205 protein-coding genes, 9 tRNA genes, 9 rRNA genes, 1 other RNA gene, 1 riboswitch and 1 other annotated feature (1 of these 226 cut by a window edge) are annotated in these 230,686 nt (G+C 42.9%); of the genes, 96 read left to right on the forward strand and 128 right to left on the reverse strand.

Annotated elements, in window-relative coordinates:
• From rrf (ACXAEY_RS00005) to metG, 48 genes are all read right to left on the reverse strand, one after another.
• Positions 1–112, reverse strand: a 5S ribosomal RNA gene (rrf, locus tag ACXAEY_RS00005); the annotation flags it as partial.
• Between the two features lie 112 nt (positions 113–224).
• Positions 225–3,154, reverse strand: a 23S ribosomal RNA gene (locus ACXAEY_RS00010).
• A 213-nt stretch (positions 3,155–3,367) separates the two neighbouring features.
• Positions 3,368–4,917, reverse strand: a 16S ribosomal RNA gene (locus ACXAEY_RS00015).
• A 279-nt stretch (positions 4,918–5,196) separates the two neighbouring features.
• Complete coding sequence (gene lysS, locus ACXAEY_RS00020; protein WP_474809685.1) at positions 5,197–6,690, reverse strand: lysine--tRNA ligase; 1,494 nt, start codon at positions 6,688–6,690, stop codon at positions 5,197–5,199.
• 234 nt (positions 6,691–6,924) lie between these two features.
• Positions 6,925–7,143, reverse strand: a complete 219-nt coding sequence (locus ACXAEY_RS00025; RefSeq protein WP_474809687.1) for a helix-turn-helix domain-containing protein — start codon at positions 7,141–7,143, stop codon at positions 6,925–6,927.
• Positions 7,095–7,619, reverse strand: a complete 525-nt coding sequence (gene folK / locus ACXAEY_RS00030) for a 2-amino-4-hydroxy-6-hydroxymethyldihydropteridine diphosphokinase (protein ID WP_270182883.1) — start codon at positions 7,617–7,619, stop codon at positions 7,095–7,097. Before folK ends, ACXAEY_RS00025 begins: the two co-directional genes overlap by 49 nt.
• Positions 7,612–7,977, reverse strand: coding sequence for a dihydroneopterin aldolase (folB, locus tag ACXAEY_RS00035; protein WP_270182884.1), 366 nt, complete (start codon positions 7,975–7,977; stop codon positions 7,612–7,614). Before folB ends, folK begins: the two co-directional genes overlap by 8 nt.
• A gap of 12 nt (positions 7,978–7,989) precedes the next feature.
• Positions 7,990–8,817 (reverse strand): dihydropteroate synthase, encoded by an 828-nt coding sequence (gene folP / locus ACXAEY_RS00040; RefSeq protein WP_474814676.1) that lies wholly within the window; start codon positions 8,815–8,817, stop codon positions 7,990–7,992.
• Positions 8,818–8,881: 64 nt separating this feature from the next.
• Positions 8,882–9,742 (reverse strand): aminodeoxychorismate lyase, encoded by an 861-nt coding sequence (pabC, locus tag ACXAEY_RS00045; RefSeq protein ID WP_474809690.1) that lies wholly within the window; start codon positions 9,740–9,742, stop codon positions 8,882–8,884.
• Positions 9,733–10,317: an aminodeoxychorismate/anthranilate synthase component II gene (pabA, locus tag ACXAEY_RS00050; RefSeq protein WP_474809692.1), complete on the reverse strand. Its 585-nt coding sequence runs from the start codon at positions 10,315–10,317 to the stop codon at positions 9,733–9,735. The genes pabC and pabA overlap by 10 nt, the downstream gene beginning before the upstream one ends.
• On the reverse strand, positions 10,314–11,732 hold the full coding sequence (gene pabB, locus ACXAEY_RS00055; RefSeq protein WP_474814678.1) for an aminodeoxychorismate synthase, component I: 1,419 nt from the start codon (positions 11,730–11,732) through the stop codon (positions 10,314–10,316). Before pabB ends, pabA begins: the two co-directional genes overlap by 4 nt.
• Before the next feature lie 228 nt (positions 11,733–11,960).
• Positions 11,961–12,884 (reverse strand): cysteine synthase A, encoded by a 924-nt coding sequence (gene cysK, locus ACXAEY_RS00060; RefSeq protein ID WP_270182887.1) that lies wholly within the window; start codon positions 12,882–12,884, stop codon positions 11,961–11,963.
• Positions 12,885–12,971: 87 nt separating this feature from the next.
• Entirely contained in the window at positions 12,972–13,853 is an 882-nt protein-coding gene (hslO, locus tag ACXAEY_RS00065) for an Hsp33 family molecular chaperone HslO (RefSeq protein WP_270182888.1), read from the reverse strand.
• Positions 13,854–14,034: 181 nt separating this feature from the next.
• Positions 14,035–14,820, reverse strand: coding sequence for a type III pantothenate kinase (locus ACXAEY_RS00070; RefSeq protein WP_270182889.1), 786 nt, complete (start codon positions 14,818–14,820; stop codon positions 14,035–14,037).
• A gap of 153 nt (positions 14,821–14,973) precedes the next feature.
• On the reverse strand, positions 14,974–16,902 hold the full coding sequence (gene ftsH / locus ACXAEY_RS00075) for an ATP-dependent zinc metalloprotease FtsH (protein WP_270182890.1): 1,929 nt from the start codon (positions 16,900–16,902) through the stop codon (positions 14,974–14,976).
• A gap of 70 nt (positions 16,903–16,972) precedes the next feature.
• Positions 16,973–17,512, reverse strand: a complete 540-nt coding sequence (gene hpt, locus ACXAEY_RS00080) for a hypoxanthine phosphoribosyltransferase (RefSeq protein ID WP_270182891.1) — start codon at positions 17,510–17,512, stop codon at positions 16,973–16,975.
• Complete coding sequence (tilS, locus tag ACXAEY_RS00085) at positions 17,506–18,903, reverse strand: tRNA lysidine(34) synthetase TilS (protein ID WP_474809695.1); 1,398 nt, start codon at positions 18,901–18,903, stop codon at positions 17,506–17,508. Before tilS ends, hpt begins: the two co-directional genes overlap by 7 nt.
• Before the next feature lie 66 nt (positions 18,904–18,969).
• Positions 18,970–19,938: a serine/threonine protein kinase gene (locus ACXAEY_RS00090; protein WP_270182893.1), complete on the reverse strand. Its 969-nt coding sequence runs from the start codon at positions 19,936–19,938 to the stop codon at positions 18,970–18,972.
• Positions 19,907–20,641: a vWA domain-containing protein gene (locus tag ACXAEY_RS00095; protein ID WP_270182894.1), complete on the reverse strand. Its 735-nt coding sequence runs from the start codon at positions 20,639–20,641 to the stop codon at positions 19,907–19,909. Before ACXAEY_RS00095 ends, ACXAEY_RS00090 begins: the two co-directional genes overlap by 32 nt.
• A gap of 75 nt (positions 20,642–20,716) precedes the next feature.
• The gene (gene spoIIE / locus ACXAEY_RS00100) at positions 20,717–23,176 is read right to left on the reverse strand and encodes a stage II sporulation protein E (RefSeq protein WP_474809698.1); all 2,460 of its coding nucleotides are present in this window, start codon (positions 23,174–23,176) and stop codon (positions 20,717–20,719) included.
• Between the two features lie 498 nt (positions 23,177–23,674).
• A tRNA-Glu gene (locus ACXAEY_RS00105) sits at positions 23,675–23,749 on the reverse strand.
• 11 nt (positions 23,750–23,760) lie between these two features.
• Positions 23,761–23,837, reverse strand: a tRNA-Met gene (locus tag ACXAEY_RS00110).
• A gap of 154 nt (positions 23,838–23,991) precedes the next feature.
• Entirely contained in the window at positions 23,992–24,444 is a 453-nt protein-coding gene (locus ACXAEY_RS00115; RefSeq protein ID WP_270182896.1) for a S1 domain-containing RNA-binding protein, read from the reverse strand.
• A gap of 75 nt (positions 24,445–24,519) precedes the next feature.
• On the reverse strand, positions 24,520–24,903 hold the full coding sequence (locus tag ACXAEY_RS00120) for an FtsB family cell division protein (RefSeq protein WP_270182897.1): 384 nt from the start codon (positions 24,901–24,903) through the stop codon (positions 24,520–24,522).
• Positions 24,904–24,915: 12 nt separating this feature from the next.
• Positions 24,916–25,506, reverse strand: coding sequence for a spore cortex biosynthesis protein YabQ (gene yabQ, locus ACXAEY_RS00125; protein ID WP_442865234.1), 591 nt, complete (start codon positions 25,504–25,506; stop codon positions 24,916–24,918).
• Positions 25,503–25,811, reverse strand: coding sequence for a sporulation protein YabP (yabP, locus tag ACXAEY_RS00130; RefSeq protein WP_224885451.1), 309 nt, complete (start codon positions 25,809–25,811; stop codon positions 25,503–25,505). The genes yabQ and yabP overlap by 4 nt, the downstream gene beginning before the upstream one ends.
• Positions 25,812–25,937: 126 nt before the next feature.
• Positions 25,938–26,198, reverse strand: coding sequence for an RNA-binding S4 domain-containing protein (locus tag ACXAEY_RS00135; RefSeq protein WP_474809702.1), 261 nt, complete (start codon positions 26,196–26,198; stop codon positions 25,938–25,940).
• A gap of 13 nt (positions 26,199–26,211) precedes the next feature.
• Positions 26,212–27,672, reverse strand: coding sequence for a bifunctional methyltransferase/pyrophosphohydrolase YabN (gene yabN / locus ACXAEY_RS00140; RefSeq protein WP_474809704.1), 1,461 nt, complete (start codon positions 27,670–27,672; stop codon positions 26,212–26,214).
• Between the two features lie 4 nt (positions 27,673–27,676).
• On the reverse strand, positions 27,677–29,260 hold the full coding sequence (locus ACXAEY_RS00145) for a putative polysaccharide biosynthesis protein (protein WP_474809706.1): 1,584 nt from the start codon (positions 29,258–29,260) through the stop codon (positions 27,677–27,679).
• A gap of 101 nt (positions 29,261–29,361) precedes the next feature.
• A complete protein-coding gene (gene spoVT / locus ACXAEY_RS00150; RefSeq protein WP_270182901.1) occupies positions 29,362–29,892 on the reverse strand; it encodes a stage V sporulation protein T in 531 nt (176 codons plus the stop codon).
• Between the two features lie 145 nt (positions 29,893–30,037).
• Complete coding sequence (gene mfd / locus ACXAEY_RS00155; RefSeq protein ID WP_474809708.1) at positions 30,038–33,571, reverse strand: transcription-repair coupling factor; 3,534 nt, start codon at positions 33,569–33,571, stop codon at positions 30,038–30,040.
• A gap of 86 nt (positions 33,572–33,657) precedes the next feature.
• Positions 33,658–33,888: an anti-sigma-F factor Fin family protein gene (locus ACXAEY_RS00160; RefSeq protein WP_270182903.1), complete on the reverse strand. Its 231-nt coding sequence runs from the start codon at positions 33,886–33,888 to the stop codon at positions 33,658–33,660.
• Positions 33,889–33,945: 57 nt separating this feature from the next.
• Positions 33,946–34,503 carry an aminoacyl-tRNA hydrolase gene (gene pth, locus ACXAEY_RS00165; RefSeq protein WP_270182904.1) on the reverse strand — a complete coding sequence of 186 codons (558 nt, stop codon included), beginning with the start codon at positions 34,501–34,503 and terminating at the stop codon, positions 33,946–33,948.
• Between the two features lie 123 nt (positions 34,504–34,626).
• The gene (locus ACXAEY_RS00170) at positions 34,627–35,280 is read right to left on the reverse strand and encodes a 50S ribosomal protein L25/general stress protein Ctc (RefSeq protein WP_270182905.1); all 654 of its coding nucleotides are present in this window, start codon (positions 35,278–35,280) and stop codon (positions 34,627–34,629) included.
• 92 nt (positions 35,281–35,372) lie between these two features.
• Positions 35,373–36,323, reverse strand: coding sequence for a ribose-phosphate diphosphokinase (locus ACXAEY_RS00175; protein WP_270182906.1), 951 nt, complete (start codon positions 36,321–36,323; stop codon positions 35,373–35,375).
• Positions 36,324–36,419: 96 nt separating this feature from the next.
• On the reverse strand, positions 36,420–37,787 hold the full coding sequence (glmU, locus tag ACXAEY_RS00180; protein WP_270182907.1) for a bifunctional UDP-N-acetylglucosamine diphosphorylase/glucosamine-1-phosphate N-acetyltransferase GlmU: 1,368 nt from the start codon (positions 37,785–37,787) through the stop codon (positions 36,420–36,422).
• A 208-nt stretch (positions 37,788–37,995) separates the two neighbouring features.
• On the reverse strand, positions 37,996–38,286 hold the full coding sequence (gene spoVG / locus ACXAEY_RS00185) for a septation regulator SpoVG (RefSeq protein WP_224885464.1): 291 nt from the start codon (positions 38,284–38,286) through the stop codon (positions 37,996–37,998).
• A gap of 139 nt (positions 38,287–38,425) precedes the next feature.
• On the reverse strand, positions 38,426–38,800 hold the full coding sequence (locus tag ACXAEY_RS00190; protein ID WP_270182908.1) for a RidA family protein: 375 nt from the start codon (positions 38,798–38,800) through the stop codon (positions 38,426–38,428).
• Between the two features lie 14 nt (positions 38,801–38,814).
• Complete coding sequence (gene purR / locus ACXAEY_RS00195; RefSeq protein ID WP_474809712.1) at positions 38,815–39,651, reverse strand: pur operon repressor; 837 nt, start codon at positions 39,649–39,651, stop codon at positions 38,815–38,817.
• 59 nt (positions 39,652–39,710) lie between these two features.
• Positions 39,711–40,577, reverse strand: coding sequence for a 4-(cytidine 5'-diphospho)-2-C-methyl-D-erythritol kinase (gene ispE, locus ACXAEY_RS00200; RefSeq protein WP_270182928.1), 867 nt, complete (start codon positions 40,575–40,577; stop codon positions 39,711–39,713).
• 906 nt (positions 40,578–41,483) lie between these two features.
• A complete protein-coding gene (locus ACXAEY_RS00205; RefSeq protein WP_224885480.1) occupies positions 41,484–41,666 on the reverse strand; it encodes a small, acid-soluble spore protein, alpha/beta type in 183 nt (60 codons plus the stop codon).
• 145 nt (positions 41,667–41,811) lie between these two features.
• Complete coding sequence (gene veg / locus ACXAEY_RS00210; RefSeq protein WP_270182910.1) at positions 41,812–42,069, reverse strand: biofilm formation stimulator Veg; 258 nt, start codon at positions 42,067–42,069, stop codon at positions 41,812–41,814.
• A gap of 214 nt (positions 42,070–42,283) precedes the next feature.
• On the reverse strand, positions 42,284–43,162 hold the full coding sequence (gene yabG / locus ACXAEY_RS00215) for a sporulation peptidase YabG (RefSeq protein ID WP_270182911.1): 879 nt from the start codon (positions 43,160–43,162) through the stop codon (positions 42,284–42,286).
• A gap of 151 nt (positions 43,163–43,313) precedes the next feature.
• On the reverse strand, positions 43,314–44,192 hold the full coding sequence (gene rsmA, locus ACXAEY_RS00220; RefSeq protein WP_270182912.1) for a 16S rRNA (adenine(1518)-N(6)/adenine(1519)-N(6))-dimethyltransferase RsmA: 879 nt from the start codon (positions 44,190–44,192) through the stop codon (positions 43,314–43,316).
• Positions 44,189–44,746, reverse strand: coding sequence for a ribonuclease M5 (gene rnmV, locus ACXAEY_RS00225; protein ID WP_474809715.1), 558 nt, complete (start codon positions 44,744–44,746; stop codon positions 44,189–44,191). The genes rsmA and rnmV overlap by 4 nt, the downstream gene beginning before the upstream one ends.
• A 146-nt stretch (positions 44,747–44,892) precedes the next feature.
• Positions 44,893–46,131: a ubiquitin-like domain-containing protein gene (locus ACXAEY_RS00230; protein ID WP_474809717.1), complete on the reverse strand. Its 1,239-nt coding sequence runs from the start codon at positions 46,129–46,131 to the stop codon at positions 44,893–44,895.
• A gap of 209 nt (positions 46,132–46,340) precedes the next feature.
• Entirely contained in the window at positions 46,341–47,111 is a 771-nt protein-coding gene (locus tag ACXAEY_RS00235; RefSeq protein ID WP_270182915.1) for a TatD family hydrolase, read from the reverse strand.
• A 250-nt stretch (positions 47,112–47,361) separates the two neighbouring features.
• Positions 47,362–49,302, reverse strand: coding sequence for a methionine--tRNA ligase (gene metG, locus ACXAEY_RS00240; protein ID WP_474809719.1), 1,941 nt, complete (start codon positions 49,300–49,302; stop codon positions 47,362–47,364).
• A 530-nt stretch (positions 49,303–49,832) separates the two neighbouring features.
• Here metG and ACXAEY_RS00245 point away from each other — a divergent pair.
• On the forward strand, positions 49,833–50,114 hold the full coding sequence (locus tag ACXAEY_RS00245) for an AbrB/MazE/SpoVT family DNA-binding domain-containing protein (protein ID WP_270182917.1): 282 nt from the start codon (positions 49,833–49,835) through the stop codon (positions 50,112–50,114).
• A 50-nt stretch (positions 50,115–50,164) separates the two neighbouring features.
• Here the strand turns inward: ACXAEY_RS00245 and rsmI are convergent, their stop codons facing one another.
• From rsmI to tadA, 21 genes are all read right to left on the reverse strand, one after another.
• Positions 50,165–51,031, reverse strand: a complete 867-nt coding sequence (gene rsmI / locus ACXAEY_RS00250; protein ID WP_474809722.1) for a 16S rRNA (cytidine(1402)-2'-O)-methyltransferase — start codon at positions 51,029–51,031, stop codon at positions 50,165–50,167.
• Positions 50,991–51,290 carry a GIY-YIG nuclease family protein gene (locus tag ACXAEY_RS00255; RefSeq protein WP_474809724.1) on the reverse strand — a complete coding sequence of 100 codons (300 nt, stop codon included), beginning with the start codon at positions 51,288–51,290 and terminating at the stop codon, positions 50,991–50,993. The genes rsmI and ACXAEY_RS00255 overlap by 41 nt, the downstream gene beginning before the upstream one ends.
• Positions 51,280–52,017 (reverse strand): tRNA1(Val) (adenine(37)-N6)-methyltransferase, encoded by a 738-nt coding sequence (locus tag ACXAEY_RS00260; protein ID WP_474814680.1) that lies wholly within the window; start codon positions 52,015–52,017, stop codon positions 51,280–51,282. Before ACXAEY_RS00260 ends, ACXAEY_RS00255 begins: the two co-directional genes overlap by 11 nt.
• Positions 52,018–52,093: 76 nt before the next feature.
• A complete protein-coding gene (gene yabA / locus ACXAEY_RS00265; RefSeq protein WP_270182920.1) occupies positions 52,094–52,438 on the reverse strand; it encodes a DNA replication initiation control protein YabA in 345 nt (114 codons plus the stop codon).
• A 16-nt stretch (positions 52,439–52,454) separates the two neighbouring features.
• Positions 52,455–53,282 carry a PSP1 domain-containing protein gene (locus ACXAEY_RS00270; RefSeq protein ID WP_270182921.1) on the reverse strand — a complete coding sequence of 276 codons (828 nt, stop codon included), beginning with the start codon at positions 53,280–53,282 and terminating at the stop codon, positions 52,455–52,457.
• A 4-nt stretch (positions 53,283–53,286) separates the two neighbouring features.
• Complete coding sequence (gene holB / locus ACXAEY_RS00275) at positions 53,287–54,273, reverse strand: DNA polymerase III subunit delta' (RefSeq protein WP_474809727.1); 987 nt, start codon at positions 54,271–54,273, stop codon at positions 53,287–53,289.
• 26 nt (positions 54,274–54,299) lie between these two features.
• Positions 54,300–54,629 carry a cyclic-di-AMP receptor gene (locus tag ACXAEY_RS00280; protein ID WP_224885500.1) on the reverse strand — a complete coding sequence of 110 codons (330 nt, stop codon included), beginning with the start codon at positions 54,627–54,629 and terminating at the stop codon, positions 54,300–54,302.
• Between the two features lie 33 nt (positions 54,630–54,662).
• The gene (gene tmk / locus ACXAEY_RS00285) at positions 54,663–55,304 is read right to left on the reverse strand and encodes a dTMP kinase (protein WP_270182923.1); all 642 of its coding nucleotides are present in this window, start codon (positions 55,302–55,304) and stop codon (positions 54,663–54,665) included.
• Positions 55,305–55,308: 4 nt separating this feature from the next.
• The gene (locus tag ACXAEY_RS00290) at positions 55,309–56,745 is read right to left on the reverse strand and encodes an aminotransferase class I/II-fold pyridoxal phosphate-dependent enzyme (RefSeq protein ID WP_474809729.1); all 1,437 of its coding nucleotides are present in this window, start codon (positions 56,743–56,745) and stop codon (positions 55,309–55,311) included.
• Positions 56,746–56,893: 148 nt separating this feature from the next.
• Positions 56,894–57,091, reverse strand: coding sequence for a sigma factor G inhibitor Gin (locus ACXAEY_RS00295; protein ID WP_270182925.1), 198 nt, complete (start codon positions 57,089–57,091; stop codon positions 56,894–56,896).
• Between the two features lie 851 nt (positions 57,092–57,942).
• Positions 57,943–58,059 (reverse strand): 5S ribosomal RNA (gene rrf, locus ACXAEY_RS00300).
• Positions 58,060–58,115: 56 nt separating this feature from the next.
• Positions 58,116–61,045, reverse strand: a 23S ribosomal RNA gene (locus ACXAEY_RS00305).
• A gap of 213 nt (positions 61,046–61,258) precedes the next feature.
• Positions 61,259–62,808: ribosomal RNA gene (locus tag ACXAEY_RS00310) — 16S ribosomal RNA — on the reverse strand.
• Between the two features lie 299 nt (positions 62,809–63,107).
• Positions 63,108–63,374: a pro-sigmaK processing inhibitor BofA family protein gene (locus tag ACXAEY_RS00315; protein ID WP_270182930.1), complete on the reverse strand. Its 267-nt coding sequence runs from the start codon at positions 63,372–63,374 to the stop codon at positions 63,108–63,110.
• 68 nt (positions 63,375–63,442) lie between these two features.
• Positions 63,443–63,664: a YaaL family protein gene (locus tag ACXAEY_RS00320; protein WP_270182931.1), complete on the reverse strand. Its 222-nt coding sequence runs from the start codon at positions 63,662–63,664 to the stop codon at positions 63,443–63,445.
• A 17-nt stretch (positions 63,665–63,681) separates the two neighbouring features.
• Positions 63,682–64,278, reverse strand: coding sequence for a recombination mediator RecR (recR, locus tag ACXAEY_RS00325; RefSeq protein ID WP_270182932.1), 597 nt, complete (start codon positions 64,276–64,278; stop codon positions 63,682–63,684).
• Between the two features lie 11 nt (positions 64,279–64,289).
• Positions 64,290–64,616, reverse strand: coding sequence for a YbaB/EbfC family nucleoid-associated protein (locus tag ACXAEY_RS00330; RefSeq protein ID WP_270182933.1), 327 nt, complete (start codon positions 64,614–64,616; stop codon positions 64,290–64,292).
• A 32-nt stretch (positions 64,617–64,648) separates the two neighbouring features.
• Entirely contained in the window at positions 64,649–66,343 is a 1,695-nt protein-coding gene (gene dnaX / locus ACXAEY_RS00335; RefSeq protein WP_270182934.1) for a DNA polymerase III subunit gamma/tau, read from the reverse strand.
• 137 nt (positions 66,344–66,480) lie between these two features.
• An RNA gene (gene ffs / locus ACXAEY_RS00340) (signal recognition particle sRNA large type) lies at positions 66,481–66,747 on the reverse strand.
• Positions 66,748–66,848: 101 nt separating this feature from the next.
• A tRNA-Ser gene (locus tag ACXAEY_RS00345) sits at positions 66,849–66,941 on the reverse strand.
• Positions 66,942–66,987: 46 nt separating this feature from the next.
• Positions 66,988–67,494: a tRNA adenosine(34) deaminase TadA gene (gene tadA, locus ACXAEY_RS00350; protein ID WP_474809732.1), complete on the reverse strand. Its 507-nt coding sequence runs from the start codon at positions 67,492–67,494 to the stop codon at positions 66,988–66,990.
• A gap of 99 nt (positions 67,495–67,593) precedes the next feature.
• On the opposite strand from tadA, the gene ACXAEY_RS00355 reads away from it, so the two are divergent.
• The gene (locus ACXAEY_RS00355) at positions 67,594–68,217 is read left to right on the forward strand and encodes a cysteine hydrolase family protein (protein WP_474809734.1); all 624 of its coding nucleotides are present in this window, start codon (positions 67,594–67,596) and stop codon (positions 68,215–68,217) included.
• Positions 68,218–68,255: 38 nt separating this feature from the next.
• Here the strand turns inward: ACXAEY_RS00355 and ACXAEY_RS00360 are convergent, their stop codons facing one another.
• The 8 genes from ACXAEY_RS00360 to ACXAEY_RS00395 form a co-directional block, all read right to left on the reverse strand.
• The gene (locus ACXAEY_RS00360) at positions 68,256–69,242 is read right to left on the reverse strand and encodes a hypothetical protein (RefSeq protein WP_474809735.1); all 987 of its coding nucleotides are present in this window, start codon (positions 69,240–69,242) and stop codon (positions 68,256–68,258) included.
• Between the two features lie 148 nt (positions 69,243–69,390).
• Positions 69,391–77,607 (reverse strand): carboxypeptidase regulatory-like domain-containing protein, encoded by an 8,217-nt coding sequence (locus ACXAEY_RS00365; RefSeq protein ID WP_474809736.1) that lies wholly within the window; start codon positions 77,605–77,607, stop codon positions 69,391–69,393.
• Positions 77,608–77,809: 202 nt separating this feature from the next.
• A tRNA-Arg gene (locus ACXAEY_RS00370) sits at positions 77,810–77,885 on the reverse strand.
• A gap of 98 nt (positions 77,886–77,983) precedes the next feature.
• On the reverse strand, positions 77,984–79,090 hold the full coding sequence (locus ACXAEY_RS00375) for a homogentisate 1,2-dioxygenase (RefSeq protein WP_474814682.1): 1,107 nt from the start codon (positions 79,088–79,090) through the stop codon (positions 77,984–77,986).
• Between the two features lie 50 nt (positions 79,091–79,140).
• Complete coding sequence (locus ACXAEY_RS00380; protein ID WP_474809737.1) at positions 79,141–80,019, reverse strand: fumarylacetoacetate hydrolase family protein; 879 nt, start codon at positions 80,017–80,019, stop codon at positions 79,141–79,143.
• Positions 80,020–80,024: 5 nt separating this feature from the next.
• Positions 80,025–80,654, reverse strand: a complete 630-nt coding sequence (locus tag ACXAEY_RS00385; RefSeq protein ID WP_270182955.1) for a flavin reductase family protein — start codon at positions 80,652–80,654, stop codon at positions 80,025–80,027.
• Positions 80,655–80,687: 33 nt separating this feature from the next.
• On the reverse strand, positions 80,688–81,806 hold the full coding sequence (gene hppD, locus ACXAEY_RS00390; RefSeq protein ID WP_270182956.1) for a 4-hydroxyphenylpyruvate dioxygenase: 1,119 nt from the start codon (positions 81,804–81,806) through the stop codon (positions 80,688–80,690).
• A 108-nt stretch (positions 81,807–81,914) separates the two neighbouring features.
• Entirely contained in the window at positions 81,915–83,117 is a 1,203-nt protein-coding gene (locus tag ACXAEY_RS00395; protein ID WP_474809739.1) for a cation:proton antiporter, read from the reverse strand.
• A 184-nt stretch (positions 83,118–83,301) separates the two neighbouring features.
• Here ACXAEY_RS00395 and ACXAEY_RS00400 point away from each other — a divergent pair, with 184 nt between their 5' ends.
• Both ACXAEY_RS00400 and ACXAEY_RS00405 read left to right on the forward strand, forming a co-directional pair.
• Positions 83,302–83,940 carry a deoxynucleoside kinase gene (locus tag ACXAEY_RS00400; protein WP_270182958.1) on the forward strand — a complete coding sequence of 213 codons (639 nt, stop codon included), beginning with the start codon at positions 83,302–83,304 and terminating at the stop codon, positions 83,938–83,940.
• A complete protein-coding gene (locus ACXAEY_RS00405) occupies positions 83,937–84,605 on the forward strand; it encodes a deoxynucleoside kinase (protein WP_270182959.1) in 669 nt (222 codons plus the stop codon). The genes ACXAEY_RS00400 and ACXAEY_RS00405 overlap by 4 nt, the downstream gene beginning before the upstream one ends.
• 132 nt (positions 84,606–84,737) lie before the next feature.
• Here the strand turns inward: ACXAEY_RS00405 and ACXAEY_RS00410 are convergent.
• From ACXAEY_RS00410 to guaB, 6 genes are all read right to left on the reverse strand, one after another.
• A tRNA-Ser gene (locus ACXAEY_RS00410) sits at positions 84,738–84,830 on the reverse strand.
• Positions 84,831–84,956: 126 nt separating this feature from the next.
• Positions 84,957–86,231 (reverse strand): serine--tRNA ligase, encoded by a 1,275-nt coding sequence (gene serS, locus ACXAEY_RS00415; RefSeq protein WP_474809742.1) that lies wholly within the window; start codon positions 86,229–86,231, stop codon positions 84,957–84,959.
• A gap of 61 nt (positions 86,232–86,292) precedes the next feature.
• Positions 86,293–86,498 (reverse strand) — a binding site (T-box leader).
• Between the two features lie 66 nt (positions 86,499–86,564).
• Positions 86,565–87,158, reverse strand: a complete 594-nt coding sequence (gene pdxT, locus ACXAEY_RS00420) for a pyridoxal 5'-phosphate synthase glutaminase subunit PdxT (RefSeq protein ID WP_474809744.1) — start codon at positions 87,156–87,158, stop codon at positions 86,565–86,567.
• A gap of 76 nt (positions 87,159–87,234) precedes the next feature.
• Entirely contained in the window at positions 87,235–88,122 is an 888-nt protein-coding gene (gene pdxS / locus ACXAEY_RS00425; protein ID WP_270182962.1) for a pyridoxal 5'-phosphate synthase lyase subunit PdxS, read from the reverse strand.
• Between the two features lie 183 nt (positions 88,123–88,305).
• The gene (locus ACXAEY_RS00430; protein ID WP_474814684.1) at positions 88,306–89,622 is read right to left on the reverse strand and encodes a serine hydrolase; all 1,317 of its coding nucleotides are present in this window, start codon (positions 89,620–89,622) and stop codon (positions 88,306–88,308) included.
• A gap of 173 nt (positions 89,623–89,795) precedes the next feature.
• A complete protein-coding gene (gene guaB, locus ACXAEY_RS00435) occupies positions 89,796–91,253 on the reverse strand; it encodes an IMP dehydrogenase (RefSeq protein WP_270182964.1) in 1,458 nt (485 codons plus the stop codon).
• Between the two features lie 116 nt (positions 91,254–91,369).
• On the opposite strand from guaB, the gene ACXAEY_RS00440 reads away from it, so the two are divergent.
• Entirely contained in the window at positions 91,370–92,329 is a 960-nt protein-coding gene (locus ACXAEY_RS00440) for a YaaC family protein (RefSeq protein WP_474809746.1), read from the forward strand.
• 732 nt (positions 92,330–93,061) lie between these two features.
• Here the strand turns inward: ACXAEY_RS00440 and rrf (ACXAEY_RS00445) are convergent.
• The 10 genes from rrf (ACXAEY_RS00445) to dnaA all read right to left on the reverse strand — a co-directional run bounded on the left by rrf (ACXAEY_RS00445) (position 93,062) and on the right by dnaA (position 107,420).
• Positions 93,062–93,178: ribosomal RNA gene (rrf, locus tag ACXAEY_RS00445) — 5S ribosomal RNA — on the reverse strand.
• A 56-nt stretch (positions 93,179–93,234) separates the two neighbouring features.
• A 23S ribosomal RNA gene (locus ACXAEY_RS00450) occupies positions 93,235–96,164 on the reverse strand.
• A 213-nt stretch (positions 96,165–96,377) separates the two neighbouring features.
• Positions 96,378–97,927, reverse strand: a 16S ribosomal RNA gene (locus tag ACXAEY_RS00455).
• A 307-nt stretch (positions 97,928–98,234) separates the two neighbouring features.
• Positions 98,235–100,799: a DNA gyrase subunit A gene (gene gyrA / locus ACXAEY_RS00460; RefSeq protein ID WP_270183038.1), complete on the reverse strand. Its 2,565-nt coding sequence runs from the start codon at positions 100,797–100,799 to the stop codon at positions 98,235–98,237.
• A 124-nt stretch (positions 100,800–100,923) separates the two neighbouring features.
• Positions 100,924–102,852 (reverse strand): DNA topoisomerase (ATP-hydrolyzing) subunit B, encoded by a 1,929-nt coding sequence (gene gyrB / locus ACXAEY_RS00465; RefSeq protein WP_270183037.1) that lies wholly within the window; start codon positions 102,850–102,852, stop codon positions 100,924–100,926.
• A 58-nt stretch (positions 102,853–102,910) separates the two neighbouring features.
• Complete coding sequence (gene remB / locus ACXAEY_RS00470) at positions 102,911–103,189, reverse strand: extracellular matrix regulator RemB (protein WP_270183036.1); 279 nt, start codon at positions 103,187–103,189, stop codon at positions 102,911–102,913.
• Positions 103,190–103,198: 9 nt separating this feature from the next.
• Positions 103,199–104,317 (reverse strand): DNA replication/repair protein RecF, encoded by a 1,119-nt coding sequence (gene recF, locus ACXAEY_RS00475; RefSeq protein WP_270183035.1) that lies wholly within the window; start codon positions 104,315–104,317, stop codon positions 103,199–103,201.
• Positions 104,318–104,331: 14 nt separating this feature from the next.
• Positions 104,332–104,544 (reverse strand): S4 domain-containing protein YaaA, encoded by a 213-nt coding sequence (yaaA, locus tag ACXAEY_RS00480; protein WP_270183034.1) that lies wholly within the window; start codon positions 104,542–104,544, stop codon positions 104,332–104,334.
• A gap of 184 nt (positions 104,545–104,728) precedes the next feature.
• Complete coding sequence (gene dnaN, locus ACXAEY_RS00485) at positions 104,729–105,871, reverse strand: DNA polymerase III subunit beta (protein WP_270183033.1); 1,143 nt, start codon at positions 105,869–105,871, stop codon at positions 104,729–104,731.
• Positions 105,872–106,067: 196 nt separating this feature from the next.
• Positions 106,068–107,420, reverse strand: a complete 1,353-nt coding sequence (gene dnaA / locus ACXAEY_RS00490) for a chromosomal replication initiator protein DnaA (RefSeq protein WP_270183032.1) — start codon at positions 107,418–107,420, stop codon at positions 106,068–106,070.
• 638 nt (positions 107,421–108,058) lie between these two features.
• Here dnaA and rpmH point away from each other — a divergent pair.
• From rpmH to ACXAEY_RS00555, 13 genes are all read left to right on the forward strand, one after another.
• The gene (gene rpmH, locus ACXAEY_RS00495) at positions 108,059–108,193 is read left to right on the forward strand and encodes a 50S ribosomal protein L34 (RefSeq protein ID WP_048311109.1); all 135 of its coding nucleotides are present in this window, start codon (positions 108,059–108,061) and stop codon (positions 108,191–108,193) included.
• Between the two features lie 77 nt (positions 108,194–108,270).
• Positions 108,271–108,645 carry a ribonuclease P protein component gene (rnpA, locus tag ACXAEY_RS00500; RefSeq protein WP_270183031.1) on the forward strand — a complete coding sequence of 125 codons (375 nt, stop codon included), beginning with the start codon at positions 108,271–108,273 and terminating at the stop codon, positions 108,643–108,645.
• On the forward strand, positions 108,642–108,863 hold the full coding sequence (gene yidD, locus ACXAEY_RS00505) for a membrane protein insertion efficiency factor YidD (RefSeq protein WP_270183030.1): 222 nt from the start codon (positions 108,642–108,644) through the stop codon (positions 108,861–108,863). Before rnpA ends, yidD begins: the two co-directional genes overlap by 4 nt.
• A 62-nt stretch (positions 108,864–108,925) precedes the next feature.
• On the forward strand, positions 108,926–109,693 hold the full coding sequence (gene spoIIIJ / locus ACXAEY_RS00510) for a YidC family membrane integrase SpoIIIJ (protein ID WP_270183029.1): 768 nt from the start codon (positions 108,926–108,928) through the stop codon (positions 109,691–109,693).
• Positions 109,690–110,316, forward strand: a complete 627-nt coding sequence (gene jag, locus ACXAEY_RS00515) for an RNA-binding cell elongation regulator Jag/EloR (RefSeq protein ID WP_270183028.1) — start codon at positions 109,690–109,692, stop codon at positions 110,314–110,316. Before spoIIIJ ends, jag begins: the two co-directional genes overlap by 4 nt.
• A 268-nt stretch (positions 110,317–110,584) precedes the next feature.
• Positions 110,585–111,961, forward strand: a complete 1,377-nt coding sequence (mnmE, locus tag ACXAEY_RS00520) for a tRNA uridine-5-carboxymethylaminomethyl(34) synthesis GTPase MnmE (RefSeq protein WP_474809751.1) — start codon at positions 110,585–110,587, stop codon at positions 111,959–111,961.
• 24 nt (positions 111,962–111,985) lie between these two features.
• Positions 111,986–113,869: a tRNA uridine-5-carboxymethylaminomethyl(34) synthesis enzyme MnmG gene (gene mnmG / locus ACXAEY_RS00525; RefSeq protein ID WP_474809753.1), complete on the forward strand. Its 1,884-nt coding sequence runs from the start codon at positions 111,986–111,988 to the stop codon at positions 113,867–113,869.
• A 19-nt stretch (positions 113,870–113,888) separates the two neighbouring features.
• Positions 113,889–114,602, forward strand: a complete 714-nt coding sequence (gene rsmG, locus ACXAEY_RS00530; protein ID WP_474809754.1) for a 16S rRNA (guanine(527)-N(7))-methyltransferase RsmG — start codon at positions 113,889–113,891, stop codon at positions 114,600–114,602.
• A gap of 116 nt (positions 114,603–114,718) precedes the next feature.
• Positions 114,719–115,558 carry a nucleoid occlusion protein gene (gene noc, locus ACXAEY_RS00535; RefSeq protein ID WP_270183024.1) on the forward strand — a complete coding sequence of 280 codons (840 nt, stop codon included), beginning with the start codon at positions 114,719–114,721 and terminating at the stop codon, positions 115,556–115,558.
• A 123-nt stretch (positions 115,559–115,681) separates the two neighbouring features.
• A complete protein-coding gene (locus ACXAEY_RS00540) occupies positions 115,682–116,443 on the forward strand; it encodes a ParA family protein (RefSeq protein ID WP_270183023.1) in 762 nt (253 codons plus the stop codon).
• The gene (locus tag ACXAEY_RS00545) at positions 116,436–117,281 is read left to right on the forward strand and encodes a ParB/RepB/Spo0J family partition protein (RefSeq protein ID WP_474809757.1); all 846 of its coding nucleotides are present in this window, start codon (positions 116,436–116,438) and stop codon (positions 117,279–117,281) included. The genes ACXAEY_RS00540 and ACXAEY_RS00545 overlap by 8 nt, the downstream gene beginning before the upstream one ends.
• 72 nt (positions 117,282–117,353) lie before the next feature.
• Positions 117,354–118,493, forward strand: a complete 1,140-nt coding sequence (locus ACXAEY_RS00550; protein ID WP_474809759.1) for an aminotransferase class V-fold PLP-dependent enzyme — start codon at positions 117,354–117,356, stop codon at positions 118,491–118,493.
• A gap of 11 nt (positions 118,494–118,504) precedes the next feature.
• Positions 118,505–119,209 (forward strand): DUF554 domain-containing protein, encoded by a 705-nt coding sequence (locus ACXAEY_RS00555; protein ID WP_474809762.1) that lies wholly within the window; start codon positions 118,505–118,507, stop codon positions 119,207–119,209.
• Between the two features lie 42 nt (positions 119,210–119,251).
• Here ACXAEY_RS00555 and yyaC read toward each other — a convergent pair whose 3' ends face one another.
• Positions 119,252–119,890 carry a spore protease YyaC gene (gene yyaC / locus ACXAEY_RS00560; protein ID WP_270183019.1) on the reverse strand — a complete coding sequence of 213 codons (639 nt, stop codon included), beginning with the start codon at positions 119,888–119,890 and terminating at the stop codon, positions 119,252–119,254.
• Positions 119,891–120,014: 124 nt separating this feature from the next.
• On the opposite strand from yyaC, the gene ACXAEY_RS00565 reads away from it, so the two are divergent.
• The 30 genes from ACXAEY_RS00565 (at position 120,015) to ACXAEY_RS00710 (ending at position 146,376) form a co-directional block, all read left to right on the forward strand.
• A complete protein-coding gene (locus tag ACXAEY_RS00565; RefSeq protein WP_270183018.1) occupies positions 120,015–121,037 on the forward strand; it encodes a YkvI family membrane protein in 1,023 nt (340 codons plus the stop codon).
• A gap of 34 nt (positions 121,038–121,071) precedes the next feature.
• Complete coding sequence (locus ACXAEY_RS00570; protein ID WP_474809765.1) at positions 121,072–121,956, forward strand: mechanosensitive ion channel family protein; 885 nt, start codon at positions 121,072–121,074, stop codon at positions 121,954–121,956.
• 15 nt (positions 121,957–121,971) lie between these two features.
• Positions 121,972–122,169 (forward strand): DUF951 domain-containing protein, encoded by a 198-nt coding sequence (locus ACXAEY_RS00575; RefSeq protein ID WP_270183016.1) that lies wholly within the window; start codon positions 121,972–121,974, stop codon positions 122,167–122,169.
• A gap of 196 nt (positions 122,170–122,365) precedes the next feature.
• Positions 122,366–123,466: a redox-regulated ATPase YchF gene (gene ychF, locus ACXAEY_RS00580; protein ID WP_270183015.1), complete on the forward strand. Its 1,101-nt coding sequence runs from the start codon at positions 122,366–122,368 to the stop codon at positions 123,464–123,466.
• A 120-nt stretch (positions 123,467–123,586) separates the two neighbouring features.
• Complete coding sequence (gene rpsF / locus ACXAEY_RS00585) at positions 123,587–123,883, forward strand: 30S ribosomal protein S6 (protein WP_474809767.1); 297 nt, start codon at positions 123,587–123,589, stop codon at positions 123,881–123,883.
• Positions 123,884–123,909: 26 nt separating this feature from the next.
• Positions 123,910–124,410, forward strand: a complete 501-nt coding sequence (gene ssb / locus ACXAEY_RS00590) for a single-stranded DNA-binding protein (RefSeq protein WP_270183013.1) — start codon at positions 123,910–123,912, stop codon at positions 124,408–124,410.
• 61 nt (positions 124,411–124,471) lie between these two features.
• Entirely contained in the window at positions 124,472–124,708 is a 237-nt protein-coding gene (gene rpsR, locus ACXAEY_RS00595; RefSeq protein WP_270183012.1) for a 30S ribosomal protein S18, read from the forward strand.
• 131 nt (positions 124,709–124,839) lie between these two features.
• Complete coding sequence (locus ACXAEY_RS00600) at positions 124,840–125,133, forward strand: HPr family phosphocarrier protein (protein ID WP_270183011.1); 294 nt, start codon at positions 124,840–124,842, stop codon at positions 125,131–125,133.
• Between the two features lie 146 nt (positions 125,134–125,279).
• Positions 125,280–126,206 carry a YybS family protein gene (locus ACXAEY_RS00605; protein ID WP_270183010.1) on the forward strand — a complete coding sequence of 309 codons (927 nt, stop codon included), beginning with the start codon at positions 125,280–125,282 and terminating at the stop codon, positions 126,204–126,206.
• Between the two features lie 15 nt (positions 126,207–126,221).
• The gene (locus tag ACXAEY_RS00610) at positions 126,222–128,198 is read left to right on the forward strand and encodes a DHH family phosphoesterase (RefSeq protein WP_270183009.1); all 1,977 of its coding nucleotides are present in this window, start codon (positions 126,222–126,224) and stop codon (positions 128,196–128,198) included.
• Complete coding sequence (gene rplI, locus ACXAEY_RS00615; protein ID WP_270183008.1) at positions 128,195–128,641, forward strand: 50S ribosomal protein L9; 447 nt, start codon at positions 128,195–128,197, stop codon at positions 128,639–128,641. Before ACXAEY_RS00610 ends, rplI begins: the two co-directional genes overlap by 4 nt.
• 47 nt (positions 128,642–128,688) lie before the next feature.
• Positions 128,689–130,050, forward strand: a complete 1,362-nt coding sequence (gene dnaB, locus ACXAEY_RS00620; protein WP_270183007.1) for a replicative DNA helicase — start codon at positions 128,689–128,691, stop codon at positions 130,048–130,050.
• A 205-nt stretch (positions 130,051–130,255) separates the two neighbouring features.
• Positions 130,256–131,542, forward strand: a complete 1,287-nt coding sequence (locus tag ACXAEY_RS00625) for an adenylosuccinate synthase (protein ID WP_474809771.1) — start codon at positions 130,256–130,258, stop codon at positions 131,540–131,542.
• 191 nt (positions 131,543–131,733) lie between these two features.
• Positions 131,734–132,174 (forward strand): PilZ domain-containing protein, encoded by a 441-nt coding sequence (locus ACXAEY_RS00630; RefSeq protein WP_474809773.1) that lies wholly within the window; start codon positions 131,734–131,736, stop codon positions 132,172–132,174.
• A 108-nt stretch (positions 132,175–132,282) separates the two neighbouring features.
• Positions 132,283–132,358: transfer RNA gene (locus tag ACXAEY_RS00635), tRNA-Lys, on the forward strand.
• Positions 132,359–132,445: 87 nt separating this feature from the next.
• Positions 132,446–132,522, forward strand: a tRNA-Met gene (locus ACXAEY_RS00640).
• Between the two features lie 115 nt (positions 132,523–132,637).
• Positions 132,638–132,713: transfer RNA gene (locus ACXAEY_RS00645), tRNA-Asp, on the forward strand.
• Positions 132,714–132,899: 186 nt separating this feature from the next.
• Positions 132,900–132,975, forward strand: a tRNA-Phe gene (locus ACXAEY_RS00650).
• 232 nt (positions 132,976–133,207) lie between these two features.
• A complete protein-coding gene (locus ACXAEY_RS00655) occupies positions 133,208–134,602 on the forward strand; it encodes a peptidoglycan DD-metalloendopeptidase family protein (RefSeq protein ID WP_474809775.1) in 1,395 nt (464 codons plus the stop codon).
• A gap of 163 nt (positions 134,603–134,765) precedes the next feature.
• Positions 134,766–135,470 carry a response regulator YycF gene (gene yycF, locus ACXAEY_RS00660; RefSeq protein WP_270180569.1) on the forward strand — a complete coding sequence of 235 codons (705 nt, stop codon included), beginning with the start codon at positions 134,766–134,768 and terminating at the stop codon, positions 135,468–135,470.
• A gap of 10 nt (positions 135,471–135,480) precedes the next feature.
• Positions 135,481–137,292, forward strand: a complete 1,812-nt coding sequence (gene walK / locus ACXAEY_RS00665; RefSeq protein WP_270180568.1) for a cell wall metabolism sensor histidine kinase WalK — start codon at positions 135,481–135,483, stop codon at positions 137,290–137,292.
• On the forward strand, positions 137,279–138,646 hold the full coding sequence (locus ACXAEY_RS00670) for a YycH family regulatory protein (protein WP_474809778.1): 1,368 nt from the start codon (positions 137,279–137,281) through the stop codon (positions 138,644–138,646). The genes walK and ACXAEY_RS00670 overlap by 14 nt, the downstream gene beginning before the upstream one ends.
• Entirely contained in the window at positions 138,633–139,541 is a 909-nt protein-coding gene (locus ACXAEY_RS00675; protein WP_474809780.1) for a two-component system regulatory protein YycI, read from the forward strand. Before ACXAEY_RS00670 ends, ACXAEY_RS00675 begins: the two co-directional genes overlap by 14 nt.
• 14 nt (positions 139,542–139,555) lie before the next feature.
• Entirely contained in the window at positions 139,556–140,350 is a 795-nt protein-coding gene (locus ACXAEY_RS00680; RefSeq protein WP_474809782.1) for an MBL fold metallo-hydrolase, read from the forward strand.
• Positions 140,351–140,422: 72 nt separating this feature from the next.
• Positions 140,423–141,637, forward strand: coding sequence for a S1C family serine protease (locus ACXAEY_RS00685; protein WP_474814687.1), 1,215 nt, complete (start codon positions 140,423–140,425; stop codon positions 141,635–141,637).
• 80 nt (positions 141,638–141,717) lie between these two features.
• Positions 141,718–141,882 carry a CxxH/CxxC protein gene (locus tag ACXAEY_RS00690; protein WP_270180564.1) on the forward strand — a complete coding sequence of 55 codons (165 nt, stop codon included), beginning with the start codon at positions 141,718–141,720 and terminating at the stop codon, positions 141,880–141,882.
• 118 nt (positions 141,883–142,000) lie between these two features.
• On the forward strand, positions 142,001–142,480 hold the full coding sequence (gene rlmH, locus ACXAEY_RS00695; protein WP_270180648.1) for a 23S rRNA (pseudouridine(1915)-N(3))-methyltransferase RlmH: 480 nt from the start codon (positions 142,001–142,003) through the stop codon (positions 142,478–142,480).
• 229 nt (positions 142,481–142,709) lie between these two features.
• On the forward strand, positions 142,710–144,224 hold the full coding sequence (locus tag ACXAEY_RS00700) for a malate:quinone oxidoreductase (RefSeq protein ID WP_474814689.1): 1,515 nt from the start codon (positions 142,710–142,712) through the stop codon (positions 144,222–144,224).
• Positions 144,225–144,606: 382 nt separating this feature from the next.
• Positions 144,607–145,794: a ParM/StbA family protein gene (locus ACXAEY_RS00705; RefSeq protein WP_270180563.1), complete on the forward strand. Its 1,188-nt coding sequence runs from the start codon at positions 144,607–144,609 to the stop codon at positions 145,792–145,794.
• 9 nt (positions 145,795–145,803) lie between these two features.
• Positions 145,804–146,376 (forward strand): hypothetical protein, encoded by a 573-nt coding sequence (locus ACXAEY_RS00710; RefSeq protein ID WP_474809785.1) that lies wholly within the window; start codon positions 145,804–145,806, stop codon positions 146,374–146,376.
• A 53-nt stretch (positions 146,377–146,429) separates the two neighbouring features.
• Here ACXAEY_RS00710 and nagE read toward each other — a convergent pair whose 3' ends face one another.
• Positions 146,430–147,791: an N-acetylglucosamine-specific PTS transporter subunit IIBC gene (nagE, locus tag ACXAEY_RS00715; protein ID WP_474809787.1), complete on the reverse strand. Its 1,362-nt coding sequence runs from the start codon at positions 147,789–147,791 to the stop codon at positions 146,430–146,432.
• A 188-nt stretch (positions 147,792–147,979) separates the two neighbouring features.
• Between nagE and nagA the strand changes: the two genes are divergently transcribed.
• From nagA to ACXAEY_RS00740, 5 genes are read left to right on the forward strand one after another with little or no spacing between them, the layout of a single operon-like run.
• Complete coding sequence (nagA, locus tag ACXAEY_RS00720) at positions 147,980–149,149, forward strand: N-acetylglucosamine-6-phosphate deacetylase (RefSeq protein WP_474809789.1); 1,170 nt, start codon at positions 147,980–147,982, stop codon at positions 149,147–149,149.
• Positions 149,150–149,169: 20 nt separating this feature from the next.
• The gene (nagB, locus tag ACXAEY_RS00725; RefSeq protein WP_474809790.1) at positions 149,170–149,904 is read left to right on the forward strand and encodes a glucosamine-6-phosphate deaminase; all 735 of its coding nucleotides are present in this window, start codon (positions 149,170–149,172) and stop codon (positions 149,902–149,904) included.
• A gap of 16 nt (positions 149,905–149,920) precedes the next feature.
• The gene (locus tag ACXAEY_RS00730; RefSeq protein ID WP_270180558.1) at positions 149,921–150,643 is read left to right on the forward strand and encodes a GntR family transcriptional regulator; all 723 of its coding nucleotides are present in this window, start codon (positions 149,921–149,923) and stop codon (positions 150,641–150,643) included.
• A gap of 15 nt (positions 150,644–150,658) precedes the next feature.
• On the forward strand, positions 150,659–151,393 hold the full coding sequence (locus tag ACXAEY_RS00735; RefSeq protein ID WP_474809792.1) for an SIS domain-containing protein: 735 nt from the start codon (positions 150,659–150,661) through the stop codon (positions 151,391–151,393).
• 36 nt (positions 151,394–151,429) lie between these two features.
• Positions 151,430–151,660, forward strand: a complete 231-nt coding sequence (locus tag ACXAEY_RS00740; RefSeq protein ID WP_270180556.1) for an excisionase family DNA-binding protein — start codon at positions 151,430–151,432, stop codon at positions 151,658–151,660.
• Positions 151,661–151,848: 188 nt separating this feature from the next.
• Here the strand turns inward: ACXAEY_RS00740 and ACXAEY_RS00745 are convergent, their stop codons facing one another.
• Entirely contained in the window at positions 151,849–153,300 is a 1,452-nt protein-coding gene (locus tag ACXAEY_RS00745) for a phospholipase D family protein (protein ID WP_474809794.1), read from the reverse strand.
• A 144-nt stretch (positions 153,301–153,444) separates the two neighbouring features.
• Between ACXAEY_RS00745 and ACXAEY_RS00750 the strand changes: the two genes are divergently transcribed.
• Complete coding sequence (locus ACXAEY_RS00750) at positions 153,445–154,239, forward strand: ABC transporter ATP-binding protein (protein WP_474809795.1); 795 nt, start codon at positions 153,445–153,447, stop codon at positions 154,237–154,239.
• Positions 154,236–155,873: a hypothetical protein gene (locus ACXAEY_RS00755; RefSeq protein WP_474809796.1), complete on the forward strand. Its 1,638-nt coding sequence runs from the start codon at positions 154,236–154,238 to the stop codon at positions 155,871–155,873. Before ACXAEY_RS00750 ends, ACXAEY_RS00755 begins: the two co-directional genes overlap by 4 nt.
• Before the next feature lie 27 nt (positions 155,874–155,900).
• Here ACXAEY_RS00755 and ACXAEY_RS00760 read toward each other — a convergent pair whose 3' ends face one another.
• The gene (locus tag ACXAEY_RS00760; RefSeq protein WP_474809798.1) at positions 155,901–156,791 is read right to left on the reverse strand and encodes an ArsR/SmtB family transcription factor; all 891 of its coding nucleotides are present in this window, start codon (positions 156,789–156,791) and stop codon (positions 155,901–155,903) included.
• Positions 156,792–156,916: 125 nt separating this feature from the next.
• Between ACXAEY_RS00760 and ACXAEY_RS00765 the strand changes: the two genes are divergently transcribed.
• Positions 156,917–157,837 carry an alpha/beta hydrolase gene (locus tag ACXAEY_RS00765; protein ID WP_474809800.1) on the forward strand — a complete coding sequence of 307 codons (921 nt, stop codon included), beginning with the start codon at positions 156,917–156,919 and terminating at the stop codon, positions 157,835–157,837.
• A 45-nt stretch (positions 157,838–157,882) separates the two neighbouring features.
• Here ACXAEY_RS00765 and ACXAEY_RS00770 read toward each other — a convergent pair whose 3' ends face one another.
• Both ACXAEY_RS00770 and ACXAEY_RS00775 read right to left on the reverse strand, forming a co-directional pair.
• Positions 157,883–159,205: an MFS transporter gene (locus ACXAEY_RS00770; protein ID WP_474809802.1), complete on the reverse strand. Its 1,323-nt coding sequence runs from the start codon at positions 159,203–159,205 to the stop codon at positions 157,883–157,885.
• A 59-nt stretch (positions 159,206–159,264) separates the two neighbouring features.
• The gene (locus ACXAEY_RS00775; RefSeq protein WP_270180549.1) at positions 159,265–159,414 is read right to left on the reverse strand and encodes a hypothetical protein; all 150 of its coding nucleotides are present in this window, start codon (positions 159,412–159,414) and stop codon (positions 159,265–159,267) included.
• A gap of 113 nt (positions 159,415–159,527) precedes the next feature.
• Here ACXAEY_RS00775 and ACXAEY_RS00780 point away from each other — a divergent pair, with 113 nt between their 5' ends.
• Positions 159,528–160,727 carry a class I SAM-dependent rRNA methyltransferase gene (locus ACXAEY_RS00780; RefSeq protein WP_474809805.1) on the forward strand — a complete coding sequence of 400 codons (1,200 nt, stop codon included), beginning with the start codon at positions 159,528–159,530 and terminating at the stop codon, positions 160,725–160,727.
• 337 nt (positions 160,728–161,064) lie between these two features.
• On the opposite strand, the gene ACXAEY_RS00785 is transcribed toward ACXAEY_RS00780, so the two are convergent.
• Positions 161,065–161,922: a MurR/RpiR family transcriptional regulator gene (locus ACXAEY_RS00785; protein ID WP_270180547.1), complete on the reverse strand. Its 858-nt coding sequence runs from the start codon at positions 161,920–161,922 to the stop codon at positions 161,065–161,067.
• Between the two features lie 263 nt (positions 161,923–162,185).
• On the opposite strand from ACXAEY_RS00785, the gene ACXAEY_RS00790 reads away from it, so the two are divergent.
• Together ACXAEY_RS00790 and gntK are read left to right on the forward strand one after the other, a co-directional pair.
• Positions 162,186–163,538 carry a GntP family permease gene (locus ACXAEY_RS00790; RefSeq protein ID WP_270180546.1) on the forward strand — a complete coding sequence of 451 codons (1,353 nt, stop codon included), beginning with the start codon at positions 162,186–162,188 and terminating at the stop codon, positions 163,536–163,538.
• A gap of 81 nt (positions 163,539–163,619) precedes the next feature.
• Positions 163,620–165,149 carry a gluconokinase gene (gntK, locus tag ACXAEY_RS00795; protein WP_474814691.1) on the forward strand — a complete coding sequence of 510 codons (1,530 nt, stop codon included), beginning with the start codon at positions 163,620–163,622 and terminating at the stop codon, positions 165,147–165,149.
• Positions 165,150–165,189: 40 nt separating this feature from the next.
• Here the strand turns inward: gntK and ACXAEY_RS00800 are convergent, their stop codons facing one another.
• A complete protein-coding gene (locus ACXAEY_RS00800; RefSeq protein WP_270180545.1) occupies positions 165,190–165,678 on the reverse strand; it encodes a CarD family transcriptional regulator in 489 nt (162 codons plus the stop codon).
• Between the two features lie 175 nt (positions 165,679–165,853).
• Between ACXAEY_RS00800 and ACXAEY_RS00805 the strand changes: the two genes are divergently transcribed.
• Positions 165,854–166,822 (forward strand): Gfo/Idh/MocA family protein, encoded by a 969-nt coding sequence (locus tag ACXAEY_RS00805; protein WP_474809808.1) that lies wholly within the window; start codon positions 165,854–165,856, stop codon positions 166,820–166,822.
• A 36-nt stretch (positions 166,823–166,858) separates the two neighbouring features.
• Here ACXAEY_RS00805 and ade read toward each other — a convergent pair whose 3' ends face one another.
• Entirely contained in the window at positions 166,859–168,574 is a 1,716-nt protein-coding gene (ade, locus tag ACXAEY_RS00810; protein WP_474809810.1) for an adenine deaminase, read from the reverse strand.
• Between the two features lie 48 nt (positions 168,575–168,622).
• Positions 168,623–168,724: riboswitch (purine riboswitch) on the reverse strand.
• 198 nt (positions 168,725–168,922) lie between these two features.
• On the opposite strand from ade, the gene ACXAEY_RS00815 reads away from it, so the two are divergent.
• The 5 genes from ACXAEY_RS00815 (at position 168,923) to ACXAEY_RS00835 (ending at position 177,428) form a co-directional block, all read left to right on the forward strand.
• Entirely contained in the window at positions 168,923–170,578 is a 1,656-nt protein-coding gene (locus tag ACXAEY_RS00815) for a glycoside hydrolase family 13 protein (protein WP_474809811.1), read from the forward strand.
• Between the two features lie 153 nt (positions 170,579–170,731).
• Entirely contained in the window at positions 170,732–172,888 is a 2,157-nt protein-coding gene (locus ACXAEY_RS00820) for a DNA topoisomerase III (protein WP_474809813.1), read from the forward strand.
• A gap of 46 nt (positions 172,889–172,934) precedes the next feature.
• Positions 172,935–174,032, forward strand: a complete 1,098-nt coding sequence (locus tag ACXAEY_RS00825; protein WP_474809815.1) for a DEAD/DEAH box helicase — start codon at positions 172,935–172,937, stop codon at positions 174,030–174,032.
• A 118-nt stretch (positions 174,033–174,150) separates the two neighbouring features.
• The gene (locus ACXAEY_RS00830) at positions 174,151–176,019 is read left to right on the forward strand and encodes a cation:proton antiporter (protein ID WP_270180539.1); all 1,869 of its coding nucleotides are present in this window, start codon (positions 174,151–174,153) and stop codon (positions 176,017–176,019) included.
• An 89-nt stretch (positions 176,020–176,108) separates the two neighbouring features.
• Positions 176,109–177,428: an FAD-dependent oxidoreductase gene (locus ACXAEY_RS00835; RefSeq protein WP_474809817.1), complete on the forward strand. Its 1,320-nt coding sequence runs from the start codon at positions 176,109–176,111 to the stop codon at positions 177,426–177,428.
• Between the two features lie 29 nt (positions 177,429–177,457).
• Here ACXAEY_RS00835 and ACXAEY_RS00840 read toward each other — a convergent pair whose 3' ends face one another.
• Complete coding sequence (locus tag ACXAEY_RS00840) at positions 177,458–178,855, reverse strand: MFS transporter (protein WP_474809819.1); 1,398 nt, start codon at positions 178,853–178,855, stop codon at positions 177,458–177,460.
• 175 nt (positions 178,856–179,030) lie between these two features.
• On the opposite strand from ACXAEY_RS00840, the gene ACXAEY_RS00845 reads away from it, so the two are divergent.
• The 3 genes from ACXAEY_RS00845 (at position 179,031) to ACXAEY_RS00855 (ending at position 183,092) form a co-directional block, all read left to right on the forward strand.
• Complete coding sequence (locus tag ACXAEY_RS00845; RefSeq protein ID WP_270180536.1) at positions 179,031–180,017, forward strand: LacI family DNA-binding transcriptional regulator; 987 nt, start codon at positions 179,031–179,033, stop codon at positions 180,015–180,017.
• Between the two features lie 163 nt (positions 180,018–180,180).
• The gene (locus tag ACXAEY_RS00850) at positions 180,181–181,575 is read left to right on the forward strand and encodes a sucrose-specific PTS transporter subunit IIBC (protein ID WP_270180535.1); all 1,395 of its coding nucleotides are present in this window, start codon (positions 180,181–180,183) and stop codon (positions 181,573–181,575) included.
• A gap of 62 nt (positions 181,576–181,637) precedes the next feature.
• Positions 181,638–183,092, forward strand: coding sequence for a sucrose-6-phosphate hydrolase (locus ACXAEY_RS00855; RefSeq protein WP_474809822.1), 1,455 nt, complete (start codon positions 181,638–181,640; stop codon positions 183,090–183,092).
• A 35-nt stretch (positions 183,093–183,127) separates the two neighbouring features.
• Here the strand turns inward: ACXAEY_RS00855 and ACXAEY_RS00860 are convergent, their stop codons facing one another.
• A complete protein-coding gene (locus tag ACXAEY_RS00860) occupies positions 183,128–183,919 on the reverse strand; it encodes an SDR family NAD(P)-dependent oxidoreductase (protein ID WP_474809823.1) in 792 nt (263 codons plus the stop codon).
• Positions 183,920–184,256: 337 nt separating this feature from the next.
• Between ACXAEY_RS00860 and qoxA the strand changes: the two genes are divergently transcribed.
• From qoxA to qoxD, 4 genes are read left to right on the forward strand one after another with little or no spacing between them, the layout of a single operon-like run.
• Positions 184,257–185,267: a cytochrome aa3 quinol oxidase subunit II gene (gene qoxA, locus ACXAEY_RS00865; RefSeq protein ID WP_474814693.1), complete on the forward strand. Its 1,011-nt coding sequence runs from the start codon at positions 184,257–184,259 to the stop codon at positions 185,265–185,267.
• A gap of 17 nt (positions 185,268–185,284) precedes the next feature.
• Positions 185,285–187,216, forward strand: coding sequence for a cytochrome aa3 quinol oxidase subunit I (gene qoxB / locus ACXAEY_RS00870; protein WP_474809825.1), 1,932 nt, complete (start codon positions 185,285–185,287; stop codon positions 187,214–187,216).
• Positions 187,217–187,230: 14 nt separating this feature from the next.
• Positions 187,231–187,839: a cytochrome aa3 quinol oxidase subunit III gene (gene qoxC, locus ACXAEY_RS00875; RefSeq protein ID WP_270180531.1), complete on the forward strand. Its 609-nt coding sequence runs from the start codon at positions 187,231–187,233 to the stop codon at positions 187,837–187,839.
• A gap of 1 nt (position 187,840) precedes the next feature.
• On the forward strand, positions 187,841–188,164 hold the full coding sequence (gene qoxD, locus ACXAEY_RS00880) for a cytochrome aa3 quinol oxidase subunit IV (protein ID WP_270180530.1): 324 nt from the start codon (positions 187,841–187,843) through the stop codon (positions 188,162–188,164).
• Positions 188,165–188,206: 42 nt separating this feature from the next.
• Here qoxD and ACXAEY_RS00885 read toward each other — a convergent pair whose 3' ends face one another.
• Positions 188,207–188,488: a spore morphogenesis/germination protein YwcE gene (locus ACXAEY_RS00885; protein WP_270180529.1), complete on the reverse strand. Its 282-nt coding sequence runs from the start codon at positions 188,486–188,488 to the stop codon at positions 188,207–188,209.
• Positions 188,489–188,667: 179 nt separating this feature from the next.
• Here ACXAEY_RS00885 and ACXAEY_RS00890 point away from each other — a divergent pair, with 179 nt between their 5' ends.
• Entirely contained in the window at positions 188,668–189,840 is a 1,173-nt protein-coding gene (locus tag ACXAEY_RS00890; protein ID WP_474809828.1) for a GNAT family N-acetyltransferase, read from the forward strand.
• A 50-nt stretch (positions 189,841–189,890) separates the two neighbouring features.
• On the opposite strand, the gene ACXAEY_RS00895 is transcribed toward ACXAEY_RS00890, so the two are convergent.
• From ACXAEY_RS00895 to ACXAEY_RS00910, 4 genes are all read right to left on the reverse strand, one after another.
• Positions 189,891–190,766 carry a helix-turn-helix domain-containing protein gene (locus ACXAEY_RS00895; protein ID WP_270180527.1) on the reverse strand — a complete coding sequence of 292 codons (876 nt, stop codon included), beginning with the start codon at positions 190,764–190,766 and terminating at the stop codon, positions 189,891–189,893.
• Positions 190,763–191,908 carry a DUF2515 family protein gene (locus tag ACXAEY_RS00900; RefSeq protein WP_474809831.1) on the reverse strand — a complete coding sequence of 382 codons (1,146 nt, stop codon included), beginning with the start codon at positions 191,906–191,908 and terminating at the stop codon, positions 190,763–190,765. Before ACXAEY_RS00900 ends, ACXAEY_RS00895 begins: the two co-directional genes overlap by 4 nt.
• Before the next feature lie 136 nt (positions 191,909–192,044).
• Positions 192,045–192,974, reverse strand: coding sequence for an ATP-grasp domain-containing protein (locus ACXAEY_RS00905; protein WP_474809832.1), 930 nt, complete (start codon positions 192,972–192,974; stop codon positions 192,045–192,047).
• A gap of 159 nt (positions 192,975–193,133) precedes the next feature.
• Positions 193,134–194,366, reverse strand: a complete 1,233-nt coding sequence (locus ACXAEY_RS00910) for an aminopeptidase (protein ID WP_474809834.1) — start codon at positions 194,364–194,366, stop codon at positions 193,134–193,136.
• A gap of 165 nt (positions 194,367–194,531) precedes the next feature.
• Here ACXAEY_RS00910 and msrB point away from each other — a divergent pair, with 165 nt between their 5' ends.
• On the forward strand, positions 194,532–195,491 hold the full coding sequence (gene msrB / locus ACXAEY_RS00915; protein ID WP_270180523.1) for a peptide-methionine (R)-S-oxide reductase MsrB: 960 nt from the start codon (positions 194,532–194,534) through the stop codon (positions 195,489–195,491).
• Positions 195,488–196,477 carry an NAD(P)/FAD-dependent oxidoreductase gene (locus ACXAEY_RS00920; RefSeq protein ID WP_474809836.1) on the forward strand — a complete coding sequence of 330 codons (990 nt, stop codon included), beginning with the start codon at positions 195,488–195,490 and terminating at the stop codon, positions 196,475–196,477. Before msrB ends, ACXAEY_RS00920 begins: the two co-directional genes overlap by 4 nt.
• Before the next feature lie 32 nt (positions 196,478–196,509).
• On the opposite strand, the gene ACXAEY_RS00925 is transcribed toward ACXAEY_RS00920, so the two are convergent.
• The gene (locus ACXAEY_RS00925; protein WP_474809838.1) at positions 196,510–197,241 is read right to left on the reverse strand and encodes an MBL fold metallo-hydrolase; all 732 of its coding nucleotides are present in this window, start codon (positions 197,239–197,241) and stop codon (positions 196,510–196,512) included.
• A 216-nt stretch (positions 197,242–197,457) separates the two neighbouring features.
• On the opposite strand from ACXAEY_RS00925, the gene ACXAEY_RS00930 reads away from it, so the two are divergent.
• A complete protein-coding gene (locus tag ACXAEY_RS00930; RefSeq protein ID WP_270180520.1) occupies positions 197,458–197,901 on the forward strand; it encodes a MarR family winged helix-turn-helix transcriptional regulator in 444 nt (147 codons plus the stop codon).
• A gap of 149 nt (positions 197,902–198,050) precedes the next feature.
• Positions 198,051–198,677, forward strand: a complete 627-nt coding sequence (gene wrbA / locus ACXAEY_RS00935; RefSeq protein ID WP_270180519.1) for an NAD(P)H:quinone oxidoreductase — start codon at positions 198,051–198,053, stop codon at positions 198,675–198,677.
• A gap of 101 nt (positions 198,678–198,778) precedes the next feature.
• Here the strand turns inward: wrbA and ACXAEY_RS00940 are convergent, their stop codons facing one another.
• A complete protein-coding gene (locus ACXAEY_RS00940) occupies positions 198,779–199,744 on the reverse strand; it encodes a YndJ family protein (protein WP_474809841.1) in 966 nt (321 codons plus the stop codon).
• 36 nt (positions 199,745–199,780) lie between these two features.
• On the opposite strand from ACXAEY_RS00940, the gene ACXAEY_RS00945 reads away from it, so the two are divergent.
• Positions 199,781–200,704 (forward strand): NAD(P)-dependent oxidoreductase, encoded by a 924-nt coding sequence (locus tag ACXAEY_RS00945; RefSeq protein WP_474814695.1) that lies wholly within the window; start codon positions 199,781–199,783, stop codon positions 200,702–200,704.
• Positions 200,705–200,809: 105 nt separating this feature from the next.
• Here ACXAEY_RS00945 and ACXAEY_RS00950 read toward each other — a convergent pair whose 3' ends face one another.
• Positions 200,810–201,115: a hypothetical protein gene (locus tag ACXAEY_RS00950; protein ID WP_270180517.1), complete on the reverse strand. Its 306-nt coding sequence runs from the start codon at positions 201,113–201,115 to the stop codon at positions 200,810–200,812.
• 127 nt (positions 201,116–201,242) lie between these two features.
• Between ACXAEY_RS00950 and ACXAEY_RS00955 the strand changes: the two genes are divergently transcribed.
• On the forward strand, positions 201,243–202,529 hold the full coding sequence (locus ACXAEY_RS00955) for an MFS transporter (RefSeq protein ID WP_270180516.1): 1,287 nt from the start codon (positions 201,243–201,245) through the stop codon (positions 202,527–202,529).
• A gap of 37 nt (positions 202,530–202,566) precedes the next feature.
• Here ACXAEY_RS00955 and ACXAEY_RS00960 read toward each other — a convergent pair whose 3' ends face one another.
• Positions 202,567–203,481: a zinc dependent phospholipase C family protein gene (locus ACXAEY_RS00960; protein WP_270180515.1), complete on the reverse strand. Its 915-nt coding sequence runs from the start codon at positions 203,479–203,481 to the stop codon at positions 202,567–202,569.
• A gap of 153 nt (positions 203,482–203,634) precedes the next feature.
• Positions 203,635–204,597: an ABC transporter substrate-binding protein gene (locus tag ACXAEY_RS00965; protein WP_270180514.1), complete on the reverse strand. Its 963-nt coding sequence runs from the start codon at positions 204,595–204,597 to the stop codon at positions 203,635–203,637.
• A gap of 171 nt (positions 204,598–204,768) precedes the next feature.
• Between ACXAEY_RS00965 and ACXAEY_RS00970 the strand changes: the two genes are divergently transcribed.
• The 4 genes from ACXAEY_RS00970 to ACXAEY_RS00985 are packed head-to-tail and all read left to right on the forward strand — an operon-like array spanning position 204,769 to position 208,389.
• On the forward strand, positions 204,769–205,776 hold the full coding sequence (locus ACXAEY_RS00970; RefSeq protein ID WP_270180513.1) for a FecCD family ABC transporter permease: 1,008 nt from the start codon (positions 204,769–204,771) through the stop codon (positions 205,774–205,776).
• Positions 205,773–206,822, forward strand: a complete 1,050-nt coding sequence (locus ACXAEY_RS00975; protein WP_270180512.1) for a FecCD family ABC transporter permease — start codon at positions 205,773–205,775, stop codon at positions 206,820–206,822. Before ACXAEY_RS00970 ends, ACXAEY_RS00975 begins: the two co-directional genes overlap by 4 nt.
• Before the next feature lie 18 nt (positions 206,823–206,840).
• On the forward strand, positions 206,841–207,656 hold the full coding sequence (locus ACXAEY_RS00980) for an ABC transporter ATP-binding protein (protein WP_270180511.1): 816 nt from the start codon (positions 206,841–206,843) through the stop codon (positions 207,654–207,656).
• On the forward strand, positions 207,631–208,389 hold the full coding sequence (locus ACXAEY_RS00985) for an IucA/IucC family C-terminal-domain containing protein (RefSeq protein ID WP_474809845.1): 759 nt from the start codon (positions 207,631–207,633) through the stop codon (positions 208,387–208,389). The genes ACXAEY_RS00980 and ACXAEY_RS00985 overlap by 26 nt, the downstream gene beginning before the upstream one ends.
• Positions 208,390–208,404: 15 nt before the next feature.
• Here ACXAEY_RS00985 and ACXAEY_RS00990 read toward each other — a convergent pair whose 3' ends face one another.
• The 3 genes from ACXAEY_RS00990 to ACXAEY_RS01000 form a co-directional block, all read right to left on the reverse strand.
• The gene (locus ACXAEY_RS00990; protein WP_474809847.1) at positions 208,405–209,322 is read right to left on the reverse strand and encodes a DMT family transporter; all 918 of its coding nucleotides are present in this window, start codon (positions 209,320–209,322) and stop codon (positions 208,405–208,407) included.
• A gap of 29 nt (positions 209,323–209,351) precedes the next feature.
• Entirely contained in the window at positions 209,352–210,809 is a 1,458-nt protein-coding gene (locus tag ACXAEY_RS00995) for an amidase (protein WP_474809848.1), read from the reverse strand.
• 175 nt (positions 210,810–210,984) lie between these two features.
• Positions 210,985–212,715 (reverse strand): B12-binding domain-containing radical SAM protein, encoded by a 1,731-nt coding sequence (locus ACXAEY_RS01000; protein WP_474809850.1) that lies wholly within the window; start codon positions 212,713–212,715, stop codon positions 210,985–210,987.
• A 255-nt stretch (positions 212,716–212,970) separates the two neighbouring features.
• On the opposite strand from ACXAEY_RS01000, the gene ACXAEY_RS01005 reads away from it, so the two are divergent.
• From ACXAEY_RS01005 to ACXAEY_RS01015, 3 genes are read left to right on the forward strand one after another with little or no spacing between them, the layout of a single operon-like run.
• Positions 212,971–214,014 carry a class I SAM-dependent methyltransferase gene (locus tag ACXAEY_RS01005; protein ID WP_474809852.1) on the forward strand — a complete coding sequence of 348 codons (1,044 nt, stop codon included), beginning with the start codon at positions 212,971–212,973 and terminating at the stop codon, positions 214,012–214,014.
• 60 nt (positions 214,015–214,074) lie between these two features.
• Positions 214,075–214,548, forward strand: coding sequence for a glutathione peroxidase (locus ACXAEY_RS01010; RefSeq protein ID WP_474809854.1), 474 nt, complete (start codon positions 214,075–214,077; stop codon positions 214,546–214,548).
• 54 nt (positions 214,549–214,602) lie between these two features.
• Positions 214,603–214,797 carry a hypothetical protein gene (locus ACXAEY_RS01015; RefSeq protein ID WP_474809855.1) on the forward strand — a complete coding sequence of 65 codons (195 nt, stop codon included), beginning with the start codon at positions 214,603–214,605 and terminating at the stop codon, positions 214,795–214,797.
• Positions 214,798–214,842: 45 nt separating this feature from the next.
• Here ACXAEY_RS01015 and ACXAEY_RS01020 read toward each other — a convergent pair whose 3' ends face one another.
• Complete coding sequence (locus ACXAEY_RS01020; RefSeq protein WP_474809856.1) at positions 214,843–215,130, reverse strand: hypothetical protein; 288 nt, start codon at positions 215,128–215,130, stop codon at positions 214,843–214,845.
• A 94-nt stretch (positions 215,131–215,224) separates the two neighbouring features.
• Positions 215,225–215,857 (reverse strand): DUF429 domain-containing protein, encoded by a 633-nt coding sequence (locus ACXAEY_RS01025; RefSeq protein ID WP_474809858.1) that lies wholly within the window; start codon positions 215,855–215,857, stop codon positions 215,225–215,227.
• Between the two features lie 106 nt (positions 215,858–215,963).
• Between ACXAEY_RS01025 and ACXAEY_RS01030 the strand changes: the two genes are divergently transcribed.
• From ACXAEY_RS01030 to fumC, 6 genes are all read left to right on the forward strand, one after another.
• Positions 215,964–217,022 (forward strand): FUSC family protein, encoded by a 1,059-nt coding sequence (locus ACXAEY_RS01030; RefSeq protein WP_474809860.1) that lies wholly within the window; start codon positions 215,964–215,966, stop codon positions 217,020–217,022.
• The gene (locus ACXAEY_RS01035; protein ID WP_474809862.1) at positions 217,006–217,377 is read left to right on the forward strand and encodes an SLAP domain-containing protein; all 372 of its coding nucleotides are present in this window, start codon (positions 217,006–217,008) and stop codon (positions 217,375–217,377) included. The genes ACXAEY_RS01030 and ACXAEY_RS01035 overlap by 17 nt, the downstream gene beginning before the upstream one ends.
• Positions 217,378–217,526: 149 nt before the next feature.
• A complete protein-coding gene (locus ACXAEY_RS01040) occupies positions 217,527–218,504 on the forward strand; it encodes a TAXI family TRAP transporter solute-binding subunit (RefSeq protein ID WP_270180499.1) in 978 nt (325 codons plus the stop codon).
• 130 nt (positions 218,505–218,634) lie between these two features.
• Positions 218,635–219,102, forward strand: coding sequence for a DUF1850 domain-containing protein (locus tag ACXAEY_RS01045; protein WP_474809864.1), 468 nt, complete (start codon positions 218,635–218,637; stop codon positions 219,100–219,102).
• 76 nt (positions 219,103–219,178) lie between these two features.
• Entirely contained in the window at positions 219,179–221,104 is a 1,926-nt protein-coding gene (locus tag ACXAEY_RS01050; protein ID WP_474814697.1) for a TRAP transporter permease, read from the forward strand.
• Between the two features lie 427 nt (positions 221,105–221,531).
• Positions 221,532–222,917, forward strand: a complete 1,386-nt coding sequence (gene fumC / locus ACXAEY_RS01055) for a class II fumarate hydratase (protein WP_474809866.1) — start codon at positions 221,532–221,534, stop codon at positions 222,915–222,917.
• 63 nt (positions 222,918–222,980) lie between these two features.
• Here fumC and ACXAEY_RS01060 read toward each other — a convergent pair whose 3' ends face one another.
• Both ACXAEY_RS01060 and ACXAEY_RS01065 read right to left on the reverse strand, forming a co-directional pair.
• Positions 222,981–223,172 carry a hypothetical protein gene (locus ACXAEY_RS01060; protein ID WP_224884125.1) on the reverse strand — a complete coding sequence of 64 codons (192 nt, stop codon included), beginning with the start codon at positions 223,170–223,172 and terminating at the stop codon, positions 222,981–222,983.
• A 177-nt stretch (positions 223,173–223,349) separates the two neighbouring features.
• Complete coding sequence (locus ACXAEY_RS01065) at positions 223,350–223,697, reverse strand: YflT domain-containing protein (RefSeq protein ID WP_474809867.1); 348 nt, start codon at positions 223,695–223,697, stop codon at positions 223,350–223,352.
• A 165-nt stretch (positions 223,698–223,862) separates the two neighbouring features.
• Here ACXAEY_RS01065 and ACXAEY_RS01070 point away from each other — a divergent pair, with 165 nt between their 5' ends.
• Positions 223,863–224,240 (forward strand): DUF1499 domain-containing protein, encoded by a 378-nt coding sequence (locus ACXAEY_RS01070; RefSeq protein WP_270180495.1) that lies wholly within the window; start codon positions 223,863–223,865, stop codon positions 224,238–224,240.
• Positions 224,241–224,273: 33 nt separating this feature from the next.
• On the opposite strand, the gene ACXAEY_RS01075 is transcribed toward ACXAEY_RS01070, so the two are convergent.
• The gene (locus tag ACXAEY_RS01075; RefSeq protein WP_270180494.1) at positions 224,274–225,104 is read right to left on the reverse strand and encodes a TerC family protein; all 831 of its coding nucleotides are present in this window, start codon (positions 225,102–225,104) and stop codon (positions 224,274–224,276) included.
• A gap of 225 nt (positions 225,105–225,329) precedes the next feature.
• Between ACXAEY_RS01075 and ACXAEY_RS01080 the strand changes: the two genes are divergently transcribed.
• Entirely contained in the window at positions 225,330–225,854 is a 525-nt protein-coding gene (locus ACXAEY_RS01080; RefSeq protein WP_474809869.1) for a type 1 glutamine amidotransferase domain-containing protein, read from the forward strand.
• Between the two features lie 37 nt (positions 225,855–225,891).
• On the opposite strand, the gene ACXAEY_RS01085 is transcribed toward ACXAEY_RS01080, so the two are convergent.
• Positions 225,892–226,440 (reverse strand): beta-class carbonic anhydrase, encoded by a 549-nt coding sequence (locus ACXAEY_RS01085; RefSeq protein WP_270180492.1) that lies wholly within the window; start codon positions 226,438–226,440, stop codon positions 225,892–225,894.
• A gap of 96 nt (positions 226,441–226,536) precedes the next feature.
• On the opposite strand from ACXAEY_RS01085, the gene ACXAEY_RS01090 reads away from it, so the two are divergent.
• The gene (locus ACXAEY_RS01090; RefSeq protein WP_474809872.1) at positions 226,537–226,824 is read left to right on the forward strand and encodes a DUF5327 family protein; all 288 of its coding nucleotides are present in this window, start codon (positions 226,537–226,539) and stop codon (positions 226,822–226,824) included.
• Positions 226,825–226,854: 30 nt separating this feature from the next.
• On the opposite strand, the gene ACXAEY_RS01095 is transcribed toward ACXAEY_RS01090, so the two are convergent.
• Positions 226,855–227,364 (reverse strand): GNAT family N-acetyltransferase, encoded by a 510-nt coding sequence (locus tag ACXAEY_RS01095; RefSeq protein WP_474809874.1) that lies wholly within the window; start codon positions 227,362–227,364, stop codon positions 226,855–226,857.
• A gap of 147 nt (positions 227,365–227,511) precedes the next feature.
• Between ACXAEY_RS01095 and ACXAEY_RS01100 the strand changes: the two genes are divergently transcribed.
• Positions 227,512–227,778: a hypothetical protein gene (locus tag ACXAEY_RS01100; protein ID WP_270180489.1), complete on the forward strand. Its 267-nt coding sequence runs from the start codon at positions 227,512–227,514 to the stop codon at positions 227,776–227,778.
• On the opposite strand, the gene ACXAEY_RS01105 is transcribed toward ACXAEY_RS01100, so the two are convergent.
• The 4 genes in view from ACXAEY_RS01105 to ACXAEY_RS01120 are tightly spaced (at most 21 nt apart) and all read right to left on the reverse strand, a layout consistent with a single transcriptional unit that may run on beyond the window.
• Positions 227,775–228,701: a 5-oxoprolinase subunit C family protein gene (locus ACXAEY_RS01105; protein ID WP_474809876.1), complete on the reverse strand. Its 927-nt coding sequence runs from the start codon at positions 228,699–228,701 to the stop codon at positions 227,775–227,777. The two genes, ACXAEY_RS01100 and ACXAEY_RS01105, sit on opposite strands and share 4 nt — an antisense overlap.
• Complete coding sequence (locus ACXAEY_RS01110) at positions 228,698–229,462, reverse strand: 5-oxoprolinase subunit PxpA (RefSeq protein WP_474809878.1); 765 nt, start codon at positions 229,460–229,462, stop codon at positions 228,698–228,700. The genes ACXAEY_RS01105 and ACXAEY_RS01110 overlap by 4 nt, the downstream gene beginning before the upstream one ends.
• Positions 229,459–230,181, reverse strand: coding sequence for a 5-oxoprolinase subunit PxpB (gene pxpB, locus ACXAEY_RS01115; protein WP_474809880.1), 723 nt, complete (start codon positions 230,179–230,181; stop codon positions 229,459–229,461). Before pxpB ends, ACXAEY_RS01110 begins: the two co-directional genes overlap by 4 nt.
• Positions 230,182–230,202: 21 nt before the next feature.
• Positions 230,203–230,686: the 3' end of an Nramp family divalent metal transporter gene (locus ACXAEY_RS01120; RefSeq protein ID WP_474809882.1), read on the reverse strand. It continues 740 nt past the right edge of the window; the window shows 484 of its 1,224 coding nt (coding positions 741–1,224); its start codon lies beyond the right edge, outside the window — the gene reads right to left on this strand; it ends in the stop codon at positions 230,203–230,205.

Below are 230,686 nucleotides of genomic sequence, written 5' to 3' on the forward strand. Positions count from 1 at the left end.
GCGACGTCCTACTCTTGCAGGGGGAGAGCCCCCAACTACCATCGGCGCTGAAGAGCTTAACTTCCGTGTTCGGCATGGGAACGGGTGTGACCTCTTCGCCTTCATCACTAGACTTACAGGATGTAAGTCGTTCGATGTTCACCACAGGACGTGGTGGAACTTAGTCGAACTTCTTTTCATTCCCTGAAAACTAGATAGCACTCGCAACGTATTCCAATATGTTTTAGGTTAAGCCCTCGATCGATTAGTATTCGTCAGCTCCACGTGTCGCCACGCTTCCACCCCGAACCTATCAACCTCATCATCTCTGAGGGATCTTACCAGCTTGACGCTGTGGGAAATCTCATCTCGAGGGGGGCTTCATGCTTAGATGCTTTCAGCACTTATCCCTTCCACACGTAGCTACCCAGCTATGCTCCTGGCGGAACAACTGGTACACCAGCGGTGTGTCCATCCCGGTCCTCTCGTACTAAGGACAGCTCCTCTCAAATTTCCTGCGCCCGCGACGGATAGGGACCGAACTGTCTCACGACGTTCTGAACCCAGCTCGCGTACCGCTTTAATGGGCGAACAGCCCAACCCTTGGGACCTACTTCAGCCCCAGGATGCGATGAGCCGACATCGAGGTGCCAAACCTCCCCGTCGATGTGGACTCTTGGGGGAGATAAGCCTGTTATCCCCAGGGTAGCTTTTATCCGTTGAGCGATGGCCCTTCCATGCGGAACCACCGGATCACTAAGCCCGACTTTCGTCCCTGCTCGACTTGTAGGTCTCGCAGTCAAGCTCCCTTGTGCCTTTACACTCTGCGAATGATTTCCAACCATTCTGAGGGAACCTTTGGGCGCCTCCGTTACTCTTTAGGAGGCGACCGCCCCAGTCAAACTGCCCACCTGACACTGTCTCCGCACCGGATCACGGTGCTGGGTTAGAATGTCAGTACAGCCAGGGTAGTATCCCACCGACGCCTCCACCGAACCTAGCGGTCCGGCTTCTATGGCTCCTACCTATCCTGTACAAGCTGTACCAAAATCCAATATCAGGCTACAGTAAAGCTCCATGGGGTCTTTCCGTCCTGTCGCGGGTAACCTGCATCTTCACAGGTACTATAATTTCACCGGGTCTCTCGTTGAGACAGTATCCAAGTCGTTGCACCTTTCGTGCGGGTCGGAACTTACCCGACAAGGAATTTCGCTACCTTAGGACCGTTATAGTTACGGCCGCCGTTTACTGGGGCTTCGATTCAGAGCTTCTCCCGTAAGGGATAACCCCTCCTCTTAACCTTCCAGCACCGGGCAGGTGTCAGCCCCTATACATCGCCTTGCGGCTTGGCAGAGACCTGTGTTTTTGCTAAACAGTCGCTTGGATCTTTTCACTGCGGCTCCCCTGGGCTATTCACCCGAGGAAGCACCCCTTCTCCCGAAGTTACGGGGTCATTTTGCCGAGTTCCTTAACGAGAGTTCTCCCGATCGTCTTAGGATTCTCTCCTCGCCTACCTGTGTCGGTTTGCGGTACGGGCACCTCTTTCCTCACTAGAGGCTTTTCTTGGCAGTGTAGAATCAGGGACTTCGGTACTTAAATTCCCTCGCCATCACGACTCAGCCTTCACGGTGAACGGATTTGCCTATTCACCAGCCTAATCGCTTGGACGCGCATGTCCAGCAGCGCGCTCTCCCTATCTTTCTGCGTCCCCCCGTCGTTCAAACGGAAAGGAGGTGGTACAGGAATATCAACCTGTTATCCATCGCCTACGCCTTTCGGCCTCGGCTTAGGTCCCGACTAACCCTGAGCGGACGAGCCTTCCTCAGGAAACCTTGGGCTTTCGACGGACAAGATTCTCACTTGTCTTTCGCTACTCATACCGGCATTCTCACTTCTAAGCGCTCCACCAGTCCTTTCGGTCTGACTTCGCAGCCCTTAGAACGCTCTCCTACCATTGTCGTAAGACAATCCACAGCTTCGGTGATACGTTTAGCCCCGGTACATTTTCGGCGCAGCGTCACTCGACCAGTGAGCTATTACGCACTCTTTAAATGATGGCTGCTTCTAAGCCAACATCCTGGTTGTCTAAGCAACGCCACATCCTTTTCCACTTAACGTATACTTTGGGACCTTAGCTGGTGGTCTGGGCTGTTTCCCTCTCGACTACGGATCTTATCACTCGCAGTCTGACTCCCGCGGATAAATCGTTGGCATTCGGAGTTTGACTGGATTCGGTAATCCGGTAGGGACCCCTAGTCCAATCAGTGCTCTACCTCCAAGATTCTTGCCGCGAGGCTAGCCCTAAAGCTATTTCGGAGAGAACCAGCTATCTCCGGGTTCGATTGGCATTTCACCGCTACCCACACCTCATCCCCGCATTTTTCAACATGCGTGGGTTCGGGCCTCCATTCAGTGTTACCTGAACTTCACCCTGGACATGGGTAGATCACCCGGTTTCGGGTCTACGACCACGTACTCCTTCGCCCTATTCAGACTCGCTTTCGCTGCGGCTCCGCCTTCTCGGCTTAACCTTGCACGGGATCGTAACTCGCCGGTTCATTCTACAAAAGGCACGCTGTCACCCATTAACGGGCTCCAACTAGTTGTAGGCACACGGTTTCAGGTTCTCTTTCACTCCCCTTCCGGGGTGCTTTTCACCTTTCCCTCACGGTACTGGTTCACTATCGGTCACTAGAGAGTATTTAGCCTTGGGAGATGGTCCTCCCGGATTCCGACGGGGTTTCACGTGTCCCGCCGTACTCAGGATCCGTCTCGGAGGGCATCGGATTTTGACTACAGGATTGTTACCTTCTCTGATGGACCTTTCCAGGTCGCTTCGTCTATCCGTGCCTTTGTAACTCCAATGAGACGTCCTACAACCCCAGAGGGCAAGCCCTCTGGTTTGGGCTGTTTCCGTTTCGCTCGCCGCTACTCAGGAAATCGCGATTGCTTTCTCTTCCTCCGGGTACTGAGATGTTTCAGTTCCCCGGGTATGCCTTTTACTTCCTATGTATTCAGAAGTAAATACCATCCCATTACGGATGGTGGGTTCCCCCATTCGGAAATCTCCGGATCAAAGCGTACTTACTGCTCCCCGAAGCATATCGGTGTTCGTCCCGTCCTTCATCGGCTTCTAGTGCCAAGGCATCCACCGTGCGCCCTTAGTAGCTTAACCTTAGATTTCGTTAGAAACAGTGTTCTAACGTCATCGATGCACATCGTTAGATGTGACTAACTAAGTTATAACGCAAAAAATAATAATTATTGGATGTCGTTGTTTGTGCTATCTAGTTTTCAAGGAACATGAAAGAATACAATCATTCTTTCAAAACTAAACGAAACGCTCATGCAAGTTTGGCAACCAATGTTGCCTCGTAATTCTCCATAGAAAGGAGGTGATCCAGCCGCACCTTCCGATACGGCTACCTTGTTACGACTTCACCCCAATCATTTGTCCCACCTTCGGCGGCTGGCTCCAAAAGGTTACCTCACCGACTTCGGGTGTTACAAACTCTCGTGGTGTGACGGGCGGTGTGTACAAGGCCCGGGAACGTATTCACCGCGGCATGCTGATCCGCGATTACTAGCAATTCCGGCTTCATGCAGGCGAGTTGCAGCCTGCAATCCGAACTGAGAACGGCTTTATGGGATTCGCTTCACCTCGCGGTGTCGCTGCCCTTTGTACCGTCCATTGTAGCACGTGTGTAGCCCAGGTCATAAGGGGCATGATGATTTGACGTCGTCCCCACCTTCCTCCGGTTTGTCACCGGCAGTCACCTTAGAGTGCCCAACTGAATGCTGGCAACTAAGATCAAGGGTTGCGCTCGTTGCGGGACTTAACCCAACATCTCACGACACGAGCTGACGACAACCATGCACCACCTGTCACTCTGTCCCCCGAAGGGGAACGTCCTATCTCTAGGAGTGGCAGAGGATGTCAAGACCTGGTAAGGTTCTTCGCGTTGCTTCGAATTAAACCACATGCTCCACTGCTTGTGCGGGCCCCCGTCAATTCCTTTGAGTTTCAACCTTGCGGTCGTACTCCCCAGGCGGAGTGCTTAATGTGTTAACTTCAGCACTGAGGGTGGAACCCCCCAACACCTAGCACTCATCGTTTACGGCGTGGACTACCAGGGTATCTAATCCTGTTTGCTCCCCACGCTTTCGCGCCTCAGCGTCAGTTACAGACCAGAGAGCCGCCTTCGCCACTGGTGTTCCTCCACATATCTACGCATTTCACCGCTACACGTGGAATTCCACTCTCCTCTTCTGCACTCAAGTCCCCCAGTTTCCAATGGCCCTCCACGGTTGAGCCGTGGGCTTTCACATCAGACTTAAGAGACCGCCTGCGCGCGCTTTACGCCCAATAATTCCGGACAACGCTTGCCACCTACGTATTACCGCGGCTGCTGGCACGTAGTTAGCCGTGGCTTTCTGGTTAGGTACCGTCAAGGTACCGCCCTATTCGAACGGTACTTGTTCTTCCCTAACAACAGAGCTTTACGACCCGAAGGCCTTCGTCACTCACGCGGCGTTGCTCCGTCAGACTTTCGTCCATTGCGGAAGATTCCCTACTGCTGCCTCCCGTAGGAGTCTGGGCCGTGTCTCAGTCCCAGTGTGGCCGATCACCCTCTCAGGTCGGCTACGCATCGTGGCCTTGGTAAGCCGTTACCTTACCAACTAGCTAATGCGCCGCGGGCCCATCCTACAGTGTTAGCCAGAGGCCAACTTTCAACGTTGCATCATGCGATGCTATGTATTACCCGGTATTAGCTCCGGTTTCCCGGAGTTATCCCAGTCTGTAGGGCAGGTTGCCCACGTGTTACTCACCCGTCCGCCGCTGAGAAATGGGAGCAAGCTCCCATTTCTCCGCTCGACTTGCATGTATTAGGCACGCCGCCAGCGTTCGTCCTGAGCCAGGATCAAACTCTCCGATAGAAAAGTTCAATCTAGCTTTAAAACAATGTTGTTTCCGTAGAAACAATTTCTTGCATGGCGTTTCGTTCAGTTTTCAAAGATCGATTTGTTTCTTTCGATGTCGTTTTCAGCGACTTTATTAATGTAACACATTAACTTGTCCGAAGTCAACATCTTTTTTGTTTTTTTATTTCGTGTGTTGCCGTGTTTTTAACGGCGAGTATTAATATACCATGTACTCCAAAGTAGCGCAATGGTTTTTCGTAAAAAATAATAAAAAGAAGCCCGAAGGCTTCTTTTCTATCGTTCCGTATTTCTCATTTGTGGGAATAGCAGTACGTCGCGGATAGATGGAGAATTCGTTAATAGCATAACGAGGCGATCAATACCGATTCCAAGTCCACCTGTTGGAGGAAGACCATATTCTAATGCTTCAATGAAATCATGATCCATCATGTGAGCTTCATCGTTACCTTGTTCACGTTCAACAAGTTGAGCTTCGAATCGCTCTCTTTGATCGATCGGGTCATTAAGCTCGGTAAATGCATTTGCGTGCTCGCGAGCTACGATGAATAGTTCAAAGCGATCCGTAAAGCGAGGGTCCTCTGGATTCTTTTTAGCCAATGGAGAAATGGCAACTGGATGTCCATATACAAACGTTGGTTGTATCAATGTTTCTTCAACTTTTTGTTCAAAGAATTCATTAACAACGTGTCCGAATTCCATTGTCTCTTTGACTTCGACGCCATGTTCTTTCGCAAGAGCACGAGCTTCTTCATCAGTCATTTCCTTCCAGAAGTCTACTCCAGTCTCTTCTTTTACCGCATCTACCATATGAAGTCTCTTCCATTCAGGCTCTAAGTTGATTTCTTGGTCACCATACGTAATCGTAGTTGAACCAGTCACATCTTTCGCGATATGAGCGATTAAATTCTCTGTTAGAGACATCACATCTTTATAGTCAGCGTATGCTTCATAAAGTTCAAGCATTGTGAATTCTGGATTATGACGTGTAGATACACCTTCATTTCTAAATACGCGACCTACTTCGTATACTTTTTCAAGTCCACCGACAATAAGGCGTTTTAGATGAAGTTCAATCGCAATACGCATATATAGCTCCATATCAAGAGCATTGTGATGAGTAACGAATGGACGGGCTGAAGCTCCACCTGGAATAGAATGCATCATCGGTGTTTCTACTTCAAGAAAGCCTTGGTCATCTAAATAACGTCGCATGGATTGAATGATGCGGCTTCGAGAGATGAACGTTTCTTTCGATTCCGGGCTCATGATGAGATCCAAGTAACGTTGGCGATAACGTTGTTCAACATCTTTAAGACCATGGAACTTATCTGGTAGTGGACGAAGGGACTTAGATAACAAGTGAAGATCGCTTACTTTAATAGAAAGCTCTCCTACTTTCGTTTTAAAAGCTACTCCCGTAACTCCGACAATGTCTCCAATGTCCATCGAGTCGAATAAGTCATACTGCTCTTCGCCAACAGTATCTTTACGAATATACATTTGGATCTGACCTGTAAGGTCCTGCATATGTGCAAATCCAGCTTTTCCTTTTCCACGCTTCGTCATGATTCTACCCGCAAGAGAAACCGTCTTCTCTGTTTCGGCAAGCTCTTCCTTTGAGAAGGAATCAAACTCCTCAACCATTTGTGTTGCTGTATGAGTACGATCAAAACGATGACCGAACGGATCTATGTTGTTACTTTTAAGTGTATCGAGCTTTTCTCTTCTTACACGAAGAAGATCATTTAGTTCTAGCTCCTGACTCATCACTATCACTCCTGTCAAATCTAGGTTTATCCCGCTATAACTTTATCTGAAAGCAGCATGAATAGCAAGTATTCACGGCATGGTTTTCATTGACAAATGCGCCGGGTGTGCCGCTCATTATAAGAAGAAAACTGCCAGTCAACGATCCTGGCAGTTGGTTTAATCATAGGTGTAGTATAAAAAATGGTAGTTAGAAAGTCAAACTACAGATTTATAATTTCAATGTGTCTTCATTTATTTCCTTAACTGGTCTATTGGGAATAGTTCTTCAAGAGAAACATTAAGTTGTTTCGCGACAAGTAGCAAAAAGTCATATGATGGCGCCCTGTTTCCCCGCTCTATCTCTCCAAGGACGGACACTGAGACACCTAAGTCTCTTGCTAATCTTTCTTGAGTAAAACCTTTCAGCTTTCGAAAAGCTCGAATACGCCTCCCGTAGATCTCTGCTTCCATAGACGTACACCTTCTTTGTCTTCTATATGATCAATATACGACTCTATTCGTTTATTCGTAGTAGGTATGACTGCTTCAGGATTTAGTTCATGTAATGGGATGATAACAAATCCTCTTTGAATAAGTCGTGGATGTGGAATAACAAGGCCTTCAGCTACAATGTTTTCGTGATTATAAAGTAATATGTCAAGGTCTATCGTTCTCGGCCCCCAACGTATATCCCTTTCTCTACCCAAAGTTTGTTCGATTCCCTGTAGGATTTCAAGTACTTGAAAAGCGTTCATATCTGTTTGTAGAAGTGCGACCATATTTAAAAATGCAGCTTGTTCCGTTACTCCTACAGGCTCAGTTTCGTATAGCGACGAGACGTCTGCAACAGTGATATCTGGATACTCTTCAATTCTCTCAAGCGCAGTCTTTATATAATTTTCGCGGTCTCCAATATTGGAACCAATCCCAACATATACGCTATTCATTACGTTCCCTCTTCATCTCGATCGCAACTGAATCATAGTGTCCATTGATAGGAGGATCCGGTTTAATTACCTTCACTGTACAGACCTTCACAATTTCAAACGCTTCGAACATTGCTTTTGGAATTTCTTCTGCGATTGTTTCGACTAACTTTCTAGGCTCACCCTCAACGATTTCTTTAATGGTATTGTACGCATCTGCGTAATTCACCGTATAGTTAAGATCATCGGACGCACTCGCTTTAGAGAGGTCCGCTTCCAATACAAGATCTACATAGAATCGTTGACCTAACTTGTTTTCTTCAGGGAAAACACCATGGTAACCATAAAACTCCATTCCGTTCAGGTGAATCTTATCCATCCAACCACGCTCCTAGTTAGTGATGATATCTTGTTTTAGCATTGCGTCCATCATTTTTGCCATTCGAACGATCGGTTTCACATCATGAACGCGAACGATTTGACACCCACGCTCAATGCCGAGGCACACTGTTGCTCCCGTACCTTCTACACGATCATTCGCTTGTGTGTTCAATGTTTTTGCTATAAGTGACTTTCTAGAAGTTCCTAATAATACGGGATATCCTAATGCTGAGAACTCGTCCAACCTGCGCATAACCTCGAGGTTTTGTTCATATGTTTTTGCGAAGCCGATGCCTGGATCTAAGATGATGTTACGATCAAGTACGCCTGCACGTTTTACAATGGCGATGCTTTCCTCGATATCCACTTTGATATCTTCCATAATATCATCATAGTTTGTACCTAGGCGATTATGCATTAAGATAATAGGCACCTCATGCTTTGCAGCAACTTGCCCCATCAGCGGGTCAGCTTTTGCACCCCAAACATCGTTGATGATATCCGCTCCTGCTAATACGGCCTGATCAGCTACTTCCGCTTTGTACGTATCGATTGAGATCGGAACGTCAACTGCTGCACGTACTGCTTTGATCACAGGGATAACCCGCTCAAGTTCTTCTTCGAGAGAAACAGGAACAGCTCCAGGCCGTGTAGACTCACCACCGATATCGATGATGTCAGCACCTTCCTGCACAAGCTGCACAGCATGTTCCACCGCTCTGTCACGCGTATCATACTTCCCCCCATCAGAAAATGAATCAGGGGTTGCATTCAATATCCCCATGACCCAGGTTCTCTTGTTCCAGTCGATTACCTTGTCCCGCCACTCCATTATCATCGGGTGGTTTGTTTGCTTTTTGATTACCGTAGCCACCAAGCTCACTCCTTTTTATTGCATAAAATCATCTCGTTACATCTTTGCTGCTGAATAACGAAGTGCGGTCTTTCTCATAGTGCAGGATAAGCTTGCTGGTAACAGTACCATTTTTACCTGGCATAGAGACACGATCTACGCTTCGCAATGGGACAATTTCCTGAATAGAGTTCGTTACGAATACTTCATCCGCGTCGAGTAAGCACTCTTTCTTATAGTACCCTTCTTCAACAGAGATACGTAGCTTTACTGCAGTACGGATCACATATTGACGAGTGATCCCGTTAAGAATGCCTGTCCCTAAAGAGGGAGTAAAAAGGGTATCTCCTTTTACCCAGAATAAGTTTGAAACGATCCCTTCTGCTACATAACCTTCTTCTGTTAAAAAAATCCCTTCAGTTTTTGGATCATTTCCAATCTCTCTTTTGGCGAGTATGTTATTCAGATAATGATGTGACTTTAATCTATAGTTTCCTTCGGGTGTGTTTCTTCTTAATGATAAAAGTGTCCCGTCCTTTTCATTTCGAACAGGAGCACCAAGCGACTTAACGTAGATGATCCGTGTAGGTGATTGATAAGGTTCAGTCTGCAGCCCTATATTCCCTGCACCTGCTGAAACATTAAGACGAATGTAACCATCTCTTATATTGTTTGCTGCAAGGGTTCGCTTCACCTCATGCAGCAAATCATCTGAATTCGTTTCAAGCTCAATCTGCAGCTCTTCTAATGACGCTTGCAGGCGATCGATATGATCGTTGAACAAAAAGGGGTGACCGTCATAGGTGCGGAATGTTTCAAATACACCTAATCCATATAAAAAACCATGGTCGTATGCCGATATCACAGCGTCCTCTTCACGCATCAGTTCGCCATTTACGTTTATATACATAGCTCGTTTTTATGTGTATCGATAAAGTTTTTTAGAAGTGTTTTGCCTACTGCTGTCATAATAGACTCAGGATGAAATTGAACCCCTTCTACTGCAAGCTCCTTATGGCGAATAGCCATAATTTCTCCTTCTTCTGTCCAAGCACTTACCTCAAAGCATTCAGGAAGTGTCTCTTTCTTCACGATTAAGGAGTGGTACCTAGTAGCGGTGAATGGATTCTCCATTCCTTTAAAAACACTTCTTCCATCGTGATGCATTTCAGATGTCTTCCCGTGCATCAACCGCTCAGCTTTCACAACATCTCCACCGAATACTTGCGCGATTGATTGATGGCCAAGACAAACGCCAAAGATCGGAATCTTGCCAGCAAAATGCCTAACAGCATCCATGCTGATCCCAGCTTCATTTGGACTGCACGGTCCAGGGGAAATCATGAGGAATGAAGGGTTCATGCTTTCAATTTCGTCAATTGTGATCTCATCGTTCCTCTTAACGACAAGCTCCTCCCCCATCTCACCAAGGTACTGTACTAAGTTATACGTAAATGAATCGTAGTTATCAATCATTAATATCATACTTTATTCCTCCTCTGCTCAACTCTTCTAGACTCTTCACTCAACTCTTTGGCTTTCCAAAGGGCTCTAGCTTTCTTTAACGATTCCTTATACTCTGCTTCTGGATCAGAATCGATTACGATTCCAGCACCAGCTTGGACGTGGGCAAAACCATCTTTGATCACCATCGTCCGGATGGCGATGTTTAATTCCATATCGCCATTAAATCCTATCCATCCGATAGACCCAGTGTATATGCCACGGCGAACAGGCTCAAGTTCCTCGATTATTTCCATCGTCCTGATCTTTGGAGCACCTGTGATCGTGCCTCCGGGAAACGTCGCTTTGATCGCATCGAAAGCATCGTATTCAGGAGCGCAAACTCCTCGGACATTCGAAACAATATGCTGAACATGAGAATACTTTTCGATCACCATGAACTCGTCTACTTCTACGGATCCGTATCGGCATACTCTGCCAAGATCGTTACGCTCTAAGTCTACAAGCATAACGTGCTCTGCACGTTCCTTTTCATTTTCGATCAGCGTTCTAGCGAGCTGCTGATCTTCTGCATCACTTTTACCACGTGATCGTGTGCCAGCTATTGGTCGAGTACTGAGCTCGCTGCCTTTCTTCTTTACCAAAAGCTCTGGTGATGCACTTACAAGATCGAATCGCTCTGAGTGAATGAACGACATGTAAGGTGAAGGATTCAACGTTCTTAACGTTTCATATACATGAAGGGGCTCTGCATGCAGCGTCCTCGTTTCTCTAAGAGAAAGATTCACTTGAAATACGTCTCCACTTGAGATATATTCTTGCACTTTTTTAACTGCTGACCCAAATGAGTCCTCATCCATTGAGAAGTGACGTTCATCTTCTTTCGTTGTACTAATTGAATGATGCGTTGTAGTCACACTAGCCTCGAGCCATTCATTCTTGTACAGCTTCAATCGGGCACGAGCAATTTCTGACTTGCTTTCTTCTACTTGAGAAATAAACCACAGCACTTGCTCTTCATGATCATAAACTCCAACATCTTCATAGACAATAAACGATAATTCAGGCAGTCCTAAATCGTCTTCAGCATGATGTGGGAGTTCTTCAATCTGACGGGCAATATCGTAACTTAAGAAGCCCATCGCTCCCCCCTGAAAGTCTGGGAGCCGATCATCTGTTTCCGCTACATGTTGTTGCATGTAATCGCGCATTAAATCGAGCAAGTTCCCTTCAAGCTTTCTTGTTATACCATTCTCAGTTATTGAAAGGGTACGTTCCTTACCTTCTAGACTAGCCATCGGCAGGATGCCGAACATGCTGTAGCGGCCTCCTCTTGTGCTATCTAAAAGGGTGTGTTCAGAAAGGTCGGATACAAACCGTTTATATTTTGAAAACCATTCATCTCCTGATAAATGTAACGTTTCAAATATTGGAATGCGGGTTGTTTTTTCTTGGTGTTGCGCCACTATCGTTACACCCCTATTCGGAAGTATCAACACTTCCTTCGGATTATGCCTCTATTTTACATGAAGACGAAAAATCCTTCATCCTTTTTGTATAGAGTTTGTTCTCCATCTATTCAGTAGGATAACCGCACACGATCCCTCTCATGAAAATTTTTTATAGAAAAAAGCAGCCCGAAAAGGACTGCCCGTTATTGACTGTTATTCATCATCGAATTGAAAAAGCGGGGTGCTTAAGTAGCGCTCACCGTTACTTGGAATAACTGCGAGTACTTTCTTACCTTTCCCTAGCTTTTTAGCAACTTCAAGTGCAGCGTATATTGCAGCACCTGAAGAGATGCCTCCAAGAACACCTTCTTCTCTTGCAGCCTTTCTTGCCCATTCGAACGCTTGCTCATTCTCCACTTGAATCACTTCATCGTAAATATTCGTGTCTAGGATCGATGGTACAAACCCAGCTCCAATTCCTTGGATTTTGTGCGGACCAGGCTTACCTCCTGATAAAATCGGTGAATCCGTCGGTTCAACTGCGTATAACTTAATTGAAGGGAAGTGTTTCTTTAACACCTCTCCAGCACCAGTAATTGTCCCACCAGTTCCAATACCTGCTATGAAAGCATCGAGATCATCAAATTGGTCTACAATTTCTTTACCTGTCGTACGACGGTGTATTTCTGGATTCGCTACGTTTTGGAACTGCTGAGGCATAAAGTAGCCATGTTCTTTAGACAGTTCTTCAGCTTTACGAATCGCGCCGCCCATTCCTTCAGACCCAGGGGTCAATACGAGTTTTGCGCCATAAGCTTTTAAAAGATTTCGGCGTTCCATACTCATTGTATCAGGCATAACAAGAACGGCTTGATACCCTTTTGCTGCAGCTACCATAGCAAGACCGATACCAGTATTTCCACTTGTAGGTTCTACAAACGTGTCACCTGGTTTAAGTTCACCTTTCTCTTCGCCAGCTTCAAGCATAGCTAATGCGATTCGATCTTTGACACTGCTTCCCGGGTTCATAAATTCTAGCTTCAAGTATACATCTGCATGATCTTCTCCAGTTAGACGGTTTAGCTTAACGATTGGAGTTTGACCGATTAATTCTGTAATTGAATTTGCAACTCTCATCTCTTTCGCCTCCCAATCCCAAGTGATTTTATAGGAATAATTTCCTTAAAGATAGCATCAAGGGGAAAAAGCGTCAATCCAAAACCCTTAAACCTTACTTTCTGCAGATAATTCTTCTAGCTCTTCCTTAGAAAAGTGATAGTGAGCGTTACAGAAATGACAAACCGTTTCTGCTTCGCCATCGTCTTCGATCATTTTATTGATCTCTTCTTTACCAAGCCCTATAATTCCATTCGCAAAACGTTCTTTCGAACAACTGCATTCGAATGAGACAGGCATTTTATCTAAAATTTTTATATTATCTTCACCTAACAGTTCCGCGAGGATTTCTTCAGGTGTATAACCCTTCTCAATTAATTTTGAGATAGGAGGAATGTTTTGAATGCGCTTCTCGATGAATTTGATCGTTTCTTCTGCAGCATCAGGCAGAAGTTGAATCATAAAGCCTCCAGCTGCAAGGATTGAATTATCAGGATTCACCAATACGCCAACACCAACAGAAGAAGGAACTTGCTCTGATGTGACAAGATAGTACGTGAAGTCTTCTCCAAGTTCACCAGATACGATTGGAACTTGACCAGTAAACTTATCGCGCATACCAATATCCTTAACGACTGATAGGAAACCGTCACGACCGACTGCACTTGCTACGTCCAATTTGCCGTGCTCGTTTAAATCAAAGTGCACATGAGGATTGCTCACGTATGCACGCGTGTTTCCCTGTGCATTAGCATCGACGATAATTGCGCCGATCGGTCCGCCACCTTCTATTTTAACAGTGATTTTTTCTTTTCCTTTTAATGAGGAAGCCATCATCGTTGAAGCGGTCATTGCGCGCCCCATTGCAGCAGATGCAGTTGGCCATGTTGTATGACGCCTCTGTGCTTCTGCAACCATTTCTGTACTTGATATCGCATAAGCTCTAACATTCCCATCGAACGCTAGTGCTTTAATTAAATAATCATTCATTTCGTTTGAATCTCCTTTCAAATGAGCATATGCCCACTTACAACATACATGATTTTAATCAGAACTTCCATTATGGAAACCTGCGTGCTCTTCACTATTTTATTTAAAGTCCCCTTGCTTAGTACCATCTATGCTATCTTATGTGCCTTTTACAAAGGAAAGCAATTGAAAAACGCATCCCTTAGCGGTATGCGTTTAATTCTTCTTTATTCTTATTATAGATTAGATGTAAACCGTTTAACGTTAAAAACGGATCTACCACATCTATTAGGTCACACTCTTCAGCAATCAGCGATGCAAGACCTCCAGTTGCGATAACAGTCGGCTCTTTCGTCGCATGTTTCTTCATTCTCGATACGATCCCCTCTACCTGACCTACATATCCATAAAGTGTACCGCTTTGCATTGCACTAACGGTATTCTTTCCGACGATGTGGTCTGGTTTTGCAATCTCGATACGAGGAAGCTTTGCTGCATGCATATATAATGCTTCAGTAGAAATGTTAATACCCGGCGCGATGGCACCACCAACGTATTGTTTATTTTCATTGATGTAGCAATACGTAGTCGCCGTTCCGAAATCAACGATGATCAGGGGTGATCCATATTGATGAATCCCAGCTACCGCATTTACAATACGATCTGCACCAACTTCTTTTGGATTATCATATTTTATGTTCAACCCTGTTTTAATCCCAGGCCCAATAACTAATGGTTTATGATGAAAATACTTCTGGCACATTCGTTCCAGAGCGAACATTATTGGAGGTACGACTGAAGAGATAATGATCCCTTCTATATCATCAAAAGTTAGATCCTCATGAGAGAATAGCCCCTTAATGACCATTGCATATTCGTCTTCCGTTTGCTTTTTGCTCGTTCCGATTCTCCAATGATGCGTTAGTTCATCACCTTCGTATACACCGAGAACGATGTTCGTGTTTCCTACATCAAGCACAAGTATCATATTATCACCTTATTTAAATATTTAGCTTTGGTCATGCTCTCTATAGTTATACCACAGATTGACCGTAAACACGAAGCACTTTTTGGAAAGCGCTTACCAGGTTTAACGCATAAAATAAAGCAGGATGCCTGAACGACATCCTGCTTTTATGACTTACTCTGAATCTTCTTCTTCAGAATCTTTCTCTTCTTTTTTAGAAATGTTTACTTTCACGTCATCGTCTGAACTTGTAGCATGATGACCTTCAGGTAATTTTCCGTCTTCAACAAGAGAGCGAATCTGTTCTGCATCTAGCGTTTCAACTTCTTTAAGCGTTTCTGCCACTAGATTAAGCTTATCCTGGTTGTCAGTAAGAATCTGACGACAGCGATCATAAGCGTCTTTGATGATCTTCTGAATCTCAAGATCGATTTCATGTGCGATCGAATCACTGTAGTTAGGATCGTTCTGGATATCACGACCAAGGAAGACATTTCCGCCCTGGCTTGAACCAAATTGCATCGGTCCAAGTTTTTCGCTCATTCCGTATTCCGTCACCATACTACGAGCGATAGCCGTTGCGCGTTGGAAGTCATTACTTGCTCCGGTACTTGCTTCACCGAAAGTAATTTCCTCTGCTACACGACCGCCAAGTAGGCCGATGATCTTATCTTCTAGCTCAGGCTTCGTCATGAGATAACGATCTTCTTTAGGAAGCGTTACGGCATAACCACCAGCCTGGCCACGTGGTACGATTGTTACTTTATGAACGATGTCTGCATTATCGAGCTCGGTACCAATAATGGTATGGCCAGCTTCGTGGTATGCAACGATGTTCTTTTCTTTCTCAGAGATGACACGACTCTTCTTAGCTGGACCAGCAATGACACGGTCAGTAGCTTCATCGATGTCATTCATGTCGATTTTCTTTTTGTCATGACGAGCGGCAACAAGTGCAGCTTCGTTCAGCAAGTTCTCTAGGTCTGCACCAGAGAAACCAGGTGTACGCATCGCAATTGTCTTAAGGTCGATCTCATCGCTTAGAGGCTTATTACGGGCATGTACCCCAAGGATTTGTTCACGACCATTAACATCGGGACGGTTAACCGGAATTTGACGGTCAAAACGTCCAGGACGTAGTAACGCCGGGTCAAGAATATCAGGACGGTTCGTAGCTGCAACGATGATGATTCCTTCGTTTGCACTGAAGCCATCCATTTCTACTAGTAGCTGGTTAAGTGTTTGTTCACGCTCATCGTGTCCGCCACCTAGACCTGCACCACGCTGACGACCTACAGCATCGATTTCATCGATGAAGATGATACAAGGAGCATTCTTCTTTGCATTCTCGAATAGGTCACGTACACGTGATGCACCGACACCTACGAACATCTCAACGAAATCTGAACCAGAGATCGAGAAGAACGGCACTCCTGCTTCACCTGCTACTGCACGTGCAAGCAACGTTTTACCAGTACCTGGAGGTCCAACGAGAAGAACACCTTTTGGAATTCTAGCTCCAACTGCTGCGAACTTACGAGGGTCTTTAAGGAATTCTACGACCTCAACAAGCTCTTGTTTCTCTTCGTCAGCTCCTGCTACGTCTTTAAATGTTACTTTCTTCTTTTCTTCACTATAAAGCTTTGCTTTACTCTTACCAAAGTTCATGACACGGCCACCGCCGCCTTGAGCTTGGTTAAGTAAGAAGAAGAATAGAATAAAGATGATTACAAATGGAATGATGGATGTGAAGAAAGTGATCCAGCCGCTTTGCTCCGGAGCCTTTTCAACAGTAACATCCGTGTTTTCACCTGCAGCAGATAAGATGTTCTCCACTGCATTCTCAGAATCTGGTACGTTCGTTACAAAGGTGTTTTCTTCACCTTCTTCAGTCTCACCAGTTAGTGTACCTTGAACAGTGTAAACGCCACGTTCAGGTTGTATCGTTAATTCTTGAATTTCACCATTACTAAGTTTCGATTGAAATTCGCCGTAATTTAAAACATTCGTTTCGTTGGTGGATCCGTTAAAAAAGCTAACAACACCTACTACGACGAGGAAAATCAATAAATAAAATATTGTATTTCGGAAGATACGATTCATTCCTTACCTCCTCCCACGAACAGGAAACCATAGATTATCTTACCATATTGGCACATTGAACTACAACAAATCAACCTTGATACATTTCGGGTTTAAGAATACCGATGAACGGAAGGTTTCGATACCTTTCAGCGAAGTCTAGGCCGTACCCTACTACAAATTCATCTGGTACGATGAATCCGGCAACATCTGGTTTAAGATCGACCTTTCTGCCTGTTGGCTTATCCAACAGCGTTACGATTTTAATCGATTTAGCTTTTCGATATTTCAGCAGGTCAACTAGGTAGCTCAAAGTCAAACCACTGTCGATAATATCTTCGAGAATCAGTACGTCTCGTCCTTCTACCGAAGTATCAAGATCCTTAATAATCTTAACTTCTCCTGAAGATACAGTTGAATTGCCGTAGCTTGAGACATCCATAAAGTCCATTTCAAGATGGCACGTAATACGCTTCGTTAGATCTCCCATAAAAGGCAGCGCACCTTTTAGCACACCAATTACTAGTGGAAAACGATCTTCGTACTCATCTGAAAGCTGTTTACCCAGCTCGCGGCATTTCTCTTGTATTTCTTCCTCACTGATCAATGTTTCTTGTATTTCATTTAGCATCTGTGATCCTGTCCTCCCAGCCTATGTAGATAATTTTTTTCGTAGTGCAGATGCACGAGCTTTTTCCTTTTTGCAGGTAGTGTAACTTTTTCAGAACGGGTCAGTCCTGCTACCCAGATAATCGTTCCATCTGAACTTTCCACGATGGGCCAACTATCACGCTCTGAACGGTTTATTTTACGGTCAATAAAAATATCCTTTACCTTTTTCGTTCCAATCATGCCTTTTGGCTGAATTCGATCACCCGCTCTTCTTGAACGTACGGTGACTGGGAACATAGTACTCTCAATGATTAAATCCTCGCCTGATAAATTTAGAGGTAGCTCATCCACTAATGTAGCTGTAATAGTCCCTAGAGGTGTTTCAACCGAACCAGGACTATCCAACTGCTTTGTATACGACTCTACTTCCCTAAAGGTTTCAAATGTAAAACAACAGGTGTCATAGGATTTTACTGCCCTTAATTCCAATGGCAAATCAAGGGAAGCTGAAGGATGCTCAGAATCGAGCAAAGACCGCAAATCCTCAATATGTATAGAAGAAAAAGGAGCATTGCTTTTGTAAAGATAGTTTAATATTAGATGAATCACTCTTCTTTGTAAAGGAATAGGCAAGTAATGATAGGACTTGTTATCGATCTTCACAATTTTGTCATTTTGATCGATGATTACTTCGTCCAAACGGCTGCCTGCAAGCTCCATCAAATAGTCTTCATCGCTCTGCATACGTTCGCTATAAAGTTGATATCTCACGTGGACGTTTGGGTTTTCTTCCTTTAGAAATGGGAGAACTTGCTTTCTAAACCGATTTCTCATGTAATTGTCGCTCTCATTCGAAGGATCAATACGAAATGGAAGTGAATGTTCTTCACAGTACGAAAGAATCTGCTCTTTTGTCACCCCTAATAAAGGACGAATAAGAAGACCACTAGCAAATTTCCGTTTGACTGCGATGCCTGAAAGCCCAGAAATACTTCCGTGCACTTGCCTCATCAACATCGTCTCGATTTGATCATCCCCGTGATGCGCGAGCGCTAAACTTGTTGCATTGTATTTATTCATCACTTGATGGAAAAAGTCATAACGGCACTCTCTTGCAGCGACCTGGGTAGAAACACCCTTTTCCTTTTTATATTTCTCCACATCGATGGAAGCTGACTCAAATTGTATCCCCTCTCTTTCGCACATACGTTTTACAAAAGAAAGGTCTTCAGCGGATTCAGTGCCTCGTAGCTTATGATCGACATGAGCCGCGATGAGCTTAAGTCCTAACTTATTTAGATAATGAAGAAGTGCTACAGAGTCAGGACCTCCAGAAACGCCTGCAACAACAACATCACCTTCATGTAGTAAGTCATGCTTTTGGATAAATCGGTCAACATCCTGCTGCAAAATCACGTCTTCCTTTCTTGCTGGGTATTTACAGAGTAAATTAGTCTATTCTCTACTTCCTTGTGTTTAGAACCCATACCCAACTAAGTATAAAGTATAGAGAGTTAGAATAAAAGCAAACAACAGCACCGTTTCTACCCACCTGATCCTTTTATTCTTCGCTTTAACCGTTCGTTTTCTTGCGGTCACCCTTGAAGTTGCTTTAACCTTTGGTGCCGCCTTAGGTTTATCATCCTGCAGGAGTGTAAAAAGTTCGTTCCTCATCTCTAACGCATTTTGATACTTGCCTTTTAACGCTTTTCTAAGAATCGATTTGTATGGTTTGAGAATAGAGGATGCATCGACCTTACTCATTAAGTATGCCTCTGCATTCTCCTTAGGACGTTCAAAGCGCTTTGGGTATGCAGCATTTATTACGACCATCGCTGTTGCAAACAGATCGTAAGAAGGCTCTGCTACTCTCGAGCCTAATCCCCAATACCCACGATCAAAGAATTCCGTGAACTCTTTTACGGACCTACCGATCACTGTCGTTCCTCCAACATCTAACCACCTCATCTTTGGAGGTGCTCCTTCTACTAGAAGATTATCTGGTTTTAGATCCCCAAACACCCAGCCTTCTCTGTGTAACACGGACAAGTCCCTAAGCAGCTGTAACATGAGGATTCCGAGCCACTCTTTTCCTCTCCGCTGTATAAACGAGAAAAGCGGCTCTCCGTGAATGTACTCCATCACGTAAAAAGGATATCGCTTTCCACCCACTTCCCAATCGTCCATCTCATAGAAAAACGGCCCAAGAACGGATCCCTGGACCTGCGATAACTGTTTAAGAACGTTCACCTCAGAAGAAATCGACATGGTATCATTACCCACTTTAACAGCTACATGGCCTTTTCGAGAGTTTGCTAGATAGACTGTACCGAGCGCTCCGCTGCCGAGTTTTTTTTCAATTTGGTAACTCTCTTTGTTCCACTTGCCTCTTATCGTTGTTCCATAAGAAACATTAACTGCCTGACTCTTCGATGTATCCGTCATCTTCTAGCAGTCCTCTCTTTGAGCGCTTTTTCTGATATGCATCGATCGCTTCTTTCAATGCAGGCCCCGTCGGCGTTACGCCTCCAGATGATAGTTTCGGGAAGACCTTATGAATGTCTTTCATTTGTGGCGTCCAATCCATTAGCTGTTCGACTTGTTTCTTCCGACCTGGAAATGCATACAGGGTATATTCATTTTGACCAATTCTCGAATGGAGACTAATAGAAAGATCGAGCAAGGCATCTTCGACCGTAGGCAGTTTATGCTGCATACTAGCGCTTGTGTCGATTAGAATCAACACTTCTAAGTCCATCGTTTCCCCCAAATCATCCACTACCTCTACCACCTGACCCCTTTTTTCAGGCGGCAAATCTTCTATCTCTTTATCACTACCTAAAATCGTTTGTAACTCTTTATGAATAAAGCCTTGAATCGTCTGTGTCATTGCTTTTCTAGTAACCATCTGTACAGTGTGCGATAGTTGGCGCGCATAAACCAACTGGTGAATACCCCCGCCTGATAAAGCGATGTTCTCGATCTCCTTTAAGCCTCCGTTTGTCCGCTCATTCTCATCGAGCACTCCAATAACATTGACTGTCATACCGTATTCTCTTGCAAGCGCAGCCATCGCTACCGGATCTTCTCCCTGATTGGAGCATCCGTCCGTGATCAACAAAATCTGTCTCAGCGTTCCTTTTTTCATCTCGTCCTACTCCCTCCTTTTGCTGTTACAAGCATCGCCTTTAGGAGGGAAGTTTATACATCAGTGATCACCTCATCACTGTGCTTTCTTCTTTCTGAAAGAAGGTGCTGAATAGATAGGGATTGTAGACCACTTCGGTATGTTACGCTTTACCTTTGCTACGACGACAGTCATATCATCATCGATTCTACCGTATTCCGTACGGATCACTTCTTCCATGATCAGGTCGGCAACTTCTTGAGGCTTATCCGTGTTTAGCTCTCTGATCTTACGCTTCATCCAGAACTCTGGGTTTTCAATATTCTTGACTCCCTCATAAATTCCATCGCTCATCATGATTAAAAGATCTCCCGCCTTCAGTTGCTCACTGACGACTTCCACATCAAACTCTGGAATAATTCCCATCGGTAGATTTGCAGATTCCACCATCATCACTCGATCACCACGTTTGATAAAGCTTGGTATCGATCCGATCTTTAAAAACTTCGCTGAAGCATCTTGCAAATCTACCATTGCAAGGTCAAGGGTAGAAAAGATCTCATCCGTATTTCTTAAAGATAGTACCGAGTTAACTGATTTAATCGCTACCGTTTCATCGATACCAGAGTGAAGAATTTTTTGGAGAAGCTGAATCGTTTCTGTGCTTTCTTTATGTGCCCGCTCACCATTCCCCATTCCATCGCTTATCGCGATCGCATACTTTCCAGCTCCAAGCTCAATTGTGGAATGGCTATCTCCAGAAATCCATGCACCACCTTTCGCAGCATTTGCAACGCCGGTTTCAACAAGGAATTCTCTTGCAGATCCAAAATAAAGATGACACGTTTGATGTTCATGTTCGGCACACACTTCTTTTTTTACGATAATATTTTCTTTTAAAATATCAGAAAGCATCGGAGCTATGATTTTTTCTCCTTCACCGCGCCCTCCACACGCTGGGATTTTCATTTCGATGTCAACATTACCCTCCTCAAGACTATAGATTTCAACCTGCCCTACCTCAAGACCCATGCTTTGAATTGCATCTATGATTTGGTCCTCTTGTTGATGCAAGTTATCTCTTTCTTTTTGTATTTCTTTTGCAAAGTCTCCCATCACTTGTGAGACCCCTAGCAATTGATCCGCTACTATTTTTCTGCTTTCACGAACTTGTTTTTTCAGCATCCGATTCGCTTGATAATGACTCATTTCTTTTCCAATAATATCGATTACTTTATTGGCTTTAATGCAATGTTGGTCAAAATCACGTTTTAAACTATGGTTATTTAGCTCAGTCGTATGTTCAAGCTCTTCCATGATGTTCGTCATGTGAGAGTACGTTGTATCGAAATCCCTTGCCCAACACGTCTCCTTCTTAAAACATGTCTGACACGTTTTCTCAGTTACATGACTTAAGAAGTAGTCTACTTCTCGCTCCGACTGTTCTTCAGGCACTGTATCTGAGTCAGAGAAACTCGTAGACAACGCTTGAAACAAGCTTGAAAACTGTTCGACCCTACTAGCGGTAACATCCCTTACTTTTCTAAGATATTGTTGTTGTTCATTCGCATGCTCAACGGTGCCAGGAATGTATTTAGATAACTGTGATGTAATTCGAGAAGGGGTACAGAAGAAAAGAAGTACCGCGATGCCAGACTCTATCAAATTAGGATACAACAGCTCCGGACCACTACCGTAAAGCGCAATTAATAGTGTTCCAATAAGGAGCCCCAAACCAACTCCAATTTTCCTTCCATCCTTCAGAAGTCCACCTAGTAACCCTGAAAAAGCTAGCATACTCATTTGATAGAGGCTGGCGACATTTGCGAGCGCAAGAATCAAACCTGTTACAACTCCAACCGTTGATCCAATGGCTGCGCCGCCCACATAAGCAAATATCAATACAAGATAGCGAGATAATATATTTTCAATCGAGAACCCGTATACTACCCACCCGATCGTACCGGTTAACATCGTAGCAAGAAGAATGATAAAACTGATGATTTCTTCATTCTTTAACGCCTGGGTTCTTTTCTTAACTGAAATAACGGGAATGCTTTGGATGAAGATGATGGTCAAGATCATTCCTAAAGCACCTTCTACAACGGCCAATATCCAATTTGTATTCGCGAGAGTGCCTTCCATAATTAAGCTAAGTATAAGCCTTCCTACCATACTCGTTATGAAAACTAAAACAGGCAGTGTTTTTATAAGCGATAGCGATGAAAGTTTGATAAAACGATTGATGAGAAGGAAGAATAAGATTCCAATCATGATAAAACCTGTATTCTCGAGGTTCGAGGTTGAAACGGCACCAGCTAGTAAAGCCATGATAATCATGACCGTTCTTTCTTTTTTCAAAAAGAATACCGCTCCAAAAAAAGGAAGCGCAAATGGTGTAACCTGCGTAAGGATCACTGCTCGTCCAAGAAGAAAGCCGATTGCAAACAATAAAAGACCTCTTTGGAACAATAATAGTTCAAGTTTTTCTTTTAACCCTTGAACCCACTTACCTACCTTTGATCTCGATCGTTCCAAAACCAGTTCGCTTTGCATTCCCACACCTGCTTTCATGATTCATATTTTATTTCCGAACATTACAAGTGAGTTTGTGTAATCCATTAAATCACAGGGCATATTCACTTTTTGTCAAAAAAAGAAGCCGAAACGAATAAAAGTTCTCGACTTCTTCGTGTGAAGCTTGTCAATCAAATGTAGACACAGGAAGAAATCTGTAAACACTTGGAAGCAGCGTCCATGCACCCAAACCACAATAAATGAAGTGGGACAAAGACTAATTTGGATTTTTTCATAGAAAAGACTAACGGGGATAAAAACGTCGAAAAGAAGTGAGAAAAGAGGATAAAAAACACAAAAAACCCTGCATTAATTTCTTAATGCAGGGTATATTTATTAGTTTTAGTTTGATTAATTAGAAAATGGTGACCCGTACGGGATTCCGACGCGTTAGCTAGTCCTGCTGATTTATCGTCTTGAGATAACCTCTGCAGGGGAACCCTTGGGTGAGGATACCGTATCTTCCTCGAATAAAAATGGTGACCCGTACGGGATTCGAACCCGTGTTACCGCCGTGAAAGGGCGGTGTCTTAACCGCTTGACCAACGGGCCAAAGATAAAGATGGTAGCGGCGGAGGGGATCGAACCCCCGACCTCACGGGTATGAACCGTACGCTCTAGCCAGCTGAGCTACACCGCCATATTATCTGTGGCTTTTATAAGCACAAGATATATAATACATGCCTAGAAAGTATGTGTCAACTAGTTTTTTAAATATCTTTTGTATAAAAAAACAGACGTGCCTTTGCACGTCTGTTTAGGTTGTTACACATATATTTAGTAGACAACAAGGTCTAGCCGCGTCGAGCTCCACGCCCACCTCGTTTAGACTCAGTTTGTTTTTTCAAGGTTGAAAGGCGATCTTCGCTGTCTTTAAGGAATTTACTCATCTTATCCTCAAACGATTCTACCTGCGGGCGTCCGCCACCGCGTGGCTTTCCTTTGAAACCACCGCCGCCGGGTCTTCCTCCACCAGGTCTGCCACTACTACGTGGGCGTTCTGATACAGGTCGATCTTTTGCCTTCTTGATCGATAATCCAATCTTACCGTCGTTTTCAACTTGAATTACCTTAACTTCAACCTGGTCACCTACTGATAGAAAATCATTGATATCTTTGACATAATTGTCTGCGACTTCACTGATGTGAACGAGACCTGTCTTTCCATCTGGCAGCTCAACAAATGCGCCAAAATTAGTAATACCTGTTACCTTTCCCTGTAGCTTGCTGCCTACTTCGATTGCCATTTTAAAAAAAGCTCCTCCTTAAAATCTTTAAAAGATCAGTCGTATTTTAATTATACCTCTTTCCAAAACAACGTGTCAATTTGATGAAGAAGGAAGCTTGAATATTGTCTCGCCGGGTTTTGACATCGAATAATCTCTTCTTGCTAATTCACCTATATAATCCAGATTATTGAGTTTTTTAATCTCTTCCTTCAAATATTTTTCTTGTTGTTCGAGTTTAACTAATTCTTCTTCTGCCTGCTTTTGCTGTATTTGTTTTTCCTTGATCGTTGCAGCTTGTGAAGTGAATACGGAGATAAATAGAATAGTTAGGACTAAAGCAGGTACCGCGAATGCTATAAGGCGGCGAATAAGACCTCTACGTCTACGCTCTTTGACTTTATCTTGTAGCTGTTTTTCCTTATGATAATCCGAGTGTACCTCTGTTACTTTAGGCTTCCGCTTATTCGCAGTAACCAAGCTCTTCCCTCCTCACTTTCTGAATTTCATTAACCAGTTTTTTATGTAGTTCTTTATTGTATCGGCAATTCCTGCTGTTTTTATTAGCCTAGCTCGAATTGACCGAGGAATCAATTTCCATAACAACAAAAAACTCCACTTAACCGGTACCCAAAAGAGCTTGATAATAAACCAAAAAATGGTTGTAATCATACTAATTAACATCATACATAAGCTCAATAGAAGTTTCAATATAAACAATACTGGGCGATAGACGAGATTCGTAAATAAAGACTTAACGACATTAGCGACGTTCACCGTTATAATAATCATTCGTTCTAATGAATTGCGGTATAGCTGTTGAAATAATGCACGGTATGCTGCGTACCCACACAATAACGCTAAAAACACATATAATCGCAACGTTCCTTCGTTCACTATAAACAATACATAAAAGGTCAATAATCCTTGCAGCAACCAAAAAACCACATCATTGAGATAAAGCCATAGACTTTTACTCTTCCTTGGATGAAGAAAACGGCTATAGGTATCCATGGCTATTCCCAGCCACACCCCCATAGCCACCATGGCAACCATTGTATAGAATTGAACGGTAAGCGTCATTTGAATAACTTGCTAAAGAACCCTTTAGCTTTATCCCCTTCATGGTGATCCAGGTAGCTGAGATCAAAAATCTTGCCTTCAATCGAAACACGCCCTTGCTCAACATTGAGATTTTTCATCTTGAGGTGCTGCCCTCTAATCGCAAGAAATCCCATCGAAGTTTCGAGAAGAAATTCCTCATTATCAAAACTATCTACATGTTTAACCCCCGTGATTTCAAGTGATTTACGGGCTTTCATGACAAGATCATGATCAGGTGTACTCGCTGAATTTTCGTAAGAGCCATACTCATAGTAATTATCCATCGCTCTCCCCCTCTTCTCGATACATTACTATGAGTAGAAAAGATGTTTTAGAACAAGCTGTATCGCTCTGATCATGACAGTATTAATCTCATTTTTTCACAATAAAAAAAGGCCGTTCTCGACCTTTTATTCCCCTGCAGCTTCTTCTTTTAAAATCGTGAACATGTTTCCTGCTGCGTCTTTCTTTGTCGTCTCTTTCAATTCATCTACTCGAGCAGTTACCTTTTTATGTCCAAACGAAATAACAAGCTCGTCTCCAGGTTTTACATTCGTTCCAGCTTTCGCTTTGTTTCCGTTCACTTCAATTCTGCCTTTGTCACAGATTTCTTTTGCGATCGAACGACGTTTGATCAATCTAGATACTTTTAGAAATTTATCTAATCTCATCGTTATCTCCCCTTTATTTAATTCCTTTGGTTTTGGCTTCTTCCCAATAACGATCAAGCACTTCTAGCGCTAAATCTTCAATCTTCTCGTTATTCTCTTCTACACACTTCTCAATGTATTGAAATCGTATTTCAAATTTATGATTCGTTCGATGAACGGCTACTTCAGGATCTATCTTATAAAATCGTGCGAGGTTTACTATGGCAAAAAGCAAATCCCCAAGTTCTTCTTCACGCAACTCGTGCGTTTGATGAGTCACCGCATCATGAAACTCGTCTAACTCCTCTTTGACCTTGTCCCAAATCGGTTCAGCTTCACCCCAGTCAAAACCAACTTTTGCTGCAGCCTTCTGAAGTTCTGAAGCTCGCATTAAGCCTGTCAGACCTTTTGTTATTCCATCTAACTTTGAAGGCATCGATTCTTTTTCTTGTGCCTTCACGCTGTTCCAAAGACCTGCAACTTCTTCTGCAGTGTGAGCTTTTTCTTCACCAAACACGTGAGGGTGTCTTCTGATAAGCTTTTCATTTAGATAATAAATAACATCATCAACTGAGAACATTCCCTCATCTTCACCGATTTGAGCATGCAGCATGACTTGCAGCAGTACGTCTCCTAGTTCTTCAGCTAAATGATCGACATCTCCAGAATCGATCGCTTCAATTACTTCATACGATTCTTCTAATAAGTATTTTTTTAGTGACTCATGCGTTTGCTTTTTATCCCATGGACATCCTTCAGGACCACGTAATGTTGCAACGACTTGTCGCAACCATGAAAAATCGCGATACAACAGTGCTTCTTCTTGCACAGGCGGTACATAAACGGCTGTTAAATTATTCACTTCCACTGTTCGATCGAGTTCAAACAAAGGAACAGAGGTCACCTTCTCTTCTTTACTACCTGCAGCTTGCAGAACAGTTACCTCGTAGTCATCAGGAAGTAATTCCATCAGTGTTAACTTCACGTTTGATGCTGTAAATTGATCATAGACTTGAACAAAGATCAAATGATTCCTCACCTGTACTTCATTTCGCGTGAAACGCGTTGCATCAAGGATTTGGCATCCCTCGATCGGATCGATGCGCACTGCAGTGAACAATGCATCAAGAAAGCTTTGTCCTCCCGCAACTTCTACATCGATTCCTAGGTCCACACTTTCATTCAATAATAATTGTACAGTCGCTTCAGCCATCATCGGATGACCAGGCACTGCATAAACGAGTGAACCCTTCTTAGCTTCAGCCCACAGGTTATCTACTATCGTACGGTACGTTTCTTCAAAGGATTCATTTCCTTCATATATATGATCGAAGCCATGTATTTCTAACCCTTCATTCATCAGTTCCTGAATGACTGGATGATCTAACGTTCTTGCGTAGACTCTTTCGGCTGATTGTAACGTACGGTAGCTTCCAATCGAAAGCTGATCGAAATCACCAGCACCTGTGCCTATGATTGTAATTTTATTATTCATACCTTTAGGCTCCTTTACTGAATTTCTGTTGTAGAGAAATGAGCTTCTCTCCCTTTGGGAACTGGAGTAATTCTGCTTTTGTAAACACTCGAATCCAGATAACAGTAAGACTTAAAACGATCACTCCGATCGTTGCCCCAGATAGTGCAGTAATGCTTGAAAGTAGTCGGGAGTCACTAGAAGGCATAATGAAACACAGCAAACCTACTGCACCGCTCATCACTGCAAGAGCAAAAAGGAACCGCCAAAAGCGAAACGCATATTTCTCTAATCCAACTTGAGCATGCACCGTTCTAGTGGCTAAAGCTGCAACTACAAAAAACCCTAATACACTTGATAGTGCAGCACCATTTATCCCTATCACAGGAACGAGAACAATATTCCCTAACCCTTTTATCATCACACCAATGATCGTATACCTAGCAGCTAATCGTTCTTGACCGAGCCCCTGCAGAATGCCTGCTGCAGTCATAGCAATCGCACCGAATAAGATCGCACCTGTTAAAATGCTTAATGTCACCGAGAGCGAATCATCTGTAAATAACATCGTGTTTGTTTCTCTCATGATAAGTGCAAGTCCAACAGATGCAGAAGCACCTGTTACGAAGCTAATTTTTAGTGAAAGGCCTGTTTTTTCCCTAATCAGCTGAAGGTTTTCTTGAGAAACAGCTTTTACGATAACAGGGACGATCGATAAAGAAAGTGATGTTGCTAAAACGGTTCCTACTTGAATCAGCGGCTGTCCTCTATCGAATATTCCTTTCGTTTCTTTTGCATGATAAGCACTCAACCCGTATTCTCCTAAAGCGGGAACGATCGTTAATGCATCCATTAATTGAAAAAGGACCATGATCAATACGCTAACACAAATCAATGTACCTTCTGATAAGAGTCTGCGGCCAACGTAGACTAATTGAGGGATGTTGATCGATACCGACTTTCTATTCGGTTGTTTTAGCCTAAGTACTACAAGAAGGAAGAGCGCTGATAATCCTCCGATTAAAGAGCCTATAGCGGCACCTGTCCCAGTAGCATACGCGTTATAACCATTCATCACTAACGTAATGGAGATCACAAGAATGGCTGCTACTCGGACGGATTGCTCTGTTACTTGAGACCAGGCTGTCGGCAGTACATTTTCATTGCCTTGAAAATAGCCTCTAATCGATGCGATTCCCGGCATCAATAGAAAGGAAAACGAAGTCGCTTTAAGAGGAACAGTAAGGTCACTGTCTCCCATTAATCCTGCTAGTAAAGGCGCGCCATAGAAAAGAAAGATAAACCCTAGTCCTCCAAACACGACGAGTGTAATAAAGCTGTACCGAGAGATTTCTTCTGCTTTCTCATACTCGTTATTGGCTACCTTCTCGGACACCAGCTTTGACACGATGACCGGAAATCCATATGTAGCTAGAATAATCGTAATCGAATAAAAGGGATAAATTTGCTGGTAGACGTAAAAGCCAATGTCTCCTGCAATATTTTGATAAGGAATTCGATACCCGACGCTCAACACCTTCATAAAGAGTGCTACAGCAGTTAACAAAAAAGCGCCGTGCCAAAAACCTTTTACACTACTTGTATTCATATTCACCGCCATGCTTACAACTTCTTAATATGTACGAATTATATCATACGATCATCTTTTTCAAATAAAAAATGGAGGCAACACGGCCTCCATAGCTTGTCCTATTGCTCCATCTGCCTGGCCAAAAAGCCAGCTGCAGTTTCTGCGAGCTTTTGTTCTAATTCTGTGACTTGCTCTGCTTCTTTCGCTAGTAGAATAACTGATCCGATCGGGTCCCCATTCGCAATGATCGGAGCGATAACGTGTCCAGTGTCATTGGGAACACTGTCAATAAGTTCTGCGCTAGCAGGATTCAAAAGACACTTACGTTCATTCATAGACTTTTCTACAGTGCTCCCAATGCTCTTGTTCAAGTACTCTTTCTTTGGACCGCCTGCAGCAGCGATGTACACGTCTCGATCAGAGATCAACGCAATATGCCCAGAGTGCTCTGCCAGGGATTCAGCGTATTCTCTTGCAAAATCACCAAGCTCACTAATCGGAGAGTATTTCTTTAAAATAACTTCTCCTTCACGATCCACAAAAATTTCTAATGGATCTCCTTCCCTTATTCTTAGGGTTCTGCGAATTTCTTTTGGTATGACAACACGACCTAAGTCATCAATACGACGAACGATACCTGTTGCTTTCATCTAAGTTGCCTCGCTTTCTAGAAATGTAAGTTTCTTCAACCATTGATGATTAGCTGATCTACAATATCTTTCCATTAGTATCTTTTCGTCTATTGAGTTCTATTCATAAAACTGTCAAATTTATGTTGTTCACCCAAAATCGCCTTTATTTCGCATTCATCGGCTGCTTCATTGCTTTTTTAATTTTCTTTAGCACTTGTTCAACGAGCTGAAGGTGAGGTTTAGTTTCAAGACCCCTTCCTTTAACTGTGATCGAGACTTTATTGCCGTCTGCACCTAGGGCTAATTTATTTCCATATTCATTGGCCACTTCAAATATCGTTTCTCCCCCGATCGCATCGCGTGCAGATTCATGGAAGAGAAGCTTGATATCTTTTTTACTTCGACTAATCTTTTCAATCTTCAATTCTTTCGCCATTTCTTTTAGTCGGGAGATTTGGAACAAGTAATCGACTTCTTCAGGGAAATCACCGAATCGATCCATCATCTCATCCTGAAGGTCCATGATGTCTTTTAACGATTCTATTGAACGGAAGCGTTTATACATATCGATCTTTTGCTTTTCGTCACTAATGTACGTACCTGGAATATACGCATCGACTTCAACATCGATTTCGACCGTGAATTCAGGCTCTTTCGGCTTTTCTCCTTTTCGCTCTTCAATGGCATCTTTAAGCATTTGAGAATACAAATCAAAACCTACCGAGTCGATAAAGCCGTGCTGTTCAGCTCCAAGAAGATTTCCGGCTCCTCTGATGGATAGATCTCGCATCGCGATCTTAAATCCTGAACCTAATTCAGTAAATTCCTTAATCGCTTGCAACCTTTTCTCTGCAACTTCTGTTAGGACTTTGTCACGCTGATACGTGATGTATGCGTAAGCCACTCGATTCGATCTCCCTACACGTCCTCTTAGTTGGTAAAGCTGTGAAAGTCCCATCTTATCTCCGTCATAAACGATAAGCGTGTTCACATTAGGGATATCTACTCCCGTTTCAATAATCGTTGTGCTTACAAGTACGTCATAGTTTCCATCGAGAAAATCAATCATAACGGATTCCAGCTCATTTTCACCCATTTGCCCATGTGCGAACGTTACTCTTGCTTCTGGAACGAGCGTTTGGATTTGATCTGCCATATACTCGATCGACTCGACGCGATTATATAGGAAGTAAACCTGGCCTCCACGCGCAAGTTCTCTCTCAATCGCTTCTCTCACTAACGTTCCACTATGTTCAACCACATACGTTTGGACTGGGAAACGATTTTCTGGAGGAGTTTCAATGACAGAAAGATCTCGCACTCCAAGCATCGACATGTGAAGCGTTCGCGGAATAGGAGTAGCAGTTAATGTAAGAACATCAACATTTGCTTTAAGTTTCTTGATCTTCTCTTTATGTGTGACGCCAAATCGCTGTTCTTCATCCACAATCAGCAATCCTAATTGACTATAGGTAACATCCTTCGAGAGCAAACGATGCGTCCCGATCACAATATCGACCGTTCCGTTCTTCAAACCTTTTAACGTTTCATTTTGCTCTTTTCTTGAACGGAAGCGACTTAGTAACCCTATATTAATAGGGTGGTCAGCAAAACGCTCTCGTATCGTTTCAAAATGCTGCTGCGCAAGAATTGTGGTAGGAACGAGTAAAGCGACCTGTTTTCCATCCATAATTGCTTTAAATGCCGCACGAATACTCACTTCCGTTTTCCCATACCCTACGTCACCACATAGGAGACGGTCCATCGGACGAGACTTTTCCATATCTTCTTTAATTTCCTGGATCGCTCTTAGTTGATCATCAGTTTCTTGGTATGGGAAGGCAGCTTCAAATTCCTTCTGCTCAAGCGTGTCTTTTTCAAAGCTATGACCGACGCTTGCCTCACGTTCCGCGTATAACTTGATCAAATCATCTGCAATATCTTCAACAGATGATTGTACTTTTCGCTTAACTTTCTTCCATTCCGTTCCGCCTAACTTATATAACTTAGGCTCTTTTCCTTCAGACCCCACATATTTTTGAACCTGGTCGATCTGATCTACCGGTACGTATAAATTGTCATTCCCTGCATAGCTAACATAGAGGTAGTCCTTGTGGATTCCTCCCACTTCAAGCGTTTTTATGCCAAGGTATTTTCCAATACCATGGTTTACGTGAACAATATAGTCACCGACTTTTAACTCGGAATAACTCTTAATCCGTTCAGCATTGGACATCTTTTGTGAGCGACGTGGCTTTTTAGACTGCTTAGTAAACACTTCTGCTTCTGTTAAGACAGCAAGTTTTTGCATTGGAAGCTCAAAGCCTCCATTAAGACTGCCGATCAACATTTGCGGTTTATTATGTGAGATCGGTGAATCTTGTTCTACCACCATCGCGTCGATATCATAATCCTCTAACACGCGTTCTAAGCGTTTACGCCGCTCTTCGGTAGCTGCAAGAAAAACAATGGCCATTCCACTTTTCTTCCAGCGCTCGATTTCACTCGTTAACACCTTCATCTGTCCATGGAAATTCTGCATCGCTTTACAAGAAACATTGATGATGTTTTGAGGGTTTGTATAAGGAACATGCCTCAAAAAAATCGATAAGTATAGAGTAACGTGTTCAGGTTGAGTAAATAACGCATCATAAGACCTCGATAACGAAACAGAAGAAACGATTTCTCCTTGTTTTAACAAAGCAGTTTGCCACTCAGCTTCTTCTTTGTCCAGGTCTGAAGACATTTCTTGTATACGGCTGACTTCATCAAAAACGACCAGACCATCATCCGGTAAATAATCTAGTAAACTGGCTGGTTGATCGTAGTAAAAGTCCATGTACTTAATGATACCTTGAAAATTTTGGTTGTTCTTTAACTGATCGATTTCATATGTGATGTTCTGATGCATCGCTTCCTTGGCCTTCTGGTCTTTTACCTTCTTAAGGGAAGCTTGTAGTTCTTTCTGCAGTCGCTCTGCCCCTTTTTCAAATTGTTCAGGATACAGCACGACTTCTTCTGCAGGACCAATCGTAATTTGTTCTGTTTTATTAGCAGAACGCTGCGATTCAATATCGAAGAACCGTATCGAATCTACTTCAGTATCAAAAAGTTCAATACGAATTGGATTATTTTCTGTTAGTGGATAGACGTCGATGATACCACCACGCACGCTAAATTCGCCTGGAGAAGATACCATAGGTACTCTGTCATATCCAAGCGATACAAATTTATTGAGCGTTTCATCTAGAGGGATGTCATCTCCAACATTAAACGTAACCTGACTTTTCTCCCAAATATCTTTTGGAGGCAAATAGCGACGAACACCAGATATTGGTGCGATTACGATTCCTTTCTTGTTCTTGATCCAATAATTCAAGGCTTCCATTCTCTGACCTCTGAGCTCAGGGCTAGCTATCGCAATTTCTGAAGAGATCAGTTCATTTACCGGGTATAAGTAGACTTCATCCGCCGGAACCAGTTCACTCATATCCTCATATAGTTTTTGAGCTTGAAACAAGTTATGGGTAATGATGAGCTGGGGACGTTTTGTTTCGTGGTAAAGGGAAGCCATTAAAAGCATCCGTGCAGAACCAGACAAGCCTGCTACGAGCTGCTCTTTGAGTCCTTCTTTCACACCGGAAAAAATAGACTGAAACTCATCACCTTTACTAAAATATTCTCTTAGGCCTAACATCGTTTGCTTATTCTCCCCTCTCATTCTTAAAAGCAGCGAATCACTTTTAAGAACGCAAAAATGCTTTGGTTTCCGCCCAAAGCCTCTTATTGAATAAATGTGTCTAATTCATGGTAAGATGGTGTTCTTTCCATCGCATCATGACAATCCTCGCAAATTGTCTTCACTGTAATTGTACCATCCTGTTTATATTCAATCATCGATTGCCGCTCTTCTTGAGTAAGCTGATGAAAGCCCAATCCTTCTGCTGAACAATCGTTTTGATTCAGTGTGCCAACCTGCACGTCGCAATGGCGACATACATAATGAATAGTCATCGTTTTTCCTCCCTGTCATTACCTAATTTTAGTATTGACGGGAGAAAGAACGGATATTCAAGCGTTGTATTGATTCATCACTTCCGGGAAGGACTCAGTTGTCCAAGCTTCGCAAGCTTTTACTGTTCGCTCAATAGCTTCTTGAATTGGTGGTTGTTCTTCTTTTGAAAATGGTTTTAGCACATAGTCGATAACAGAGTCTCTACCAGAACGGTCAATTCCAATTCTCACTCTCTTAAATTCTTGGGTGTGAACGTGAGCGATGATTGATTTCATCCCGTTATGGCCACCAGCGCTTCCTTTCTGACGAAGTCTCACTTTACCAGTCGGTAGATCGAGGTCGTCATAAATGACAAGAAGGTCATCCACCTCAATATTAAAGTATTCCATCAAGGGTCTAACCGATTCACCGGATAGATTCATATAAGTTTGCGGCTTGAGTAAAAAGACCGTCTCTCCATTCACCATACCTTTTCCATATAGCCCATTAAACTTTTTTTGGTCGACGGAGATGCCGAGCTCCTTTGAAAGTTCATCTATCGCCATAAACCCAACGTTGTGGCGTGTGTTATTAAATTTTTTACCAGGATTTCCGAGGCCTACTATAAGTTTCAACTGTTAACGTCCTACCTTTCGTTACTTTTCTTCTATCGTATCAAAAAAACCATTCAATATTCATCGATGGAAGAAATTAATTCTGTAAAAAAGACGTAACCGACCAGGTTACGTCTTTGCTGTTTATTCTGTTTTCGTTGTTTCATCGTCTGTTTCTTCAACTTCGTCAGCAGGTGGCTCTTCTGCCACTTCATCTGCTTCTTCTTCATCTTCAACAGGTTCTTTCGTTGGAGGAACGACAGATGCAATCGGTTCTTCTCCATCAACCACAATCTCGTATTTATTACTTGTCGGAAGATCACTGATGAGAACAGCGTCTCCTACATTCAATTCAGTAATATCAACGTCGATACTATCTGGGAAATCATTAGGTTTTGCTTTTACTGTGATTTCATGAAGCATTTGCTGTACAACGCCACCGTCTTTGTCGCCTTGTGCAGTTCCTTTTAAGTGAACAGGAACTTCAGCTTCAACTTCTTTATCAAGGTCTACTGAATAGAAATCTACGTGCAAGATTTGGTTTTTCAGAGGATCAACCTGTAAGTCATACACCATTACAGGATATTTTCCCTGTCCTTCAAAATCAAGCTCGATAACACCGTTCTTACCTACATCACGGTAGACTTTGACAAATTCAAGAGCATCGACTGACACCGGTGCGCTTGAACGATCCTTGCCGTATAGTACCGCCGGAAGACCTTCCTTCTCTTCACGTAGTACTCTTAATTCGCTTCTCTTTGTTGTATTACGATCTAATGCTTTTAATGTTGCTGCCATTTGGAAATCACCTTCCTGAATAGGTTTTATGTCTTCTATATGAATACCCTTATCCAGTAAGTAATAAACCTTGTATTTAAATCTTATTTTTCTTAATCGAAGAGTTTGCTGACAGAAAGCTGCTCATGAACACGGATAATCGCTTCGCCTAGTAGCGGAGCAACTGATAGTTGAGTGATCTTATCGATTTGCTTTTCTTCGTGTAGCGGGATCGTATTCGTTACAGCTAATTCTTTAATTTTGGAATTATCGATCCTTTCGATTGCCGGTCCAGATAGAACAGGGTGTGTACAACAAGCATATACTTCTTTCGCACCATTCTCTACGAGGGCATTTGCTGCGAGCGTAATCGTACCTGCAGTATCGATGATGTCGTCGATAATGATCGCAGTTTTGCCTTCAATATTTCCGACGATGTTCATCACTTCCGCCACATTCGGACGCGGGCGACGCTTATCGATGATTGCGATTGGTGCTTTTAGACGTTCAGCAAGCTTACGAGCTCTTGTTACACCACCGTGATCCGGAGAAACGACTACTATATCATCTAAATCTTTCTCCTCAAAATGTTTAGCAAGTGTTGGTACACCGAGTAGTTGATCGACAGGAATATCAAAGAATCCCTGGATTTGAGACGCATGAAGATCGAGCGTGATCAAACGGGAAACACCTGCTACTTCGAGCAAGTTTGCCATCAACTTAGCCGTAATAGGCTCTCTTGATCTTGCCTTACGGTCCTGACGTGCATAGCCGTAATACGGAATCACGACATTGATGGTTTTTGCAGAAGCACGCTTTAAAGCATCAACCATAATAAGAAGTTCCATGATGTTTTCGTTTACAGGTGAACATGTGGACTGAATAACATACACGTCACAACCACGAATACTTTCTTCAATATTAATCTGAATCTCGCCGTCGCTAAAACGAACTACCGAACACTTTCCCATATGAACACCAATATGTTCAACAATTTCCTCCGCAAGGTCAGGATTCGAGTTTAAACTAAACACTTTCAAGTTTGGATCTAAATAATTAGCCATTGGCCGTTACCCCTCCATTATTTAATAAGAAAAGTACAAACGCTCAGGTGACAGAGCGCTGATTCGCACTACGTTGCTTTCTTATTGTTTCAAAAATTACTTTTCGGTTGATTTCGAAGCATAGTCTTCTTTATTTGTTTGACGAGAACGTGCAATTGACAAGGCTTGTTCAGGCACATCATCTGTGATGGTTGAGCCTGCTGCTACAAAAGCTCCTTTACCTACATTAACAGGTGCAATGAGATTTACATTACAGCCAATAAACGCTCCATCTTCTACCTTTGTGAGGTATTTATTCTTACCATCGTAATTTACGGTGATTGAACCACAGCCGAGGTTCACATCTTTACCGATCTCAGCGTCGCCGATATAGCTGAGGTGAGAGGCTTTACTTCCTTCTCCCATTACTGACTTCTTCACTTCTACAAAATTCCCGATCTTTACGCCATCGTGAATTTGAGAGGAAGGACGCACGTGTGCAAAAGGTCCAATCGTAACTTCTGAGCCTACTTCGCTATTATGAACGACAGATTGCTTCACTACACTCTTACTACCGATTTTACTATCTTTAATTTCACTGTTCGGACCAATAGCAGACTCTTCACCGATGACAACTTCTCCATTAATAGTCGTACCAGGATAAATCACAGTGTCTTGTCCGATAACCGCTTCAGAAGATATATACGTTGCATCTGGATCGATAAGAGTAACTCCATTACGCATATGTTTCTCATTAATACGCTTTTTCATAGCTTGTTCTGCACGAGAAAGTGCTACGCGGTCATTAACTCCCATGGTTTCATTGAAATCTGCCGTTTGATAAGCAGCTACAATTTCTCCTTTTTGCTGAAGAATTTCAACGACATCTGGTAAGTAGTACTCACCTTGTGAATTTTCATTATTCACTAACTGCAACGTCTCGAAGAGGGTCTTATTATCAAAGCAGTATGTACCTGTGTTGATTTCAGTTACTTTTTGTTCTGCTTCGTTTGCATCTTTTTGTTCGACGATACGCTGAACGCTTCCATGATCATCACGGATAATACGGCCATAACCAAACGGATTATCTGCTTTCGCAGTCAGAATCGTAGCTTTAGCATCTTGCTCTTCGTGATATGAAAGAAGTGAATCCATCGTTTCTTTCGTAATCAAAGGGGTGTCACCACATACAACTAGCGTTACTCCATCCTTATCAGAAAGGATATCTTTAGCTTGCATAACCGCATGAGCTGTACCAAGCTGTTCTTCCTGAAGAACATACTCAGACCGCTTCCCTAGCTGTTCACTTACCATTTCAGCTCCGTGCCCAACAACAGTCACAACATTTTCTAGCTCAAGCGCATTAAGTTGGTCGACGACATGTTCTACCATCGGCTTTCCACAAACAGGGTGAAGGACTTTGTATAGCTTTGACTTCATACGTGTACCTTGACCTGCTGCCAATACCACTGCGTATCTATTCATGTATATGGAACCTCCATTGTATCCTTTTTTTCCACTATGACTATATCTTAAAAACCCCTTATTTTCAAGGAAGTTCCCTAAATATCAAGCATTTTACATTTCAAACGAAATAATCGTCAATTTCTTGAAACAACTCTTCCATATTAATGTAGAGACAGATCCTTTTTGCATATAAAAAAGCCCGGTCGATTGACCGGGCTTTCACCTATTAAGAAGCACCTGCTTCTTCATATGCGGATTCCATTTCTCCAACACGATGATATTCAGCTAGGACAGCTGATTGAATTTTTTCCCTTGTATTCGAGGAAATCGGATGAGCGATATCGCGAAATTCTCCATCTGGAGTTCTTTTGCTTGGCATCGCTACAAACATGCCGTTATTTCCATCAATAACACGAATATCATGAACAACAAATTCATGATCCATAGTGATGGAAGCGATTGCGCGCATGCGTCCTTCCGTATTCACACGACGTAGGCGAACATCTGTAATTTCCACCTGTTAGTACACCACCTTTTTCCATTAGTTAGAGCATATATGCAATATTCAACTTATTTACAAAAATCCCTTCTTCAAAAAATAAAAAATGTTATAAAAATTTATTTAGATATAAAAAAACACCCAAAAATTGAGTGTTTTATCGAACGAGAGCGATGACTTCCATTTCTACTAATGCGTCTTTTGGTAAGCGAGCTACTTCTACGCACGATCTAGCCGGCTTATGTTCTGAGAAATACTCCCCATATACCTCATTGATAGAGCCAAACTGATTCATATCTTTTATAAATACCGTCGTTTTCACTACGTCTTCTAATGAAGAACCAGCAGCTTCAAGAACAGCTTTAACGTTAGCAAATACTTGATGCGTCTGTTCTTCGATTCCTTCACCAACCATGGTTCCATCTGGCTTTAACGGGATTTGACCTGAACTATAAAATAAATTGTTCACGATGATTCCTTGAGAGTATGGTCCAATTGCTTCTGGTGCTTCTTGCGTAAAAACGTTCTTCATTCGGTTTCCACTCCTTATGTTGAATTCTCGAGAAAATCTCTGTAGTTCCCTGGAGCTACTTGAATGGTTCGCTGTTTCATATCGACTCCACCGAGATTCATCATCGATACATATTCTTCAACTAACCTTTCTTCTCCTTCACCTTCTGCTTCAACGAGAACACCGATTCCCGCTACTTCAGCCTGAAATTCTTCAAGAAGATTCACCATTCCTTGAATGGTTCCACCTACTTTCATGAAATCATCAACGATTAATACGTTTGCCCCGGGCTGTAAGCTTCTTCTCGCTAAAGCCATCGTTTGGATTCGTTTCGAAGACCCTGAGACATAATTAATGCTCACAGTAGAACCTTCCGTAACTCTACTGTCTCGACGAACGATCACGACTGGTACATTCAAATGACTCGCCACTGCGTATGCGAGCGGAATCCCTTTTGTAGCTACCGTCATAACCACGTCGATGTCTCGATTCGCAAAAACAGAAGCAAACAAACGCCCTACCTGATTCATCATTTCTGGATTTCCAAGAATATCTGTTAAATATAAATATCCACCAGGCAATAACCGTTCTGGACTTTCTAAAAACTCACAGAGTTCAGAAACGACTTTATCTGCTTCGGGACGACTGATCAATGGGATGTACCGCACTCCCCCCGCTGCCCCTGGGACAGTTAACAATGAGCCTACACCTTGTTGCTCAAAGTTTTCTTTGATGATTACCAGATCCTCACTAATGGAGGATTTAGCTGCTCCATATCGTTCAGAGAAATTTGTTAATGATACTAACCGATGCGGATGCTCAAGTAGGTACCTTGTCATGTCCACCAGTCGAGAACTTCGCTTCATCTTCATAGAAGAACCTCCAAAATCCGAATAATTAACAATAATATACCACTAACATACGGATTTTATCAAGGGTTCTTCTCGCCTAGCAGCCTAACAGCATAAACCTGATCACAAAAGCCTCGTAATCCGTTATAAATTCTCTGCATGCGCGATTCATGTCTCGTTAACCCAAATACAGTTGGACCGCTACCACTCATCAAGACACCATCAGCACCAAGCTGTTCCATCTTTTCTTTAATCTGACGGACTTCAGGATGAAGTTCGAGTGTAACATCCTCTAGTACATTCCCGAGTTTAGCACAGATTGAATCGTAATCCTTTGATTCAACTGCATTTATCATCCCTTTAATATCAGGGTGAATCATATTCGATGTGTTTAGTCTCTTATACACATCGGCAGTTGAAACTCCGATAGAAGGCTTCGCAAGAACGACCCAGCACGGCGGAGGTGCGTCGATCGGTGTAATGATCTCTCCTCTTCCTCTCGCAACTGCTGTGCCACCATATACGCAAAACGCTACATCAGAGCCTATTTCTGATCCAAGCTCAGCAAGTTCATCATAACTGAGGCCTAACTCCCAAAGCTCATTCAATCCACGAAGAGTCGCAGCAGCGTCACTGCTCCCACCTGCTAGACCCGCAGCAACTGGAATTTGTTTATCGATCTTAATCGATATCCCTTTCTTGATCGAAAAGCGTTCTTTCAATAAGGCCGCTGCTTGATAAGCTAAATTTCTCTTATCATCTGGAACGAAGCCACTCGTTGACTCAAGAACAATGCTATTGTACCTTAGCTCAGAAAGCTCCAAGCGATCAGCAAGATCTACATTCGTCATCACCATCTCTACTTCATGAAAACCATCAGATCGTTTATACAACACATCAAGCGCCAAATTGATTTTCGCCGGTGCCTTCACACTTAATTTCTTCATCTCGTTCACCTTCATTTTAGTTCTACCGTTCGACAAATTTATTTCTCCGAATAATTGTAACACAACCGAAAAGCGGAAACGAGCGCTTAGAAACGGAGATATTGGAACTCTTGAAATAGAACACGCTCTTTGTGTTCTGTTGAAAGAGTGAAATATCGCAGTTTCTGCGAGTTGTATTCGAAAAGCGGAAGTGGCCGTTTAGGTCCGATAAGCGCTGGAGACTTACAAATTGAACACGTTCTTTGTGTTCGAATTGTAAGTTGAAGCGATGGAGGACCTGGCCACTGCAGCTGGACACCAGAAAGGCGGAAACGAGCGCCTAGAAATGGAGATATTGGAACTCTCGAATGGGAATACGTTTTTTGTATTCCTATGAGAGAGTGAAATATCGGAATTTCTGCGAGTTGCAGCTGGACACCTGAAAAGCGGAAACGAGCGCTTAGAAACGGAGATATTGGAACTCTTGAAATAGAACACGCTTTTTGTGTTCTGTTGAAAGAGTGAAATATCGCAGTTTCTGCGAGTTGTAGCTGGACACCTGAAAAGCGGAAGTGGCCGTTTAGGTCCGACAAGCGCTGGAGACTTACAAATTGAACACGTTCTTTGTGTTCGAGTTGTAAGTTGAAGCGATCGAGGACCTGGCCACTGCAGCTGGACACCAGAAAGGCGGAAACGAGCGCCTAGAAATGGAGATATTGGAACTCTCGAATGGGTATACGTTTTTTGTATTCCTATGAGAGAGTGAAATATCGCAGTTTCTGCGAGTTGCAGCTGGACACCTGAAAAGCGGAAACGAGCGCTTAGAAACGGAGAGTTCACTTTTATAGATCTAATTCAATCACTCAAGAATCTCTCAACCCCAAACAAAAAACCCCGACAATTTGCCGGGGTCCCTCGTCACAGGGTTCAGTGTTTTTGTTGGTTTGCAAGCTGTTCTTGTGCCATTTCAATAGCACGCTTCACGATGTTACCTGCATCGCGAGCTTTGATTCCTCCCCAACCTTCTTTCTGAACCGTATCATAAAATCCAAGCTCTTTCGCAATTTCTTCCTTCAAATGGTCTGACATGATTCCTTTATGTCTGCCCATGCGAATTCAGCTCCTTTCAATCCTGTGACACTCTTAGTGTTAGAATCGAAAGAGGTTGCTATCCCCTTTATATGTATCCAATAATGGGAAGCATTGCAACGAATAGCTCGTTAAAAAAGCAAAAAAAGCAGTTAGACCGATCGCCTTAACCGCTTACTGCTGCTTGTTCTTCGTTAAATGTTAACTGTACTGTTTCGGTCAGTACGTCCGTGTAGCTGTAAGAGACACGTTCAAACGCATTTGTGTCCTGGTCTAGCTTAACAATGAACACTGCCGGGTAGGTTTCTTCAAGGATGCCTGAACGTTGAATTGTCTTCCTGCGACCTCCGTTTGCCTTCAAGGTCAACCGTTTGCCAACTTGGGATTGTAACGTCTGTTTGATCTCTACGATCGTTTTTGCCATAGGAACATCCACCTCACTTAGACAAATTATAACATCTTTTGCGCCGTTTTGTCAAATAAAACTTAAATTATAACAACCAATTAAAAACTATGTCAATTGTTATTTATCAAAGATGTGTAATTTTAGTCTTTGCAAGTTTGTCGAAAAATATGTGAATGCGCTTAAAAATCTTCCAATACGCGATTGAAGGATGGTGAGATCACCATCCTTCATCCTATTCTGAATATTCCTCGTGGTCTTTCATCGGCATACCAGTTCTAAGAATTCCCTTTGTTTCTACTCCCCCAAGACCATCTTCTCCTGTTAATGTATTCCTGAGAGCATCCCACACATTTACGTGATCAGTGAACGATGTTAATGCAATTTTTGAAACGATAAACACCGGATCTAACATATGAATGTTAATTCTTGAAGGAGAGCTCGCAAAATTTGCACCGGCGCGAATCAACGATTCGAAGTGTGATTGACAAGCTCCTGCAAAAATAACTAAGTGGTCTAGATTTGGAAAAACACTTCTCACTTCTTTTACAGCACGAACAAAATATCGTGAATTTCGATAGGATTGTAAGTCTTTTTTCTCACCCTTATGTTTACTATATGCATCATGACCTGTGATCACGAGAATATCTGGCCTGACGTTGTTTACCAGCTTGATAATTTTCTCAGGAATTTCACTTTCCTTCATATAAATACCATAGACGGGCACACCTAACCGCTTATACATATCTAGGCATTTATTTAAATATAATGCATCGCCGTCTATATGAAGGATCTTCCCTGGTATTTCGAAAAAACTTGTTTCCTTCTTAAAGTGGTTTGTTGCGGTATATTCTCTCTTCATTCGTAAAAGCTGATAATCTTGACGAAACAATCGAAAAGAATAGTCCTCCTTTTCCTTTATTTGCTCTTGTCTCGACTTGTGCTCCTTCGTATCGATCAGCACAAGATCATCAACTGGCGAGTCAGCGATCAACCTCATATCTTCTCCTACAAGCTCAACAATTTGAGTTGATTCATTCACCTTAGTGATCCTAAAAATTAAATCACAGCCATATGAACGCCTGGCTACGATATCTCCTTCTTTCATTGTCATTGTCTTCCCCCCAGGCCGCTTTACCTCTTTGCTTAAAGCATCACTCTTTTTTTACTATATGAAAGCTCAGTAAAAAGATGAACTCGTAGGAAAAGCTTGAAACGGGCAATTTCTAAATGGACATAAAAAAAGACACTTCATTTGAAGTGTCCTAACTTTCTAATCGACGATAAAAAGCGTTACTCAGCTTTGCAAACTCCTCCATAGAGAGCGTTTCACCACGTCGACTGCCTTCGATATCAGTTTCTTTTAAAACTTCTTCAATCATTGGCTTTTTATCTTTACTTAATAAATTATTTTGCAGATTATTCATTAGCGTCTTTCTTCTTTGTCCAAAGCTTGCACGAATCACTTCAAAAAAGTGCTTCTCACTAAGTAGATCTACCGGAGGCTCTTTCCTTAGCTCTAAGTGTAAAACCGCCGAGTCTACGTTTGGCTTTGGTACAAAGACTGTACTAGGTACGGTAAGTGCAGTCTTTGCTTCAGCATAGTACTGTACAGCTAAAGAAAGTGAGCCATAGTTCTTTGAACCTGGTTTGGCCGCTATACGCTCAGCTACTTCTTTCTGTATCATCACGACGATACCACGCACAGGAAGCTTCTCTTCTAGAAGTTTCATTAATATTGGTGTCGTCACATAATAAGGAAGGTTTGCAACTACCATTAAATCTTGGCCGCTCTCAAACTCCTCTTCGATCACTTTGTGTACATCAGCTTCTAGAACATCAGCGTGACGTATGGTGACATTCGGATATGGAGATAGCGTATCCGCGAGAATCGGTAGTAACCTTTGGTCAATTTCAAACGCGACTACTTTATTTGCTTGCTTAGCCAACTTCTCTGTTAACGCACCAATCCCCGGGCCAATTTCAATTGCGCCAGATCCAGCCGTAAGGTTTGCCTGATTAACGATCTTTGTAAGGACGTTCGAATCGATCAGAAAGTTTTGTCCTAGACTTTTCTTAAATGTAAAACCGTATTTTTCTAATATTGCTTTCGTTCTCACAGGTGTTGAGATTTCTTTATTCATTCTTGTTCCTCCTGTAGTACTTCTTCAAATGCGAGTATAAACTCTTCTTTTGAAATCTGAAACATTTGTAGTCTTTTATAGAGCTGCTTTCCATTCATATAGCCCATTTGAAGCTTTTCACCTAGCGCCTGCCTTCTCGCCTTAGCTTTTGGACCTACTACGAGACCAGCGTCGATTAAATCTTCCCATTCGATCAAAATGTCTGGTGCCTCAAACTCTTCTCTTACCGTGAGGATTGCATCACGAATCGCTTCAGATGAGGCGTGTTCGATACCAACCTTTTTTCCATTCGCAGAAATCGCATACTTTTTGTTTAAAAAGGCATGCTTACAGGAAGGAAGCCTTTGACTAATAATTTGTCTTATACGAGTGCCTGGATAGTCGGGATCTGTAAAAATGATAACCCCTCTTTTTTTCGCAGCAAGTTCGATCCTCTTAAGCGTTTCTTCGCTTATCTCAGAACCATTCGTCTCTAATGTATCAGCATCAACTGCTCGTTTAATAGCGAGTGAATCATTTTTTCCTTCTACTATAATGATTTCTTTAACTTTCACAATACGTCCTCCAGAAATGAAACCTTTTCGATTCCTAATTCGTCTATATTAATAGCTATGTCCATCACAGTCTTTTATTTTTCATATAAAAAACACAGAGAGAGAAAAATCCCCCTCTGTGTTACTAGCATATCATAGATCTTGTCCTAATTTAGAATCGTAATTTTCACTGACTTACGTCCCCAAGCATAGGCAGCTGATTTTGAAGAGAAGAATACGTCGATCTTGTTTCCTTTGATCGCACCACCAGTATCCGCTGCAATAGCTGTACCGTATCCTTCAACGTGTACTTTTGAACCTAGAGGTATGACACTAGGATCAACAGCTATAACTTTAGCACCAGGGTTAGACTTCAAGTTAAAACCAGTAGCCGTGATGCCTGAGCATCCAGAGCAATTCGCTGTGTAAGCAGTACTTGATACATATAAGACCTTACCACTTGAAGGTTTTGATGATGAAGTAGATTTTTTCTTCGTTGTTGAAGCGGTTGTAGCCGTCTTTTTCTTAGCTGCTGTCTGCTTGATCACCTGTGTACCAACTGCAACAACACGATCGCTACTTTTTTCAACTACTTCTGTTTTCACAAGCTCTCTCGAGACTTCTTTACCGTTCTCAAGAACCACTTCATAGTGCTTCTTTTCCTTACCATTTTTACCTGAATTGATAACCTTTTCTTTGCCCTTTTGCATTGAGCTATCATTCTTGGTAACTGTTGTAAAATCAATCGATTCTTCCACTACATCGGTGACTTTTTCTACTCTTACAACGTTGATGTCAGATCCTGATTTAAGCTTAGTCTCCTTACCTGGCTCAACGCGGTCGAGTTCTCCGAGTTCAATATTCTGCTGTTCTAAAAAGTCAGCGACCGTAGTCGAAGTGGTCCAAACGTCCGTTTGTTTCCCGCCGTCATTGACATTTACCTGGAATGCTTCAGTAATTGAAATCTCCATGTCTTTCTTAAGTTCACTGCCCATCGAAACTGATAGCTGGTCATGTTCACTTAAGTTGATCTTCTCTTCTGCTAGTAATTCCTTAACTGTATCTTTCGTAGTCCAAACACGTTCTTCTTTACCGTTCACCTTTATCGTAACTTCCATCGCAGGTTTCCAGATGATTCGATTCCCTCTAGTTAACTCAGCTGAAAGGTCACGGTTTACATAATCGTATTCTCCAACATCGACTTCTTGTTCTTTTAACACATCTCCAACCGTATTTGCATGCGTCTTAACTAGCTTCTCTTCCCCATCTAGGACAAGTGTTACTGAAGCTTTTGTAGTTTCAAACACGATAAAGCCGGAGACTAAACCTAGCACAACCACGCTCAATAGCGCCATAAAAATTTTCTTTCCGGTGTTAGCGGAAAAACTTTGCATCTTGGTTTTCATCGTTTTAGAGTCCTCCTAGAACCGTCTTTGTTTCATAAAGAAAAGCTTCATTCACTCTCACACAAGTCCCGCACTTTGCAAGTTTAATAGATTTGACGCTATTTTCCTCGCAAAATGAAGGGGAAATCATAAAGAAATAGGTTTCACTTTTATAGGGTGAATATCTTATTTCAAAAAGCCTAACTTATCATCGATCGACAGTTTCTTTTTTAACGTTGTATTCCAAATAACCGGATCGCATTGTCGAAAGTTACTTTAGCCAAGTCTTCGTATTCCATATCCTTTAGATCAGCAACCTGTTCAGCTACTAGCTTAACGTACGATGGTTCGTTCCGTTTCCCTCTGTAAGGATGAGGGGCAAGAAATGGACAATCAGTTTCGACAAGAAGGCGTTCAAGAGGCACTTCCTTCGCTACTTCTTTTGGTAGTTTTGCGTTTTTGAATGTTACTGGACCACCTAAAGAAATATAAAAGTTCATGTCCAAGCACTCGTTCGCTTCTTCAACTGTGCCTGCGAAGCAATGCATGATGCCGCCAACTTCAGATGCATCTTCTTCTTTAAGAATATCGATAACATCCCTTGTCGCTTCACGGTTATGTATGATGATCGGTAGTTTCACTTTCTTTGCAAGTTGTATTTGCTTTCGAAAAACTTCTTTTTGAATGTCATGTGGTGACTTGTCCCAATGATAGTCAAGTCCCATCTCGCCTATGGCAACTACCTTCGGATGTTCTGCGAGTTTTTCAATCCACGCCAGGTCTTCCTCTTTCATGTCGACAGCATCTACTGGATGCCAACCTACTGCAGCGTATAGAAAGTCATACTCTTCAACAAGCTTCATAGCATTCGTTATTGTTTCATGGTCGAAACCAACGACAATCATCTTACTTACCCCAGCTTCTCGAGCGCGATCAATAACCTCTTTCTTATCTTCGGAAAATTGTTCAACGTTCAAATGGGTGTGCGTGTCGAATAGCATGAAAAAACTCCTTTTCCGTATAGTACGAAGCAAGTGTATCAAATGTACTAGTTATTTTCTAATGCTAAACAGTTTCAATTCAATTACAATTCCGTTACAAACGACAAATAACACCCATTTTTATTGTTAACTTAAAACTATTTTTGGTTATTAAAAAGGAATTGCTGATGGTAAAAGAGAACTATTGCAAGGAATATATTGTGAAATTAAAAGTAAAAAAGACCCGGTCCAAGGACCGAGTCTCACAAAATTATTTAATTTGGGTTCCATTTGGTAAACTGTCAGCTATTGTTGACAGCTTCAGTTCACCGTCATGTTCACCAGCAAGGATCATGCCTTCTGACAATTCGCCTCTTAGTTTTACAGGCTTCAGGTTAGAGACGCATACAACTTTTTTACCAATCAGTTCTTCTGGCTTGTAATGTTTTGCGATACCAGAAACAACTTGTCTCGTTTCATAACCGAGGTCTAATTGAAGTTTAAGAAGTTTGTTCGCTTTCTTGACAGGTTCAGCTTCTAATACCTGGGCAACACGAAGGTCTACTTTCGTAAAATCTTCAATCGTTATTTCGTCTAGGTCAGGTTTCTCGACAGCTGGTGCTTCCTTAACTTGATTGCCGCCCATCTCTTCAACAATGTGTGCTACTTCTTCATCACGGTCGAGGCGAGGGAATAATGGCGTACCTTTTTGAACCTTAGTACCACCATAACCAGGCTTAAACGTAAGAGAACCCCAGCTCGTACGCTCTCCTTCTTCTATACCAAGCTGAGCCCAAACTTTCTTAGGCGTCTGAGTTAAGAATGGTTGAAGCATAATCGCAACCTGTCTCAATGATTCAGCAAGGTGAACCATAACCGCTCCTAGTTTCTCTTTATTTGAATCATCCTTTGCAAGCACCCATGGCTGTGTCTCATCGATATACTTATTCGTGCGGCTGATGAGTTGCCAAATGGACGTCAATGCTACTGAGAACTCCATATTATCAAGAGATTGCTCAACCTTTTCTACCGTTTGTTCAACTAGTGCTTCAAGGTTGTCATCAAATTCCGTTACAGACCCGCTATACGTTGGAACTTGTCCATCAAAATATTTATCGATCATCGCCACCGTACGATTTAAGAGGTTCCCTAAATCATTAGCTAGGTCATGGTTGATACGTTCCACGAAGCTTTCAGGAGTGAAAACCCCATCTGATCCGAATGGAACTTCACGCAGTAGATAGTAGCGTAGAGCATCGAGTCCGTAGCGATCGATCAACGTTACAGGGTCAACCACATTTCCTTTCGACTTCGACATCTTGCCATCCTTCATGAGGAGCCAACCGTGCGCGAATACCTTTTTTGGTAAAGGAAGCTCGAGAGACATGAGCATGATCGGCCAATAAATCGTATGGAAGCGAACGATTTCTTTTCCTACCAGGTGAACATCGGCTGGCCAGAACTTATTGTATAGCTCTTCATCGTCTGTTCCATAACCAAGGGAGGTGATGTAATTCGATAGAGCATCGATCCAAACATAAATGACATGCTTAGGGTCGCCCGGGACTTTAACACCCCAGTCGAAAGAAGTTCTTGAAACAGCTAGATCTTCAAGTCCAGGTTTAATGAAATTATTTACCATTTCGTTTTTCCGAGACTCAGGCTGAATAAATTCAGGGTTATCTTCGTAAAATTTCAAAAGTCGATCAGCATACTTACCCATTTTAAAGAAGTACGATTCTTCCTTAACTTTTTCTACTTCTCTACCGCAGTCAGGACACTTTCCGTCAACTAACTGACGCTCTGTAAAGAAGGATTCACACGGGGTACAATACCAACCTTCATATTGATCAAGGTAGATATCACCTTTCTCGTACATCTTTTGAAAGATCTTTTCGACAACTTTCTCGTGGCGCTCTTCAGTTGTTCGAATAAAATCATCATAGCTGATATCTAATTTGTCCCAAAGGTCTTTGATCCCTGAGACGATATCGTCAACATACTGTTGAGGAGTAACGCCTTGCTCTAGGGCTTTCTTTTGAATCTTTTGTCCATGTTCATCCGTTCCTGTGAGGTATTGTACGTCAAATCCTCTCAATCGTTTGTATCTTGCCATCGCATCTCCAGCTACTGTTGTATATGCATGGCCGATGTGCAGCTTACCACTCGGGTAATAAATCGGGGTCGTAATGTAGAACGTTTTGTCACCCATGTCGCTTTCCTCCTTGAATCAAACAATTATCTAGTGAAACAAAAGGTCAATCCCTTTTATTTACGCTAATGATCGTTAGTTAACACTGTTTTGCAGCTCTTTTTTAATAAGGGATAAAAAGCCCCCGTCCAAACAGGACGAGAGCATTCACAACTCTCTTCAACAAATTCAATCAGCATTATAGCCTAAGCTTTATCGCTGGTGTCTGGTAGTGCTTCTTCATCAAAATATACCTAATTTAAGGTAGAAATGCAAGAATGTCACTGATTCGCAAAACCGAATCGACAAACCCCCATTTTGTCGAAGGAATCTCGAAAAATATGTCGAAACTTCATAGCATGAAGAGTTCGTATTTTCATAGTATCAGTTCACAAAAACCGTTAAAAACACCTTCATATTAGGAAATATTTACCCTTTGAAAAGGATTGACGGTTATGGGAAACACTGGTATTATATAAACCATAAATAGAGAAATTTGTCGAATCATGACGTATTTAATAAAAAAATTGGGAATAGGGGAGAAATGTATCATGAAATCTACTGGAATTGTACGTAAAGTTGACGAACTAGGCCGTGTTGTAATCCCGATCGAATTACGTCGTACTCTTGGCATCGCTGAAAAGGATGCTCTTGAGATTTATGTGGATGACGACCGCATCGTACTTAAGAAATATAAGCCAAACATGACTTGCCAAGTAACTGGAGAAGTTTCTGATGACAACCTTGCAATCGGCAACGGTAAGATCGTTCTAAGTCGTGAAGGTGCAGAACAAGTACTTGAAGAAATTCAAAAAGCACTAACGAATAAGTAATTACAAAAAAGCTCCTGCGATGCAGGAGCTTTTATTTTGATATAGAGTTTTTAATCGACATGATAAGCTTGATAAACGTCTCGTTTTGGGATATTTCGGTCCTTTGAAACTAGCTTTATCGCCTCTTTACTCTTTGTTCCTTCATTAATATAGTGGGTTACATGTTCTTCTAACGAATAGCCTTCCCACCATGCTTCTTGCGTAACATCTTCACCAGAACCACCGTCTACAATCACACAGAACTCGCCTCTAACATTCGAATCCTCACACCATGCTAATACTTCTTCAGCTGTGCCTCTGACAAACTCTTCATATCGCTTGGAAAGTTCTCTTGCAATAACGATTTTTCGGTTTCCAAGAACCTCTAAGATCGCCTTGATCATTTCTTTCAAACGGTGAGGTGCTTCATAGAACAAGATTGGTGAGCTAATAGGTGCTAGCTGTTCAAGCTCGCTTTTTCTTTCCTTTTTCTGTCTAGAAAGAAAGCCATAATAATAGAAATGTTGCGTTTTAAGACCTGATGCAATCAATGCAGTCGTTGCTGCGTTCGCACCTGGCAATGGTATAACAGGTATCTCTTCCTCCACACACGCACAGACAAGTTCATAACCAGGATCTGAAATAGCCGGCATACCCGCATCGCTGACTAAGGCAATGTTTTGGCCATCCCGTAGTTTCTCTATTAACTTTTGACCGCTCGTATCCTTATTATGTTCGTGGTAACTCGTAAGTGCCGTCTCGATCTCGAAGTGATTCGTTAATTTTCTCGATTGCCTCGTATCTTCTGCTGCGATCAGATCTACTTCTTTTAGTATCTTCACCGCCCGAAACGTCATATCCTCTAGGTTCCCAATAGGCGTTGGGACGAGATACAACTTACCTGTTTCGCTTTCCTTGTAACTCTGTTGACTCCACATGCTCGTACACTTCCTTTTCAATCAAAGACATTTTCTGAGCTCGGGTTAATTGTTTAATGCGATATTCTTCTTGAAGTGCCTTGCGCTTCGTATCGTATGTGGCATGATAGACGAGTGAAAACGGTCCTCTTCCACGTGTATACTTAGCACCCTTCCCACTCTCATGCTGAGATATACGATGAGCTAGGTCTGTTGTGTACCCAGTGTAAAAACTATCGTCTTTGCATCTCAATATATAAACTGTATGCTTACAGCTCATTATATAATTCTTTCATTTCGTTCGTATAGTTGCCATTGTCTTCGTAAACGACAAACGGAGGAAGTACTTTTAAATCAGGCTTTCCGTCCTTTATTCCTTCTATTAAAAGAATATTTGCCTCTTTGTTCGCTTTTGGATAGACGAGCTGCATCCGTTTAGGTTCAATTCTATACTTCCTCATCACTGTCATAATATCCAACAGTCTTTCTGGGCGATGAACAATGGATACTTTCCCGCCTTGTTTTACAAGACTGCTGCACGCCTGAATCACATCATCAAGCGTACATAACACCTCATGTCTTGCGATCGTTAAATGTTCATTCAGATTACGCTGCTCCGTTTTCTTACTTTTAAAATAGGGAGGATTGCACGTGACCGCATCATAAGATTCGCGCTTCATTTCTACCGGAAGCTCCTTCAAATCTCCATTATAAAGCGTGATCTGATCACTTAATTCATTTAGTGCTACGCTCCGTTTCCCCATGTCATACAGTCTCTCTTGTATTTCCAACCCGTCGATCGCTACTTTGCTTTTCCTAGATAACAACAGCGGAATAATTCCATTACCTGAACAAAGATCAGCTGTTTTGCCACGTGTAATAGGTACCCAAGCAAAATTAGCAAGCAGGATGGCATCGAGTGAAAATGAAAACACGTTTGGACTTTGAATAATACTGAGTTCGTTCTCTACAATATAATCCAAACGTTCATCTTCGTTTAATTTCATCATCGTGTTCTCCTAACTCATTATTGATAAACAACGTCTAAAAAAAGGTCTTTCCACAAAAGGAAAGACCGTACCACTACTTTTTATTTAAGAACGATAGACAGAAGAGGCAATCGCCTTCCGTCCGAATACTCCCGTAGTGAAGGTTGCAAATATGAAAGCCTTCTTGGTACAACCGGGCAAGGTTATCATATCCCTCACCAACTTCAGGCTTTCCGCGCTTCTTCCTGCCAGATGACTTCCCTCTCGGCTCAGAAGTTTGCTCCAACCGCTCTCGCAAGTGGTGATTCTCAATTTCGAGATGGTGATTTTCTTCTAACATCGCTGCTAGATGTGCTTTTAAATCGCCAAGTTGTTTATATAAGTCACCAATCTGTTCCTCCATTGAGCTTACTCGTGAAAAAACTTCCTTTTTCTCCACTTCCGTTCCACCTCAATCACTCTGTGGCTTGCGTAGACACTGCGCCGTCTTGTATTAATTCATCTAATGTATATTCTGTCACGCGATTTAATTCAAAAAGTTCTACCTGTACAAGGCGTTCGAGAATATTCAACCCTACAACCTTACCTTTACCCTGACCTGTGTTGATCGTTTTTCCAACGTCAGGAAGTTCTTTTTTGCCTGATTCATAAGCATCGTTCTCATATTTTAAGCAGCACATCAAGCGTCCACATAGTCCAGATATTTTCGCTGGATTCAATGAGAGATTTTGATCTTTCGCCATCTTGATCGACACAGGCTCGAAATCTCCTAACCAAGTCGAACAGCATAGCATCCTGCCACAAGGACCGATACCGCCAAGCATCTTCGCCTCATCTCGTACACCGATTTGGCGAAGTTCGATTCGCGTTCTAAAGATTGAAGCTAAACCTTTAACTAAATCACGAAAATCTACTCTTCCATCGGCTGTGAAATAGAAAATGATCTTATTACGATCGAATGTATATTCTACATCAACAAGCTTCATATCCAGCTTGTACTCTTCAATTTTTGCACCGCATACTTCAAATGCTTCTTCTGCTGCGCTCTTATTATCTTCTACCGCTAAACGATCTTTCTCATCAGCGATGCGTATCACTTTCTTTAACGGAAGAACTACGTCTTCTTCGTCAACTTTCTTATTTGCTATTACTACTTTTCCGAACTCGACTCCGCGTGCTGTCTCTACAATTACAAATTCTTTGTTAGAGACCTGGAGGTTATTCGGGTCAAAGTAATAGATCTTTCCCGCTTTTTTAAAACGGACCCCGACTACTTCATACACAAACTTATCCCTCCCGTAACCTGAGCACTAACTGTTCCATTACAAACTGCGGGTTCGTATTGGCGCTCAGACGTCTTTTGGCATCAAGTATCGCCATCATATGCTCGCTTATTCTCTTCCTTGGGAATTGAAGGGCATAACGTTCGAGCTTATCTTTATAATCTGCATAGACAATCCGCTCATCTTGCAGCTGTATCTTCATCAAATCTTTGTACCAAAACAGCATAAGGTTTAGCCCCATGTCTAGCTGTGATTTTTCCTTAAAATGCGCGAGCCATTTATCATGGATCGTAAGAAAAACCTGATGAGGCCGTTCCTTTAACTCTTCAGTCAATTGTATCACTATCGCTCTTGCCTGTGCAAACCAGTCATCGGTCGCAAGTTCCTTCGCTTTTCCTTTATCGTTCGTTAATTGTGACGCTAGTTTCGCTAACTGTGACGTGATTCCTTCGTTTACTAGTTCTTTTTCGATATTACTAACCGATAAAGGTCGAAACGTCAGCACTTGGCACCTCGAGTAAATCGTTGGAAGTATATGCTGCTTTTGTTCCGTTAAAAGGATAGCCATCGTCATTTTACCAGGTTCTTCTAGAAACTTTAGCAAGCTATTAGCAGCCTGCGTCGTCATTTTATCTGAATGATTAAGGATATAAACTTTCTTATTCGATTCTACACCTAAATAAGAGAATTCTTTTTGAAGCTTACGAATTTGATCTATTTTAATCGATTGGCCATCAGGCTCAACCAGATGAAGGTCTGGATGATTACCCGAATCGACTCGTTTACAATCTTTACACGTTTGGCAAGGAGCGATACCATCTCTCTCTTGGCAGAAGTAGGTTTTTGCCATGTGTACGGCAATATCCTTTTTGCCAGTGCCAGCTCCCCCATCGAATAAATACGCATGAGAGAGCCTATCCTTCTTGAAACTATTCATAACCATCCGTACGACAGTTGGCTGTCGCTCTTCTAATTGCTTCCAAACCGTCATTTTCAATCACTCATTCCAAACACATTTTAGAAGTGGTGGAACGCTTCTACAGGTAATACGAAAACAGTAGCGCCTCCAACCGATACTTCAACTGGGTACGGCACGTAAGAGTCAGCATTTCCACCCATAGGTGAAACAGGTGCCACCATTTGATCCCTGCTCTGACAATTGTCCTTAATGATATCAAGAAGCTTTTGCACCCTGTGGTCCTCAGTTCCTATAAGGAACGTCGTATTACCTGCTCGTAAAAATCCACCGGTCGTCGCAAGCTTGGTCGCCTGAAAATTATGGTCAACCAGGGCATTCGATAAGCGATTACTATCTTTATCCTGTACGACTGCCATCACTAATTTCATGATAATCCCTCCTCGGCGGCGAGCATGACCTCGTTATTTTTTGTTACTACAATAGTTATCCCAAAGCGCCACAAAATCCTCTTTTATCACCTGAAAAATCTGATTCGCTTCGTTATCGCCATCCACAAGTGTAATTCTTTCTTGATTTTGGTCGTATAGTTCTAGAAAAGCGCCACGCACTTTCTCATGATAGTCTGTTCCTTTTTGCTCGATACGATCGAGTTGGTTCCTAGCAACCATACGTTCTTTCCCTATTGCTACAGGAAGATCGATCATGTAACTCCGATCTGGGGTTAACCCCCCGGTCGCAAATTCGTTGATCATCTTGATCGATTCGACATCCAAACCAAGGCCAACACCTTGATAGGCGATCGATGCATCTACAAAACGATCACATAGCACAACATAACCTTCCTCTAGTGCTGGAATGATTTTTTCGTTTACATGTTGAGATCGAGAAGCGGCATACAATAATACCTCTGTTTCATCAACCATTTCGGCATGCTCAGGATTTAGAATGAGCGATCGGATCTTATCACTGATCGCGGTTCCTCCTGGCTCTCTTGTATGAATAAAAGGGATGTTTTCCTCACTTAAATACTCGGCAAGCTTTTGGACCTGTGTCGATTTCCCTGCTCCATCAGGACCTTCAAACGTTATAAATAAACCTTTCAATGCTTTACTCCTCTTCTAGTGCAATCGTTATAGCATTCCCCATCATCCCCTGTACATGACCACCTTCGGATAAAACGTTCAGAAGGAACTTAACATGTTTACTTGTAAAACGTTCACCAGGCATAACTACCGGAATTCCTGGGGGATATGGAATCACTGCTTTTGCAGAAATCTTTCCTATTGCTTCCTTTACTTCGATCTCTCGTTTGCTCATTTTCTCCAATTCTTCAAAAGAATAAGCAGGAGTCGAGATTTCTTTATCTATTTCTATATTGTAGGAAATCACGGGATTCGTTCGAGATTTTAATGCGATTTCCTTGAATACTTGAATCGTCTTCTTATAATTTTCTTGTTTTGGCGCAAGTGGTAAAACGAGGAGAACGTTTAACGAATCTGCTAGCTCTGGAAAAATAGATTCTTGTTCTAACTCATCAGCTAATTGAAAGCCTGATAACCCCTTCACTTGAACCGTTACTTTCAACGGGTCAATCGTACTGACTGATGAAGTAGCATGATCGATTACAGTAACACCATCTATATGATTTAGACTTTTCTTAAACCAATCGATCTCAGAAACAATCTGTGTTAACTGTTCATGAGTTAAGGACGAAAGGTGATATCTAGCTAAATCAAGTGAAGCCATTATCGGATAAGATGGACTGCTAGACTGAAGGATTTGTAAATAGTCGTTTACCTTCGAACGGTAGTCTTCATTCACAACATGCAAGTACGCTCCCATCGTCATCGCAGGAAGGGTCTTATGAGCAGAATGGACAACAAGGTCCGCACCATGTGCGATCGAACTCTTTGGGAAGTAGCTAGACTTTCCAAAATGGGCTCCGTGCGCTTCATCTACAATTACTGTAAGATGATGCTCATCAGCGAGCGCAATCACTTTCTCTATTTCAACCGACATTCCATAATAATTAGGATTTGTTAGCACTAGTGTACGTGCCTCTGGGTACATTCTTATTGCATCTTTAAGACTTTCAACTGTAATCCCAGTCGCAACCTGACTCCTATGTTCCATTTCCGGTGAAATAAAGACAGGCTTTGCTTTTGTTAACCTCAGTCCATTTATTATAGATTTGTGACAGTTTTTTTGAATAAAAACAGTGTCACCCTGCTGACATACCGCCATCATCATCGCTAGATTTCCTGCTGTTGAACCTCCAACTAAAAATCTAGTTTGTGCGCTGCCGTATAGTTCAGAAGCTAACTCCTCAGCTTCTTTTATCACTCCATATGCATCATGCAGATCATCAAGTCCAGTAAGCTCCGTTGCATCGATCGCCATCACATGCTTAAATACTTCTTCTGCCTGTTCCATAGCTGGAATGATCGCACCATTTTTGTGGCCTGGCACATGATAAGAAATTGGATCCCTCTTGCTCCAAACTGATAATGCTTCTAGTAGTGGTACTCTGTTTTGGTCTCTCATCTATCCCACTTCTATCTATTAAAATATCGTTACCCATATACTATTATTCTATCATTATCTAGCAAAGACGAGAAGTAAAGGTAGAGGGAGAACACGGGTATGTATCAGTTTTATAAACAAAAAAAAGACAGCTTTTTCAGCTATCCCCTTATGCTAAACGACTGAGTCGTAATTTACGTAGTTTTTCTAAGTAGTACTGATAATTTGCATGACTTGTATCGGTTTCAATAACCTTTCTCTCACAATCATAACAAATAAAACGCTCACAAATATGAATTCCTTTTAAACGCGTTTCTTCACAAACAAGACAGATTTCTCCCTTACTCTGTCTTACCGAATTCTCCATCGTCCCACCTCCATGATAAAAGCTTTGCCCAATTGTATGTTAGATATACATTACAGTTATCATTTCTCAGCAGGAATATAAGGTTCCTTTCTAAGGATATGTTACACCTGCCTATCCCGTGTCTGTCTTAAGGTAAAAGAGATAAAAAATAACAAAATAGGGTGCTGGAGTGGTGTAATGGAGGTTGATCGGGATGGAAAAGTGCTTTTATCAGCGAAAAAGGCACTATTATCGGCGAGTTTTTGGTTTTATCAGCGAAGCGTTGTTTGTAACTTTTGATTTGTTAAAAGCACATTCAGATAAAACCTTTTGAGGGCGTGAATTGGGGCAATATCCGCGAAATTTTCATTTTATCCGCGATAATCAGGTTTTATCCGCGCTTTTCGATTTATATCCTCGAAACCAGGCCATTTATCCGCGATTCTGAGAATATATCCGCGAAACCCCTTTTCAAGAACCCCTGATTACTAAATCCCATAGTCAGACAAAACAAAAAAGCCAGAGCTCAATGCTCTGACTTCTCTACTTGCCTAGCGACGTCCTACTCTTGCAGGGGGAGAGCCCCCAACTACCATCGGCGCGCGAGCTTAACTTCCGTGTTCTCATACGGGGCGCGATAAGCGGCGAACTTCTTCGTCAGCTGCGCGATGCTGGATCCTCATAGATCTCCGAATATCTACTCCGGTCCAGCCTCACTTGCTTCCTCGAATTTCTTGCTTCTCCCACCCCTACGAAGCTTTCGAAGATGCCCTTTTCTTTCTTCTCAATGAAGGTACTTACCTTACGGTCTCGCAATAAAAACCAAAAAAGCATACAAAAAAGCCAGAGCTCAATGCTCTGACTTCTCATTTGCCTAGCGACGTCCTACTCTTGCAGGGGGAGAGCCCCCAACTACCATCGGCGCTGAAGAGCTTAACTTCCGTGTTCGGCATGGGAACGGGTGTGACCTCTTCGCCTTCATCACTAGACTATTCAGGTATTCCCTGAAAACTAGATAGCACTCGCAACGTATTCCAATATGTTTTAGGTTAAGCCCTCGATCGATTAGTATTCGTCAGCTCCACGTGTCGCCACGCTTCCACCCCGAACCTATCAACCTCATCATCTCTGAGGGATCTTACCAGCTTGACGCTGTGGGAAATCTCATCTCGAGGGGGGCTTCATGCTTAGATGCTTTCAGCACTTATCCCTTCCACACGTAGCTACCCAGCTATGCTCCTGGCGGAACAACTGGTACACCAGCGGTGTGTCCATCCCGGTCCTCTCGTACTAAGGACAGCTCCTCTCAAATTTCCTGCGCCCGCGACGGATAGGGACCGAACTGTCTCACGACGTTCTGAACCCAGCTCGCGTACCGCTTTAATGGGCGAACAGCCCAACCCTTGGGACCTACTTCAGCCCCAGGATGCGATGAGCCGACATCGAGGTGCCAAACCTCCCCGTCGATGTGGACTCTTGGGGGAGATAAGCCTGTTATCCCCAGGGTAGCTTTTATCCGTTGAGCGATGGCCCTTCCATGCGGAACCACCGGATCACTAAGCCCGACTTTCGTCCCTGCTCGACTTGTAGGTCTCGCAGTCAAGCTCCCTTGTGCCTTTACACTCTGCGAATGATTTCCAACCATTCTGAGGGAACCTTTGGGCGCCTCCGTTACTCTTTAGGAGGCGACCGCCCCAGTCAAACTGCCCACCTGACACTGTCTCCGCACCGGATCACGGTGCTGGGTTAGAATGTCAGTACAGCCAGGGTAGTATCCCACCGACGCCTCCACCGAACCTAGCGGTCCGGCTTCTATGGCTCCTACCTATCCTGTACAAGCTGTACCAAAATCCAATATCAGGCTACAGTAAAGCTCCATGGGGTCTTTCCGTCCTGTCGCGGGTAACCTGCATCTTCACAGGTACTATAATTTCACCGGGTCTCTCGTTGAGACAGTATCCAAGTCGTTGCACCTTTCGTGCGGGTCGGAACTTACCCGACAAGGAATTTCGCTACCTTAGGACCGTTATAGTTACGGCCGCCGTTTACTGGGGCTTCGATTCAGAGCTTCTCCCGTAAGGGATAACCCCTCCTCTTAACCTTCCAGCACCGGGCAGGTGTCAGCCCCTATACATCGCCTTGCGGCTTGGCAGAGACCTGTGTTTTTGCTAAACAGTCGCTTGGATCTTTTCACTGCGGCTCCCCTGGGCTATTCACCCGAGGAAGCACCCCTTCTCCCGAAGTTACGGGGTCATTTTGCCGAGTTCCTTAACGAGAGTTCTCCCGATCGTCTTAGGATTCTCTCCTCGCCTACCTGTGTCGGTTTGCGGTACGGGCACCTCTTTCCTCACTAGAGGCTTTTCTTGGCAGTGTAGAATCAGGGACTTCGGTACTTAAATTCCCTCGCCATCACGACTCAGCCTTCACGGTGAACGGATTTGCCTATTCACCAGCCTAATCGCTTGGACGCGCATTTCCAGCAGCGCGCTCTCCCTATCTTTCTGCGTCCCCCCGTCGTTCAAACGGAAAGGAGGTGGTACAGGAATATCAACCTGTTATCCATCGCCTACGCCTTTCGGCCTCGGCTTAGGTCCCGACTAACCCTGAGCGGACGAGCCTTCCTCAGGAAACCTTGGGCTTTCGACGGACAAGATTCTCACTTGTCTTTCGCTACTCATACCGGCATTCTCACTTCTAAGCGCTCCACCAGTCCTTTCGGTCTGACTTCGCAGCCCTTAGAACGCTCTCCTACCATTGTCGTAAGACAATCCACAGCTTCGGTGATACGTTTAGCCCCGGTACATTTTCGGCGCAGCGTCACTCGACCAGTGAGCTATTACGCACTCTTTAAATGATGGCTGCTTCTAAGCCAACATCCTGGTTGTCTAAGCAACGCCACATCCTTTTCCACTTAACGTATACTTTGGGACCTTAGCTGGTGGTCTGGGCTGTTTCCCTCTCGACTACGGATCTTATCACTCGCAGTCTGACTCCCGCGGATAAATCGTTGGCATTCGGAGTTTGACTGGATTCGGTAATCCGGTAGGGACCCCTAGTCCAATCAGTGCTCTACCTCCAAGATTCTTGCCGCGAGGCTAGCCCTAAAGCTATTTCGGAGAGAACCAGCTATCTCCGGGTTCGATTGGCATTTCACCGCTACCCACACCTCATCCCCGCATTTTTCAACATGCGTGGGTTCGGGCCTCCATTCAGTGTTACCTGAACTTCACCCTGGACATGGGTAGATCACCCGGTTTCGGGTCTACGACCACGTACTCCTTCGCCCTATTCAGACTCGCTTTCGCTGCGGCTCCGCCTTCTCGGCTTAACCTTGCACGGAATCGTAACTCGCCGGTTCATTCTACAAAAGGCACGCTGTCACCCATTAACGGGCTCCAACTAGTTGTAGGCACACGGTTTCAGGTTCTCTTTCACTCCCCTTCCGGGGTGCTTTTCACCTTTCCCTCACGGTACTGGTTCACTATCGGTCACTAGAGAGTATTTAGCCTTGGGAGATGGTCCTCCCGGATTCCGACGGGGTTTCACGTGTCCCGCCGTACTCAGGATCCGTCTCGGAGGGCAGCGGATTTTGACTACAGGATTGTTACCTTCTCTGATGGACCTTTCCAGGTCGCTTCGTCTATCCGTGCCTTTGTAACTCCAATGAGACGTCCTACAACCCCAGAGGGCAAGCCCTCTGGTTTGGGCTGTTTCCGTTTCGCTCGCCGCTACTCAGGAAATCGCGATTGCTTTCTCTTCCTCCGGGTACTGAGATGTTTCAGTTCCCCGGGTATGCCTTTTACTTCCTATGTATTCAGAAGTAAATACCATCCCATTACGGATGGTGGGTTCCCCCATTCGGAAATCTCCGGATCAAAGCGTACTTACTGCTCCCCGAAGCATATCGGTGTTCGTCCCGTCCTTCATCGGCTTCTAGTGCCAAGGCATCCACCGTGCGCCCTTAGTAGCTTAACCTTAGATTTCGCTAGAAACAGTGTTCTAACGTCATCGATGCACATCGTTAGATGTGACTAACTAAGTTATAACGCAAAAAATAATAATTATTGGATGTCGTTGTTTGTGCTATCTAGTTTTCAAGGAACATGAAAGAATACAATCATTCTTTCAAAACTAAACGAAACGCTCATGCAAGCTTGGCAACCAATGTTGCCTCGTAATTCTCCATAGAAAGGAGGTGATCCAGCCGCACCTTCCGATACGGCTACCTTGTTACGACTTCACCCCAATCATTTGTCCCACCTTCGGCGGCTGGCTCCAAAAGGTTACCTCACCGACTTCGGGTGTTACAAACTCTCGTGGTGTGACGGGCGGTGTGTACAAGGCCCGGGAACGTATTCACCGCGGCATGCTGATCCGCGATTACTAGCAATTCCGGCTTCATGCAGGCGAGTTGCAGCCTGCAATCCGAACTGAGAACGGCTTTATGGGATTCGCTTCACCTCGCGGTGTCGCTGCCCTTTGTACCGTCCATTGTAGCACGTGTGTAGCCCAGGTCATAAGGGGCATGATGATTTGACGTCGTCCCCACCTTCCTCCGGTTTGTCACCGGCAGTCACCTTAGAGTGCCCAACTGAATGCTGGCAACTAAGATCAAGGGTTGCGCTCGTTGCGGGACTTAACCCAACATCTCACGACACGAGCTGACGACAACCATGCACCACCTGTCACTCTGTCCCCCGAAGGGGAACGTCCTATCTCTAGGAGTGGCAGAGGATGTCAAGACCTGGTAAGGTTCTTCGCGTTGCTTCGAATTAAACCACATGCTCCACTGCTTGTGCGGGCCCCCGTCAATTCCTTTGAGTTTCAACCTTGCGGTCGTACTCCCCAGGCGGAGTGCTTAATGTGTTAACTTCAGCACTGAGGGTGGAACCCCCCAACACCTAGCACTCATCGTTTACGGCGTGGACTACCAGGGTATCTAATCCTGTTTGCTCCCCACGCTTTCGCGCCTCAGCGTCAGTTACAGACCAGAGAGCCGCCTTCGCCACTGGTGTTCCTCCACATATCTACGCATTTCACCGCTACACGTGGAATTCCACTCTCCTCTTCTGCACTCAAGTCCCCCAGTTTCCAATGGCCCTCCACGGTTGAGCCGTGGGCTTTCACATCAGACTTAAGAGACCGCCTGCGCGCGCTTTACGCCCAATAATTCCGGACAACGCTTGCCACCTACGTATTACCGCGGCTGCTGGCACGTAGTTAGCCGTGGCTTTCTGGTTAGGTACCGTCAAGGTACCGCCCTATTCGAACGGCACTTGTTCTTCCCTAACAACAGAGCTTTACGACCCGAAGGCCTTCGTCACTCACGCGGCGTTGCTCCGTCAGACTTTCGTCCATTGCGGAAGATTCCCTACTGCTGCCTCCCGTAGGAGTCTGGGCCGTGTCTCAGTCCCAGTGTGGCCGATCACCCTCTCAGGTCGGCTACGCATCGTGGCCTTGGTAAGCCGTTACCTTACCAACTAGCTAATGCGCCGCGGGCCCATCCTACAGTGTTAGCCAAAGGCCAACTTTCAACGTTGCATCATGCGATGCTATGTATTACCCGGTATTAGCTCCGGTTTCCCGGAGTTATCCCAGTCTGTAGGGCAGGTTGCCCACGTGTTACTCACCCGTCCGCCGCTGAGAAATGGGAGCAAGCTCCCATTTCTCCGCTCGACTTGCATGTATTAGGCACGCCGCCAGCGTTCGTCCTGAGCCAGGATCAAACTCTCCGATAGAAAAGTTCAATCTAGCTTTAAAACAATGTTTGTTTCCGTAGAAACAATTTCTTGCATGGCGTTTCGTTCAGTTTTCAAAGATCGATTTGTTTCTTTCAATGTCGTTTTCAGCGACTTTATTAATATATCATATTAACTCGTTTGCCGTCAACAACTTTTTAAAACATTTCTTTGCGTCTGCCGTGTCTTATCGGCGACTTATATAATATTAACAGCACATCGATTAGAACGCAACCCTTTTTGAAAAATTATTTTAGAAAAACAAAAAGGAACTCTTATACGAACGAGTTCCTCTCTCTTTACGCTATTATAATGAGCTGAATAGCAGCTAAAGCAACTAGACCAGGGATTCCTAGAAACCCTGAAATCGCTGCTGTTCCTAAATTGATCGGTACATGGAGGTCAAAGGGTGTTCCGAATGTATTCAAGAAGAATAATAGCAGTGCACCGATGGCGAGCTTGATCAATCCGTGACCAACCCAGCGCATGGGTTTCAAAGGTGCTCCGATGAACAGTAACAGAACAATACATAAAGCAAATAATCCGATGACGAGTTTAGGATCCATAAAAGTCCCCCGCTCTTTTCAAGAATTATTAAAGTGTATGTCTGTCCAAATAAAAAAGAACGGGAAGTTTATGGCTTCCCCATTCTTATTTTTCTACGCTTCGCTTCTTTTAATAGGAAGAAGTACTTGGCTTCATCAAGCTTCAACCGGGCTAGAACAGCTCCAGAAGGTTCCACGCTGCGACCTACTATTTCTTTTTGTTTATTCCAAACTTCTTTTAATTCTTGCAGAGCTTGAATCAAATGCTCATCGGCTTCTTTTCTCAGGTAGCCTTTCCGCTTGAAGAACATATTCTTCCCCCCTGCTGCTATAGTTCACGTCGTCCTTCTAATGCTTTAGAGAGTGTCACTTCATCAGCGTATTCTAAGTCGCCTCCGACAGGAAGACCGTGCGCGATACGCGTGATTCGAATACCCGTTGGCTTAACGAGCCGGGCGATATACATGGCTGTGGCTTCTCCTTCAATGGTAGGATCTGTTGCAAGGATGATCTCAGTAACCTTATCGTCTTGTAGACGCTTCAATAGCTCAGGCACTTTGATGTCCTCAGGACCAATCCCATCAACCGGAGAGATAGCACCATGAAGAACATGGTACAAACCAGTGTAATCTTTCATTTTTTCGATTGCGATAACATCTTTCGCATCTTGTACGACACAAATAACCGTCTCATCTCGATGGCTATCTGAACAAATTCGGCAAGGATCCGTGTCAGTGATGTGATGACAGACTGAGCAATATGTTAATTGACGCTTTGCATTTACTAACGCCTTACCGAAATCCAACACATCATCATCTTTCATTTCTAGCACGAAAAAAGCCAGGCGGACCGCCGTTTTTGGTCCGATTCCCGGCAATTTCATAAAACTATCGATTAGTTTTGATATTGGTTCAGGATAATGCACCTGCATACCCCCTACATTAATCCAGGTATATTAAGTCCCTGTGTGAATTTACCCATGTCTTTGTTTACGAGTTCATCTACATTACGAAGAGCATCGTTTGTTGCAGCAAGGATCAAGTCTTGAAGCATATCGATGTCGTCTGGATCGACAACTTCTTCTTTCACGATTACCTCAAGCACTTCTTTATGACCGTTTGCTTTTACAACGACCATTCCGCCACCAGCAGAACCTTCAACAGTTTTTTCTTTTAGTTCTTCCTGGGCCTTCGCCATATCCTTTTGCATCTTCTGCATTTGTTTCATCATGTTGTTGTTCATGCCACCCATTCCGCGTTTCATAAAACAATTCCTCCTTATTTATAGTTGAATTTTTAAGATTGAATATCGAGTAGATCATCGCCTACGAGACGTCTTGCTTCAGAGACGAGTGGATCTTCACCTGATTGCTCTGATTTTTCACCTTCGCCTGTATCAGGTTCGTCTCTTGTCTTCAGGAATTCGCTACGGATTTGCTGCCAATCATCCTCAACAATTCCTACCATCTCCATCGTTCTGCCAAGCGTTCTTGAAAGGACACTTTCTACAGTCCCTCGTATGTTATCCTTGGCAGCCATCTGGCAGTGCATTTCGTATTGGAACGAAAGCAGGAACGTTTTTTCTGTCGCAGCAACCGGCTCACTGTCTTTTAACCACGCGTGAGCAGACACTTTTTCCTGACGCACGTTTTCCATTACTTCTCCCCAGACACTTTTTACCTTCATGAGGTCCTGTTTCGTTGCCTTTTTGAGGATCTCTTTTATTTTACCATGAGATACACTAGATTTCTGTCTCGATGGTTTAAATTGTTTTTTCGGTTTAGCTTCTTGTTCAGATTCTACTTGCTTGACCTCGATTCCTTTCTGCTTCAACTCGTTGAGTTCACTTTCAAGCTTTTGAATACGGTCAAGAAGGTCACTCTGATCTTGAGTTGCTTGACTATCTGTCTCTTCCTGACAAATTTGAACGAGCGCCAGTTCTAAGAATATGCGTGGGTGATTCGTCCACTTCATCTCTTGCTGATTGCGGTTAAGTGTTTCGATAACCTTGTATACCCACTCTTTCGAACTATTCTTCGCAAGGTGTTGAAACGATTCATCTACCTTCACTCGTTCTTCCACTTCTTCAAGCTGAGGTGCAGTTTGGAAAAGGAGAAGGTCTCTAAAGTAATAGATTAAATCTTCTAAGAACCGCGCTGCATCTTTTCCGTGCTCCATAAGCTCTTCCACTGCATTTAGTGCCTCAGCTACATCTTTCTCGTAAAATGCACCAGCTATTCGAGAGATCATTTTCTGAGACACACTACCTGTGACTGCGAGAACATCGTCAAGAATAACTTCCGCTTCACTATAGGATATTGCTTGATCAAGGATACTTAATGCATCTCGCATTCCTCCATCCGCGGCTCTTGCTACTTGATAGAGGGCATCTTCTTGAACAGCGATCTGTTGTGCTTCGATGATTGTTTGTAATCTCCCTACGATGTCGTGAGCCGTGATTCGTCTCATATCAAAGCGCTGGCACCTTGATATGATCGTTAATGGAATCTTGTGTGGCTCCGTTGTCGCTAGGATAAACACCACGTGTTTTGGTGGTTCTTCAAGTGTTTTAAGTAACGCATTAAATGCTCCCGTCGACAGCATGTGAACCTCATCGATAATGTACACCTTATAAGAAACAGAACTCGGCGCGTATTTCACTTTATCGCGAATGTCTCGAATATCATCGACACCAGTGTTTGAAGCCGCATCGATTTCGATAACATCTGAGATCGAGCCATCTGTAATTCCTAGACATGCTGAGCATTCGTTACAAGGTTCAGCTACTGGCGCTTTCTCACAGTTAATTGCTTTTGCAATAATTTTCGCAGCACTCGTTTTTCCCGTTCCTCGAGGTCCTGTAAACAAATAGGCGTGAGAGATTTTTTGCTGCATCAGTGCATTTTGAATTGTTCGTGTAACATGTTTCTGGCCGACTACGTCTTCGAACGTCTGGGGCCGCCAAACACGATATAACGCTTGATAACTCATTCGCCTACTCTCCTCCTAACCTCTTCATCCTTTTCTATTATACCGTTTCGTTGTTTCTAATTCAAAAAACAATCTTATAATTTATACATGAAAAAACTCACTCTTTAGAGAGTGAGTTGAGCATTTAAGTATTAAAACCGTGCACCTTCCTTCGATAAAGCCACCACAAGCGTTACCTGAACAGTTAGCTCGATCCGGGCACTCCCGCGGCACACAGAGGGAACCTACTTACTGCTGCTTCCTTCCGGACCTGACAGGGTTCGTAGGACTCTGTTGCGCAGGACCCGAATGTCAACACCACTTATTCAGGGCAGACCCTGCAGTAGCTAAACCTCGGGAAGGGATTCAGTCTCGCTGTAGCGGATTGCGAGTACAGGGCACCGCTAATTCCCCACCTAGCACGGCAAATTTGATAACATTTTTAGTGCACGTCTAACGTGCAAAATCTAGTATATCGCATCGAAGCGAAAATATCAATAGATCCAATACTCCAACTTTTGTAAGATGGCGGAGGCGAGAGGATTCGAACCCCCGCGGCGCGTGAACGCCCTAGCTGATTTCGAGTCAGCCCCCTTCAGCCAGACTTGGGTACGCCTCCATCTATCGATTGCAAGAAACAATATAACATCTATGCGTTGTTCGTATCAAACGTTATCTTCTTTCCTTCTGCGCTTTTCTTCCTTCCTCTGTTCTCTTAATGTACGGAAGAATGTCGATAACATCGAGCCGCACTCTTCTTCCATGACACCACACGTTACCTCTGCTTGATGGTTAAAGCGACTATCGTCGAGAAGGTTCATAAGCGTACCGGCACACCCACCTTTCGGATCACTCGCGCCATATACTACTCGTTCAACTCTAGAGAGTACAATCGCACCACTACACATCGCGCAGGGTTCAAGCGTCACATAGAGAGTACACCCTGTTAATCGCCAGCTTCCGGTCACTCTACAAGCTTCATCTATAGCTAAAAGTTCCGCATGCGCGACAGAACGCTGTTCAGATTCTCTTAAGTTGTATGCCGATGCAATCACTTCATTATCTTTTACGATGACTGCACCGATCGGAACTTCCCCAATTGCCTCAGCTTTTTTTGCTTCTTCAATTGCTTTTTGCATAAAATAACCATCGCTATACTGTGCATCTTCCATTAGAGTAGCTCCTTCTTACAATGTTTTATTTCTTTACACTCTTGGGTAAACTACATACAATTTCCAATTCTATCATCTATTATAAGGAGAGGAGTTCTTATGAGTAAAGAACATACAAAATCCGAACACCAGCAATCATCCGTCGCATTACTATTAATCGATGTTATCAATACAATGGATTTTGAAGGCGCAGAATTACTAGCTAGATATACAGAAGATGCCGCTGATCGCATTGCATCCTTGAAAAAGAGTGCAAAAGAAAACGGGATGCCGGTCATCTACGTGAACGATAACTATGGTATGTGGCAATCGAATTTTAATAAAGTCGTTAACTACGCTGCAGAAGCGAACGGAAAGCACCTAGTCGACCGACTAGCGCCTGATGATGACGACTACACAGTAGTCAAACCGAAGCATTCTGGCTTCTTTTCAACACCACTTTCTTCCTTATTAAAATATCTAAAAGTACACACCCTTATTCTGACTGGATTTGCAGGCAATATCTGTGTCTTATTCACAGCCAACGATGCATATATGAGGGAATATGAACTATACATCCCAAGTGACTGCAGCGCTTCGAACGTGAAGGAAGATAACGATTATGCATTAAAACTTATGGAAGGAAACCTAAAGGCAAACATCCAACCTTCAACCGAACTAGACCTGAAAGAAATCATGAAAAAAGCTGATGACAAGAACACCGTTACCTCCTATGAAGGATAATGAAGAACCCCCTCTACTATAGAAGGGGTTCTCGTCGATTATGAGCTCGTTTGGAAATAAGCTGGTCTTTGCTCGAAGGCAGCATTCAAATACGTTACCATCAGTTTATCGTCAAACAGCTTACTTCCCTTTCTGAGACTTTGACAATATCCATTTTTAAACTCAAGGCGGTCGATGGTAAATGTATGGTTATACTCACTGCTTACCGTCACTTCGATTGCGCGTTCATCCGCCTTAAAAGAAAGGAACGTATCATTGATTTGAAAACGCACTTCTTCTAGATACTTTGAATGGTACGTACACGTCATACACCGAATGACCTCATAATATCCACCATCCGTAATTGAATGCTCGATCTTGTACCTTTTCAAATCAGAATCGATATACTTCATCACGTCTTGAACTTTTTTAGTAGGGATCGCAAGTTCTACATTCGTCGTTAAAGAACGATAAAAGCGCTTCTTAATTCCTACCTTATAGGATACGAGTCCGATACACCACGTGATAATGAGGACAGGCAGGACATAGGATAGGATCTCTTGCTCAAAAATCGTCCACTCGTAATACCATACAAGAAGCAGCGTAACGATTGAGAAAAGAATTCCAGCAAGTAACGTTTGCGGGCGATAATCTCGAAAATCATTTTCAGCACTTGTAAGCTCTGCTTTCAACCACTCAAGCTCGTACAGATCGAAGCGCTGCAGTTCCTTTTGCAGCCACGAAGTATCATTCATCCATCCGTCCGACCTTCTATGATGCAAGAAACCCTTAAAAAAACGATTAATGTTCGAGTTCGTCTCCATCTTACGTTCGATGGTCTGCCGAAATGCGCGGTCATATGCACGTGCTACTAGACTAATGACCTGCACTAGGACCACAAGTGATAGCAATAATAAGAAAAGCTGCCCCCATGGGTTGTCTGAAAATAGGGTTTGCACCCCATCAACCAGTGGAGAAAGCTCGGATTTTAAATTGATACGTACGGCTCGAAACACATCGGCCGCTGCACCTTTCCACTCATCCAACGTGATAGCCTCCCAACCTAGCAATCTTTTATCTCTATCATATCACCTTTACAATTCTTTAGCTTGCATTTTTTAACAATGAACGTTACATCGTAAGGATTCGTAGAAAAACAAAAAACCGATGAGTGATCACTCATCGGTTATGTCATTACTCGATTCTACTGATTGTAAAGCAGCTTAGACAAACGATTAATGTTCTTTCTGTGCCAAGATCGATATAAGAGAAATAGCCACAGTTTGTTTTTCTATCGATCGTCAGCAAGGTGAACGGCGTCGGCACAAAACTATTGGACACCTTTAGAGGTTCACCATTCTCACAGCTAAATAGATAATACTGATCTCGTGGTGGCGAGCCGCCTTGTAATGTGAAGTTTAGCTCTTCACGTTCTCCCGCTTGAATAAATATAGGTTCTGTTTGAGGTTCAAATGATGGTGCAGCTGCGCGTATTACATAATCACCTTCTGGAAGCTCCATCGAGTACGTTCCATCCTGACGAGTAGAAACTTCCGCGAAGATCTCATTATTTCTCCTCGCAGTGATCGTTGCACCACCGATTGGCTCACCCGTTCTCTCACTCGTTACTCTTCCGAAAAGGATACCTGGGTTTGCTGCACCGAGTACAAAATTAACAGTTCGATCACTGTTAGGTAATAACGTGATGACTTTCTCATCCGGTGTAAATCCAGGCAAGGATGCAACAAAAGTTAATGTTTCTGCCGGAAGATAACCGATTACATAAACGCCCTCTCGACTTGTCACGCCTCTTCCTACAACATTTCCATTGCTGTCAAAAACCGTTATCCCTACATCGTTAAGTGCATTTCCATTTTCATCTGTTACGTTCCCTCTAACGATCGATGGGTCACCAGTTAGTAAGAAGTTAACCGTAGTGGTTTCTCCTGCTACGATCGTCAATGCTTTGGCGTTTGAATCGCAGCCGACTGCTAGAGCTCTAATTGAATAACGGCCCGGTGCTAACCCATTGATCACATAGTTCCCGTTTTGGTCAGTAAGTGTGTTCGCGATCGGTACATTCAACTCGTTTAGAACAATGATTGAGACACCTGCTACAAATCTTGAGGTGTTTTCGTCTTTCACTCTACCTGAAACAGATCCGGGGCTTAAAGATAATGCAAAGTTCACTTCAGCTGTTTCGAGAGGCTCTGCTGTAAATTCTTTTGCCGTTGAGTCATACGTTTCATTTCGAACAACGAGCGTATACTCACCCGGGTCAAATCCTTCAATTAAATAATTCCCATCACGATCAGTTTGCCCTCTTTGCAGAAAGCCACCGCTTGACGTGACCAACCGAACAAGTGCACCTTCGATTGGCAAGCCTGTTGCTGCATCTCTTACGTTCCCTCTCACGTTAGCTGGAAGTGGAAACAATCCAAGGTTTTGGACAACCATTTCATTGGAGCGTATTTCGATTGAAGCTAAATCACTCCCAAGACCCCCGCCAAATGCAACCACCATATAGATGGCAGGTGTAAGTCCAGTTATTAAATACTCTCCATTTTCGTTTGTTAGAGTAGAAGCGACAAGTTCCCCATCAGGGCTCAACCACCTTAATTCAACGATCGCACCTGAAACTCTTTCTTTCGTTTCTTGATTAACAACGATTCCGCTAAGGCTTCCTGGATTTGGGTTCAGGGCGAAATCAAGGGTAGTTTTTTCATTACTTTCAACGATCGCGCCTGCAAGCTTTATGCCATACTCAGGATGACTGACGATCACTTCATAGACGCCTGAAGGGATATCTGAAACAAGGTACTGACCATCCGGTTGACTGAGTACGGTTGCTATGATCGTACCCGCTTCGTTCATTACCTGTACGTTTGCATTGGGAACCGGCAAGCCTGTTGCTTCGTCTGTAATACTTCCACCGATGCTGCCAGGATTAGGAGTTAATGCAATGGTGACTTCTGATACTTCGTTTGCAACAACATTTACACCTGCGGATCCCGTTCCAAACCCATCGCGTGATGCAGTGACTACCTGAGATCCAGGTGGGATATTTTGAACCGTAAAGCTTCCATCTTCATTCGTGACTCCATTGGCGAGGGTAATATTCGCAGCGTCCTTTATTTGAATAGTTGCTCCAGCGATTCCATTTCCAGTATCCATGTTCGTTACCGTACCAGTTATAATTCCCGCATTACGGAAGAGGGTGATGGTCAACTCACTGACTTCTCCTCCGACGACCGTTACAGGGACAACCTTAGATTGATAACCGTTAGCACTGATGCTTACAAGATATTGACCAGGAGCTAAGTCACTAAAACTAAACTCGCACTCTGGCGAAGCGACGGTAGACTGAAGAAGCAATCCCTTTTCATCAAGCAATCGAACCCCAACCGTATCTGAGATTATTTGATGTCCAGTCTCATCCTGAAGTTTGCCGAAGATTGAACCAGTCGTTCTTTTAAGAAAGAGATCAACTGTCGTTGTTTGATCAGGTTCAACAATGGCCCCAGCTGTTTTCCGTGCATAGGAAGCTTTCGTTGCGGAAACGGTATAACTTCCTGCTTCAAGCCCTCCTACTAAATAACTTCCACCTGTAGTCGTTGCCGTTGTGGCAATGACTAGCCCGTTACTATCAAGGATGTTGACGTTAGCTCCTACGACCGGATTTCCTGTAACTTCATCGAACACCATTCCAGATATTCTTCCTGGATTTAGTCTGAGCACGAAATTAACGACTCTGTTTTGTTCTGCGACGAGCGATACCCCTGTCGATGCGCTGCCCACGTCAGGTGCAGATGTTCCAGGAGCTGACGCTAAAATTCTGTAAGTCCCTGGCTTCAATCCTCCTATTGAATAGTTTCCGTTTTCATCAACTGCACTTGTTCCGATTACAACACCGTTCACATCGATAATTTTAACAACAGCATTTTTGAGTGGCTGCCCATTTTCATCTAGCACAGTACCAGATAGACTAGCAGGGATACCTGTTAATGATAGATTTGTGAGTGTTGTCGCATTTGGCGAAACGGTACTTCCCGTAGAATTTTCAGTGTAGCCAACCGCATTCGCGACGATCGTATACGTTCCTGGAACAAGACCTGAAATCGTATACTCCCCTAAACCATTCGTCGTGGTCGTAGCGATTGGTACAAGATCCTGAGCGAAGAATGCTGTGACCTCTGCGCCGACTAGCCTTGTATTTGTGTCTGCATCGACAATCGTACCAGTAATACTTCCTGGATTTGAGTCTAAGTTGATATTAACGATTTCTGTGTCTCCAGAAGTGACGATGACGCCAATTTCTTGAGTCTGAAAATCTGGGTTTCTCGTCACAACTCTATATTGAAGAGCTTCTAGTTCCGTAAATTGATAGAAGCCATTCTCATCGGTGTTTGTTGTGAAGACAAGCATGCCATCTTGATTAAATAGCTCTACCGTTATTCCGGATAACTCAAGACCTGTATTCGCATTTCTAATCGTACCTTGAATAGCTCCTGGGTCCGGTATCAACTTAATGTCGACTGTTTTGGTTTCACCGCGGCCAACAATTGTTGTTGCCTCTGCAGCACCAAAATCTTCAGCTGAAGCAATGACCGTATATGTGCTTGCAGATAGAGTATTCACGATATACTCGCCATTAGAGTTCGTAGTCGTAGTAGCGATTACTGGACCACTCGGGGATTGTTCGCGTATAACGATTGTACTTCCAGAAATCGGACTTCCAGTATTAAAGTTAGTGATTCTTCCAGTAATCGTTCCAGGGATCGGTGATAGCGCGAAGCTGAGTACGGTTGTTTCGTTCGGCTCGATACTAAAGCTAGCTGTACGACTTGTAAAACCTTCTGCAGCGACAACTGCTTGGTAGTTTCCAGGACTCAATCCTTCTGTTAAAAACTGTCCAGACTCATCAGAAGTAATCGTTGCGATTTGTTCTCCATTTTCATTGATTAAGATGACTGCACCAGAAATCGCTTCTCCAGTGTCAATATTCGTAATATAACCTGTCAAAAATCCTAAACTCTGTTCAAGATCAACATTTAGCGTTTTAACTTCTCCTGGCTCAACCACTGTCGTCAAGGATTTCGCGCCGAAATCAGTTGCGTTTACGCTTAGTACTACCGTACCTGCTGGGATGTTTTCTACAATATATTCGCCATTCAAGCCTGAGATCGAAGTTGCGATCGGTAGTCCTTCTGAAGTTGTAAACGTTAGAACCGCGCCGGTAATCCCTTCCCCTGTCGCAGTATTCGTTACCCTTCCTGTAAGAGTAGCCGGTAAAAGTTGAAGAGGAATCGTTACCGTTTCTGTCGCTCCAGCAATAACACTTGCACTCGCTGTGTTTGCAGTATAAGAAGGGGCGGTTGCATTCACATTGTACTGTCCAGGCTGTAGCGCACTAATGAAAAATGTCCCGTCTGAATTTGCAACAAACGTTTGAAGTAAGGCTCCGCTTGCACTAAATAACTTGATGCCAATATTATCACCTGTGATTAAATTGCCATCACTATCAACGACTGATCCTGAAATATTCCCTACTAAACTCTCGAGCGTTAACGTTGCGATCGTATTTTCGTTACTCGCAACTACTGCACCGACAAATTCCGTTGAAAAGTTAGTGGCCGTTGCCACTACCGTATAAGAACCAGGGGCGATCCCTTCAACGATAAATTCTCCAAACTCATTCGTCGTAAGCGTTTTGATTTGATTATTATCAAAGGTTCGAATGATGACAGTGGCACCAGAAATGCCATTTCCAGAAGTGTCGATCACTTGCCCGACGATGGTTCCTGGATCCGGAATCAAGACAAAATCTGCATCCGTTACAGTTTGACCAGGTGTTAATGTGATCCCACCAGTTGTGGAAGCAAAGTCTTGTGCACTGACAATGACTGAAAAAGATCCAGGCGGTAAGTTTCCAATCACATATTGCCCGGATTGGTCCGTTGCACCTGAGCCTAATATACTACCGTTCGTATCGATAATTTGAATAGTAGCATTTGGAATCGGATTGCCACTAGGATCAGTAATCGTACCGCTCATTTCTGAAGGGTTAGGCTGCATCGTTAAATCAACAGACGTTATTTGATCTGCGACAACCGTAGCACCCGCTGTAGATACACGGTAATTCGGTGCAGTAGCGGAAACAATATATTCTCCCGGAACGAGGTTACTGAACGTAAATTCTCCAGCCTCATTTAGGAGTGTTGTTGCAACATAAAGGTCATCTGATGTTCTTAGCGTAACCGTAGTACCTTCAACGACAGGAGATACCGTCCCTGAAATGCTGCCCGGGTTACTCTCTAAACTTTGGTTCACGATTGTTGTTTCATTAGGTTCTACGATAGCCCCCGTAGAAGAGGACTGAAAGCCAGAAGCAATTGCTGTAACGGTATAATTTCCTGGTGCTAATCCATTAAACACATAACCTCCATTTGAATCAGTTAAGATCGTTCCTACTAAAAGTCCCTGATCATCAATGATCCTCACAGATACATTACTAAGCGGGTTTCCATCACTATCTGTTACTGTACCGACAATATTACCCGGTGCAGGCGTAAGTTCAATATCTACTACCGTCGATGCTCCTGGTAATAGGGAAGCAGTAGCTGAGTTCGATTGAAAATCAGCTGCATGCGCAGTAATGTTATAAATTCCTGGTGGAAGATCCGTTACTTCGTATTCTCCATTAAGATTCGTAAATGCAGTTGTTACTAACGTTCCAGCTGCATCAAAAATCTGCACTTCAATCATAGAACCAGTGATCGGAAGGCCAGTATCTCCGTTTATGATTGTGCCTGAAACACTTGAAGGATTTGGCTCTAATGAGAAGTTTACAGTAGTCGTTTGGTCTGAAACGATCGTCGCACCTTTAAATTGACTTTGAAAGTCTTCAGCTGACGCAATAATCGTGTAAGGTCCTGGTGCCAATCCTAGTGCCGTATATCTGCCCTGATCATCTGTGATGACTTGCGTAATAATAGCTTCCGTGCGATCATCGCGAACGGTGATGACAGCTCCAGAAATCGGATCACCGCTAGATTGCACAGTCCCTTCTAGCGTTCCTGGATTAGGAATAAGAGTTGCATTTGCCCGAGTCACTTCATTCTCAACAACAGATGCACCAACCGTTTCCGTAGAATATCCCATCTTGGAGACAGTGATTGTATAAAATCCTGGACTAAGATTATTGATTTCATACAAACCATTGTTATCCGTTGTAACAGTTGCAACGTGAACATTGTTGAAGAATGCTTCGACTATTGCTCCTGTCAGGACATTCCCATCGTTATCTGTTACCTGACCTGCAATTCCCCCTACTAGTTGATCGAGACTTACGTTAAGTTGTGTCGTTTCGTTTGAACGTATTTTTGTTCCAACAGTCTTCGATCCGTAACCATCGCTTATAAACGTCACACTGTATTGTCCCGGAGCAAGGTTAGAAAAGCTATATGAGCCATCAACAGCAGTCATAGTGGATGCTACTGTAACGCCGCGAGCGTCAACAACTTGAACGGTTGTACCAGGAAGCGGATCAGATGTTGCAGAGTCAGTCACAACTCCCTCCAGTGCCCCGGGGTTTGCAATTAGCTCTACGTTCACGTTCTTTGTTTCTCCAGCATCAAGATTAAACCCAACAACGGATGTTCGATAAAGATCTTTACTTACTCGTAATTGATAATCCCCTGGAGCTAAATCATCGATAACATAATTACCAGAAGCATCAGTGGACACTCTAGCGATTGTCGTTCCGGCAGAATTCAATACCTCCACTAACGCACCGCTCAGTGGGTCACCTGCTTCATTTGTTACAGTGCCTTGTACCGTTCCTGGATTCGGTTCAAGGACAAAGTTTGCAGTCGACGTTTGACCCCCCTTTACCATTACGCCTTGTTCAGCCGACTGAAACCCTGACGCGCTGACAACAACTGTGTAAGATCCTGTCTTTACCGATGGGAAGTTATATTCCCCGCTCGCATTCGTGGTACCTTCATCGATGACGTTTCCAGCAGAATCGACGAGTAAAACAGTAGCGTTCGCAATTGCCCCGCCACTTCCATTTGTAACAGTTCCTTCTACGGCTCCTTGAAGCTCCGTTAGAAAAACATCTTTCCTTGTGATCGCTCCTGAACTGACTTCCACCGTCTGGATATTTGTAATGAAATTGGGCTTAGAATATTCAATCGTGTATGACCCAGGCGCTATCTCAGTAAGCGAATACTCTCCTCTGTCGTTCGTTGTCGTTACAGCAATCGTTGTTGCGCCATCTTTTAGTTCCACGACAACATCCGCTAAAGGAAGACCCGTTGTGTGGTTTTTAACGATCCCGGTAACTCCTCCATTACTAGTTACAGTAATAACCGTCGTAACCGTATCGGATGATATTCTCTTACCTGTGTTACCATCCGTACCTATCGCTCTTGCTCTTTCAAGAACACGTTCTCCATCCGTCGTGAAGAATCCACTCATTTCAAAATCAAGGATTGCTGTTTCTCCCGGTGGTAGAATCCCAATCTCCCATCCTAGCGTGTTTGTGTGCTCATTATAATACGCATTACCTGTTGAACGACTAATGATTGAAAATCCACTCACTAAATCAAACTCGATCACATCTTGCAACTTAACAGTTTTCGCTTTGCTTTGTCCTGTGTTTTCTACAACTAATCTAGCAGTATAGACTGCTTCATCTCCTGCCCCGACTGTAGTAGGACCACTCACTAGTATTTTTTGAAGATCTAGTTTTGCTTTTACGTTAGTATCCTCTACTGAGATCGGATCAGAAAAAGCATCGGTGAACTGAAAACCTTCAGAAATCCTCAAAGAGTCCTTATTGTAGTTGTTCGCATTCGTCGAGGTGAACGATATAAGCTGCAGTGGTGTGTTTTCAGTTATGTTTAGAAAATCGAATAAAATGTTGGCTGGTATAAAAAAGTCAAGAAAGACGTTGTTATTCCCACCAAACGTTGTGTCAGCTGGCGTAACCCTCGCGATATCGAAGTTTATGATCGGCTGCGAGTAATTGGGCTCTCCCCTACCATTGATACCTTCAGCTGGATCATTCCATGAGTTGACTTCTTGGTTAGTGTTTTCAATGAGAACGAGCTCCTCACTTAGCCCATCTACAGCTAAAAGCCATTGGTACGTTCCAGGCGGTCCTCCAGTATTAAACAAAACACCCCACGAAAAATTTTGAAAGCCTGTTTTCTTATTATTACGCGGGTCATCGTTTAAACGTAAACGAAAGTAGACATTTGTATCATCATACGCGATGGCGAACGATGGGTTTGATGTATCACCGACTAAATCTACTGCTGCTGGATTTTCGTCATTGAACACATCAAAATAAAAACCTGTTCCCAAAGGCACGGATGTATATTGATTTTCGTTCGGAAATGACACGATTCTTCCTCCTTAATATTCACTTCCTATAGGTTTATGCATAAAAAGGGTACATGTCGTGGTGGATAGGCCTATACATGTTCTTAAATTCCATCCTTGTCCCTTGTTGAACAAGCCTGTTTTTTGAACTCTGGATATAAAAAAAACACCCGAACAAATTTTTGTTCGAGTGTTACTAGATCTATGTATGTTATTAAAAGAATGGTGGCCCCGAGAGGAATCGAACCTCCGACCTGCGGTTTAGGAAACCGTTGCTCTATCCCCTGAGCTACGGGGCCGAATGGATTTTATTATACAATAAAAGGCAATGTATGAAAAGTAATAGCGCGGCTATTATTCTAGCCGCGCCTTCCGTTCGTTTCCCCCAATTGATTGTTTACTCGGTAACCCAGCTTTTCATGTAAGCTTGATCTTCATAATCCTTCGCCTGCTCAATCGTCTTGAGCGGTCGGAACGTGTCGATCATGACAGCAAGCTCGAGCGTTTCTTTTTTGCCGATACTTCCTTCGATCTTACCTGGATGCGGGCCATGAGGAATACCAGATGGATGCAAGGTGATCGAAGCCTCTTCGATCCCTTTACGACTCATAAAGTTTCCCTTTACATAATAAAGCACTTCATCACTGTCGACGTTACTATGAAAGTAAGGTGCTGGTATCGACTCTGGATGATAGTCATATAATCTTGGCACGAATGAACATACAACGAAGTTATGTCCCTCAAACGTTTGGTGAACCGGCGGAGGCTGATGAATACGACCCGTTATCGGTTCAAAGTCACGGATATTGAACTTCCACGGATAAAGGTAGCCATCCCACCCAACGACATCCAATGGATGATGGTCGAACACATGTCGATGCAAGCTGCCACGTGCTTTTGTAACGACCTCAAACTCACCCTTCTCATCATACGTATTCAAGCGCTCAGGCCCACTGATGTCTCTCTCGCAGAAAGGGCTGTGTTCCATCAACTGACCGTATTCATTCCGGTAGCGTCTAGGGGTTGTGATGGCGCTCGTTGCCTCGATCACTAACCAGCGGTTCTCGTCGTTCGGGAAGACACGATAAATCGTTCCGATGGGAATCAACACGTAATCGCCCGGCTCATAGGTGATCTCACCAAACATCGTTTCAATCTTACCAGTACCATGATGAACGAAGAAAAGCTCATCTCCATCACTGTTTCGGTAAAAGTAATTCATCGATTCTGCAGGATTCACAACTCCGATCAAAACATCCTCATTCCCCAGGAAATAACACCTATCGACAACAGCATCCCCCTTTTTGTCGTATGCTGCTGTACGGAAATGACGATGCCTCAATGCATCCTGCTTCTCATACTCGGGTAAAGCATCTTTTAAATAATTCGCTTCCTTTACTGCTGTAGGAAAATGATGGTGGTAGAGGATGGACTGAATGCCTGAGAATCCTTTTGTCCCCATCACCTGTTCTCTATAAAGGGATCCATCCTCTTTCTTAAACATCGTGTGTCTCTTATGAGGAAGTTCCCCCACCTTCTGGTAAAAAGCCACTCTTATTCCTCCTCTCCAACAACATTGATCAGGCTGCCGAGATGAGTAATAGAGAGTTCCACTCGATCACCAGCCTTCAACCAATCACGTCCGGTTTGCTCAAGGATACACCCGCTGCCCACGGTACCCGATCCGATTACTTCCCCTGGATACAGCGTGACATCTTTCGAAGCTCGTTCGATCAATTCCCCAAATGAATAGTACATGTCTTTCACATTTCCCACGGAATAACGTTCACCGTTCACATAAGCTTCCATCTTAAGGTCGAGTTCGCCGTGCAGCGGTAATTCATCCGGCGTAACAAGATATGGTCCGAAAGAAGTTGCAAAATCCTTCCCTTTTGCAGGCCCGAGCCCTACTTTCATCTCTTTCGCTTGTATATCCCGCGCACTCCAATCGTTCATGATCATGTAGCCGAATAGATAGTCGCTTGCTTCACTCGCTTTTATATTTCTACCTTTTTTGCCTATGACACAAGCTATTTCAAGTTCATAGTCTAGTTTCTCACAGTCTTTTGGTGAGGCAATAACCTCATCTGGACCTTTTACAGCATGATGATTTGTAAAGTAGAAGACGGGAATCTCGTACCATTCAGGGACCACATCAAGTCCTCTTTTGCCTCTAGCCGTAATGACATGTTCTTCAAACGCATAAAAGTCTCTTATACTAGCAGGGCAAGGAAGAGGTGCTTTCAGCTTGACTTGGGACAGGTCGTGCCCATCGTTTAATTCTAAACGATCAAGTGCATAATCCCCTTTAACAATTTCTAAAAGGTCATCTGGCACCTTGCCGTTAGAAGCTTGATGGACGTTATACACCTTTTCTCCCTTTAAAACCCCTGCATGCTCTTCACCTTGCAACTCATACGTGACGAATTTCAATGTCCTCAGCTCTTTCCTTCAGCCGTTGTTTTTCTTTTGAGTGTAAATGTATCGCTTGTAGCTCGAGTGTACTCCTGCCCTGCAAGTCTTCCAACAGGCTTCAAAAGTTCTGTCTTTATCTTGCCATCTTCATATAACTCATCCCGAACATGGACCATCACGACTTTCCCGATTACGAGACTGCCCGCCCCTTCACGGTCCCCAAATTCAACGATCTGATCGAGTACACATTCAAGCTGCACATCGCTCTCTTTCACCCTTGGAGGGGTAATGCACTCACTTTCAATTTTTGTTAGACCAGCTTCAACAAACTCATCTGTTTCACGATCGAAAGGGGTCGCACACTCATTCATTTGCTCAACGATCTTTTCTCCTACGATGTTGATCACGAATTCCTTCGTTTCTTCTATATTCAGCAGGGTGTCTTTCTTATCACCTTCACCCGCTTTTCGCATCGGTGCAAAGCAAACCATCATAGGATCCGCACATATTCCAGTGAAAAAACTAAATGGTGCAAGGTTTTCTCTGCCGTTACGATCGATACTAGAGACAAACGCGATGGGACGAGGAAGAACGGAACCGATCAGTAATTTGTATGCATCTTTCCACGCAAGTGTATCTGGTTGAACTTTCATACTGGCAACTCCTTTTCTACCATTTTCTCGATTTTATAAGTTGCCTCTTCGTTCTTGTTCACGTTCAATTGCCTGGAAAAGCGCCTTAAAGTTCCCTTCACCGAATCCTTTTGCACCTTTACGCTGAATGATTTCAATAAATAGCGTTGGACGGTCGACGACAGGTTTCGTGAAAATTTGGAGAAGATAGCCTTCATCGTCTCGGTCTACCAATATTTTCAATTCACGAAGCTTGTCGATTTCTTCATCGATCTCACCAACTCGCTCCGTTAACACATCATAGTAATTATCAGGAGCTTCTAGAAACTCTACACCTGCATCTCGTAATTTTGCTACTGTTGTTACGATGTCGTTCGTCAAAACAGCGATATGCTGCACACCAGGGCCATTATAGTAATCTAAGTATTCCTGAATCTGTGACTTTTTCTTTCCCTCTGCAGGTTCATTGATCGGGAATTTAATTCGACCACCGTTATGCATAACCTTGGACATTAAAGCGGAATATTCCGTACTGATGTCTTCATCGTCAAAGTGAATCATTTGTTTAAAGCCCATTACATTTTCATAGTAAGAAACCCATTCCTCCATCGACTCCACGTTCCCTACGCAATGATCGATACCGAGAAGTCCTGTCGTCTGTGATGGAATATCACCTTCGAACTGTTTGAATCCTGGTAAAAACACGCCCTCATACTCTTTTCGTTCGACTAATGTATGAATCGTGTCACCATATGTACCGATGACAGCTTTTTTTACTGTTCCAAACTCATCGTTATATTCTTTCGGAGGGCTAAGTTCGATCGCTCCACGCTCTGCAGCTTCTTTGTAAGCCTTTTCAACATTTTCCACAGTAAGAGCAATGTCCTTAACGCCGTCTCCATGAAGTTTGACAAAATCTGCAATTGGATGATCATTTGAAAGAGCACCTGTTAGAACTAGTCGAATATTATTCTGTTGAAGCACATAGGATACTTTCTCGCGATCACCTGTTTCTAGTCCAGAGTAAGCGACTGGCTTAAAACCGAATGCCTTACAAAAGTAATGAGCTGATTGCTTTGCATTACCAACATAAAGTTCAAGATAATCCACATCATGCACCGGGAAAAAATCTACGGTATCCTGCTGGCTACTATTCAACGTTTGTTCCTGCACGCAAATCCCTCCAATTTTTGTTAGTCAACCAGCTTAAACGTAAATCTTTTTCACAAACCTTTCAAGAGTATCTATTAAAGCCATAACGCTTTCCTGTATTGGTGCGCTTTACTCGATGTCGGTTTTCTTTTCAAATAAATGAGAGAGAGGATAAATCGTCATGCTTTGTATTATGAGAGATAACAGGACTGCTCCAAACGTAATGGACAGGATATCGTGATCGATCGATGCGTTATCGACTTCTAAGCTAAGGAGCAATGCGACTGACATCGTTCCTCGTATGCCAGACCAAGTCACAAGCGAAATATCTTTCCAATCGAACTCACTACGCCAAGCTTTAAACATCTTTATGATACTCGTTAAAACCAGGAACCGAATGATGATTGAAGCTAAAAACACAAGAGTAATAAACAGCCAATGATCAAGTGCCAAATAATTTGTCGTTTCTATTCCGATCAACAAAAAGATCAATGCAAGAATACTCGGTTCAACAACTTCCCAAAAGCTGTTTAAGTACTCTCTGTAGTGTGATTCTTTGATCAATCGATCAAGCTCATAAGAAAGGACTACTCCAGCTGCAACAACGGCAAGTACGCCTGATACTTCAAGGGCTTCTGCTGCATAAAAGCTTCCATAAGCAAGAACGATGCTTAACATGACCTGATACTGACGATGATGGGTAAGACGAATCGCACGACAAACAAGATAGCTAAAAATCGCACCGATCGCTACTCCCCCTATGGATACGAGAATGAAATCATAGATGAAAGAACTCACAGAAAAAGTACGACCCTGCAACAGCATTCCTGCGAACACGCTAAAAAGAACGATACTCGTCCCATCGTTCACCATCGATTCGCCTTCCACAACATCTGCGATCTTAGGGTCTTTCGATGTTTTCTTTAAGATCGAAACGACAGATACTGGATCAGTCGGTGTCAAAATGGAAGCGACTAGCAAGGCGCCAAGAAATGAAAGAGAAAAGAATGGGTCGCTCAATAAGAAGATGGTTCCTCCTAAAAGAACTGCACTCACAATAATGCCGAGTGTACTTAGCATAGAAATGATGCCTGCATGCTTTCTAAAGTGATCGAATGGGAACTGATATGCGGAGATAAATAGCAGTGCTGGTAAAAACCATTCAAAAAGAATCTCTTTTGTTATATGTACAGATTGAAAGAAGGGAATAAAAGACAAACTAATTCCAATGAGTAAGAGAACTAACGGTGCAGGAAAGTTCTTCTGTTTCGTGTCGATCGTATAAACCAGATAACCTATGAATAATAAGATTAGAATATGATGAGATCCCATGCTTCTCCCCCTTTCCATAACGTTTCTTCCCCATCATCCAAATATAAAACAGGAAGGTTTTTTTTACCTTTAAGTCAATGGTTTTAACCCTGTCCACAGTTCTTGGTCTATGCTACAATTATCTTTGTCTATAAAAAAGAGAGCAAGATCTGGTTAGCATAGGAAACGACGGAGGAGGATACGTATGAACCAGACCCCATTTATTGCCGTCGAAGGCCCGATCGGTATTGGAAAGACCTCTCTCTCCCGCGCTATTTCTGATTACTATCAGTTTAAACTTTTTCAAGAAATCGTAGAAGAAAATCCGTTCCTCGGTAAGTTCTACGGCAACATTGAAGAGTGGAGCTTCCAAACCGAGATGTTTTTTCTTAGCCATCGATACAAACAGTTAGAAGAGATGGATAAACACTATCTATCCAAACAACGTCCAGTCATCTCTGATTACCACATTTTCAAAAATAAAATTTTTGCCCAACAGACACTGAGTGACAAGCACTTTTCTAAATATATGAAGATCTACGATATTTTAACCGAGGGCATGCCTGAACCGAACGTGATCATCTATTTGAATGCTAGCCTCGAAACGTTATTGAATCGTATTTCACAGAGAGGTCGTCAAATAGAGAAAGACATTGACCCCTCTTACCTTAAGCGATTATCGTCTGACTATGAACGGTTTATGCAGGAGTTCGAAGCACATCACCCTGATATACCTGTTCTCCGGTTCAACGGCGATGAGATGGACTTCGTTGCAAATGAACAAGATTTGCAGACCATTTTTGAATCCCTCGAATTAACCTTGAAAGAAGGAGACCCTGTATGAATCTAAGAGAAAAATACAACATTCCACAGGACGCCGTCATAACGATTGCAGGTACTGTTGGAGTTGGTAAATCTACAATTACAAGTTCACTTGCAAATGCCCTGCAATTTAGAACATCACTTGAAAAAGTTGATAATAACCCGTACCTTGAGAAGTTCTATAATGACTTTTCCCGCTGGAGTTTCCACTTACAAGTTTATTTTCTAGCTGAACGATTCAAAGAGCAGAAGAGAATGTTTGAGTACGGTGGAGGTTTTGTACAGGATCGTTCGATCTATGAAGATACGGGCATCTTTGCAAAAATGCACTATGAAAAAGGAACGATGTCGAGCGTCGATTACGAAACGTACACGAACCTTTTTGAATCCATGGTCATGACGCCTTTCTTCCCACATCCTGACTTAATGATCTATCTTGAAGGATCTTTCGAGGATGTTGTCGATCGTATCAAGGAACGCGGACGTCCGATGGAACAGCAAACGCCAACTGCGTACTGGGAAGAGATGTATGAGCGCTACAACAATTGGATCGATAGCTTCAACGCATGCCCGATCCTTAGACTTAACATCAATGAATATGACCTTGTGAACGACCCGTCTTCAGTTGAACTGATTCTAAAAAGAATCGAACAGAAATTTAACCAGATTCCATTATTGAGCAGATAAATAAAGAAGGAGCTATCCGGTGGATAGCTCCTTTTTCATATAGATAAAAAAACATAAAAAAACCGCTGTCTGCAAGAGACAGCGGTCATATAATCTCCAAATTATATGCGCGTTGGTAGTTCAATTAGTTAATGGCGGAGGAAGAGGGATTCGAACCCCCGCGGGCCGTTAAGCCCCTGTCGGTTTTCAAGACCGATCCCTTCAGCCAGACTTGGGTATTCCTCCGTGTGTGTTGCTTAATAACTCGGTGACACGAATAATATCTTATCACCGGTTCGGTATGAAGTCAACACTTTGAATGAGATTTTTTATTTTTTATATAAAAGGGGGATTTTCTCCCCCTTTTTTCCTTTATTTTAAAACTTCACGGCCACCCATATATGGACGCAGCACTTCAGGTACAATGACCGTACCGTCTTCTTGCTGGTAATTTTCTAATATAGCAGCAACCGTTCTTCCAATCGCTAGCCCAGAGCCATTCAACGTGTGAACAAACTCAGGTTTTCCGTTCTTTTCTCTACGGAACCTGATTCCTGCACGGCGCGCCTGGAAGTCTTCAAAGTTACTGCAAGAAGAGATTTCTCGGTAAGTTCCATAGCTCGGGATCCATACTTCGATATCGTATTTCTTTGCCGCAGTGAAGCCGAGGTCTGCTGTACACATGCTCATCACACGGTAAGGCAGCTCTAGTAACTGAAGGACCTTCTCAGCGTGTCCAGTAAGCTTCTCAAGCTCATCATAAGACTCTTCAGGCTTTACAAAACGAACAAGCTCAACCTTGTTAAATTGGTGCTGACGAATCAATCCTCTCGTATCACGACCTGCAGATCCTGCTTCTGAACGGAAGCAAGCACTAAATGCAGTGTATGCAAGTGGAAGATCAGCGCTATCAAGAATTTCATCACGGTGGAAGTTCGTAACAGGTACTTCTGCCGTTGGAATCAAGAAGTAATCTTCTTCACGAATTTTGAAAGCATCTTCTTCAAACTTAGGTAGCTGACCAGTTCCTGTCATACTTTCGCGATTCACGAGATATGGAGGTAGAATCTCTTCGTATCCATGCTCAGATTCATGAAGATCCATCATGAAGTTAATAAGAGAGCGCTCTAGACGTGCTCCCGCTCCTTTATAGAAAGCAAAACGGCTTCCTGTAACCTTAGATGCTCGTTCAAAGTTAATGATGTTCAAATCAGTCGCAATATCCCAGTGAGGCTTTGCTTCAAAAGAAAAGTCTTTTCTTTCTCCCCATGTACGCACCTCAACGTTGTCATCCTCTGTTTCACCAACAGGTACGCTCTCGTGAGGAATATTTGGAATATGTAGGAGGATTTCCTCTAACTCCCCTTCTACACCGCGAAGCTCTTCATCAAGCGTCTTCACTTCGTCCCCAACTTCACGCATCTCTTTGATAAAATGATCAGCATCCTGCTTTTCACGCTTGTATTCTGCGATTTTCTTTGAAACTTCATTACGCTTTCCTTTAAGTTCTTCAGTCTTCGCGATGAGATCTCTTCTTCGCTGATCAAGCTCTTCAAAACGGTCAAGACCAACAAGATCTTCCCCACGCTTTGATAACTTTTCTTTTACTTCATCAAAATTCTTACGTAGAACCTTTAAATCAATCATGCTTTTTCCTCCTTTTTTACGATAAGCGTCTTAGGAATACAAAAAAGCCCCCGTCCCCTTGGAAAGGGACGAGAGCTACCCGCGTTGCCACCCTGATTGCAGACAATTGCCTGCCTCTTAACAGAATAACGGTCTGCTCCGAGAAAGCTTACTAACGTTCAGCTTTCTACTCAGGGATGGATTCACAGGGTTCAACGGTCGATTCTCACCAGCCATCGACTCTCTTAGCGTTGAACATCTATTACTATTTCCCGTCAACGTTTTCGTATATCTTGTATCACAAGCAGAGTTTTTATGCCCCGCTTCCTAGTACGTAATAATTTACACGAAAATTCACTCGGTTGCAAGCCCTTCTTTTTTAAACTCAAGGACCATGTCGATAAAGAGCTGATGCATGCGATCGTCATCCGTCAACTCTGGATGGTACGCACATGCAAGGAAGCGTCCGTCACGTGCTGCAACCACTTTGTCGTTGAACGTAGCTAGAACTTCGACACCTTCTCCAACTTCTTCGATATAAGGCGCACGGATGAAGACACCTATGAAAGGCTCTTCAAGTCCTACAACGGATAACGGTGCTTCAAAGCTTTCTCTTTGACGTCCAAACGCGTTACGCTTTGCTTTTACATTCATGACGCCAATATGAGATTCATCCATCCCGTCAATACGCTCTGCAAGCAGGATGAGGCCAGCACATGTACCAAAGATCGGCTTCTCAGCAGCAAAAGCTTTTAAAGGCTCAAGAAATCCATATTGGTTGATAAGGCGGCGCATCGTTGTACTTTCGCCTCCAGGCAGCACAAGACCATCGAGGTCATCAAGCTGCTCGATGCGTTTTACAACAACGATTTCCGCTTCTTTTGTTTCTAATGCTTTCACGTGTTCTCGAATTGCACCTTGCAGTCCGAGGACTCCAACTTTCACCATACTGCTTTCGACTCCTTTGATCTATATCTAAGTAAGACCCCCACCTGGATTGCTCAGGTGGGGGTGATTGAATGAATTACCAGCCGCGTTCCTGCATGCGTTCAGTAGGCTGTAGTGAAGAAATTTCAATTCCTGGCATCGCGATACCAAGGTTTTTAGAAATCTTAGCGATCAACTCATAATCTTGATAATGAGTTGTTGCTTCCACGATCGCTTTTGCAAACTTCTCTGGGTTATCTGATTTAAAGATACCAGAACCAACGAATACACCGTCAGAACCAAGTTCCATCATTAGCGCTGCATCTGCAGGAGTAGCGATACCGCCAGCAGCAAAGTTTACGACTGGAAGACGTCCAAGCTCTTTAATTTGAAGAAGAAGCTCAAATGGCGCTTGAAGGTTTTTCGCTTCAGTCATCAGCTCATCTTCAGACATGCTTGAAATTTTACGGATTTGGGATTGAATAAGACGCTGATGACGCACAGCTTCAACAACGTTACCTGTTCCAGGTTCACCTTTCGTACGAAGCATCGCAGCACCTTCACCTACTCGGCGCAGTGCTTCACCTAGGTTACGAGCACCACAAACGAAAGGAACAGTGTACTTACGCTTATCAAGGTGATATTCTTCATCAACTGGAGTTAGTACTTCACTCTCATCAATGTAGTCAACACCCATTGATTCAAGAACACGAGCTTCAACGATGTGACCAATACGGCATTTTGCCATTACTGGGATCGATACTGCGTTTACTACCTCTTCTACGATAGTAGGATCAGCCATACGAGCTACCCCGCCAGCTGCACGAATATCGGATGGAACGCGCTCAAGTGCCATTACAGCGACTGCACCAGCTTCTTCTGCAATCTTTGCTTGCTCTGCGTTCACCACGTCCATGATGACGCCGCCTTTTTGCATTTCAGCCATACCACGTTTTACGCGATCTGTACCTGTTTGTTGATTCATCTATATTCCTCCCATATTTATAATAGATAAGTGATATTTTTTTAAAACCTACATTAAACGTATCTATTGTAACATTTTTTGAAGACTTGTCCTATCGTCTTCGCTTTGATTTCCTAAAAGATTTTAAAAATACTCTCCAAATTTGCATTTGAAGAGTATTCTCACCTTATTTCCTGAAAAATATTAGCTAAAAAGTCCTTTTACAGCTCCAGCTGCACTACTCCAGATACTTGAGAAAAAGCCTCCGATCGCTCTCATGGTGAGCGTGAACCAACCAGCTTTCTCAACTGAATCTGTCGTTACAAGTGGTACAGAAGAACTTTGTTCGCCTGTAATGTATCCGAACTCTTCACCAGTTGCTTTTAGCATAACCTGGCCTACTTCCTCACCTTCTTTTAACGGTGCTGTTAATTCACCATCTTCAGTGAGTAATTTATCGTTCAGCTTGTAGCTCGCTTTATAAGCTTCTTCCGTGCCGTTCTGAACGATCGCATTAAACGATGCACCAGCAGCTACTTCTACTTGCTTTTCTTTCCCTTTTACAACGGAAATCGTAGAATCATTCTCTACTTGATCACCTTTAGTAATGATTGTTTTTGCTTCAAAATTATCGAATCCGTAGTTAAGTAGTTTTGATGTTTCTTCAAAACGTGCTTCATAAGAATCTGTCTTCATCACAACTGAAATCAGGCGCATGTCACCTTGCTTTGCAGTACCTGTGAATGCATATCCTGCAAGGTCAGTCGATCCTGTTTTCAAACCATCGATCCCTTTTACAGGATACTTGTTTGAATAAACAAGTGAAGGAAGAAGCCAGTTCCAGTTCTTCATGACGATTTTGTCATCCGTGCCGTCACGGAAGTTCTTCACTGGGATGCTTGCCGTATCAAGCACTTCAGGGTAGTCCTTAATCAAGTGGTAGGCAAGAAGTGCAGTCGATCGAGCAGACATCATATTCTCTTCGTTCGGTTCACCTGCTGGGTGATTTCCACGAAGGTCTTTGTTATTTAAACCAGAGCTGTTAACGAAACGGTATTCCTTCATACCCATTTCTTTCGCCTTGGCATTCATCATCTCGACAAACTTCGTCTCAGTCCCCGCAACGTGCTCTGCTAGAGCCATCGTAGCAGCATTTGCTGAATAGATCGCCATTGCTTCATAAAGCTCTTTGACGGAGTATTGAGCATCTGAACGAAGGGGTACATTGGAAAGACTTCTATTTTGAGAAAGAATATGTATATTCTCACTAATGCTTACTTGATCGTCCCAATTAATCTTCTTTTCGTGAATTTGTTCAAGTATTAAGTATTCTGTCATCATCTTTGTCATACTTGCAGGCGCGAGCGTTAAGTCTGGATCTTTTTGATAAAGAATCTTACCAGATTCGGCATCTACTAAAATCGCTGCTTTTGCGTTAATATCGGGTGCCTCTGCAGCTTCTGCATGGCTAGTACCGAAAGTTCCTGCTAAAAGTAAAACAAATGCCATGGTTAAAATCATGGCTTTAAAACCAAGGTTTTTCAACCCTTACACCTCCAACTGAGTCTCACATAACCGCTATTTTATCACAACTAAAATTAAAAAAATAGATAGAGGAAAGTCCCCTATCTACTTTTCTAACGTATTTAGTTTAATTTGTCACAGACCTGATAAAACTTCCTTCAAAAGTACTATCAAACGGAATAATTTGGCGCTTCTTTCGTCACTTGAACGTCATGAGGATGACTCTCACGAAGCCCTGCTCCAGTAATTCTGACAAATTGACTTTCTTCTCGTAACGCTTCTAGCGTTCTTGTGCCACAATAGCCCATACCAGAACGGATACCACCTAAGAGCTGATGAATCGTATCACCTAGCGGCCCTTTGTATGGAACACGGCCTTCGATGCCTTCAGGAACGAGCTTAGACATATTTTCCTGGAAATAACGGTCCTTACTGCCTTTTTCCATCGCCCCGATTGAGCCCATGCCTCGATACACTTTAAACTGACGACCTTGGTAAATTTCACGTTCGCCAGGACTTTCATCTACGCCTGCCAGAAGGCTTCCGAGCATGACAGCATGTCCACCAGCTGCGATCGCTTTTACGATGTCACCTGAGAACTTGATACCACCGTCAGCAATGATACTTACGCCGTGTTTCCTTGCTTCTGTTGCACATTCATAAACCGCAGTGACTTGTGGTACACCGACACCAGCGATAACACGCGTCGTACAGATCGATCCTGGTCCGATTCCGACTTTCACAACATCTGCTCCAGCTTCGATGAGTGCTTTCGTTCCTTCTGCTGTTGCAACGTTCCCTGCAATGATTGAAAGCTCTGGATATTCTTCACGTATTTCACGAACCTTATTAATAATACCAGCAGTATGTCCATGCGCAGAATCAAGCACGATGACGTCGACACCTGCTTCTACAAGCTTACTTACACGCATAAGCGCATCAGCTGTATTTCCTACTGCAGCACCTACGAGTAGACGTCCACGGCTATCTTTCGCTGATTGTGGGAACTGAATGACTTTTTCGATGTCTTTAATCGTAATCAGACCTCTTAGCGTACCATCATCATCTACTAGAGGAAGTTTCTCAATTCTGTGCTGTTGAAGCACACGCTCTGCTTCTTTTAGCGTCGTTCCAACCGGAGCCGTAACAAGGTTTTCTTTTGTCATTACTTCTTTAATTTGAATCGAGTAATCTTCAATAAATCGCAGATCTCTATTAGTCAGAATTCCAACTAGTTTTCGATCATCGTTCACGATCGGAACGCCAGAAATTCTATATTTACCCATGAGGTGTTCTGCATCGAATACTTGATGCTCTGGTGTTAAGAAGAAGGGATCAGTGATAACGCCACTTTCAGAACGCTTCACTCGGTCAACATGTTCAGCTTGTTCTTCAATCGACATGCTCTTATGAATAATACCAAGTCCACCTTGACGAGCCATTGCAATCGCCATAGGAGCTTCTGTCACAGTATCCATGCCTGCACTGATTATTGGGACATTCAGCTTCAAGTTCTCTGTTAGCTTTGTTTCTACAGATACTTCTCTTGGAAGCACATCAGAAAAAGCTGGTGTTAATAACACATCATCGAAGGTTAACCCTTCTTTTGCAAATTTTGTTTCCCACATCCCTTTCGTCCTCCTCTATTGGTCGTTTCGAAAAATTTATTAGTAGCTTATCAATTGGTTAAACTAGTGTCAAGAAAGATTGAATAAGTTTGAATTATCAAACAGGGAGGCTGTTTATGAGATACATGGAACCATACAAAACAACATGGCATGCTTTTCACTCATCTACCTTTGTTCAACAGTATCTCAATGATTGCTATTCTAAACTAGGGTTTGATGATTCAGAGAGGAAGAGCTACGACAACTGCTACCGCTTTATATATTTTATGGAATACGGCGATCGTTACTTTAAACACGCCAATACAGCGGATACGGAGTTAAAACCGATCCTGCTTTTTTACGGCATGATCCAGCTTTTAAAAGGATGTTTACTCACTCTAGATCCGAACTATCCTGGAGATACGCTCGTTTTAGCTCATGGCGTCACATCAAGAAAGCGTAAAAAACGTCAGTACTCTTTTCTGCAGGATGAAGTGAAAGGACAGAAGAATGGTCTATTCGAATACTTTTCAAGGAAAATGTTTCATGTGAAACAAGTCGAAGGTGAGAAGTATCAAATGAATGATCTTCTTAGTCTCATTCCAGAAATGAATTCGCTATTTGAAGTGCTGTCTAATAAGACACAAAGCTATAAGCTCCACCCTACTTCACCAAACTCTTTCACAGTGTCATCGAGTATTTTAGATACCCTCAATATGACGAGCGAGCGATTTGAAAATTATCTTAACCAGCATGTTCCTGTAAAAGTAACGTCCATCTCTTCTTCTACTCGTGGAGTATTGTCAGTGAAGCTAGATGGGCTATTTGTTAACCTGAGTGGTCGACCGTTATTACATATGGGAGATGACGTCTTCCTCCCTGCTCATCGTGCTCAATATAATGATATTAATGAAGTAATGGTTCACTACCTCTTACTGTATAATCTCAGTATGATCTGTCGGTATGAAACAGAATGGTGGGGAGATTTATTCCATGCAAGAGAGTCAAACGATCTTCCTTATATATTGGAGTTCTTAGATGTAACGTCAAATAAGGTTCCGAAGATGTTGTATGAGTATTTGATGGGGCAGGTATGAGGGATTAAGAGGGCTTTGAGAATGGGGAGTTAGGTGCAGTAAAGGTTGATTGGGTCTAGTGGAGGGGATTGATTAGAGCTTTTATCATCGATAATTTGGATTTATCGGCGATTTTACGCTTTTATCAGCGAAGCGTTGTTTGTAACTTTTGATTTGTTAAAAGCACATTCAGATAAAACCTTTTGGGGCGAGCGGTCCGGGCGATATCCTCGAAATTTTCATTTTATCCGAGATAATCAGGTTTTATTCGCGCTTTTCGATTTATATCCTCGAAACCAGGCCATTTATCCGCGATTCTGAGAATATATCCGCGAACCCTCAAACAAAACCCAGATAACACAGCCCCGCATTCAGACAAAACAAAAAAGCCAGAGCTCAATGCTCTGACTTTTCTCTTGCCTAGCGACGTCCTACTCTTGCAGGGGGAGAGCCCCCAACTACCATCGGCGCGCGAGCTTAACTTCCGTGTTCTCATACGGGGCGCGATAAGCGGCGAACTTCTTCGTCAGCTGCGCGATGCTGGATCCTCATAGATCTCCGAATATCTACTCCGGTCCAGCCTCACTTGCTTCCTCGAATTTCTTGCTTCTCCCACCCCTACGAAGCTTTCGAAGATGCCCTTTTCTCTCTTCTCAATGAAGGTACTTACCTTACGGTCTCGCAATAAAAACCAAAAAAGCATACAAAAAAGCATACAAAAAAGCCAGAACTCAATGCTCTGACTTCTCTCTTGCCTAGCGACGTCCTACTCTTGCAGGGGGAGAGCCCCCAACTACCATCGGCGCTGAAGAGCTTAACTTCCGTGTTCGGCATGGGAACGGGTGTGACCTCTTCGCCTTCATCACTAGACTATTCAGGTATTCCCTGAAAACTAGATAGCACTCGCAACGTATTCCAATATGTTTTAGGTTAAGCCCTCGATCGATTAGTATTCGTCAGCTCCACGTGTCGCCACGCTTCCACCCCGAACCTATCAACCTCATCATCTCTGAGGGATCTTACCAGCTTGACGCTGTGGGAAATCTCATCTCGAGGGGGGCTTCATGCTTAGATGCTTTCAGCACTTATCCCTTCCACACGTAGCTACCCAGCTATGCTCCTGGCGGAACAACTGGTACACCAGCGGTGTGTCCATCCCGGTCCTCTCGTACTAAGGACAGCTCCTCTCAAATTTCCTGCGCCCGCGACGGATAGGGACCGAACTGTCTCACGACGTTCTGAACCCAGCTCGCGTACCGCTTTAATGGGCGAACAGCCCAACCCTTGGGACCTACTTCAGCCCCAGGATGCGATGAGCCGACATCGAGGTGCCAAACCTCCCCGTCGATGTGGACTCTTGGGGGAGATAAGCCTGTTATCCCCAGGGTAGCTTTTATCCGTTGAGCGATGGCCCTTCCATGCGGAACCACCGGATCACTAAGCCCGACTTTCGTCCCTGCTCGACTTGTAGGTCTCGCAGTCAAGCTCCCTTGTGCCTTTACACTCTGCGAATGATTTCCAACCATTCTGAGGGAACCTTTGGGCGCCTCCGTTACTCTTTAGGAGGCGACCGCCCCAGTCAAACTGCCCACCTGACACTGTCTCCGCACCGGATCACGGTGCTGGGTTAGAATGTCAGTACAGCCAGGGTAGTATCCCACCGACGCCTCCACCGAACCTAGCGGTCCGGCTTCTATGGCTCCTACCTATCCTGTACAAGCTGTACCAAAATCCAATATCAGGCTACAGTAAAGCTCCATGGGGTCTTTCCGTCCTGTCGCGGGTAACCTGCATCTTCACAGGTACTATAATTTCACCGGGTCTCTCGTTGAGACAGTATCCAAGTCGTTGCACCTTTCGTGCGGGTCGGAACTTACCCGACAAGGAATTTCGCTACCTTAGGACCGTTATAGTTACGGCCGCCGTTTACTGGGGCTTCGATTCAGAGCTTCTCCCGTAAGGGATAACCCCTCCTCTTAACCTTCCAGCACCGGGCAGGTGTCAGCCCCTATACATCGCCTTGCGGCTTGGCAGAGACCTGTGTTTTTGCTAAACAGTCGCTTGGATCTTTTCACTGCGGCTCCCCTGGGCTATTCACCCGAGGAAGCACCCCTTCTCCCGAAGTTACGGGGTCATTTTGCCGAGTTCCTTAACGAGAGTTCTCCCGATCGTCTTAGGATTCTCTCCTCGCCTACCTGTGTCGGTTTGCGGTACGGGCACCTCTTTCCTCACTAGAGGCTTTTCTTGGCAGTGTAGAATCAGGGACTTCGGTACTTAAATTCCCTCGCCATCACGACTCAGCCTTCACGGTGAACGGATTTGCCTATTCACCAGCCTAATCGCTTGGACGCGCATATCCAGCAGCGCGCTCTCCCTATCTTTCTGCGTCCCCCCGTCGTTCAAACGGAAAGGAGGTGGTACAGGAATATCAACCTGTTATCCATCGCCTACGCCTTTCGGCCTCGGCTTAGGTCCCGACTAACCCTGAGCGGACGAGCCTTCCTCAGGAAACCTTGGGCTTTCGACGGACAAGATTCTCACTTGTCTTTCGCTACTCATACCGGCATTCTCACTTCTAAGCGCTCCACCAGTCCTTTCGGTCTGACTTCGCAGCCCTTAGAACGCTCTCCTACCATTGTCGTAAGACAATCCACAGCTTCGGTGATACGTTTAGCCCCGGTACATTTTCGGCGCAGCGTCACTCGACCAGTGAGCTATTACGCACTCTTTAAATGATGGCTGCTTCTAAGCCAACATCCTGGTTGTCTAAGCAACGCCACATCCTTTTCCACTTAACGTATACTTTGGGACCTTAGCTGGTGGTCTGGGCTGTTTCCCTCTCGACTACGGATCTTATCACTCGCAGTCTGACTCCCGCGGATAAATCGTTGGCATTCGGAGTTTGACTGGATTCGGTAATCCGGTAGGGACCCCTAGTCCAATCAGTGCTCTACCTCCAAGATTCTTGCCGCGAGGCTAGCCCTAAAGCTATTTCGGAGAGAACCAGCTATCTCCGGGTTCGATTGGCATTTCACCGCTACCCACACCTCATCCCCGCATTTTTCAACATGCGTGGGTTCGGGCCTCCATTCAGTGTTACCTGAACTTCACCCTGGACATGGGTAGATCACCCGGTTTCGGGTCTACGACCACGTACTCCTTCGCCCTATTCAGACTCGCTTTCGCTGCGGCTCCGCCTTCTCGGCTTAACCTTGCACGGGATCGTAACTCGCCGGTTCATTCTACAAAAGGCACGCTGTCACCCATTAACGGGCTCCAACTAGTTGTAGGCACACGGTTTCAGGTTCTCTTTCACTCCCCTTCCGGGGTGCTTTTCACCTTTCCCTCACGGTACTGGTTCACTATCGGTCACTAGAGAGTATTTAGCCTTGGGAGATGGTCCTCCCGGATTCCGACGGGGTTTCACGTGTCCCGCCGTACTCAGGATCCGTCTCGGAGGGCAGCGGATTTTGACTACAGGATTGTTACCTTCTCTGATGGACCTTTCCAGGTCGCTTCGTCTATCCGTGCCTTTGTAACTCCAATGAGACGTCCTACAACCCCAGAGGGCAAGCCCTCTGGTTTGGGCTGTTTCCGTTTCGCTCGCCGCTACTCAGGAAATCGCGATTGCTTTCTCTTCCTCCGGGTACTGAGATGTTTCAGTTCCCCGGGTATGCCTTTTACTTCCTATGTATTCAGAAGTAAATACCATCCCATTACGGATGGTGGGTTCCCCCATTCGGAAATCTCCGGATCAAAGCGTACTTACTGCTCCCCGAAGCATATCGGTGTTCGTCCCGTCCTTCATCGGCTTCTAGTGCCAAGGCATCCACCGTGCGCCCTTAGTAGCTTAACCTTAGATTTCGTTAGAAACAGTGTTCTAACGTCATCGATGCACATCGTAAGATGTGACTAACTAAGTTATAACGCAAAAAATAATAATTATTGGATGTCGTTGTTTGTGCTATCTAGTTTTCAAGGAACGTGAAAGAATACAATCATTCTTTCAAAACTAAACGAAACGCTCATGCAAGTTTGGCAACCAATGTTGCCTCGTAATTCTCCATAGAAAGGAGGTGATCCAGCCGCACCTTCCGATACGGCTACCTTGTTACGACTTCACCCCAATCATTTGTCCCACCTTCGGCGGCTGGCTCCAAAAGGTTACCTCACCGACTTCGGGTGTTACAAACTCTCGTGGTGTGACGGGCGGTGTGTACAAGGCCCGGGAACGTATTCACCGCGGCATGCTGATCCGCGATTACTAGCAATTCCGGCTTCATGCAGGCGAGTTGCAGCCTGCAATCCGAACTGAGAACGGCTTTATGGGATTCGCTTCACCTCGCGGTGTCGCTGCCCTTTGTACCGTCCATTGTAGCACGTGTGTAGCCCAGGTCATAAGGGGCATGATGATTTGACGTCGTCCCCACCTTCCTCCGGTTTGTCACCGGCAGTCACCTTAGAGTGCCCAACTGAATGCTGGCAACTAAGATCAAGGGTTGCGCTCGTTGCGGGACTTAACCCAACATCTCACGACACGAGCTGACGACAACCATGCACCACCTGTCACTCTGTCCCCCGAAGGGGAACGTCCTATCTCTAGGAGTGGCAGAGGATGTCAAGACCTGGTAAGGTTCTTCGCGTTGCTTCGAATTAAACCACATGCTCCACTGCTTGTGCGGGCCCCCGTCAATTCCTTTGAGTTTCAACCTTGCGGTCGTACTCCCCAGGCGGAGTGCTTAATGTGTTAACTTCAGCACTGAGGGTGGAACCCCCCAACACCTAGCACTCATCGTTTACGGCGTGGACTACCAGGGTATCTAATCCTGTTTGCTCCCCACGCTTTCGCGCCTCAGCGTCAGTTACAGACCAGAGAGCCGCCTTCGCCACTGGTGTTCCTCCACATATCTACGCATTTCACCGCTACACGTGGAATTCCACTCTCCTCTTCTGCACTCAAGTCCCCCAGTTTCCAATGGCCCTCCACGGTTGAGCCGTGGGCTTTCACATCAGACTTAAGAGACCGCCTGCGCGCGCTTTACGCCCAATAATTCCGGACAACGCTTGCCACCTACGTATTACCGCGGCTGCTGGCACGTAGTTAGCCGTGGCTTTCTGGTTAGGTACCGTCAAGGTACCGCCCTATTCGAACGGTACTTGTTCTTCCCTAACAACAGAGCTTTACGACCCGAAGGCCTTCGTCACTCACGCGGCGTTGCTCCGTCAGACTTTCGTCCATTGCGGAAGATTCCCTACTGCTGCCTCCCGTAGGAGTCTGGGCCGTGTCTCAGTCCCAGTGTGGCCGATCACCCTCTCAGGTCGGCTACGCATCGTGGCCTTGGTAAGCCGTTACCTTACCAACTAGCTAATGCGCCGCGGGCCCATCCTACAGTGTTAGCCAAAGGCCAACTTTCAACGTTGCATCATGCGATGCTATGTATTACCCGGTATTAGCTCCGGTTTCCCGGAGTTATCCCAGTCTGTAGGGCAGGTTGCCCACGTGTTACTCACCCGTCCGCCGCTGAGAAATGGGAGCAAGCTCCCATTTCTCCGCTCGACTTGCATGTATTAGGCACGCCGCCAGCGTTCGTCCTGAGCCAGGATCAAACTCTCCGATAGAAAAGTTCAATCTAGCTTAAAAACAATGTTGTTTCCGTAGAAACAATTTCTTGCATGGCGTTTCGTTCAGTTTTCAAAGATCGATTTGTTTCTTTCGTTTGCGCCGTGTTTATCGGCGACTTAAATAATATATCATGGTAAGCATGATCCCGTCAATAACTTTCGTTAAGTTTTTTTAATTCATTTTGAAAGGTTTGAAATGGGCCTCTCAAAGCGACGGAATTACATCTTACCATGCGTGTTGATCTGACGCAAGGGGTTAAAACAAAAAAATAAGAAGAAGGTTTCCCCTCTTCTTATCTATTCGTTACGCTTCGCTATCGTCGGAAGAATCATCGTTCTCTTCAATAGCTGTAGGAGCATCTTCTTCATTTACTTCTTCTATCGTTTCAACGACAGAATCAGACTCTAACGATTCTTCTAGATCTTCGCCTTCAATACCCTCTTCATTGATTTCAACCTTAGCAACTGTCGCAACAGAGTCGCCTTCAGATACGCGAATCAGTTTTACACCCTGCGTATTACGGCCAGTCTGAGAAATATCTTTAACGTCGATCCTAATCACGACTCCGCTCTCTGTGATGATCATACATTCCTCATCAAGCGTTACGGTTTTTAATGATGTTAGAACACCGTTTCGGTCTGTAAGGTTGCACGTCTTAATTCCTTTACCGCCTCTAGTTTGAACACGGTATTCTTCTATCGGAGTTCGTTTTCCATATCCTTTGTCAGTTACGATTAGGACATCCTGGTCTTCATCTAGCGTCCCTACTCCAACGACTTTATCGTCTTCTTGGAGTGTGATCCCTTTTACGCCAGTTGCAGTTCGTCCCATCGATCGAACATCGGTCTCATGGAAACGGATCGCCATCCCCTGTTTTGTTCCGATGATAAGCTCTTTTGAACCATTTGTTAGACGGACGCCCATCAACTCATCGTCTTCTTTGAAGTTGATTGCGATCAAGCCGCCTTTACGAATGTTTCCAAACGCTGATAAAGGAGAACGTTTTACAACACCTTGCTTCGTAACAAAGAAGACGTACCAATCATCAACGAATTCTTCGACAGGGATGATTGCCGTAATGTACTCATCCTTTTCAATTTGAAGCAAGTTAATAATAGGGATTCCTTTAGCTGTTCTACTGAGCTCTGGAACTTCATAACCTTTCAGCCTGTACACTTTCCCTTTATTCGTAAAGAAGAGAATCGTGTTATGGGTCAACGTGGTGAAAAGGTGCTCAACGAAATCACCATCATTCGTGCCCATCCCCTGTACGCCTCGACCGCCGCGCTTTTGACTACGGTACGTGTCGATCGGAAGACGTTTAATGTAACCGTTGTGAGTTAGCGTAATAACGATATTTTGTTTCGGAATAAGGTCTTCATCTTCAATCATATCAAATCCAACCGTAATTTCTGTACGGCGAGGATCTGCGAATTTCTCTTTTACTTCCAAGAGCTCTTCACGGATGATTTCTAGAACCTTCTCATTGTCAGCAAGGATTGCTTTTAGTTCAGCAATTCTCGCCATCAACTCTTTATATTCATTCTCGATCTTATCTCGCTCTAGTCCTGTTAGACGCTGTAGACGCATATCTAGGATAGCCTGAGCTTGATCGTGACTGAGTGAGAACTTCGTCATCAATCCTTCTCTTGCAATATCTGTTGTTTCAGAAGCTCTAATGAGTGCGATAACTTCATCTAGATGATCAAGAGCGATCCGTAATCCTTCGAGAATATGAGCTCTTGCCTCAGCTTTATTCAGTTCAAACTGAGTTCTTCTTCTAATTACAACCTTTTGATGTTCCAGATAGTGCTCGAGACATTCTTTTAGAGTCAATACTTTTGGCTGGCCATCTACTAGGGCGAGTGTGTTGATGCCGAAGCTAGTTTGCAGTGCCGTTTGTTTATATAAGTTGTTTAATAGAACGTTCGCATTGGTGTCTTTACGTACTTCGATCACGACTCGCATACCGTTACGGTCAGATTCATCTCGTAGATCAGTGATTCCCTCTATCTTCTTGTCACGTACCAGTTCAGCGATTTTCTCAACTAAGCGAGCTTTGTTCACTTGATAAGGGAGCTCATTTACGATGATGCTCTTCTTACCACTTGCGTTTTCTTCAATCTCAGCTTTCGCACGCTGAATGATAGAGCCTCTTCCGGTAGTGTATGCTTTACGGATTCCTTCACGACCTAATATTTCCGCTGCAGTTGGAAAGTCTGGTCCTGGGATAAATTCCATAAGTTCAGGAATCGTCATCTCTGGATTTTTACTGAGTTCGAGAATGCCATCCACCACTTCACCTAAGTTATGCGGTGGGATATTTGTTGCCATACCGACAGCGATACCTGATGCACCGTTCACAAGAAGGTTCGGAAATCTCGCAGGAAGAACGATGGGTTCTTTTTCAGAACCATCATAGTTATCTTGGTAATCGATCGTATCTTTATTGATGTCTCGTACCATTTCCATAGAGATCTTAGACATTCTAGCTTCTGTGTAACGCATTGCAGCTGCTGCATCTCCATCGATGGATCCGAAGTTACCATGTCCGTCTATCAACATGTTTCGATAGCTAAAGTCTTGCGCCATTCGAACCATCGTATCGTAAACGGCAGAGTCACCGTGCGGGTGGTACTTACCGATAACTTCACCTACGATACGTGCTGACTTCTTATACGCTTTATCAGATGTCATCCCAAGGTCGTTCATCGCATACAGGATACGACGGTGTACCGGTTTTAGACCATCACGTACATCAGGTAGAGCGCGGCTAACGATAACGCTCATCGCATAATCCATGAAGGAGGTGCGCATTTCCTGACTAATATTTATTTCTTTTACTCTCGATCTTTCCATATCAGACATACGGAAAACCTCCAATTGTACTCTTGTTCATCTTTTCTATTGCTCTTTTGTTAGAAACTTTGAAAACCATAATTTCATAGTTACAAGAAGAAAAAGGGGAGTGGATCCCCTTTACTTCTGTTACTTATACATCAAGGTTTTTAACGTAATGAGCATTATCTTGAATAAAGTTTCTTCTTGGTTCTACCTTGTCACCCATCAGCATGTTGAAGACTTCGTCTGCTTCGATCGCATCCTGCATATTCACTTGCAGTACCGTACGAGATTCTGGATCCATCGTTGTTTCCCAAAGTTGTGTAGGGTTCATCTCACCTAGACCTTTGTAACGCTGAATACCAGGCTTAGGGCTCTGTGGAATATCAGCTAAGATAGCGTCTCGTTCACGTTCATTGTATGCATACGTAATCTTCTTACCTTGCGTAATTTTGTAAAGTGGTGGCTGCGCGATATAGATATAGCCATTTTCGATCAGTGGACGCATGTAACGGTAAAGGAACGTTAGTAACAGTGTACGAATATGCGCTCCGTCAACGTCTGCATCCGTCATGATGATCACTTTATGATAACGAGCTTTTGAAAGATCAAAGTCTTCACCGATTCCAGTTCCTAGTGCAGTGATAATCGCACGAACTTCATTGTTAGACAAGATTTTATCTAGTCTCGCTTTTTCAACGTTAATGATTTTACCTCGCAGCGGTAAGATCGCTTGGAAGTGGCGGTCACGCCCCTGTTTTGCAGATCCTCCTGCAGAGTCACCCTCTACAACGTAAAGTTCAGAAATAGAAGCATCCTTCGACGAACAGTCCGCTAGCTTACCAGGTAACGAGCTGACTTCGAGTGCGCCTTTTCTTCTCGTGAGTTCACGAGCTTTCTTTGCAGCTGCACGGGCTCTAGAAGCCATCAATCCTTTTTCAACAATCTGCTTTCCGACAAGAGGGTTTTCGAATAGGAATGTAGAAAACTTTTCTGCGAAAACAGATTCAGTAATCGTTCTTGCTTCTGCGTTCCCAAGCTTTGTTTTCGTTTGCCCTTCGAACTGTGGATCCGGGTGTTTGATCGAGATGATCGCAGTCAAACCTTCACGTACGTCATCACCCGTCAAGTTAGGATCATTTTCTCTGAACAAACTGTTCTTTCGTGCGTAATCATTGATCACTCTCGTTAAAGCGGTCTTAAAACCGTATTCGTGCGTTCCGCCTTCGTGAGTGTTGATATTGTTTGCGAACGAATAAATGTTACTTGAGAAGCCATCGTTATACTGAACAGCTATCTCAACAGAAATACCCTCACGTTCACCTTCAACAAAGATCGGCTCTTCATGAAGCGCCTCACGTGTACGGTTCAAATGTTCTACGTAGGATTTAATTCCACCTTCGTAGTGGTATTCAAAGCGACGCACTTCTTCTGGTCGCTTATCCTGTGAATTGATCTGAATTCCACGGTTTAAGAATGCAAGTTCTCTTAAACGATGTGAAAGAATATCAAAATCGTATTCGATCGTTTCAGTGAAAATCTCCTCATCTGGGATGAAGTGAATCGTCGTTCCTGTTCTGTCACTCTCACCGACGACTTTTAAATCTTCATCAGGAATTCCTCTTGTATAGCTCTGGTAGTAGACCTTGCCATCCCGCTCTACAGTGATTTCAAGTTTTGAAGATAGTGCGTTTACAACTGATGCACCTACTCCGTGCAGTCCACCAGAAACTTTGTATCCGCCGCCGCCGAATTTACCGCCTGCATGCAGCACGGTCATGATGACTTCAACCGCAGGTCTGCCCATCTTCTCATGAATCCCAACTGGAATTCCTCGCCCGTTATCTTGGACCGTGATGCTGTTGTCTTTCTCTACACTTACAGTAATTTCCGAACAGTAGCCCGCAAGTGCTTCATCAATACTATTATCAACAATTTCCCAGACAAGATGATGCAGTCCGCGTCCACTGGTAGATCCGATGTACATACCAGGACGTTTTCGAACAGCCTCTAGCCCTTCGAGAACTTGAATCTGGGTTTCATCGTATGTTTGTTTATTAGATTGCTGTTCTAATGTCATATCGATCACCTACATTTCTCTATCAAAGATAGACTCTGATCCAGTTTGTTAACTGGCTTTATGATGATTCTCCTCGAATCGTTGTTTCCACACTGTCTGATACGGTGTATGCTCTTCTTTTTAACGTTAGTGAAGATAAGGGGGATAAAAACACCATATCCGTCGTAATGACGATTGATTTCGTTAAATCGCCACCTATGTCTTCTACAAGCTTATCCTTTGAATGCCTATGAAGGAATTCAGTCGTAATTTCAGCTTCCTCCATTGCGTGCCAATCGAAAATCCCAACAACATCTCTAGATTGCACGACGACATCTTCGCCTAAGTGTATAAACACCTCTTCACCTCATTTCACTTTATCGATCAGCCCGTCATGTACATGAAAGGTCGTTGCTTTCTCTAGCGTTTCATGGTTGATTCCTTCTACACTAGTCGTTGTAACAAACGTCTGTACCTTACCTTGAATTGTATTTAAAAGATGAGACTGCCTGTAATCGTCTAATTCTGACAGGACATCATCTAAAAGAAGCAAAGGGTATTCACCAACTTCACTATGGATCAATTCAATTTCGGCGAGCTTAAGCGATAAAGCAGTTGTTCGCTGCTGCCCCTGTGAGCCATAGGTCTGAACGTCTTTCCCATTGACAAAAAACGACAAATCATCCCTATGCGGACCTACGAGCGTGACACCGCGATCCACTTCTCTTTCTTTTATCTTATCAAACTTTTCTTTATATCCATCTACTATTTTCGACAAATCAGCAGGTTCTGATACCTCAATAGTAGGATTATACTTGATTTCTAACTTTTCTAGCCCTCTACTGATTCCATAGTGAATGGGTTCTGCCCATTTTTGGAGGAGTCGAACGAATTTAACTCTTCGTTCATAAATATTCGCAGCTGATTCGATTAATTGATCGGTAAGAATCTCCAACATCACGTAATCTGGATTTTTTTGATAGCGAAGATCTTTCAACAGGCTGTTTCTCTGTTGAAGTAATTTAAGGTACCGACCAAGGTAATAAAGGTAGACAGGTTGTACCTGACCAAGCTCAATATCAATGAAACGCCGACGAACACCTGGATTTCCTTTTACAAGGTTTAAATCTTCAGGTGCAAACATAACCACATTTAATGCGCCTATATAGTTACTAAGCTTTTGCTGTTCCAATTGATTTAGTTTCGCTTTTTTACCTTTATGGGAAATGACCAGCTGGAGGGATAGGGGACCGTTTCTTTTTTCTATTCTACCTTCTATTTTAGCATACTCCTCATCCCAATTGATTAATTCTTTATCTCTTGGTGTTCGATGAGACCGTGCCATCGCGAGTACATAAATTGCTTCCATGATGTTTGTTTTTCCTTGAGCATTCTCTCCCAGAAAAACATTTACATTATTCTCAAATGCAAGCTCTTGCTTACCGTAGTTACGGTAGTTCGTAACTGTTAACGTGTTTAGATGCAACGGGATACCCCCATTCAGCTAGTTACAACAAACTCTCCTACTCCAGGAATCATAACTTTGTCTTGATCATAGAGTTTTTTACCTCGACGATCTTCTAATTCTCCGTTCACATATACTTCATACTCTGATAAAAACCATTTGGCCATACCACCAGTATCGATAACCCCGGTTTCTTGAAGAAGTTGTCCGAGAGTAATATGTTCTTTAAGTAATTTTACTTGTTCCATACCATTCACCTCAATTGTCCTTTTGAATATCTTTTTCATATTCAGTTTCAAGGATGCCAATAGTTTATTATACCTCTTTTTCACTAAAAACGCATGAGAAAAAGGCGAAAAAATTATTAAGACTACAAAAAAAAGCTGCCAGGATCACGTCCTTGGCAGCTTGTTGATAGCTGTATTTAAAAGATCAATACGTTCTCACCGGGAGAATCAGCTGCATGATTGCTGCGCCTTCGATCGGTTTGATCAAGAAAGGACGCATCGCTCCAGTGAAGCTGATGTTTACTTCGTTAGAGTCCATCGCTCTTAAAGCATCCATCATGTATTTCGCACTAAATGAAATCTTTAATTCTTCACCGTCATATGAGTGAGCTTGTACTTGCTCGATAACTTTACCGATTTCAGGTGAGTTAGATGAAATTTCAAGCGATGACTCTTCAAGACTCGCAAGTTTCACGACGTTATTTCGACCTTCTCGAGCTAACACAGACGCACGGTCGATCGCTTGAAGTAGTTCTTTCGCTGAAACCGTTACGTTTGTTTTACTATCGTTCGGAATCAAGCGGCTTGTATCTGGATAGTTACCGTCTAGAAGTCTTGAGAAGAACAATAGGTTGTTCGCTTTAAAGAGAATTTGGTTTTCAGCCACAGTGATGTCGACTAAATCTTCGTTGTCATCGATGATTTTTGAAAGCTCACTTAAACTTTTACCAGGAATTACAACGTTAGAAAACGCAACTTCACTGCTATTCGGTTCAACTTTAACAGATCGTAGAGCAAGTCTATGACTATCTGTTGCAGTACAGTTCAACTCGTCGTTTTCTAGCTCCCAGTTTACACCTGTTAACACCGGTCTAGTTTCAGATGTAGAAACAGCGAATACGGTTTGTCTAATAATATTCTTTAGTAGATCAGCTTGAATTTGAAACCCTTCTTGAGCTTCCACTTCTGGTAAACGCGGATATTCTTCCGGATCCAATCCATTCAGGTTAAATTCAGAAGAGCCAGAGCGAATTCTAGTCGTTAAACTATCGAACACTTCTATCTCTACTTGATCACCTGGTAGTTTCTTTACAATATCAGAGAAAAATCTTGCTTGAAGTACGATACTTCCCATCTTTGAGACTTCTACGATTTGTTTATCATTCTCTTCTGACGGTATAAAGCATTCGATTGAAATATCGGAGTCGCTTCCCGTTAATGTTACCCCTTCATCACTAGCAACAATTTTTATCCCTGTAAGAATAGGAATAGTCGTTCTTGAAGATACGGCTTTCATTACATCTGATACGTTCGATACAAGATGCTCTCTTTCAATCGTAAAACGCATAATTTACCTCCTAAATAAATGAACGTCATTCATATAATTATTATTTAAAAATGTCGTAGTCTTACTAGTAGGGGCTGTGAATGTGTGGATAAGTATACACAACCCCTTGATACGAAAGTTATCCACCTGTGGATAGTGTGTTAGTAACTCGTGCATTCTGTGCACACACTATTCAGTGGTATCCACAAAACGTAGATTATCCGTTCTTTAGCTGCTCAATAACATCTTGTAGTTTTTTCTGAAGTTCTTGGTCGGAATCGAGTAGCTTTGAAATCTTCTCGTGAGCATGGATAACAGTAGTGTGATCTCTCCCACCAAACTCTTCACCAATTTTCGGAAGTGAGAAATCAGTGAGCTCTCTAGAGAGATACATCGCTATTTGACGAGGAAATGCGACTGATTTTGTTCTCTTTTTTGCAGCAAAATCCTCAAGCTTAACAGAAAAATGCTCCCCAATAACCGTCTGGATATCATGGATGGTGATGACTTTTGGCTGAGAAGAAGGAATGATGTTCTTCAATGCTTCCGCTGCAAGGTCTGCATTCATGTCCTGGTTGATCAGAGACGAATAAGCGACGACTCGAATCAATGCCCCTTCAAGCTCACGAATATTCGTATCAATTTGATTTGCGATATAGAGCATCACTTCATTAGGAATATCTAGTCCTTCAGCCTTCGCCTTTTTCCTCAAGATCGCAATTCGTGTTTCTAAATCAGGAGGCGTGATATCTGTGATCAATCCCCATTCAAAGCGAGAACGAAGACGATCTTCCAGCGTAGGAATTTCTTTCGGAGGTCGGTCACTTGATATGACGATCTGTTTACTTTCCTCATGAAGAGCGTTAAACGTATGGAAGAATTCCTCTTGCGTTTGTTCTTTTCCAGCAAGGAACTGAATATCATCGATTAGCAGGACATCGACATTTCGATATTTATTGCGAAAATTCACCGTTTTGTTGTCTCGAATCGAGTTAATGAACTCATTCGTAAACTTTTCGGACGATAGGTAAACTACTTTGGCATTCGGATTGTGATCAATTACATAGTGGCCGATCGCGTGCATCAAGTGTGTTTTCCCTAGTCCTACGCCACCATATATAAACAGTGGATTGTATGCTTTTGCTGGGGCTTCCGCTACTGCAAGAGATGCTGCGTGTGCAAAACGGTTTCCAGAACCAATAACAAACGTATCGAATGTATATTTGGAATTAAGCATGCTTTGTGGGTTCTCTTCTTGAGCAGGCTTTGCTTTAGGTTTTTTCTTCATCGCTTGTTCAATATCTAGATCATCATCAGAGTTCGTCTGAGGAATGATGAATTTTGCCCTAAGTTCACTACCAGTCAATTCAAGGAGTGTTTCCGTAATCAGACTTGAATATCTAGATTCTAGCCAATCCCTTGCGAACTCGTTGGGTGCTGTAATGATAATGGTGTCGCCTTCCATTCTGTTGGCGGAAGTTGACTTTAACCACGTTTCGAAGCTCGGTTTACTTAGTTTTTTTTCGATTTCCGCTAGCGCTTGTTGCCAGAGATCCGTGATGTTTTCCAACGAAGTCCCTCCTTTTGTTTGCAAAATAAAAACAGGCTGTCACCGCTGGCGTTAATCGCCTAATCTACCAACGTACAACCTTTGTATAACTACATGAATATAAAGTAATAAATATACCGTCCACAAAAATAACGTAAGTCATATAATATAGAAGAAAGTCGAATTATCGACTGTGTTCACAGGTTTGTGGACAGGCTCATAAACAACTCTGAATAACTGTCCACACAATTATCCACAAGCTGTGGATTTAATTATTGGCTGATCGTCTTGTCAACGAGTTAAAACACAAATATCATAACAAAAGAATCCCTGTATTGCAATGCTTTTCGATAAGTTATCCACAGAGAGCATATCTTGTGGATTTGAGATGTCCACAGCGCTAGATTTTGTGTAGAAGCTGTCGATAACATGTGTGAATAAGTGAAAAATGTCGAAATGAGTTATCCACACGGTTTTGGTGGGGGAATTTGTAGAATGAATTTCGAGGAGGAACGTTCCTGGTGTTTTTCTAAATGTTGTAGTTGATCACGATTAAAATACTAAAGAGTTTTTAATAGAACTTGACATTTAGACGCTCCCTTTCTTATAATAACTTAGACTGTCTTTATAACAGTTTATCCTCAGGGAGGTGTAATAGAATGAAAAGAACGTTTCAACCAAACACACGTAAACGTAAAAAAGTTCACGGTTTTCGTGCGCGTATGAGCTCAGCTAACGGACGTAAAGTTCTTGCTCGTCGTCGCCGTAAAGGTAGAAAAGTATTGTCTGCATAGACCACTGATCATCAGTGGTCTTTTTTCAAGATAAGGTTTATAATGTGCTTATCCAAGCAACACTGGGAGTGTGCGGATTGAATAGCAACTACCGGATTAAGAAGAATTCAGAGTTCCAGAGTGTCTTTAAAAAAGGAAACTCTACTGCAAATAGACAATTTGTAGTTTATGTAATGAAAAGAAACGATCAACCTCATTTTCGATTAGGTCTCTCGGTAAGCAAACGGATAGGGAATGCAGTTACTAGAAATAGAGTGAAGCGACTCATTCGTGAATCTTTTCACCAGCTTTCAGATCAAATTGACGTTCCTTACGATTTTGTCGTAATCGCTCGAAAGCCTGCATCGGAAATGAATTTAGAAGAAGTGAAAAGCAGCTTGATTCACGTGTTGAAACGGGCACGTGTATATAAAGGTGCAAAGCGGAATGGAAAAGGAAGGGGTACAAGATGAAACGTCTGGCTATGTTGCTGATTCGTGGATACCAGAAGTTTGTTTCACCCTTGACTCCTCCATCATGTCGATTTTACCCGTCTTGTTCCCAATACAGCTTGGAATCTTATCAAAAGCATGGGTTTCTAAGAGGTACGTGGTATACGGTTAGGAGAATATCGAAATGCCATCCGTTTCATCCTGGAGGATTTGATCCAGTTCCAGATAAAAAGAATTAAGGCATTGCTTTACTTACATAAGGTATCGTCATTGTCGAGTTTGATTGCAAGGAGGATGAAGCGTGAGGAAAAAAGTAACCCTCGCATTTCTATTGATTGGTCTCGTTGCGGTACTGGCCGGATGTAATATCAACGATCCAATCGATGCAAACAGTACTGGATTTTGGAGCGAATATGTCGTATATCCATTATCGATGTTATTAACATTTTTCGCAGATGCAACAGGTAATGAGAACTATGGTCTTTCCATTATCATCGTTACGATTTTGATTCGACTCGTTTTGCTTCCATTAATGATCAAGCAAACAAAGAGCTCAAGGGCTATGCAGGATCTGCAGCCTCAGATGAAAGAACTGCGAGAGAAATACAGCAGTAAAGACCAGAAGACACAACAGCAGCTTCAGCAGGAAATGATGCAGCTCTTCCAGAAGAATGGCGTTAATCCTCTAGCGGGTTGTCTTCCGATTCTTGTTCAAATGCCAATACTACTTGGTTTTTATCATGCGATCATGAGGACAGAAGCTATTGCGACGCATAACTTTTTGTGGTTCAGCCTGGGAGATGCAGATATTACGCTTGCGTTACTAGCTGGTTTAACAACGTTTATTCAACAAAAGATCATGATGGGAAGCAGTGGGGCAGTACAGCCTCAAATGAAAATGCTACTCTACGTTATGCCGATCATGATTATCGTATTCGCAATCAATTTTCCTTCAGCTCTAGCGCTTTACTGGGTAGTGGGAAATATCTTTATGATTGTTCAAACTTACTTTATTATGAGACCTACCACCAAAACCGCTAGTACGGATACGGAGGGAGCGAAGAAGTGAGAAGCGTTACGGTAACGGGGAAATCAGTTGAAGATGCGCTGCAAGACGCGTTGAATCAACTCGAAACTGTAGAGGAACAAGTTGATATTGAAGTGATCGATGAGCCTAAAAAAGGTTTCTTAGGATTTGGAGGAAAACCAGCACGTATCAAGGTTGTCGAAAAGCCTGACGTGCTTGAGCAAACAAAAGCTTTCTTAGAAAAAGTAATTAGTAATATGGGAGTCGAAGCCAGAATAGAAGGAGTAAAGAAAGATCGCGATCTATTTTTTACTTTATCTGGTGAGAAAATTGCTATACTAATTGGGAAACGCGGCCAAACTCTTAACTCGCTGCAATATTTGACAAACCTCGCCGCGAACCGATTTTCAGATCGTTTTGTTAGAGTCGTTCTCGACGCAGAGAACTATCGGCAAAGACGAGAAGATACGCTGAAAAAGCTAGCAGATCGTCTCGCTGAAAAAGCGATCTATACGAAAAGGGAAGTGCAGTTAGAACCGATGCCGTCGCTTGAACGGAAGGTGATTCACCTTTATCTGAAAGATAAGAAGGGAATCACGACTCACTCTGATGGGAACGATCCGCATAGACGTGTGGTTATAGTTCCACGTAATAAGCAAATTTAAACCTTCGGGCTGTTGTCCGGAGGTTTTTTTATGTGGATCTCTTGAGTCGTTAGAAAACGTGAACATTAGGTGAAAAGCAGTCCTGTTCCAGTGCCTTATTATTTCTTTTTTTGCAAAAATGGGTTACACTAAAAGGTATTGTGGATTAATCTCTGTCATTTTTGAAAGAGTTATCCACTGTGGATAATTGGTTAAACTAATACTAGTCTTCATTCATATAAGAAATAGAGCAAATATAGCATTTTTATAGATAAGAGAGGTGAACGAAATGGAATACGAAACGATAGCAGCGATATCGACTCCGATGGGAGAAGGAGCGATTGCGATCGTACGGTTAAGTGGATCTGAAGCGGTAGACATAGCCGATAAGCTCTACAAGGGTTCAAAACCGCTAAGAGACGTAAATTCTCATACGATTCACTATGGGCATCTGATCGACCCGGACACAGACGAGGTAGCGGAAGAAGTAATGGTTTCTGTCATGAGGGGGCCTCGCACCTTTACGAGGGAAGATATCGTTGAAATCAACTGTCACGGTGGACTCGTATCAGTCAATCGCGTCCTTGAACTTGTTCTACGAAGCGGGGCAAGATTAGCTGAACCAGGTGAATTTACAAAACGAGCATTCTTGAACGGTAGAATCGATCTTTCTCAAGCAGAAGGTGTAATTGATCTCATTCGTGCCAAAACTGATAGAGCGATGAATGTTGCGTTGAACCAAATGGAAGGACGTCTTTCAACACTAATTTCAAAGCTTCGCCAGCAATTACTAGAAACAGTTGCGCATGTTGAAGTCAATATCGATTACCCTGAGTACGATGCAGAAGAGATGACGCAGGAGCTTTTAACAAATCAGTTAAAAGAAGTAGAAGAAGAGATCAGACGAATTCTCGTAACGGCCCGGCAAGGTAAAATTCTTAGAGAGGGCCTATCGACTGTCATCGTAGGAAGACCAAATGTAGGGAAGTCCTCTTTATTAAACAGTCTTGTTCATGAAAACAAAGCGATTGTTACGGATGTACCTGGTACAACCAGAGATGTGATCGAAGAGTATGTGAACGTAAGGGGCGTACCTTTAAGGCTCGTTGATACAGCAGGGATACGTGAAACGGAAGATCTTGTCGAACGAATAGGGGTAGAGCGATCACGCGAGCGTTTAAAGCAGGCAGACCTCATCCTACTCGTTTTAAATTATAACGATGAGCTTACTCACGAAGATGAACAGCTTTTCAAAGCAGTCGAGGGAATGGATGTTATCGTGATCGTTAACAAAACCGACTTGGAAGAAAAGCTTGATCTAGAGAAAGTAAAGCGGCTAGCTGATGAGCATCCGATTATTACAACTTCCCTAAAGAATGAACAAGGAGTGGATGAGCTCGAACAATCTATCTCTGAACTCTTCTTTGAAGGTGCTGTTGAATCACAGGATCTTACGTATGTATCAAACTCTAGACACATCGCTTTGTTAGAGCAATCAAGAAAAACACTAGCAGATGCGCTCGACGCCATCGAAGCAGGAATGCCTGTCGATATGGTTCAGATTGATATTACTCGTACATGGGAACTACTAGGAGAGATCATAGGTGATACGGTATCTGAGAGTTTGATCGACCAATTATTCTCGCAATTCTGTCTTGGGAAATAAGAATATAAAAGGAGGAATACGGCAATGGGTTACAAAGCCGATTCTTATGATGTTATCGTCGTCGGCGCAGGTCATGCCGGTGTAGAAGCAGGTCTAGCTTCAGCGAGAATGGGAGCAAAGACACTCATGCTCACACTGAACCTTGACTCTGTTGCATTCATGCCCTGCAACCCCAGTGTAGGGGGTCCTGCAAAGGGGATCGTTGTTAGGGAAATCGATGCATTAGGCGGCGAAATGGCACGAAATATTGATAAAACACACATTCAGATGAGAATGTTGAACACAGGTAAAGGGCCAGCTGTACGCGCACTGCGTGCTCAGGCTGATAAAGTTTTATACCAAAGCGAAATGAAAAAAACGCTTGAGGAACAAGAGAATTTAACATTACTGCAAGGCATGGTTGAAAAGCTGATCGTTGAAGACGGAGTATGTACTGGAGTTGAAACGAAGACGGGTGCGCAGTATGAAGCGAAGTCCGTGATTCTTACAACAGGTACGTTCCTTCGCGGTCGTATTATTCTTGGAGACCTTTCTTATGAGAGTGGTCCAAATAACATGCAGCCTTCAGTAAACCTCTCTTATCATCTACAAGAGCTTGGTTTTGAAATGGTTCGATTTAAGACAGGAACACCACCTCGTGTGAATAACAAGTCAATCGACTACAGCAAGACTGAGATTCAACCAGGTGATGAAAAGCCGCGTGCTTTTTCATATGAAACAACTGAGTATATTACTGACCAACTTCCGTGCTGGCTAACGTACACTGGAGAGGAAACGCATAAGCTTATCAACGATAACCTTCACCGTTCGCCTATGTACTCCGGCATGATCGAAGGTACAGGTCCGCGCTATTGTCCTTCGATCGAAGATAAAATCGTTCGATTCAATGATAAGCCTCGCCATCAGATCTTTTTAGAGCCTGAAGGACGTAATACGAAAGAGGTTTATGTTCAGGGACTATCAACGAGTCTACCTGAAGACTTGCAGCGTAAAATTTTGAAGACAGTACCTGGTCTTGAAAACGTTGAAATGATGCGTGCAGGCTATGCTATCGAGTATGATGCGATCGTACCTACACAGCTTTGGCCTTCATTAGAAACAAAAACAGTTAAGAACCTCTTCACTGCAGGTCAGCTTAATGGTACTTCAGGTTATGAAGAGGCTGCAGGGCAAGGGATCATGGCAGGAATTAACGCTGCGCGAAATGCACAGGATCGTGAAGCTGTCATTCTAGACCGTTCTGATGCGTATATAGGCGTCTTGATCGATGATCTCGTGACGAAGGGAACGAATGAACCGTATCGTTTGCTAACATCTCGTGCAGAATACAGACTGCTTCTGCGCCATGATAACGCTGATCTGAGACTTACCGATCTTGGCTATGAAATCGGAATGATCCCTCAAGAACGCTACGATCGTTTCATTGCGAAAAAGGAATTGATCGAAAAGGAAATTAAGCGTCTAGAATCTGTTGTGATCAAGCCAACTGATGAAGTGAATGACATTTTGCAGAAATACGGATCTGAGCTGAAAGAAGCCGCACACGCTGGTAACTTGATCAAGCGTCCTGAAGTTAACTATGAAGCGATCAAACAACTTACTCCAGCTGAGTACGACGTTCCAGAAGATGTTGCTGAGCAAGTGGAGATTCAAATTAAATACAAGGGCTATATTGCGAAAAGTCTACAGCAAGTTGAACGTATGAAGAAAATGGATGAGAAGAAGATTCCAAATGATATTGATTACTTTGCGATAAATGGACTTGCTAGTGAAGCAAAACAAAAGCTACATGAGGTCCGTCCTCTATCTATTGGCCAGGCTTCACGTGTATCGGGCGTTAATCCAGCAGATGTTTCTATTTTACTTGTGTATATTGAGCAGGGAAAAATAGCTAAGATTGCAAAATAATCGATAAAGTGAGGTAGCCATGAACGAACAACAATTCATGGAGTTGCTAGAGGAGAAGGGGATAACCCTTTCTCCTGAGCAGCTTCAACAATTTCAGACATACTATGATGTTTTGGTGGAATGGAACGAAAAAATGAATTTAACGGCCATAACTGATAAAGAAGAGGTTTATGAGAAACACTTTTATGACTCTATTATGGCGGCATTCTCGTTTGACTTTTCCTCTGATTTACATATTTGCGATGTTGGAGCAGGAGCAGGATTTCCAAGCCTTCCGATAAAGATTTGCTTCCCCCACCTAAACGTAACGATCGTGGATTCACTTAATAAACGGATCGGATTCTTAAAGCACTTAGCGTCACAATTAAATCTGACAGGTGTTTCTTTTTGTCATGATCGCGCAGAACTGTTCGGTAAGAATAAAACGTACCGCGAACAGTATGATGTTGTTACAGCAAGAGCAGTCGCACGCATGTCCGTTCTAGGAGAACTTTGTTTACCGCTAGTGAAGCCAGGTGGATATTTTGTTGCTTTAAAAGGTCCAAATGTCGAGGAAGAATTAAAAGCTGGAAAGCAAGCTATAACCATACTTGGTGGGCAGACACAAAAGGTCGAGAAACTATCTTTGCCCCTTGAAGAGAGCGAGCGGAATATCGTCACGATCAAAAAAATCAAATCGACACCAAAAAAATATCCAAGAAAGCCAGGCACACCTAATAAAAATCCATTATAATAGAAATAGTCTGCATTTGAACGGAAATGTGTTCCACGTGGAACGCTACGTATAGAAGGATTTTTAGTTCAAGGTAACGAATCAGTTAAGGAGTCGATTAAAGGTGGTGTTGGGCGATGAAACATACGTTTTCACGTCTTTTCGGATTGAACGAAGAAAAAAATGAGGGAATGGAATCTGAACAGGATGAAGTAAAGCACATCCTCGTTGAAGAAATTGTTCCGAACCGTTTCCAACCTCGAACAATTTTTATAGATGAAAAAATCGCTGAACTATCTCAGACTATTAAAACACATGGTATTATCCAGCCGATCGTCGTGCGAGAACGTGAAGGTAAATATGAGATTATTGCCGGGGAACGTCGCTGGAGAGCTGTGAAAAAGCTTGGCTGGGAGCGAATTCCTGCAATAGTGAAAGAGTTTAATGATTCGCAAACAGCATCGATCGCTTTAATAGAGAACTTACAGAGAGAAGAATTGACTGCCATTGAAGAAGCGATGGCATATTCTCAGCTATTAGAGCTTCATAATTTGACGCAAGAAAGCCTCGCGCAACGCCTTGGAAAAGGACAATCAACGATTGCAAATAAGCTTCGTTTGTTAAAGTTGCCGGAACCTATACAACAAGCACTTTTAAATAAACAGATCACCGAAAGACATGCAAGAGCCTTGATTCCTCTTAAGAACCCTGAGAATCAAGTGAAGGTGCTCGAAGAAGTAATTGAGAAACAGTGGAACGTTAAGCAAACTGAGGATCGAGTTGTGCGGATGCTTGAAGGAACCACGCCAAAGCCGAAGCCTACAAAGAAGTCCTTCAGTAAGGACATGCGTCTTGCTGTAAACACCATTCGCCAATCACTTGATATGGTAACGGAGAGCGGTTTATCGATCGATACCGACGAAGAAGAACATGAAGAATATTACCAATTTACAATTCGAATTCCGAAGAAGAAGTAAAACTCATCCGAAGAGGGTGAGTTTTTAATTTGAGCGTAGTCTATTTTCTAAAAGAACATCCAAAAAATTCTAAACGTGATAAAATATGAGGTAGAAATGTCGTTCTAAGGAGTAGGTGAAACGTTGGCTAATATTATTGCTGTTGCGAATCAAAAGGGCGGGGTAGGAAAAACGACAACCTCTGTAAATTTGAGTGCCTGTCTTGCTTCACTAGGTAAAAAAGTACTTCTGGTCGATATCGATCCTCAAGGAAATGCAACGAGTGGTGTCGGGATTGAAAAGGGTGCGATCGATCACTGTGTCTACAATATCCTTGTCGACGATAAAGATGCCATCGATATTATGAAGCAGACTTCGATTGAGAATCTTCACGTTATCCCTTCAACCATTCAGCTAGCCGGTGCTGAAATCGAGCTTGTACCGACCATATCGAGAGAAGTACGATTGAAAAGGGCATTAGCGAAAGTTGAAAAAAACTATGATTATATTATAATAGATTGTCCTCCATCACTAGGTTTATTAACAATCAATTCTCTAACAGCTGCTAATGCTGTCCTTATTCCTGTTCAATGTGAGTACTACGCACTAGAAGGATTAAGTCAGCTATTAAATACTGTTCGACTTGTACAAAAGCACTTAAACACGGACTTGAAAATAGAAGGCGTGCTACTCACTATGTTAGATGCTAGGACGAACTTAGGAATTCAAGTCATTGAAGAAGTGAAGAAGTACTTTCAAGAGAAAGTCTATAAAGCGATCGTTCCAAGAAATGTTCGGTTAGGAGAAGCGCCAAGCCATGGCAAACCAATTATAGCGTATGATTCTAAATCTAGAGGAGCGGAAGTCTATTTAGAACTTGCAAAGGAAGTGTTAGGATATGGCTAATCGTGGATTAGGCAAAGGAATCAATGCATTCTTTCCTTCCCAAAAGGAAGACGAAACGGTGAAAGACATTCCTATAAACGAACTACGTCCTAACCCATACCAACCGAGAAAGAACTTTGCTGCAGAGGCGATTGAAGAACTGAGTTCATCCATTCAAACATATGGAGTCCTACAGCCTGTGATCGTCAGAAAAAGCATAAAAGGGTATGAGATCGTAGTAGGTGAGCGACGCTACCGAGCTTCAAAGGAAGCTGGACTCACAACCATTCCTGCTGTCGTTCGAGATCTCACAGATCGAAAAATGATGGAGATCGCATTGATCGAAAACCTTCAAAGAGAGAATTTGAATCCGATCGAAGAAGCGATGGCTTATCAGAAGTTGATGAAGGAAACCGATGTTACGCAAGAAGAGTTATCGAAGAGGCTTGGAAAAAGCAGACCTCATTTAGCTAATTTTTTACGGTTGCTCCAACTATCACCTGAAATCCAGGATCATATCGCAGAAGGTAAGTTAACAATGGGGCACGGTAGAGCTCTGTTAGGTCTGAAAAATAAAGAAGCGAGACTCCCATTAGCGAAGCGTGTGATCGAAGAGAAGCTAAATGTGAGACAGCTTGAATCACTCATCAATGGAATGAACCAGAACGTTTCACGTGAAACAAAAAAAGAAGCAGCACCTGATCCTTTTTTAAAGGATAAAGAAAATGTTCTTCGAAAACGGTTCGGTACTTCAGTATCGATCAAACGGACTAAGAAAAAAGGTAAGATCGAAATCGAATTCTTTTCTCAAGAAGATTTAGACCGCATTCTTGATGTCCTAGAAAAAGGTGAACAATAGTCAGCATAAACTGTGAAGCAGTTTATGCTTTTATTATAGGGACTACTATACGTTGGAGAGGTGTTTTGTAATATGTATCTCGATCAAGCGGCATCGTCATTTCCGAAGCCACCAGAAGTAGTGGAAGCGATGACGAAGGCTTTAACAGAATACGCTGCAAACCCAGGTAGAAGTGGACACAAGATGTCTGTAAAGGCGAATGAAGTGATCAGTCAAGCAAGGGAACAGCTCGCTCACTTCTTTGGGTTCAAGTATCCTAATCGCGTATGCTTTACGTCAAATGCAACATCTGCACTGAATCAGGCTTTAAAAGGGTTCCCATTCCAAAGCGGCGATCACGTGTTAACAACGTCTTATGAACATAATTCCGTACGCCGTCCACTTGAGGACATTAAAAGGAAGAGGGGCATAGAGTTAACGTATTTTGACTCAGGTACCTCCGAGGACTTCGACATGGACGCATTTGAAGAGTCCATTACTCCTCAAACAAAAATGATCGTTGTCTCTCATGGATCGAATCTCACTGGAAAGATTGTACCGGTTAAAAAGATAGGAAAACTTGCGAAGGATAAAGGCGTACCGTTTCTTGTCGATGCTGCTCAAACAGCTGGTGTTCTAACTATTGATGTAGAAGAAATGAATATCGATCTACTCGTATTTCCTGGTCATAAGGGGCTGCTAGGACCTCAAGGTACAGGCGTTCTTATGGTTGGGAAAGAAGTCTCGCTCGAACCTGTTTTTCACGGAGGAACAGGCAGCCGCTCCGAATCGATCGAGCAGCCAGAGGAATACCCTGAATATCTTGAGAGTGGAACGCTGAACACACCGGGTATCGCAGGACTCCTTGCAGGTCTCGAAGTTGTAAAAAAGTTAGGTCTTGATGAGATTCATCGTCATGAACAGCGTCTGACAAAAAAGTTAATTGAAGGTTTACATTCAATCGATTATCTCAAAGTTTATGGTCCACATTCCGATCGCCTTGGAGTCGTTCCATTTACCATCGAAGGAATCGACTCACAAGAAATCGCGATTATATTGGACCAGCATTATGATATCGCGGTACGAGCAGGGCTTCATTGTACTCCTATCGGTCATGAGTCGATCGGAACGTGCGGTGCTGTAAGAATCAGTGTAGGGCCATACAATACAGAAGAAGAGATCGATCAGGTCATTCTAGCGTTGCAGGAAATAGTAGAGGGATATTTCGGCTAAGGAGAGGTAAGATGGTCCTATTAGGTACAGTAGTCAATGGCCTTGCGATTATACTCGGAACATTGATCGGCACAATTAGTAGAAGAATACCAGAGCGAATGAAAACGACGATTATGCAAGGGTTAGCACTTGTTGTTGCGGTAATTGGACTTCAGATGGCGATGAAGAGTGAACAATTCCTCGTCGTAATCGGTAGTTTAGTAGTCGGTGGAATTCTTGGGGAGTATTGGGATCTTGAAGGGAAGTTAAAGAATATCGGAAGATGGATCGAGCGTAAAACAGGAGCTGCCTCTGAAGGAAGTGTTGCACAAGCATTTGTAACGGCGACACTCGTTTATGTTGTTGGAGCGATGGCGATTATCGGGGCGCTCGATAGTGGACTTCGTGGGGATCATTCTGTTCTTTTTACGAAATCACTCATAGATGGTTTTACGGCGATTATGTTTACGGCTACGCTTGGATATGGTGTACTGTTTTCTGCCTTCCCAGTTATGCTCTACCAGGGATTTATAGCCCTTTTCGCATCTCAAATCGATCGATTTGTTCCGCAAGTTTTGCTTGATGCATTTATTGCAGAAGTCACGTCTGCAGGAGGCATTATGATCTTAGCGATCGGCCTTAATCTGCTAGGCTTAACGCAAATTAGAGTTGCGAATTTCCTCCCAGGACTACTGGTAGCAGCAGGTCTCGTATCGCTGCTATATTTCATTCAATAAAAAACCCCTTTTCCGGACTTCATTCCGAGAAAAGGGGTTTTTCTATGGGATTTGAAAAAGATCATCGCTCCATGATTTGATCTGCTTATTTAATTTACTCTCATGCTCTGTTGAAGAGTAATACGCTTCTATTGCATCGTTCAAACTTTCGGCCATTATATCAGCCATCTTCATAACAAGGTTCAAGCGTGTGTTCTGAAGGACAAAGTATTCCATAAACCCACTGACATTCACAATCCCAGTCAAATGGATATCTCCAACTTCAGGAAGCTCTTTCTTAACGCCTGCGCCTGGTTTGACTGGTCCGTCTCCAACCGTAATGATACCTACCGAGTGAAGGCGTCCGAGGCAAGCGTCGATCCCGATAATAAAAGGGTTATGGTGAGACTTTTCAATCGTTGTCATCACGTCATTTAAATTAACAGCATGTACGGGAGACTCTAGCGTACCATATACAGAAGCGTTTAATTTTAGCTGGCTTAGTTTGCTTCCTACGAGGGGACCAAGAGCGTCTCCGGTAGATCGGTCGGTACCGATGCACACGATTACGATTTCTTCTGTACGCTTTTTGGGAAGCATGCTCATAACCTTTTCGCCAGTCGTTTTTATGGCAAGAGTATCCTCATGATGGATTCGATATGCTACAGGCTTTTTTTGAAAAAACTTGTCTCGAAGATTCATAGGATTCTCTCCTTTGTAATAGTAGTAACAGTATACGGAAACTTGAGGTGATCTATACATAAAGCTTCGTTTTTCTTCTACATAAATGGAAATTAGTCGAAGAACTGGCAAAGGAGAGAATGCCATGATTAACGGTGGGATGAAGTGGATGTTCCTCATTCTTGGTACGATGATTGGAGCGGGGTACGCTTCAGGAAGGGAACTCTGGCAATTTTTTGGCCATGAAAGTGTCCTGGCTATCGTGCTGTTCACGATCATGTTCAGTATCTGCTGTTATGTCATCATGAAGATTAGCTACGAAACACAATCATCACATTACTTACCGATTCTCGAAAAGTTAGTTGGAAAGAAACTGACTGGACTGTACGATCTATTAATCATCCTTTATCTGTTTACCACTACCATCGTCATGCTAGCAGGAGGAGGCGCTACGATGGAAGTGTTGCATCTCCCCTATTGGATGGGCATCGGAATTCTCGCCATCCTTGTCGTCGTACTCTTCTTTTGGGATATCAATGGCATGCTTTCAATGAATGCGATCATCTTACCTCTACTCATTATCTTGCTACTCGCGGTTCTTCTTTTATTTATCAAATCAAATATGAACGCGATCCTATTCGATTGGATGAAGCAATCGAATTGGCCAGCTGCATTTACCTTTACAGCTCTAAATATTTTGCCTCTCGTTGCGGTTCTATCTGCTATCGGTCATCAGATCAAACACAAAGGCGAAATCTGGATTGCGAGCATAGGAAGCGGTTTGATACTAGGTGGCCTGTCGTTTTTATATAATCAATCGTTAATTCAAGTAGCGCACGATTTACTTGTCTATGAAATTCCTTTGTTTGCTATTCTGAAAAGCTATCCTTACTATATGGTGCTGATCATGTCGTTCTTGTTATGGACAGCTATCTACACAACGGCAGTCAGTGGCGTTTTCGGTCTCACAGCACGGTTCCGCGATATGGTCAGTCTTCCACTTTGGTTCATTGCTTTTATCATCGTAGCTGTGATGATTCCGTTTACTACGTTTGGGTTTTCAACATTAGTTGCTTTTTTATACCCTCTATACGGGGTACTTAACCTTTATATTTTGGCTTCTATCTTGATTTTTCCCGTTCTGAAGCGTTATGATTTGTTATCATAATAGTAGAATTTGATAGGAACGGGAGAGATGAGGTATGGGTGCGATAGAAGGACTGTGGCAAACGGTTTTTGAGTTTCTAGCCAATCGAGATTTTTGGATCGATATCTCTAATAGGATCTTTAGAATACTTGCCATTGTTATAGGAACATGGTTGTTCCTTCGTTTAGCTAAGTCAGCTTTAAATCATATCTTTGCCATTCGTTTGAAAAGCCCACTTCGCTTGTCTGAGCGTAGAGAAACTACTCTTATACGCTTGATCGAGAACGTGTTGACGTACGTCACTTACTTTATTGCGCTCGTTATGGTCTTGAGCGAATTTGAAGTGGATGTTCGAACATTGATCGCAGGTGCTGGTGTCGTCGGCCTCGCTGTAGGTTTTGGAGCGCAAAACCTCGTCCGAGATGTGATTACAGGTTTCTTTATCATTTTTGAGAAGCAATTTTCAGTAGGAGATTATGTTCGCATTACAGGAATCGAAGGATTTGTTGAAGAAATCGGTCTTCGAGTTACAAAAGTAAAAAGCTGGACAGGAGAACTTCACATCATACCGAATGGAAACATAAACCAGGTTACAAACTTTTCTATACACAACAGTATCGCCGTCGTTGATGTTAGCATTGCATATGAAGAACAGATTCACGAGGCAGAAGAGATCATCATCGAATTATTGGACGAGCTTTATGACCAATATGATGCCATGATCGTAAAGCCTGAATACCTTGGTGTTCAAACCCTAGGAGCTTCAGAAGTTGTCCTACGAATCATCTCAGAAACAAGACCTATGGAACACTGGGGTATCGGGAGAGAAGTTCGAAAAGCAGTCAAGCAGCGTCTTGATGAAAGAGGAATCGAAATACCGTTCCCTCGTCTTGTCATGTATCAGCGGGACGAGCAAGCAGAGGTTCAGGAAAAAGTATAGAAGGGATGGAACTTTGTGAACGAGAAGGAATTTGAGCTAAACGATGTCGTCGAAATGAAAAAACCTCATCCATGTGGTGAAAACAAATGGAAGATCATTCGCATGGGCGCAGATATCCGGATCAAATGTTTGGGCTGTGATCACAGTGTGATGCTACCTCGAAGAGAATTTTCTAGAAAAATTAAGAAAGTCCTAGAACGTGCTGATTCGTGACCGTCGCTTTGACGGTCTTTTTTGTGTGAACAATTCTGGGAAGCTTGTATTTTCCCTTCTGAATCTCTATAATTGGAAAAGGTATGTCTCTAGTTTATTCACTAAAAAAGTAATATCAAAAACAGCTTCTGTAAGCTGTTTTTACTGTTATACAAAATAGATGCCCCACGGCTGATTTATAGAAGGAGTGACCGAGATGGCTTTAACCACCGGTATTGTAGGACTTCCGAACGTTGGGAAGTCAACATTGTTCAATGCAATCACACAAGCAGGTGCAGAATCTGCAAACTATCCGTTCTGTACGATCGATCCAAACGTTGGAATCGTCGAAGTTCCAGATGAGCGTCTTCAGAAGCTAACTGAGCTTGTTAATCCTAAGAAAACTGTTCCGACAGCTTTCGAATTCACTGATATTGCAGGTATCGTAAAAGGTGCGAGTAAAGGTGAAGGTCTTGGAAACAAGTTTCTATCACACATTCGTCAAGTAGATGCAATCTCTCAAGTTGTGCGTTGCTTCGATGATGAAAACATCACTCACGTATCAGGTAAGGTAGATCCGATCTCTGATATTGAAACGATCAACCTTGAGCTTGTCCTTGCCGATCTTGAAACAGTCGATAAGCGCATCGGCCGTGTGGAGAAGATGGCAAAACAGAAAGACAAAGAAGCACTTGCTGAATTTAACGTTCTGAAAAAGATAAAAGAAGCGCTAGAAGAAGAAAAGTCTGCTCGTAGCGTTGAACTTACAGAAGAAGAAGAGAAGATCGTATACGGTCTACACCTTCTTACGAAGAAGCCTGTTCTTTATGTTGCAAACGTTGATGAAGATGATCTTCTTGACCCTGCAGATAACGAACACGTTGCACAAGTGCGTGAATATGCGGCAAAAGAAGGCGCGGAAGTAATCGTAGTTTGTGCAAAGATCGAGTCTGAACTCGCTGAGCTTGATGGCGAAGAGAAAGATGCGTTCTTAGAAGACATCGGTATCGCTGAGCCAGGTCTTAACAAGTTGATCAGAGCTTCGTACGACCTATTAGGCCTTGCAACGTATTTCACTGCTGGTGAACAAGAAGTTCGTGCTTGGACGTTCCGTCTTGGAATGAAAGCTCCTCAAGCAGCTGGAATTATTCATACAGACTTTGAACGTGGATTTATCCGCGCTGAAGTGGTTGCGTATGACGATCTAGTCGAAGCGGGAACGATGGGTGCTGCGAAAGAAAAAGGAAAAGTTCGCCTAGAAGGAAAAGAATATATTGTGAAAGACGGAGACGTGATTCACTTCCGTTTTAACGTTTAATGAATAAACCTTGCTAATATAGGTTCGTTTTGTTATAATCTAAAGCTGTGAGTAATTATCTTTGTATACTTACTCCTTGCTCTTATTTAAGAGCCGTTAGACCAAAAGGAGGTGAACGGAATGCGTAACTACGAAATTATGTACATTATCCGTCCAAATATCGAAGAGGATGCACAGAAAGCTCTTGTCGAGCGTTTCAACGGAATCCTTACTGATAACGGTGCGGAAATTAATGAAGTCAAGCAAATGGGCAAAAAGCGTCTTGCTTACGAAATCAACGATTTCAACAGCGGGATCTACATTGTTCTTGACATCAACAGTGATATCGAAGCGATCAACGAGTTCAGCCGTTTGATGAAAATCAACGACGATGTTCTTCGTTTCATGACACTTAACCTTGAAGAAGCTAAAAAGTAATTGTTTTATAAATAGGAGGGGTTCTGATGCTGAATCGCGTCGTATTAGTTGGACGTTTAACAAAAGACCCTGAATTGCGTTATACCCCAAGCGGCGTAGCGGTTGCGAACTTCACTCTTGCAGTGAATCGTCCGTTTACGAACCAGCAGGGAGACCGTGAAGCAGATTTTATCAACATTGTTGTATGGCGCAGACAGGCAGAAAACGCAGCCAATTTCTTGAAAAAAGGCAGCCTTGCTGGTGTAGATGGACGAGTTCAAACTCGTTCTTATGATAACAGCCAGGGACAGCGTGTGTTTGTGACAGAAGTGATGGCTGAAAGTGTCCAATTTCTCGAGCCAAAAGGCGCAAGCCAGGGCGGCGGAGGCGGCAACTACGGTGGCGGCTCTCCAAACAGAGATAGCGGCGGTTACGGAAATCAGAACCAAGATCGCAACAACAATCGGAATCAGTCCAACTTTGGAGATGATCCGTTTGCGAGCGATGGCAAGCCGATTGATATTTCGGATGATGACTTGCCGTTCTAATACTCTCTGTTTCGAGCGGTGAAAACAGAGAACAAATTTAAAAGCAAAGGAGGTACTAACCATGGCAAGACCAGGTGGACGTAGAGGTCGTCGTAAAAAGGTTTGTTTCTTCACAGTAAACAAAATCACTTACATCGACTATAAAGATGTAGATCTTCTTAAGCGTTTCGTATCTGAGCGTGGAAAGATTCTTCCACGTCGTGTAACAGGTACTAGCGCTAAATATCAGCGTCAATTGACTCGTGCGGTTAAACGTGCTCGTCAAATGGCACTACTCCCTTACGTAGTAGGAGAGTAACTTGATAAGGAAGAGACAGCAGGATTTGATCTTGCTGTCTTTTTTCTTTATATTGGAAAAAGCAAGGTGGTTTAACGTTACTTGGAAAAAGGTATATGTTCTTTACAATCGCTTGTAAGGGGGATATACCAATGATGGAAACTACAAAATTAACAGTACATAAACAGCATAGTATGAACGCGCTCATTTCGTTTGTGAAACAGGCAAAATCGTTTAGCAGCCATATCACTCTCTATCACGATGGACATAGCATAAACGGAAAAAGTCTTACGAGCGTCATCGCTTTCAATCTGATGGTTAACGAGGAGGATACGATCCTTTTAATCGCTGAAGGGCGTGATGCAATGAGTGCAACTCAGACGTTGAGTGAATTGCTGAAGAGTGAAACAAAGGGTGCTACAGATCAACCTCTTTCATTCATGTAGGTGAGACCAGGCTGTTGTGGTAACAGCCTTTTTTATATGTTAGTTTATTTATAAATGAAAAATTTGCTGTTGCGGGCAGAAATTCTTACAATATAGTAAGGGGATTTCGACCCGTTTTTTATTAGATATAAGGAAGGTCTAAAAACTTGAAAAATCAAACCGTGAAGCAATTAGTGGAAGGAGCTGCGCTAGCAGCTGTATTTGCTGTATTATTTTTGATCACAACGTTCGTTCCGATTCTTGGATCCATTACGTTCTGGGTCTTGCCTATTCCTTTTATTTTGATGGTTGTGCGAAATGGTCTTGGCAGTGGATTTGTGATGTGGGGTGTTGCCACTGTATTAGGGTTAATCATCGCTGGATTTCCATCCCTCGCCGCCTCGTTTCCATTTGGAGTAGGGGGCTTAACAGCTGGTTATCTGTATGAGAAACGTAAATCTGCGCTTACTGTTTTGATCGGTAGTGGGATCAGTTATGTGATTACGATGCTAATCCTTTTTATCGGAAGTATACTACTGATAGGAGAGAACCCAATCGATTTAGCGATCTCAATGCTAAACCAGTCATTTAAACAGGCTGAATCAATAAGTGAAGCATTAGGGCAAAATACTGAGCAGTTCGATATGATGTTTGAGCAAATCGAGATCATCAGATATTTGGTTCCTACTCTCCTTGTTATTTTAGGTGTTTTGATGGCTTTAGTCTCACAACTTATTTCTATTCCTGTCTTGAAGAGGGTAGGAGGATTTCAACCTCCGGTGTTTAAACCGATTCGAGAATGGGCATTTCCTAAGAGTTTTTTATGGTATTATTTAGTTGTTACCATTCTAATGATGGTTGGTTTAGAAGAAGGTTCTGCTGCTTATGTAGCTTCTATTAATGTCTATTCAGTATTGAATGCGTTAATTTTTGTGCAAGGACTAGCAGTTATATACTTTTACAGCCACAAAAAAGGTTGGCCGATCGCGGTGCCGATACTTTTCACATTTCTTGGCTTCGCACTATCGTCACTTGTTGTTATCATTGGAATCATCGATCTAGGTTTTGAACTGCGAAGGAGAATGAAATCATAGGTAGGAGCTGAAAATATGCCAAAGTTTTTAACGAAACGGTGGCATGGTTATCATGTGGTAGCCTTGTTCGTCATTTCCATCCTTTTTATCGGCATTATTACTTATTACAACTGGATAATTGGAATTGTAAGCGTCATTGTGACAACGCTCCTCGTTTATTTAGCGATCCGTGCTGAATCGAATTTTCAGGAAGCTCTACGCGACTATGTGTCCACACTTTCGCATCGTGTGAAAAAGGTGGGCGATGAGGCATTGATGGAGATGCCGATCGGTATATTGTTGTATGATGAGGATTACCACATCGAATGGACAAATCCTTACATGCCTACCGTAACGAAGCAGGAGCCGCTGATCGGTCTTTCGTTAAATGAGATTTCAGAAAAAATCATCCCGTTTCTTAAGTCTGAAGCAGAGGATGAAATCTTGACCATCAATGAACGCAAGTATAAAACTTACTTCAAACAGGAAGAACGTCTACTTTATTTCTTTGATGTGACTGAGAAGATCGATATCAAACGAAGGTACAATGAGGAAAAAACCGTAGTAGGGATTATTTATCTCGATAATTATGAAGAGGTAACTCAAGGTTTAGGCGATGAAGTACGTAGTAATTTAAATAGTGCTGTCACGTCGATTTTAAATAAATGGGCCGATGAACATGGTGTTTTTCTTAAACGTAGTTCTTCAGAAAAGTTTTTTGCAGTCCTTAACCAAAAAATCCTTCAAGAACTAGAGAAGAATAAGTTTTCTATTCTTGATGAAGTTCGTGACGTCACGTCGAAGGAAAATATTCATATAACGCTAAGCATAGGAATCGGCAGCGGTCATAGCACGTTAACAGAGCTAGGACAGCTAGCACAATCTAGTTTAGATTTAGCACTTGGCCGTGGCGGTGATCAAGTCGCGATTAAACAAACGAGCGGTAAGGTTAAATTTTATGGTGGAAAAACAAATCCGATCGAGAAAAGAACGAGGGTTCGAGCGCGTGTTATTTCTCACGCTCTTCGAGAATTGGTCTTAGATAGTGATCAGGTTATTATAATGGGGCATAAAAACCCTGATATGGATTCGATCGGAGCGTCGATCGGTATTTTGAAAGTCGCTCAGGCGAACGGGAAAGAAGGAAATATCGTTTTTGATCAAAATCAAAAAACGAGTGGTGTATCGAGGTTAATCGAAGAAATACAGCAAAACGAGCAACTTTGGGCTCGGTTTCAGGATCCTGAAGAGGCACTTGAGAAGGCAACATCGAACACGCTTCTCGTGGTGGTCGATACACATAAACCTTCACTCGTCATGGAAGAAAAACTTCTTCAAAAGCTTGATCGCGTAGTTGTGATCGACCATCATAGACGAGGGGAAGAATTTATTGAAGATCCCGTTCTCGTCTATATGGAGCCTTATGCTTCCTCAACTGCCGAGCTTGTAACGGAACTCTTTGAATATCAGCCAAAGCGTCTTAAAATGGACATATTAGAAGCGACAGCATTGTTAGCTGGAATCATCGTCGATACAAAAAGTTTCACGCTTAGAACTGGCTCAAGAACGTTTGATGCTGCTTCTTATTTACGAGCACACGGTGCGGATACGGTTCTAGTGCAAGAATTTCTTCGCGAAGACATCGCTCAATATATTCGTCGAGCGCGTATTATCGAAAAGTCAAACATCTATCGTAACGGAATCGCCATTGCACTCGGTGAAAATGATAAGACGTATGACCAGGTCATGATCGCGCAGGCTGCTGATACGTTGCTTTCTATGAGCGGCGTTATTGCATCCTTTGTCATTTCAAAGCGAGATGATGGTAAAGTAAGCATAAGTGCAAGATCTCTTGGTGAAGTAAACGTTCAAATCATCATGGAAGGTCTAGAAGGTGGAGGCCATTTAACAAATGCCGCCACGCAGCTAGATGTAAATACAGTAGAAGAAGCAGAAAGTATGCTTAAAGAAGTCGTAGATGACTATCTAGAAGGGGGAGACGAAGAGTCATGAAAGTAATATTTTTAGAAGATGTAAAAGGTAAAGGTAAAAAAGGTGAAGTTAAAAATGTAGCAGATGGCTATGCTCGTAACCATCTTTTAAAGAATAATCTTGCTGTTGAAGCGAATAATGCAAATATGAAGCAGTTAAAAGCGAAGCAGCGCAGCGATGAAAAGAAAGCACAAGAAGAACTAGATGAAGCGAAGGCTCTTAAAGAAACAATCGAAAACCTCGAGGTTGAAATTTCAACGAAATCTGGTGAAGGTGGCCGCTTATTCGGATCGATCACGAGTAAGAACATCGCTGAAGATCTTAAGAAGCATCATGACATCAAAATTGATAAAAGAAAGATCGAATTAGATGAACCAATCCGTTCACTTGGTTACACAAATGTACCCATCAAATTGCATCAGGATGTGACTGCTACAGTTAAAGTTCATGTCGTTGAGCAATAATAGGTGTTAACGGGTGGAAAAAGCGAAATGCTCAGGGGGAAAACAACATGAGTGATTTATTTGCTGATCGTACGCCACCTCAAAATATAGAAGCAGAACAGGCCGTTATAGGGGCGGTGTTTTTAGAGACAGACGCATTAACGACCGCTACTGAGGTTCTCCAACCAGAAGATTTTTATCGTGCGGCACATCAGAAGATCTTTTCTGTCATGATCGAGCTATCCGAGAAAGGGGAACCGGTTGATCTTGTAACGGTAACTTCTGAGCTTCAAGATCGAAAACTCCTTGAGGAAATTGGCGGTGTCTCTTATTTAAGTGATTTGGCTAATTCGGTGCCAACTGCTGCAAACGTTGAATACTATTCAAAGATCGTAGAAGAGAAATCGATCTTAAGACGTTTGATCAGAGCGGCAACTGATATTGCTTCAGACGGTTATGCGAAGGAAAATGAAATAGAGAACCTTCTATCAGAAGCAGAAAAATCCATTATGGAAGTATCACAACGCAAGAACACCGGTGCGTTTATTTCCATTAAAGACGTTCTTGTCGATGCATATGATAATATCGAAATGCTCCAAAACAACACGGGAGACATTACTGGTATACCTACGGGCTTCTCAGAGCTAGATCGCATGACTGCAGGATTTCAGCGGAACGATCTGATCATAGTGGCTGCACGTCCTTCAGTAGGTAAGACGGCTTTCGCTTTGAATATCGCCCAAAACGTAGCAACGAAAACAGATGAGAACGTAGCGATCTTCAGTCTTGAGATGGGTGCAGAACAGCTCGTGATGCGTATGCTCTGCGCGGAAGGAAACATCGATGCACAGCGCCTTCGTACTGGAGCTCTGACAGGTGATGACTGGCAGAAGCTTACGATGGCGATGGGGAGTTTATCGAACGCAGGTATTTATATCGATGACACACCAGGTATCCGCGTTGGAGACATTCGGTCGAAATGCCGACGTTTGAAGCAAGAAAAAGGACTCGGCATGATCTTGATCGATTATATGCAGCTGATTAGAGGTAACGGCTCTACTGAGAACCGTCAGCAGGAAGTATCAGAGATATCTCGTGCACTAAAAGGAATCGCGAGGGAACTTGAAGTTCCTGTTATTTCACTTTCTCAGCTGTCTCGTGGTGTAGAATCGAGACAGGATAAACGTCCGATGATGTCTGATATCCGTGAATCAGGGAGTATCGAGCAGGATGCCGACATCGTTGCTTTCCTATACAGAGATGATTACTATGATAAAGAATCAGAGAATAAGAATATCATCGAAATCATTATTGCGAAGCAGCGTAATGGACCAGTTGGAACAGTAGAACTTGCTTTCGTAAAGGAATTCAATAAATTCGTTAATCTTGAGAGACGTCACGATGAGAGTGACATTCCTCCAGGTGCGTAATAAGTCCCGATCAGGGACTTTTTCTTTTATAAGTTGGAAGAAAAATGGGCACATTAACCCTAATAACGAACATAAAAAGTAAACAACGATAAATCGTTCGGTTTTGTTGACTTAATTAACACGAATTGGTACACTTACTCTGGGTTTTTTAAAAAAGTGCATGCTTCACCGAACGAATTCGAATGAAGCATCTGGAGGTGCTGAAATGCCATCAGTAGTGGTCGTAGGAACGCAGTGGGGCGATGAAGGTAAAGGAAAGATTACTGACTACCTTTCTGAAAATGCAGAAGTTGTTGCTCGTTATCAGGGCGGTAACAATGCTGGACATACAATCGTATTCAACGATACGAAATACAAGCTTCACTTGATTCCATCAGGTATTTTTTACGATGATAAAATTTGCGTGATTGGTAACGGTATGGTTATTGATCCGAAGGCGCTTGTAGAAGAGCTTGCATATTTACACGAGCGTAACGTTAGTACGGACAACCTTCGTATAAGCAATCGTGCTCACGTGATTCTACCTTATCACCTTAGATTAGATGCTGTAGAAGAAGAGTCCAAGGGTGCAAACAAAATCGGTACGACGAAAAAAGGAATCGGGCCTGCCTATATGGACAAGGCTGCACGTGTTGGTATCCGTATTTGTGACCTTCTCGATAAAGATGTTTTTGAAGAAAAGCTCGAGCGTAACCTTGCAGATAAAAACCGTCTTCTTGAGCGTATGTATGAAGCTGAAGGCTTCAAAAAAGAAGATATTCTTGAAGAGTACTATGAATATGGACAGCAGATTAAAAAGTACGTTGTCGATACATCTGTTGTGTTAAACGATGCGATCGATGAAGGGCGTCGTGTTCTTTTCGAAGGTGCACAAGGCGTTATGCTTGATATCGATCAGGGAACGTATCCTTATGTAACGTCATCTAACCCAATCGCAGGTGGTGTTGCGATCGGTTCTGGTGTTGGACCAAGTAAGATCAATCACGTGGTAGGCGTTTCAAAAGCGTATACGACACGTGTTGGAGATGGTCCTTTCCCAACTGAACTTCATGATGAAATTGGAGACAAGATTCGTGAAGTAGGAAACGAATACGGTACGACTACAGGACGACCTCGTCGTGTTGGTTGGTTTGATAGTGTCGTTGTTCGTCATGCCCGCCGAGTTAGTGGAATTACAGACTTATCTCTAAACTCCATCGATGTACTGACTGGTATTGATACGTTGAAAATCTGTACGGCATATAAATATAAAGGCGAAGTGATCGAGGAATTTCCAGCTAGCCTTAAAGTTCTTGCAGAGTGTGAACCAGTATACGAAGAGATGCCTGGTTGGAATGAAGATATTACAGGTGTGAAAGATCTTGGAGAGCTTCCTCCAAACGCTAGGCACTATATTGAGCGTGTTTCTCAGCTTACAGGTATTCCGTTGTCTGTGTTCTCTGTAGGACCAGACCGTAATCAAACAAACATGGTACGCGGCGTATTCGCATAAGTTCGTCCTCAGGGAAGCAAGAGGAATCCAAACTCCTGCGTTATAGGGAGCGCAACACTATAGTTTTTTAGCTGGCAGTTTATACTGCCAGCTTTTTTTAGGCGTTATTACTATAAAACAAAAGCACGGTTTATTTTTATATGATAAGATTAATATTGTTAGAATTTCCTATTTTTTATGAGGTGGGCTTAATGAACCGGGATAAAAGGCAAGTCTTTCGGCACCAACTCTCCGTACCTCTCGCAGCAAAAATGAGGGTATTGAATGGTGACGAACCTGATAGTAAAGAGTTTAATCATAAAATTTATATTCACGACATTGGCCTTGAAGGTATCGGCTTCTCTTCAGATCCTGAGTTAGCGAAACATACAGACTTAGAGTTTGAGTTGAAATTGAACGAAGAACTATTTAAGGTAACTGGTGAAATCCTATGGCTAAAAGTAAACAACCCAGATGATCCTAACACGAGAGGTAACTTTAGCTATGGTGTAAAATTCTATCTAAAAACAGAAAAGCAGTCCTCCCTTGTCTTCCAAGAAGTTAATCGTTTCGCGATACAACGTCATAAGCGTAAGAAAGAAATCCGTGAAATGATGAGAGAAAAACTAAGGAAAAAAGGTGAGACAAGGTAACAGCATGACCTGTTATCTTCACCTTTATTATTTTTATTTAAAGAAGCCTTGCTTTTTTCATAAAGCAGTGATAATATAAAACTTGTCGTCATTAAAGAAACCTTTAATGAGCCATTAGCTCAGTTGGTAGAGCATCTGACTTTTAATCAGAGGGTCGAAGGTTCGAGTCCTTCATGGCTCACCATTTTCTTTCCGCAAAGTTACATAAGTTGTGAAAGAAATCAGTGCACAGCATATAGAAGCAGGTGCACCATTAATTTCATACTATCGTCGCGGGGTGGAGCAGTTCGGTAGCTCGTCGGGCTCATAACCCGAAGGTCGCAGGTTCAAATCCTGCCCCCGCAACCAAAATTTTAACTACGTCGATTAATCTTCCGTGTTAAAATTTTATCGAAGTCCCTTTAGGGGCAACCTAAACACTTAATTACAGTTTTCTGTAACTAACGTAAGTGAACATATAAGTGGTCCCGTGGTGTAGCGGTTAACATGCCTGCCTGTCACGCAGGAGATCGCGGGTTCGATTCCCGTCGGGACCGCCATTTAATATTAATAGAAGTTTGGCTTTTTAACAAACACGGCTCTGTAGCTCAGTCGGTAGAGCAACGAGCAAAGCATCACCGAATATCCGACGAGTTGTCCCGACACAGCAAGCTACGAAGCGTTGCTAGAAGAGGAAGGGACAGTGGTTTTACTCAGCAAAGGCTGATGGACATCTTAACAAACACGGCTCTGTAGCTCAGTCGGTAGAGCAGTGGACTGAAAATCCACGTGTCGGCGGTTCGATTCCGTCCGGAGCCACCATTTTTAACTTATAATCGCTTAAGATACAAGCATATCTCAAAGGAGATATGCTTTTTTATGTTCCAACTTACCCGAAAATACTAGAAATCTTCCCAAGGAATACCACAATCATGACGAATAGACTACATTCTTGTTACAAATTGGGGAGTAATACCCTATTGACTTTATAAATATGGTAGGATTCAAATCGTGAGTTAATTTTTTGCGTAGGCAAATCGCAGGAGGAAACATTATGGCAACACCTAAAGTAGTAAAACGAATATGTCAATCCGCTGTTTTGGTCTCGTTGATAAGTGTTAGCATGGTGACTGGTATCGAGCCAGCGGGTGCTACTGTATATAATATGATGAAACCAGTCTATCACGTGTACATAGATGGTAGTAATATAGGAACGATCGATGATAAAGAGCAATTGAAAGAGCAAGTAGACAAGATTAAAGAAGAAAAACAAACAGGTGAGTTAACTTTGATGGTCGAAAACGATCTTCAAATCGTCCCTAAACGCTTGTTTCAGCCTTCATATGATAATGAAGAGACGTTAGATAAGGTTGCAGATGAGCTCACTTTCGTTGCAAAGGGCTATGAACTGTCATTTGAGAATGAATCTGTCGGCATCTTCTCGAGTGAATCTAGCGCGAAAGATGCGCTTTGGGTATACGCAAAGCCATTTCTTTCAGATGATAAGGTCAAAGAGATCGAAAGTAAAATCGATGAAGATAACGAGAAACATCCTGCTGACTACTTAGAGCTTTCTTCTGACTTCTCTATTGAGGAAGTTGAAGCGAAGAAGCATAATGTGTTGACTGAAGAAGAAGGCGTCACGCAAATTGAGGATGGTTATCTTAAAGAAGTTGAGATAGAAGTTTCGGAAGATGAAACGCTCGCTGATCTTGCGGATGAATATGACATGGAAGAAGCAGAGATCAGAGAACTAAATGACCTTGCAGAAGACGATAAGCTTGAGAGCGATAAGGTAACGGTTCTAGAAGAGAAACAATTCGTAAAAGTACTAGAAACAGAAGAAGTTACGAAAGATGAAGAGATTGATTTCGATACAGAAACCACTAAAAGTGATTCTCTTCTAAAAGGAAAGAAAGACGTTACTCAAACCGGGGAAAAAGGTGAGAAGAAGGTAACGTATAGTATTTCACGAGAAAATGGTGAAATCACTAACAAAGAAATTATTAAAGAAGAAGTGACGAAGGAACCCGTTAAGGAGAAGGTTACGATCGGTACAAAAGAGATTCCTTCTAAAGGTACAGGATCATTCGCGTGGCCTGCAGTTGGTGGTACGATAACAAGTAAACAGGGAGAACGTTGGGGATCGTTCCATAAAGGAATCGATATCGCAGGCGTCTCTGATCGGACGATCAAGACTGTAGATAATGGAACAGTCACTGCAGCTGGTAAGCGAAGCGGTTACGGTAACCAAGTTACGATCAACCATAATAACGGAATGAAAACAACGTACGCTCATCTATCATCCATCTCGGTATCTGTCGGAGATACTGTTCAAAAAGGTGACAAGATCGGTGTGATGGGTACGACTGGTAAATCAACGGGAGTTCACCTGCACCTTGAAGTATATAAAAATGGTAACCTTGAAAATCCAATGGATTACCTATAGGAAAGAAAAACCTTCAGTTTTTGCTGAAGGTTTTCTTTTTACATTTGAAGGTAAAGGGTAGAGGATAAATAAAATAGTTATAATATGATAGAATAGACGAAATAAGACATGACTTTTACTTGAGAATACATATTACCTGTATTAATAAAAAGGAGCGTTCATAATGGACAAGAAAATTCTTGTTGTAGATGATGAAAAACCGATCGCTGATATACTTCAGTTTAATCTTGAAAAGGAAGGCTTTAACGTTGTATGCGCTTACGATGGAGATGAAGCAATTGCAAAAGTTGAAGAAGAAAATCCAGACATGATTCTTCTTGATATCATGCTTCCTCAGCGTGATGGCATGGAAGTGTGTCGAGAAGTGAGAAAGAAATACGAAATGCCGATCATTATGCTTACTGCAAAAGACTCTGAAATCGATAAAGTGCTTGGTCTTGAGCTAGGGGCAGATGACTATGTTACGAAGCCTTTCAGTACGAGAGAGTTAATTGCAAGAGTGAAAGCAAACTTAAGAAGACGCCAACAGGAGCCTGAAAAGGAATCATCGACAAACTCTGTTATTAACGTAGGTGCGTTGACGATTCATCCAGATGCGTACCTAGTGACAAAGCGAGAAGAGTCGATCGAATTAACGCATAGAGAATTTGAATTACTTCACTATCTATCGAAGCATATTGGCCAGGTAATGACCCGTGAGCACCTATTACAAACAGTGTGGGGCTATGATTATTTTGGTGATGTAAGAACAGTAGATGTCACTGTGCGCAGACTTCGAGAAAAAGTAGAAGATAACCCTAGTCATCCATCATGGATCATTACTCGCCGTGGGGTTGGATACTATATGCGTGAGCCGGAACAGGAGTAGTCTGATATAAATGGGGAAAGTGGGCTTTTTTAAATCCATACATTTTAAATTTGCAATCGTATATGTTCTTCTTATCCTTATCGCGATCCAATTTATTTCCGTCTATTTTAACGACAAGCTTGAAGAACAGTTTGAACAGAACTATGTTAATTCAGTGAAAGACCGTGCTCAGCTGCTGGCTGAAAATGTGTCCAGTCAAATCAACAGTAAGAGTGATGAGGAAAGCAATTCGATAGCGGAATTAATAGCGAATTTTAACCAAAAGGAGATTCGCCAAATTTATGTCATCAATTCACTTGGTCAGATCGTAGGTTCTCTCTATGATGATGAATTAGTTGGATCGCTTTCAACAAATGAGTACGTGAATAGTGCTCTCAATGGAATTGATGATCAAGAAATATTAGTGGATGAAGATGGAGAGCGGTTTTTCGTCTACAGTGTGGCGGTAGTAGGCGATACGAATTCAACTGTAGGTGCTGTCTATATTCAAGCTGATATGGAACATGTATTTAAGCAAGCGAACGAGGTAAATAAATTATTGGCTCAATCTGCGCTTATCGCGCTTGTCTTAACAGGTTTATTAGGAATCGTTATTTCTCGTACGATTACGCGGCCGATCTCTGATATGCGTAAACAGGCACTTGTTATGGCCCGCGGAGATTTCACACGTAAGGTAAAGGTATACGGAGAAGACGAAATCGGTCAACTTGCGCTAGCTTTTAACGATTTAACTAGAAGGTTACAAGAAGCGAATGCGATTACAGAAGGAGAGCGTCGAAAGCTAACTTCTGTCCTTGCCTATATGACAGATGGTGTTATCGCAACAGATCGTGAAGGGATGATCATCCTTATGAACGATCGAGCTGAGGAGATGATGGATGTTTCGCGTGAAACAGCCTTAGGTACGCCGTTAAATAAGGTTCTCCAATACGCTGAGGAAAAAACGTGGGATGATCTTTATAATGGTCCAGACTCTGTTATCCTCGATTTGAGTAATGAACATCAAACATTCATCATTCGCGTGAACTTCTCTATCATTCATAAAGAAGATGGACCGATAAATGGTCTAATTGCCGTTCTGCATGATATTACAGAACAAGAGCAGCTAGAGCAAGAGCGTAGAGAATTCGTTGTGAATGTTTCTCATGAGCTTCGCACACCACTTACAACGATGAGAAGCTATTTAGAAGCTCTTCAAGATGGTGCTCTTTCTGACCCAGAGATTGCGCCACGCTTCTTAAGTGTGACTCAGAACGAAACAGAGCGTATGATCAGACTCGTAAACGACCTTCTTCAACTCTCAAAGATGGATAAAAAGGAATATCGCCTTGAATTTAGCGAGGTTGACTTTGTAGAGATGTTTGATCAAGTTCTAGATCGGTTCGAGATGTCTAAGCGTGAAAACATTGAGATCGTTCGTCAGCTTCCTACTGCTGCAATCTATACGAGAATCGATCGAGATAAGATGACTCAGGTGCTCGACAACATCATTTCCAATGCCATCAAATATTCGCCTGAAGGTGGAACGATCACAGCTCGCTGCTGGACGATCGGTAAAAAAGTTCGTGTTAGTATCAGTGATCAGGGTGTTGGAATTCCAAAGAACAACTTGTCTAAAATATTCGATCGCTTTTATCGAGTCGATAAGGCGCGCTCTCGTCAATTAGGCGGTACGGGTCTTGGATTAGCGATCGCAAAAGAAATGATCAATGCGCACCATGGGGACATCTGGGCAGAAAGTAAGTGGGGTAAAGGAACGACAATTTACTTTACACTTCCTTATAAGCGAATAAGGGAGGTCGAAGAGAATGAGAATGACTAAGAAACATTTGGAGACGATCAAAACGATTTTATTGAACGTTTTAGTCGTATTGAGCCTTGTATTAACCTGGCAGATTTGGACCTTCGAGCCGGATTATGAGAGGGAAACAACGCCTTCTGAGAATAGAACGGTAGGTGTCAAAGAAGTTGATCTAAGTCAGGTCGTTAAACCGAATCAAATTGTGTTTCATCAAAACGATAGCCATTACACGTCATTTGAAAGAGAAACCATCGATTCCTTTTATACGGATTTCATCTCCGGTACAAGGATTAAGTCTGTAACGATGGTAGATAATATCGACAGTCTGATCAATCGTGAAGAAAGCATTGAGTTCATTTTTCCGACTTCACTCTCAAACGATGTGTTAAAAAGTCTTGTGAGTGTTGCAAAGGGTGACATTCCACTAGAAGTATTCGATCGACTTATCGTTCCTTCAGCCCAATCTGGGAAAAACAATGAAGTTATCTTTTTAAATAGCTCTAGTCAGATTGGGATGAGAGCAACGGTCGACGTGTCTAGAGATATGAAAGAGTGGTTCAGTGAAGACTTCTCCTCTCTTCTGGAATCTAACGGAAAAATAACGCGTGCTCGTTCTTATCAACCTAACGAAAATACGCCGATCTTTTATTTACCTACAAATGAAATTCAGATGAGGCTGTATGATGTTAGAACCGATGAATTAACCAATATAGACGCTTTTATCACAGCTCTATTTCCAGATGAAAATGCTGTAGAAGAAAACACGGTTATTAATTCCTCTTCTTTATATACGGATGGAAGTCGCGATTTGAATTATGATAAGACGAATAATTATATGGGCTTTATTAACCCACCTTCTACATCAAGCAAATTTGTGGCGAATGAAGCTCCGATTTTGAATGCTTATGGCTTTGTTAATAAGCACTTTGGTTTTCAGATAAGTGATCCTAATGATGACTATTTTCTGAGCGAATGGGTCACATCTTCGAAGACGAAGACAGACCGAATAACCTTTAGATTGAATACGGAAGGATACCCTGTTTTCAGTCCATATCAAGAAGATTTAGATGAAATAAATGTAACTTTAAAGAACAATGAGATCAGTACGTATAAGCGCATGTTGAAGGTGGTCCAATTCGCCAATGACATTGAAACAAGAGGGCTACCTTCTTACGAAAAAATTGTCTCGCTATTAGATGAAGGCAACTTCAAAAAAAGTGCGATAACGAATTTTACGATCGGTTATACGATTGATCGAGATGAAAACAGTAACCAAGATTTCGTTCTGATGCCTCAGTGGTATGTTAAGTTGAACCAATCATGGACGCCGCTTGAGAATTTAGAGCAAGGAGGGAATGATTTTGGATTGGAATAGAACGAAAACCATACTCATCCTAACCTTCCTTGTTTTTAACATTTTTCTACTCAGTGATTTGATTTCAAAACGAACGGATATTAGTGGTCTTGAGCAGCTTCAGCAGGTAACTCTCGAAGAAAAGCTTGATAGCTTTAACGTCACCTACAAGAAGAAGCCAACCGTTCAGACTGAAAACATGCCTTATATAAGTGGTAAAGTCCATGAATTCAATGAAAAAGAAGAAAAAACATTGGAAGAAGGGACGAGTCAGGAAATTGAGTTAGATGGGAATAAGCTGATCTCCACGCTCGAGAAGCCATATCCCATCAACGACCCAACTCGAGCTTCAGCCTTTTCAATCTTCTTAGAGACTTATGTGTATGAAGGTTCAAAATATGAATACTCTCATTCAGCAGATGATAAGAATATCATCTATTTCGTAGAAACGTACAAAGATGATCGCCCGATCTACAATCAAAATTCTGGGATGCTGATCGTAAGTATGGAAGACAATAAAGTCACGTCTTATACACAAACGTATCTTGACCTCAATTCCATTACGGAGGAGAGAAAGATCGATCCTGCTTCTGATGCAATCGAAGTATTATTAAACCAACAGTACATCGAATTGAACGACGTTGTTGAAGATGTCTCTCTCGGCTACTATACCGTAACGAATGAGGACGAAAGAGAGAAGATCGTGTTTGTTCCAACGTGGCGCGTTGTTTTAACGAATTCAAAGAATGAAGAGCAAGAGCCTGAGGTTTACTATGTAGACGCAATTGAAAAGAACGTGTTTAGTGCTACGGAAGATGACGAAGAAATTGAAGAGAGTGAAGAGGATGGTAACGGTGATAATCAAGGGAAAGATCTGGACCCTTCAACACCACAACCTTCTTCGGGTGAAAAGTAGGAGAGGAATGGAATATGTCTCTTAAATTTAGCGTGCTTGCAAGTGGTAGTACGGGGAATGCACTATTTGTCGGTACAGAGAAACAAAAGTTTTTGGTAGATGCAGGGTTGAGCGGGAAGAAGCTTGAAGAGTTACTCGCCAAAGCTCACATCGATCCTAAAGAAATAGATGGTTTGCTCGTAACTCATGAACATAGTGACCATATTAAAGGTCTAGGGATCTTTGCTCGTCGTTACAAACTACCGATCTATGCAAATGAAAAAACATGGAATGCAATGGAGCGGTCGATCGGTGAAGTTCCTCTCGACCAGAAGTTCCATTTTGACATGGAGACTGTTAAAACATTTCACGACTTAGATGTAGAATCATTCGGTGTTTCTCACGATGCGGCTGAGCCCATGTTTTACGTGTTTCATCATGAAGGGAAGAAGCTGAGTCTAGCAACCGACCTTGGCTATGTTAGTGAACGGATCAAGGGGACGATTCGGGATTCGGATATGCTTATCTTTGAAGCAAACCATGACATCAATATGTTGATGATGGGAAGGTATCCCTGGAACGTTAAGAGACGAATTCTTGGAGATATGGGACACGTCTCGAATGAAGATGCAGCAGCAGCCCTCGCAGATATCATCGGTGATAAAACGAAGCGTATTTATTTAGCCCATTTAAGTAAAGATAATAACATGAAGGACCTGGCAAGATTGTCAGTTCAACAGTCTCTTGAACAAAATGGTTTTGCTGTAGGTGAACAGTTCGATCTCTATGATACAGATCCTACAACCCCTACGCTTCTAACAAAAGTATGATGTCTGTTCAAGGTTGGATGGATAGTCTCAATTAGGTCCACCTTTTTTGATAGGAAAGGAAAGGTGAAAAAATTGGGCTTTTATGATGGTGAGGATTATAACCGGACCACTAAACAAAAAGGAAACCGTGGTGGTGCACTTGTTGCTGGATTTCTTGGTGCTATTTTAGGTGCATTGATCATCCTTTTTACGGTTCCAGCCTTGTCTGGGCTTGGAGTATTACCAGAAGTAACATCTCCCGCACCTGAAGAGGAATCGAACGGTCAGCTTGACCAGGATCCGATAACAAAGAGTATCAGTGTAGATGTAACGAATGATATTACGACTGCGGTTGAGAAGGTCAACGAAGCGGTTGTAGGGGTCATTAACCTTCAGAAAACAGATTTCTGGGCTGAAGATTACGGTGAAGCTGGAGCAGGTTCTGGCGTTATCTACAAGAAACAGGGCGATACTGCATTCGTCGTTACAAACAATCACGTTGTTCAAGGTGCAAGTCAGATCGAAGTTAGTTTAAGTGCAGAGCAACGAGTTGCTGCTGAGCTTGTTGGTACCGACCCATTAATGGATCTTGCAGTATTAAAAATTCCTTCTGCTAACGTAACGATGGTAGCTGATTTTGGAGATTCAGATAAATTAAAGCCAGGAGAGCCAGCGGTCGCAATCGGTAATCCACTCGGCTTCCTTGAAGGAACTGTCACACAAGGCATCGTAAGTAATCCTGAACGCTCATTTCCGGTCGATACAGACCAAAACGGAACGATCGATTGGAATGCTGATGTTATTCAAACAGATGCCTCTATCAATCCAGGGAATAGTGGAGGAGCTTTAATTAACATTTCTGGCCAGTTGATCGGTATCAACTCGATGAAAATTGCGAGGTCGAGTGTAGAAGGAATTGGGTTTGCGATCCCTATCAATATCGCAGAACCAATCATTAACGACTTAGAGACTTATGGTGAAGTCAGAAGACCTCAAATAGGAGTTGGAACGAAATCTCTATCTGAAATACCAACTTACCATTGGAGTGAATCGTTAAAGCTTCCAATGGATATCGATTACGGTGTTGTCATCATGAGTGTGTTTCCAACGTCAGCAGCATATCAGGCTGGACTTAAAGAGTTAGATGTGATTACTGCGATAGACGGAGAAACGATAAAGAACTCAATAGACTTACGGAAGTTTCTTTATTCCAAAAAAGAAATCGGGGATTCAGTAACGATGACGATTTATCGTGAAGGAAAAAAGCAAAATGTAAAGGTAACGTTATCTGAACAACAAACCTCATAATCACTTATTAACAGGAGAGGAAACTCTCCTGTTTTACTGTTTGAGTTATGCACAGTGGATAACTAGAAAGGATGGCCTAAATGAAAATTCATTGTTGTGAAGAGCATGTAGAGCTTGCTTTAGATGTGACTGTAGATGAAACGGAGCAGTTTCCCGTTTTAGAAAAGCTTGAAAAGAATGATGGAAACTTGTCCACAACATGTAAATACTGTAGTAAACCTGCCGTATATATGGTGTCGAACTAATATTCGGTCACGACATGTGGATAGAAAATGTGTATATGTGGATAAGTTCTGTTGATAACATGTTTATTAATTGTGGATGTACTGTATATAGAACGACTGTGGGAGGAGAATGATCGATTTGAATATCAGCATCGTGACGGTAGGAAAATTAAAAGAAAAATACCTTAAACAAGGAATTGCTGAGTATACGAAACGACTTGGACCTTATGCAAAAATAGAAGTGATCGAGGTCCCAGATGAAAAAGCACCTGAGAATCTTAGTGAAGTTGAAATGGAACAGGTTAAACAAGCTGAAGGGAACAGAATTCTATCGAAAATCTCTCCAGACGCTCACGTGATCGCATTAGCGATTCAAGGAAACATGAAAACCTCTGAAAAACTGGCGAAAGACCTGGATCAGCTCGCCACATATGGTAAAAGTAAAGTAGCGTTCGTCATAGGAGGCTCTCTAGGCTTGAGTGAGGACGTTATGACAAGAGCGAATGATACACTATCCTTTTCTAAGATGACGTTCCCTCATCAGCTTATGAGGCTTGTTCTCGTCGAGCAAATCTACCGCGCGTTCAAGATTAACCGTGGTGAACCGTATCATAAGTAATGAAAGTCTACTAAAGCGTTTCTCTAATAGGAGAAACGCTTTTATATTACTGCAAACTCCCTCCCTATGATAGCTGTTTCCCTTTCCATTAGAATTGCAACTTATAGATATTTTTTACAATTGTGAAATAAATCTATAAAATGGTTATAATGGAGATAGAAAAAGAAAGTGCCAAAGTGACGCCTTGCTTTGATGAAGCTTGTGCGCATACTCTTTATTACTATTAGAGATAAGGAAGGATATCATGAGTAACAATCACAAAAAAGACGTTATCTTAATTGGTGCTGGTGTCATGAGTGCCACTTTGGGATCATTACTGAAAGAGTTAGCACCGAATTGGAACATAAAAGTATTTGAAAAGCTAAGCCGTGCAGGAGAGGAAAGCTCTAATGAGTGGAATAACGCTGGGACAGGCCATGCTGCGCTTTGTGAGCTCAACTATACTTCTGAAAAAGCAGATGGATCGATCGACATTAGTAAAGCTGTTAAAGTAAACGAGCAGTTTCAGTTATCAAGACAGTATTGGTCTCATCTCGTAAGCAGAGGCTTGATCGATAATCCTCAAGATTTTATCATGCCGATTCCCCATATGAGTCTCGTACATGGTGAGGCGAATGTGGCATTCTTGAAAAAGCGGATGGAAGCGTTGTCAAAGAAGCCTTTGTTTCAAGGTATGGAGTTTTCAGATGATCCTGAGAAGCTTAAAGAGTGGATGCCACTTATTATGAACGGACGCTCATCAACGGAACCAATTGCAGCTACGAAAATCGACTCCGGAACAGACGTTAATTTTGGTGCGCTAACGCGTTTACTATTTAAGAATTTAGAAAGTGAAAACGTTGCCATCAATTATAATCATAGTGTAGAACATATTAAGCGTAAGAAAGACGGACAATGGGAAGTTAAGGTTCAAGATATGGAAAACGATAACTTGGAATACCATTCCGCCGACTTCGTTTTCATTGGAGGTGGAGGGGGAAGTCTTCATCTGTTACAGAAGACGGGTATCCCTGAATCGAAGCATATTGGCGGGTTTCCTGTAAGTGGACTCTTTATGGTGTGTAAAAACCCAGAGGTAATCGAGCAGCACCATGGGAAAGTTTACGGTAAAGCCAAAGTAGGAGCCCCTCCAATGTCTGTTCCACACCTGGATACGAGGTATATCGACAATAAGAAAAGCTTGCTATTCGGCCCATTTGCTGGTTTCTCGCCAAAATTCTTAAAAGGCGGTTCAAATCTTGATCTGATAAGCTCCGTTAAACCAAACAACGTGTTAACGATGATGGCGGCAGGAATGAAAGAGATGGGACTTACAAAATACTTGATTCAACAAGTGATGCAGTCTCATGAGCAGCGCATGGAAGAGATACGTGAATTTATTCCGGATGCTAAATCTGAAGACTGGGAAATTGTTGTAGCAGGTCAGCGTGTGCAGGTTATCAAAGATACGGAAACTGGTGGCAAGGGGACGCTGCAATTCGGCACTGAGATTGTAAACGCTTCTGATGGCTCGATTGCTGCTCTACTTGGTGCTTCTCCGGGTGCTTCTACAGCTGTTCATGTAATGCTTGAGCTTTTTGAACGTTGTTTCCCGCAATATTTGGCAGATTGGGAGCCTAAAATTAAAGAAATGATCCCTTCCTACGGCCAGTCGTTAGCTGAGAACCCTGAACTTTTTAAAGAAATTCATACTTCAACTGCTAACACACTCGGTTTGTATCAACAGGAAGTCGTGTATAGCTAATAAATTCTAGCCAGGCGCATTTTGATCGCCTGGCTTTTTATTTGGCCTTACATAAAGATTGCATGGATAGAGTAGAGGGGGGAGACTTGCAATGAAAAAATAAAAGTATACAAAAGTGTGTACTTGTTTGCAATTCTGTTTACAAGTATACGCAAAATGTACACTTGTTTACTTTATTGTATACATGGCTTAGTAACGGTATGTGTACGTATTTGTAAACAAGTAAACAAAAAATGTATACATGTAAACAAATTTGTACACAAGTATACATAATTGTAAACTAGATAGAATGACTCATTGACGAAAGACGAAATCTTCTATAACTTTTAACTTAATAGTAGAAATACTAGATTCATTTAAATTTGAAAGGGTGGATCGATTTATGAGTAATTCGAGAATTGCAGCAGTTGATGTTGGTAATGATTCTCTAAAAGGAATTTATGGAAAACTTGAATCCGACTTATACATACCAAACGTGATAGCAAGAGATATTGAGGACCGTCCTGTAATTGGTATTGAAGAACTTGATACGAAGGATCCTCTTGATGGAATCCACATCAGAGTACACTCCCCTGCTCTTCAAGATAACAATGCGATTTACCGAGTAGGAAACCTTGCGACAACTAGTGATAATCCTACAGAGCTTGATCCAGGTAGCGCTAAATCAGAAGAAGACCAAACGTTGATTATGCTTTTTGCATCACTTGCGTTGGATGCAGTGGATGAGAAGAACACGGCAAATTTCAAGAATCAGAATGGCGTAATCGATGCGAATTATACACTCGGTACTGGACTTCCACTTCGTGAAGTGAAGGAAGGTAAGGATGTAGGTTATCGCTCAAGACTACTAGGATCTGTGCACCAGGTAGAGTTCTTAGTAACGCCTAAGCACCAAGGTAAGAAGGTTAATATTAAGTTTGATGAAGTAAAAGTTTATCCTGAAGGCTTTGCTGCTTATATCAATCTAGTAATGGATAACGACCTAAACATCATAAATAAGGATCTAATCGATAAGCGTATCCTTATTCAAGATATTGGTGGCCTATCTACTGATATCGCAGTTATCAAGAATAGAAACGTTGATGATGACAAAGCACAAGGTTTTAACATCGGAGTAGCGGAATCGCTAGAATTGATTCGTGAAGAAATCCGTTCTAAACACGGCGTTGAGCTAGACAGCAGACGCGATGTAGTCGATATCATCACCAAGAAAAATGATCGTAATCACATCATGGTTCGAGGCAGTCGCACGAGCGTTCATGATATTACAGACCGTATTCTTCTTGAACTTGCAAAGAAACAGTACCGTCACCTTCGTAATGTGTGGCAAAAGAACTCTCAAACTGAAATTTGCTACTTTGTAGGTGGTGGCTCGATCGTCCTTAAAGATTACCTTAAGACATTAAACAACAACCTGGACGGCTATAATATCGACTTCTTTGAAGATGAAAAAGAAAGCATCTGGATGATGTCTAATGCTTACTATAAGTTGATTTCAGACTACAATCGAAAGCTTAAAAAAGAGTCTTCAAAAGAGAAAAAGGAAGAAAAGCACAAGGTCAAGAACTAGGGTGATTTGATGAAAAAGGCGGGGATGACAGGGATTCAGAGGGGTCAGGCCATCACGTTTCGGCTGCCTTCTGACACACCTGATCACATTCTGAAACAATTGCAGAAATTAAAAGAAGAAGAGAAGAGAAATTTCTCGAGTCGGATTGCAGAGTATGTCCTTGAAGGTGTCACTCAAACGATTAAGCGAGATAAAGAGGCCATTACTGTTCCTCTACCAAAAAGTTTGAGCAAAGCCCAGCGGGATTGGTTAAAGCATGAACACTCTGAGGCACTTCTAGGCAATATTGTTTATCAGATTTTATCAGATCCTCTTCGTGCAGCATCGGTATTAGCCACGTTTACAAGTAGTTCTCTAGATATTGAAGAAGCCCTTTACTGGCAGGAGAACGGCTCACAAGCCGCACCTACACAAGAACGTGTTGAAGAAGGTCAATCTGAGTCAGAAGTTACACGGAACGATGATGATCTAATGAATTTCGACTGGGAGCACGCAAAACAAGAGCAAAGTTCATCAGTCGAGCAAGAACCTGAGAGTGATGAAGATTTGCTTGGAGGTTTCTTAGACAAAATGAATAAATAAAGAGGCAGGAGATCTCTCCTGCCTCTTTACGTTATATTTTCCGGGCAATATCATTAAAGCTTTCGCATAGCGTCAGCAACGAACTCAACGTCCGTACCTACGATGATCTGCAGGTTGCGGCTATCCACTTTCACCACACCTCTTGCTCCGTATTTCTTCAACTCTGCTTCGTTCACTAGTGAAGCATCTTTAATTTGTAACCTGAGTCGTGTTGTACAGTTATCGATCGATGAGATGTTATCAATTCCACCGATACTTCTTACAAAGTGACCAGCCATAAGATCGTATTTATCACCTTCAGCTGGAGTGTCATCCTGTGCAATCATATCGTCATCTTCCCGTCCAGGAGTTTTAAGATTAAATGCTCGAATAAGGAAAAAGAAGATGATGAAGTATAAGATACCATAGCCTATTCCAACACCAAGTAGCAGTAGTGGCTTTTGAGCTAATCCATAGTTAAGAAAGTAATCGATCGCTCCGGCCGAGAATCCAAATCCGTGATGGATATCAAGTACGTATGCAAGCACCATGGAACTTGCCGTTAGAAGCGCGTGAATGACGTAAAGGAATGGTGACAAGAACATAAATGCAAATTCGATCGGTTCCGTGATACCCGTAAGAAATGATGCGAAAGCGATCCCGATAAGCATACCACTTACCTCTGCTCTTCTCTCCCTTTTTGCCGTTGCGATCATGGCTAGACATGCTGCTGGTAAGCCAAACATCATAATCGGGAAGAAGCCCGTCATGAAGATACCGGCTGATGGATCTCCTGCAAAGAAACGGTTGAGGTCTCCCGTTGCACCATTGTATTCACCGAATACAAACCAAACAAGACTGTTTAGCACGTGATGTAGTCCAAATGGAATCAAGAGTCGATTCAAGAATCCAAATACCCCTACTCCAAGCGCACCAGCATCAATGATCCACTGTCCGAGAGCGTTGATTCCATCTTGGATAGGTGGCCATATAAACCCAAATATTCCAGCTAAAATAACCATTGTAGCTGCGGTTACGATTGGTACAAATCGTCTTCCACCGAAAAAACCGAGCCAGCTAGGTAATTTGACATTATAAAAACGGTTATACAATAAGCCGGCTATGAGCCCGGAAATAATACCACCAAGTACGGCCATCTCGATATTATCATCGATGGCTTTTGACCCCTGCGTAAGGACAAGATAACCGATTGCCCCTGCTAGTCCCGCAGCACCGCTTCCGTCTTTTGAGAAACCAATGGCTACCCCTATCGCAAAGATAAGTGCAAGATTATCGAAAATAGCTCCACCGGCAGCCGCTACGAACGGAATTCCCAGCAGGTCATCCTGTCCTAAACGAAGCAATAGAGCAGCCGCTGGTAATACAGCGATCGGCAGCATCAATGATTTACCTATTCTTTGTAAAGCTCCTAACATAACAACTTCTACCTCCTTTTAGTCGTATTGAAAACGTTTTAACTCTAAAACAATCATAACAACAATTAAATATAGTTGTCTATACCAATTTAGACCTAAATTATTCTGATACCCTTTATCTGGTATAGACAACTGTACTTTGTGGTGGTAAAATTTATATAACAAGTCCAAACAAGGAGTTTGATCGTATGAATGGAGATAGCTTTGTTATAAATCGTGTGAAAATATATGCTGAAGATGAAACGATTCAGAATGGTTATCTCAAAGTTAGAAATGGAAAGATCGTGGCGATCGGGCATTCTAACTCCCTTGAGACAAGCCCTGATGAACCGGTCTATCAGGCCCCGAAAAACCATAGTTTATTGCCAGGAATGATCGATGTTCACATTCATGGAGCCAATGGAGCAGATACAATGGACGCTACTCCTGAAGCGATTGAAACGATCGCGAGAACACTTCCTTCTGAAGGAACGACAAGCTTTCTTGCTACTACGATCACGAACGATGATGTTGCAATCGAGACAGCGTTATCAAATGTAGGAGATTATATACTAAATAAGCAATCTCCTGGACACGCAGAGATTATAGGCGTTCATTTAGAGGGACCGTTCATTAATCACATTCGCGCAGGAGCGCAGCCTTCTGAAGCGATTCAGAAGCCGGATATCTCTGTATTTAAGAGATGGAACGAATTGGCGCAAGGCACAGTAAAGCTCGTGACGTTAGCACCTGAGTTAGGCAGTGGAATGGAACTTGTTCGTTACTTATCCAAGCAAGGGATCGTTGCTTCGATCGGTCACTCTGATGCAACATACGAGGATGTTCAAGAAGCGATTAAAAATGGTGCAACTCATGTAACACATCTCTACAATGGAATGAGAGGACTTCACCATCGAGAGCCTGGCGTTGCCGGCGCTGCTTTGCTATTTCCAGAACTGAAAGCAGAGATCATTGCGGATGGGCATCACGTGCGGCCTGAAATGATCGATTTAGCTTATCGCCAAAAAAACGATGAGGGAATCGTATTGATCACAGATTCCATGCGTGCGAAATGCTTGAAGAATGGAAGCTATGACCTTGGTGGTCAGGACGTTTCTGTAGAGGATGGAAAGGCATTGTTAGAAAACGGTACGCTTGCTGGAAGTGTATTAAAAATGAATCAAGCTTTGAAGAACATTCAAACCTTTACGGGCTGCTCTCTACAAAGTGCGATTAAAATGGCAGCTGAAAACCCAGCACGCCAATTAGGTGTTTTTGATCGTAAAGGAAGTATCGCAGTAGGAAAAGATGCAGACCTCATCCTTCTTGATGAAGAAGGAGAAATTTATGAAACGTTCTGTAAAGGTGTACGTTCATAGTCAACATAAGGAGGGGCAGTATGAGAATCATAAAAGCAACTGATTATCAGGAACTTAGTCATCTCGCAGCTGACTTCTTTATTGAAAGGGTAAAAGAAAACCCAGAGGTCACGCTTGGATTGGCTACAGGCGGTACACCGAGAGGCACGTATCAAAGAATGGCAGAAGATTATTACAAAAACCACACCTCTTACAGCCGTGTGAGCACGTTTAATTTAGATGAGTATGTTGGGTTACCTGCGGACCACCCTAATAGTTATCATCAATTTATGAAAACCCATCTATTTAATAAGGTCGATATTCCTGCTAAACAAAGGCATCTGCCTAACGGTGTGGCTTCGGATATAACAAGCGAATGTTTGAATTATGAAAGGTTGATTGAGGAATCCGGGGGCATCGATGCTCAGCTTCTAGGTTTAGGGAGCAATGGCCATATCGGATTCAATGAACCTGGGACATCGTTTCATGCAAGAACTCATGTCGTAGAACTTGCTCAATCTACGCGTGAAGCAAATGCAAGGTTTTTTAATGGTATTGATGAGGTCCCAAGAGAAGCGATTACGATGGGAATCTCAACGATTATGAAGAGTAAGGAAATTCTATTGCTAGTATCAGGAGAAGAAAAGGCTCACGCACTTCGACAGTTACTTCAAGGGGACGTTGGAGAAGAATTTCCAGCTTCTATTTTAACAACGCACCAAAACGTTACAATAATTGCCGATCAAAAAGCGTTGTCAGACGTTCCACACGGCTGAAAGGAGAATCGTATTGATGATAGATAAAACATCCCCTTTACCAATATATTATCAGCTTGTAGAACTGATTAAAGGGATGATTGACAAGGGAGAGCTTAAACCAGGTGATTCTCTCCCTTCTGAAAGAGAATATGCAGAAAGATTTAAAATCAGCAGAATGACTGTGAGACAGGCAATCACAGAGCTCGTTAATTCAGGCTACCTTTTTCGTCAAAAAGGAGTCGGTACCTTTGTGGCTGAGAAGAAGATCGAACAGCAGCTTGTAGGGCTGACCAGCTTCACAGAAGATATGCAGAGTAGAGGAATGGTCCCGAGCAGCAAGCTGATCAGCTTCGAAATCGTATCGTCACCAGCCTCTATTTCTGAGCAATTGAACATCCAGGAGCATGCTCCAGTGTATGAGATAAAGCGTGTGAGGCTAGCAGACGGAATTCCGATGGCGCTAGAGACTACTTTTATTTCTGCAAACCTTGTAAAGGGGATAACAGAGGATACGGTTAGTCAATCATTGTATGATTATATTGAAAACCACCTTTCGATCAAAATTGGTGAAGCAACACAAGTGTTAGAGTCGTCTATCGCAACGCAGCAGGAATCACAGTACCTTAAAATAAAAAAGGGTTCACCGATCCTCCTTATCCAAAGAAACACGAAGCTTGCTGATGACACCCCGCTTGAAGTGGTGAAATCATCTTACAGGGCGGATCGCTATAAATTTACCATTACAATGAAGCGATAACCTTTTACAGGAGGTATGGCTGTGCTTTCAGAATACTTTTCAGCAATAACCAAAGTGTTGAATCTTATTGAAAAACAGGAACGTCGAAACATAGATCAAGCTGCTAACGTCCTAACTGACGTTGTGGAATCTGGTAATATCATTCATGTTTTTGGTTGTGGTCATTCACACATGATGGCAGAAGAGATGTTTTATCGCGCTGGGGGAATTGCGGCAGTTCGTCCTATATTTGTTGAAGAATTGATGCTACATCAAGGTGGCAGCAAAGCATCAGAGTATGAACGGATGAACGGGTATGCGACGACCTTCATGGAGCAACAGGATATCAGGAGTGGAGACGTCGTGATCGTCGTATCTAACTCAGGACGCAACCCAGTCCCAGTTGATGTGGCACGTATCAGTGCGCAACAAGGCGCATTTGTCATTGCGATGACTTCATTGGCAGCGAGCGAACAGGAGCCTTCGCGCCATAACGAGGGACTGTATTTAAAAGACGTTGCAGACCTTATACTTGATAATCATATTGAGCCTGGAGATTCTGCGTTTTCTATAGAAAATAGCTTTTCATATGGTCCTCTTTCTTCTGTAGTTGGAATGGCGCTACTAGATGGGATCGTTGCCAAAGTGATCGATCAGCTGATCCGTCGAGGCGTGGAACCACCTGTGTTTCAGAGCGGGAATATCGACGGAACGGACTTACACAATAAGAAATTGATCGATACCTATAAACAAAGGATACCAATGCTATAATGATAGTGATCCTTTAAGGAAGTGGAGGAGAGTTTTTTGTATCTCTCAGTAAAAGAAACAGCGGAATATTTATCGTTACCCGAAGAGTACATCGAAACGCTGATCCAAGAAAAACGTATTCGAGTCCTTCATGATGGAGAACAATATTTGATTTATAAAGAACAGTTCAATACGCACTTAGAACAACTAGAGAAATATAAACAGAGAATGGAAGAAGAGATGAACGAACCACTTCCAGAAGATCCAGATGTTAAGGATGAGGATTGATCGATTGGTTTATGATTGCTGAATTCGGGAATAGCACTCTTACAAAGGGAGGCATTCGTTATGAAGAAGTTAATCAAACGAGCGATTAAATACGGCCCGATCATCTATCCGATCGTAAGAAAGATGAGAAATAAAAGTAAAGCAAAGCGTATGTAAAAAACCCCGGTAAACCCGGGGTTTTTTGTGTATTAGTAAGTTGTAACCTGGAACAGCTTTTGAAGAATATACATGATGTATTTAAATGCTGACAATGTATTTTGATACTTAGAATAATCTACTGTATAGACCCCGTCCTCATTATCCCACATTCGCTCAAAATACCGATCGACTTCCTTTACTAGCTCAGAATCATTTGGGGCACTTAAGTGAATGTTAGTCTCCATATTGTAGTCGTCCAGATTTCTCGAAGTATAATTACTCGATCCTCCAATGATCGTACTTTCTTCTTGCCCTTTTACATACAGCATCTTAGTGTGAAACTGTTCTTTATTTGTGTCATACCATCGAATCGTTAAATAGTCGTCTCCTTGTTTATGAAGCTCGCCGGTAATAGGTAGGTTAGGCAAGCCCATCTTCTGGTGTCCGAATGCATTTTGGTTAGGGTCAAGGATCATACGGACGTTTACTTTCCGCTCAGTTGCGTCAACGATCGCATCGATGATGTCACGATCGGCGAGATAAAACATGCCGATGTTAATTTCATCGCCTTCCTGTGCATTGTCGATCGCAGTTACTACGCTATCTTGAATTTTACTTTCTGTGACGATCCTACCCTTGATGTCTGAGTCGCTTTCCTTATCTGATGACTTTACTGCAGGAAGTTTAGGAAACTCTGATAAATCTCCCCCGGAAAAAGCAGCTACCGCTTTCTCTGACTGAATCAAATCATTCAGTATGGAACCTTTTACGCGAAAAGCGATATTTGAATGAAATCCGCTCGCATCATGAGGGTTAGCTGACATGATGATACCCTCATCTTCTGTCATGACTGTTTTTCGATGGTTTGCTTTAATGTTGAATAAATCTAAGTAGGAACGCATCGTTACTTTTGGTGCTGTAGGTGCTAAAGGGTTAGGAATCCAGCCTGTTCCATTTTGACCAAACCATGATAACGTCATGCGCCATAATCCTGAATAAAACAAGTTAGGGTCACGTAAACGGTTAAGGTCCGTATAGACCACTTCAGCCCCCATCTCTCTTAGTTTATCGATTTGAGGAGCTTCGTGAGAATTGTACGTCGTATTAATTTCATCGCTGATCAAAACGACTTTCAATGATGGGTTTTCTTCCATTACTTCAATGACCGAATTTGATAGGTTCTCGCTGATAGTAGGATAATCTCTTTTCTCATTCGTGAATCCATTGAAAAGGAAAAGGTCTAATACGAGAAACTCGTCAGCTTCTCTAATCGTCTTATTCACTTCATCGAAAATAGAGTGATCATAAACTTCTTTTCCGTCTTTGTCGTACGTTAAGTCGTATAGAAATTCAACGTCATCACCTTGTAAAGAGTGCACGTCTCCGGCGTATGAAATGCCTTCAGGAAGAGGTTTGAAACGGTGATAGACTAGCACACCACTATAAATAAGTAGAAAGATACTTAATGCGATCCAACGTTTTTTCTTGTACCATGACTTCATTTGGTCGATCTCCTCAAAATTATTTACTTGTCATATACCCTTATAGGCTGAGGCTATAATCCTCTTTAACGAGGAAACACCTGAAACCTTTTGTGGAAAATTACGTAGAACATCGTAACAGGTAAATGAAACGGGGGATATGCTATGGATAAAAAACCAGATAGAGTTCTTTCTTTAAAAGGGTTAACAAAAAGGTACGGTGACAAACTTGTTTTAGATGACATCGACCTCGATGTATACGAGGGGCAGATTATCGGTTACATAGGGCCAAACGGTGCAGGAAAAAGCACAACAGTAAAGATCATGCTTGGACTTGAAGCAACATATGCAGGTGAGGTAGAGATATTCGGTGAGAATATAAAGCAGAATAACGTGGAGTACAAGTATAGGATTGGCTATGTACCGGAAATGGCTGATCTTTATGATAATTTATCTGCTCGAGAATACCTCTCGTTTACAGGAGAATTGTACGGAATGGACGCTGAACAGGCAGAGACAAAAGCGAGAGCGTTAATGGGCATATTTGATCTCGAAGAAGTCTTTGATTCTCGTATCTCATCCTATTCAAAGGGTATGAAACAAAAAGTGCTGCTCATTTCGAGTCTGTTGCATGATCCTGACCTCTTGTTTCTCGATGAGCCGATCAATGGTCTCGATGCAAATAGTGTGATGATCTTCAAAGAAATTCTCGCAAAACTATCTGAACAAGGTAAAACAATCTTCTATTCTTCACATATTATGGAGGTCGTTGAAAAAATCAGCAGCCGGATCTTGCTTCTTAACGAGGGAAAGATCGTTGCGGATGGAAGCTTCGAGGAGCTTAGGCAACAGAATAAGGAAGGCTCATTAGAAGAAATTTTTAACCAGCTGACTGGGTTTAAGGAATATAAGGATTTATCTGAGGAGTTTGTACAAATCGTACAGCGTGATAAGAGGTGAAAAACTTCAAATCGTTGCAGCTGTTAGATGTGTTTAAAGGACTCTTTGAAAAAGCGGGCATCGACTACAGTACGATGCGGCGCATTCTGCAGGTTAAACTTACGATGGATGGCAGACGAACCTCGACAGTAATGAGTCAGAATATGGGAAAAAGCAAAAGTGACAGTAATCAGTTTTTAAAATCACTCTGGTTTTATGCGTTTATTGGTTTGACGCTAGTACCAATCTTGTTTTTTGGTGAAAATTACATGTTTCAGGTGAGTTTGGTCCTCGGAGTGTTCATGTTTTTGATCATGACAACGATGATCTCTGATTTCTCTTCGGTCCTTCTCGATGTGAGAGATCAAACGATTCTAGGAACTAGACCGATTACAAGTAAAACGATCAGTGCTTCAAAAGCAGTTCACGTTACGATTTATTTATTCTTCGTAACCGCTGCAATCATAAGCATCCCTCTCATTATCGGTACGATTCGACACGGAGTATTATTTGGCTTGTTACTAGTATTCACAATCTTGCTTAGTAATCTGTTTATCGTAGCGATAACAGCTATGCTCTATTACCTTATTTTAAAGTTCTTTGGAGGAGAGCGGCTGAGAGATATGATCAACTATGTACAGATCGGCTTGTCGATTACGATCGTACTTGGTTATCAAGTTGTTGCACGTGCGTTTGAGTTCGTAGATTTAGAGGCAACCTTCACACCTGAATGGTGGACAGTATTTCTGCCTCCGGTATGGTTCAGTGCTCCGTTCGCCATCGTACTGAACGGTGAAACAGGAATTTATTATTATGTACTAACAGCACTTGCTCTTCTAGTTCCGATCCTTTCGTTTGTTGCTTATACGAAGATTCTCCCTGCATATGAAGAAAATCTTGTAAAACTAATGGATGAAACGACCAAGGTTTCGAAGCGAGGGCGATTTGATCTCTTTAAACGAATCGCTTCTTTCGTTACTCGAAGCAAGGAAGAGCATGCTTTTTATCATTTCGCTGAAAAGATGCTTAAGAACGAACGAGAGTTAAAATTGAAGATCTATCCATCGCTTGGCTTTGCGATGATCTTTCCGTTTGTTTTTCTTTACAATAATTATACAGCCGCAGGTTCATTCGAGGCGTTAGGAAGCGGTAGATCGTATTTATCGATTTATGCCGCATTGATGATGATTCCAGGTGTTGTCATTATGCTTCAGTATTCGAGTAAAAGTAAAGGAGCATGGATTTATCACGTTTCGCCAGTGACTGATTTAACAAACAGTATAAAAGGTACGCTAAAAGCACTCATTGTTCGTTTGTTTCTACCTGTGTACATCGCGGTAAGTGTGATTTATTTGGTGATATTCGGTGTTCGTATTCTCCCTGACCTTCTTATCGTTCTGCTCGTGACGCTCACCTACAGTGCTATTTGCTTTAAGATCATCAAAGGTACGCTCCCTTTCTCTGAGCCTTTTGAGAGCTGGAGTCAAAGCGATGGATGGAAGACGTTGCCCTTTACGCTATTGATACCTGTATTCGGGTTGATTCACTTTGGTGCAACATTAATTCCGTTCGGTGTTTGGATTTATCTAGCAGTTACGCTAGTCGTTACACCGCTTATTTGGAAATATGGATTGAAGAGAAGCCCCTCTAGTTGAGGAGCTTCTTTTTTTACTGTACCAATCCTATTTGAGCAGAGTATCTAGTTTAGACGATAAATTTGAAGTGATGTCCGGATTTGTGCCGTAAAAGAATGTGTGTGGATCGTCCGTGATGTGAATGTCAACAAGTCCTGCTGCTCGTAAGATGGAGAGATGATGATGGATGTTCCCCTTTGCCATCCCGATTTCCGAGACGATGTTCGTGAACGTGTAGATTCCTGTGGAAAGAAAACGAAGGATCGCAATCCTTCTTTCATCACTCAACGCTTTAGTGACCCTTAGAAGTTCTGCTTGATTACTTTCCTTTGTTCCTACTGGATAGGTGATAAATACTGTCTCATGAAATTGATCTATGAGAGACATCGGATAAAAGTGTGTACCTGGAATTAAATAGACGGCACGAATGTTTTCATTCAAGATAATGAATCGGGTTGCTTTTTGTACCATCCTAGCTGGTGTCGACGTTTCGAGCAGATGACTTTTCTGTAATGCATCGTTTCGTAAATCTTCCAGAATGGTCTGGTCGATTTTATCAAAATACTGAACTTTCCATTCCTTTAGTAATGAGATGAACTCATCTCGTTGTAACTCGAGGTCTGATGGTAGAGCGCTTTTTACATAGGGTGAAAGAAGCTCATACATGTTCCCGGCAGTTTGGGATTGTAACCATTCGAAGAAACCTTCGATGGTTTCTTCAGGACATTCCTTCATAAATAGAACTGACAAATCTTCGAAGTAGAGATCTTTTTTTGAAGCGATGCGTTCTTTTAAAGGTGAAGTGATAACGTTATCTACTTCTTGAGGCCATGTAGCACTTAACGCTAAGTATTTCATTTGTGTTTGCCTTTTATATAGCGAGAAACTTAATAGTAATTCATGTGCAGGGGAATAGAGCATCTTTACATCGAAGGTCATTGAAACTCCTCCTGTTTTTCTTTTTATTCTACCATTGTAATAACGATTAAGATATAGAGTTACAAATATATTGACCTGTTCAATCTGTTCAATTATTATTGAACTAACTGATGGGGAGGGGTTTTATGCAAACTTTTGTAGAATGTCAAACGAAAGTCATCGATCTCGTTCAAAACAAACGTTATGATCAGTCACTAGAGGTTATGGAGGAGGCCAAAACACAGTTTTCAGAAAAACGTGACCGCTTAGGACATTGGAAAGCCAACGTCTATTGTCTACAAGGAAAAACCAAAGAAGCGATCGGCGAATTACAGAGTGCCATCGACAATGGTTTTTGGTGGAATCCAGAAATTTTAACGACTGACCCTGAACTGAACTTATTAAAAGAAACAGAAGGATTTAAGAGGATTATCGATCAATGTGAAACACTTTTTCATGAAAATCTTAAACATGCTGGGTCATTTTTAAAAGTTGATGGAAATCCAAATGCCGAAGTTTCAGTGATGTCTTTGCATTGGAAAGGATCTAACGTAAAGGACTTTTCGCTAGAATGGAAAGATGATCGAATACTTAACAAGTATCATATTGCGTTTCCTCAGTCTTCTCAGCTGTTTAGCTATGGCTGTTTCTCATGGGATGATCCTAAGCAAACACAGAGAGATATCGAAGAAATGACTTCTCAGTTTTTAAATCAACACGAAAGGGGTCAAAAGCCAGTTATTCTTTCTGGTGCATCACAAGGGGGCGGTCGAGCAGTAGAATTAGCTCTAGAAAAAGGAGAATTCGAGTATTTCATCGCTGTGGTGCCAGCGTTTGAAGACTTAGCTAAATTAGAGAAACTAGCAATCGATAGTAAATCAAATGTGCGAGGCTGCGTGATCACTGGGGATCAAGATCCTTTCTATGAAACAGCTTTGAAAGCGGTTTCTTTACTTCGAAAGCACAGTGTTCCATGCAAGTTAATCGTAAAGGAAGGAATGGGTCATACATTCCCTCAGGACTTCCCAAAAGTGTTTGAAGAAGCGGTTCGATTTGTTCTGGAATAACATGAAAACGAGGCCTTTCATTTGTTGAAAGGCCTCGTTACTGATTTAAACATGTTTCTTAGCATAGAGAAACGCCATTCCTAACGATAGAACCATAATGACGAGAAGAAAAAGGTACGTTAGCTGAAATGAGCTCGCGCTGTAAGTCAATCCGTTTAGTTCAAGGAGGATACCTCCAAGAACTGCCCCTGAGGCACTACCAACAAATTGTACGAGTTGCTTCATCCCAATGCCTGTAGCGGTTTGGGACGAAGGCAGGATGCGTGAGACTTCGTTCGTTGTGCTCGACGATAAGCTTGAAAATCCAAAGCTTGTAAACATATAGCCAAACATCGTCATGTATGGATTGATCGGTGATAAGAAATAAAAGATGACTGTTGAGATTAAGAGTAGAAGGTGTGCGAGATAAATCACCTTCATGTTGCCGTAACGATCGAGCATCTTTCCAACATAAACGGCTGCCACAGCTGATAACATAGCACCTGGAAAAATAATATAACCTATGATCGAAGGTCCTTTGCCAAACACGTTTTGTAACATGAGGGGCATAAGGAGTAAGATTGCAAAGTGTGTCGTGAAACCCAAGTAGCTCATATAAAGAAGAAGACGATATCCCTGCTTTTTAAATAAGTCAGGTTGGATAAAAGGAACGGTTGTTTTCGTTATCCGAAGTGCGAGTAACACGATCGCAGCGATCCCAGCTACTAAATAGAGTAGGTTAAATGTTGATATAAACAACAAAAAGCTAGTAACGGACAACCCTGTTAGCACTGCACCAATAAAATCAAATGATCCTTTGCTTACTCCTTCTTCAGGCAGACGTTTAAACAAAACAGGGATCAGCACAAGTACGAATAACGTAACAACAAATAAATAGTTCCAATCAAGGTATTCCGTAATAATACCACCGATCACAGGCCCTAGACCGAACCCGAGGGAAGATGCTGATGCGATGAACGCCATTGCTCGTCCTCTTTTTTTCAGTGGGATAAACCTGCCTGCAAATACCATCGACAGTCCAGGAATTGCTGAAGCGCCAGTGGCCTGTAACAGTCTTGATGTAAGTAATAGCGCAAAACTTTCCGCGAAAAAACCAAGTAATGATCCGATACCAAAAATAACGATACCTGTTATGAGGAGACGCCGTATCGGGAGATAATCTGAAAGTCTCGTATACGTGATCGTTGAGACAGCCAGGATAATGGAATAACCCGAAACGATCCAGGCTCCGTCAGCCGGGCTCAGTTGAAATTCATTCAAGATGTTTGGAAGCGCGACGTTGAACATCGTTGTATTCATAACAACGAGCCATACAGCTGCGCTTAGTATGATGATCGTACGAAAATAGCCGTTTTCATGATTCGTCATGCTGTAAACCTCCTGGTGCTGCTTTAATGAAACAACACCAGCTTATTGTAAACCATTCTCTATACCAGAGTCCCATTTGACGGGTTGTCACCCTTCTTTTTTGCTCCCAATCGTTTTGCGAGTTCTTGCTTTGCTTGATTATACGTTAGGCCAGAGTTTGCATTCAGCTTCTTTACTTCTTCGATATCCGTTCCGGATTTCGTTTTCATCGTATCCACCACCTTTTCTTTAGTTTTTGAACGTTCATAAGGATTTATGTGGTGACATCGCAACATGTTATAATGCAGTCAGGATGAAAAACTAGAATAGATAGGATGACAAGATGAGAAACGAAGAGCGCGTGCAGGTTCAGCCGAAGCACAGAAAAAAGTTTCTGAACGGATACCCATTAATTTTTAAAGAAGCATTGGTAAACCCGGAGAAGTTAAAAACAGAGGGCACGATTATACAACTAGTAGATACCGATGGAACGTTTATTGGAAAAGGGTACTATGGAAGGCAGAACAAGGGTTATGGATGGGTCTTAACCCAGGATGCGAACGAGTCCATTGATGAAGGATTTTTTGTCAACAAACTACAGCAAGCACTTCAATACAGAAAGCCATTCTTCGAAGACCCAAATACGACTGCTTTTCGTATTGTGAATGGTGAAGGAGATGGACTCGGAGGTATTACGATCGATCGTTTTAACGATTATTACCTGATCAATTGGTATAGTGAAGGTGCTTACTCGTTTAAAAATGATGTTGTGAGTGCGTTAAAGAAACTCGTGGATTTCAAAGGCATCTATGAGAAAAAACGATTTGATTCAAAAGGGCAATATGTTGAAGACGATGATTTCGTTGCGGGTGAACGTGGTGAATTCCCACTTGTTGTAAAAGAAAACGGTGTGGATTTTGCCGTATACCTAAATGAAGGTGCAATGGTCGGCGTGTTCTTAGATCAGCGGCCTGTCAGGAAAATCATTCGAGATAAATATGCTGAAGGGAAACGGGTTTTAAACACGTTCTCTTACACTGGAGCGTTTTCAGTCTTCGCTTCGTTAGGTGGAGCGACCCATACGACGAGTGTTGATCTTGCGAATCGAAGCTTAAATAAAACGATCGAGCAGTTTAGTTTGAATGGTATCGATTATGAATCAGAAAACATTTTAGTGATGGATGTATTTAAGTACTTTAAGTACGCTGTGAAGAAAAACCTTAAGTTTGATATGGTCATTCTTGATCCACCTAGCTTTGCTCGTTCTAAGAAACATACGTTCAGTGCAGCAAAGGATTACAAAAATCTTTTGAAGGAAACGATCGCCATAACAGAAGATAAGGGGATTATCGTCGCTTCAACCAATTATAGTGGTTATGATATGAGGAAGTTTAAGACGTTTATTGATCAGGCGTTTAAAGAAACCGGTGGAAAATATCGGCTGCTTGAGGAATATTCTCTTCCTGAAGATTTTCGTACAACGAAAGAATTTCGAGAAGGAGATTATTTAAAAGTCGTCTTTATCGAGAAAATTAAAGGCTGAAGATGACAAGAAACCCCGCTTCTATGCGGGGTGATTTTTTTGACATAATAAGTGGGATTTCCGCTCCAGGATGCTCGCTTTCCGCGGGGCGGGCGGTGTGCCTCCTCGGCGCTCTTAACGCGCGCCTGTGGGGTCACACCTGTCCCGCTCAGCCCGCAGGAGTCGAGCATCCTTCCGCTCCAATCATCGATATTACAAGGTTAAGATGAACGAAAGCAAATTAATGCAGCTAAACAAATAACATAGTGACATTAAATATGAAAATTAATCATAGGCAATCGTTTTCTTGCTTTTAAATTAATCTCTTATTACCCCGCAATCATGCGGGGTTTTTTCATTATAGCCTTTTCGTAGAAATTGCTTCTCTCATGCGCTGGAGAGAGTCTTTCGCTTTCTCTTTTCTCGCGATCATGACATTTACGTAGAGAGCGTCTACGAGACTTAGTTGAGCAATTCTCGATGCAAATGCTTCAGAGCGAAATTCTGTTTCTTGTGAAACAGTGTATAGTGAAATATCAGCTTTTTTACTTAGTGGGGAGGTGGCAAGGTTTGTTATTGCAATGGTCGTAGCACCACTTTCATTTGCAATATCGGCTACCCGAATCATGTCTTTGTTCGTGCCAGAGTGAGAAATGAGAATCGCAAGGTCACTTTCCGTTAGTTGAGAAGCACTCATGATCTGCAAGTGCGCGTCACTGTACGCAGCTGTTCTTAACCCTGTCCGAATGAATTTATGCTGAGCATCCATAGCGATGATTCCTGAGCCGCCGTTTCCATAAAACTCGATCCGATCAGCTTTAAGAAGGGCTTCTACAGCATTTTCTATACTACTGTTCTCGAGAATGTGTAGCGTATCTTCGAGCGTTCTAATATTTGAACGAAGAACTTTCTCTGCTATATCTTTTTTTGAATCGGTTTCTGATATGGTTTCATGAATATCTTGAATCGGGTTGACGATTTCCGCTGCAAGCGCGATTTTCATCGCTTGAAACCCTTTGAAGCCTATCCGTTTGCAAAACCGAAAAACCGTTGCATCAGCTACTCCTAAGTCTTCTGCAACCTGATTGATCGTGCTATGTATGATCTTGCTTGAGTGATTTAAGATATAATCCGCTACTTGCCGCTCCTTTTCACTAAACTGAGAGTAGGATGAGCGAATTCTAGGAAGACAGTGACGGGTTTCAGTGCTAGACATTAACATTCTCCTCTCACGATACCTTATCTCCTTATTGTAACCGATTACATAATTAATGAAAATAGATTTCTTGGAAGCGGTTGCAATAAAAAATATTTATTGTATAATTCGCTTATAGGAAATATTTTTTCTTTCCAGAATGTACATAGCTTTCCAATTTTGACACTTTACTCATTTATGTAAGCGATTCCTCATTGACGTCGCAATTATTGACGAAGCGATCGAAGAGGTTAGTACACAGGAAAATAAAGGAGGATAAAATCATGTCGGGTAATATGCTGATTCTGTTAGCCGTTCTTGCTATCTTTGTACTTTTATTTCTAGTTATCAGAACAAAATTACACGCGTTCGTTTCATTATTACTAGTAAGTTTATTAGTAGGAATTGCGGCAGGTATGCCATTAGATGGTGTGATCGAATCGGTTAAGAACGGTATGGGTGGAACCCTTGGGTTCGTAGCTGTGGTCGTTGGTTTAGGTGCCATGTTCGGACAGATGCTAGAAGTTTCTGGTGGTGCTGAACGCCTTGCACAAACGCTTATCAAAAAGTTCGGAGAAGGAAGAGCTCAGTGGGCACTTGGTTTAACGGGTTTTATTGTAGCGATTCCGGTCTTCTTTGATGTTGGTTTTATCATCCTTGTCCCACTTGTCTATAGTCTCGCAAAAAAAACAGGGAAGTCGCTGCTCCATTATGCGATTCCGCTATTAGCAGGACTTGCGGTTACGCATAGCTTTATTCCGCCGACTCCAGGACCCATCGCAGTTGCGGATTTAATTGGAGCTGATCTTGGCTGGGTAATTCTCTTTGGTGTATTAGCGGGTATCCCCTCTATGATCATTGCAGGTCCTTTATTCGGACGTTATATCGGTAAGAAAATTCATGCGACAGTACCAGATTACATGGAAATCGAAGAAAAAGAATATGATAAAGAGCTCCCAAGCTTTTGGCTCGTTACGAGCTTGATTTCGATTCCGCTCGTGTTGATTCTAGCGAACACGCTATCTGATCTTCTGATTGAAGATGGAAGCTCGCTCGTTCCATTACGCTCTTTCTTAACGTTTATGGGACATCCTTTCGTGGCATTGACGATCGCGACAATCCTTGCATTCATTCTACTTGGAACATTACGTGGGTATACGAAGGAAGATGTGCAGGGTATAGCGAATAAAGCACTTGAGCCTGCGGGAATCATCATTCTTGTAACAGGTGCAGGTGGTGTTTTTAAACAGGTGTTGATCGATTCCGGTGTTGGACAGGTATTAGGTGAAAAGATGGCCTCTTCACCATTACCTCCAATTCTATTGGCTTTCTTAATCGCTGCTGCTGTACGTGTTGCTCAAGGTTCTGCCACCGTTTCGATGGTAACCGCTGCAGGTCTTATGTCACCACTCATCACAAGCATGGATATGCAAGGGCCGGTATTAGGTATGATGGTAATTGCCATTGCAGCTGGTGCAACGGTTTTATCTCACGTGAACGATTCTGGTTTCTGGCTAGTGAATAGATTCTTAGGATTAAATGAAAAAGACACATTAAAATCGTGGACCGTTATGGAAACGTTAATCGGTCTAGTCGGATTCGCCGTTGTGTTTGTATGTAGTTTCTTTATTGGATAATAGAAGTCGAATGCGAGCGGTATGCTCGCATTTTGTTATTACACCTAACTAGAGGAGGAGATTCCTTTGAAAAATAGATTTATGATCGGCGTTGATATTGGAACGACGAGTACCAAAGCTGTTTTATTTGATGAAAAAGGTCATCCAGTTACAAAGCATAGCGTTGAATATCCGCTTTTAACCCCTAAACCAGGTATTGCTGAACAGAACCCCGAAGAGATTTTACTTGCGGTTGTTAAGTCGATTCGAGAAGTACTGACTGAGGAGAGTCTTTCTGCAGAGAGCATTTCATTCGTGTCTTTCAGTTCTGCCATGCATAGTCTGATAGCTGTCGATTCTGAAGGGAAGCCGATGACAAACTGCATCACATGGGCGGATAACAGAAGTGCGAAGTGGGCTGAAAAAATCAAGTCAGAGATGAATGGGCATGACATTTACTTGCGGACAGGTACTCCAATCCATCCGATGTCTCCTTTATCAAAATTAGTATGGCTAAAAAACGAGAAAGAGGAGTTGTTTACATCAGCTTCCAAGTTTATTTCGATCAAAGAATATGTGTTCTATCGCTTTTTCCATACGTACGTAGTCGATTATTCGATTGCATCTGCAACGGGACTATTCAACCTTGAACAACTTAATTGGGATGAAGAGGCTCTATCTGTGGCAGGTATTACTGAAGAGAAACTATCTCTACCAGTCTCGACTACTAGGGTCATAGAGGGATTGAAAGAACCATACATCGATGAAACAGGATTAAGTGCTTCTACTAAATTTATCGTTGGAGCAAGTGATGGGGTTTTATCAAACCTAGGTGTTGATGCGATCGAGCCAGGCGTTGTCGCGGTAACGATCGGAACGAGTGGAGCTATTCGTGCTGTCACTGATCGACCTGTCACAGATCCACATGGACGAATCTTTTGTTATGCGCTCACTGAAAACAAGTGGGTGATCGGAGGGCCTGTCAATAATGGGGGGATAACGTTCCGCTGGGTCAGAGATCAATTCGCAGCTTCTGAAATGGAAACGGCGAAACGTCTTGGTATCGACACGTACGAAATCTTAACTAGAATCGCAGAGCAAGTGCGACCAGGGGCAGATGGGTTAATTTTTCACCCTTACCTTGCGGGAGAACGTGCTCCACTATGGAACTCAGATGCAAGAGGCAGCTTCTTCGGTCTTGCGATGCACCATAAGAAAGAGCATATGATTCGAGCGGTTTTAGAAGGCGTTATCTTCAATCTATATAGTGTCCTAGAGGCTCTAAAGGAACTGATCGGCGAACCGAATCAAATTAAAGCGACTGGCGGTTTCTCAAGATCAGCTCTGTGGCGTCAAATGATGGCGGATATTTTTAATGAAGAAGTCATCGTTCCTGAAAGTTATGAAAGCTCTTGCCTTGGTGCGATCGTCCTAGGGATGGAGGCGTTAGGAGAAATCGATTCTTACAAAATCGTATCAGACCTCGTTGGTAGCACGTATGCGCACCAGCCTGAAGAAGAAAGCGTGAAGTTATATGCTGAACTATTACCGATTTACATGAGTATTTCGAACAAGCTAACTGAAGAATATAAAGCTATTTCAGCATTTCAGACGAACGTATTAGGGAAATGATGAAAAAAGGACAGCACCGCTTCGGTGCTGTCCTTTTAGCTTACTGGTAGATGGCTTCATGTAACATCGACGTAGCCTGATCGAGCTTAACGTCTTTCGTTAATACGATTTCACTTATGAGAAACTGCTGAGCGTTTTCAAGCAGCTTTTTATCGTCTGTTCCTAGTGGTCTTTTCTTGTTGAGGGTAACCAGTTCGCGAATCACTTCTACGTGGTTACGAATATCCCCGGTTTTAAGCTTATTCATATTATCGCGGTATCGCTGGTTTCGATTGGCATTTGGTTCAGCATCAAGCTCAGCATCAGCATGGAATGTTGTTAGAATATCGTCCATTTTACTCGAATCCAACACTTCACGGATATTCAAATTCTCCATTTTATCCTTCGGTATCATCACCTGGATATCGCGAAATGAAATATTAAGAATATAATAGAGCTGTGTTTCGCCCAGAATCTCTTTTTCTTCAATAGCTTCAATTACACCTGCACCGTACATGGGATAAAAAACTTTGTCGCCTACCTCAAACAAGCGCCCACCTCCAAAATATTTAATTATAGCACAACTACTATTATATCATAAATAGAAAATGCACACTAATTTTAATTTATTTAAATTTCTTTACCTCTATAATTGATGGATCGCAACCAACTCCTATACAATTGATAAAAGCGTTATCATTTTGTATTTATAGGAGGCTTCCGTTATGAATCTCGCAATGTTAAGTTTTTGGCACGTTCACGCAAAGGATTATGCGAAAGAAGCACTCGATCATCCTGAAACACACATTACAGCGGTTTGGGATGAATATGAGGAGCGAGGTAGAAGTGAAGCACAAAAGTGGGGAGCAGAGTACATAGACAGTATCGACGATCTTCTAAGACGCGATACGATCGATGGAGTGGTCGTTACATCTCCAACGAACATGCACAAAGATCTTATAATAAAAGCAGCCAAAGCGGGAAAACACATTTTTACAGAAAAGGTTCTGGCGGCAACAGAAGAGGAAGCACTAGAAATCATCGAAACGGTGAAGCAAGAGGGTGTAAAGCTGTTCGTTTCATTGCCGAGAGTGTATGACGGCTATACGAAAGCGATACAAGATATCCTCGCCTCAGGTGAGATCGGTGACATCACGCAATCTAGAGTGCGTCTTGCTCATGATGGAGCGATAGCAGACTGGTTACCGCATCATTTCTATGACGTAGAAACGTGCCAGGGTGGAGCGCTAATCGATTTAGGATGTCATCCAGTTTACTTAACGAGGCTGTTTCAAGGAATGCCTCAGCGGATCTCTGCGCAATTTGGGTATATGACTGGAAAAGAAGTTGAAGACCAAGCTGTTGTAACCTTTCAATATGGATCAGGTTCATTTGGCATTATTGAAACAGGATTCGTTAACCCTCATTCACCTTTTACAATTGAATTGCATGGAACGAAAGGGTCAGTTTTATATAGGGCAGATGAAGGTCATTTGTTACTAAACACTGGAAATGGATTCGAGAAAGTTTCAATCCCAGCTGATCGACCTTCTCCATTCAACCAATGGGTGGAACATGTGAAACATAACAAACGCACGGATGAAAACATTGCACTAGCACTCGATCTAACGGTGTTGATGGAAGCATCTTATCGTTCTGTGCAGCAAGAGTCTGAAGTTGCGATCATTTCATAGAATAACCCGCCTGGCATCATGCCAGGCGGGTTTCGTTTACTCGTCAATCGAAATATGTTTGAATGCTGTTACATCGAATAGACCTTTGTCAGTGAGCTTTAGTTCCGGAATGACTGGAAGGCTTAGAAAAGAGAGGGTTAGAAAGGGGTTGAAATGTTCGGGAGCGCCTATTTCTTTCAGAGCGATGTCTAGCTCAAGCAGCCCTTTGTTAACAGCTTGATACCCTTTGTCTGAAAGAAGACCTGCAATCGGTAACGGCAATTCACCGATTACTTCCTCATCCCTTACAACCACTAGTCCTCCGCCTATTTGTTTAAGAGCATCGATTGCTGATAGGATATCCTCGTCGTTTGTGCCCGCAACGATTACATTATGGGAGTCATGACCGACTGTAGTGGCGATCGCACCTTTCTCAAAACCGAGACCTTTCACAATTCCAAGACCGATGTTTCCTGTATGATGATGCCTTTCAATAACGGCTAACTTCATAAGGTCAGCTTCTTTGGAAGGTATAAATGTGTTCTCAGTTGTCTCTACGTCAAGTGTGAGGTGCTTCGTCACAATCTGGTTAGGGACAATCTCAATAACGTTCGCACGTTTACTTTCAAGTGTAATACGTAAGCTTTCTTGCGTGATCGTCTGTATGTTTACTGTGTTACGAATCTCTTGAGAGGAGAGAGGTTTAGGTTTAAATGAAGTCGTACCGTCTTCGGCGACAAGTTTTCCTTCTCGAAAGACTTGGTAGATATCAAACGTTTCTAGATCGTTCATCACTAGAAAATCTGCATCTAGACCAGGGGCGATGGCTCCTTTATTAAGTCCATAACATTCAGCTACATTGAGTGAAGCCATCTGAATGGCAAGGTAGGGGTCGATCCCATGTTTGATTGCTAGACGAATATTATGATCGACACTTCCTTCTGAAATAAGGTCGTCCATATGTTTATCATCCGTACAAAACAGAAAGCGCCTTGCATTCTGAGGAGTGACCGCTGGTAAGATCTGCTTCATGTTTTTTGCGACTGAGCCCTCACGTATCAAAACATACATGCCTCTTTGTATGCGTTCTAATGCCTCTTCAGCTGACACACATTCATGATCTGTATTGATGCCTGCAGATTTATATACGTTTAGTGCATGGCTAGGAAGACCAGCTGCATGTCCATCGATTTTCTTATCGTATCGGTGGGCATCAAGAAGCTTATCCATCATCGATGGGTCTGTATGTTTGACGGAAGGGTAGTCCATAACCTCAGCAAGACCAAGAACACGAGGGTGATTGTAAAAAGGTTCCAAGTCATTGGCGGTTAGAACGGCTCCAGCGTTTTCATAAGGCGTGGATGGAACACAAGATGGAAGCATGAAGAAAACATCCATCGGTATGTTCTCTGAGTCATCGATCATATACGAAATCCCCTCCGCTCCAAGCACATTACCGATTTCATGGGGGTCGGTAATAACAGTTGTGACACCATGTGGGAGAACGGCTTTTGAGAATTGTGAAGGGGAAACCATGGCGGATTCGATATGGACGTGTGCATCGATTAGAGCTGGTACGAGGATTTTTTGTTTGGCATCGATCGTTTCTTTTCCTTCAAAAGCCCCTATCCCAACAAACTTTCCATCTGTAATCGCAACATCGCCGGCAATGAGACGTAGATTATAGATATCTAATATCCTTGCGTTTTTAATAACGGTATCTGCAGCACGGTCACCTGATGCGGTTTGAATTCTTTTAATAAATTGTTCCATTCTTGTGATATCTCCTCTCGTTCTGGAATTCTCCAGCCTGACAGGGGATGATACGTAAGTGATCATCGTAGTCAAACCATTTCCGGTAGTTTGGTAGAAACTTTTGGACCTTATCTCCAAAATTATACGAAGCTTTCTGATAGCGATTAATAAGGTATTCTATACATTCTCCATCGCAACGTCAATTCATGCTTCTAAAATTACTTTTACAAGTATATTGATAATTATGGAGATTGCGAGTAGAATTAAGTAAGCGATATCATAGAAGCGCTTTTTTTATTACACAATTGAGCAAACGTTTGCACTTACAGGTAACTCTTTTTTATAAATTGATGGGGGTGTAGGAGAATGAATAGAGTTTGGTGGAAAGAAGCAGTCGGTTATCAAATATATCCCCGCAGCTTTCAGGACTCCAACGGTGATGGAATTGGTGATTTGCAAGGGATTATAGAACGACTTGATTATATTAAAGATTTAGGGATCGACGTCATTTGGATTTGTCCGATGTATAAGTCTCCAAACGATGACAATGGGTATGATATTTCGGATTATCAAGATATTATGGACGACTTCGGAACAATGGAGGATTTTGATCTTCTACTTCGTGAAGTGCACAAGCGTGGAATGAAGTTGATCATCGACCTTGTACTGAACCATACGAGTGACGAGCACAGATGGTTTATTGAATCTCGTTCTTCAAAGGAAAATCCAAAGCGTGATTGGTACATTTGGCGAGATGGTAAAGAAGGACATGAACCAAACAACTGGGAAAGTATCTTTGGAGGTTCTGCGTGGGAGTACGATGAGACAACTGCTCAGTATTACCTGCATGTTTTTTCAACGAAACAGCCTGACCTAAATTGGGAGAACTCAGATGTCCGTGATGCCTTATATGAAACCGTAAACTGGTGGCTCGATAAAGGAATCGATGGCTTCCGCATCGATGCGATCAGTCATATTAAAAAGCGCCCTGGTCTACCGGATATGCCTAACCCTAAAGATGAGAAGTATGTTTCATCTTTCGATATGCATATGAATCAGGAAGGCATTCAGCTTTTCCTTGAAGAATTTAAGAATAAGACGTACGCAAACTACGATGTTATGACAGTCGGTGAAGCAAACGGTGTTTCGATCGATCAAGCAGATCAATGGGTCGGTAAAGAACAAGGTAAGATGGACATGATATTCCAGTTTGAGCACCTTGGACTATGGGATGCTGAAGAAAACAGTGAATTAGATATCGTTGAATTGAAGAAAGTGTTGACTCGTTGGCAGAAAGGCCTCGAGAATGATGGATGGAATGCTCTTTTCGTAGAGAATCATGATAAACCGCGTGTCGTCTCTACATGGGGAAATGACAAAGAATTCTGGAAGGAAAGCGCGACTTCAATGGGTGCGATGTATTTCCTCATGCAAGGAACGCCTTTTATCTACCAGGGACAAGAAATTGGAATGACGAACGTTCAGTTCCCATCGATCGATGATTATGATGATGTAGCTGATAAAAATCGCTATCGTATTCAGCGAGAAAAAGGCGTATCTCATGAAGATATCATGAAAGTGATCTGGGCATCGTCCAGAGATAATAGTCGTACACCGATGCAGTGGAACACGGATTCGAACGCTGGATTTACAACAGGGACTCCTTGGATGAAAGTAAACCCTAACTACAAGGAAATCAACGTTGCAAAACAAGAACAAGAAGAAGGATCCGTGCTTTCATTCTATAAGGATATGATTTCTCTAAAAAAAGAAAATCCTGTTTTCACGTATGGAGCTTATGATCTGATCCTTAAAGATCATAAACAAATTTACGCTTATACGCGTACGACAAGTGACGATCGCGTCGTGGTGATCACGAACCTTTCGACTGAAGCAGCAGAGTTTACGGCTGACTTAGATTTGAAGCATCAAAACCTGTTGCTTCATAATTACGACATCGAAAAAAGTGAGAGCACAGCTTTAGTCCTAAAACCATATGAAGCAAGAGTGTATAGAATTTAATCGATAAGCTGTTTCGGACCTGCGTCTGAAGCAGCTTTCTTTTATCTTTCAGCTAGTAAAAGAAATGCTTCTTTTAACTAGAATGTTTCACGTGCAACAATGTAGCTGGTATGATGATAGAAAAGTATAGGTATTGTTGAGGAGATTGGTATAGTGAGTAAAAAATTAATTCTTGCTGAGAAACCTTCAGTTGGACGAGATATTGCTAGAGTACTGAATTGTTCTAAGAAAGGTAACGGGTATTTAGAAGGAGACCGCTACATCGTCACATGGGCATTAGGACACCTTGTGACCTTGGCAGATCCAGAAGTGTATGATGAGAAATACAAAACGTGGAACTTAGATGACTTACCGATGCTGCCTTCGCCGCTAAAACTTGTTGTCATCAAACGAAGCGGTAAGCAATTTAGCGCCGTTAAAGCTCAAATGAACCGTAAAGATGTAAACGAGATTATCATTGCGACTGATGCAGGACGTGAAGGTGAGCTTGTAGCAAGATGGATCATCGAAAAAGCACGAGTGAATAAACCGATGAAACGACTTTGGATATCGTCTGTTACAGATAAGGCGATTCGAGAAGGGTTTAAAAACTTAAAAGACGCAAAGAACTATGAAGCATTATATCAATCGGCAGTCGCAAGATCTGAAGCAGACTGGTACGTTGGCTTAAATGCTTCAAGAGCGTTAACAACGAAATTTAATGCTCAGCTTTCTAGCGGAAGGGTCCAAACGCCAACTCTTGCCATGATCGCGCATCGTGAAGAGGAAATTAAATCGTTTAAGCCTGAAAAGTATTATGGACTTGTAGCTGTTGTAGACGGGTTCTCACTCAAATGGCGTAGCAGCAATAACGAAAGTAACCTTTTTGATCGAAGCAAAATCGATGATATCAAGAATAAAACGAGTAATGAAGATGCGACTGTTCAAGCAATCGATAAGACGAAGAAGAAAACATATTCACCTGGCCTCTACGATCTTACAGAACTACAAAGAGAAGCCCACAAAAGGTATGGATTTTCGGCAAAAGAAACGCTGTCAGCTACGCAAAGGTTATATGAGCAGCATAAGCTTGTCACGTATCCGAGAACAGATTCACGCTACTTGTCTTCAGATATGAAAGAAACGCTTAAAGAACGACTTCAAGCCGTTTCCTCCTATGAAAAAACTGCTAAAAAGATCACATCACAACCACTTAGGGCGAATCATATTATCGATGATCGGAAAGTATCTGACCATCATGCGATCATTCCAACAGAGCAGCATCCAATCATTCGAGAGTTGAGTGACAAAGATCGTAAGGTGTACGATCTGATCGTGAAGCGTTTTGTAGCTGCTTTGTACCCGCCTTATGAATACGAGCAGGTGACAGTTCAAGCGAAGATCAACGGCGAATCGTTTGAAGCAAAAGGGAAAAAGGTGGTTTCTAAAGGTTGGAAGGAAGTGTATGGTAACGAAGAGACGGACGAACTGCTACCAGAGCTTCAGGAAGGCCAGAAGCTTAAGGTTCTTTCCCTTACAAGAACAGAAGGAACAACGAATCCACCGGCACGTTTCAATGAAGGCTCATTACTAACTGCCATGGAAAAACCAGCTCAATTCTTAGAGCAGCAAGACAAACGCTTTGCCAAAACGCTTGGTCAAACGGGTGGTCTCGGTACAGTTGCAACGAGAGCGGACATCATTGAAAAACTCTTCAATAGTTTTCTTATCGAAAAGAAGGGTAAAGACATTACATTAACAGCAAAAGGAAAACAGCTCCTTGAACTCGTTCCAGATGAGCTTCAATCTCCAGCGTTAACCGCTGAATGGGAACAAAAACTTGAAGCGATCGCTAAAGGCAAGCTGTCGAAACAAGCTTTTATCAAAGAAATGAAGAGTTATGCAGAAGAAACGGTGCAGAATATAAAAGATAGCAAGAAGAAATTTAAACATGATAACCTTACGGGTACAAAGTGCCCTGATTGCGGTAATCTGATGTTAGAAGTGAAGAACAAGAAAGGCAAGATGCTTGTTTGTCAGGACAGAGAATGTGGTTACCGAAAAGGAAAGAGTAGAGTGACGAATGCGCGCTGTCCGAAGTGTAAGAAAAAACTAGAACTGCATGGACAGGGTGAAGCTCAAACATTTATTTGTAAGTGTGGTCATAGAGAGAAGCTTTCTTCATTCAACAAACGAAAAAGCAATGAAAAGAATCATAAAGCATCTAAGCGTGATGTTTCGAAATACATGAAGAGTCAGCAAAAAGAAGAACCGGTCAATACGGCTCTAGCTGATGCACTTTCGAAATTGAAGCTTGATCAAGATAAGTAAGAAGCAGGTACGCCTGCTTCTTTTTCGATAGAAAGCAGGGTAAGTGATGAATGAGTTTATCAAAATGGGTATAGATAAGAAAACGATCGAATTTCTAATAGAAGATGGTATAGAAACGCCTACTGATATACAGAGAAAGATGATTCCTTCGATATTAGAGGGAAAGGATGCGATCGTAAGGGCTAGAACAGGTACAGGAAAGACGTTTGGCTTTCTTCTTCCTGCAGTCGAAAGGCTTAAATCTGTTGAAAATAGGGTAAACGTGCTTGTTATGACACCTACTCGAGAGTTAGCGATTCAGATCACGAATGAAGTGATGAGACTTTTACCAAGAGAAGAACAAGCAGTTGCAGTATACGGTGGGCAAGCTATTCAAATCCAAATCGACCGTCTTAAGGAAGCGACGATAGCTGTTGGAACACCAGGAAGACTACTTGATCACTTGAGGCGTGGAACGATCGACCTCAGTTCAGTATCATTAACCATTCTGGACGAAGCGGATCAAATGTTACATATCGGCTTTTTACCAGAAGTGATGGAGCTGATGAGCGTTCTACCGGAAAACAGACAAACAGTTCTTTGCTCCGCAACGATGCCCGAACCTATTAAAGAGCTTTCGAACAAATTTCTGAAAACTCCTGTAGAGTGTTATGACGATTCCGTCTTGAAGGTTCCAGATATCAAACAAACCGTTTTTGTTACAAAAGCCAGGGAAAAACTGGGGACTTTATTGATGATCCTGCACCAATTTCGGCCATATAAAGCCGTTTTATTCTGTAGAACAAAGAGAAGGGTGGATCGTTTAGCCGAATCTCTCCGTGAAAAAGACTACAAATGTGGGATATTCCACGGGAACCTTTCTCAAGCTAAAAGGGAACAAGTTGTTGAGGAATTTCGAAACGATGAGATTCAATTTCTAATTGCTACGGATATTGCGGCAAGAGGTCTTGATATCGAGGCAGTGACACATGTGATCAACTATGACATTCCCATCGATGTTGAGGGGTATGTTCATCGGATCGGAAGGACTGCTCGTGGGGGAGCTCAAGGTATAGCCGTTACACTTGCTACTCCTTCAGATGAGAACATGCTTCGAATGATCGAAAGGTCCTTACAAATACAATTAAAAAGAAAAACGTTGTAGGAGCACTATTTACTAATTTCAAAAAAACGTGAGCAGAAATCCATACAATTTTACTGAAATCATTTAAAGTTATAGAATACTTAAATATAAAAGAACTGATTTGATAAGGAGGCTACCTGTGGTAGATTCGATCTTGTTTAATATCATGCTTGTCGGCGTCCTAGGTGTATTTTCACAGTGGTTTGCCTGGCGCTTTAACATGCCAGCCATCGTAGTCATGTCCATCATCGGACTGCTTGTAGGTCCGATCTTCGGAATACTACACCCAGATAACGTTTTTGGAGAGTTGTTCGATCCATTTGTTTCTATCGCAGTTGCAATTATTTTATTTGAGGGAAGTTTGAATTTAGATTTTCGCGAAATAAAGGGACTAGGAAAACCTGTGGGTAGAATCGTAACCGTGGGTGCCTTTCTAGCATGGTTATTAGGTTCTCTGTCTGCACATTATGTGGCAGGGTTATCATGGGGAGTAGCGTTTGTGATCGGTGGTTTGTTTATCGTGACCGGACCGACCGTCATCTTACCGTTGTTGAGACAGGCGAAACTTAAGCCAAGACCAGCCAAGATATTAAAGTGGGAAGGAATCATCGTAGACCCACTCGGTGCACTGCTTGCGGTATTCGCGTTTGAAATCATCAAGTTTCTTCAACTTGAAGAAGCTACGCCTACGGTCCTTCTCTTCTTCTTCTTAGCATCCCTCTTTGCGACACTGTTTGGATTCTTATGTGGACGCGGAATCGGATGGATGTTTGAGAAAGGGTACGTACCAGAATTTCTAAAATCTCCAGTAGTGTTTGGTGTCGTGATCTTATGTTTCACAGTAGCGGATGAGATCTCACATGAAACAGGATTATTAGCAGTAACTGCAATGGGGATCACGATTGCAAATATGCATATCTCGTCGATCGATGATATGAGGCATTTCAAAGAAAACATTTCTGTTTTACTCATATCGACTGTCTTTATCATGCTAACGGCATCTCTATCCGTCGAAACGTTATTGGAGATCTTCCAATGGCAGATCTTAGCGTTCGTACTGTTGATGCTCTTTATTGTAAGACCACTATCGATTTGGCTGTCTACACTTGGAACTGATCTTTCTTGGCAGGAAAAAACGCTTGTCGGATGGATTGCACCTCGTGGAATCGTCGCATTAACGGTTGCAAGTTATTTTGCCAGTGTTCTGCTCGATGCAGGATTTGAGGATGCAAAGATACTGATCTCCTTAACCTTTGCCCTTGTCTTCGCAACAGTTGTTGCCCATGGTTTCTCTATTCGCTGGACAGCTGAAAAGTTAAATCTAGCGAGTGACGAGCAGCCTGGTGTTGTCATCGTGGGAGGGAGCTCATTCAGTACCGCTCTTTCACGTACGCTTCAACAGTTAAAAGTACCTGTATTAGTTACTGATTCATCTTGGAAAAGATTGATTACGGCTAGAAAAGCAGGTGTTCCTTTTTATCGAGGAGAAATTCTTTCAGAGCAAACGGAATATCGGTTAGATTTGACTCCGTACGAATATATGATTGCCGCCACAGAACTTGATTCATATAACGCGCTCGTTTGTACAACGTTCGTTCCGGAAATAGGAAGGAACAACCTCTATCAACTCAGCCTTCGAAATGACAGAGGTGATGACATCGAGGAGCTCGTCCATACGATCGGAGGGCGAATTGCTTTTCGTGAGGGAGCGACTTGGGAACACTTAAATCGAAAAGTTGAAAGTGGCTATGTATTACGTAAGACGAACATCACTCAGCAATATAACTATGACCAATACCTAGAGGAAATCGATGAAGAAACGGTACAGCTGTTCATCAAAAAGCCTTCAGGAAAGCTCGAATTTTTCTCACATGACTTCGAGTCGAGCGCTGAAGCAGGGGATGTCGTCGTTAGTTTAATGCCTCCGAGTAAAGAGTTTAATCGTATCCAGCAAAAGCTTGAAAAGCAACGAGGTGAAGACGAAAAGGTCCAAGAACGTCAGGAATGACGTTCTTGGACCTTTTCCTTTTTTTATATGGGTAAGGAACAGTCGTCATATGGTATGCTGACTAAAAAGGTAGGAACCGGAGGGGTCACATGTATGATGTCATTATAATCGGAGCAGGAGTGAGCGCCATATTCATGGCTCATAAGCTGACGAAACTGCATCCTAACGCCAGTATTTTGATGATCGATAAAGGAAAAAAGCTTCATGAGCGAACGTGTCAGGGAGACGGTTGCGACTGTGAAGTTTGTGATCAATACATAGGTTTTGCCGGGCTTGGTAAATCAGAAGGGAAATTTAACTATACGAATGATTTTGGTGGTAGCTTAGGAATGAAGATTGGCAACGAGAATGCGCTGCTTTTGATGAAAGAAGTCGATGACGTGATTTGCTCGTATGGAGGAGGAACTGTACCGAGCTATCAAACGCATAATCCACAATTAGCTTCCGAAGCGGAGCAGCATGGATTAAAAGTGCTATCAACGACCGTTCGCCATCTTGGCACGAAACGATCAACAGAAGTTTTCCAAAACTTATATGATGATTTGAACCGTCACATCGATTTCCTATTCGAAGCGGATGTCGTGGAAGTGTCGAAGGAACGTGATTTTTCAGTGAGAACAAATCATGGAACTTTCAGATCAAAAAAGGTTGTCCTTTCGACGGGAAGCAGCGGCAGTGAGTGGATGTTAGAGAAATGCGAGGCGTTAGGACTTCGTAGAGGCCCATCCCGGTTAGACTTAGGGATCCGAGTTGAGATGAGGGGAGATCAGCTCCAAACAATTTTAGAAGATACTTTTGAAACAAAGCTCCACTTAAAAGGTACTGATTACGAAGCGACAACGTACTGTATGAATCCGAATGGTCGTATCATACGAAAACATCAACATGGCCTTGTTATGCCTGACGGTCAGAATCAATTAGAAAAAGGGAAGAGTCAAAACCTTAACTTCACTCTTTTTGTACCTACAATCTTTGCTTCTAAAAAAGAAGCGGATGCTTTTGCTCAACACATTATCGGCGGTATTAATCGGGAGAGAGGGCGTGTAGTCGTCCAGCGACTTCAGAACTTGTTAGATAGAATCGCTACTACAGATGAAGCCCTTATGGAGAACACGATACGCCCTACTTTGTCAGCAGAACCAGGAGATTTAAGAGAAGAAGTGCCAGCGAAATACATTACGGCAATACTAGAGTTCTTACAATCGGTAGAAGAACTTATTGGTGAGCCGATCGACCACGATACGCTGTTATATGGGATAGACGCCAAATTTTATGAGCCGAAAATCAAGACGAATCAATGGTTTGAAACGGATGTGGAAGGACTTTATCTAATCGGAGATTGTTCCGGCGAAACACATTCATTGTCACAGGCAGCAGCGAGCGGACTTTATACTGCTGAACATATATAAAGACCGGCCTTTTCGGCCGGTCTAAAGGTCTATGAAATAGGTCGCTCAGACAATTTCCTTTCATGCTTCAAGCGGAACTTCAATGTGAAAACACTTAACGCCACAATCGCTACAAGACTTAATCCGATATAGAGGTTGCTATAGATGATATTGTCGCCTAATTTCGCTAGTGGATTTAAGGCTAAGGACACATTTTGCATGTCCAGGAGACGACCGAATATCGCTGAACTGAATGCGCCTGCCATGAAGTTTAATAAGTTGAAGACACCCATTCCCACTCCGTTTTGATGCTCGGGTAAAATGGAAGAAATCAAGTCAGCAGTAGAGCTCTGAATCAATGGAAATCCAAGGTAAGCGATCAGCAAACATGGAACGATGATCCAGGCTGCATAACCTGAGAATGTTGAGATAAAAAAGGTTCCGCTCGCAATGAGTAGTAGTGCGAGCTTAACTACTGTCGTAGCGCCTTTTTGCTCAATAAGCTTTCCACCAAATTGACCGATTAACCCGGCTGCCATAGCACCAGGGAATAATACGAGCCCGATCGATAGCGTAGACAGTTCGTTTAAATCACGTAACATGATCGGTATAACAAAAATAAGGCCAAATAGTGCTGAAGTGCCGAGAAAGCTTGTAAGTGCTGTGATCGTATATTTGGTATTTTTTAAAATAAGTGGATCAATAAAAGGTTTCTCGATGGTAAACGTACGATATAGAAACAACCCGAACAATAGTACGAATAAAGCAAGTAAGTACCACAAGAAAGTCGTGATATAAATGAGCAATGCTGCTACTGAAGCAGCCATCAATAACGCTCCAGGAATATCGACGGAACCCTTCCGCTTTTCTTCATTAGGTAACCATTTACGGAACAAAGGAATCGCAAAAACCGTCGCTACTGAAAAAAGGAAAAGAACCCTCCAATTCATCGTACCTCCGACGACGCCTCCAATGATCGGACCTACACCAGAAGCGAATGCAACTGTTGAGGAGATGAGTCCGAATACGCGTCCTTTTTCATTTGGAAGGAATCGAATCGGAACAATGAATGCGAGTGCGGGGATGGTGGCACCGCCCGCAGCTTGTAATAACCTTGCTAGAAGCAGTGTTTCGTAATTGGGAGAGATAAACCCAATAAATGCTCCGGTCGCAAAAATGCTAATTCCGATCGTGAAAAGAGTTTTGATCGGATACATATCCGCTAGCTTTCCATACATGAGTGAACCGATTGCGAAAACGAGAATATATCCCGTTAGTACCCAGCTCACTTCAGACGGACTTAAATCGAATGCAGCTGCAATATCTGGTATTGCAACATTAAACATCGTACCGTTCATAACGGCAAAGGCAAGAATGGTACACACCAAGATGATCAATCGTTTTCGTTCGTTCGGCGTGAATTCCTTGCTTATATGTGAATCTGGCATGAATACCCTTCTTTCTATTTAGGAACTCGAAATAATTAGTACCATCTAATGATAGAATGGAACGTCCTTGATGTAAATTAACTAGCCTCATAGCAAACGCTTTTACCAGTTATAGACAAATTGCGGATAATCTATTATGATTAGATTGGTAAATCTCGCGAAAGGGGTGAAGAATATGACCACCATCAAAGATGTAGCAAAACGGGCAGGTGTTTCAAGAACCACCGTCTCTCGAGTATTGAACGATAATGGTTACGTGAGCCAGGAAGCAAGAGAGCAGGTTTTGAAAGCAGTCCAAGAAATGGGTTATATTCCTAGCGCCCATGCGAAAACGATGAGAACGAAGCGCTCTGGTGTAATCGGAGTCATTCTTCCAAGAATCAGTACGGAAACTGCGAGTAGGGTAGTCAACGGAATTGAGCAAGAACTAGCAGAGAACGGCTATCAAATTCTACTTACGAATACACAGCTAAAACCAGAAAAAGAGATAGAAAATATTAAACTCTTAAGAAGTCGTCAAGTAGACGGGATTATTTTACTTGCTACCAATCGGAATGAAGAATTATTGCAGACGATAAAAGAAACGAACAGTCCATTTGTAGCTCTCGGTCAGGAGCTCGAAGGCGTTACCTCTGTCGTGTATGACGATTATAATGCTGCATTCTCTATAGCGGAGTCCCTAATTTCAAAAGGACATCAGCGCATAGGCTTCATTGGTGTGCAAGAAACCGATCATGCTGTTGGTGTTCTTCGTAAAGAGGGATACAAAGATGCAATGAAAAAACATAACCTATCGATCGATGAAGAGTGGATTCAGTATGGTGACTTCACATTTGAATCTGGGTATGAAGCAGCTGAAAGATTAACGAGTGGTACTAGCATGCCGTCAGCTATTTTGGCCGTAACTGACCGAATGGCGATCGGTGCGCTCGGGTGTTTGAAAGAGAAGGATATCCGAGTACCAGAGGACATGGCCGTCTTCGGAATTGGTGCATCTGATCTCTCAAAACATGTTACACCCGCTTTATCCACGGTTGATTATTTTAATGAAGATGCGGGACGTCAAACAGCGCAGCTCATTTTAAAGCAGCTAAAAGGAAAAAGCCTTGAAAACCAAAAAATTAAACTTAGTTATAGACTTATTGAAAGAGATAGTGTATAGTAGCAAATGAAAACGATACCATATCTTTTTCTACTGATGTGGAATCGTTCACACAAAATGATTCAATCTGGAAATAAGGAAAGAAGTTAGCGAGTGCTTGTAAGCGCTCGCAATAAAATAACCTTTGTGGAATCGATACCACATTTAGAAAGGAGTAAGGAAAATGGCTTCAAATAGAGAGATTGCACAAGAAGTAATCGATGCGATCGGAGGAGAAGAGAACATCCAATCTGTTGCACATTGCGCAACAAGACTCCGAATCATGGTCAAAGACAAAGAAAAGATCGATCAAGAAAGAGTAGAAAATATAGAAAAAGTAAAAGGTGCCTTTTACAATTCCGGTCAATACCAAGTTATTTTTGGTACGGGTACTGTGAACCGTATCTTCGATGAGGTATCTGCCCTCGGTTTAGCGGAAGCAACAAAATCGGAACAAAAAGAGGAAGCAGCTAAGCAAGGAAGCGCTTTTCAACGCGCGATCAGATCGTTCGGGGACGTATTTGTTCCAATCATTCCAGCTCTTGTAGCTACTGGTTTATTCATGGGACTACGTGGACTCGTTCTTCAAGAAGAAATACTCGCATTGTTTGGGTTAACGCCTGGTGATATTTCAGATAACTTCGTATTGTTCACCCAAGTGCTTACGGATACAGCGTTTATCTTCCTGCCAGCGCTAGTAGCATGGTCAACGTTCAGGGTGTTCGGGGGAAATCCTACAATTGGACTTGTCCTTGGTTTGATGCTCGTAACGCCAGCCCTTCCAAATGCTTGGGAGGTAGCGGCAGGAAATGCTGAGCCTCTTAAATTCCTTGGCTTTATCCCAGTAGTTGGGTATCAGGGATCGGTTATTCCAGCATTCGTAGCAGGTTTAATCGGTGCGAAACTTGAGAAACGGATTCGAAAGATGGTTCCTGAATCACTAGATTTAATATTAACGCCGTTTCTAGTATTACTGATCATGATTACCCTATCACTGTTTGCAATTGGACCGATCTTCCACACAGTTGAAGAGTACATCATGGATGGAACTGTATTTATTCTTGATCTTCCGTTTGGTCTAAGTGGCTTGATCATTGGATTCTTCCACCAGATCATCGTTATCACAGGTGTGCATCATATCTTTAACTTCCTAGAGATTCAGCTTTTTGAGAATCTTGGTTTTAACCCGTTTAACCCGATCATTTCAGCAGCGATCGCAGCACAGGGTGGTGCTGCACTTGCAGTCGGTATGAAGACGAAGTCTAAGAAACTTAAGGCACTTGCGTTACCATCATCGCTTTCTGCTTTCTTAGGAATTACTGAACCAGCGATTTTCGGTGTGAACCTTCGCTACATGAAGCCGTTCGTAATGGGACTGATCGGCGGAGCGGTAGGTGGATTCCTCGCTTCATTATTCAAGTTAAAAGCTACAGGACTTGCTGTAACAGTTATTCCAGGTACGCTATTGTTCTTGAACAGCCAAATCTTCCTTTATATTCTTGTAAATGTAATCGCGATTGGAATTGCCTTCGCCTTAACGTGGATTTTTGGCTTCAAAGATAGCATGCTAGATAAATAATTTTTATGAAGGGGGTCTGCCTAGACTCCCTTTTACAAATATAAACGAGTTAGGTGATCGAAATGACAACTAGAAATGAGGAACTAATTCAGTTAGCGATTGAAGACATGGAGGTGCACAGAGACACGGTGATGTCTGATCCGCACCTTCCGCACTTCCACCTTATGCCGCCTGTTGGACTTCTTAATGATCCAAATGGTTTTATTCAGTGGAATGGGGAATATCACGTCTTTTTCCAATGGATGCCATTTAAAACAGGACATGGTGCTAAGTTCTGGGGTCATTACACATCAAATGATTTAGTGAATTGGACATTGCGTTCCCCGGCATTGTCTCCAGGTGACTGGTTCGACAAAGATGGATGTTATTCAGGTAGTGCGATATGCCATGACGATAAAATGTTGCTGTTTTATACAGGTAACGTGAAAGATGAAAACGGAAATCGTGAAAGTTATCAATGTATTGCAGAGTCGAGCGATGGTATTCATTTTAAGAAAAATGGTGTGGTGCTTGATTTGCCAGAAGGATACACGGCACACTTCCGAGATCCTAAGGTGTGGAAGCATGAAGATACTTGGTACATGGTGATTGGCGCACAAAATAACAAAGAAGAAGGGCGAGTTGTCCTATTCGAATCAACTGACCTTCGAAACTGGAGTCTGAAGGGTGATGTTACAGCATCCAAACACAAGAAGCTTGGTGAATTTGGATTCATGTGGGAATGCCCGGATCTATTTCACTTAGATGGAAGCGATGTACTGCTCTTTTCCCCTCAAGGTCTTAAACCAGAAGGTTACGCTTATCAAAACGTATATCAAACAGGTTATCTTTCAGGAAAGCTCGATTATAAAACAGGGCGCCTTGATCATGATGGCTTTACTGAGCTCGATCGAGGATTTGAATTTTATGCACCTCAAACGACCGAGGATGAAGAAGGTAGACGTCTCCTTATCGGATGGATGGGTGTACCGGAACAGGATGAAGAGCATCATCCGACGAGAAAACATAAATGGATTCATACGCTGACGATTCCTCGGGAGCTTCACTACCGAGACGGAAAGCTGATTCAACTACCGGTGGAAGAGCTAAACGACATGCGTCAGAGCAAAACGGAAGTTGAAGTGAGCCTCTACAATGAGCAGATGGAGCGAGAAGAGCTCAATGGCAAGGTATATGAATTGCTCGTCAACGTAAAAGAGGTAAAGGGATCTTTCTCGGTTGTGTTTAGAAACGCAGCAGAGATGGTATACAATGCTGATGAAAAGCTGCTTACTTTTAAACGGAATAGCTTTGTTGATGGAACGGAAGAGTCTAGAAGCTGTAAGATCGATTCTGTTACACAACTGCGTTTTTACGTGGATTCTTCATCAATCGAGGTGTTTACCAACGGTGGGGAAGAAGTTTTCACTTCGCGCTACTTTCCTTCTGAAGAAGATGAGAGCCTTCTATTTAAATCCGAAGGTAATACTAAGATTGATGTAACGAAATGGAACATTAAGAACCATATCACCATATAAAATGAAAGAGCCTGGCCGAATGGCCAGGCTTTTTGTTATATAGATCGAATAATGCCGCCTTCAACTCGTTGAGCTGATCCATTGATCGCTGAAGATAATGGGGATGCGAGGTATGCCACTGTGTTTGCAACTTCTTCTACTGTTGCGAAGCGTTGGATAAGAGATGTTGGTTCATTGTCTTTGAAATAATCTTTCGTAAATTGCTCTAGATCTTTATTCTCTTCTGCAGCAGCGCCTTTCATGAAGCCAGCTACCCCCTCAGTCCAGGTTGGTCCTGGTAAAACGGAGTTAACAGTAACGTTCGTTCCTTTCGTCGTTTCAGCAAGGCCACGTGAGAGGCTGATCATCGCACCTTTTGAAACGGAATATGGAATCATTTGAGAAAGTGGTTTTACTCCCGCTTCACTTGCGATGTTCAACACTCTTCCTGAATTCCTTTCAAGCATAGATGGCAGGAAGTTTCGAGTAAGTCTCACTGCACTGATGACATTTGTTTGGAAATAAGTCATCCATTCTTCATCTGTCACTTGATCGAACGGTTTGACTTCGAACATTCCCATATTGTTAACAAGAATATCTACTGCGCCGTGTTTGTGTACTTCTTCAACAAAACGCTCACTTTCATCCTGTAGTGAAAGGTCTGCTGCAATGCCGTACACCTCTCCGAATGAAGATAGCTCTTCAACCACACTATCTACACGTTCCTTTGAACGACCATTGACGATGACGTTTGCTCCTTCTTTAAGCAATACCTCGGCGATACCTTTTCCGATTCCAGAAGTAGAGCCCGTAACGACAGCTAGCTTATTTTTCATTTGTAAATCCATGATAATCTCCTTTCAAACACCCTTTGTTCCTCGACAACTGTATCAAACAATAATACAGTTGTTCAATAAACTTGCCTACCCTAGGAAAAACTCGCCTACTAAGGTTAAAAAATTCCACAATTATGTACAAAGTTTGTACGAAATGTGTCGAAAAAGTGATAGAAACTTGAGCAACTTTTGACACATTGTGATGTGTATCACATTTTTATTATTGCCCTGCTAGAATAATAGTTGATACTGCGAAGCACTGTCATTAAGCGGTTTTATCAGGTTGAAATTATGATTTTACTATAGAGAAAGAAAGGAAGGTGGCCTTGCGGTGAAGCGAATAAAGTCGATGCTAGCTTTCGCCCTGTTCATGTCTGTCATTGTTCTGAGCGGCTGTAGCAACTTAACTGTGCTTGATCCAAAAGGACCCGTAGCGGAACAACAAGCAAATCTGATTCTTTTCTCCATTGGATTAATGCTGTTTATAGTTGTTGTCGTTTTCGTTCTGTTTACAGTCATACTTGTAAAATATAGAGAGCGAAAAAGCGGACCTGAATATGAACCTCCAGAAATTGAAGGAAATGTATTCTTAGAAATTGTTTGGACGGTCATCCCTATTATTATTTTGATTGCTCTTGCAATCCCAACAGTAAAAACAATCTATGCGTTAGAAGAGCCTCCTGAAGCAACGGCTCACAAAGAACCTGTTGTTATTCATGCGACTTCAGTGGATTGGAAGTGGGTGTTTAGCTACCCGGAGGAGGATATCGAAACGGTTAACTACATCCATATCCCAGAAGATCGTCCTATTTTGTTCAAGCTTGCTTCTGCAGATTCCATGGGTTCATTCTGGATTCCATCATTAGGTGGTCAGGAATATACAATGGCCGGAATGATGACAGAACTTTATTTACAAGCAGATGAACCGGGAGAGTATCGAGGCCGGAACTCGAATTTCACAGGAGAAGGCTTCTCAGAGCAGGTATTTACAGTTACAGCTCAAACGGAAGAAGAGTATGCAGAATGGGTTGACGAGGCACAGGACGCGCCTGAATTAACTCAAGACAAATACAACGAGCTGATGTTAAAAAGTCATACAGATGAAATGACGTTCTCCTCAACGCACCTTAAATGGGTCGACCACGGTATGGATGCAGAATATGCAACAAGAGTAAGGAATGGTCTCCCGTTAGATGAGTATAAAGAAGGAAATTCTCATGGATCTCACGGTGGACATGAGGGTCACGACGAACATAAAGATCACAAAGATCATGAAAGTCATGACAGCCATGAAGGACATGAAAACCATGATGAACATTCGAAATCTGAAGATAAAGGCACTCACTCTGAGTCGCACTAAGGAAGGAGGAAGTCACCATGAAATGGGATGAGTTTTTCGTCACAGGTGATCCACTTATATATGGTGCCGATGTTTCTATTGCGTTAACGATGATCGGCGTCATTTTTGTTCTGACATATTTCAAGAAATGGAAGTGGCTTTGGACAGAGTGGCTCACGACTGTTGACCATAAGAAATTAGGTATCATGTATGTGATCGCTGCAGTACTGATGTTATTCCGAGGCGGTGTAGATGCCCTCTTGATGAGAGCACAGCTCACAGTTCCGGACGCAGGATTCCTGGACTCCACTCACTACAACGAAATTTTTACAACTCACGGTACGATCATGATTATCTTCATGGCAATGCCGTTCTTAATTGGTTTAATGAACGTCGTTATTCCTCTCCAAATTGGAGCGAGGGACGTAGCCTATCCGTTTCTTAACGCGGTAAGCTTCTGGACGTTCTTTATGGGAGCAATGCTCTTTAATATTTCATTCGTTATCGGAGGATCTCCTTCTGCTGGGTGGACAAGCTATGTTCCATTAGCAGGACTAGAGCTGAGTCCAAGCGTAGGACAAAACTATTACTTACTCGGCTTACAGATCGCGGGTATCGGTACATTGTTAACAGGAATTAACTTCCTCGTGACGATACTGAAAATGAGAGCACCTGGAATGACGCTTATGAAGATGCCGATCTTCACTTGGTCAACCTTGATCACATGTGTGATCATCATCTTCGCATTCCCAGTGCTTACAGTAGCTCTAGCACTTATGACATTCGACCGTTTGTTCGGAAGTCATTTCTTTACATTGATGGACGGCGGTATGCCGATGCTATGGGCAAACCTCTTCTGGATTTGGGGTCACCCTGAAGTCTATATCGTTATTCTTCCAGCGTTCGGTATGTTCTCAGAAATTATCAGTACGTTTGCACGTAAAACCATTTTCGGATATAAAGCAATGGTTTACTCAATGGTCGTAATCGCTGGGCTGAGCTTCCTTGTTTGGGTTCACCACTTCTTTACTATGGGAGCAGGAGGAGCAGTTAACTCGTTCTTCTCCATCACGACGATGCTCATTGCCGTGCCAACGGGTGTGAAGATCTTTAACTGGCTATTCACCTTGTATAAAGGTAGGATCCGATTCACATCAGCGATGCTATGGTCACTCGCCTTCATACCAAACTTTGTTATCGGTGGGGTGACAGGAGTCATGCTTGCAATGGCAGCAGCTGACTACCAGTACCATAATACGTACTTCCTAGTCGCTCACTTCCACTATGTATTGATCTCGGGTACTGTGTATGCTTGTTTTGCAGGTCTGCACTTCTGGTATCCAAAAATGTTCAACCATCGCTTAAACGAAAAGCTAGGCAAGTGGACATTCTGGATCTTTGTAGCAGGATTCAACTTATGTTTCTTCCCGATGTACTTCCTTGGTCTTGCGGGAATGCCGCGTCGTGTCTACACGTATGGCGCAGCAGATGGTTGGATGAGCTTGAACGTTCTAGCAACTATGGGTGGTATTCTAATGGGAATCGGATTCTTGATTCTTGTTTATAACATCTACTATAGCTTCCGTTACTCTCCACGTGAGACAACTGGAGATCCTTGGGATGGTAGAACGCTTGAGTGGTCAACTGCAGCACCAATTCCGTTCTATAACTTTGCACATGTGCCTGAAGTTAAAGGACATGACGCTTATTGGATCGCAAAGAAAGAAGGAACAGATAAAATTAAGAAGCCATATAAACCGATTCATATGCCAAGTAACTCTGGTGTACCGGTCATCATGAGTACGTTCTTCTTTATCTCTGGATTCGGTATGGTCTTCTCTTGGCACTGGATGTCGATTGCTGGACTAATTGGAGTACTAGCAACGATGGTGATGCGTTCGTTTGATTATGATAAAGGCTTCTACGTGAGTGTAGAAGAAATTGAAAAACTTGAACAGACTACCAAATAAAGGAGGCGTGACAGATGGATGCAGTTGAACATTCTCCAAATACGCCTTTAGAGTACCAGACGGAAACGGGTCGTCTGAATATTCTCGGCTTCTGGATTTTTCTTGGTGCAGAGATCGCGCTTTTCTCCACGCTTTTTGCGACCTATTTTGTATTAGACGGGCGCACAGCAGGTGGTCCTGTACCGGCAGATCTATTTGAAGTAAAAGGTGTACTAATCGAGACTTTCTTGCTATTAACAAGTAGTTTTACTTGTGGACTCGCAATTCATTATATGAGACGTCATTCATTAAAAGGGCTAGTCCTATGGATTGGGATTACCCTGGCTCTTGGACTATCGTTCCTCGGCTTTGAAATATATGAATTCATTCATTACATTCATGAAGGAGCGGCATTAACGACTAGCGCTTACTGGTCTGCATTTTTCGTACTGACTGGTACGCATGGTGCCCACGTTGCGATGGGTATCGCTTGGATCGCTCTTATCTTGATTCAGTTAAAGCAACGTGGTTTAACTCCAGACACGTCAAGAAAAGTATTTATATCAAGTCTTTATTGGCATTTCCTTGATGTTGTATGGATCTTTATTTTCACAGCAGTTTATTTACTAGGGATGGTGATGTAAGATGGCGAATAACGAGCAAACTCACAGCCATTTCCCATGGAGTCACGTTATTGGATTCGCTCTTTCAATCATCTTGACCTTATTTGCACTATGGGTAGGCTTTGAATCTGGACTAAGCAACACGATGATCATCGTCGTTGTCGTTGCACTCGCGCTTTTTCAAGCGGCTATCCAGCTCCTCATGTTTATGCATATTTCAGAGAGCGAAGATAGTAAGTATCAAGTGGGAACGATTCTATACTCCTTGTTTATCGCGGTTGCAGTAGTAGCCGGTTCGATCTGGGTTATGTCATTTGGTATGGATCATATGCATATGCCTATGTAAGACGAAAACACCGTTCACCTCAAGGGGTGGACGGTGTTTTTATTATTCCATCGAAGATACTTTTTTTGCAGCTGCACGTTCGCGGATAATTGGCAGCGCAAACAGAAGGAATGCAGCTAGGTGAGCAAACAATACATTGATCACAAACAGTGTGATAAAAATTGTATGAGCAGCTGGTGTCATACCTCCGCCAATATAGAAGATGAGAAGAGCCCAGTTGGCAACTATGAATGGCGTGTGGATATATGCAAGCTTTCGATAGTCTTTCCAAAGAAATAATGGCGTTGCTGTAATAACAAATAAGTAAACCATAAATACGTCCATGAGATCCACTCCTTAATTGATACCGCTTTCAAAAGTATTTATAAACTAAACTCAACATTTAATTGTGAATGTTTTGTTACAATTAGTATACCATAAATGTTCGAAAATTCTACACATATTATCGAAACATCAAACGCTTGTTATGATTGTCTAAGGATAAGGAAATGGAGGGAGCAGTCATGAGAAAACTAAATAAGTCTGAAATGATGGATGTCATACGCCTCTCAGAGTATGCGTTTCAATATGATGTACCGAAAGAAGAGCTAGATAAAAAGCTAAAAGCATACAGCGAGCATACTGTGTGGGGAGAGTTTGAAGATGGAAACTTAGCAGCAAAAATCCATATTATCGATCTGCACACGTGGATAGCAGGAAAGCGGTTTGCAATGGGAGGGATCGCTTCTGTAGCATCATACCCAGAGTATAGAAGAGGCGGAAAGGTTGCAAAGCTCCTTCGCCATTCGCTATCAGAGATGAAAGAGAATGGGCAAACGGTATCGTTCCTACATCCATTTAACATCGCCTTTTATCGTAAGTTCGGGTGGGAGATCTTTAGTGATTGGAAGAAAGTCACGCTAAAAAAAGAGGATTTTAAACAACTTCCTGCTGCAAGTGGAACCGTTCGAAGGATTGCAATCGAGGATATGTTCGAGCAGCTCAACCCCATCTACGAGGCGTTCGCTGCTAAATTTAATGGAATGTTAGAACGTGATGATGACTGGTGGAAGACTCGCGTTTATTCTGATGGTTATCAGTTCGCAACGTATCGAAATGGTGAAGGTAAATTGATGGGGTATGTTTTTTACAAAGCGAAAGATCGTAATCTTGAGGTGGAAGAATTCGTTGTCCTCGATGGAGATGCTAGAAGAGGTTTGTGGAACTACTTATGTCAGCATGACTCGATGGTCGATGGTGGAACGCTATTGTTAGACGAAAGCGATCAGCTGCCATACCTACTTCAAAATCCAAAGCTTAAAACGGAAGTAGAACCATATTTTATGGCTCGAATCGTAGATGCTGAAGGCTTTCTTAACGAGTATCCCCTGACCACAGGGGGAGAAACCCTCTTTCTACATGTATATGATGAACATGCAGAATGGAACAATGGCACATTTCTACTTGAAGAAGACAAGGTGAAGGTGTTCCGTGGAGATAACCAGAATAGTTCATGTGCCCACCCGCCAAAGCGAGGGCTTCGCTGCAACATCAATACCTTAACAGCAGTGATGATGGGATATCAAAAGCCAGCATTTCTTTATGAAGCAGGTTTAATCGAAGGACCTGAGCAAGACGTAAGAAAACTTGAAAGAATTGTATCGAATCAAAAAACGAACTTCATGGACTTCTTTTAATAAAAGCAGGCTGTTTAGAAAACCTAAACGGCCTGCTTTAATCGTTTGCCTCACACCGTGCCCTGAAGAAATTCCTTCTCCACGTGTGCTTTAAGTTCTTCTTGGTTTTGTAAATCGAATATCGTGTGCGCTTTTTCGAAATGCTTGATGGATTCCCTTTCTTCTCCATTTAGATGGTGATTAAAGCCAATCTGGAAGTGCAGTTGTCCAAATAAATACATGCTGTTGGTATGGATACAATAATCGATCCCCCGTTTACAGATCGTAATCGATTCATCATGTTCATTATTATTACTAAGGGCTTTCGCAAGATTGTAAAACAACCGTATCTTAACTGTATGATCGAGTACTCGCTTCAAGCGATTATGTTGTTCGATCAACTCTTTATACAATGAAATAGCTAGCGAGAGTTGTTCTGTAAGTAAATAGATGATGCCTTTACTATTTAGAATTTCAATCTCTCTTTCACTATAATATTTGTTCGTATACGTTAGCTTAAATGCCTGGTCGATCATAGAAATGGCGGAATGTGCTTCTTGGTAGAGGTGATACTGACAAATACCGTTGTGCCACATAATGAACTGCTTGAATTCCAAGTTTTGATGATAAAGTGGATTGCGAAGTTCTGTTCGAACGATCTCCTCAACCTTTTTATAGTCAAATTCTTTAATCGCATTTCTTACTTGAAGATAGACTTCATGAACATAATCGATCCTTTCGATCAACGTTCTTTCGAAGAAGTAATTAATATCGACACCGAGTCGATTTGAAAGTTCGTAGAGAGTTGGAGCCAGTGGATAAACGTCCCCTTTTTCAATCTTACTGATCTGAGCCTGAGAGCAAATGCCTCTACTTAATTCCTTTTGAGAGAATCCTCTATATTTTCTTAGGTTCTTGATTTCGATGCCTAGTGCCGCAAACGTCATGGAATCAACCCAATCGTATTTAGTAATGTGATTTTTTCGAGCATTTCAAGAGTACGACAGTGAATTCGCTGAATGTTACCAGATGAATCGATTTCTGACGGAATAAGATCGTTTAAGCAGTCCCCACTTGTGAACCAGTCATGTATGGTCGGTGTTTGATGCGCGACTTCCTTCCAGACTGTTAATTCAGGACTAAAAATACGAGGTCCGGTTTGAACCTCACAATTAGTTAATACCCTTTTCTCACCTGGAATTCCTTCTTTTACATGGTGAAAAAGATGATTCCAGTAGTCTTTTCTAGACCCTGTATGAGGGTGGTGTACGCACCAATCAAGGACCGCATCCGTGGTAGCTTTCTTTGAGAACAGTAGATAGTAGAGATGCTTTCCAAACTTGATTCGCTCTCTTAGATGCGAAAAGTGGTGTACGGTTGCCCCTGATAACAACACGTTCTTTCCATCCTTCATCGGGAACAAGATCGTATTCGTATTCAGTACATCCTGAAGCTGAAACGCTAATGTATTCAAGACAGCAGTTATGAAATGATTATTCTGAATGATGCGGGAATCGATATAGTTTTGTTCATTGATGATTAATGCACTTGTAAGCAAGTGAGGGTCATTGGTTTTCCAATAGTAAGTCCAGATCACTTCCATAAACGATGAAACATGGAGATGAGGCAGTAGGTAAAACAGCGGCTTCGACTGAAGAATACTATATTTGTAGATCAATAGTTGAGGGTACGCATCTTGAAAGATCAACCAGTTTCCCCGTTCTAAAAACGAGAAAAAATCGTCTCCTTTAGAAGGAGAGAGAATGATAGGCAAGTACTCTCCTTTTAAGTCTGTCATCGTCCAACCTGCATTTCTTGAAACCATATGCGCAAGAAGAGACCAGTGAATTTCTTCGTACTCCAAATAGAAACGTAAATATGCGTTTGTCCGAGTGATATTGTCACGATTAGCAAGCTTGGTTTCGGTTCTGATCGCATGTAACACCCTTTTATCTTCCTGTGAAAGCTTCTTAGTCTTTTCTAGGTGAGTTCCTTTGCGCGCTTCTTTTAACTCCTTTATAAGCTCTTTCCAATATGGAGGTGTTTTCTTCTTAGGCATAAGGCTTATATTAGCTAGTAATCTATTCAACGTACACACCTCCCTCACTCTTAAAGTGTATGCTCGAGTTTCAAAGTGAGAAGATGATACGCATATCCTACCTAACTAGAGGTATAGACATCTATACATAAAAAGAAGCTGCCGAGGCTACTCGACAGCTTAGCAATTATAGTTGCACTTGCGCTAGTGCATGTTCTAGCGTCTTGGCAATTTCTCGCATTCCAGAAAGATTACTTACTCTCTCTGCATCTGGGTTGTAATTTGTATTTGTGTTCACATCGTACGTGAATAATTCGCCATCTTTGTTCTCTATGCACTCGATTCCTGCGAAAGTAATACCGTTCGCTTTCAAGAAAGATTCATAGTTTTTCAAAATAGGATGGTCGAAGTCCTTGATGATCTCGAACTTTGGTTTTTCAGTAGTTGGGCAAAACGAATCGCCAACCTGGCAAACGTCTGCTGGGCAAAGTTCAAATCCTTCAGATGTATCTACGCGGACGGCATATAAAAACTCACCGCCGACAAATTCACACCGAGTGATCGAGGAGTCAGGAGATTCAATATAATCTTGGAGAAGCGTGATCCCATCGATCGACTCTTCAAAGTCATCGCTTTCTACATACTGCTTCAATGCATCCTTGCTTTGGAATAACTGGACACCGAGGCCTTTCCCTGCCCGGTTGTGCTTTGTGATGAACGGACCATCGAAGTTGTCGGCTGCTTTGATTAGCGGAGCTTTACCTACGGCGGCAATGGTTTTTGGTGTTGTAATTCCGTGTTGTCTGAGCGCATTGTATTGCGCAACTTTACTTACTTCAAGTGCTAGCGCACGACGATCGTTCAGTACCAAACGTCCGTGGCTTTCAAGCCAGGAGAGCACTGCAGCCGTATATTCAGGCGCATAGCGATGACCTCTTGTGTGTGAAGAAGCGCTCATTCGGTTATAAAAAACTCCTTCTGGAGGAACAGTTGTTAAATCAAGCGATCCCTCGTGTAAAAACCAGTCTTCAAACGGAACTCCGAGTTTTTCTAGATGAACTTTTAAAGGTTCCGTCCATTCTTCATTCTCATGTATGATATAAACCTTTGCACTCATGATATTGCCTCCTCTACGAATGACAGAAATTCCTATAGATTTACTCAAGTATAAAGCAAATCGAGTAAAATTCCTAGCGTGACGGTAGTGAGGCAGATACAGTTTGGCACTGCTCAAAAGAAAGGCTAACGAGTAATCTCGTTAGCCTTAAGTCTACGATTAAAAAGCCCAGTTGCCGTACCTGAAGACCGGTTCGCTCGTACCATCGCTCTTAATTCCATCGATGTCCATTTCTTCAGAACCGATCATGAAATCGACATGCGTCACACTTTCGTTGGCACCTGCTGCTTCAAGCTCTTCTTTCGACATGTTTTTGCCGCCTTCTAAACAGAAGGAATACGCATTTCCGATTGCAAGGTGATTCGAAGCATTTTCATCGAACAAGGTGTTAAAAAAGATCGTATCTACGTTCGAGATCGGGGAGTCGTGGGGCACGAGAGCAACTTCTCCTAGGTATCGTGCACCCTCATCCGTATCGAGTAGATGTTGCAAGGTCTCATCACCCGATTTTGCTTCTGCTTTGACGATGCGTCCTCCTTCAAACGTTAATGAAAACTCTTCGATTACAGTACCACCATAGCTTAGTGGTTTCGTTGAGGTCACGACACCATTAACGCCATGTTTGTGCGGAATCGTAAACACTTCTTCAGTTGGCATGTTCGCGACGAAGTGGTCTCCCTTAACATTTTCACTGATTCCACCTACCCACTGGTGAGCTTCAGGAAGCTCGATCGTTAAGTCAGTTCCAGGTGCACGGTAGTGAAGCTTGCTGTAATGCTTTTCATTTAAGTAATCTACTTTTTGCTCGAGGTTTGCGCTATGTTCTTTCCAAGCTTGAACCGGATCTCCCGTTGAGACGCGCGTTGCGTCAAAGATAGCTCCCCATAACAGCTCTTCTTGCTTATCTTCTGGCGAATCAGGGAAAACCTTAGCAGCCCATTGTTTAGAAGGAACAGCAACAACTGACCAACTGTTGTGATCTGACATGATGTAATCACGGTACTTTTCTAGGGCTTTACCCGCCGTTTTGCTGGCATTCGATATGCGTTCAGGGTCGATGCCTTTCAATAAGTCAGGATTCGAAGAAACGATCGAAAGGAAAGCAGCATCGTTTTCTGCTAGTTCTTCAAAACCTTTTGCCTTCCACATTGGGAACTCTTTGAATGCTTCATCTGGAGCTTTTTCGTATTTGATTCGAGTTAATGTTTCATCATTCCACTCGACGTGTACGTTCTTAGCTCCTGCGTCATAGGCACTTTCAGCAATTCTTCTAACAAAATCAGCTGAAGTAAGCGGTGCGTTTACGACAAGGGTTTGTCCTTTTTGGATGTTAACCCCGACCTTAACGGCAAGGTCAGCATACTTTTGTAAATTTTCATGAAAGGTGGTCATATATAATCTCCTTTATCCGTTTATAATCATACAAGTTCAGTTTATCAGATTTATTGGGAAGCAGTGAATATTTATTGAAAGCGCTATCTTGAAACAAGTTTCTGGAAAAATAGTCGGTGTTCAGGATATCTTATTAGTAAATCCTCTGTATTGGAGTGGTAGAGAATGAATAACCCAAAAAGTGAAGTAGCGACATTTGCCGGAGGATGTTTCTGGTGTATGGTAGAACCGTTCGATGAGCTGCCAGGAATTCAAAGTGTAGTATCAGGTTATACGGGTGGAGAAAAACCGTATCCAACTTATGAGGAAGTGATTTCTAAAGAGACCGGTCATGTGGAAGCTGTTCAGATTACGTATGACCCTGCTATTTTCCCATATAGTAAGCTCCTTGATCTCTTTTGGCGCCAAATCGACCCTACTGATGATGGGGGGCAATTCTTCGATCGTGGTGATACGTATAAAACCGCAATTTATTACCATAACGAGGACCAGCAGACGTTAGCAGAACAATCAAAGACAGCGCTAGAAGAAAGCGGTCGTTTTTCAAAACCAATCGTAACAAAAATTCTTCCTGCAAAACCTTTTTATCCTGCTGAAGATTACCATCAGGATTATCATAAGAAGAACCCTGCTCACTACAATCGTTATAAAAAAGGGTCAGGGAGAAAAGCATTCATCGAAAATAACTGGTCATTTCAGAAGAATGACGATGAGCTTCGTGAGCGGCTAACCGATATCCAGTATGAAGTAACGCAAAAAAATGGAACAGAGCGTCCTTTTCAAAACGAATACTATGATAATGAAAAACAAGGAATTTATGTTGATATCGTTTCAGGAGAGCCCTTATTCAGTTCAACTGATCAATATGACGCGGGATGTGGGTGGCCGAGCTTCACACAACCGATTCACAAAAACTTTGTAAAAGAGAAAAAGGATTTCAGTCACTTTATGATTCGTACGGAAGTACGTAGTAATGAAGCGGATTCCCATCTTGGTCACGTGTTTAATGACGGTCCAGGTGAGAACGGACTCAGGTACTGCATCAATTCTGCAGCGATGAAGTTTATTCCGAAAGAACAGTTAGAGGAAGAAGGCTACGGCGAATATCGTGTGTTGTTTCAATGAGAACATATGATGTCGCAATCGTAGGTGGAGGATTATCTGGCGTTCTTGCAGCTAGAAAATTGGAGGGGCAAGGACTCTCTGTCATTGTGATCGATAAGAGTAAAAGTGTCGGTGGCCGAATGGCAACGAGGCGAATCGATGGTGGAAGAGCTGACCATGGTGCACAATTTTTCACAGTAAGATCATCCGAGTTTCAATCTCATGTCGATGAGTGGAGAAAGAAAGGCTGGGTGGAAAGATGGTTCGGTGAGAAGTACGCTCGATACAAAGGAGTAGAAGGCATGAACCAGCTTGTGAAAAACGTATCCAAAGGCATACCACTGAAGCTTCAATTCAAAGTGCACCACATCATAAAACAACATAACGAGTATGTACTAAGATCAGAGGACGAGAGGGAAGTAAAGTCAAGAGCGGTCCTAATGACCCCGCCAGCTCCACAAACGGCACAGCTTTTAAAACAAAGCGATCTCCGGATGCGTAAAGAGGCGGAGGAAACTCTTCAGAGCTTACGATTTAGTCCTGCGGTCGTTGCGCTGTTAACGGTGAACAAAGAGGAAGAAACGGGGCTTCCTCATTCAGGTCATCAGGATGCTCACTTATCTGAAGGAATTGAGCGGGTGACGGATAGCTATGCAAAAGGGATATCGAATGAGAGAATCATCAGCATCTATGCAACGCCTGAGCGGTCAAAAGCATTGTATGATAATAGTGACGCAACTATCAAAGAGGATTTGCTAAACCTGACATCAACGATTATTCGGCCTGAGACGATTACGGCATACCAAATAAAGAAATGGCGATATGCGCAGGCAGAAAACGTTCATCCAGCACCATTTCTCGCCGTATCAGATGAGGAAGATGTAATCGTAGCAGGCGACGCATTTCTTTACGGAGACGACTCTTCGGGCAGAACAAGGGTAGAAAGCGCAGCGCGTTCAGGCCTTGCAGCTGCAGACGAGTTGATGAAAAGATTGATTGAAACATAGAGAAAACTGCCGTTGTTCGGCAGTTTTTTTTATTATACAGTCTGTGCGCTATCTTTGATGATCGAAGTCACGATATGCTTTGGAGAGTTTTCAAAGAGTGAAAAATAATTAAGAGCGTGAGCAGAAGGAAAGAGCTCTTTTTGAATCTCTGAAGCCGATTTTCCTTCTTGGTATTTTCTAAGTACATCATGTTGCACGGTTTTTAAATACGTTAGCTTTTCCTCTAGACGGTTCCGTCCGTTAGGTATATATCCGGAATGAGAGCAAAACATCGTAGAGAAGTCATACGTTAAGACATTTTCGATCGAATCGATAATACCTGGAATCGACTCAAATGCAAAAATACTTTTCGGTCTGCTCATTACGTATAGATCACCGGAGAAAAGGAGACCTTTCTCCCTCTCGAGAAGAACCACATGATCAGGTGCATGTCCTGGCGTGTGGATGACATCGAACGCATGGTGTTCTGAATGAATCTCATCACCTAGTATTGTTGGGGTGAACGCTTTTCGATTTCCCCAGAACATTTTACGGTAAAAAGGAAGGCTCGGCTTTTGCTCGCAGTACTGTATCCCTGTTGAATGAATGTAGGTCGGTATACCTTTACTAAAGAGGTGTGCATTGCCAGTATGGTCCTCATGATGATGTGTGAGAATGATTTTATCGATCGGTTGTTTTTCAATATACTGTTTCAGTTCATCGTGTAACCTTGCGGGACCTGTATCTATAAGAAGCTGATCCACCAAGTAAAGATAAACGCTCATGGAGATTCCTCCGCGTTTGACAGACCCTTTAATTGCAGTAACATCTTTGTGAGTTGTAACGGTAAGCAAGTTTCATCACGTCCTTTGTTCTTCTACTATTTAGTATAGCGATAACTGCATGAAAAGCTATCTATGACTTTCTTGACATTGGATACCAACCTTTGTATAATTATCTTGAATTCAAGATAAAAGCAACGATTGATAAGGGTGAACATTATGAGTGAATCATTAGACAGAGAATTATCACTAAAGCTGTTTATTGTTATGGCTAGGGCCACTCGATCAGTGACCGATCAAGTGAAGATGGACATTCAAAATCACGGTTTAAATCCAACAGAGTTTGCAGTATTGGAACTTCTATATCACAAAGGTAGTCAACCACTTCAACAAATAGGGGAGAAAATCCTACTTGCAAGTGGAAGTATTACGTATGTGGTAGATAAATTAGAATCTAAAGGCTATTTGAAAAGAAATCCTTGCCCGAATGATCGTCGAATCACACATGCTGTGGTAACAGACGAAGGGAAGGCATTAATGGATCGCATCTTCCCTGAGCATGAGTTGAAGCTTCAGAAAATTTTTGCTGGGCTAGATGAATCTGAAAAAGAAACAGCCATCTCATTGATGAAGAAGCTAGGTCACTATGCGGAGAAGCTTTAAGCTTCTTTCGCCCTTTTATCTCGAATTGAAGATTCTTGAATTAGAGTGTATTTCATGTTTAAAGTTACATTTGCAGGGAAAGTATCTTGAAGTAGAGATAGTTGAGTCCGAGTGATTTAAAAATTTATTTCTAATAGGGAGTGTTCGTAATGAGTACAAAAATTTTAATCCCGTATTACAGTGCTTATGGTCATATTTATCAGATGGTGCAAGCTGTAGCTGAAGGTGCCAAAGGTGCTGGAGATGTAGAAGTAAAGTTAGTAAAAATTCCGGAATTCGATGCGGTTAAACAAGCGATGTCTGCACAGCAACCATACGTTGATGCACAGGAAGCACAAGATAACATTCCTGAAGCGACACATGACGACCTTCGTTGGGCTGATGGCATCATTTGGGGGATCCCGACTCGTTATGGTTCGATGCCAGCACAAATGAAGCAGTATCTTGACTCTGCTGGTTCACTCTGGATGAATGGTGAGCTAGAAGGTAAAGCAACAGCTGTTGTGACAAGTACTGGATCCATTCACGGAGGTCAAGAAACAACTGCAGTCACAACGTTCGTGCCTCTGATGCACTTCGGTATGATCTATGTTGGTCTTCCATATGGTGAGAATCCAGAGCAGCTCACGACTGAGGGCATTGGCGGCTCACCTTACGCAGCATCGACCGTTGCAGGAGCTGATGGATCAAGAACACCTGTAGAAGTAGAATTAACGATGGCTAGCAGACTCGGAGCACGCGTCGCAAAAGTAGCTGGCGCATTAAAGAATATATAATTAGTTAAAACCAGCATCACAGGAAAGCAAGAGGTCTTCATACTCCTACGTTGTAGGGTGAACATAATTCTAGGTTCCTCAACAAACTGCAAACCAGCATCTCACATCGAGATGCTGGTTTTTTTAGTAGATAGTGAATCTGCTTCTTGAAGGACCGTTACTCCTAGAAGTCCAAATAACGTGAATCCAAACGTGTTTACAAAGCCATGAAAGAAGACCATGAGCGGAATCCCGAGAATAACAGCTTCATTCACATGAGCGAAACCGTAAATCATCGCAGAGCTCATCGAAAACAGAAGCGACATGAATGAAATCGATAAAAGCATCTGAACGGAAAACTCTAGCTTTGGCACGAGGTATACGAGACAAAGGACAGCAAAAACGATCAAAGGTGTCACGAACTCCACTACAGAAATGAATTCAAGAACAGGCAATGTGTCTGAGAACGTGATCCCCACTGCAATGAAGGGCGGACCTAACAGTACGAGAACAGCGATAATCGTAAACCATGGCTTTATGTTTGGTGCATATGTAATTAAGTGCTTTCCTAGAAAAGCCATCATGATTGGTGTGACGAATGCTGCATAATGAAAATGAATCGACGTAAGCAGGACGATCACATCACTAAAGTGTAGCACTTGAACGCCTGATCTGTGCAGGACGAGCCAAAAGCCTCCAATGCTAATATACATAAGCCCGAGCTGAATCAATACGCTATTAATTCTGATTTTCTTCCACGTTTGCAAGACCAAGCTAACCCCATAGAGTGCGATGAGGATTGTGGTTACTAGCCACGGTACTGCTAGGATGACAGCGAGTGTGCCTTGTTCTAAAAAGAATGAAGCACCAGCTGAAATAGCAGCTAAAGGCTGCAGTCTGGCTGCATAGCGATAAAAGATATTTTTCTTTTGCTGAACTAAGTGAAGTGTCAGCGGAACGAGAACGAGATAGGCAAACATCAAGAGCATCATCACATACTGCAGCGTATCGATCGGAGTAGTGAGGAGCTTTGTTACTACAAAAGCGACCCATAAAAATAGACCCGCAAAACTACTTGTTTTCATCATGATTTCACCTCTCTTTTAGTGTACGATGAAGAGAGGATAGAAGAAAGAAATTTATGGGAGAGAGAGGCGAAAATAATGGATTCTCAGAAACAAAAACCAGTACTAGGCTTTATTGGTACAGGCGTAATGGGTAAAAGTATGGTACGAAATTTACTAAAAGCAGGTTATCGCACGCTGGTCTACACGAGAACAAAGGAGAAAGCTTCCGAGCTGTTAGAAGAGGGAGCAGAGTGGCAAAGCTCCGTTGCAGAACTTGCTTCTGCTTCAGACGTCGTCATGACGATGGTGGGTTATCCGAGTGATGTGGAAGAAGTTTATATTGGAGATCAAGGCATCATCTCGAACGCACGTCCAGGTTCAATTTTGATCGATTTTACGACATCGAGTCCAGCCCTAGCTGAAGAAATCTATCAACTCGGCCTCTCGAATAAGCTATATACCCTCGATGCTCCTGTTTCAGGTGGAGATGTCGGTGCAAGAGAAGGAAGATTGTCTATCATGGTAGGCGGAGAACTAGAAGTATTCGAACAAGTTGAGGACATTTTTAACGTAGTGGGTGAAAATATTGTTTTGCAGGGACCAGCAGGAGCAGGACAGCATACGAAAATGTGCAATCAAATCGCAATTGCTACGAACATGATCGGTGTATGTGAAGCGATCGTCTATGCTGAAAAGGCTGGGCTAAATCCTAGGACGGTTTTGAAGAGTATCGAGTCGGGGGCTGCAGGGAGCTGGTCTTTAAGTAACCTTGCGCCAAGAATGATTGCTAACCAGTTGGAACCGGGCTTCTACGTGAAGCACTTTATAAAAGATATGACCATTGCGCTCGAATCCGCAAAGCAGATGGGAATGTTAACGCCGGGACTGGAGCTTTCTAAGAAATTGTATGAAGACTTAGCAGAAAGAGGAGGAGAAGATAACGGCACGCACGCTCTCGTTACGTTGTTTCGAGATGAATAGGAACCTGTATCGCACAGGTTCCTATATTTGAGAAGGGAAGTTTCAACGTAGTAACGAATATACTGATACGAGTTTAGTATTTTCAGGGAAATAATCGTTGTAGCGTTATTTTTTCTTTGATTTTCGTTCAATTTCTTCAGAAACGACGTAAGCAAGATCGTCGTTTCCGTAAAGAGAGAGGATACTTAAAACAGTTTGGTCAGGTATATGCTCGGATTCTTCTTTTGCAACGATCAGTTCAAGACTTTGTTTTAGTGCCGGGTTTTTTATTTGGTCAGGATAAGCCGTTTCATAGAGTGATTCAGGGTTTAAATCGTTATTTACACACCACTGTGCAAATACAAGAATCATCATATTTTCATCACGCTGGTAATTTTCAATTACTTTTTTTTCTATGTCTTTACGGTCCAATGAGAACCCTCCGTTTCCCTAATCTACCGTTAGTGTACTCGGACTAAATGGGCATGACAAGAGTAATTACTCATTTCATATCATAGATAGCTAGGATTACCCCAAACTAGCCGATGGAGGGAACGATATGAACAATAAGGAAGTACGAAGCTGGATGATGTACGACTGGGCGAACTCTGCATTTGCCACAACGATGATGGCAGCAGTCTTGCCGGTATTTTACTATGATGTTGCAGCTAAGAATATAGACAAAAGTCTAGCTTCTTCTTACTGGGGGTACTCTCAATCGATCGCTGTCTTGATCGTTGCTATTCTAGCTCCATTACTCGGTGCAATCGCTGACTATTCGAATTCCAAAAAGAAATTTCTCCGCTTCTTTGCTTATATGGGTATTCTTTCAAGCATACTCATGGCGTTTGTTGGGGAAGGTGGGTACCTTTTAGCATCTCTATTACTCATTTTAGGGACGATCGGGTTTTCTGGGAGTAACGTCTTTTATGACGCGTTCCTACCTGAAATAGCGAAAGAGGGAGAAATCGATCGGATATCTGCTAGAGGGTATGCATTTGGGTATATCGGTGGTGGGATCCTACTTCTTATTAATCTATTGATGATATTAAACCCTTCTTGGTTCTTTTTACCGAATACACTCGTAGCGACACAGGTCTCTTTTGTGACTGTAGGATTGTGGTGGTTTTTCTTTTCCATACCCATGTTCAAGAATGTGAAAGAAGAGAAGAAGACGCAGCCGCAATTAAATGGTTCATATTTGACCATAGGGTTCAAACGGGTTGGAACGACGTTCAAAGAAATCAATCAATACAAACATCTCCTAATCTTTTTAATTGCTTTCTGGCTATATAACGATGGGATTTCGACAATCATCAAAATGGCAACGATCTACGGTCGCGACATTGGAATCAATGCGAATGATCTTATTGCCGCCATTTTAATCACTCAGTTCGTCGGGATACCATGTGCGTTTTTCTTTGGATGGTTGGCGAAGAAGATCACGCCAAAAAAAGCGCTGTTGTTCTCACTTTGGATATATGTCGTCATCGTTTTTCTGGGGTACTTCATGAGTACGGCTCTCCATTTCTATATCCTTGCTTTTATGGTTGGGTTCGTGCAAGGAGGGGCACAGGCTCTTAGCCGTTCCATTTTCGGAAGTATGGTGCCGGAGCATCGTCATGCAGAGTTTTACGGATTTTACGGTATCTCAGCAAAATTCTCTGCAATATTCGGACCTTTCTTATTCGCATTTATCGGGCAGCTAACCGGATCTAGTCGTCTCGGAATATTCTCGATCGTCTTCTTTTTCATAGCAGGGATCATTCTGCTGCATAAGGTGAATATCGACAAAGGGAAAGCAGAAGCGAGGGAAGCGATGGTTCAAGATGGCATACACCTATAGAAAACGCCTTTTCCCAATGAATGGGGAAAGGCGTTTTTTATACGATCGGGCTAAAGTGTTTGAGTGGTAGAGGGAGCGTGCAGTCCTTCCCTGTATCATAGGAGCGGTTACCGATCAGGTCCTTTAAATCTCTCGTACAATTTTCCTCGTTGTGCCAATAGTCATGAATGAGAGGGAGAATCGTTGTCGCCTCATCGGTTGCCTGTTCAAGAAGTTCTTCGAAAGTTGCGCTCGACTTCTCTTCTTTCACAGAAGGATGGAGCCATTCGTTGCCTTCTTCATTTAGATAGTCCTCATCGCCCACTTCTTTCCTATATGAAAAAGAGGACACCTGTTTCCTCAGCACTTTGTTTTTCCAGCCGTATGGATCGAATAAGAGCCTTAGTGCAAGGACCATGTCGTGATAAGATTGCTCGATGTAGCGAGCGGGCATACGAGCTGCGCTCTCGGGATAAAATCGCTGAACAAGCTCAGAAAGCATCTGTTCGATTGGAGTGTAAAGCGAAGGACCGATATCGATTTCTTTGTAGACGGGTGTTTTCCATGTATCGATGTCTTTATATTCTTTCATCAAGAGTGTATCGATGATGATCTCGAGACGTTGGTGCTTGTTTCCTTCAAGTCCTGCTCGATAATGAATGTATGGATGAGTATTGCGGTCAAGGATATGGTGAGTAACGAAACCAAGAATATAAGCCTGCAGACGCGCATCTCCATTTCTTCCGTATTCGATCATATCGATTAGGAATGGACCACACTCTTTTTTATGAAGAACCTCACCGATCTCTTGAACAGGTGTTTCTTTCCATGGCCAAAAATTATGATAGAAAAAAGGGTCCGGCCCTTGAGCTCCAAGGCGAAAATATGGGAGGTGGCATTTGATCGAATTCCACAGGCCGGATTCCGTCATCGCATCTTCTCCGAACAGGATATGCGTCCAAACATTCGGCATCTGTATGTCCCCTCCTATTGAAGTCTTTCTTCTATTATACCTGAGATAGACCTGTCTTCTTGCTATATTTGTAAAGAAAAATTTGCGGAGGGTTGTCAAAGGTTGTCTAGCTTGATAAAAAATGAAAAACCCGGTCACAGACCGGGTTTTAGATTACTTCAAGAAAATTTTTTCGATGTCATCAAGTGTTTTGTTTGCTGAAATAACGCCGCCTGACGTGTTCCAGATAGCATCGCTCACTTCATGAACATTTCCTTCTTTAACAACTTCGAGGTTGTTCCATAATGGATCGTTCGTCCATTCTTCTTCTGTTGAGTTAGCTTCACCATCTCCAGCTTCATAAGTGAAGTAGAAGAGGACATCTCCGTCCATTTCTGGGATGCGTTCTTTTGTTACTTCTTCAGCAAAGTCTTCTTTTTGCTGTGATTCAGGTCGAGCAAAGCCTAGCTGTTCTAGAATTACACCTGAGAATGAATCTTTATAGTAGATTCTTGTTGTTCCTGCAAGGAAACGAACAACAGAGACTTTTTTGTCTAGTTGCTCACCAAGTTCAGAGCTCATTGAATCGATACGCTCATTATAAGCGTTCATAACTTCTTTCCCTTTGTCTTCCATGTTCATTGCTTTTGAATAGAAGTTAAAGTTTTCTTGCCAGTCGCCTTTCAACGTTTCAGAGAAAACAGTAGGAGCGATTGAGCTTAGTTGATCATAAACAGCTTCTTGACGTAGCTTGTTACCGATGATGAGATCAGGTTTAAGAGCAGCGATTGCTTCAAGGTTAACTTCACTTTCTGTTCCAACTACTTCGACGTCTTTCATATCTTCAGAGATATGTTCGTACCAAGGATCCCCTAACCAAGATTGAACGGCACCAACTGGTGTTACACCTAGTGCAAGAAGAGCTTCTGTCCCTTCATTTGTTAGAATAACGACTTTCTCTGGTTCAGCAGGCACTTCGGTTTCACCCATTGCGTGTTCCACTGTACGAGTTTCTGAGCTTTCAGAAGAGTCATCTCCTGTTGATTCCTGGTTATTTGTATTTCCTCCGTTAGTTCCACAAGCTGCAAGGATCATCATGACTGCTAGTAACGTAATCATCCATCCTTTTTTAAGCATAGCTTGTACCCCCCTTATGTAGAATTGATAATCATTTTCATTTACGATGTTTATGATACTTAATTGTCAAACATGTGTCAACATTTAATTGATAGTGATTCTCAAAATCATTGACACGCTTTCAAACTTTTTCTACACTTAATTTGGAAGGTTTAGAAAGGGACTAATAAAATGACTAGCATAAAACCTATGACGTTAAGGTGGCTGGGAATTGCTTTTGGAGTAATTATCGTAATGATCTTGATGGCGATGAGCGTTGTCTACGGTCTAACGAGCATTTCCTGGGAAACGGCCTGGAAGTCATTCACTAAATTTGATGGAAGTAATGAACATATCATTATAAGAGAAAACCGCGTGCCACGAGCTTTTATAGGAGCGACGGTAGGAGCTAGTCTTGGGGTAGCTGGTGCACTGATGCAGGCGATCACACGAAACCCTCTTGCATCACCTTCAATATTAGGTGTGAATGCAGGAGCGAGCTTTATGATCGTCATTGCAGTGACGTTTTTTTCTGTGTCCTCACTCACAGTGTTTAGCTGGCTAGCATTTTTAGGAGCAGCGGTTGCTTCAGTCATCGTGTATGCGCTTGGATCATTAGGAAGAGAAGGTCTTACTCCAATGAAGCTAACGCTCGCTGGGGCAGCGATCGCTGCGATGTTCTCTTCTCTAACACAGGGGATGCTCGTACTGAACGAGAAAGCGCTAGAAGACGTTCTTTTTTGGTTAGCAGGATCTGTTGAAGGACGCAGTCTTTCCATTCTAATTTCGGTTTTGCCTTACATCTGTATCGGCTTGATCGGCTCCATTCTGATCAGTTCAAAAATCAACACACTCGTTATGGGAGAAGATGTTGCGGTTGGGCTTGGACAGCGAACGCTTCTTGTAAAAGTGATGGCAGCCATCTTTATCGTCTTGCTTGCGGGAGGATCGGTTGCGATCGCGGGCCCCATCAGCTTGATCGGAATCGTCGTACCCCATCTAGCGCGCTATGTTGTAGGTTTTGACTATCGCTGGGTGATTCCATACAGCGCTATCTTTGGGGCAGTTCTCCTGTTACTAGCAGATATTGCAGCACGGTATGTCATCATGCCACTAGAGGCACCTGTTGGGGTGCTGACCGCTGTCATCGGAGCTCCGTTCTTTATCTATATCGCTCGAAGGGAGTTTACAAAGCTATGATGAAATATGCTTCCTTCAGAACGAAATTATTTTCATATTTAATCGATCGAAGAGCAGTGTGGATGACATTCATCCTCGGTTTATTCGTTATCTTAGCAGGGCTGATCAGTATAGGAGTCGGTGAGATCTTTATGACGCCTGTTGAAGTTGGAAAAGCGCTTTTTGGATATGGAACTGAGATGAATGAACTCGTAGTAAAACAGTTTCGTTTTCCTAGAGTAGCCATGGCGATCCTTGCAGGTGGAGCGTTAGCTGTTTCTGGAGCCATTCTGCAAGGGATGATACGGAACCCGCTCGCTTCACCAGATATACTAGGGATCACATGGGGAGGAGCTCTTGCAACGATTGGCTTCTTGACGATTTTTAGCGATCGAGCAAACGCCCTTACTGTCAGTATCCAATGGCTGCCTCTTGCTTCATTTATTGGTGCAATCGCAACTGGATTTCTCGTGTTCGTTCTCTCATATAAAAATGGGATCTCTCCAATCAGGCTTGTGTTGATCGGAATAGGGCTTGCCGCCGTTCTTCAAGCACTCACGACGCTTCTCATGATTGTTGGACCTATTTACAGAGCCTCAGATGCAAATATATGGATTACAGGGAGTGTTCATGGGACGAATGGGAAGGATGTTCTCACTCTTCTCCCATGGGTCGCGATATTACTACTCGTGTTGATGGTGTATTCAAGGCGCGTTAACCTCCAGGAGCTAGGTGACGATGTCGCAAAAGGCGCAGGGGCCATTCTCATGAGAGACCGAATCGTTCTTTTGTTTATCAGTACTGGGCTTGCTGGTGGTGCAGTCGCATTTGCAGGAGGAATCGGCTTTGTTGGCTTGATGGCACCACACATTGCAAGAAAACTAGTCGGGGCGTCCTTTGGTGTCCTCGTTCCTGCCTCAGCACTGGTAGGAAGTATGCTTGTCATCATTGCGGATTTGATCGGTAGGACGCTGTTTTCACCTCTAGAAGTTCCAGCGGGTGTGTTTACAGCAGCGATCGGAGCCCCTTACTTTGTTTACTTACTCTATCGCTCTAGAAACTTATAAATTGACGAGGTGAAAGCCATGTATGCTTTGCAGACAAAAGACCTTACATTGGGATACGGTGAACATACCGTTATAGAAGATCTGAATTTGCTTATTCCTGAAGGGGAACTGAGTGTATTGATCGGTGCGAACGGATGTGGGAAATCAACGCTACTGAGAAGTTTAGCGCGTCTCTTAAAACCACATTCTGGTGGAGTTGTGCTTGATGGAGAAGCAATTTCAAGCATGCATACGAAAGAGATCGCACGTAAGATGGCTATTCTTCCTCAAGGTCCGGTTGCACCTGAAGGTCTTACTGTGCTTCAACTCGTCAAGCAAGGGCGCTATCCATATCAAAGCTGGTTGAATCAGTGGAAGGAAGAAGATGAGGAAGCCGTCCAGAGAGCATTAAAGTCTACGAATCTTGAAGAATTAGCAGAGCGGAGCGTTGATTCTCTGTCAGGCGGACAGCGACAGCGAGCGTGGATCGCGCTGACACTCGCTCAGGATACAAATATTATTCTGTTAGATGAACCAACAACGTACCTCGACCTTGCTCATCAGGTCGAAGTGCTGGATCTCTTGTTTGAATTAAACAGACGCGATAACCGTACGATCGTTATGGTTCTGCATGACTTGAACCTTGCGTGCAGGTATGCAGACCACATTATCGCAGTGAAAGATAAAGGGATTTATGACCAAGGAAAACCTGAGGATATTATATCAGTCGACCTTGTGAAGGATGTATTCGGACTGGACTGCAACATACTAGAGGATCCGCTCTTTGGGACGCCATTATGTGTACCACATGGAAAGGGGAGAAACATTCATGCTAGCCAAACCGCAAACGTTTAGTAATGAAGAAAAGGCGATACTTGAGAAGCTAAGACTCCATGTGGGAGTGGACCCTTCAGCTACCGGTCAACTCGGAGAAGTGACAGATCTACTAGATGCAGATCATCTGAAACGTTTCCTTCAGAAACTTGTAGATGAAGGTCACTTTCCTTCCTTGATCGTCGCAGGATCGCAGTTTGTAAAGCGATATGCATTCATGCTTCTCGTCCCTTTCTTGTATTCGTTCACGAAATGGAATAAGCCTATTGTCGCTGGGCCAGAAATGCTTAAGTACAACGTCGATACAAGTACGACACCATGGATGATGAACTTTGTTCTGCCGAATGACACGATGAGTAAATCAGCAACGAGAAGCGAGATGAGAGCAAAACTTGCTGATGAGTTGATCAATAAAAACCTTGCTCCACTTATCGAGACCATCGTAGGATCTACAAAACTTTCACCTACGATTCTATGGGAAAATGCTGCGATCTATTTATTTTGGTTGTACGAAACGGAGCTTCAGAAGGATGCAGGCGAAGAACAACTAGCTAGGATCCAAGAAGATTTTCACTATCTACTAAAAGAGTTTCAGTGCACGAGCTTTACGTGTGGCGTGAATCCATTCATTCAATATCACACAGAAAAAGAAGAAACAGCGAACGGCAAACAACGCTTTCGAAGAACCTGCTGTCTTTTCGATCAAGCGTCAGATGACGGCCGCTGCTGCAAAACATGCCCTAAGATGAAGTGACAGGTACCACCCGGTTTATGTTGAACTCTGTCGAACTGTGTGCTCATCATATAGGACCTCTCGCTGATACGTTCTCGTGAATATGAAGAGTCCAGTCAAAATGATCCCGCCTCCTACCCACTGCAAGAGGTGCAGTGTCTCGCCGAGCAGGAGATATGCAAGAATGCTAGCTCCGATGGGCTCAAATAGAATGCTCATGGCGATAACGTTAACACTGACCCATTTCACTGACCAGTTTAATAGTGAATGTCCTAGTAAAGTAGGAAAGACCGCTAAAAGAACAAACATCATCCAATCTGATCCTGCGTAACCGATGAAGGGGTACGTGAGTACAGCATTATAGAGGATGAGTGTGATCGCCGCGATTCCATATACGATGAATGTATAAGGGATAAGGTCGAGTCGTTTCCGAACGTTTTGACCGAATAACAAATAACCCGTCACCATCGCACAAGCAGTGAGGGCAAGCATGTCGCCGAAAAGGGCGATGCCGCTCACTCTGAAATCTCCCCAGCTAATCACAATAGAACCTGCAATGGCGGTCATTCCACCAACTATTGCAGGCCAAGATAGTTTTTCTTTAAAAAATAGATAAGTACCGATAAAAGCAAATAATGGCTGAAGCGTTACGAGTACAACAGAACTTGCAACGGAAGTGTAGTTGAGTGACTCGAACCAAAGTATAAAATGAAAAGCGAGGCTAATGCCTGCAAGGGTTCCAAAACCCCAGTCTCTTTTGCTAACTCGTTTGAAATCGCCTCGGTACCGGAAGATTACGAGGGGCACCATCAAGCAAGTCGCAAAGATCAGGCGGTACATCGCGATGATCGAGGCAGGAGCGGACGTTAGCTTAACCATAACCGCTGATGTTGAAATAAAAGCAACCGCAATTGCGATCGCCACATACGACTTTTTTTGTTGGGAAGTAGACAACAGTATTCCTTCTCTCTCTTAGTAAGCTATTAAACGAGTTCTGCTTCAGCTTCTTCATTCAAATGCTGATCGAACGCATCACACCTTCTGTATCCTCCAAACTTCTCTTCAAGTTTCTCTCCCATTTGAAAAAGTGCTTCTTCGTTTCCATTTCGACTAACAAGCTGAACACCGATTGGTAAACCTTCTTCTTTACTCGTTCCGATCGGGACCACGAGCGAGGGGAGTCCCCATACGTTTGCGTATGCAACGTAGGGCATATAGTTTAAGAATGTTCTTCTGATCGAGAAGATTTCTTGGTATAGTTCACCATGCAGCGGAGCAGGTGTATGATAGACCGGCAATACTAGTATGCGTCTATCTAAATACTCTTGAATGAGATCCTCACCACGGGTGATCATCATGATGATGTTGTCCGTCTGTTTTCGATTCGGCTTAAAGAGTTTTGCTCCGATTAATGCCCACGATAAGTAGGAATGAACAGAAGAGGTTTTGAAAAACTTCTCCTTCATGTATTCTGCAATCGGTACGGCGCTTCCATCTTCACTCATAAGTTTAGCAAGAGATGCGCCACCGTCGATCGACATGATCTGTTGCCAAAGAAGTGCTGCTTCATTAAAGAATGGAGGGTTATTCTGCTCGGTGTCGATTTCTTCTGTAAATGTATCACGAATACTCGAGAGAAGCTGAAACGTCTCACGGTTAATCGGAATACGGTGATGAGGAGTTGGGAAAACGAGTTTAAATTCATCCAAGCAAGATGTTTCCGAATGTTCATCTGTGATGATCTGGTTGATCAATCGTGCATCTCTAACGGATTTACTTATCGCCCCAATCCCAAGCATCCGCTCCTGTTCACGAATGTGAACGAAAGGAAAGGTTCCTTCGTGGGATACTTGGCGATTACCAGACTTGAACCCTATGACACCATTAAAATGAGCAGGTATCCGAATTGATCCTCCGATATCTGATCCGATTCCAACAGCTGCACCTCCTGCAGCGATCAAGCTTGCCTCGCCACCACTTGATCCACCAGCCGTTCGAGAGATGTCCCAGGGATTGTTTGTCCTTCCATAGTGTTTATTATCCGTCTCCTGACAAAAACAAAGCTGCGGCGTATTCGATTTACCCAAAATGATCGCACCCTCGTCCTTTAAGCGTTTCACAACGTGGGCATCTTGCTTTTCACGATGTGTTGTACGATAGCTAAGTCCTCCGGTTGTGTACATCCCCTCCACGTGAAAGCATTCCTTCACACTGATCGGAACACCGAACAAACGACCTTCTGCCTTTTTAGTTGCAAGAGTATAGTCTGCAAGTTTGGCTTCTTCGAGCGCCTTATCAAAACGGTCTTCAACCAGACAGTTTAGAGTAGGATTGATCGATTTAAGCTGGTCGATATACGTTTTGACAACTTGAGAAGACGAAACTTCTCTACTTGCAATCTTCTTTGACAGGGAAACGGCATCCAAATCTACTAGTGACATCTTATCCCTCCATCGTGTCGGACTGAGCCCCGACAAGGTTTACTTAATTAATTCGTCCCCTAACAACATAATCCTTTAAATGCCAGGTGACAGGCACCACTCACATATGCTCGAAGAATGTCGACAGAACGGCAACAAAAAAAGCATTTCGTAACGTACGAAATGCCAGTTTCTTTTATGAAACAGAGTGCTGAGCTGGAAGAGATGACTGAAAGAGTTCACTTCTTGAGGCTTTCGGATCATAGTAAACAACAAGAAGCTCCTTCTCACCGTTAATTATCATCGTGTCGACGATCGTATGCTTTTGAAGTTCTCTCTGTGTAAGACTTAACGATTTGAACCTTTCCCCAAGTAACTGAGGCGTATCTGCAAGTGTATGAAGAAGAGATAGCTGAGTTGCTTTCTCAAGACGATTTTCCCACCAAACCGTTCGCGGTTTCGTTTTAGCGTTCGTTAAGTAATCGATCTTCATAAGAGCAATGATCTGATCGATCTGTTCAGGTGATCGCATCCTAAGGAAAGTCGCAAGTCTTTTAAACAGATCTTCAAGCTGATGACCGATCCGAGACCATCCGTTTTCTTCCCAGTAGCTTCCAAACTCCTGGAAAAAGTCGAACGGAGAATTGAAAACCTCTGTGACAAGGTACTCGATCGTACGATCCATGCGATGATCATTCCAATACTTTTCTAACACATCTTCAACCTGCTTAATTCGGATGATGTCATCAAAGGACAGCACATTGTTTCCTAGTATTTCATACGGAGAGTGGTCCATGTAGAGGTAACCATGGTTTGCTGCATTAATCCGAACCCCGGTGCCTCTTAACATCTTTAGAAAACCAAGCTGGAGTTCTTCTGGTCGAAATGCAAAGACATCGTTGAACGTTTTACGAAACGAGTTGTAATCTTCCTCAGGGAGTCCAGCGATCAAATCCAGGTGTTGATCGATCTTTCCGCCGTCTTTGACCATCGTAATGGTTCTCGCAAGCTTTTCGAAGTTTTGCTTTCGCATCACGAGCTCATTCGTCGCATCGTTCGTAGATTGAATGCCAATTTCAAAACGAAACAGGCCAGGAGGTGCTTCACGGTTAAGAAATTCCAACACTTCAGGTCGCATGATGTCTGCCGTAATTTCAAACTGAAAAACGCACCCAGGTCGGTGATGGTCGATAAGGAATTGAAACAGATCGATCGCGTAATTTCTTCGGATGTTAAACGTTCTGTCAACAAACTTAATCGTTTTTGCTCCGTTATCCATCAAGTAAAGAAGTTCATCTTTCATGCGCTCGACTGGAAAATACCGAACACCCACTTCGATGGAGGACAAGCAAAACTGACAGGAATAAGGGCACCCTCGACTCGTCTCTACATACGTTACACGCCGTCCTAATTCTGCGCGGTCCTCTTCAAAGCGAAAAGGGGAAGGGATATCACTTAACGAAAGCTTCACAGCAGGAGGATTGATATGATTCTTTCCATCTTTTCGAAAAGCGATGCCTTTCACGTCGTCCACTGACTCACCAGCTTCAATACGCTTTAGAAGCTCTTTAAACGTAGCTTCCCCTTCTCCCATGACGATGTAATCCACCTCAGGGATCCGATCGAGCCAATGGTATACATCATACGAAACTTCAGGACCGCCAAGTACGATCTTAAGAGAAGGGTTCACTTTTTTCAGCATCTCGATAACTGGGAGCGTTTCTTCAATATTCCATATATAACAGCTGAACCCGAGGACATCGGGCTTCATGGAGTGAAGGTCACTAACAATATTCATAACGGGGTCTTTGATCGTATACTCAGCCATCTTTACAACGAATTCCGGTGCGGCAGAAGCTTTCAGGTAGCGTAGAGCAAGACATGTATGAATATATTTGGCGTTCAGCGTACTAACAACAACGTTCATCTTTCCAACTCCTGTAAAATTAATCACTATAATTATAGCACCTCTTGATCAAAAATAATCAGTTTTAAACGTCTGATTATTCAGAATAATAGTTGAAGCGAGTGAAACTCCGTGAGATGATAAATAAAAATGGCTCTTTTCGTAAACTTTGCTGCTATAAGAGGAGTGGTTGATTTGTGCTCCCATCAACTAAGTGTGGTTCTCTATTGCAACAATCTTTTAGAAAAGAGTCATAAAAAAAGAGGAGTGACAGTTTTGGAAATCGCTTCTGTAACGAGGGAACATCCGTTTACGGAACAGGACCTTGAGTACACTGCGCTTTTGCCACATTATCGTGTTGACCTCAGAAGAGGTAGTGATGAAAAACGCGATCTCTTTCACAATGCCGGTGTGAGCGACTGGTCACAGCTGTCCTGGAAAGAAGTAGGAAGGCCGTTCGAAGTTAAGAAGCTTGCAAAGGATCGTGTGGAGTGGGAACACAGAAACGATACGACGATGCCTGTTAAAACCTCCTGGGAGCATTTTAACCGTTCCTTCCACAGTTTGTTCATGCAAGATGTCCCTGCAGAACAGTACAGGCTCAAAGCCGAATTGAAAGATAGTTTCAAAGGTTTTCGAATGCAGGATGTAAAGCACGGGCTCGGCGAGATGATTCGACTATCACTATGGAATTACGTTCATCGAATCGAAGACGGCATCTGGGATCCAAGAGGAAAGCGGGCGTTGTTTGAAGGATTGGATGTGTCAAAACCGCGGATTCTATTTCTAGGGGCAGCTGAAGGGTACGAAGCGATGCAGCTTCATGCGATGTATCCTGGAGGAGAAGTCGTGATGGTGGATTATGATGCGTTTTGTAAAACCGATCGTTTCGGCAAATTTCCAAACACGTACCCTTTTCTTGGAACGAATCCACAAACAGGCGCAACGAAAGTCTGGTACAAAGACGAGATGAACATTACGTATCTAGTAAAAGATATTCGTGACCTCGATTTTCAAAACGAGTTTGATATTGTGTTAAGTGTTGGATTACTAGAGCACGTTCCTGACGAATTTAAGCCGGACATCTTAGAATGGCATAGGAAATTTGTGAAGCCAAGCGGCTATGTCATCATGACGACTCCACGAAATCAAGTGAAATCGAGAATCTACTATCACATTATGGCGGATATTATGAACCACACGTATCGTGAATTGATGGACATTCGTCAGATGGGACTATACGCTTACGAAAATGGATTCGAGATGTTAAGGAACGGCTATATCAAAGTTCATAACGGAATTATTGCAAGAGCACGCTGATCGTTGGTGAATCTCTCAAATTTATGGTATGTGTAGAGGGAAACCAATAGGAGGGGTAAGATGACTGTACATTCATTTACGGTAAAAACGATCGAAGGTAACGATGTTCAGCTATCAGAATATGAAGGGAAGGTTCTTCTCATTGTAAATACGGCTAGTAAATGCGGCTTAACACCTCAGTATGAAGGCCTTCAAGAGCTCTATCGATCATTAGAAGGACAACCTTTTGAAATTCTAGGTTTTCCATGTAATCAGTTTGGTAGTCAAGAACCTGGTTCTGAAAAAGAGATCCAATCGTTTTGCTCGCTTAACTATGGCGTTGATTTCCCTATGTTCTCAAAAATCGATGTGAACGGTGACGATGCTCACCCGCTGTACAAGTATTTAGTGCACGAGGCACCTGAGGTCGAACACGGCGACATTCCTTGGAATTTCTCAAAGTTTCTTGTCGATAAGAGTGGAAACGTTGTTAAACGGTATTCCCCAGAAACAGAGCCACAAGAATTGAAGAAAGATGTCGAAGGAATGCTCTGATTGAGGTTCAATTTTTGTCGGATGCGGGTATATCACCTATGAGGTGATATCAAAATGAAATGGTGGATTCCGTTTTGCTATATGATCGGAACGTTTTCAGGAGCGATGCTCAGCGGTTGGGGCATGGACAGAGAATGGGATGTGTTTCCTTCGTTTGCAATGGCAATCACAGCGTTTTTCATTAGTTTGATATACATGGTCTTCCGAGACATCGTTCCTAAAGTGTTTCAGGAAACGCTGCGCAACTAAGCGCAGCGTTTTTTGCAACATACAAAAAGCCCTGCTATAGGGCTTTTAGCTGTAAGTATGTGTCGTACTCGGTGTGATCCGCGAAACCATTTCCTCTAGTAATGCCTGTACGTTTCCGGATTCATACAAAGCAAGAAACCTCTCGGCCGAATTTTTGTCTACGTGATACGTTAATCCAGTGTGGTAGTCGATCATAAAATACGTTTCTTCGCCGTTATGATTTCCTGAAAGCAGTTCATACTTCTCATACTCATAATACACTTCGGTTCCATGCTGGGTCTTTTCTAAATACGTCTCAAAAGGTGCAATCGTGAACACAGCTTCCTTTTTCATCATACTTCCTCCTCTAAATGACTTACCTTAATTGCTAGTTTGTCCAGAAGGAAACGTTTTATACATAGAAAAATAGTTTACGAGTTTGTTAACGCTAGCATCCAATCTCGAATGGATGAATCGGGGGATCAGATGGGAATATGAAGGAAGATTTTCCGTTGTTCCACTTCCATGCCGCATAAGCCGCAAGACAAGCGTCGAACGAATGCGTTGATTCAAGCGCTTTTTCCGAAATAGCGAGCACACCTTCACGTTCTAAGAACGATTTAATTCTTTTCCTTGAAGTGATGTCCGTTTTATAGGTGAGTACAGCGTCTTTATCTAGCATCCTAAGGCCAACTGCTGCTCCTGGATGAACCTCTACGATAATAGAGTTTAAAGCAGCAAGTCCCCTTGATAGAGCAACTCCTCTCAACGTGAGGTAGACCATTCGGGTCATCGTAGGTGTCATGATCGACCCACTCTTCATACCAGCTTCTTTAATGCGGTTTCTAAGTGCTCGGTCACCAGGGCGATCTCCTCCTCCGGGTTGATAGGAGAGCGGGGCGTCTATTCCGATCACCATGTGCTTCTTTTCACTACTAAACCGTTTGTATATTTCCTCATCAGAGGCTCCTTCTATCAATTCGTTGAAGCAAATTCTATTTTCATCACCTGAAAAGATACTAATCGATGTGTCTTTCGTATTAGAGGGACCAGATAGGTCGATGCCAATATATAGCGTCATCACGTTTCTCCTTTTCACACAGTATAAGGTAACAGTAAGCCCAAGCGATGTTTATGTAAACTCTTATGTAAGATATAATGAAAGGACAGAAATGGACTGATTAACGATGGATCTAAAACAGAAATTATTCAAATTTGTAGGAGGCCGAATTTTAAAAACCGGCCTTGCCGCGTTCATTACTGCTTGGATTTGCGATGCGCTTGGATTGCCTGTTCTTTTTGCTGTTATCACAGCGATTGTAACGGTTGAGCCCACCGCTTCTGACTCGATAAAAAAAGGAATCGTACGATTTCCAGCAGCGGCGATCGGCGCAGGCTTTGCGATGATCTTTGAGTCGTTCCTCCACCAATCTCCTTTTACTTATGCACTAGCAGCAACACTTACACTTATCGCATGTCACAAACTACATCTCGATTCGGGCATGCTCGTCGCAACACTGACCGCCGTTGCGATGATTCCAGATGCGACGGGGGATCATATGACGACCTTCGTACTGAGACTCAGTACAACGTTGATCGGGATTGTCGTATCCACTGCGGTAAACTATTTTGTTATGCCTCCAAAATTTCACTCGATGATCAACCAGAGCGTTGAAGGGCTGTATCACAGTGCCGGCGATCTTCTTGATCAAATTATGAAAGACCTTCCACACGCACGAAAGCAAAACATGGTGTACCAACGCGTGAGCCGCGAACTTCAGCGAACGTATCAATTGATTGAATACCAAAGGGAAGAATGGAAGTATCGCCGCCATAGCATGCAGGAAGTGAGAAGTTTTTCCGTCATCCTGAAGAAGCTCGAATATATGCAGAAAATCCTCTATCACCTTGGAAACATGCTTTTCGTCGATACAAAAAAAGGGTTTGATGAAGGTGACTATGAAACGATCATCGATGCAGGATGTTCGATCTCAAAAGCCTTCCATGATCCAACGAATCAGATCGGGGAAGAACACCTTTTGAAAATAGAAAAGCTTGATCAGCTTTTTCATGAGCTCGATGATACAAGAACGATCTCATCAACTTCCCGTCATCATTTTGATGATAAGATGATCATCATCTTCGAACTTCTATCTCTCAACGATGTACTCGATGATCTCTATATGCTAGAGCAAAAAGAATTACGTCACTACAGAAGGAGTCCTCATCATGACGCTGAAGTTTGAGGAGAAATGGGAGAGAACGATTTCCGAGAAAGATCGAATGCTTTTCTATGAAATATACAAGCAGTATCCGATCAAGTTACATACGGTAGCGTTCGCACCAGTACGAATCGCCATCAATCATCGCGGATCACTTCTTGCAACCGTCCTAGTCTTGAACGGCCACGATTGTGAATGGAAGCTGGATGACACAATTCTTCACTATCATGAGAGAGATGAATTGGTGGCTGTACATACTTTCTCACATTCATCTCTCGTCGTTCCACCACGTTGTGCGATGCCGTGGACGTTCATTTATAACTCGAAAACGTTTCAGAAAGAGCCCGAGTTAAAACATTGGGAAATAAAATTTTTGTAAAATCCAAAAAAGTCTATCATAAAGCGCTTCCAGTGTTTTACAACAGTAGAATATAAGGCTTCTGTACCACCTTACTGTATTAAAATCATAAGAAATATGTTACAATTATTTTTGGAATGTGTCTAAAATTTCAAAAGGGGGACAAATGAATGGCGAAGAAAAAAGTATTCAGTTTGTTCGTAGCATTATTATCGATCTCCATGATTCTTGGAGCATGTGGATCTGGAGGTGGCGATGGAGCTAGTGGGTCGCCTAAAGAATTAAGCCTACTAACTGGTGGTACTGGTGGTACATACTTCCCGCTTGGTGGAGAAATCGCCACATCTATCCAAGACAACACAGACATTGAAAGTGCTAACGCACAGTCTTCAGGTGCATCTGTAGAAAACATGCAGACACTTCAGAGCGGAGATGCAGATGTTGCGTTCACTCAAACAGACATCGCTGCTTATGCGACAAAGGGCGAGCTTATGTTTGAAGATGGAAAAGTTGATAATGTACAAGCTATCGGAACGCTTTATCCTGAAACGATTCAAGTTGTAACACTGAAGGAAAGTGGAATCGCTTCAATCGAAGATCTTAAAGGTAAGAAGGTTTCTGTTGGAGCACCTGGAAGTGGAACATATGCAAACGCTGAGCAAGTTCTTGAAGTTCATGGCATCACGATGGACGACATCGATGCACAGCACCTTGCATTCGATGAGTCTACTGAAGGAATCCAAGATGGTAACATCGATGCAGCATTCATTACTTCTGGAACGCCAACTGGTGCAGTAGAAGGGTTGTCTGCAGTGAAACCTGTTAACGTACTACCGATCGAGCAAGAAATGATCGATAAGTTGATCGAGAAGTACCCTTATTATGCAGAAGACACAATCAAGAGCGGTACTTATGGACTTGAAGAAGATACAACAACTGTTGCAGTACTTGCAATGCTTGTTGCTCGTTCTGACCTTGATGAAGAGTATGTTTACAACATGACGAAAGCTATTTTCGACAACGCAGATAAAATTACACATGCTAAAGGTGAATTCATCACAGCTGATAGTGCACTTAACGGTGTAGGAATTGATCTTCACCCAGGTGCAAAGAAGTATTTTGATGAAAAAGGAGTCAAAAGCGAGTAAGCTTCTTTATAATCTATAAAAAAGGATGTGATGGACGCAGGCTGCTAGCAGCCTGCGTCTTCTTACAATGATACTATCAACCTCAACCAGACAGTTTCTGTTTCACACAGGCTTGGCGATCGTTCTGATTATGGTTGTTTTTACGTACCCCTTTTTTACCGTGATGGGTCTTGAGAATGGAAAGACAGGTAAGTTTCTAGCTTATGTTCCGATCGATTCTACCCCGGAAGATTTTGATATCCGCTATACGCACTCTGTACACCGCACACCCGTCTTAGAGTCTTACTACATTTCAGAGGACGGCACGATTGTTCAATATGAACTTTCTTATGAAAACTTTGCAGTTGGAATGCCGGCGAATGCGGGTGAAGGAGAGCGGTTTATTCAAGACGAAGAGGGTTACAAAATTAAAGACATGAACCGTGAACTTCCATCGATCGACTTGCGTACGGGTAAAGTCGTAGCAGATCATACGCTTCTTGTGGAAGATCAAGAAGTGAAGCTTAGCAAGGTTATTGAACCTGGCTCATGGCTTCACATGGAATCGGGAACAATAAGTTTGTGGAAGTGGATGAAAGGAGTTAATTTGCTTGAGTGACAAAGACAAAGAAAAAGATAAACCAATAGATCGTGAAGAAAACGAAGAATTTACAGAAGAACAATCCAGGGACTTAATGGCGAAATTCGACCCAGAAGCAGGACACCGTACGCTTACCGGCGTTCTAGGGTGGATTTCAGTTATTGGACTCGTTGGATTCTCTGTATTCCAATTGTATACTGCAATATTTGGAGTTTTTACCGCTCAACTGCAGCGTTCCATCCACTTAGCTTTTGCACTTGGTCTGATCTTCTTATTGTTTCCTGCTTCAAAGAAGCGTCTTAAGGATAAGAAAAGAAGGTTTCAAGTAGCCTGGTATGATGGACTGCTTGCGCTCGTCGGTGTTTATGTCGGTATGTACTGGCCGCTCAATTTCGAAGAACTTGTTTTTCGTGTTGGTCGTTTGACGACGCTTGATTTAATCGTTGGATTTTTAGCAATCGTTCTCGTCCTTGAGGCAACGAGACGTGTCGTGGGACTGCCAATCACCATCATTACATCGATCTTCCTTCTTTATGCTTATTTAGGACCATATATGCCTGGGTTCTTACAGCATAGAGGACTGAGCATCGATCGTATTATCCGCTCGATGTATTTTACAACAGAGGGGATACTCGGAACGCCACTAGGCGTTTCGGCAACGTTCATCTTCCTCTTCCTCCTATTCGGAGCTTTTCTCGTCAAAACTGGCGTGGGGCAGTACTTCAATGACCTTGCGCTCGTGATTGCAGGAAAAAGAGTCGGTGGACCTGCAAAAGTTGCGATCTTCTCTAGTGCACTACAGGGAACGATCAGTGGAAGCTCGGTTGCGAACGTTGTGACATCAGGTTCCTTCACAATTCCGATGATGAAACGTCTCGGTTACAAAAAGGAATTCGCTGGTGGTGTTGAAGCGGCCGCTTCGACTGGTGGACAGCTCATGCCACCGATCATGGGTGCCGCAGCCTTCCTAATGGTCGAATTCATTGGAGGGGGCATCACGTACTGGGAAATTGCAAAAGCAGCAGCAATCCCAGCAGCTCTTTATTTTACGGGAATTTGGATTATGACCCACTTTGAAGCGAAGCGTATCGGACTACGTGGTCTGACAGAAGATGAAATGCCAGATCGTAAGCAAGTATTGATGAAAATCTATCTACTGCTCCCGATCGCAGCTGTTATTTTCTTCTTGATGTCAGGTACGTCTGTTACAAGAGCCGCTCTTTATGCGATCTTAACGTCGATTGTTGTTGGTGCGATCAACAAAGAAACGAGAATGGGAATCGGTGACTTCATCGACGCCCTAGCAAACGGTGCACGTACCGCACTCGGTGTAGCAGCTGCAACGGCAGCCGCAGGTATGATCGTCGGTGTTGTAACGTTAACAGGACTTGGGTTGAAACTTGCAAACAGCCTAGTTTCACTATCTGGTGAAAACATATTGCTCACGCTGTTCTTTACGATGATCGCATCACTTATCCTTGGGATGGGGTCACCGACAACGGCGAACTATGTTATTACCTCAACGATAGCGGCACCAGCACTAATCGTGCTATCTGTGCCTGAACTATCTGCTCATATGTTTGTATTCTACTTTGGTATCGTAGCTGATATTACGCCACCAGTAGCACTTGCGGCCTTTGCTGCAGCGGGGGTGTCTGGAGGTGAGCCGCTCCGAACAGGGGTCAATTCAGCCAAGCTCGCCATCGCCGCGTTTATCATTCCATACATCTTCGTGCTATCGCCGGAGCTCATGATGATCGATACAACGTGGCAAGAACTTCTGTGGGTACTATTCACATCACTCACTGGTATGATCAGTATCGGTGCAGGTATGATCGGATACTGGTACAGAAGAACGCATGCCATCGAACGTATCGCTGGCGTAGCCGCTGGTATCATGCTGATCTACCCTGAAGGATCTACAGACCTTTACGGCCTAGGTCTCTTCATCGCACTACTCGTTCTACAATTTGTAATCAAACGAGACGACCAAGATAAAAAGCAAGTTGCGAACGCGTAATTTGAAAAGCCGCTCATTTTGAGCGGCTTTTTTTAGGTTGTGTTGATGGCCGTTTTCAGTGATATGGTTGAAATCTCTGCAAGAATTACGTTATGTGGAGGTCGGGAAGTTTTGTCTGTGTTGATTACAATCTAGTAGGAGTGAATACCGCTTGACTCCCGCGGAAAAACGGGCGACAGAGACCCCGGACCGGACGTTTTTTGTCCGGGAGGAGGCTCGGGCGTTCGTCCGCAGGAAAGCAAGCGGTATTCGTACTCCTACGGCATAGGGAGGACAATAACTAGGGTTTCCCAAATGTATGTAAATTGTAACGATACCTTCGTAAAAATATGATATGATGAAAGCGTCGTCATAAAAAAGTGAGAAGGTTTAGCCTTCTTTTTATGGAAGTGAATCTTGTTAGTCTTTTACTTAAAGGAGGATCACAATGGATTATAGAATTGAACGCGACACAATCGGAGAAATAAAAGTACCTAGAGACAAAATGTGGGGTGCACAAACGCAACGAAGTAAAGAAAACTTCAAAATCGGTAACGAACAAATGCCGATCGAGGTTGTGAAAGCATTCGCTATCCTTAAAAAAGGTGCTGCACTAGCGAATCAGCGTCTAGGAAAGCTTGAAGATGTGAAAGCCGATGCGATCGTACAAGCTGCAAACGAAGTGATCAACGGAGAACATAACGAGCACTTCCCGCTAGTTGTTTGGCAAACAGGAAGCGGCACACAATCGAATATGAACATGAATGAAGTCATCGCATTCCGTGCGAATGAAATATTGAAAGAACAAGGTAGTGACGCGATAGTTCACCCGAACGACGATGTGAACAAATCACAATCATCTAACGATACATTCCCAACGGCGCTTCATGTAGCAGCTGTTTTGGCAGTAGAAGATCACCTTTATCCAAATCTGATCGAATTAAAAGAAACGCTTTATCAGAAGATGCAAGATTTCGATCACATCATCAAGATCGGTCGTACGCATTTACAGGATGCAACGCCTCTTACGCTTGGACAGGAAATCAGCGGCTGGCAACGCATGCTCGTGAAGTGTGAAAACATGCTTCTTGAAAGCGTGAAGTACATGAAGGAACTTGCGATCGGCGGAACTGCAGTCGGTACGGGTCTTAACGCTCATCCTGATTTCGGTGACATGGTTGCAGAAGAAATCAGCAAGATGACTGATCGCACGTTCAGTTCTGCGCTTAACAAATTCCATGCGCTTACGAGTCATGACGAAATCGTTCATGTTCACGGCTCACTGAAAGCACTAGCGGCAGATCTGATGAAGATCGCAAACGATGTGCGCTGGCTAGCGAGTGGTCCACGCTGTGGCATCGGCGAAGTAACGATTCCAGCAAATGAGCCAGGAAGCTCGATCATGCCTGGTAAAGTGAATCCAACACAAAGTGAAGCTCTTACGATGGTAGCAGCTCAAGTGATGGGGAACGATGCGACGATCGGTTTCTCTGCAAGCCAAGGAAACTTTGAGCTAAACGTTTTCAAACCCGTTATCATCTATAACTTTCTTCAATCTGCAAGACTGCTTGCAGACGGCATGAAGTCTTTCAACGACAAATGCGCGGTCGGTATCGAACCGAACGAAGAAGTGATTGGTGAATACTTAAAGAACTCATTGATGCTCGTTACGGCATTGAACCCTCATATCGGATATGAGAATGCAGCGAGTATTGCGAAGAAGGCTCACCAAGATGGTACGACACTTCGTGAAGCTGCACTTGAAAGTGGTCATCTGACAGCTGAGCAGTTCGATGATATCGTACGACCTGAAGAAATGATCTCACCTAAATAAGCATGAAAAAAGCGGGGGCTTGAACCCCCGCTTTTTTTCTTTCTTTCAAGAGTAGGTAAGCGCTTACGATTTTGACGGAAGAACAGCCCTGATGCCTTTGTAGATCAACACAAGTGCAAATAGCAGCGCCGCTAAGTATCCAACCACTTCGAATACCGGGTTGAGACTTGAAAGGAAAGAATCAGCCTCAGATAATCGAAGCATTGCAAAACCAGCAATCATAGCAGCTACGAAAAGCAATGTACGATCCAACATAATCAGCACTCCCTTTGAAAGAAGAATTTTTTATTGCCATACAAATATATGCAGAATGTGGAGTTGGCAGACCCCTAACTGTCCAATATCTTTATAAATATTTTTTATTGTGAGCACCCATCTGCTTGTCACAAATCAAAAAAAGGAGCCCGGCACCTGCCAAGCTCCGTTTCATCTCTACTTCCACTGCGCTACTTTGTCCGTATCCGTTACGAACATAAAGATCTTTCCTTTATCCATTTCTGATTCATATCGTTCTGCTTCTTCTTTGGAGAAGCCGATCTCTTCCATCTTGTTTCGAAGTTCATCGCCTTTTCTACTGAATACGTTCTTCAGGCTTTTCAGACCCATTTCTTTTCGATCGATCGTATTGGCATCTACACCGTCTGCAACGCGCTCTGTACGATCATCGTCGTGAGAGAGGACGTAGATATCATCCTTTGAAATTCCGATGTTGCTTAGCTCTTCAATGTCAGCCTTTAGCTTCTCATCGTTCTGGTATTCTCGTACTAATGGTCTACTCATGGTCAAATGCCTCCTTCGATATCTGAATTCATAGGTAATATAGACGCTCTGCTGAAGAAATAAACATCGTATGGAGAGTTGTGCTGATGAATTGGTTACAATAAGTGCATAACGAGCCGTAAAAGGGTATAACAAAGAAGAACGATAGAAAAGGAGGCGAAACCGATGAGCGGAGAGCAATTAGGTGCAAGAGATGGCAAGTTAGCACCTTGTCCGAATAAACCAAACTGTGTTTCAACTCAGAGCGAAGATGAAAAGAATAAGATGGAATCATTTTCATACAGCGTGACAGAAGGAGAAGCGCTAGCGAAACTGAAAAGCATTTTACAAAACAGAAAACGTACGAAAATCGTAAAAGAAGAAGCAAACTACATAAGAGCTGAAGAAAAATCGAAGCTTTTTAAGTTTGTTGATGATATTGAATTTTACCTTGATGAAACCTCGAAAACCGTGCACTTTCGTTCCGCATCACGTATGGGCTATTCAGACATGGGCGTGAACAAAAAGAGAATGGAAGAAATTAGAGAAGCGTTTTTAAGTTAAACAGGAAACAGGTGCCAGCGTGGCACCTGTTTTTTATGAAAAGTCTTTCGCTTTTTCACTTTCTTCTTCTAAGGTATCTTCGTTTTCGTCTTCACGTTCACTCTCATCACGCTCAGAAGAGAGGAACCATCCTCCAAGAGCAATCGCGACGAGGACGCCCCAGAACGTGATTTTCCATGCTGGTTCTTTCGGGAAGGATTCTTCAAGAATAGCGAGACTCGGGTGAGCGAGCGTATAGATCGCTAACTTTACACCGACCCAACCTACGATGATGAACGCAGCTGTTTCAAGTCCTGGTTTACGGTGGAGAAGTTTAACGAAATAATTTGCTGCGAATCGCATGATGATCAGTCCGATAATTCCACCGGTAAGAATAACTGCAAATTGAGCACCATCTAACCCACCGACTTTTGGAAAGTTTGTGGTGGGAAGAGTGAGTGCAAGCGCTACTGCAGCAAGAATGGAATCGACTGCAAACGCAATATCAGCTAGCTCTACCTTAAGTACCGTCGTCCAGAATCCTGACCCTTCGTTGTTCGGTTTATCTTCTTTCTTTGTTTTCTTCTTATCATCGCTTAGTAAGAATTTCTTCACGAGGTGATTGATGCTAAGGAATAACAGATAAAGTGCACCGATCGCCTGCACTTGCCAAATATCAACTAAGAAGGAAATGATGAAGAGTGAACCAAAGCGGAAAACGAAGGCACCGCCTAGACCATAGAAAAGCGCTTTTTTACGCTTATTTGGTTCAAGATGCTTGACCATGATTGCCATAACAAGCGCGTTATCTGCTGCAAGTATGCCTTCGAGCCCGATCAAGACAAGAAGCACCCATGCGTATTCAAGTATTAGACCAGCATCCATGACGATCTCTCCTTTAGTACTAAATAGTCTCCCCAATTTTTAAGACCTTACTATGGCCGCTGTTTATCCCAAAGTCATATGTTGAAAGGTATGTTCGAATGATGGGAAAAAATACACACCGAGGGAATGGTTACATTACGTTTTTAATACCCTCAAAAGGTTTCAAGAAACCCGTCGTTTTGAAATGAGCACAAAATGGTATATCGTTAAGGTGGAGGTGAAAGCATGCGCTTATCGAATAAAAAAGTAATCAGTCTCGTTCATCATGAATTTGAAGACCTTGAGCTAACGTATCCTTACTACAGATTGATCGAGGAAGGTGCAACTGTTCATTATGTAGGTGAAAAAGCTGGAGAGAAGTATATTGGAAAGTATGGGGTTCCCGTTGTATCTGACTATGCATACAGCGACATCGACCCTTCAGATTATGACGCCATCCTCGTACCGGGAGGATGGGCACCGGACAAGATTCGCCGCTTTCCCGAGGTGTTGAAGATGGTGCAGCATATGGAAGAGAACAAGAAGCCGATTGGTCAGATTTGTCACGCAGGATGGGTGCTGATTTCTGCACGTATCCTTGAAGGGAAGAAAGTGACGAGTACTCCGGGTATCCGTGACGACATGGAGAATGCAGGAGCAACATGGATCGACGAACCGGTTGTCGTCGATGGCCATCTTGTATCCGCAAGACGTCCGCCAGATCTACCACCTTATGGGAAGGCGTTCGCAGATCTTCTTGCATCGCAATAAGAAAAAGCTCACTCGATCGAGTGAGCTTTTTAAATGCTTATTTTTCTACAAGATCAAGCTTTCCAGTCTTTGGATCGATCACTAAACCGTGAACGGGCGTTCCTTCTGGCAACAGAGGGTGGTTTTTGATCGTTTCCACACTTTGGCGAACCCCATCTTGAACAGTTGAAAAACCTTGAAGCCAATTTTCTACATCGATGCCTGCATGCTCAAGTGTTGAAACCACTTCTTTTGAAACGTTGCTCGCCATTTTATCGCGAAGTTTTGCAGGATCAACTTTACCCATGCCGCAGTCATGATGACCGATGACAAGAACAGCATCAGCTTGAAGTTCGTACACACCGATTAGGATGGAGCGAACAACGCTATCTAATGGATCTGTTACATAAGCGCCTGCATTCTTAACCATCTTCACATCGCCATTCTTTAAGTTCATCGCACGAGGAAGCAGCTCGACTAAACGAGTATCCATGCAAGAAAGGATCACCATTCTCTTATCAGGAAGACCTGACGTTATGTAAGGTTCATAATCCTTGTTCTCAACAAATTTCTTATTGAATTCTAGAATGTCACTTAATGTTTCCATGAAATAAATTCCTCCTACGTTGATTTTTTATTTCCTTTTTGTTTCTGGTACACTTAAAGCAAGAATCCCTTCCTAATGAAAAAGGAGTATGCATATATGAAGGATATCCCTATTGAACAACTTGTTCAACAGATGAATAGCAAAATGAAACAGCTTACTTATAATGTTGAAGAAAATGATGCCGATGTCAATGGTATCCGTGAAGATCTGATCGCGATTAAAACATACTGCGAGATGCTTTTACAGGCGTCAAATGGTATGAAAGATGCGCCTACCCCTTCTCCACAGAAACCAGCTTACACGGCTCCAGTGCAGCCCATCCAATCTCCATCAAAGCCGATGCAGGATGATGATGCAAATGAAGATTCAATCTTTGATTTCTAAACGCGTATGTCCAAAGTGACATACGTTTTTTTATATACCGAATGCCGCTGGGTAAAGTACGTGTCCTTCTTTAGGCAACGCATCTTTCTTAAGTTCTTTTACCATGAAGGAATCTCCTGCTTCTTTAAACGGACCAGTTATCCCTTTCTCAGAACCCGGTATAAAACCAAACTTTGAATAATAAGCGCTGTGTCCAAGAACAATGACATGGCGATAGCCAATGGCAGTCGCTCGCTTGAGGCTTTCATTGATCATGAACGTTCCGATTCCCTCATTTTGAAACGAAGGAGAAACAGAGACTGGCGCAAGAGCAAGTGATGTGACGGTATCCTCTGCTTCGATTTCGATCTCACTTAATAGAATATGCCCAACCGGAGTCGTTCGATTATGAAGCGCGATCAGTGCTAATTCTGGAACATAGTGCTGCGAATCCCTAATCCGGTGAATTAATGCAACTTCGTCTTCTCCATCAAATGCATTCCTTACGATGTCATCAATTCCCTCTACATCACTTTTCAATTCTTCTCTTAATTCAATCATGCCAACACCTCCTTATGTGTCTTTACTTCACGAGTAACGCAAGTCCTGAAGCCCTCACAACGTGATTCAGTCAGTGAAAGATTTCCAACATAAAAAACGTGTGAGGGGACAAATTGATAGTAATCCCAAAGAAAGGAGGGAGACAGAATGCCGGATCTACATCCTTATTCAACGGATGATTTTATAGAAAATGAACAGAGCTACAACGTATATGTGAATGATAATTATATCGGCAATAAAATTTTGTTCTCTCAGCAAGATAAAATAGAAGATGTAGGCGACTATTTAAATAATAAAGGCTTCTACAACTTCCAAGCAGAGGTGGAAGGGGACCATTACCGCCTCCAGATGACAGAGCTCGATCAAGGTGAGCTTGTCATCGATGAACTGCACAGTTATTTAGGTCATCCTTAGCGAACGATTTTCTCCCAAACCCTAAAATCACGTTCCTGAGCGATCGCGATCTCTTGCGCTTCTTCAACCGTGATCTCTTTAAAACGAACCGAACCACCAGGAGGAAGCTGGGCGATCAATGGAAGGTCAGGACCGATGACTGTACCGATACGAACGTAACCACCCGTTGTTTGCCGGTCTGCCAAAAGGATGATCGGCTCACCGTTTGCAGGCAGCTGAATGCCGCCAAGCGGCACAGCGTCAGATAGTATATCGCCTTCATGATCTGTTTTGATACCGTCGCTCACCAACCGGTATCCCATACGATTCGATTGCGGGGACACCTCATGCCGATTCGTGAAAAATTGCTCCAATACTTCAGGGCTGAGCTTATCATCGTGAGGTCCTTTTACAACGCGAACGATAGCGTCGCGGTTATATGCAGGAATCTCGGTATGAAAGAGCCCGATTCCTGTTTTTTGCTTCTTAGGATTCCCATGTAGTTCATCCCCAGCTTCTAGTTTACGGCCTAGTCCTGCTGGTTCATAAACCGATTTGCTCCCCATGTACTCTTCTGCTTCAAACCCACCGTTTACCGTTAAATAGGCACGAACACCGATTCTTGGGCGTCCGAACTCAAGTACCTGTCCCTTTTTAATGGTGAGAGACTTCCACATTTGGATCCGTTCACCGTTGATCATCGGTGATAAATCGGCACCTGTTATGCTAATCACTGCATCCACTTCTGCTACCAATTCTGGACCCTGCATCGTAATTTCAAGTCCTGCTGTATTCCGTGGGTTTCCGACTAGGATGTTCCCTACTTGAAGGGCGAAGCGGTCGAGTGCACCAGAAGCCGGTACTCCGTATTTTAAATAACCTGTTCTTCCTAAATCTTGATACGTTGTATAAACGCCTGGTTTTTCTACTGAAAATAACTTCAACGGTTTCCGATCCTTTCTATCAGGATATTTTCTGCCTTAAATCTTTTTCTTAGTGACTGGATAAAGGCAAGTGCCGACGGTTCATCGCCGTGAACGCAGACGGTGTCAGCCTCGATCGAAATCGATGTGCCATCTACAGCTCTCACTATGCCATGTTTCACCATCGAAATCACCTGGTCGATCGCAGTCTGTTCGTCTGTTATCATCGCATTCTTTTCTGTTCGTGGAGTGAGGGTACCATCTGGCTGATACGTTCGATCAGCAAACACTTCTGAAGCATACCGAACGCCTGAAAGCTTAGCCGCTTGTATCAGTTCTGAGTTAGCGAGTCCAAACAGGATCAGCTCAGAGTCAAAGTCTTTCACAGCTTGTGCGATCGCATTCGCAAGTTCAGCATCCTTTGATGCCATGTTATATAGAGCTCCATGAGGTTTCACGTGCTGCAGTTCGACTTCATGCGCACTGCAAAACCCATGCAGTGCGCCGATCTGATAAAGAACAAGCGTATAGGCTTCTTCAGGTGTGATGATCATCTTTCTCCTTCCGAACCCTGTTAAGTCAGGAAAGCCAGGATGAGCCCCGATCCCAACGTGATGTTCTTTTGCCCATTTGACCGTTCGGTTCATGATGCGGGGATCGCCCGCATGAAAACCACATGCTACGTTTGCTGACGAAACGAGCTCGAGTACTTTTTCGTCTTGCCCGATGGAATAAGCACCAAAGCTTTCACCAAGATCACAGTTAAGGTCGATCGTCGTCATCTAGAAACCTCCTCGCGCTGAACATCATAAGACCCTTGCTCCAGTTGCTCTAAAATTTGATTGAACTCTTTCATACTAACGGATTGGAACCTGAGATAGTCACCTTGATTCAGTAAGAATGGATCGTCTTTTTCAGGTTGAAAAAGGCGAAGCGGTGTCTGGCCGATAATGTTCCATCCCCCGGGAGATTCGATTGGGTAAACCCCAGTTTGTGCTTCAGCAATACCAACTGAGCCTGCAGGAACCTTTTGTCTTGGCGATTCAAGACGAGGCGCTGCAATACGCTCATTCAGTCCGCTTAGATACGGAAAGCCAGGTAAAAAGCCAATCATGTTGATAAGATAGTCTTCGTTTGTATGTAGTTTTATGATGTCATCTTGGGACATTCCTTTTTCCTTTGCAAGATCTTCAAGGTCTGGTCCGTGCTCTCCGCCATAAAGGGTCGGGACCGTGATGACCACCTTTTTTTCTGACGCCTCTGTTGCAACTGCTGTGATATCTTCCAATATGTCCGTTATCTCATCATAGTTGAGGACCCACGGCTCGTAATAAACGGTGACAGAATCGTACGCTGGTACCCATTCAGTAATGCCCTCTTTGTTAAGAGACGCAAGTTCACGGCAAAAAGCTTGAATGCGGCTAGTGAGGGAATGAGACACTTCTTCATGATACGTAATCTTTACGCAAGCTTCACCGAGCGGGTGTAAGGTGACGTTCATTTCGATAGACTCCTTTCGTAATTACAAGAAAAGTTCTAGTATTCCAAGCGAATGAAGGGCGAGAACGAGCGTTACGAGTAATACGATACCGCCCAAAATATTTGAGAGTGTGCGATTGACGTATTCACCAAGTAGTTCTTTATTATTCATAACATAAAGTAAGAAAATAGAGATGATCGGCAGCATCAAGCCGTTTGCATACTGTGCGAAAAGAATGACGGTCGTAGGACTCATCCCAAGAGCTGAACCGACGATTCCGATTAAAATAACGACTCCCCAGATCACTCTGAATTTCGTTGCTTTCAGATCCATCGACCACCCGAAAACACCGCTGATCGCATAGGCGGCTGCAAGGGGAGCGGAAATAGAAGATGTGATTCCAGCAGATAACAATCCGATCGCAAAGAAAATTTTCGCCCATGATCCGAGAAGGGGTTCTAACTGAACGGCCATTTCAGAAGCATCCGTTATGTTTGTACCGAGCGGAAAAGCTACTGCAGCCGAT

This window comes from Anaerobacillus sp. ABA4_114 (assembly GCF_056159065.1).

What these genes read in the sequence shown, in the direction of transcription:
- ACXAEY_RS00735 (WP_474809792.1), top strand. Translation starts at nt 150,659, where the DNA reads ATGGCTGTGCTTTCAGAATACTTTTCAGCAATAACCAAAGTGTTGAAT.
- ACXAEY_RS00680 (WP_474809782.1), top strand. Translation starts at nt 139,556, where the DNA reads ATGTCTCTTAAATTTAGCGTGCTTGCAAGTGGTAGTACGGGGAATGCA.
- pabC (WP_474809690.1), bottom strand. Translation starts at nt 9,742, where the DNA reads ATGTATATAAACGTAAATGGCGAACTGATGCGTGAAGAGGACGCTGTG.
- ACXAEY_RS00930 (WP_270180520.1), top strand. Translation starts at nt 197,458, where the DNA reads ATGAGTGAATCATTAGACAGAGAATTATCACTAAAGCTGTTTATTGTT.
- spoVT (WP_270182901.1), bottom strand. Translation starts at nt 29,892, where the DNA reads ATGAAAGCAACAGGTATCGTTCGTCGTATTGATGACTTAGGTCGTGTT.
- ACXAEY_RS01045 (WP_474809864.1), top strand. Translation starts at nt 218,635, where the DNA reads ATGGTTGTTTTTACGTACCCCTTTTTTACCGTGATGGGTCTTGAGAAT.
- ACXAEY_RS00095 (WP_270182894.1), bottom strand. Translation starts at nt 20,641, where the DNA reads ATGAAAAAAGGAACGCTGAGACAGATTTTGTTGATCACGGACGGATGC.
- rpmH (WP_048311109.1), top strand. Translation starts at nt 108,059, where the DNA reads ATGAAAAGAACGTTTCAACCAAACACACGTAAACGTAAAAAAGTTCAC.
- hpt (WP_270182891.1), bottom strand. Translation starts at nt 17,512, where the DNA reads ATGCTAAATGAAATACAAGAAACATTGATCAGTGAGGAAGAAATACAA.
- ACXAEY_RS00895 (WP_270180527.1), bottom strand. Translation starts at nt 190,766, where the DNA reads ATGACGTTTGCGGCACTAGGCATCGAAATCAAGAACCTAAGAAAATAT.
- ACXAEY_RS00765 (WP_474809800.1), top strand. Translation starts at nt 156,917, where the DNA reads ATGCAAACTTTTGTAGAATGTCAAACGAAAGTCATCGATCTCGTTCAA.
- ACXAEY_RS01000 (WP_474809850.1), bottom strand. Translation starts at nt 212,715, where the DNA reads ATGAACGTTGTTGTTAGTACGCTGAACGCCAAATATATTCATACATGT.
- rsmA (WP_270182912.1), bottom strand. Translation starts at nt 44,192, where the DNA reads ATGAATAAAGAAATCTCAACACCTGTGAGAACGAAAGCAATATTAGAA.
- ACXAEY_RS00230 (WP_474809717.1), bottom strand. Translation starts at nt 46,131, where the DNA reads ATGAAAACCAAGATGCAAAGTTTTTCCGCTAACACCGGAAAGAAAATT.
- ACXAEY_RS00940 (WP_474809841.1), bottom strand. Translation starts at nt 199,744, where the DNA reads ATGATGAAAACAAGTAGTTTTGCGGGTCTATTTTTATGGGTCGCTTTT.
- ACXAEY_RS00805 (WP_474809808.1), top strand. Translation starts at nt 165,854, where the DNA reads ATGAATCTCGCAATGTTAAGTTTTTGGCACGTTCACGCAAAGGATTAT.
- purR (WP_474809712.1), bottom strand. Translation starts at nt 39,651, where the DNA reads ATGAAGATGAAGCGAAGTTCTCGACTGGTGGACATGACAAGGTACCTA.
- hslO (WP_270182888.1), bottom strand. Translation starts at nt 13,853, where the DNA reads ATGAATGATTATTTAATTAAAGCACTAGCGTTCGATGGGAATGTTAGA.
- ade (WP_474809810.1), bottom strand. Translation starts at nt 168,574, where the DNA reads ATGGAACAATTTATTAAAAGAATTCAAACCGCATCAGGTGACCGTGCT.
- ACXAEY_RS00745 (WP_474809794.1), bottom strand. Translation starts at nt 153,300, where the DNA reads ATGAAGTCATGGTACAAGAAAAAACGTTGGATCGCATTAAGTATCTTT.
- ACXAEY_RS00855 (WP_474809822.1), top strand. Translation starts at nt 181,638, where the DNA reads ATGACAACTAGAAATGAGGAACTAATTCAGTTAGCGATTGAAGACATG.
- yyaC (WP_270183019.1), bottom strand. Translation starts at nt 119,890, where the DNA reads ATGAATCTTCGAGACAAGTTTTTTCAAAAAAAGCCTGTAGCATATCGA.
- ACXAEY_RS01100 (WP_270180489.1), top strand. Translation starts at nt 227,512, where the DNA reads ATGCCGGATCTACATCCTTATTCAACGGATGATTTTATAGAAAATGAA.
- ACXAEY_RS00375 (WP_474814682.1), bottom strand. Translation starts at nt 79,090, where the DNA reads ATGTTTAAGAAAGAGGATGGATCCCTTTATAGAGAACAGGTGATGGGG.
- ACXAEY_RS01015 (WP_474809855.1), top strand. Translation starts at nt 214,603, where the DNA reads ATGAAATGGTGGATTCCGTTTTGCTATATGATCGGAACGTTTTCAGGA.
- ACXAEY_RS00330 (WP_270182933.1), bottom strand. Translation starts at nt 64,616, where the DNA reads ATGAAACGCGGAATGGGTGGCATGAACAACAACATGATGAAACAAATG.
- rplI (WP_270183008.1), top strand. Translation starts at nt 128,195, where the DNA reads ATGAAAGTAATATTTTTAGAAGATGTAAAAGGTAAAGGTAAAAAAGGT.
- yabQ (WP_442865234.1), bottom strand. Translation starts at nt 25,506, where the DNA reads ATGACGCTTACCGTTCAATTCTATACAATGGTTGCCATGGTGGCTATG.
- ACXAEY_RS01110 (WP_474809878.1), bottom strand. Translation starts at nt 229,462, where the DNA reads ATGACGACGATCGACCTTAACTGTGATCTTGGTGAAAGCTTTGGTGCT.
- ACXAEY_RS00570 (WP_474809765.1), top strand. Translation starts at nt 121,072, where the DNA reads ATGGGTGCGATAGAAGGACTGTGGCAAACGGTTTTTGAGTTTCTAGCC.
- ACXAEY_RS01095 (WP_474809874.1), bottom strand. Translation starts at nt 227,364, where the DNA reads ATGATTGAATTAAGAGAAGAATTGAAAAGTGATGTAGAGGGAATTGAT.
- ACXAEY_RS00785 (WP_270180547.1), bottom strand. Translation starts at nt 161,922, where the DNA reads ATGTCTAGCACTGAAACCCGTCACTGTCTTCCTAGAATTCGCTCATCC.
- ACXAEY_RS00625 (WP_474809771.1), top strand. Translation starts at nt 130,256, where the DNA reads ATGCCATCAGTAGTGGTCGTAGGAACGCAGTGGGGCGATGAAGGTAAA.
- mnmE (WP_474809751.1), top strand. Translation starts at nt 110,585, where the DNA reads ATGGAATACGAAACGATAGCAGCGATATCGACTCCGATGGGAGAAGGA.
- ACXAEY_RS00775 (WP_270180549.1), bottom strand. Translation starts at nt 159,414, where the DNA reads ATGAAAACGAAATCCGGAACGGATATCGAAGAAGTAAAGAAGCTGAAT.
- ACXAEY_RS00905 (WP_474809832.1), bottom strand. Translation starts at nt 192,974, where the DNA reads ATGAGTGCAAAGGTTTATATCATACATGAGAATGAAGAATGGACGGAA.
- ACXAEY_RS00980 (WP_270180511.1), top strand. Translation starts at nt 206,841, where the DNA reads ATGTATGCTTTGCAGACAAAAGACCTTACATTGGGATACGGTGAACAT.
- ACXAEY_RS00910 (WP_474809834.1), bottom strand. Translation starts at nt 194,366, where the DNA reads ATGACCACCTTTCATGAAAATTTACAAAAGTATGCTGACCTTGCCGTT.
- ACXAEY_RS00885 (WP_270180529.1), bottom strand. Translation starts at nt 188,488, where the DNA reads ATGGACGTATTTATGGTTTACTTATTTGTTATTACAGCAACGCCATTA.
- ACXAEY_RS00400 (WP_270182958.1), top strand. Translation starts at nt 83,302, where the DNA reads ATGAACCAGACCCCATTTATTGCCGTCGAAGGCCCGATCGGTATTGGA.
- guaB (WP_270182964.1), bottom strand. Translation starts at nt 91,253, where the DNA reads ATGTGGGAAACAAAATTTGCAAAAGAAGGGTTAACCTTCGATGATGTG.
- ACXAEY_RS00550 (WP_474809759.1), top strand. Translation starts at nt 117,354, where the DNA reads ATGTATCTCGATCAAGCGGCATCGTCATTTCCGAAGCCACCAGAAGTA.
- ACXAEY_RS00175 (WP_270182906.1), bottom strand. Translation starts at nt 36,323, where the DNA reads ATGGCTAATTATTTAGATCCAAACTTGAAAGTGTTTAGTTTAAACTCG.
- ACXAEY_RS00630 (WP_474809773.1), top strand. Translation starts at nt 131,734, where the DNA reads ATGAACCGGGATAAAAGGCAAGTCTTTCGGCACCAACTCTCCGTACCT.
- ACXAEY_RS00245 (WP_270182917.1), top strand. Translation starts at nt 49,833, where the DNA reads ATGAAATCTACTGGAATTGTACGTAAAGTTGACGAACTAGGCCGTGTT.
- rsmG (WP_474809754.1), top strand. Translation starts at nt 113,889, where the DNA reads ATGAACGAACAACAATTCATGGAGTTGCTAGAGGAGAAGGGGATAACC.
- ACXAEY_RS01035 (WP_474809862.1), top strand. Translation starts at nt 217,006, where the DNA reads ATGACGCTGAAGTTTGAGGAGAAATGGGAGAGAACGATTTCCGAGAAA.
- ACXAEY_RS00890 (WP_474809828.1), top strand. Translation starts at nt 188,668, where the DNA reads ATGAGAAAACTAAATAAGTCTGAAATGATGGATGTCATACGCCTCTCA.
- glmU (WP_270182907.1), bottom strand. Translation starts at nt 37,787, where the DNA reads ATGAATAGATACGCAGTGGTATTGGCAGCAGGTCAAGGTACACGTATG.
- qoxB (WP_474809825.1), top strand. Translation starts at nt 185,285, where the DNA reads ATGAAATGGGATGAGTTTTTCGTCACAGGTGATCCACTTATATATGGT.
- nagB (WP_474809790.1), top strand. Translation starts at nt 149,170, where the DNA reads ATGAGAATCATAAAAGCAACTGATTATCAGGAACTTAGTCATCTCGCA.
- ACXAEY_RS00920 (WP_474809836.1), top strand. Translation starts at nt 195,488, where the DNA reads ATGAGAACATATGATGTCGCAATCGTAGGTGGAGGATTATCTGGCGTT.
- yycF (WP_270180569.1), top strand. Translation starts at nt 134,766, where the DNA reads ATGGACAAGAAAATTCTTGTTGTAGATGATGAAAAACCGATCGCTGAT.
- veg (WP_270182910.1), bottom strand. Translation starts at nt 42,069, where the DNA reads ATGGCAAAAACGATCGTAGAGATCAAACAGACGTTACAATCCCAAGTT.
- ACXAEY_RS00260 (WP_474814680.1), bottom strand. Translation starts at nt 52,017, where the DNA reads ATGAAATTAAACGAAGATGAACGTTTGGATTATATTGTAGAGAACGAA.
- yabG (WP_270182911.1), bottom strand. Translation starts at nt 43,162, where the DNA reads ATGACAATGAAAGAAGGAGATATCGTAGCCAGGCGTTCATATGGCTGT.
- msrB (WP_270180523.1), top strand. Translation starts at nt 194,532, where the DNA reads ATGAATAACCCAAAAAGTGAAGTAGCGACATTTGCCGGAGGATGTTTC.
- ACXAEY_RS00760 (WP_474809798.1), bottom strand. Translation starts at nt 156,791, where the DNA reads ATGACCTTCGATGTAAAGATGCTCTATTCCCCTGCACATGAATTACTA.
- ACXAEY_RS00790 (WP_270180546.1), top strand. Translation starts at nt 162,186, where the DNA reads ATGTCGGGTAATATGCTGATTCTGTTAGCCGTTCTTGCTATCTTTGTA.
- ACXAEY_RS01010 (WP_474809854.1), top strand. Translation starts at nt 214,075, where the DNA reads ATGACTGTACATTCATTTACGGTAAAAACGATCGAAGGTAACGATGTT.
- ACXAEY_RS00670 (WP_474809778.1), top strand. Translation starts at nt 137,279, where the DNA reads ATGAGAATGACTAAGAAACATTTGGAGACGATCAAAACGATTTTATTG.
- yaaA (WP_270183034.1), bottom strand. Translation starts at nt 104,544, where the DNA reads ATGGAACAAGTAAAATTACTTAAAGAACATATTACTCTCGGACAACTT.
- ACXAEY_RS01065 (WP_474809867.1), bottom strand. Translation starts at nt 223,697, where the DNA reads ATGAGTAGACCATTAGTACGAGAATACCAGAACGATGAGAAGCTAAAG.
- dnaB (WP_270183007.1), top strand. Translation starts at nt 128,689, where the DNA reads ATGAGTGATTTATTTGCTGATCGTACGCCACCTCAAAATATAGAAGCA.
- ACXAEY_RS00205 (WP_224885480.1), bottom strand. Translation starts at nt 41,666, where the DNA reads ATGGGCAGACATAAAGGAATCATGTCAGACCATTTGAAGGAAGAAATT.
- yabP (WP_224885451.1), bottom strand. Translation starts at nt 25,811, where the DNA reads ATGGATAATTACTATGAGTATGGCTCTTACGAAAATTCAGCGAGTACA.
- noc (WP_270183024.1), top strand. Translation starts at nt 114,719, where the DNA reads ATGAAACATACGTTTTCACGTCTTTTCGGATTGAACGAAGAAAAAAAT.
- ACXAEY_RS01090 (WP_474809872.1), top strand. Translation starts at nt 226,537, where the DNA reads ATGAAGGATATCCCTATTGAACAACTTGTTCAACAGATGAATAGCAAA.
- gyrB (WP_270183037.1), bottom strand. Translation starts at nt 102,852, where the DNA reads ATGACATTAGAACAGCAATCTAATAAACAAACATACGATGAAACCCAG.
- ACXAEY_RS00835 (WP_474809817.1), top strand. Translation starts at nt 176,109, where the DNA reads ATGTATGATGTCATTATAATCGGAGCAGGAGTGAGCGCCATATTCATG.
- ACXAEY_RS00440 (WP_474809746.1), top strand. Translation starts at nt 91,370, where the DNA reads ATGAGATACATGGAACCATACAAAACAACATGGCATGCTTTTCACTCA.
- metG (WP_474809719.1), bottom strand. Translation starts at nt 49,302, where the DNA reads ATGGGTGACAAAACGTTCTACATTACGACCCCGATTTATTACCCGAGT.
- walK (WP_270180568.1), top strand. Translation starts at nt 135,481, where the DNA reads ATGGGGAAAGTGGGCTTTTTTAAATCCATACATTTTAAATTTGCAATC.
- qoxA (WP_474814693.1), top strand. Translation starts at nt 184,257, where the DNA reads ATGCTAGCTTTCGCCCTGTTCATGTCTGTCATTGTTCTGAGCGGCTGT.
- ychF (WP_270183015.1), top strand. Translation starts at nt 122,366, where the DNA reads ATGGCTTTAACCACCGGTATTGTAGGACTTCCGAACGTTGGGAAGTCA.
- ACXAEY_RS01020 (WP_474809856.1), bottom strand. Translation starts at nt 215,130, where the DNA reads ATGAAAAAGGAAGCTGTGTTCACGATTGCACCTTTTGAGACGTATTTA.
- ACXAEY_RS00160 (WP_270182903.1), bottom strand. Translation starts at nt 33,888, where the DNA reads ATGACTATTCATTATGTATGTCGCCATTGCGACGTGCAGGTTGGCACA.
- ACXAEY_RS01025 (WP_474809858.1), bottom strand. Translation starts at nt 215,857, where the DNA reads ATGACGCTATATATTGGCATCGACCTATCTGGTCCCTCTAATACGAAA.
- ACXAEY_RS00145 (WP_474809706.1), bottom strand. Translation starts at nt 29,260, where the DNA reads ATGAATACAAGTAGTGTAAAAGGTTTTTGGCACGGCGCTTTTTTGTTA.
- ACXAEY_RS00960 (WP_270180515.1), bottom strand. Translation starts at nt 203,481, where the DNA reads ATGCCGAATGTTTGGACGCATATCCTGTTCGGAGAAGATGCGATGACG.
- ACXAEY_RS00555 (WP_474809762.1), top strand. Translation starts at nt 118,505, where the DNA reads ATGGTCCTATTAGGTACAGTAGTCAATGGCCTTGCGATTATACTCGGA.
- ACXAEY_RS01075 (WP_270180494.1), bottom strand. Translation starts at nt 225,104, where the DNA reads ATGGATGCTGGTCTAATACTTGAATACGCATGGGTGCTTCTTGTCTTG.
- ACXAEY_RS00565 (WP_270183018.1), top strand. Translation starts at nt 120,015, where the DNA reads ATGATTAACGGTGGGATGAAGTGGATGTTCCTCATTCTTGGTACGATG.
- ACXAEY_RS00190 (WP_270182908.1), bottom strand. Translation starts at nt 38,800, where the DNA reads ATGAAGAACGTTTTTACGCAAGAAGCACCAGAAGCAATTGGACCATAC.
- gntK (WP_474814691.1), top strand. Translation starts at nt 163,620, where the DNA reads ATGATCGGCGTTGATATTGGAACGACGAGTACCAAAGCTGTTTTATTT.
- ACXAEY_RS00135 (WP_474809702.1), bottom strand. Translation starts at nt 26,198, where the DNA reads ATGAGATTAGATAAATTTCTAAAAGTATCTAGATTGATCAAACGTCGT.
- spoIIE (WP_474809698.1), bottom strand. Translation starts at nt 23,176, where the DNA reads ATGCAAAGCGAACTGGTTTTGGAACGATCGAGATCAAAGGTAGGTAAG.
- ACXAEY_RS00860 (WP_474809823.1), bottom strand. Translation starts at nt 183,919, where the DNA reads ATGGATTTACAAATGAAAAATAAGCTAGCTGTCGTTACGGGCTCTACT.
- qoxD (WP_270180530.1), top strand. Translation starts at nt 187,841, where the DNA reads ATGGCGAATAACGAGCAAACTCACAGCCATTTCCCATGGAGTCACGTT.
- ACXAEY_RS01040 (WP_270180499.1), top strand. Translation starts at nt 217,527, where the DNA reads ATGGCGAAGAAAAAAGTATTCAGTTTGTTCGTAGCATTATTATCGATC.
- ispE (WP_270182928.1), bottom strand. Translation starts at nt 40,577, where the DNA reads ATGAAGAAATTAAGTGTGAAGGCACCGGCGAAAATCAATTTGGCGCTT.
- rpsF (WP_474809767.1), top strand. Translation starts at nt 123,587, where the DNA reads ATGCGTAACTACGAAATTATGTACATTATCCGTCCAAATATCGAAGAG.
- lysS (WP_474809685.1), bottom strand. Translation starts at nt 6,690, where the DNA reads ATGAGTCAGGAGCTAGAACTAAATGATCTTCTTCGTGTAAGAAGAGAA.
- tadA (WP_474809732.1), bottom strand. Translation starts at nt 67,494, where the DNA reads ATGGAAGATGCACAGTATAGCGATGGTTATTTTATGCAAAAAGCAATT.
- ACXAEY_RS00955 (WP_270180516.1), top strand. Translation starts at nt 201,243, where the DNA reads ATGAACAATAAGGAAGTACGAAGCTGGATGATGTACGACTGGGCGAAC.
- ACXAEY_RS00170 (WP_270182905.1), bottom strand. Translation starts at nt 35,280, where the DNA reads ATGGCAGCAACATTAAAAGCATTAGATCGTAATACAACAAAGAGAAGC.
- ACXAEY_RS00610 (WP_270183009.1), top strand. Translation starts at nt 126,222, where the DNA reads ATGCCAAAGTTTTTAACGAAACGGTGGCATGGTTATCATGTGGTAGCC.
- wrbA (WP_270180519.1), top strand. Translation starts at nt 198,051, where the DNA reads ATGAGTACAAAAATTTTAATCCCGTATTACAGTGCTTATGGTCATATT.
- ACXAEY_RS00090 (WP_270182893.1), bottom strand. Translation starts at nt 19,938, where the DNA reads ATGACGGATACATCGAAGAGTCAGGCAGTTAATGTTTCTTATGGAACA.
- qoxC (WP_270180531.1), top strand. Translation starts at nt 187,231, where the DNA reads ATGGATGCAGTTGAACATTCTCCAAATACGCCTTTAGAGTACCAGACG.
- ACXAEY_RS00850 (WP_270180535.1), top strand. Translation starts at nt 180,181, where the DNA reads ATGGCTTCAAATAGAGAGATTGCACAAGAAGTAATCGATGCGATCGGA.
- ACXAEY_RS01080 (WP_474809869.1), top strand. Translation starts at nt 225,330, where the DNA reads ATGCGCTTATCGAATAAAAAAGTAATCAGTCTCGTTCATCATGAATTT.
- folK (WP_270182883.1), bottom strand. Translation starts at nt 7,619, where the DNA reads ATGAATAGCGTATATGTTGGGATTGGTTCCAATATTGGAGACCGCGAA.
- rpsR (WP_270183012.1), top strand. Translation starts at nt 124,472, where the DNA reads ATGGCAAGACCAGGTGGACGTAGAGGTCGTCGTAAAAAGGTTTGTTTC.
- ACXAEY_RS01085 (WP_270180492.1), bottom strand. Translation starts at nt 226,440, where the DNA reads ATGGAAACATTAAGTGACATTCTAGAATTCAATAAGAAATTTGTTGAG.
- ACXAEY_RS01030 (WP_474809860.1), top strand. Translation starts at nt 215,964, where the DNA reads ATGGATCTAAAACAGAAATTATTCAAATTTGTAGGAGGCCGAATTTTA.
- ACXAEY_RS00925 (WP_474809838.1), bottom strand. Translation starts at nt 197,241, where the DNA reads ATGAGCGTTTATCTTTACTTGGTGGATCAGCTTCTTATAGATACAGGT.
- ACXAEY_RS00600 (WP_270183011.1), top strand. Translation starts at nt 124,840, where the DNA reads ATGATGGAAACTACAAAATTAACAGTACATAAACAGCATAGTATGAAC.
- ACXAEY_RS00770 (WP_474809802.1), bottom strand. Translation starts at nt 159,205, where the DNA reads ATGACGAATCATGAAAACGGCTATTTTCGTACGATCATCATACTAAGC.
- ACXAEY_RS00845 (WP_270180536.1), top strand. Translation starts at nt 179,031, where the DNA reads ATGACCACCATCAAAGATGTAGCAAAACGGGCAGGTGTTTCAAGAACC.
- ACXAEY_RS00690 (WP_270180564.1), top strand. Translation starts at nt 141,718, where the DNA reads ATGAAAATTCATTGTTGTGAAGAGCATGTAGAGCTTGCTTTAGATGTG.
- ACXAEY_RS00970 (WP_270180513.1), top strand. Translation starts at nt 204,769, where the DNA reads ATGACTAGCATAAAACCTATGACGTTAAGGTGGCTGGGAATTGCTTTT.
- ACXAEY_RS00730 (WP_270180558.1), top strand. Translation starts at nt 149,921, where the DNA reads ATGATAGATAAAACATCCCCTTTACCAATATATTATCAGCTTGTAGAA.
- ACXAEY_RS00255 (WP_474809724.1), bottom strand. Translation starts at nt 51,290, where the DNA reads ATGAGCTGTAAGCATACAGTTTATATATTGAGATGCAAAGACGATAGT.
- folB (WP_270182884.1), bottom strand. Translation starts at nt 7,977, where the DNA reads ATGGATAAGATTCACCTGAACGGAATGGAGTTTTATGGTTACCATGGT.
- dnaX (WP_270182934.1), bottom strand. Translation starts at nt 66,343, where the DNA reads ATGAGTTATCAAGCGTTATATCGTGTTTGGCGGCCCCAGACGTTCGAA.
- ACXAEY_RS00025 (WP_474809687.1), bottom strand. Translation starts at nt 7,143, where the DNA reads ATGGAAGCAGAGATCTACGGGAGGCGTATTCGAGCTTTTCGAAAGCTG.
- yidD (WP_270183030.1), top strand. Translation starts at nt 108,642, where the DNA reads ATGAAACGTCTGGCTATGTTGCTGATTCGTGGATACCAGAAGTTTGTT.
- ACXAEY_RS00750 (WP_474809795.1), top strand. Translation starts at nt 153,445, where the DNA reads ATGGATAAAAAACCAGATAGAGTTCTTTCTTTAAAAGGGTTAACAAAA.
- nagE (WP_474809787.1), bottom strand. Translation starts at nt 147,791, where the DNA reads ATGTTAGGAGCTTTACAAAGAATAGGTAAATCATTGATGCTGCCGATC.
- ftsH (WP_270182890.1), bottom strand. Translation starts at nt 16,902, where the DNA reads ATGAATCGTATCTTCCGAAATACAATATTTTATTTATTGATTTTCCTC.
- ACXAEY_RS00280 (WP_224885500.1), bottom strand. Translation starts at nt 54,629, where the DNA reads ATGAAATTAGTGATGGCAGTCGTACAGGATAAAGATAGTAATCGCTTA.
- ACXAEY_RS00395 (WP_474809739.1), bottom strand. Translation starts at nt 83,117, where the DNA reads ATGGGATCTCATCATATTCTAATCTTATTATTCATAGGTTATCTGGTT.
- ACXAEY_RS00655 (WP_474809775.1), top strand. Translation starts at nt 133,208, where the DNA reads ATGGCAACACCTAAAGTAGTAAAACGAATATGTCAATCCGCTGTTTTG.
- ACXAEY_RS01050 (WP_474814697.1), top strand. Translation starts at nt 219,179, where the DNA reads ATGGCGAAATTCGACCCAGAAGCAGGACACCGTACGCTTACCGGCGTT.
- dnaN (WP_270183033.1), bottom strand. Translation starts at nt 105,871, where the DNA reads ATGCGTTTTACGATTGAAAGAGAGCATCTTGTATCGAACGTATCAGAT.
- mfd (WP_474809708.1), bottom strand. Translation starts at nt 33,571, where the DNA reads ATGTTAGGCCTAAGAGAATATTTTAGTAAAGGTGATGAGTTTCAGTCT.
- ACXAEY_RS00235 (WP_270182915.1), bottom strand. Translation starts at nt 47,111, where the DNA reads ATGCTATTCGACACGCACACCCATTTGAACGTTGAACAATTTTCCGAA.
- ACXAEY_RS00995 (WP_474809848.1), bottom strand. Translation starts at nt 210,809, where the DNA reads ATGTCACTAGTAGATTTGGATGCCGTTTCCCTGTCAAAGAAGATTGCA.
- ACXAEY_RS00295 (WP_270182925.1), bottom strand. Translation starts at nt 57,091, where the DNA reads ATGGAGAATTCGGTAAGACAGAGTAAGGGAGAAATCTGTCTTGTTTGT.
- ssb (WP_270183013.1), top strand. Translation starts at nt 123,910, where the DNA reads ATGCTGAATCGCGTCGTATTAGTTGGACGTTTAACAAAAGACCCTGAA.
- fumC (WP_474809866.1), top strand. Translation starts at nt 221,532, where the DNA reads ATGGATTATAGAATTGAACGCGACACAATCGGAGAAATAAAAGTACCT.
- ACXAEY_RS00545 (WP_474809757.1), top strand. Translation starts at nt 116,436, where the DNA reads ATGGCTAATCGTGGATTAGGCAAAGGAATCAATGCATTCTTTCCTTCC.
- ACXAEY_RS00115 (WP_270182896.1), bottom strand. Translation starts at nt 24,444, where the DNA reads ATGGCAATCGAAGTAGGCAGCAAGCTACAGGGAAAGGTAACAGGTATT.
- ACXAEY_RS00315 (WP_270182930.1), bottom strand. Translation starts at nt 63,374, where the DNA reads ATGGATCCTAAACTCGTCATCGGATTATTTGCTTTATGTATTGTTCTG.
- ACXAEY_RS00710 (WP_474809785.1), top strand. Translation starts at nt 145,804, where the DNA reads ATGAAAAAGGCGGGGATGACAGGGATTCAGAGGGGTCAGGCCATCACG.
- mnmG (WP_474809753.1), top strand. Translation starts at nt 111,986, where the DNA reads ATGGGTTACAAAGCCGATTCTTATGATGTTATCGTCGTCGGCGCAGGT.
- ACXAEY_RS00825 (WP_474809815.1), top strand. Translation starts at nt 172,935, where the DNA reads ATGAATGAGTTTATCAAAATGGGTATAGATAAGAAAACGATCGAATTT.
- pdxT (WP_474809744.1), bottom strand. Translation starts at nt 87,158, where the DNA reads ATGGTGAAAGTTGGAGTCCTCGGACTGCAAGGTGCAATTCGAGAACAC.
- serS (WP_474809742.1), bottom strand. Translation starts at nt 86,231, where the DNA reads ATGATTGATTTAAAGGTTCTACGTAAGAATTTTGATGAAGTAAAAGAA.
- ACXAEY_RS00355 (WP_474809734.1), top strand. Translation starts at nt 67,594, where the DNA reads ATGAGTAAAGAACATACAAAATCCGAACACCAGCAATCATCCGTCGCA.
- ACXAEY_RS00815 (WP_474809811.1), top strand. Translation starts at nt 168,923, where the DNA reads ATGAATAGAGTTTGGTGGAAAGAAGCAGTCGGTTATCAAATATATCCC.
- folP (WP_474814676.1), bottom strand. Translation starts at nt 8,817, where the DNA reads ATGATAATGGAGTGGCGGGACAAGGTAATCGACTGGAACAAGAGAACC.
- ACXAEY_RS00405 (WP_270182959.1), top strand. Translation starts at nt 83,937, where the DNA reads ATGAATCTAAGAGAAAAATACAACATTCCACAGGACGCCGTCATAACG.
- pabA (WP_474809692.1), bottom strand. Translation starts at nt 10,317, where the DNA reads ATGATATTAATGATTGATAACTACGATTCATTTACGTATAACTTAGTA.
- ACXAEY_RS00780 (WP_474809805.1), top strand. Translation starts at nt 159,528, where the DNA reads ATGAGAAACGAAGAGCGCGTGCAGGTTCAGCCGAAGCACAGAAAAAAG.
- ACXAEY_RS01060 (WP_224884125.1), bottom strand. Translation starts at nt 223,172, where the DNA reads ATGTTGGATCGTACATTGCTTTTCGTAGCTGCTATGATTGCTGGTTTT.
- gyrA (WP_270183038.1), bottom strand. Translation starts at nt 100,799, where the DNA reads ATGTCTGATATGGAAAGATCGAGAGTAAAAGAAATAAATATTAGTCAG.
- holB (WP_474809727.1), bottom strand. Translation starts at nt 54,273, where the DNA reads ATGACGGTTTGGAAGCAATTAGAAGAGCGACAGCCAACTGTCGTACGG.
- ACXAEY_RS00985 (WP_474809845.1), top strand. Translation starts at nt 207,631, where the DNA reads ATGCTAGCCAAACCGCAAACGTTTAGTAATGAAGAAAAGGCGATACTT.
- ACXAEY_RS00840 (WP_474809819.1), bottom strand. Translation starts at nt 178,855, where the DNA reads ATGCCAGATTCACATATAAGCAAGGAATTCACGCCGAACGAACGAAAA.
- ACXAEY_RS00290 (WP_474809729.1), bottom strand. Translation starts at nt 56,745, where the DNA reads ATGAGAGACCAAAACAGAGTACCACTACTAGAAGCATTATCAGTTTGG.
- pxpB (WP_474809880.1), bottom strand. Translation starts at nt 230,181, where the DNA reads ATGAACGTCACCTTACACCCGCTCGGTGAAGCTTGCGTAAAGATTACG.
- cysK (WP_270182887.1), bottom strand. Translation starts at nt 12,884, where the DNA reads ATGAGAGTTGCAAATTCAATTACAGAATTAATCGGTCAAACTCCAATC.
- ACXAEY_RS00320 (WP_270182931.1), bottom strand. Translation starts at nt 63,664, where the DNA reads ATGTTCTTCAAGCGGAAAGGCTACCTGAGAAAAGAAGCCGATGAGCAT.
- ACXAEY_RS00975 (WP_270180512.1), top strand. Translation starts at nt 205,773, where the DNA reads ATGATGAAATATGCTTCCTTCAGAACGAAATTATTTTCATATTTAATC.
- ACXAEY_RS00385 (WP_270182955.1), bottom strand. Translation starts at nt 80,654, where the DNA reads ATGAAAGTTCAACCAGATACACTTGCGTGGAAAGATGCATACAAATTA.
- pdxS (WP_270182962.1), bottom strand. Translation starts at nt 88,122, where the DNA reads ATGAATCAACAAACAGGTACAGATCGCGTAAAACGTGGTATGGCTGAA.
- ACXAEY_RS00430 (WP_474814684.1), bottom strand. Translation starts at nt 89,622, where the DNA reads ATGATTTTAACCATGGCATTTGTTTTACTTTTAGCAGGAACTTTCGGT.
- ACXAEY_RS00070 (WP_270182889.1), bottom strand. Translation starts at nt 14,820, where the DNA reads ATGATACTTGTGCTTGATGTAGGAAACACGAACATCGTTCTCGGTGTA.
- ACXAEY_RS00705 (WP_270180563.1), top strand. Translation starts at nt 144,607, where the DNA reads ATGAGTAATTCGAGAATTGCAGCAGTTGATGTTGGTAATGATTCTCTA.
- nagA (WP_474809789.1), top strand. Translation starts at nt 147,980, where the DNA reads ATGAATGGAGATAGCTTTGTTATAAATCGTGTGAAAATATATGCTGAA.
- yabN (WP_474809704.1), bottom strand. Translation starts at nt 27,672, where the DNA reads ATGAATAATAAAATTACAATCATAGGCACAGGTGCTGGTGATTTCGAT.
- ACXAEY_RS01070 (WP_270180495.1), top strand. Translation starts at nt 223,863, where the DNA reads ATGAGCGGAGAGCAATTAGGTGCAAGAGATGGCAAGTTAGCACCTTGT.
- rsmI (WP_474809722.1), bottom strand. Translation starts at nt 51,031, where the DNA reads ATGTGGAGTCAACAGAGTTACAAGGAAAGCGAAACAGGTAAGTTGTAT.
- ACXAEY_RS00965 (WP_270180514.1), bottom strand. Translation starts at nt 204,597, where the DNA reads ATGCTTAAAAAAGGATGGATGATTACGTTACTAGCAGTCATGATGATC.